Genomic DNA, 222,176 nt, shown 5'->3' on the forward strand with positions numbered 1-222,176 from the left:
ACCGCCACCCCGGGCTACACCCCGCACGATGCCGAGGATCTCTATCGCGCTATGCAGGCGGTGCGCGCCCAGCATCCCAAGCTGCCGGTCACCGACTACTACCTGACCGGCTACAGCCTGGGCGGCCTGGACGCCGCCTTCGTCTCCTACCTGGACGAGAGCCAGCGCAGCTTCAACTTCAAGAAGGTGCTGATGGTCAATCCGCCGGTCAATCTGCTGACCTCGGTACGCAACCTGGATCGCCTGGTGCAGACCGAGGTGAAGGGCGTCACCAACAACCGCACATTCTACGAGCTGATCCTGTCGAAGCTGACCCGCTACTTCCAGGAGAAGGGCTACGTCGACTTCAACGACGCCGTGGTGCGCGACTTCCAGCGCTCGCCGGAGCGACTGAGCAACGAAGAACTGGCCATGCTGATCGGCTCGTCCTTCCGCTTCTCGGCAGCCGACATCGCCTTCACCTCCGACCTGATCAACCGCCGCGGCCTGATCACCCCGCCGACCTACCCGATCAGCGAGGGCACCAGCCTGACGCGCTTCTTCGCCCGTTCGCTGCAGTGCGACTTCGACTGCTACATGACCGAGCAGGTGATGCCCTTCTGGCAAAAGAACTTCAAGGGGCAGAACCTCGACGACCTGGCGCGCAAGTCCAGCCTCATCGCGCTGGAAGACTACCTGAAGAGCAGCCCGAAGATCGGCGTCATGCACAATGCCGACGACATCATCCTCGGCCCGGGCGACCTCGGTTTCCTGCGCAAGACCTTTGGCGATCGCTTGACCGTCTATCCCCACGGCGGCCATTGCGGCAATCTCAACTACCGCGTCAACGCGAACGCCATGCTGGAGTTCTTCGCCCGTGGTTAAGTCCCTGCTCGCTCTCCTCCTGATGGCCAGTGCCTCGGTCTTCGCCGCCGAATCGAGCCCGCCGCCCTCCTCCACCCTGACCATCGGCTCGGACACCATGCCGGCCGCGCCGGTGGGCGCCGACGGCTTCAGCAATCCGCTGTCGACCCTGAAGTACAACCCGGGCCTGGACCAGCGCGAATTCGAACGGGCGTCCCTGGTGGCGCTGGACGTCTACGACCCCTTCGAATCCTGGAATCGCCACGTCTACCACTTCAACTATCGGCTGGACGAATGGGTCCTGCTGCCGGTGGTCAACGGCTATCGCTGGATCACCCCGCGCTTCGTGCGTTCGGGCGTGAGCAACTTCTTCAGCAACCTGGGCGACGTCAACAACCTGCTCAACAGCCTGCTGCAGTTCAAGGGCCGGCGCGCCCTGGACACCACCGGCCGGCTGGTGCTCAACACCACCGTCGGGGTGTTCGGCCTCTGGGACCCGGCGACCCGCGTCGGGCTGATCAAGCAGCCGGAAGACTTCGGCCAGACCCTGGGCTTCTATGGCGTGGGTGACGGTCCCTTCCTGATGCTGCCGATCCTCGGTCCGTCCAACCTGCGCGACACCGGTGGCCTGGCAGTGGACTTCGCCGCCGAGGCGCAGATCAACTTCCTCAACGTCAGCGACGAAAGCGGTCGTCATCCGGAGATCATGGTGCTGCGTGGCATCAACCTCAGGTACGTGACCGACATGAGATACGGCCAGCTCAACTCGCCCTTCGAGTACGAGAAGATCCGCTATTTCTACACCAAGGCGCGGGAACTGCAGATCGCCGAATAAGGCCTAGGCGCTGGCGAGAAAGGCCCGCAGCTCGGGCAGGCGGGCCTGGGCGTCGGCCCGCCCCAGCGCCATGAGTTCCTGGCAGTAGGCGGCCTCGAACAGCAGATAGCTGAGCAGCGCACTGCCCGAAGGCCGGTTCACCCCTACACCCCGCAGCAATTGCCGCAACGCTGGCGGCAGGCGCTTGCGGTGACGGGTGGCGATGTCCGCCAGCGGCTGGCTGGGCGAGATCACCAGCATCTCCACGGGACGGCAGAAGCGTCCGCTGACCGGATCCCCCGCCGGCAGCGCACTGCTCAGCAGATTGAGACGGCGCAGGGTTTCGGTATCGCTGTCCAGGGCATCGACGAAGGTGCTGTTGAGCAGGTGGCCGCCGATCTGCGCGACCGTCGGCGGCCGGCCCTGCAGGCCGTGCGCGTGTCCCCCTGGCGCGCCGAGTCCGATCACCAGGATGCGATCCGCCCCCAGATGCAGCGCTGGACTGATGGGCGCCGTCTGCCGCACCGAGCCATCGCCCAGGAACTCGCGCCCGACCTTCACCGGCGGAAAGAACAGCGGAATGGCCGTGCTGGCCAGCAGGTGGTCGACCGCCAGCCGAGCCGGCACCCCGACGCGCCGGTGACGAAACCAGGGATCGAGCGCCCCATGACTCTGGTAGAAGGTCATCGCCTGACCCGAGGCATAGCCGAAGGCCGTGACCGCCACGGCCCGCAGGGCGCGCTGGCGCAAGGCCGCGGTGATCCCGGAGAAATCCAGCTCGCGGCTGAGCAGCGCTCGCAGGGGAGCGTTGTCGAGCAAGGCCAGGGGTTCCTGGCGCCAGGCGCCGAACAGCGTCTGCAGGCCGAAACGCGCGGCCTGGCGGGTCGCCCCGGTCCAGTCGCTGCGATAGATCATCGCCGTGTCCAGGTTCGCCCAGACCGCCGCCAGGCGATCCACCGCTCGGCCGAAATCCAGGGCACCGCAGCCCAGCACGGCGGCGTTGAGCGCCCCCGCCGAGGTACCGACGAGGATCGGGAAGGGATTCTCGGAACGCACCGCCAGGGTATCGGCCACCACCTGCAGCACCCCGACCTGATAGGCGGCCCGCGCGCCTCCGCCGGCCAGAATCAGCCCGGCGCGCCGCTCGCCGCCCAGGCTCATCTAGCGCTTCTTCTTCGGATAGAGCTTGGGCTCGCCGGGCGGGCGCGTCTTGAATCGGCGATGGGCCCAGAGGTACTGCTCGGGCAACTCGCTGACGCAGCGCTCGACCCAGAGATTGATGCGCAGGCAGTCGGCTTCCTCGCTCGCGCCGGGGAAGTCGGCCAGCGGCGGATGAACGACCAGGCGATAGCCCGAACCGTCCGCCAGGCGCTCCTGGGTGAAGGGCAGCACCCGCGCCCGTCCCAGGCGGGCGAACTTGGTGGTGGCCGTCACGGTGGCCGCCTGGATGCCGAACAGCGGCACGAACAGACTCTGCTTGGCGCCGTAGTCCTGATCGGGCGCGTACCAGATGGCCCGCCCGGCCCGCAGCACCTTGAGCATGGCGCGCACGTCCTCGCGCTCGATGGCGGTAGCGTCCTGGTTGTGGCGCTCGCGACCGCGACGCTGGATGAAGTCGAACACCGGATTCTTGTGCTGGCGGTACATGCCATCGATGGTGTGCCGCTGCCCGAGCAGCGCCGCGCCGATTTCCAGAGTGGTGAAATGCAGCGCCATGAGGATCACGCCCTGACCTTCGCGTTGAGCGGCCTGCAGATGCTCGAGGCCTTCGATATGGGCCAGCCGGGCCAGGCGCTGCCGCGGCCACCACCAGCTCATGGCCATCTCCAGCAGGGCCATGGCGCTGCTGGCGAAATTGCGTCTGAGCAGGCGATCGCGCGCCCGCTCGTCGAGCTGGGGAAAGCAGAGTTCCAGGTTGCGGCGGGCGATGGCGCGGCGCTGACCGGCGACGTGATAGAAGATCCAGCCGAGTCCCTGGGCGAGCCGCAGCAGCACGGCATAGGGCAGTTGCACCAGCAGCCAGAGCAGACCCAGCCCCAGCCAGAGCGGCCAATAACGTGGATTGAGAAAGGCGAGGCGGAAAGACGGCCGCTCCATCGGAACTCCTGCATGAAAAGGTCGCGCCATTCTACAGGGCTCGCGCAGATTTCCCGTAGCCTTCACAGTCACGGCCCCCCAGACCCGGTGAGGGTTGCGACACGCGGGGCATCCCGTTATAAGTCCCGCCATCCAAGCACAAGTACCCACCATGACCGCAGCCGATCCTTCCGAAAGCGACTCCGTCTTCCAGCTCAAGGGCAACATGCTCGCCGTGACCGTGCTGGAGCTTCTCCGCAATGACCTGGGGCGCCTGGACCGGCAACTGGCCCAGAAGGTCGCCCAGGCCCCCAACTTCTTCCAGGAAACGCCGCTGGTGCTCGGCCTCGACAAGCTCGCCGAGGATGCCGGTCCGCTCGACCTGGGCGCCCTCCTCGACCTCTGCCGCCGGCACGGCCTGCGCACCCTGGCCCTGCGCGCCAGTCGCAGCATGGACCTGGCCGCCGCCAACGACTACGACCTGCCGATCCTGCCGCCCAGCTCCGGCGGTCGCGAGCGCCAGGTCGAACCGCGCGATCGCGAACCGGTGAAGCCGGCGGAACCGGCCAAACCGGCTGCACCGCCCGCCCCGCCGATCAATCCGACCAAGATCATCACCGCCCCGGTGCGCGGCGGCGTGCAGCTCTATGCCCCGGCCGGTGACCTGGTGGTGCTGGCGCCGGTCAGCCCGGGCGCCGAATTGCTCGCCGACGGCAACATCCATGTCTATGGCCCCATGCGCGGTCGGGCACTGGCCGGCGTAAAAGGTGATACTAAAGCGCGGATTTTCTGCCAGCAGCTGACCGCGGAACTGCTCTCCATCGCCGGCCAGTACAAGGTCGCCGAGGACCTGCGACGCCATCCACAATGGGGCAATCCGGTACAGGTCAGCCTGGTGGGAGATGTGTTGAACATCACCCGTCTTTAACGGATACTTCCGCGAATTTTTCGCACTTGGCGCCTAAGCCGCCAACGGCAACACGAAGCGCGACACTGCCTGCAATCTCGTCACCGAGGGCACCGAGTCGCTTCAGTTATTACTTTCGATCAAGGTGAATCAGTTTGGCCAAAGTACTCGTAGTCACCTCCGGCAAGGGCGGCGTGGGCAAGACCACCAGCAGCGCCGCCATCGGTACCGGTCTCGCCCTGCGCGGCCACAAGACCGTCATCGTCGACTTCGACGTCGGCCTGCGTAACCTCGACCTGATCATGGGCTGCGAGCGCCGCGTGGTGTACGACTTCGTCAACGTGATCAACAACGAAGCCACCCTGAGCCAAGCCCTGATCAAGGACAAGCGTCTCGAGAACCTGTTCGTGCTGGCCGCCAGCCAGACCCGTGACAAGGACGCCCTGACCCAGGACGGCGTCGAGCGTGTGATCAACGAACTCAAGCAGACCTTCGACTTCATCGTCTGCGACTCCCCGGCCGGGATCGAGAAGGGTGCCCACCTGGCGATGTACTTCGCCGACGAGGCCATCGTGGTGACCAACCCCGAAGTCTCCTCGGTCCGTGACTCCGACCGCATGCTCGGCCTGCTGGCCAGCAAGTCGCGCCGCGCGGAAAAGGGCGAGGAAGCCATCAAGGAACACCTGCTGCTGACCCGCTACAACCCCGAGCGCGTCACCAAGGGCGAAATGCTCGGCGTCGAGGACGTGGAAGAGATCCTGTCCATCCGCCTGCTCGGCGTGATCCCCGAATCCCAGGCGGTGCTCAAGGCATCGAACCAGGGTATCCCGGTAATTCTCGACGAACAGAGCGACGCCGGTCAGGCCTACAGTGATACCGTGGAACGACTGCTCGGCAAGGAAGTGGCCTATCGCTTCCTCGACGTGAAGAAGAAAGGCTTCCTGCAACGTCTGTTCGGGGGTGGTAGCGAATGAACATCTTCGACTTCTTTCGCGATCGGAAGAAGCAGAACAGCGCTTCGATAGCCAAGGAGCGGCTGCAGATCATCGTGGCCCACGAACGCGGTCGCCACGAGCAGCCGGACTATCTGCCGCAATTGCAGAAGGACCTGCTGGAAGTGATCCGCAAGTACGTGCCCATCGAGCAGGACCAGATCCAGGTCGAACTGGAAAACCAGGGCAGCTGCTCGATCCTCGAACTCAATATCACCCTGCCCGACCGCTAAGGCGAGCCCAGCAGGACAGCGGCGGCCCCAGGGCCGCCGCTGGCGTTTAAGCCAGTCGAATCCTCCGCACCCGCCCAGCGAGGTGCCGCGATTCGCGACCAGGCCTCTAGGAAGCCCATGCCCCTTTCCAATATCCGCATCATTCACCAGGACGCCGCCCTGCTGGTGGTCGACAAGCCCACCCTGCTGCTGTCGGTCCCCGGTCGCGCCGAAGACAACCGCGACTGCCTGGTGACCCGCCTGCAGGAAAACGGCTATCCCGAGGCGCGCATCGTCCATCGCCTGGACTGGGAGACCTCGGGCGTCATCGTGCTGGCGCGGGACGCCGACAGCCATCGCGAGCTGTCCCGGCAATTCCACGATCGCGAGACGGAAAAGGCCTACACCGCCCTCTGCTGGGGCGAGCCGGAGGCCAACAGCGGCCGCATCGAATTGCCGCTGCGCTACGACCCGCCGACCAAGCCACGCCATGTGGTGGATCACGAACTGGGACGCCATGCGCTGACCTTCTGGCAGGTGCTGGAGCGCCATGGCCACTACAGCCGGGTGGAGCTTACCCCCATCACCGGTCGCTCCCATCAGCTGCGCGTCCATATGCTGAGCATCGGGCATCCGCTGCTGGGCGACCAGCTCTATGCCGAGGGCGAGGCGCTGGCGGCCCAGCCGCGCCTCTGCCTGCATGCCAGCCTGCTGACGCTGACCCATCCCGTCACGGGCGAGCGGATGAGCTTTACCAGTCCCGCTCCGTTCTGAGCCTCGGCGCTGGCATACTGAGGCGCTCGACCGGAGGAGTGCCGCTTGTCGCACTGGACGTCCTACTACACCGCCACCGCCGCGGGCGGTCCGCGCGAGACCTTGCTGCAGGCCCTCTCACTCCGCGCGAATCCGCCGGGATTGGCGCTGGATCTGGGCTGTGGCATCGGCCGCGACACCCTCGTCCTGCTGGAACGGGGCTGGCAGGTGCTGGCGGTGGATGCCGAGGCCGAGGCGCTGAGCACCCTGCGCGAACGCACGCCGGTCCTGTTGCGGACACGTCTGGAAACCCGCCAGGCGCGCTTTGAAATGGTCGAAATCCCCCCCTGCGAGCTGGTCAATTCCAGCTTCGCCATGCCCTTTTGCGCGCCTGAGCGCTTCCCGCTGCTCTGGACCGCGATCACCGCGGCGGTGCGCCCGGGTGGCCTGTTCTGCGGCCAGCTGTTCGGCGAGCGGGACAGCTGGGCCAGCAAGGGCGTGACGGTCGTCGACGCCGCGGCCCTGCAGCAGCTGCTCCGGGACTGGGACGTCCTCCTGCATCGGGAAGAGCAGGAAGACGGCCATACCGCGGTCGGGCGGCCCAAGCACTGGCACATCCATCACCTGGTGCTGCGGCGCCGCTGAGTCCTGAGGGGCCGCCAGGCCTGGGCGCTACGCTCGACTCCCCTCGGTCCAGAACCTAGACTGGACGCCTTGTCGTCCGGAGTCGTCCATGCGTACCGATCAGATCCAAGGCCTCATCGATTTCCTCTCCCGTTCGCCCACGCCCTTCCACGCCACCGCGACCCTCGCCCACCGTCTTGAAGCCGCCGGCTACCAGCGCCTGGACGAGCGCGAGAGCTGGTCCGTGCAGCCGGGTGGACGCTACTACGTCACCCGCAACGAGTCCTCGCTGATTGCCGTGCGCCTGGGTGCCCAACCGCTGGAGCGCGGTCTGCGCCTGGTCGGCGCCCATACCGACAGCCCCTGCCTCAAGGTCAAGCCGCAGCCGGAGCTGCAGCGGCAGGGCTTCTGGCAACTGGGCGTCGAGGTCTACGGCGGCCTGCTGATGGCGCCCTGGTTCGACCGCGACCTGTCCCTGGCGGGCCGGGTGACCTATCGCGCCGAGGGCCGGGTGCAGAGTCGGCTGATCGACTTCCGCAAGCCGCTGGCGATCATTCCCAACCTGGCCATCCACCTCAATCGCGAAGCCAACCAGGGCTGGGCCATCAACGCCCAGAACGAGCTGCCGCCGATCCTCGCCCAGGTGCCGGCTGGCGAGCGGCGCGACTTCCGCGCCCTGCTGGCCGCGCGCCTGCAACGGGAACACGGCATCGGCGACGCCGAGGTGCTGGATTTCGAACTGAGCTTCTATGATGTCCAGCCCGCCGCCCTGATCGGGCTGGATGACGACTTCATCGCCGCCGCCCGCCTGGACAACCTGCTGTCCTGCTATGCCGGTCTGGAAGCCCTGCTGGCAGACGAGGGCGACGAGAACGCCGTGCTGGTCTGCACCGATCACGAGGAAGTGGGCTCCACCTCCTGCTGCGGCGCCGACGGTCCCTTCCTCGAACAGGTGCTGCAACGCCTGCTGCCCGCCGGGGATGCCTTCACCCGCACCCTGCAGCGCTCGCTGCTGATCTCGGCCGACAACGCCCATGGCGTGCACCCCAACTATGCCGACAAGCACGACGGCAACCACGGCCCGAAACTGAACGGCGGTCCGGTGATCAAGGTGAACGCCAACCAGCGCTACGCCACCAGCAGCGAAACCGCGGCCTTCTTCCGCGACCTCTGCCAGCGCGAAGGCGTGCCGGTACAGAGCTTCGTGGTGCGCAGCGACATGGGTTGCGGTTCCACCATCGGCCCCATCACCGCCGGGCAACTGGGGGTGCGCACCGTGGACATCGGCCTGCCCACCTTCGCCATGCACTCCATCCGCGAACTGGCCGGCAGCCACGACCTGGGCCATCTGATCAAGGTGCTGACGGCCTTCTATTCGAGCAGCGAACTGCCGCTCTGAAGCCGGACTAGTCCGGCACCTCGACCCTGACCTGGATGGCGTCGTGCCGCCAGAACTCCAGGTCGCAATCGATCAGTCGCCCCTGCTGGTCGTGGTTGATGCGGGTGATGTGCAGCGCCGGACTGCCCTGGGCCACCCGCAGCGCCTGGGCCGCTTCCGGCAGCAGCGCCGTGGGCAAGATCTCGAAGCGCACCTCGCCGTAGCGAATGCCGTAGCGGTCGCGATACAACTCGGTGAGGGAGCGCTGCAGGTCGTGCTCCAGCAAGCCCGGGAAATAGGCGGCATTGAGGTAGTGCTCGACATAGAGCACCAGCCGGCCGTCCACCCGGCGGACCCGGCGGATCTGGTAGACGCTGGACAGCGCCGGCAACTCCAGCAGACGACAGATCTCCGCGGATGCCAGCATCTGCCGCGCCGCCACCACCTCGGTCGCCGGCACCCGTCCCTGGGCCTCCACCATGGCGTGGAAATGGGTCCGCGCCAGAGGGTTGTAGGCCAGCCGCGGCGGCGCGACGAACCAGCCACGCCGCTCTTCGCGATAGATCAGCCCCAGCGCCTCCAGCTGCAGCAGGGCTTCGCGCAGGGTGATCCGGGTGGTGGCGAACAGCTCGCTGAGCTGGCGCTCGGAAGGCAGGCGCTCCATCGCCGGCAGCAGGCCATGGGCGATCTGCTCTTGCAGCGCCTGGCGGATGGCACCGGCACCCGGTGCACTTCTTTGGACTAGACCAGTTTCGGATTGGTGCACCCGTAACGCCTCGACTAGGGTTTGTTGGGAGACTAAGACGGCCAGATGACCGCTTGGTGACGATTGCAGCGCCCGTGCCAGCGGTGAAACAGGGCGCATTGCCATCAAATCGTCATACCCCGGTCCTAGATTGGCCTGTGTCTTGCTGACCTAGACCAAGCCCTAACACCTGGAGCACCCGTATGACCCGTCTGCTTGCTTCCTTGTTGGCCACTGCCGTTGCGCTACAGGCCGGTACCGCCTTCGCCGATACCGCCGATCTCAAATCCCTCGAAGCCGCCGCCCGCAAGGAAGGCGAGGTGAACAGCGTCGGCATGCCCGATACCTGGGCGAACTGGAAAGGCACCTGGCAGGACCTTGAGCAGAAATACGGACTCAAGCACCAGGATACCGACATGAGCTCCGCCCAGGAGATCGCCAAGTTCGCCGCCGAAGGCGAGAACGCCTCCGCCGACATCGGTGACGTCGGTGCTTCCTTCGGCCCCATCGCCGTACAGAAGGGCGTTACCCAGCCCTACAAGCCGAGCACCTGGGACCAGGTACCGAGCTGGGCCAAGGACAGCGACGGTCACTGGGCGCTGGCCTATACCGGCACCATCGCCTTCATCGTCAACAAGCAGACCGTCAAGGACGTCCCCCACTCCTGGGCCGATCTGCTCAAGGGCAACTACAAGGTCACCATCGGCGACGTCAGCGCCGCCTCCCAGGCGGTGAGCGGCGTACTGGCAGCGGCCTATGCCAACGGCGGCGACGAGAAGAACATCAAGCCGGCGCTGGACTTCTTCGCCAAGCTGGCCAAGCAGGGGCGCCTGGCCTTCACCAACCCGGTGGTGGCCAACCTCGAGAAGGGTGAAGTGGAAGTCGGGGTGGTGTGGGACTTCAACGCCCTGAGCTATCGCGACCAGATCGATCGCTCGCGCTTCGAGGTACTGATCCCCTCCGATGGCTCGGTGACCTCCGGCTACACCACCATCATCAACAAGTACGCCAAGCACCCCAACGCCGCCAAGCTGGCCCGCGAGTACATCTTCTCCGACGCCGGCCAGATCAACCTGGCCCAGGGTTATGCCCGGCCGATCCGCGCCGAGCACCTGACCCTGCCGGCCGATGTCCAGGCCAAGCTGCTGCCCCAGGCGCAATACGCCAAGGCACGGCCCATCGCCGACGCCAAGGCCTGGGAGGAAACCTCCAAGCGCCTGCCGCGACTCTGGCAGGAACACGTTCTGATCAACATGCAGCAGTGACGTCATGAAGGTCATCCTGGTCGTGCTGGACGGACTCGCGCTGAGGGTCGCCGAACACGGACTCGGCTTTCTCCAGGCGCTCTGCCTGGCTGGCCGGGGTCGCCTCTACCGGTTGGAGTGCGAGTTGCCCTCGCTCTCCCGCCCGCTCTACGAATGCCTGCTCACCGGGGTGCCCCCGGTGAGCAGCGGCATCGTCCACAATGGCGTGGATCGGCTGTCCAACCAGACCAGCCTCTTCCATCTGGCCCAGGCCGCCGGCCTTACCACGGCCGCGGCGGCCTATCACTGGGTCAGCGAACTCTACAACCGCAGTCCCTTCGATCGGGCGCGGGACCGGCACGTCAGCAACCCCGCCCTGCCGATCCAGCACGGCCACTTCTATTACGCCGACCACTACCCGGATTCCCATCTGTTCGACGACGCCGAGCACCTGCGCCTGACCCAGGCGCCGGACATCCTGCTGGTGCATCCGATGAACATCGACGATGCCGGTCACCGGCACGGCCTCTCCAGCCCCGAATACCGCAATGCCGCGCGCCGCGCCGACGGCCTGCTGTCCCACTACCTGCCCGCCTGGCTGGACGCCGGCTACCAGGTGCTGGTGACCGCCGACCACGGCATGAACGACGACCGCAGCCACGGCGGGACGCTTCCAGAAGAACGCGAGGTGCCCCTGTTCGTCTTCGGCGCGGGCTTCTCCCTGGGCGAGGCCACACCGCGCCAGGTGGAGCTCTGCGGCACCGTCTGCACGCTGCTGGGCCTCGCCCACGACAAGCCCCTGTGCCGGGAGTTGCTGGCATGAAGCGGCCCTGGCTCGCCCTGCTGCTGATCCTGCCTTTCCTGCTGGTGTTCGGCGCCTTCCAGCTGGCGCCCCTGGCCTGGATCGCCTTCAACAGCTTCAATTCCAGCGAGAGCGGCTGGGGCCTCGGCAACTACGCCGAGATCCTCGGCTCGCCCTTCTACCTGCAGGCCATCCGCTTCTCCCTGGAGATCTCGCTCTGGTCCAGCGTCTGCGGGCTGCTCATCGCCCTTCTCGGCGCCTATTCGCTGACCCGCGTCGATTCGCGGCTGCGCAGCTTCGTGGTGGCCTTCACCAACATGACCAGCAACTTCGCCGGGGTACCGCTGGCCTTCGCCTTCATCATCCTGCTGGGCATCAACGGCTGCCTGACCCTGGCGCTCAAGCAATTCGGACTGATCGAAGGCTTCAACCTCTACACCAAGGGCGGCCTGATCCTCATCTACACCTACTTCCAGATTCCCCTGGGCGTGTTGCTGCTGTTCCCCGCCTTCGAAGCCCTCAAGCAGGACTGGCGCGACGCGGCGGCGCTGCTCGGCGCCGGCACCTGGCAATACTGGCGGCACATCGGCCTGCCGGTGCTCAGCCCGGCGCTGGTCGGTACCTTCATCATCCTGCTGGCCAACGCCCTGGGCGCCTACGCCACCGTGTATGCCCTGACCGTCGGCAATTTCAACGTGGTGCCGGTGCGCATCGCCGCCCTGGTGTCCGGCGACATCTATCTGGAGCCCAACCTGGCCGCGGCGCTGGCCATGCTGCTGGTGGCCTTCATGACCCTGATCACCCTCGTCCATCAGTGGCTGCTACGGCGGAGTCGGCATGTCCAGAACTGAGCGCCTGTATCACCGGACAGTGGTCTGGATCCTGTTCCTGATCCTGCTCACGCCCCTGGCCGCGACCCTCGTCTATTCCCTGGCCACCCAATGGTCGGCGACCCTGCTGCCGGCGGGCTTCACCTTCAAGTGGTACCTGCAGCTGTGGAGCGAGCCGCGCTTTCTCGCCGCCTTCGGTCGCTCCCTGGCGATCTGCTTTGGCGCCCTGGCGCTGTCCTGCGTGCTGATCCTGCCGGCCATGTTCGCCGTCGCCTATCACTTTCCGCGACTGGATGCGCTGATGAACGTGCTGATCCTGCTGCCCTTCGCCGTACCGCCGGTGGTCTCGGCGGTCGGTCTGTTGCAGCTCTACGCGAGCGGTCCGCTGCCGCTGACCGGCACGCCCTGGATCCTGGTGTTCTGCTACTTCACCATCGCCCTGCCCTTCATGTACCGCGCCATCAGCAACAACCTCCAGGCGCTGAATCTGCGCGACCTGATGGACGCCGCCCACCTGCTCGGCGCCAGCTCCTGGCGCGCCGCCCTGCTGGTGGTGCTGCCCAATCTGCGCACTGGGCTGATGGTGGCGCTGTTCCTGTCCTTCTCCTTTCTCATCGGCGAATTCGTCTTCGCCAACCTGCTGGTGGGAACGCGCTACGAGACGCTGCAGATCTACCTCTACAACCTGCGCAACGGCAGCGGCCACCTGACCAGCGCCCTGGTGATCTCCTACTTCCTCGCGGTCCTGCTGCTGACCTGGATCGCCAATCGCCTGAATCGGGAGCGGACATGAGCTATCTCGCGGTCAAGGGACTGCACAAGCGCTACGGCGCCAACACCCTGTTCACCGACATCGACTTTCATGCCGAACAGGGCGAACTGGTGACCCTGCTCGGCCCCTCGGGCTGCGGCAAGTCCACCCTGCTGCGCTGCCTGGCCGGACTCACCGAGGTCGACCGCGGCAGCATCGTGCTGGCCGGCCAGGACATCACCCGGCTGCCGCCGCAACGCCGCGGCATCGCCATGGTGTTCCAGAGCTACGCGCTGTTTCCCAACATGACGGTGGAGCAGAACGTCGCCTTCGGCCTGCGCATGCAGCGCCTGGCACGGGACGAGGTGCAGCAGCGCGTGCAGGAGGTCCTGACCCTGGTGGAACTGCAAGGCTTCGCCACGCGCTATCCACACCAGCTCTCCGGTGGCCAGTGCCAGCGGGTGGCCCTGGCCCGCTCGCTGATCGTGCGGCCGCGGCTGCTGCTGCTGGACGAACCCCTCTCGGCGCTGGATGCCCGCATCCGTCGCCACCTGCGCGAGCAGATTCGCGCCATCCAGCAGGAGCTGGGCCTGACCACGGTGTTCGTCACCCACGACCAGGAAGAAGCCCTCACCCTGTCCGATCGCATCGTGCTGATGCGCGAGGGGCGCATCGTCCAGAGCGGCGATGCCGAGACCCTCTACACCGCGCCGGTGGATGCCTTCGCCGCCGGTTTCATCGGCAACTACAACCTGCTCAGCGCCGACCAGGCCAGCCGGCTGTTCGGCCAGACCTTCCAGGGACAGGTGGCGATTCGACCCGAGGCCATAAGGCTTGGCGTCGCCGGTGGTTTCAGTGGCCGTATCGTCGGCCACAGCCTGCTGGGCAACGTGATCCGCTACCGGATCGCCACCGAAGCCTGCGAACTCAATGTCGACGTTCTCAACCATGGCCCTTCGGCCTTGCAGGCGAACGGCACAGCCGTCACCCTGGCCGTCGATTCCGACAGCCTGAGAGAAGTGGCATGACCCTGGCGATTTTCGATCTCGACGAAACCCTTATCGACGGTGACTGTTCCAGCCTCTGGAGCCAGCAGATGGGCGTGCTCGGCTGGGTCGACCGCGAGTCCTTCGTGCGGCGCGACAGCGAGCTGATGGCGGCCTACGCCCAGGGCGAACTGGCCATGGAAGACTACATGGCCTTCCACCTCGAACCCCTGGTGGGCCGCACGCCCGAAGAGGTGGATTTCGAGGTCGGTCCTTGGGTCGAGGACGTCATCGAGCCGCTGATCTTCAGCGACGCCATGAAATGCATCACCGCCCACCGCGCCGCCGGTGACCGGGTGATCATCGTCTCGGCCTCCGGGGTGCATCTGGTGGAGCCCATCGCCGAACGCCTGGGCGTGGAAGAGGTGCTGGCCATCGACCTGCAGGTCAGCCACGGCGTCTACAGCGGCCAGGTCGAGGGTGTCATGACCTTTCGCGAAGGCAAGCTGACCCGACTGCTGGAACTGCTCGGCGGCGACCGCAGCCTGCTGGACAGCGCAAGCTTCTACTCGGACTCGCGCAACGACCTGCCACTGCTCGAAGCGGTGGGCAAGCCGCACGTGGTCAACCCGGACCCGGTGCTACGAGAACGCGCCACTCAGGCCGGCTGGCCGATCCTCAACTGGCGCTAACTCGCAGCGCGGCCCTCTATTCGTGTTGCCGATGTTCCTAGGTTGGATTGAGACGGCTCCATCGTCGAAGCCCAACATCATCGGCCCCGAGCAAGCCCTGTTGGGCTTCGCTGCGCTCAACCCAACCTACGGCCGTTCCCACCGGTTGCCGATGTTTTCGTAGGTTGGGTTGAGACGGCTCCATCGTCGAAGCCCAACATCGCCGACTCCGAGCAGTCCCTGCTGGGCTTCGCTGCGCTCAACCCAACCTACGTCCAACCTACGGCGGCGGTTATAGCGGCGATCAGCAGGCGCTTGCTGGCACTACTTCAGCCCCTCATCCAGCACCAGCACCACCTTGCCATTCACCTCATTGCTTTCCAGAGCGGCAAAGGCGGCTTCGGCGTTCTGGGCGGTAAAGCGGCGTTCCAGATTGACGTTCAGCTTGCCTTCGGCGAACAGCGGCCAGACCCTGGCTTCCAGGGATCTCATGGTCTTGGTCTTGAATTCCACGGATCGGTTGCGCAGGGTCGAGCCGATGATACGGATGCGCTTGCCCAGCACCTTGCCCAGATCCATCTCGGCCTGACGACCGCCCATGAGGCCGATCAGCACCCAGCGTCCATCCTGGCCCAGCAGGTCCAGGTTGAGCGACGCATAGTTCGCCCCCACCGGATCGAGGATGACGTGGAAGGGGGCGAAGTCACGCAGGCCTTCCAGATCGGTCTTGCGCAGCACCCCGCCCTCGGCGCCGAGGCGCTCGCAATGCGCCAGGCGATCCTGGGAACCGACGCTGACCCAGCAGGGATTGCCGAAGGCCTTGCACAGCTGGATGGCGGCCGAACCGACACCGCTGGCACCAGCATGCAGCAGCACCTTTTCGCCCGGCTGCAGCGCGGCCAGATCGAACAGGTTGCTCCAGGCGGTCGCCCAGACTTCGGGCAGCGCCGCGGCCTCGATCAGCGACAGGCCTTCAGGCACGGAAGCGGCCTGGCGCCCATCCACCACCACCTCGCTGGCCATGCCGCCGCCGGCCAGCAGCGCGCAGACGCGATCACCCACTTGCCAGCGCGAATCCGCGGTGGTCTCGCTGACCACCCCGGCGCATTCGAGGCCCAGGGTCGCCGGCGCGCCGGGTGGCGGCGGATAGTTGCCGGCCAGTTGCAGCAGGTCGGCACGGTTGAGACCGGCGGCCGCCACCTTGATGCGAATTTCCCCGGGCGCCAGAGCGCGAGCGCTCAGTGACTGCCATTCCAGTTGCCCTTCGATACCTTGCAATGCGTTCACGGTGCCTCCATAGTGGCTCAGGCTTTGACGAAAAGCGCCTGCGCCGGCGGGTTCTGCGGGAGTCGAGCGGACCGGAAGACGCGGGGCTGTCACAGCCTTCCCCTCCGATCGCCGCTACCCCTCAGACCGCCGTCAGACGACTTTCGTCAGCGCCCGTCATACTTCCCCTGGCCGCGGAACCGCCCGGGCCGGGAAGGGCCTATAGCCTATTCCTTTCCGTGCATTAGTCGAATACACATGAAGCAGCTCTTGTCCCGTACCGCCCTCGTTGTCCTGCTTGGCGTCAGCGCAACGCCCCTCTTCGCCAAGCCCAACGCGCCGGTAGGCGCCGAGAAACTGCAACCCGACCGCGACCAGGTCATCGCCAGTCTCAACATCGTCGAGCTGCTCAAGCGGCACCACTACAGCAAGCCGCCGCTCAACGATGCCCAGTCGATCAAGATCTACGACAGCTATCTGAAGATGCTTGATCCCGGCCGGCTGTATTTCAATGCCGCCGACATCCGTGAATTCGACGCCTCGCGCACCCGCTTCGACGACTACCTCAAGCAGGGCAATCTCGAACCGGGCTTCGCCATCTACCGCCGTTATGCCCAGCGCATGACCGAGCGCCTGAACTACGGCCTGGGCCTGCTCAACGCCGGCATCGGCAAGCTCGACTTCAGCGTCGACGAGTCCTTCAACACCAATCGCGAGAAGGCGGCCTGGCCAGCGGACACCGCCGCGCTGGACGACCTCTGGCACCGCAAGCTCAAGGACGAGGTCCTGCGCCTGCGGCTGTCCGGCAAGACCGATCAGCAGATCCAGCAGCAGCTGACCAAGAGGTACAAGAATCAGCTGGCGCGCCTCAACCAGACCCGTGGCGAAGACGTCTTCCAGACCTACATCAACGCCTTCGCCGAGTCCTACGACCCGCACACCCAGTATCTCTCGCCGGAAAGCGCGGAGAACTTCGACATCAACATGAGCCTGTCGCTGGAAGGCATCGGCGCGGTGCTGCAGAACGACAACGACTACGTGCAGATCCTGCGCCTGGTCCCGGCCGGTCCTGCCGACAAGTCCAAGCAGATCGCCCCGGCGGACAAGATCGTCGGCGTCGCCCAGGGCGATGGCGAGATGGTCGACGTCATCGGCTGGCGGCTGGACGAGGTGGTCAAGCTGATCCGTGGACCCAAGGGCTCCAAGGTACGCCTGGAGGTCATTCCGGCGAGCAATGCGCCGAACGATCAGAAAACCAAGATCGTCACCATCACCCGCGAGGCGGTCAAGCTCGAAGAGCAGGCAGCGCAGAAGCACGTGATCGACGTGCCCCACGAGGGCAAGCACTACAAGCTTGGCGTGATCGACGTGCCGGCCTTCTATCTGGACTTCAAGGCCTATCGCGCCGGCGATCCGAACTACAAGAGCACCACGCGTGACGTGAAGAAGCTCATCGGCGAGCTGCAGAAGGAAAAGGTCGACGGCATCGTCCTGGACCTGCGCAACAACGGCGGTGGCTCGCTGCAGGAAGCCACCGAACTGACCGGGCTGTTCATCGACCAGGGTCCCACCGTGCTGGTGCGCAATGGCGACGGCAAGGTCGAGGTGCTGGCCGACGACGAAGGCGGCGCCTTCTACAAGGGCCCTCTGACCGTGCTGGTCAATCGCCTGTCCGCCTCGGCCTCGGAGATCTTCGCCGGCGCCATGCAGGACTATCACCGGGCGCTGATCGTCGGCGGCCAGACCTTCGGCAAGGGCACCGTCCAGACCATCCAGCCGCTCAACCATGGCGAGCTGAAGCTGACCATCGCCAAGTTCTATCGCGTCTCCGGCCAGAGCACCCAGCATCAGGGCGTACTGCCGGACATCGATTACCCGGCGGTGGTGGACACCAAGCAGATCGGCGAGAGCGCCCTGCCCGACTCCATGCCCTGGGACACCATCGCCCCGGCGGTGAACGGCCTGAGCAATCCCTTCGCCAACTACCTGCCGGAACTGGTCAAGCGCCATGATGTGCGGGTGCAGAAGGATCCCGACTTCATCTTCGCTCGCGAGCGCCTGAAGCTGGCCCAGGAACTGGCGGCCGACACTACCGTCAGCCTCAACGAGCAGAAGCGCCGGGCCGAGCAGACCGCCCTGGACAATCGCCAGCTGGCCATGGAAAACCAGCGGCGCCAGGGCAAGGGCGAGGCCCCGCTCAAGGAGCTGAAGAAGATCGACGAGGACAACCCGGCGATCGACGACGACAAGACCAAGCCGCAGGACGACGCCTACCTGATGGAGTCGGGTCATGTGCTGCTGGACTATCTCGACCTGAGCCAGACGCCACCCAAGCGCTGACATCAAAGCGTCATATCTCTGTCGTGAAATGCCCGGGGGTCGCCAAGTGCGACCCCCGGGCATTTTCGTTTCTGGGTTCCTGCAGGCTTACCATGACGCTTAACGACCAGGCTGGGGTGTTGGATCGCATTCTCGCCAACCGCGAGTTGCATTCGCTCTTTCAGCCCATCGTTTCGCTGAGCGAGCGACGCATCCTGGGCTACGAGGCCCTCATTCGCGGCGCCTCCAATACTCCGCTGCAATCCCCACTGCCCCTCTATGCCACCGCGCGCCAGGCCGGTCGCCTGTCCGAGCTGGAAATCGCCGCCCGCCAGCAGTCCTGCCAGACCTTTCGCGAACTGGCCCTGGATGGCCTGCTGTTTCTCAACGTCTGTCCGGAAACCCTGCTGGAGCCGGCGCACCAGTCGGGGCAGACCCTCAAGCTGCTGCAGCGCCTGGGGCTCTCACCGGCCCAGGTGGTGATCGAGCTGACCGAACAGGCGCCCATCGATGACTTCGCGCTGCTGGCCACCGCCCTGCACCACTACCGCGCCATGGGCTTTTCCATCGCCCTCGACGACCTGGGCGCGGGCTATTCCAGCCTCCGGCGCTGGTCGGAGTTGCGCCCGGATTTCGTCAAGATCGATCGGCACTTCATCGAATCCATCCACCGCGATGCGGTGAAACGCGAATTCGTCGGCTCCATCCTGAAGATGGCCGAAGCCTCCCGGGCCCAGGTGATCGCCGAAGGCATCGAGACCCACGAAGAGCTGTCGACCCTGGCGAGCATGGGCATCGACCTGGTGCAGGGTTATCTGCTGGGCCGCCCGACGGCGGCCCCACCGCGCGAGATCCAGACCCTGCTGCCGGTGATAACCACCCGCGGCTCCGACTTCGCCGAGGAAGCAACCACCGTCGCCAGCCTCAGGGTCGAGCAGGTCGCGGTCGGCCAGGACATGCTCATCCCCGAGGTACTGGAGCGCTTCCGCCTGCAACCCAGCCTCAATACCCTGGCGGTGGTGGACGAAGACGATCGCCCAGTGGGCATCGTCCATCATCACGAGCTGAGTTCGGCGCTGCTCAAGCCCTTCGCCCACGAGGTGTTCGCGCGCAAGCCGATCGCCCGGCTGATGAGCCAGGACTTCCTGGCGACCGAAACCAATCAGTCGCTGCAGCAGGTCAGCCGCCTGCTCACCGCGCGGGCGCGCCAGCGCATCGAAGAGGATTTCATCATCACCGAGGGTGGCCGCTATGTCGGGGTCGGTCGGGTGATGGATGTCCTGCGGCTGATCACCGAGCAGCGCATCCAGCAGGCCAAGCACGCCAACCCCCTCACCCAGCTGCCCGGCAACGTGCCCATCCAGCAGTGCCTCACGCGGTTGCTGGATCAGCAGCGCGAAGCCGTGGTGTGCTACGTCGACATCGATGGCTTCAAGCCCTTCAACGACCTCTATGGCTATGCCAAGGGCGACGAGGTGCTGCTCTCGTTGGCGCAGACGCTTTCCGAACGCCTGGATCCGCAGCAGGACTTCGTCGGCCACATCGGTGGCGACGACTTCCTGGTGGTGCTGGGTTCAACGGATTGGCGGCAGCGACTCAACGGCCTGATGGCGGGCTTCCAGGAGCGCTGCCGGCATTTCTATCGCAGCGAGCACCTGGAAGCGGGCTGCTTTCTGGCCTACGACCGAGACGGTCGCCGTCGCGAGTATCCGCTGCTGTCACTGTCCCTGGGGGTGGTGGAGCTGGACCGGGAAGCCGGCAAGCGGGTGGATGCCAGCGGACTGGCCGGCCTCGCCTCGGAAGCCAAGCGCAATGCCAAGCTGGTACCCGGCTACAGCCTGCACCTGATGCGGGCCTGAACCCTACTCCAGACGATGGTCGGGATAGCGATGGTCGAACACCCGGGTCACCTCGGCCGCGTGCCAGCTGACCGCATCGCTCACCGGCGGCGAGCCGTCCAGGGCACCCAGGCGCAGGGCGCAGTCGAAGAAGCCTTCACGGGGTATGCGCGTACCGCTCTGGCTGACCACCAGGGCGCTGCGCAGCGGCCGGCCCTCGCGACGATCGAGGGCGGCCAGGTACTCCAGCGCCGTGGTCAGGGTCACCATCGCCGGCTGGGGCAGCCCGAGCCGTTCGATCACCGAGCGATAGGTCAGCAAGCTGCGGCTGCGCCGCGCACTTTCCAGTTCGTCCAGCAAGGCCAGCCAGTGCTGGCGACTGATGCGTACGCTCAAGCCGTTCAGTCCCGCAGCTGATCGAGGGCGACACCCGCCGCCGGCCGCTCGTGCCGGTCGGGCAGCGCTGCCAGGGCTGCCTGCTGACTCGCGGTACGGTTGGCGCGCCAGGCCCGGAAGCCGTCCAGTTCGTCGCTGCAGGCCTTACCGACCCAGGCCAGGACCGCGAGGTCGTCGAGCAGGCCGAACATGGGCACCCAGTCGGGAATGAGGTCGATGGGCAGGAGGAAATAGACCAGGCCGCCGGCCACGGTCAGCAGCGTCTTGCGGCTGACCCCGCGGTACTCGCCACGCCACCAGGCCAGCAGCAATTGATGGAACAGTCCCAGGGTCTCACGGGCCTCGCCCAGCTTGAGTCCACGCTTGCTGGTCTTGCGCGCGACGCCGAGCAGCAGCGCCGGCAGGCGGCCGCGGATCAGCAGGCGCTGGGCGATACCCAGATAGCGATCAAAATTCTTCGGCGGCTTCATGGACACCTCGAGCAGTAGGGAACGGTGAGCAGGGACACCTTTGGCACAGGGCTTTGCACCCCAGCTTTGATCGCACCGCTGCGCCAGGGTTTCCCGCGGCCCAACGTAAAACGCCCTGCAAGGCAGGGCGTCTGGCACAGCAGGAAGCAGCTTACTTCTTGGCCGGGGCCTTTTCGGCAGCGGCCGGCGCATCGGCAGCCGGAGCGACCGGGGCGTCTTCGGCGTCGGCAGCGGCGGCGTCCTTGATGCCGAGCAGTTCCAGGTCGAACACCAGCACCGAGTTGGCCGGGATCGCCGGGCTCGGACTCTGGGCGCCGTAGGCCAGCTCGGAGGGGATGTACAGCTTGATCTTCTCGCCGACGTGCATCAGTTGCAGCGCCTCGACCCAACCCGGAATCACGCCGTTGACCGGCAGATCGATCGGGGTGCCACGCTTGATGGAGCTGTCGAACACGGTGCCGTCGACCAGCTTGCCCTCGTAGTGCACGGTGACCACGTCGGTGGGCTTGGGCTGCGGGCCGTCGGCCTTCTTGACCACTTCGTACTGCAGGCCGGAGGCGGTGGTGATCACGCCAGGCTTCTTGCCGTTCTCTTCGAGAAACTTCTTGCCGGCCTTGGCGTTGTCTTCGCTGACCTTGGTCATCTTCTCTTCGGCGCGCTTCTGCAGGGCGGCGAAGGCTTCGGTCAGCTGCTGATCGGTCAGCTTCTGGTCCTTCTTGCCAACGGCGTCCTCGATACCCAGGGCGACGGCCTTGGGATCCAGGTCATCGATACCTTCCTGGGCCAGGCTCTTGCCCATGTTCAGGCCGATGCCATAGGACGCCTTCTGGGCCGGGCTTTCCAGCTCGACCTTGGGCTTGGAGTCGCAGCCGCTCAGAACCAGACCCACCAGGGCCACCGCTGCTGCCAACCGATACTGTTTCATGTTGATTCCTTATCCGTGCGCATTGTGCGCGTTCAAATAACTGATCGAGCTTACAAGGAGACCTGCCCGCTTGCCATCGTCAGGCCTCTAAATGGCTGCAAAGGATAAGATTTCAAGCTTATGTCTGCCTGAACATCGTGTGAACGAGCGGCGGGCAGCCCCTGCGACGTCTTGTCCGGGGTGCCCGAGCAATGGCGACCGACGCGAGTCCAGGCGCTAGACTAGCGCCTTCTTCAGTGCTTGCCAGAGACCTCCATGTTCGAGCCCAACGATCTGAATCGCCCGCCCCTCGACCTCGCCCGCGAATCGCGCAAGGCCGGTGGCTACGGCCTGCTGTACTCGGTGCTGCTGGCGATCGGCATCCTGCTCTACCACCATTGGGTGCCCAGCGCCTTCCCCGGCAGCCTGCTGGAGATGTCCCTGGCGCTGCCCATCATCCTGTTCGCCGGCAGCGCCGTGTACTACCTGACCATGGTGCGCAAGTGCGAGCGCCTGCAGCGCGAGGAAGACGAAAAAGCCGGCAAGGGCAAGGCCAAGCGCCGCTGACCGCGCTGAACGTCGCCGCCCGCGCCCGGTCGATTGCAGACCACGACCGGCGCTGGAGGCGCGATGCTGACCATCACCGATCTGCACAAGAGTTATCCGACGCCCCAGGGCCCGCTGCCGGTCCTGCGCGGGGTGGACCTCAGCCTGGCACGGGGCGCGAGTCTGGCGCTCATGGGCGAATCCGGCAGTGGCAAGAGCACCCTGCTGCACCTGGTCGCCGGTCTCGACCGGCCTGACCGGGGCCACGTCCAGGCCGCCGGCCAGGCACTCGACAGTCTCAACGAACGGGCCCTGGCCGCCTGGCGCCGCGAGGGCATCGGGCTGATCTTCCAGCAATTCAATCTGATCGCCAGCCTCACGGTGGCCGACAATCTCGCCTTCCAGGCGCGGCTGGCCGGGCGCCATGATCCGCACTGGCAAGCCGAGCTGGCCGAACGTCTGGGCCTGACCGCCCTGCTGGAACGCTATCCGGAACAGCTCTCCGGCGGCCAGCAGCAGCGCGTGGCCCTGGGGCGGGCGCTCGCCTCCCGGCCGCCCCTGCTGCTCGCCGATGAACCCACCGGCAATCTCGACGAAGCCAGCGGCGACCAGGCCCTCGCCCTGCTGCTGGAGCTGGTGGCCGAGACCGGCAGCAGTCTGCTGATGGTGACCCACAGCGCGCGCATCGCCCGTCATCTCGATCGTACCCTGCAGCTGGAGCGCGGACGGCTCGGCGGCGACGCCCTGGGCCAGCCATGAGGCTGCTCTACTGGAGCCTGCACAGCCTGGCCAGTCACTGGCGGCGGCATCCCCTGCAACTCGCCGGCCTGGTCGCCGGCCTGTGGCTGGCGACCGCGCTGCTGACCGGGGTGCTGGCGCTCAATGCCCAGGCCCGCCAGAGCTATGCCCAGGCCAGCGCCGTCTTCGGCGCCGACCAGTCGAGTCTGGAAGCCCGTGACGGCCAACGCTTTCCCCAGGCGCTGTTCGTCGAGCTGCGCCGCCAGGGCTGGCCGGTGTCGCCCGTCCTGCAGGGCCGCCTGACCTTGGCCGAGCGCAAGGGCGCCCTGCCGCTGCTGGGTATCGAGCCGGTCAGCCTGCCCAGTGACCGGGGTGTGGCGGCCAGTGCACCGCCCGAGGCGCTGTTCGACTTTCTCGGTCCGACCGGGACTACCTGGATCGCGCCGGAAACGCTGCGTGAATGGCGGCTCCAGGCCGGCGAGGTGCTGCATCGCGCCGATGGCCTGGCGCTGCCTCCGCTGCAGTCGCGCCCCGGCCTGGCGCCCGGCACCCTGGTGATGGACATCGGCCAGGCCCAGCGCCTGCTGGACGCGCCAGACCAGCTTTCCCGGCTGATCCTGCCAAAGGCCTTCCAGCGTGCTCTGCCAAACCTGGATGGGGTCAGCCTGCAACGGGTGGAGAACGACCAGGGCGCCGAGCTGGACCGCCTGACCGACAGCTTCCACCTCAACCTGCTGGCGCTCGGCCTGCTGGCCTTCGCGGTCGGCCTGTTCATCGTCCATGCCGCGACCGGGCTGGCGCTGGAACAGCGCCGTGCCCTGCTGCGTACCCTGCGCGCCTGTGGCCTGTCGGCGGCGACCCTGGTGCTGGCACTGACCCTGGAATTGGCGCTGATCGCCCTGGTGGCGGGTGCCCTGGGGGTTGCCAGTGGCTATCTGCTGGCGGCACTGCTGTTGCCCGACGTGGCGGCCAGTCTGCGCGGCCTCTATGGCGCCGAGATCGCCGGCAGCCTGACCCTGAGTCCGGCCTGGTGGCTGGCCGGCCTCGGCCTCAGCCTGGGTGGAGCCCTGCTGGCCGGCGCCGATGGGCTGTGGCGCGCGGCGCGGCTACCGCTGCTGGCCTTGGCCCAGGGCGAGGCCTGGCGCGCCGCCCATGGCCGTTGGCTGCGGCGCCAGGCTCTGGGTGCCTTGCTGGTGGGGCTGGCGGGGCTGGGTCTGTGGCTGGGCGGCAACAGCCTGGCCAGCGGTCTGGCCCTGCTCGGTTGCCTCCTGCTGGCCGCCGCCCTGGCGTTGCCACCGCTGCTGAGCGCGCTGCTGGATCTCTTGCTGAAGCGAGCAAGGCGGCCTCTTTCGCGCTGGTTCCTGGCCGACGCCCGGCAGCAGCTGCCCGGACTGTCCCAGGCGCTGATGGCGTTGCTGCTGGCCCTGGCGGCCAATGTCGGCGCCGGCAGCATGACCGAGGGTTTTCGCCGCACCTTCGATGGCTGGCTCGACCAGCGCCTGGCGGCCGAACTCTATCTGCGCCCGCGGGACGCCACCCAGGCCGCGGCCCTGCTCGACTGGCTGCCCCGCCAACCCAGCGTGCGCGCGGTACTGCCGGTGTACGAACTGGAGACGGGGATTCAGGGCCAGCCGTCCACCCTGAGCGGTATCCTGGACGCTGATCTCTATCGGCGGCACTGGCCATTGCTCGATGCCGGCGACGAGGCCTGGACGCCGTTCTTCGCCGGTGAGGGCCTGATGCTCAGCGAGCAACTGGCCCGCCGCCTGGGAGTGGTCAAGGGGCAACGGGTGGAGCTGCAGGGCAGCCGGGGTCGCTGGTACGCCCCGGTGCTCGCCACCTATGCCGACTATGGCAATCCGCGCGGCCACCTGCTGCTGTCCCAGGCGCGGCTGCGAGCGCTGTGGCCGGATGCCGCCCTGGTGCGCATCGTCATCCGCATGGCGCCGGCGCGGGTAGAGGCCCTGCGCAGCGAGCTGCAGCAGCGCTTCGGGCTGGACGCCAGTCATTCCATCGACCAGGGTCAGCTGCGGCGTTATGCCGACCAGGTCTTCGAGCGCACCTTCAGCGCCACCGCAGCGCTCAATGCCCTGACCCTGGCGGTGGCCGGTCTCGCGCTGTTCATCGCCCTGCTCGGCCAGGCACAGCGGCGTCTCGGTCAGCTCGCGCCGCTCTGGGCGCTGGGCATCGAACGTCCGCGGCTGATCCTGCTCAGCCTGGGCCAGTTGCTGGGGCTCGCCCTCCTCACCCTGGCGCTGGCCATGCCGCTGGGCATCCTGCTCGCCTGGTGCCTGGTGGCGGTGGTGAACGTCCAGGCCTTTGGCTGGCGATTGCCGCTGCAGGTCTTTCCGGGCCAGCTGCTGGCGCTCTCCGCCATTGCCCTGCTGGCGACCCTGCTGGCCGCCGCCTGGCCCCTGATTCGGCTGCAGCGCAGTCAACCGCTGGATCTGCTGCGAGAACTCGGCAATGAACGCTAGGGCCCTGCTGGTCGCACTCCTGCTGCTCGCCGGTTGCGACGAGCAGCCATCGTCCGAAGGCTTCGCCGGTCTCGGCCAGGGCAGCGAGAACTTCGCCCCGGTGGTACCGGGCAAGGCCTTCAGCTTTCCGGCCGATCATGGCGCCCACCCGGATTTCCGCATCGAATGGTGGTACGTCACCGCCAATCTCAGCGATGCCGAGGGCCACCACTACGGCGTGCAATGGACGCTGTTCCGCAACGCCCTGCGACCCGGCGCCGACCACCCCGGCTGGAGCAACGGCAACCTCTGGCTGGGCCATGCCGGTCTCACCAGTGAGACCCGCCAGTTCTCCGCCCAGACCCAGGGCCGCGGCGGCATCGGCCAGGCCGGGGTGACCGCCGCACCCTTCGCTGCCTGGATCGACGACTGGCGCCTCGCGGGTGACCTGACCGGTCGGGCACAGGTCCAGGCGCAAGGCCCGGGCTTCGCCTATCGGCTGGAGCTCGCCGCCACCGGCCCGCTGGTGCTCCAGGGCGAAGGCGGGGTCAGCCGCAAGTCCGCCAGCGGCCAGGCGTCCTACTACTACAGCCAGCCCTTCTTCCAGGCCCAGGGCGAATTGGAGATCGAAGGGCGGCGCGTGCCGGTTAAGGGCCTGGCCTGGCTGGATCGCGAATGGAGCAGTCAGCACCTGGCCGCGGACCAGCTCGGCTGGGACTGGTTTTCCCTGCACCTGGATGACGGTCGCCAGCTGATGCTCTATCGCCTGCGCCAGGCCGACGGCCAGCACTATCTGTTCGGCAACCTGATCAATGCCGATGGCCATAACCAGCCCCTGCATCCAGGCGATATCCGCCTGGCGCCCGAGGCGACCCATACGGTCGCCGGACGCCAGGTGCCGGTGCGCTGGTCCATCACCCTGCCGGGGCAGCAGCTCGACCTGCGTATCGCCGCGGTCAATCCCGATGCCTGGATGGCCCTGGGCACGCCCTACTGGGAAGGTCCGGTCAGGGTGGAGGGCAGCGCCAAGGGGGTGGGCTATCTGGAAATGACGGGCTACTGACAAAAGCCGCGAAACGCGCGCTGGCCGCATCTCGCACCGGAACTCCCAGCCCCGCTACCGCCTCGAATCCTTACCTACCCCTGCCACTGCGCAGGGCTCGTTAGCGTGATAACCGAGGTGTGTCGATGAATGTCAAAGAGCTGAATCAGCAGGTCAAGGCCGGCGCGGTCAAGGAAGTCAATCTGGTGTCCATGGAAGGCGGCTCCTACGTCATCCATGCGCTGGTGGAAGGCACCTCGGTACCGGTCGCCGACGACAAGGGCGCGACCCTGCACGTGGCCTCGGTGGAAGAAGCCCGGCGTATCCTCGACGACGTCAAGGACGTGCGCCTGTTCATCGCCCAGCCAGCGGTCTATGAAGAGATGGTCGGCCAGCCGGTAAGCCAGACCGACTCCCGCGAAGAGATCCCGCTGCGCTCGAAGATCGAGAACCGCTGAGTCACCCGTCCCTGCCGTCGCCGGTTGCCGACGGCGACGCCTCCCCGTCATGACCCGGACCTCCCCGGCCGGTGTCATCCGTTAGCGATCCGGGCATAGCACATCCCTGTTCAGGACAGATTGTTATATTATAACAATTTCATGTTCGCCTGAGGTCGATGCCATGTCCGCTGCCGGTCCTGCTCACGCGTCTGCGTTTTCCAATGAAGAGATCGCCTGCCTCGCCGGGGCCAAGGCCGCCCTGCACACCTGGGCGGCGACCGTCGCCACCCGCGACGTGGAAGCCATTCTCGCGCTCTATGCGCCCGACGCCATCCTGGTGCCGACGCTGTCCAACGAGGTGCGGGACTGCGAGGACAGCCGGCGCGAATATTTCCGCAATTTCCTCGCCAACGAGGGGCTGGTGTGCGACGTGCAGATCTTCAAGAAGAGGGTCAGCAGCCAGCTCGGTACCGTGGTGGTCGGCGGTCTCTATGTCTTCCACTATCGCGACGGCGAGCAGGTCATCAGCGTGCCCGCGCGCTTTCTCTTCACCTTCGAACACCTCGAGGGTCGCTGGCTGATCACCGGCCACCATTCCTCCCGAGAAGCCTGAGCCAGAGCGGTTGCATTTTGTAAAACTGCAATCCTTGCCGAATGTGCGCGAGTTCGAAATGCTGTCCTGGTGACCCGGGCCCCTCTGACGGTATGTGCCGCCATGTCGAGTCATAGTCTTGAAACTTGACTAAGGAGGGGCTCATGAACGCCCTGCATGCATTCTTCTTCGCCGACTTCCTCGGCACCGCCACCTGGATGTGGCTGACCTTCTTCGCCGTCGTCATCGCCCTGCTGGCCTTCGACCTGGGTGTCCTCCACAAGGAGAACAAGCCCATCGAGGTCAAGGAGAGCCTGCTGCTGTCCGCGGGCTACATCACCGCGGGCCTGCTGTTCGCCCTCTTCGTCTGGCAACTCAAGGGCGCCGACGCCAGCCTCGACTACGTCACAGGCTTCCTGATCGAGAAGTCGCTGTCCATGGACAACGTCTTCCTCATGGCGGTGATCTTCGGCTTCTTCGCCATCCCGCGGGAATACCAGCACCGGGTGCTGTTCTGGGGCATCCTCGGGGTGATCGTGCTGCGCGCCATCATGATTGGCCTGGGCGCCGCCCTGATCCACCAGTTCGACTGGATCCTCTATGTCTTTGGCGCCTTCCTGGTGATCACCGGGGTCAAGATGCTGTTCGCCAAGGTGGACGAAGAGCCCAAGCTCGACGACAACGTCTTCATCAAATTCCTGCGCAAGAAGCTGCGGGTGACCGACGAGTTGCATGGCCAGCACTTCTTCGTGCGCCAGCCCGATGCCAGCGGCAAGACGGTGCTCTGGGTGACGCCGATGTTCCTGGCGCTGATCGTGATCGAGTGCGCCGACCTGGTGTTCGCGGTGGACAGCGTGCCGGCGATCTTCGCCATCACCCAGGACCCCTTTATCGTCTACACCTCCAACGTCTTCGCCATCCTCGGCCTGCGCGCCCTGTACTTCGCCCTGGCGGCGATGATCCATCGCTTCGCCTATCTCAAGTACGCCCTGGCGCTGGTGCTGGTGTTCATCGGCTGCAAGATCTTCCTGGTGGGCATCATCGGCAAGATCCCGCCGGCGATCTCCCTGAGCGTGACCCTGGGCCTGCTGGCCGGTGGCGTGCTGGTGTCGCTGTACAAGACCCGCAGCGAAGCCAAGCACACCGCTGCCGGTCATGAGTCGCGCGACTCCCTGAACAGGCCTTCGTGAAGGAGCGGACGATCATGAGTACCAAAGCCATCCTCGGACTCGCCGGCATCCTCCTGCTGCTCGGCCTCGGCGGCTGCGACAGCGCCGAGAAGGCGGCGGACAGCTTCGCCACCAAGGTGGAAGAAGCCGCCCGCGAGCAGGCGCGGGAAACCCTCGGCGGGACCCTCGACGAGTTGAATAGGAAGGTCGACGAGGCCCAGCACCAGGGCCGCGCCTGGCTGGATCAGCATCGACCGAAGCAGGAGAAGGAAGAGGCCGCACCGCCCAGGGCCAACCGGCCGGTGGAGGGCGTCGAAGCCTGAGCCTCTGGCAGCGGGGATGGTGGTAGGTTGGGTTGAGACGGTTCCATCGTCGAAGCCCAACAGGGTCCGTGCCAAGGTGAAAGGCGTTGGGCTTCGCTAACGCTCAACCCAACCTACGGGGTTCATCCGGCATCAATGATCGTAGGTTGGGTTGAGACGGCTTCATCGTCGAAGCCCAACAGGGTCCGTGCCAAGGTGAAAGGCGTTGGGCTTCGCTAGCGCTCAACCCAACCTACGGGGTTCATCCGGCGGGGATGGTCGTAGGTTGGGTTGAGACGGCTTCATCGTCGAAGCCCAACGGGGTCCGCAACGAGGCGAAAGGCGTTGGGCTTCGCTAACGCTCAACCCAACCTACGGGGTTCATCCGGCGGGGATGATCGTAGGTTGGGTTGAGACGGCCCTATCGTCGAAGCCCAACAGGGCCGTACCGGGGCGAAAGCTGTTGGGCTTCGCTGACGCTCAGCCCAACCTACGGTGATCCTTGGGGGCAGCCTGAGGCTCAGAACACCGCCAGGATCTCCTGCCGGTGTACCTTGCCTTCCACCGTCACCGCCACCTCATCGCCCTCTTCCCGCCCGAGCAATGCCTGACCCAGGGGTGCGCGGGGCGAGATCACCAATACATCGTGGCCATTCAGCCTGACCTTGAGTCCCGCCGCATCCGGGCCGAGGAACAGCCAGCGACTGGCCGTCGCGGTGGTCAACTCGACCAGGGCGCCGACTCGAATGCCGTCGCTCATGGCCACGGGTGTCAATGCCCGGTAGGCCGCCAGGGCCAGCTCGATCTCGTGCAGGCGACGGCGTTGGCCGTCGGCCAGGTAGGCCGCTTCCAGACCGCGGGTGTCGTACTTGTTCTCGGCCTTGCTTTCGCTGTGTGTGGCCGCCTCGTGGCTGGCCGCCAGTTGCTGGCTGATGACCTCGCGGTCGGCTTCCAGCGCCTGGAGAATGAGGGTGAGCAGTCGAGCTTTGTCCATGAAACCGTCGCCGGGGCAAAGGGTGCGAGCCGAGGCTCGGTACGAAAAATCGCCGAGCGAAGGTCAGGCGAGGCGAAAAAGGCTAAGGAAGCGGAGTTTACGAGTGGTAAATGAGCATTCCGAAGCCTTTTTCAACGAAGCATCACCGAGCGCAGGCATTTTTCGTAACGAGCCTAAGGCCTAACGCCGCATCCCGCCAGCTCCCTCGGTGCGCCTGTCTGCCCACCAGAACCCGCACGCGGGCCGCCGGTCAGTACAAGGCAGGATGTAACAGGACATAACAGATGCGCACCCGTACCGGACTCACGCTCCTCGCCCGCGGTGGCTATGCCGCCCGCGGTCTCGTCTATCTCATCATCGGCGTCCTGTCGCTGCTCGCCGCACGCGGCTCCGGCCAGCCGGCGGACAGCCACGACAGCCTGGAAGCCCTGCTCGCTCAACCCTTCGGCCACTTCCTGGTCGGTCTGGTGGTGATCGGCCTGGTGGCCTTCGCGGCCTGGCGCATCCTCCAGGCCGTCCGCGATGTCGACGACCATGGCAGCAAGCCCAAGGGGCTGGTGATCCGCGCCGGCCTGCTGGTGGGCGGCATCACCTATGGCGCCCTCGCCTTCTTCGCCCTGGGCCTGCTGGTCAGCGGCCTGCGCCAGAGTGGTGGTTCGGGCGGTGACACCAACGACCTGCTGCAGACGATCCTTGGCTGGCGCTATTCCAATCTGCTGGTGTACGTCGCCGCATTGATTCCGCTGGGCGTGGGTCTCGCCCATTTCGTGAAGGGCTGGAAGGCCAGCTTCGAGCGTTATCTGGAAGCCAGTCCGGAACAGCTGCGACTGATCCGGCCCATCGGTCGCTTCGGCCTGATCGCTCGGGGCGTGGCTTTCGTCGAGATCGCCGTCCTGCTGGTGGTCAGCGGCTCGCGCTACCAGGCGCTGCATCCGCCAGGCATGAAGGACGCCCTGAATGGCCTGCAGAATCTGCCCTTCGGCGGACTGGTCCTGTCGGTGGTAGGACTGGGGTTGATCGCCTTCGCCCTCTACAGCTTCGCGGAAGGCTACTGGCGCCGCATCGACATGGACCTGCCGGACGTGAGCGGATCGCTGCGCCAGGTGCTGCCGCGCTAGATCAGCGCCAGACGCTCACGCATCGCGCGCCAGTGGCTACCTTCCCAGAACAGCTTGTCGCAGTGCGCACAGTGCAGAAAATGCCGGTGGCGTTCCCGCACGCGCGGGGGCAGCCGGTCGGCGACCTCCGCCAGGGTGACCGCCTGCAGACTCGAATTGCAGGCCAGGCAGCGGGAAAAGGGCAACGCCCAGGGACGCAGATCCAGGCGCTGGTAGAGCTCCTCCAGCTGCGCCTCCGGGCGCACGGCATGGATATAGCAGCCGTGGAGCACCTGCCGCCGCTTGAGCAATTCGCGATCCCGGGTGAGCAGGACACGCGCCTCGCGCCGGGCGAGATCGGCCAGGGCCGGATCGGCATAGGCGTTGTCGTACAGCGTATCGAAACCCGCCATGCGCAGGCGCCGCGCCAGCGCGCCGAGGTGCGCATCGGCGACAAAGCGCGGACGCTCTGCTCCCGGATGGCCGGGAGCGGATTCACCTGAGGTCTCGGCCTGGGCCGGATGGACGACGACCTGGTCACCGTCTGCCAGACGCTGCGTCAGCGCAGCGGACTGCCCATTGATCAGCAGTCGACCCACCTCGGTATGGGGCACGCCGAGGGCTTCGATCTGGTGTTTGACGCTCGCCACCGCGGCGCACTCGACCCGGATCACCCCACCTCTATGGATCGGGGCCAGGAAGCGTTCGAGGGCGCCGTGGAAGCGAAAACTGGCCTGGGTCATGGCCGCACTATGCCAGCGGCCGACCCGGGCCTGGGGAGGGATCCGATGGATGACCGCTAGGCCTCCACCAGACTCCACTGCTTGTTCATACGCTTGTCCGACACCGGCATCCGCGTACCCAGCTGCTGGGCCCAGAGCGATACCCGATACTCTTCCAGCATCCAGCGATAGAGCTCCAGGTTGGCGTCGCGCTTGCCCTCCTGGCTGTGCTTGGCGGCGCGGGCGCGATACTGCTCCCAGAGTCCGGCCAGTTCGCCGCTCCAGACCCGATCACGCTGCACCTGGCTGCCCAGCTTGTCGAAGCGCTGCTCGATAGCCTTCAGATAGCGGGGATACTCCTTGAGCCATTCCAGCGGCGTATCCCGGACGAAACCGGGATAGACCAGGCTGGCCAGTTGCGCCTTGATGTCGTTCAGGGCCACGGCCTGGGCCAGGTCGATGCGGCCCTTGAATTTCTTCTGCAGGCCATGCCAGAGCTTGAGGATCTCCAGGGCCAGGCGCGCGATGCGTTCGGCCTGCTCGGTCCAGCCGGCCTTGCGCCGCTCGGCCAGTGAAGCCAGGCCGGCGCCATCGCGGGGCAGCTCGGCTTCGTCGGCAAGGATGGCCGCGTCCAGGCTGGCCAGCAGGATGTCTTCCACCAGCGCCTCCGGACGACCCAATTCGCGGTGCAGCAGGCCCAACTCGGTGAGCCCGGGCAACTTGCCGCGCAGGAACTTGGCCTGTTCCGCCAGTTGCTGCAGCAGCAGTCGCTGCAGGGCGCGGCGGTGCTGGTAACGGGCTTCGGCCTGGGTGGCGAAGCGGCCTTCGCGCACCGTGCCCTGCTCATCCACCAGCGCCGGATAGACCGTCATCGATAGGCCGGCCACCTGCTGCTGGGTCTTGGCCGCCACCTCGGCGAAGGCCTTGGCCTCCACCGGGCGCTGCTCCTGACGCTTCTGCGTCGGCAGCGCCAGGGCCGCCTGGCTTTCCTGGGCGAAGCGCGCCGTCACCTCGGCGAGGTCGCGGCCTTCCCCCAGCGGCTTGCCCTGGGCATCGACCACCTCGAGATTCATGCGCAGGTGTGGATCCAGGCCGGCTTCGGCCTCCGGCCAGGCCTCGTCGGGAATACGGGCGCCGGTCATGCGCTGCAATTCGCGCCCCAGGGCCTCGTGCAGCGAGCCCTCGCCAAAGGGGATCTTGTCCAGCGCCGCGCGAACGAAATCCGGTACCGGCACGAAGTTCTTGCGCAGGGCCTTGGGCAGGTTGCGCACCAGGGCCACGCAGCGATCATAGAGCAATCCCGGCACCAGCCAGTCGAGGCGCTGGGGCGGCAGCTGCGGCAACAGCGGCGCCGGCACCCGCAGGGTAACGCCGTCCCGCGGATGGGTCGGGTCGAATTCGTAGGACAGCGGCAGGATCAGCTCGCCCAGGCGCAGGGTGTCCGGATACTGGGCAGCGGTCACCTCGCTGGCTTCGCGGGCGAGGACGTCTTCCTCGCGCATGATCAGCAGGTCGGGCTGCTTGGCGCTTTCGCGGCGGTACCAGCTGTCGAAGGTGGCGGTCTGGTAGACATCCGCCGGCAGGCGCGCGGCATAGTAGTCGAACAGCGTTTCCTCGTCGGCGAGGATGTCGCGGCGCCGCGCCTTGGCTTCCAGTTCGTCCAGCCGCTCCAACAGCGCCCGATTGGCGGCCAGGCACTTGGCGCGGCTGTTGATCTCGCCGCGCACCAGGCCTTCGCGGACGAACAACTCACGGGCGGCGGGCGGATCTATGGGGCCGAAATGCACCGGGCGGCGACCGACCACGATCAGGCCATAGAGGGTGACCTGCTCATAGGCCACCACCTGGCCGCGCTTCTTCTCCCAGTGGGGTTCCAGATGGGTCTTCTTGACCAGGTGACCCGCCACCGGCTCGATCCAGTCCGGTTCGATCTTGGCCACCATGCGGGCGAACAGCTTGGTGGTCTCCACCAGCTCCGCGGCCATGATCCAGGTGGGTTTCTTGCGGCCGATGACGCTGCTGGGATGGATCCAGAAGCGCCGCTGGCGCGCGCCCAGGTAGTCGCCGTCCTCGCTCTTCTGGCCGATCTGGCTGAGCAGGCCGGCGAGAATGGCCTTGTGCAGCGCCGCGTAACCGCGAGCGCGTACCGCCGCCTCGCTGGCCTCAGCCTGTTGCTGGGCCTTGGCGTTGACGTGCTTGTCGGTGGTCGGCGCGGGTTTGTGGGTGCCCTCCGCGGCTGCCGGGGCGGGGCTTTCGGCCTTGCGCACCTGCAGTCCCAGTTCGCGGCACAGCAGGGTCAGCTGGCGATGGGCATCGCGCCATTCGCGCAGCCGCAGGTAGTTGAGGAAGTGCTTGCGGCACCAGCTGCGCAGGGCGTTGGAACCCAGCGCCTGGCGCTGTTCCTCGAAGCCGTGCCAGAGATTGACCAGAGCGGCGAAGTCCGAATCCGGATCCTTCCACTGGGCATGGGCCTGATCAGCCTGGGTCTGGCGGTCGGCCGGGCGCTCGCGCGGGTCCTGCACCGACAGGGCGCTGGTGACGATCAGCACCTCGGCGAGACTGCCCTGCTCCGTCGCCTCCAGCAGCATGCGCCCCAGACGCGGATCGACGGGCAGGCGTGCCAGTTGCCGCCCCAGGGGCAGCAGGCGCCCCTCGACATCGACCGCCGAGAGTTCCTGCAACAGGGTGAAGCCGTCCTTGATCGCCTTGCCATCCGGCGGCTCGATGAAGGGGAAGTCCTCGATGCGACCCAGGCGCAGATGCAGCATCTGCAGGATCACCGCGGCCAGGTTGGTGCGCAGGATCTCCGGATCGGTAAAGGTCGGTCGACCGAGGAAATCCTCTTCGCTGAAGAGGCGGATGCAGATGCCCGGCTCGACCCGGCCGCAACGACCCTTGCGCTGGTTGGCGCTGGCCTGGGAAATGGCTTCGATGGGCAGTCGCTGGACCTTGGCTCTATAGCTGTAGCGACTGATGCGCGCGGTGCCGCTGTCGATCACGTAGCGGATGCCGGGCACGGTCAGCGAGGTCTCGGCGACGTTGGTGGCCAGCACGATCTTGCGCCCGGGACGCGGCTGGAAGATCTTCTGCTGCTCGGCCGGCGTCAGCCGCGCATAGAGCGGCAGCACCTCGGTGAATTTCAGCTGGGCCTTGCGCAGGACCTCGGCGCAGTCGCGGATCTCGCGCTCGCCGGGGAGGAACACCAGCACATCGCCCGGGCGCTGACCGACGCTGCGCTCGTGCGCCTCGATCTCGTCCAGCGCCTGGAGGATGCCCTGGTCTACCGAAAGGTCGTCCACCAGCCGTTCGCCGTCTTCGTCCACCTCGGCGCTGAGCGGGCGGTACCACGTCTCCACCGGATAGGTCCGCCCGGACACCTCGACGATGGGCGCGCCGTCGAAGTGCCGGGAGAAGCGCTCCAGGTCGATGGTGGCCGAGGTGATGATCAGCTTGAGATCGGGGCGACGCGGCAGCAGGGTCTTGAGAAAGCCCAGCAGGAAGTCGATGTTGAGACTGCGCTCGTGGGCCTCGTCGACGATGATCGTATCGTAGCGTTCGAGAAAGCGGTCGTGCTGGGTCTCGGCCAGCAGGATGCCGTCGGTCATCAGCTTGATCAGGGTGGCATCGGTGCTTTGGTCCTCGAACCGCACCTGATAGCCGACCAGCTCGCCCAGTGGCGAACCCAGTTCCTCCGCCACCCGGGCGCCCACGCTGCGCGCCGCCAGGCGGCGCGGCTGGGTGTGGCCGATCAGCCCCTGTACACCCCTGCCCAGCTCCAGACAGATCTTGGGCAGCTGGGTGGTCTTGCCCGAGCCGGTCTCACCGGCGATCACCACCACCTGATGGCCGGCGATGGCGAGCTTGATCTCCTCGCGCTTGGCGGCGATCGGCAGGGCGTCGTCATAACGGATGCGCGGCACGCTGGCACGCCGCGCCTCGACCTTGGCGCAGGACGCCTGGAAACGCTCCAGCCACTGGGCTTCGCGAGCCGGATCGGGTTGTTTCTGCAGGGCCTGGAGCTGGCGCCTCAGGCGATGGCGATCGGCGTTGAAGGCTTGATCCAGGTTGGCGGCGAGACGGGCAACGGAGGGGGTATCGGTCATGAAACTCTTTCGACGGCGGTCGCTTGGACCGGTAAGTGTAAAAGAGTTGGGGGGTACGGCGGGGCTTTACAAGAACGGCGAGCGGAAAACCGCCGGGTTGCCTGCCCCTGCGCGACGCCTGGTCGCGCAGGGGCGGGAGCGCATTAGCGCTTGGCCTGGACGCTGGCCACGTTCAGCTTGGCCGGCGGCGTGCGCAGGGCCATGTCCAGGGACTGCAGGGCCTTCCAGGCGTCCTGTTGCAGATCGGCGGGTTCGGCGTGATCGAATTTGATCTTTTCGCCGGCGGCCGGCAGCGGCGGACGGGTGCCGTAGATCAGCGCATAGAAGACCGAGGCGGTCAGGTAGGTGCCGGTAAAGGACGGGTGGCTGCCGTCGGGCAGGAACAGCCCGGGCTGCGGCTGATCGGCCAGGGCCTTCTGCCAGGCCTGGCCGACCGGGGCCAGCAGCGCGCCGGTCTCCTTGGCCAGGGGGGTGTAGACGCTGTCCAGCTGCGCCTGCATGGTCGGGTTGTTCTGCCGGGCCCAGGTCAGGTAGAGGATTGGCTGGGCGCCGTCCTTGCGCGCCAGGTCGGCGATCAGGCGTACGTACTGACGGGTGAGGTCCGGATTCTTCACCGGCATCATGCTGTGGTCCTGGATCACCACGTAGTCGTAGTTGGCCTTGGCCAGCTCGTCCTGCACGTCGTGGCGCTTCCAGTGTTCCTCGAGGCTGGCGCCGCTGAAGGTCACATGCTTGACGTCCAGCGGGCGCGCCTGACCGGCGTCGACGGACATTTGACGGACCATCGCCGGCAGATCGTTGACGAAGGTGTAGCTGTTGCCCACGAACAGAACGCGGATGGGTTCACCGGCCTGGACCTGACCGAGCACGCTGGAGCCCAGCAGGAAGAGGCCCAGCAAGGCCTGGCGTACGCTAATTCGCATGGTGTGTCCTCAAGGAAAGAGGTCGGAGAGATGACGGCAAAATGCCGCCTGCGGTTTATACCCGAACCTCTTGCGAAAACCATGCTTGGAAACCAGCGGCGCCGCTACCAGTCGACGACTGGTAGCGGCGCAGGGGACGTAGTGGAGTCCTGTTACGCCTTCTTGAGTTCGGCGTCACGCAGTTCGCGACGCAGGATCTTGCCGACGTTGGTGGTCGGCAGGCTGTCGCGGAATTCCACCAGCTTGGGCCGCTTGTAGCCGGTGACGTTGTCGTGCATGTGCTTGAGCACCTGCTCGGTGGTGAGGGATGCACCGGGCTTGGGCACCACGAACACCTTGATCTTCTCCCCCGCCACCTCGTCGGGGATGCCGATGGCCGCGCACTGCATCACCCCGGGCAGCTGGGAGAGCACCTCTTCCAGCTCGTTGGGATAGACGTTGAAGCCGGACACCAGAATCATGTCCTTCTTGCGATCGACGATCCGCAGGTAGCCGTCCGGCTCGATCACGGCGATGTCGCCGGTACGCAGCCAGCCCTCGGCGTCCAGCACCTCGGCGGTGGCCTCGGGTCTCAGCCAGTAGCCCTTCATGACCTGGGGTCCCTTGACGCACAGTTCGCCAGGGGTATCGAAGCCCTGGGCCACGCCATCGGCATCCACCACCTTGCAGTCGGTGCCCGGCACCGGCACGCCGATGGTGCCCAGCCGGCGTCGCTCCAGCGGATTGAAGCTCACCACCGGACTGGTCTCGGTCATGCCATAGCCTTCGCAGATGCCGCAGCCGGTCACCTCTTCCCAGCGCAGGGCCACGGATTGCTGCAGCGCCATGCCACCGGAAAAGGTCACCTTGAGCTGGGAGAAATCCAGCTGGCGGAAATCCTCGTTGTTGCACAGGGCGGCGAACAGGGTGTTGAGGCCGACGAAGCCGTTGAAGCGCCACTGCCTGAGTTCCTTGACCAGCGCCGGCAGATCGCGCGGATTGGTGATCAGGACGTTGTGGTTGCCCTGGATCAGCATGGCCATGCAGTGAATGGTGAAGGCATAGATGTGGTAGAGCGGCAGCGGCGCGATCATGACCTGGGCGCCGCCGCCCAGGTACTTGGTCATCAGCACCTGGCACTGCAGCATGTTCGCCACCAGATTGCGGTGGGTCAGCATGGCGCCCTTGGCGATGCCGGTGGTGCCGCCGGTGTACTGCAGCACGGCGACGTCTTCCGCCGCCGGATCGGCGTCGACGAAATCGACGTGCTCGCCCTTGGTCATGGCGTCGACGAAGCGGATGGAATGGGGAATGCGATAGGCCGGCACCATCTTCTTGACGTGGCGGACCACGGCGTTGACCAGCAGGCGCTTGAAGGTCGGCAGCAGGTCGCCGACCTCGGTGACGATGACGTGGCGGATATCGGTCTGCGGCAGCACCTGTTCGGCCAGGTGCGCCATGTTGGCCAGGCAGACCAGCGCCCGGGCGCCGGAGTCCTTGAACTGGTGCTGCATCTCGCGGGCGGTGTAGAGGGGGTTGGTGTTGACCACCACCAGGCCGGCGCGCATGGCGCCAAAGACCACCACCGGATACTGCAGCACGTTGGGCATCTGCACGGCGATGCGATCGCCGGGTTGCAGGTCGGTGTGCTTTTGCAGATAGGCGGCGAACTGGCCGGACAGTTCATAGAGTTCGCGGTAGCTCAGCGTGCGGCCCAGGTTGCTGAACGCCGGGCGCTCGGCGAAGGTCTGGCAGGCCTCGCGGAACACCGCCAGGACGTTGCGATAACGGTCCAGGTCTATGTCTGTCTGGATGCCCTCGGGATATTTGTCACTCCAGAAATTCGGCATCATGCAGCCCGCTCCCGCTCTATGGTTATTGTTCGTTGGAGTGCCGTGATCAGCGCTGAACCGGCCCTGCGAGCCTAGCAGCTTTGCCTAGCCCGCAACAGCATCAAAATCCGCCCTGAACGTCACCTAATGACCAGATAGTCACTTGCGGTCATCCTCTCTGCCGGCTTTTCCGGGAGTCGATTAGCCTCCGGCGGCGAGGCTGGGTAGAATGCCCGGCTTCGCGGCGTCCGCCGCCTTGTCACAGCTGCCGGAGCGCTTCATGAGCCTGACCGAAAACATCCCTTATGAAGCCCTCGAAATCGGCCAGAAGGTGACCGTGACCCGCACCATCGAGCAGCGCGACGTGCTGCTGTTCGCGGCCCTCTCCGGCGACTGCAACCCGCTGCACCTGGACGCCGAATTCGCCGCCAAGACGCTGTTTCGCGAGCCCATCGCCCACGGCATGCTCAGTGGCGCCCTGATCAGCGCCGCGGTGGCCTGCAACCTGCCGGGGCCGGGCACCCTCTATGTCGACCAGACCATGACCTTCGAAAAGCCGGTCAAGCTGGGCGATACCCTGACGGTGGAAATCGAGGTGCTGGAAAAGCTGCCGAAATTTCGCGTGAACCTGGCTACCCGGGTGTTCAACCAGCACGGTGACAAGGTCGTCGACGGCGTCGCCAAGGTGGTCGCGCCGCGCAAGCCGGTGCAGGTGCAGCAGGTCGAATTGCCCCCCGTCACCGTCGGCTGAGCCACCCTCCCCGCTTCAACTCAGATCGGCCAGGCCTCGCTGCAGCGGGGCCTGCAGACTGAAGTCGCTGAACGCCACTTCCATGCCGCCGCGCTCCGGGGTGCCGCACACCGGGCCGACCCGGTATTCCACGGCGGCCGGCAGGCTGGCCAGGCGCAGCAACGGCCAGCGCTGACCGTCGAACGAGGCCTGGACCCGCAGGGTGCCCTGGGTCAGGGTGACCCTCAGCCACACCTCCTCTCGCTCACCCAGCGGCGCGCCCACGGCCAGATCCGAGCGTCCCAGGGTCAGGACGCTGAGCAGCTGGGGGGTATCGTCGAAGTAGCCGATGCCGACGCGCAGCCACTGCTGCTCATCGATCCGCACCATCAGCCCGGCGTGGTCGCCCTGGTTCTTGCAGCGCGCCGCCACCCGCAGCTGGGCGGTGAAACCACTGGTGACCCGGGCGCCGAAGAAGTGACCGCTGTGGCGCTCGGCGCCGTCGTGGGTCTGACGCCAGAAGTCACTGTGGCGATCGGTGATGACCCGCAGCCGCTCGGGCTCGGCCAGCCAGGTCTCGGGTTCGTTGATCCATTGGCAGATGTCGAACATGGGGCTCTCCTCGCGTGCTCGCGCTTGGAGTCCCGCCTGCCCCGCAAGTTCGTCTAGACCCCGCCCTTGAGAATGGCGGCGGCGATCTGGCCGAGGCCGATTTCCTGCTCCACCGCGCCGAGCTTCATGGCTTCCTTGGGCATGCCGTAGACCACGCAGCTGTCTTCGTCCTGGCCGAGGGTACGGCCGCCGACGTCACGCAACTCCTTGAGGCCACGGGCGCCGTCGTCGCCCATGCCGGTCATGATGATCCCCAGGGCATTGCTGCCGGCGGCCCGCGCCACCGAGCGGAACAGCACGTCCACCGAGGGTCGATGGCGACTGACCGGCGGACCGTCGACCACGTCCACCTGGTACTGGGCACCGCTGCGCTTGAGCAGCATGTGGCGACCACCCGGGGCGATCAGCACCCGCCCCGGCAGGACCCGATCGCCATGCCGGGCTTCGCGCACCTCCAGTTCGCAGAGGCGATCCAGGCGCTCGGCGAAGGCGGCGGTGAAGCGCTCGGGCATGTGCTGCACCACCACGATGCCGGGGCAGACCCGCGGCAGCGAGGTCAGCACCGCTTCCAGGGCCTGGGTCCCACCGGTGGAGGTACCCAGGGCGACGATGCGTTCGGTGGTGCGCGCCATGGCCGGGCTGCCACCGGCCGGCAGGATGGCGTCGGCGCTGAGCTTGGGTGTCGGCACCACCGGCACGCCACGCGGCGCCAGGCGCTTGAGATTGGCCCGGGCGGCGGCCTTGACCGCACTGGTGAGGTCGTCGGAGGCGTCCTTGAGGAATTGCTTGAGGTTGGCCTGGGGCTTGGTGACGATGCTGACCGCCCCGGCGGCCATGGCCTGCAGGGTGGTGGCGGCGCCCTTCTCGGTCAGGGTCGAGCAGATCACCACCGGGGTCGGGCGCTCCGCCATGATCTTCTTGAGAAAGGTGATGCCGTCCATGCGCGGCATCTCCACGTCCAGCACGATGACGTCGGGCCACTGCTTGCGCATCTTGTCCTGGGCGAACACCGGGTCGGCGGCGACCCCCAGCACCTCGATGGCCGGATCCTCCGCGAGACTCTGGGCGAGCACCTGCCGCACCACGGCGGAGTCGTCGACGATAAGGACCTTGATCTTGTTCATGGAGTAAGTCTCGTAAGCGGCGGAACATAGGGTAGCTCCACCTGTTGCATGAGCACCCGGCCGTCGACGAGGTCCAGGGACAGTTTGCGATGGCCGGCGCCACGGACATGGGTCCGCGCCGAGTGGAGACCGGCCTTGGCCAGCTGCGCCAGCGCCGCTTCGACGTTGACGTCGCCGATGTTGCGGACGCGATCGCGCAGGAGCTGGGGAAACATGTTGCCGCCGCCGTAGAGGTGCACCTGGTAGCCGGGCAGATCACCACCGTGGCGGGCGATCGCCCCCAGTATCAACTGCAGGGACTCGTCGACATAGTGACCGTCGGCGGGCGCGCCGGGCGCGGCGCGCTGGCGCGTGGGCAACAGCGCATGGGTCATGCCGCCGAGGCGCCGCCGCGGATTCCAGAAGACGAAGGACACGCAGGAACCCAGGATGGTCCGGATCCGCAACTCGCCCTGGCCGAAATACCATTCGCCTGGACGCAGAAACAGCTCCGGCGCGGCTGCCATGGCTAGAGCGGACGTTGATAGATGGAGGGACTGACCATTTTCAGGGCGTCGGTCACCCCGTTGAGGCTCTCGGAATGACTGACGAAGAAGTAGCCGCCGGGCCGCAGGTGGCGGACCAGGCGGGCCACCACCTGGCGCTTGGTGGGCACGTCGAAATAGATCATCACGTTGCGCAGGAAGATGATGTCGAAGGTGCCCAGCTCCGGCAGGGAGTTGTTCAGGTTGATCTGGCGAAAGGCGATCCGCGCGGTCAGGCGCGGATCCACCAGAAAGGTGCCGTCGTTGTCGCCCACGCCCTTGAAGCAGTAGCGCCGCAACAGCGCCGGCGGGATGTTCTCGGCTTCGGCGAGCGGATACTGGGCGTTGCGCGCCTTGGCCAGCACCCGGGTGCTGAGGTCGGAGGCGACGATTTCCCAGGGCCGCTCGCCCAGCCCTTCGGCCAGGGTCATGGCCAGGGTATAGGGCTCCTCACCCGAGGAGCAGGCACCGCTCCACAGCCGCAACGGCTGGCGCCTTTCCCAGTTCGGCAGCACCTGCTCGCGCAGGAAGTCGAAGTGCTTGGGCTCGCGAAAGAAGTAGGTTTCGTTGGTGGTCAGCAGATCGACCGCCATCTGGCATTCCGCCTGGTCGCGCTGGATCAGCTGGAAATAGGCGTCATAGCTGGGCGTGCCGCGCTGGCGCACGCGCTTGGCCAGGCGACCGCTCACCAGCGGGCGCTTGGCATCGGACATGCTGATGCCGGCGACCCGGAAGATGAAGCTGCGAAACTGGCGGAATTCGCTGTCGGTCAGCGCGGGGAGTTCCATGTTTCGCGACTCAGGCAGCGGTCATGGCGGCGAGCTGGGCGAGATCGTCCGCGCCCAGGACCCGATCCATGTCGAGCAGGATGACGAAACCCGCCCCCTGCTTGGCCATGCCGAGGATGAAGTCGGTGCGGATCGAGGCGCCGAAGCGCGGCGCCGGCTCGATGCCGTCGGCGCCGATCTCCAGCACCTCGCAGACCGCGTCCACCACGATGCCGAACACCTGGGGGCCACCGTCGACCTGGATCTCCAGCACCACGATGCAGCTGCGGCGGGAGGTCTCGGTCACCTCGTTGCGAAAGCGCACGCCGAGGTCCATGACCGGCACGGCCGCGCCGCGCAGGTTGATGACGCCACGGATGGCCGGCGGCAGCATGGGCACCGTGGTGACCGCGCCGTACTCGATGATTTCCCGCACGCAACCGGTGTTCACGCCGTAGAGGTCACCGGCGAGCTGAAAGGTCAGAAACTGGCGCAATAGCATCAGGCTTGCTCCTCGAAACGGGCGAAACCGGCCGGCACGCTGCCCCGGGGCGCGCGACGGGGCGAGTCGATCAGCGCCGAGGTGCGCTCGGCCAGGCTCGGACCCGAGCGCTTGGCGCCGGGACGGGCGACCTGTTGCGCCACCGGCGAACCGCTCAGGGTGAAGAATTCCATCATCTGCTGGAGCTGCTCGGCCTGGCCGCTCATCTCTTCCGCGGTGGCGGCCAGTTCTTCGGACGCCGAGGCGTTCTGCTGGGTGATCTGGCTCAGTTGCAGCATGGCGCCATTGATCTGCTCGACCCCGGCGCTCTGCTCTTCGGAGGCCGCGGTGATTTCCTGCACCAGATCGGAGGTCTTGTTGATGGAGGGCACCATCTCGCTCAGCAGGGATCCGGCGCGCTCGGCCAGGGCCACGCTGCTCTTGGCCACGGTGCCGATTTCCTGGGCGGCGATCTGGCTGCGTTCGGCCAGCTTGCGCACCTCGGCGGCCACCACGGCGAAGCCCTTGCCGTGCTCGCCGGCGCGGGCGGCTTCGATGGCGGCGTTGAGGGCCAGCAGATTGGTCTGGTAGGCGATGTCGTCGACGATGCCGATCTTGTCGGCGATGGTCTTCATGGCCACCAGGGTCTCGCGCACGGCCTGGCCACCCTCGTCCGCTTCCCGCGCGGCCTTGCCGGCCATGCCGTCGGTGACCTTGGCGTTCTCGGTGTTCTGGGCGATGGAAGCCGACATTTCCTCGATGCTGGCGCTGGTTTCCTCGACGGAGGCCGCCTGCTCGGTACTGGCCTGGCTCATGCTCTGGGCGGTGGCCGAGACCTCTTCCGAGGCGCTGGCCAGGCCGTCGGCCGAGCTGCGCACGTCGCTGATGATCTGCGCCAGGGTGGTGGTCATGGTGCGCACCGAGGCCAGCATGCTGGTGGTGTCGCCCTCGCGGGTCGTCACCTCGACGCTCAGGTCGCCGCGGGCGACGCGCTGCACCACCTCGGCGGCATAGGCCGGTTCGCCACCCAGCTGCCGGATCAGGCTGCGGGTGATCAGGTAGCCGAGCAGGATGGCGATCAGGGCCGCCACCGCACCGATGGCCAGCATCAGGTTGCGGGCATCCACATAGGCATCGGTCGCCGCTTCACCGGCTTCCTGCATGCGCTGGGCCTGCAGATCGTTCAGGGCGCCGAGGGCGGCGACCAGCTCGTTGTTGTTGGGGGCGAAGACGTTCAGCAGATAGTCCCGGGCCTGACCGCGATCGGTGTCCAGCAGGCGAAAGAATTCGCCGTACTTGTCCTGCAGGCGCTGACGCGCTTCCACGGCCGCGGCCAGCTTCTGCTTGCCTTCGTCGGTGGTGATCTTCTTTTGCAGGTCGGCGAGGATCTCTGCGTTGCCTGAACGGACCTTGGCGATGTCTTCCTTGGTCTTGGCCAGGGCGCGCTCATCGTCCAGCAGCAGCAGGTTGCGCATCAGGCGGCCGCTGTCCAGGGTGTTGCGCACCAGGGTGTTGGCCTGGACGGTCATGGGGAAACGGAATTTCGACATGTTGTCGGCCGAGTCCTTCATGGTGCCCATGTTCAGCAGGGCGACGCCCATGACCAGCAGCAGCATCAGGATGGCAGTCCCGAAACCGATCGCCAGCTTGGTCGAGACGCGAAGTGTGTTCAGCATGGTGGAAGCGCCTCCGGCGCCGGTTACGACTGTTTCGTTTTAGAGGCGCCGGTTACCGTCGCCCGTGCAATGCGGGGGTCTTTCAGCTGGCGGCCTGGGCCAGGCTCGCCAGTTCCTGTACGTCCAGTACCTGGGCAACGTCGAGCAGGGTCAGGAAGCCGCTTTCGGACTTGACCATGCCGGCGATGAAGTGCGGCGCCAGGCGACTGCCAAAGGCCGGCGCCGGACGGATATCCGCCGCGGCGATTTCCAGCACCTCGCTCACCGCATCCACCACCACGCCCAGCACCTGGGTGTCTTCGTCGGCGCACACTTCCAGGATCACGATGCAGGTCCGCGGGCCGACCCGGGTCGGCCGGCCGCCGAAGCGGGCTTCCAGATCGACCACCGGGACCACGGCGCCGCGCAGATTGATCACCCCGCGAATGCAGGCCGGCATCAGCGGGACCTGGGTCAGCTGGCCGAACTCGATGATCTCGCGCACCGCGAGGGTATCCACCGCATAGGTCTCACCGTCGACCACGAAGGTCAGGTGCTGGTGGCCGAGGTGTTCGTGGGCGATGTCGCCAAGGGTCAGGGCAGTCATGAAGCCATTACTCCGGGAAGCGGACGTAACCGTCCGGCAGGCCGCCCGCGGCCATCTGGGGACGACGCGGGGTCGGCTGGGCCATGCGGCTGGCAGCCGGGCGCGTCTGCTCGATGGCGCGCTCCAGGTCCTGGACCGCACGACCGTCGCCGGTGTGGAAGAAGCCCATCAGGCGCTGCAGCTGCTCTGCCTGACCGCTCATCTCTTCGGCGGTCGCGGCCAGCTCTTCCGAGGCCGAAGCGTTCTGTTGGGTGATCTGGTTGAGTTGCAGCATGGCGCTATTGATCTGAGTGACTCCGCTACTCTGTTCTTCGGACGCAGCGGCGATTTCCTGTACCAGATCGGAGGTCTTGCTGATGGACGGTACCATTTCGTCGAGCAGTGACCCGGCGCGCTCGGCCAGGGCCACGCTGCTCTTGGCCACGGTGCCGATTTCCTGGGCCGCGACCTGGCTGCGTTCGGCCAGCTTGCGCACCTCGGCGGCCACCACGGCGAAGCCCTTGCCGTGCTCGCCAGCGCGGGCCGCTTCGATGGCCGCGTTGAGCGCCAGCAGGTTGGTCTGGTAGGCGATGTCGTCGACGATGCCGATCTTTTCGGCGATGGTCTTCATGGCCACCAGGGTCTCACCCACCGCTTCGCCGCCTTCGTTGGCCTCGCGCGCGGCCTTGCCGGCCATGCCGTCGGTGACCTTGGCGTTTTCGGTGTTCTGGGCGATCGACGCCGACATCTGCTCGACGCTGGCGCTGGTCTCCTCGACCGAGGCGGCCTGTTCGGTGCTGGCCTGGCTCATGCTCTGGGCGGTGGCGGAGATCTCTTCCGAGGCACTGGCCAGGGCATCGGCGGACAGGCGCACGTCGCCGATGATCTGGTTCAGCTTGCCGACGGTGCCGTTGATCGACTCCTTGAGCTCCAGCAACTGACCCTGGTAGTCACCGCGCACGGTGCGGCTGAGGTCGCCCTGGGAAAGGCCGGCCATCACGCCCATGGCTTCGTTGACCGGGGCGACGATGGCGTCGAGGGTGCCGTTGATGCCGGCGACGATACGACGGAAATCACCCTGGTGGGCACTGGCATCGGCACGGGTGTCGAGACGCCCGGCCATGGCCGCCTGGCTCAGCAGATTGGCGTCTTCGACCAGGCGCTGGATGTTGCCGCGGACCTGTTCGAGGTTGTCGTTGATCACCGCCTTCTGGCCGGGGAAGCGCTCCAGCGCCACCGACAGATCGCCTTCGCCGAAGCTCTTGACGCAGGCCATGGCCTTGGCGGAATCGCTCAGGTGGCCGGCGACCATGCCGTTGACCCCTTCGGCCATGTTGCGATAGGCGCCCTGGAAGCGTTCGGCCGGAATGCGCACCACGGTTTCGCCGCGGTCGTGAGCCGCCGACATGCTGCTCATTTCGCTGATCAGGCCGCGCAGGGTGGTGACCATGTTCTGCATGGCCGCCATCAGGCTGGTCTTGTCGTCGCCGCGCAGCTTGATGTCGTCGGGCAGATCGCCGGCGGCCACGCGGCCGGCCAGGGTCGCCACGGCGGCAGGCTCACCACCCAGCTGACGCAGCAGATTGCGGGTGATGAAGAAGCCCAGCAGGGCCACCGCCAGCAGGGTCGCCAGGGCGATGGACAGGGCCAGCCAGGTGGCCTCGACCTTGGTCTTCTGGGCGACCTGCACGCCTTGCAGCGCGAGGGTCTGGTTGTAGCTGACGTGCTCGTCGAGGGCCTTGTTGATGGCCAGCATCACGTCGGTGCGGCTGCGCATCAGGGCCTGGGCGTCTTCGTTGCGATTCTGCCGCGACAGGGCGATGACCTGGTCGCCGAGGCTGAACAGCGCCGTGAAGGCGGCGCGATCGGCGGCCAGCAGCCCACGATCGCGGTCGTCCGAGACCAGCGTCTCGTACTTGCCGAGACTCTGCCCGATACGCTCCTTGGCCGCGGCCAGGTCCTGCTCGACGGTGGTCATGGTTTCGGCGCTGGTCGACAGCACGTGGCGATAGATGCCCACCACGTAGTCGGAGCGGCTGTCATTGACCTCGCCGAGCGCCTTCAGACTGGGAACGGTATTGTCGTTGCCGTAGTTGGCCGCCTGGAACACCTGGTCGATCTCGTATTGCCCGGCGCCGGCCAGCACCAGGATGCCCAGTAACGCGGACAGCACCAGCAGCAGCATTTTCTTGATGACGGTCATGTCGATGGTCTCAAAAAGGCCACCCGCAGGTGGCCGTAGGATAGGGGTCAGGATTCGAAGGGGACGTAGCCGTCAGGCGCGCCCGAGGTACCCGTACGCAGTGCTTTGCCCGGGACTCGCGTGGCTCGGGGCCGCGAGGCCTCCAGCGCGCGCTCCAGGTCCTGTACCACCCGGCCTTCGCCGGTATTGAAGAAGCCCATCAGCCGCTGCAGCTGCTCCGCCTGGGTACTCATTTCCTCGGCGGTTGCAGCCAGTTCCTCGGACGCCGAGGCGTTCTGCTGGGTGATCTGGCTCAGTTGCAGCATGGCGCCGTTGATCTGGCTCACCCCGCTGCTCTGCTCTTCACTGGCGGCGGCGATTTCCTGCACCAGGTCCGAGGTCTTGCTGATGGACGGCACCATCTGGTCCAGCAGGGTGCCGGCGCGTTCGGCCAGGGCCACGCTGCTCTTGGCCACGGTACCGATTTCCTGGGCCGCGACCTGGCTGCGTTCGGCCAGCTTGCGGACCTCGGCGGCCACCACGGCGAAGCCCTTGCCGTGTTCGCCGGCGCGGGCCGCTTCGATAGCGGCGTTGAGCGCCAGCAGGTTGGTCTGGTAGGCGATGTCGTCGACGATGCCGATCTTGTCGGCGATGGTCTTCATGGCGACCAGCGTCTCGCCGACCGCCTGACCGCCCTCGCCGGCTTCCCGCGCGGCCTTGCCGGCCATGCCGTCGGTTATCTTGGCGTTCTCGGTGTTCTGGGCGATGGAGGACGACATCTGCTCGACGCTGGCGCTGGTCTCCTCGACCGAAGCAGCCTGTTCGGTGCTGGCCTGGCTCATGCTCTGGGCGGTGGCGGAGATTTCTTCCGAGGCGCTGGCCAGGGAGTCGGCCGACAAGCGCACATCGCCGATGATCTGGTTCAGCTTGCCGACGGTGCCGTTGATCGACTCCTTGAGCTCCAGCAACTGACCCTGGTAGTCACCGCGCACGGTGCGGCTCAGGTCACCCTGGGAGAGACCGGCCATCACGCCCAGGGCCTCGTTGACCGGGGCGACGATGGCGTCGAGGGTGCCGTTGATGCCGGCGACGATACGACGGAAATCGCCCTGGTGGGCACTGGCATCGGCACGGGTATCCAGGCGACCGGCCATGGCCGCCTGACTCAGCAGATTGGCGTCTTCGACCAGGCGCTGAATGTTGCCGCGGACCTGTTCGAGGTTGTCGTTGATCACCGCCTTCTGCCCGGGGAAGCGTTCCAGCTGCACCGACAGATCGCCTTCGCCAAAGCGCTTGACGCAGTCCATGGCCTTGGCGGAGTCGCTCAGGTGGCCGGCGACCATGGCGTTGACGCCTTCGGCCATGCCACGGAAGGTGCCCTGGAAGCGCTCGACGGGGATGCGGGCAGCGGTGTCGCCGCGATCATGGGCCTCGGACAGCTGCACCATCTCCGCCACCAGCAGCTGGATGTTGTCGCGAACCTGTTCGAGGTTGTCGTTGATCACCGCCTTCTTGCCGGGGAAACGTTCCAGCGGCGCGGCCAGGTCGCCTTCGCCGAAGCGCTTGACGCAGGCCATGGCCTTGGCGGAATCGCTGAGGTGACCGGCGACCATGGCGTTGACGCCTTCGGCGACGTTGCGGAAGGTGCCCTGGAAGCGCTCCAGCGGAATGCGGGCCTCGGTCTCGCCGCGATCGTGCTCGCTGGCCATGGTGCTCATTTCCTGCACCAGGCCGCGCAGGGTCACTACCATGCGCTGCATGGCGGCCATCAGGCTGGAATCATCGCCGGCACGCAGCTGCAGATCGTCGGGCAGGTCGCCCGCGGCGGTGCGGTTGGCGACCTTGGCCACCTCGGCCGGCTCGCCACCCAACTGGCGCAGCAGGTTGCGGGTAATGAAGAAGCCGAGCAGGCCGACCACCAGCAGGGTCGCCAGGGCGATGCCGATGGAGAGGACGGTGGCCTGGCTCATGGTATGGCCGGCGATCTGCGCCTGCTCGCCTCCCAGTTTCTGGTTGTAGGCGCGGTGCGCATCGAGGGTATCGCCGACATGGTCGATGACCTTGCGCTTCTCGCCGAGGATGCGTTTGACGTCCTCGTCCTGACTGGCGCGTGACAGCGGCAGCACGATGGCTACGAGATCATTCAGCTGGGCGATCGCCTGGCGATCGTCTTGCAGCATACGCCGATCGGTGTCGTCGGAAATGAGCGGCTCATAGTCCTTGAGCGCCTTCTCGGTCAGCTGTTGGGCCTCGGTCAGCTCCTTCTCGGCCTCACGGGTGGCTGCTTCGCCATCCGCAGCCAGATGGCGGTAGATGCCGGTGATGATGTCCGCGGAATGGGCGTCGATGGCATCGATACCCAGAATCGAAGGGACGGTGTTGTCATTGCCGTAATTGGCACGCTCATACACCTGGCTGAGTTGCTGGTAGGCGATACCCGCGAGGAGAATGATCCCCAGCAGCGCGGAGAGGACCAGCAGGGACATGCGTTTGGTAACGGTCATGGACTCTAAATCCTTGTCGGTCAGGTCAGCACGGGAGCGTGGACTGGAGCAGCGGTGCCGGTGGACGCGGCCTCGCCAACCAGGCCGGGCACGTTGAGGATCAGCGCCACGGCGCCGGTACCCAGGATGGTGAAACCGCCAAGGCTGCGGTTGTGGCCGAACAGCGGACCGAGCGGCTTGATCACGGTCTGGAATTCGCCGAGCAGCTGATCGACCACCAGACCGGCGCGCTGGCCGGCATAGCGCACCACCACCACGTTCTGCCGCCGCGGCGGCGCTTCCTCGATGGCGAACAGCTGGCGCAGGCGCAGCACCGGCAGCACCTCGCCGCGCAGGTCGAGGTAGTCGTTGCCGCTGGCCTGGACACTGGCCGTCTCGGTCAACTCGATGCACTCCTCCACCGCCTCCAGGGGCACCACATAGGTGGCCTTGCCGACGCCGATGAGGAAGCCGTCGATGATCGCCAGGGTCAGCGGCAGGCGGATGGTCACGGTGGTGCCACGGCCTTCCTCGCTGGTGAGGTCGACGCTGCCGCGCAGGGCGGTGATGTTCTTTTTCACCACGTCCATGCCGACGCCGCGACCGGACAGGTTGCTGATCTGCTCGGCGGTGGAGAAGCCCGGTTCGAAGATCAGGTTGAACACGTCCTTGTCGGCGAGCACCTGGCCTTCGGCGATCAGGCCGCGCTCGGTCGCCTTGCGCAGGATGCGCTCGCGCGACAGACCGCCGCCGTCGTCGGTGACCTGGATGACGATGCTGCTCGCCTCGTGATAGGCGTTCAGGCCCACGGTGCCCTGGGCCGGCTTGCCCCGCGCCAGGCGCAGTTCGGCGGACTCGATGCCGTGGTCCATGGCGTTGCGGATCAGGTGGGTCAGCGGATCGCCGATCTTTTCCACTACCGTCTTGTCCAGCTCGGTCTCGCCACCGCTGATGCGCAGGGCGATGTCCTTGCCGATCTCCTTGGAGACGTCGCGGACCACGCGCTGGAAACGGTTGAAGGTGGTACCGATCTGCACCATGCGCAGGGTCAGGGCGGTGTCCCGCACCTCTTCCACCAGGCGCGACAGCACCCCGGTGGATTCCACCAGGGCCGCCAGACCGCTTTGCTGGGCGATCAGCTGGGTCCCGGCACCGGCGATGATCAGCTCGCCGATGAGGTCGATCAGTTGGTCGAGCTTGGTCGCGTCGATACGGATCAGCTGGCCTTCACCCGCTGGCGCGCGCTGCTCCTTGATCTTGCGCTGCTTGTTCAGGGCCGCGTCCACCACCGGCGGATTGACCAGCTGGGCCTCCACCAGGGCTTCGCCGATGGGCTGGCGCGGGGTGGCCGGATCGGCCTGGCGACGCAGCACCTCGTCCAGCTCGGTGGCGGTCAGGGTGCCGCAGCGCACCAGGATCTCGCCCAGGCGCAGGTCTTCCTCGGCCAGGTCGTCGATCAGCTGGCAGTAGTCGCTGCTGCGGCTGTGCGGCGGCAGGATGCGGATCTGGCTGTCTTCGCGGACGAATTCGAAGGCCGCCTCGATGGTCGCCTTGTCGGCGTCACTATCGAAGGCGACCTCGAAGCCCAGGTAGCAGGTCTCCGGATCCATGTCCGCCGCGGCCGGGATGGCGTCGGTCAGGGTGACGATGTTGACGATGCGGCCAAAGCTGTTGAGGTAGCGCACGAAGGCCAGCGGATCCATGCCGTTGCGCAGCATGTCCGGACCGAAGCGCAGCGACAGGTGCCAGTGGCCGGCGGCCACGCCATCGACCGGTGCCGCCACGGTACGGGCGGTGGCGACCGGCTGCGCCGCCTTGGCGCTAGGCTGCAGATAGTGCTCCAGGCGCTGCACCAGCACGGCGCCGGCGGCCTGGAAGTCGGGCTCCGGCTCGCTGCCGGAGGACACCCGGGCGATCAGGCCGTTGAGGTGGTCGCAGACCTCCAGGAACAGCGCCGACAGGGTCTCGTCGAAGGCCAGCTCATTGCTGCGGATGCGGTCGAGCACGCTTTCGGCGACATGGGTGAAGGCCACCACATGGTCCAGACCGAACAGCCCGGCCGAACCCTTGATGGTGTGGGCGGCGCGGAAGATGGCATTGATCAGCTCGACGTCATCCGGCGCCTGCTCGATCTGCAGCAGCGCGGCTTCCATCTGCTGCAGCAATTCCTCGCTCTCGGCGATGAATGTCTTGAGGATCTCGTCCATGTTCATGCGGCAACACCTTCCGCGGCGGCCGCGGTAAAGAAGTCGGCAAGACCTGCCAGCTCCAGCAGTTCGGTGACGGCGGGGCTGGGGTCGACCAGTTCCAGGCTGCCGCCCAGACGCTGCGCCTCCCGGTGGGCCAGCAGCAGCAACTGCAGACCGGCGGAGTCGAATTCATCGACCTCGGCCAGCTCCAGCGCCACGGTGACCCCGGCGGTCAGGGGCTCCATCAGCAGCGGCTTGCTGTCGGCCGCGGTGTAGATGGTCAGCGGCCCGGTGAGGGGCAAGCGGGTACGAACGACATCGTTCATGGGGGCAGCCTCCAGGGCCATCAGGGCATGATCAGCTTGGAAACCGCCGCCAGCATCTGCGCGGGCTGGAACGGCTTGACCATCCAGGCCTTGGCACCGGCGGCCTGGCCGGCGGCCTTCTTGGCGGCATCGGATTCGGTGGTGAGCATGATCACCGGGGTGAACTTGTAGGCCGGCAGCTTCTTGGCCGCGGTGACGAAGGTGATGCCGTCCATGTTGGGCATGTTCACGTCGCTGATGATCAGGTGCACCTTGCGGCCGTCCAGCTTGGTCAGGGCGTCGCGCCCGTCGCAGCCTTCGATGACGTCGTAGCCCGCGCTTTTCAGCGTCATGGACACCACCTGGCGGATGGAGATGGAGTCGTCGACGATCAGAATGGTCTTGTTGCTCATGACAGCTTTCCTTAAAAGAACGTGATATCGGATTCGGCAGCGGCGGCGGCCGGTCGCTTGCCGTGGTGCACGGCGACCTGCTCGGCCATGGTGTAGGTGCGGGCCAGCTCGGCGAGCCAGCCGCGGGTGTCGAGGGCCGGCAGCGGCTGACCGCTGGCGGCCAGGGCGCGACGGTCGATCACCAGGCGTTCGAGGCGCGCCTGGTCGTCGCGGATGTGGCCGAGCATCTGGCTGACGCGATCCTGGAATTGCAGGGCGACCAGCACCTCGGCAATGGCGCCGCCCACGGCCGCGGCATTGTTCGCCAGGGCATCGCTGCGCTCGACCACGTCACGGGTGGTGCCGCCAAAGGTGCCGATGACCTGTTCGATGGTCTCGCCGGACTGGTTCAGGGTGCCGGTGTCACGTTCGGCGTGGAGCTGCGACAGTTCCAGGGTACGGGCGATGGCGCCGTTCACCGTTTCCACGGTTTCGCCGATCTTCTGCCCGGTATCGCCGGACAGGGTGGAGAGCTTGCGCACCTCGTCGGCGACCACCGCGAAACCGCGCCCGGCTTCGCCGGCACGGGCGGCTTCGATGGCGGCGTTGAGGGCCAGCAGGTTGGTCTGGCGCGCCACGTCGCCGACGTCCTTGGCCATGCTCTTGAGCTGTTCGGTCAGACCGGCCAGGCCATTGACCTCGTCCAGCAGCGCGCCCTTGCTCGACAGCGCCTCGCGCAGCGATTGCAGGATGCCGTCGAGCTGGTTCTGGCTGCTGGCCATGAGATTGACCAGGCGATCGCCACTGCCGTGATCGGCGCCGGCGACGCTGTGGATGCGGTCGGCCAGTTCGGCGAAGCGACTGGTCAGGCTGACGATTTCCTGCTCGGTGTGGGCGCGCGCCGCTTCGATCTGCTCGGACCACACCGGCAGCACCGCCACACAGAGGGCTTCGAGGGCTTCGTCCCGACCACTGGCCGGATTCCGGCTCACGGCCTGGTCGGCGGCGCGCTCGGCCTGGCGTGCCTGGGCGCGACGCAGCTCCCAGAAGCCCAGCCCGGCGGCCAGCACCACCTGGGTGGCACTCAGCGCCAGGGTGGTCGGCGTCACGCCGCCGGCGAACAGGATCGCCCCGGTGCCACAGGCACCGAGCAAGGCAGGGGTGAGGGTAAAGTCGACGAGCGAGGGCGAAGAAGAGGCGTGTTCCACAGGAGGGTACCGGTCTAGACGCCAGCAAAGGCGGGAAGGTGTGACCGGGTTATCAGCTCTGGAACGCTAAACTTTAGCCGCGGATGCTCAACTTATGGTACTAGCATAATGACATCATTATGTTCCCGCCAGATTTTTCTAGCGCTCATCGCGCCGTTTGGCCCGTGCTAGACGGCCTGCCATGGCGCCGGCTTCCTCCAGAACCTCCCGCACATAGCCCAGATGACGGCTCGCGGCTTCGCGTGCCGTTTCCGCGTCACCCGCGACAATCGCCTGGTAGAGCGACCGGTGTTGTTCCAGCAGACGCTCGCGGGTTTCGCCCCGTTGCGCCTGCATGCCGCCGATGTTGGTCACCATGTGATGGCGCAGCAATTCGAACAGGCTGCGGATGCTGTGCAGGTAGACGGCGTTGTGACTGGCTTCGGCGATGGCCAGGTGAAAGGCCGCATCGGCCTCGCCCTCCTCTTCCCGGGTCAGGCTCTCGCGCCGGCGGTAGCAGTCTTCCAGGCGCTCCCAGGCCAGGGTCAGCCGCGCCAGGTCCGGCTCGGTGGCGCGCTGGGCGGCGTAATAGGCGCAGGCGCTTTCCAGCGTGTGGCGAAACTCCAGCAGATCGCGGCGGGTTTCCTCGCGGCTTTCCAGCAACGGCAGCAGGGGATCGGTGAAGGCACTGTTGAGCGCCTCGGTGACATAGGTGCCACCGCCCTGCCGGCTGAGTAGCAGGCCGCGCGCGATCAGCTTCTGGATGGCCTCGCGCAGGGAGGGTCGCGATACGCCGAAGCGCTCGGCCAGCACCCGCTCCGCCGGGAGGCGCTCGCCAGGTCGCAGGGAGCCCTCGGCGATCAGCGCCTCCAGGTGCTTGACGATGTCGTCCGACAGACGACGTTGCTTGACCGGTTCGAACCCCATGAAAAACCTCAAAAAAAGCCGCGGACAGTGGCGGACGTCCCGCCAGCCGGGCGGTGCTGGCCGACGAAAGTCGCAGATCAAGGGGTTTGACAGGCGCAAAGACCCCGCTTAACGTGCGTGAAGTCGCCCTTGTAAATTGGTCTTACCAATTTTTGCCACAGGTCGCGATCTTGTGCAACCCCGTCCCGCCGCCTCCCTACAAAAACAATCAAGGAGCACCCGATGGAAACCTGGCAACAGATCTATCTCCCCCTGGGCAGCCTCGGCCTTTCAGCCTTCGTCGCCGCCTTGCCCATTCTGTTCTTCTTCGTCGCGCTCGCCGGTCTGAGACTCAAGGGCCATGTGGCGGGCGCCATCACCCTGGCAATCGCCCTGCTCATCGCCCTGTTCGTCTATCGCATGCCGGTGGACAAGGCGCTGGCTTCCGCCGGCTACGGTTTCCTCTATGGCCTCTGGCCCATCGCCTGGATCATCGTCACGGCGGTGTTCCTCTACAAGCTGACGGTCAAGTGCGGCCAGTTCGACATCATCCGCAGCTCGGTGCTGTCGATCACCGACGATCAACGCCTGCAGGTGCTGCTGATCGGCTTCTGCTTTGGCGCCTTCCTGGAGGGTGCGGCCGGTTTCGGCGCCCCGGTGGCCATCACCGCCGCGCTGCTGGTGGGCCTGGGCCACAATCCGCTGAAGGCGGCCGGGCTCTGCCTGATCGCCAACACCGCGCCGGTGGCCTTTGGTGCCCTGGGCATCCCGACCATCGTCGCCGGCCAGGTGACCGGCATCGACGCCTTCAAGATCGGCGCCATGACCGGTCGCCAGCTGCCGCTGCTGTCGCTGCTGGTGCCGCTGTGGCTGATGTTCATGATGGACGGCATGCGCGGCCTGCGGGAAACCTGGAAGCCGGCGCTGATCTGCGGTGGCACCTTTGCCGTGTTCCAGTACCTGACCTCCAACTTCATCGGTCCGGAACTGCCCGACATCACCTCGTCGCTGGCCGCCATGATCGCCCTCACCAGCTATCTCAAGCTGCGCCAGCCGCAACAGGCCACTGCGGGCGCCACTGCCGTAGTCAGTGGCGGTGGCGGCGCCGCCATGCTGGGTGGCGGGGCCGGCTTCGGCAGCGGCGGCCGGCTGCCGCCGGAGCATTCCCTGGGCACCGTGATCAAGGCCTGGTCGCCCTTCCTGATCCTGACCGTGGTCGTCACGATCTGGACCACCAAGGCCTTCAAGGCGCTGTTCGCCACTGGCGGTGCCCTCTATGCGCTGGTGATCAACGTGCCGGTGCCCTATCTGGACAAGCTGGTGCTCAAGACGCTGCCGATCGTGGCCACGCCGACGCCGATGCCAGCGGTCTACAAGCTCGACCTGCTGTCGGCGTCGGGCACTGCCATCCTGATCTCGGCGCTGATCTCCATGGCCATCTTCCGCATCAAGCCCTCGACCGCCCTAGGCGTGTTCAAGGAAACCCTGGTGGAGTTGCGCAAGCCGATCCTGTCCATCGGCCTGGTGCTGGCCTTCGCCTTCGTCGTCAACTACTCGGGCATGTCCACCACCCTGGCCCTGCTGCTGGCCGGTACTGGCGCGCTGTTCCCCTTCTTCTCGCCGCTGCTGGGCTGGCTGGGGGTGTTCCTGACCGGTTCGGATACCTCGTCCAATGCCCTGTTCGGCTCGCTGCAGGCGACCACCGCGCACCAGATCGGCGTTTCCGACACCCTGCTGGTGGCGGCCAACAGCTCCGGCGGCGTGACCGGCAAGATGATCTCGCCGCAATCCATCGCCGTGGCCTGCGCCGCCACCGGCATGGTGGGCAAGGAGTCCGACCTGTTCCGCTTCACCGTGCGCCACAGCATCGGCTTCGCCGTGCTGGTCGGGTTGATCACCCTGGCGCAGGCCTATCTGTTCACCGGCATGCTGGTGCACTGATCGCGCGGTTCCCGGCGGCGATCCCGGTCGCCGCCGGTCTTCTTTTAACCGGGCCAACCCGGAGTAGCCTGATGAACGACCTCTTCCACAACGCCGCCCCCAACGCCACCCGCACCGCGTCGCCCCTGGCGCCGCCGCGAGCCTATCCGCAGCAGAAGCCGACCCAGGTCTATCTGTTCGGCACCTGCGTGGTGGACCTCTTCTATCCCGAAGCCGGCATGGACAGCATCCGCCTGCTGGAGCGCGAAGGCATCCGCGTGCATTTCCCCCAGGCGCAGAGTTGCTGCGGCCAGCCCGCCTACACCTCGGGCTACACCGAGGAGGCCCGCGCCGTGGCCCGCGCCCAGCTGGCACTGTTCGCCGAGCCCTGGCCGGTGGTGGTGCCCTCCGGCTCCTGCGCCGGGATGCTGCGCCATCACTATGCGGAGCTGTTCGCCGACGAACCCGAGACCCTGCGTCTGGTATGGGACCTGGCCGAGCGCACCTACGAACTGGCGGAATTCCTGCTGCATGTCTGCCAGGTGGACTACCAGGATCGCGGCGCCCCGACCAGGGTGGCGCTGCACACCTCCTGCAGCGCCCGCCGCGAGATGCAGACCCACCTGCACGGCCGCGCCCTGCTCGGCCAGCTGCAGGCGGTGGAGCGCGTCGACCATGACCACGAGAGCGAATGCTGCGGATTTGGCGGCACCTTCTCGGTGCGGATGCCGGACATCTCCGGCGCCATGGTGGCGGACAAGACCCGCGCCCTGCAGGACAGCGGCGCGGCCCAGGTACTCACCGCCGACTGCGGTTGCCTGATGAACATCAACGGCGCCCTGGAAAAGCAGCGCGCCGCCCTGCGTGGCGAACACCTGGCGAGCTTTCTCTGGCGCCGTATCGGAGGTGCCGCATGAACGAGATGCTGAAGATCCCCCTCTTCGACGTCAGCGAGGCGCCCCCCTTCAAGGCGCGTGCACGCCAGGCCCTGGGCGACGACCAGCTCCGGCGCAACTTCCGCACGGCCATGGATTCGCTGATGACCAAGCGCCTGGCCAGCATGAGCGATGCCGACGAGCGCGAGCGCCTGCGCGAACTGGGCAATCGCACCCGTGCCCGGGCGCTGTCCAAGCTGCCGGAGCTGCTGGAACGCCTGGAAGCCAACCTCACGCGCAACGGCGTCCAGGTGCACTGGGCCGAGACCACGGCCGAGGCCAACGCCATCGTCCAGCAGATCGCCGAGCGCCATGCGGCCAAACTGCTGATCAAGGGCAAGTCCATGGTCAGCGAAGAGATGGACATGAACCACGTCCTCGGCGCCCAGGGCATCGACTGCCTGGAGTCGGACATGGGCGAGTACATCATCCAGCTCGCCGGCGAGAAGCCGTCGCACATCATCATGCCGGCCATCCACCTCAACCGGCAGCAGGTGGGCACCCTCTTCCACGAGCACCTGGCCGAACCCTACACCACCGACGTCGACGAACTCATCCAGACCGGTCGGCGGGTGCTGCGGCAGAAATTCTTCGAGGCCGACATCGGCATCTCCGGGGTCAATTTCGCCGTCGCCGAGACCGGCACCCTGCTGCTGGTGGAAAACGAGGGCAACGGGCGGATGTCCACCACGGTACCGCCGGTGCACATCGCCGTGACCGGCATCGAGAAGGTAGTGGAAAATCTGCGCGACGTGGTGCCGCTGCTGTCGCTGCTGACCCGCTCGGCGCTGGGCCAGCCGATCACCACCTACGTCAACATGATCTCCGGTCCGCGCAAGGCCGAGGAACTGGACGGCCCGCGCGAGGTGCACCTGGTGCTGCTCGACAATGGCCGCAGCCAGGCCTTCGCCGACAGCGAACTGCGCCAGACCCTCAACTGCATCCGCTGCGGCGCCTGCATGAACCACTGCCCGGTCTACACCCGCATCGGCGGCCACGCCTATGGCGAGGTCTATCCCGGCCCCATCGGCGCCATCATCACCCCGCACCTGGTCGGCCTGGAGCGCGCGCCCGATCATCCCAGCGCGTCCTCGCTGTGCGGCGCCTGCGGCGAAGTCTGCCCGGTCAAGATCCCGATTCCGGCGCTCTTGCGGCGACTGCGCGAAGAGAACGTCAAGGCACCCGCGGCCGAGCCGCACCTGCTGCGCGGCCAGGGCAGCAAGTTCTCCGCCCGTGAGCGCTGGACCTGGCATGCCTGGCAGAATCTCTACACCTCGCCGCTGCTCTATCGCGGCTTCAGCTACCTGGCCACCCGCTTCGGTCGCTTCACCCCGGGCCAGCTCGGCCCCTGGACCGAGCACCACAGCGCGCCCAGGCCGGCAGCCCGCTCGCTGCACGAACTGGCCCGCGAACACCTGGAGCAACGCCCATGAGCGCCCGCGACAACATCCTCGCCAAGCTGCGCGGCAGTCTGCAGGGCACCCAGCCGCTGGCGGATACCTTCGACGAAGCCCTGGTGACCGAACCCTGGCGCTATCCACCGGCGGAGCGCGTCGCCCGCCTGCGCACCCTGATGGAGACGGTGCACACCGAAACCCACCTGACCACCGCGGCGGACTGGCCGGCGCTGGTCGAGCGCGTCCTCGCCGACCGGGGCCTGGACCAACTGCTGATCGCCCCCGGCACGCCCCACGGCGCGCGGCTGGTGGAGCGCTGGCAAGGCGACGGCCAGCCGCGCTGGAAAGCCTATGACCGCCCCATTGAGGAGTGGAAGGCCGAGCTGTTCAACGACACCCCGGCCAGCCTCACCGGCACCCTTGGCGCCCTCGCCTCCACCGGCAGCCTGGTGCTCTGGCCGGATCGCCAGGAACCGCGCCTGATGAGCCTGGTACCCCCGCTGCATATCGCCCTGCTCAGGGCCAGCACCGTGGTGGACAACTTCTACGAGTTGCAGCGACAGCACCGCTGGCAGGACGGCATGCCGACCAATGCCCTGCTGATCTCCGGGCCATCCAAGACCGCCGACATCGAGCAGGTACTAGCCTATGGCGCCCACGGGCCCAAGGATCTGGTGGTACTGATCGTCGAGGACGAGTGAGGGTTGTGGTTCCCCTCACCCCAACCCTCTCCCTCAGGGAGAGGGGGCAACTTGATGACGCGTGGGAATCCGGCGTCAACCCCCCGCGTGGAAAACGCTACGCGGTTTTCCACCCTACGGCGGAGACGTGCGTAGGGTGGACAACGGCGCAGCCTTGTCCACGCATGCGCAGCTCAACCAACGACAGCGAAACCTGGCGGGCCAACCTTTCCCCTCGCCCTCAGGGAGAGCGAGGAATTGCATGAGCCGGGCGAACTTGGCGTCACCCCCGCGTGGAAAACGCTACGCGGTTTTCCACCCTACGGCCCTACGGCGCAGGCGTGCGCAGGGTGGACAACGGCGCAGCCTTGTCCACGCATTCGCCGATCTTCCGCGCGCAGCCGAGCCCAACCATCCGGCCTCACTCCACCTGCCCGATCCGCTGCGGATCCGGCCAGAACAACGCCGCCTGACCCAGCCGCGTACCTTCGACCAGATTCCACACCACCCCCGCGTGGATTCGGAAGGCCTCTCCGGCCCTGTCGACCCGCCAGCCTTCGTAGCCTGAGGCATAGCCCTGGCGCCCCACCGCTTCCATCAGCCGCTGTCGCTCGTCCCGGTCCTTGGGTGAGGCACTGAACCTTGAGGGCATGCCGATGAATTCGGCGTACGGATAGCCGAAGCAGCTCAGCGCCTGGCGGTTGGCGTAGCAGAACAGTGGGTCGTCTTCGGTACCGTGCGCCAGCAGGGCATAGGGTGCCCGCTCGTGCAGCCAGGCAGGCAGGTCGGCCTCAAGCAATCCGCTGGGACGTGGCAGCGGCTGGCCGAGCCAGTGACGGTAGGAGGCTTCCAGCAGTGGAAGCAGGCTGAGATCGGTGGCGGACAAGGCGGCGGCTCCGTGGTGGGGGAACCCCGCATTCAAGAGCAAGCCGGCGGGCTTGGGAAGCCCGGGGCCACCGCAGCAGGACGCTGCGGCAGCCGAGGCGACGCGGTCTACTTCACCGCGGAGAGGTCGATGCGCACCACGCTTTCCGGCGCGGTGTTCATGTATTCCTTGTCGAAGGGCGTCTTCACCGTCGCATACAGCGTCTGACCATCCGGGCTGACCAGCAGGCTGTTGGGATTGGGCTTGAGGTCGTAGGCCTTCTTCTCGGCGTAGGTGGTGGCGTCGAGGATCAGCAGTCGACCGGTCTCGCGCTGGGTGATGTACAGCTCGTTGCGTGTGGTATTGAGCTTGATGGCCAGGGCATCACCCACCGGCAGGCGCTTGATCACCTTGCCGCTGCGGATATCGAAGACCAGCACGGTCTTGGCTTCGGAGTTGTCGGTGACGAACAGCTGGTGGTTCGCGCGATCCTCGGCCAGGTTCAGCAGCAGGTACTTGCCACCATCGCCCGGGGTCCAGCGGTGCTCGATCTTGCGGGTGCGCGGATTGATCACCAGCACTTCGCCGCTGCCGTTGGCCGCGTAGAGGCGCCCGGTGTCCTCGGAATAAAGCAAGCCGGTCACCCACTTGCCGGCATTGGGAATGCGCGCCTTGAGGGTCAGGGTCTTGGCGTCCACCACCCAGATCACGCCCGGATCGCCGACACCACCGACGTACAGCAGGCCGTCATGCAGGATGACCTGGCGCGGATTGACCGGATGGCCGTCACGACCCATCTCGTTGAATTTCAGCCGCTTCTCCACCTTGCCGGTGCGCAGGTCGATACGGCTGAGGCCGCCGTCCAGGGAGTTGGTGACGAACAGCGTCTCGCCACTGGCATCGGTGGTCAGGGCGAAGTTCTTCAGATCGGTGTGGATCTGGCCGGTGATGGCCAGGGTGGCCGGATCCAGCTGGTAGATCACCCCGCCGGTGACGCCCTTGGTCAGCTGGGCGGTCGCCGCATAGACCGACTGCTTGGCCGGGCTGTAGGCCAACTCGTAGACGCCGTAACCCAGTTCGATGCGCTTGAGTTCGGCCGGCGCCTGGGGCGCGGCGGGCTGCGCGGCGACGGGAGCTGGCGCGGGTGGCGGTGGCATCGGTGCCTCCGGGCGAGTGGAACAGGCTGCCACTGCCAGGGACAGTAGCGCCATGGCGCCCAGCGTCGAGACCTTGTTGAAAGACACCGCCATTTGCTTCTCCTAGGGACGAGGTGCGAAGGATCGAAAGGATCCTGAAATGATAAACGTTCGCACTATGCCCAAGGAGAACAGGTCAGACAAGACCGAACCGTTTCAACCTCTTTCCTCCTGCCGGTCGCCATCCCCTGCCCCGCCGCTCTGGTCCAGGGCTTTCAGCCGGCCCTGACGATCCAGGCGAAAGCGCGAGAAATCCTCGGCCAGCTGCAGATGGCCGCCATAGCAGGCCGCGGCCTCCCGGCGCAGGTCGTCGATGGACGGCGAACGCCCCGCCTCGGTCTGATAGCGCGGACTGAAATGGGTGAGCAGCAGGGCCGGCAGTCCCTGGGCCTCGGCGAAACGCGCGATGCCAGCCGCGCTGCTGTGGCCCCAGCTCTGCCCGGTCTTGTCGATCTGCGCCTGGGCGTAGGTGGCTTCATGGACCAGCAGCTGAGCGCCCCGGCAGGCCTCCGTCAGCAAGGCGGGAGTGTCGTTGTCCCCTGCCACCACCAGCCGCCGCTCCCCATGGGCCGCCCGCAGGAAGTCGACACTGCGCAGCAGGCGGCCTTCGTGCAGCACATCCTCGCCGCCATGCAAGCGCCCCCACAGCGGTCCGCGCGGCACCCCGGCCGCCGCCAGCACCGCGGGATCCAATCGCTGCGGCCGGCGGGTCTCGCGGAAGCGAAAGGCGTGGCTGGGCACCCGATGGGACAGCGCGAAGGCATCGATGTCCCAGGCGCCCACGGAGACGCCGGTAAACCCTTCCAGGGCATGGAAGCGCAGCTCGAAAGGCAGGTGCAGGGCGGTCAGCGCCTGGGTGGCGGCGAGCCAGTCCGCTACCGCCTGGGGCGCGATCAGCACCAGCGGCTGGCTGCGTCCGGTCATGGCGGCGCTGGCCAGCAGTCCCGGCAGGCCATAGCAGTGGTCGCCATGCACATGGGTGATGCAGATGGCGCGCAGATCCGCCGCCGACAGCGGGGTACGCAGCAGCTGGTGCTGGGTGGCCTCGCCGCAATCGACGAGAAACCAGCCCTTGCCCTGGTCCTCGATCAGGGCAAGGGCCGAGACGTTACGCCGCCGGGTCGGCACCCCGGCCGAGGTGCCAAGAAACAAGAGGTCCATGGGGACTCCGGGCAAAGAGGCCAGTCTAGCGCGGTCGATCCGCTGTCGCCGGGGCAACAGTGGGCAAGCACTCCTGCTGCCGGCCAGGCAGCCCAGGCCCGACAAACCCCGAGAACGCGGCCTTTCAGACCCTGGCAGCGCTCTTGCAAAGGCCCTGGCGTCGACCTTCCAACCGCCGAGGATCACCATGAATCTGCCCGCTCGCCACCTGCCGGCCACCCCTTCGCACAGCCCCGACTACGAACAACTGGCCGCTCGCTTTCGGCCGCTCTTCGCCCGCATCGCCGAAGGCGCCCTGGAACGCGAACGCAATCGCGACCTGCCCTATGCGCCCATCGCCTGGCTCAAGGACGCCGGCTTCGGCGCCGTACGGGTGCCCGTGGAATTCGGCGGCAGCGGCGCCAGCCTGCCGCAACTGGTACGGCTGCTGATCGAGCTGGCAGCCGCCGACAGCAACCTGCCCCAGGCGCTGCGCGGCCACTTCGCCTTTGTCGAGGATCGCCTCAACGCCCATGCCAGCGCCTCCCAGCAGCTCTGGTTCGAGCGCTTCGTCGCCGGCGACCTGGTGGGCAACGCCTGGACCGAGATCGGCACCGTCAGGCTCGGCGAGGTCATCACCCGGGTCAGCCAGAGGGACGGCGAGTGGCGTCTCAACGGCACCAAGTACTACAGCACCGGCAGCCTGTTCGCCGACTGGATCGATGTCTACGCCCAGCGCGATGACACCGGCGGCGACGTCATCGCCGCCATCCGCACCGACCAGCCCGGCGTGCGCCAGTCCGACGACTGGGACGGCTTCGGCCAGCGCACCACCGCCAGCGGCACCTCGGTGTTCGAAGACGTGCGCGTGGCGCCCGAGAATCTCATCGACTTCGCCACCCGCTTCAAATACCAGACCGCCTTCTACCAGCTGGTGCTGCTGGCCGTGATCACCGGCAGCGGTCAGGCGGCCGTGCGCGAATTCGCCGCAGAGGTGCGCGGGCGCACCCGGGTCTACAGCCATGGCAACGCCAGTGCGGCCAGTGCCGATCCCCAGGTGCAGCAGGTGGTGGGCAGGGCCTCGGCCTTCGTCTATGCCGCCGAAGCCGCGACCCTGGCCGCCGCCGCCACGGCCCAGGCCGCCTTCGAGGCCCGCTATGCCGGGGATGCCGGCGCCGAGCACGCCGCCAACGTGGCGGCGGAACTGCAGTCGGCCCAGGCGCAAGCGGCGGTCGCCGAGCTGGTGCTGCGGGCCACCAGTGACCTCTTCAATGCGCTGGGGGCTTCGGCGACCCGTGCCAGCAAGGGCCTGGATCGCCACTGGCGCAATGCCCGCACCGCGGCCTCGCACAATCCGCTGATCTACAAGGAACGCATCGTCGGCGCCTGGGAAATCGACGGCAGCGAGCCGCCCTTCGTCTGGCAGATCGGTGGCGGCAGCAAGCAGGGCTGACGGCGGTTATCCCTGAATGCACAACGGCAACCCTTGGGTTGCCGTTGTGCATTCAGGGCGCTGGATCAGTTCGACAGCTGGCGGGCGAAACGCCCCACGGCGCCGACCACCCGCTGGGCGCCGTCCTGGATCTCCACGATCACCTGCCCGGCCTGCCCGGCCAGTTCCAGGCCCTGCTCAGCCTGACGCCGGCCATTCTCGATCACCGTCACCGCTTCGCCGGCCAGTTGCTGGTTCTGCTGCACCACCCCGACGATCTCCTCGGTCGCCTTGCTGGTGCGCGAGGCCAGTTGCCTGACCTCGTCGGCCACCACGGCGAAGCCGCGGCCCTGCTCGCCGGCCCGAGCCGCCTCGATGGCGGCGTTGAGCGCCAGCAGGTTGGTCTGTTCGGCGATGCCACTGATGGTCTTGATGATGGTGCCGATCACCTGGGACTGGTTGTCCAGCGCCTCGATGCCCTTCACCGCCTCCTGCATCTGGGTGGCCAGGGCGCACATCACCTCCACCGTCTGCTGCGCCACCGCCGCGCCCTTGCGGGCCGTGTCGTCGGTATGCCGGGACGTCTCGAAGGCCACGCTGGCAGCCTCGGACACCGCCTGTTCCTGCTGGACCTGATCGGTGATCACGGTGGCGAACTTGACCACCTTGTACAGGCGGTCATGGGCGTCGATCACCGGGTTGTAGGAGGCTTCCAGCCAGACATCGCGGCCCTGGGCATCCAGGCGCTTGAAGCGATCCACGACGAATTCGCCGCGACGCAGGCGCGCCCAGAATTGCTGGTAGGCCTCGGAGTTGGCTTCGGCCGGCTCGCAGAACAGCCGGTGGTGCTTGCCCTTGATCTGCGCCAGGGAATAGCCCATGGCCTGCAGGAATCTGTCGTTGGCGTCGAGCACCTCGCCGTCGAGGTTGAACTCGATGACCGCCGTCGAACGGCGCAGCGCCTTGAGCAGGCTTTCGTGCTCGCGCGAGGTTTCGATGGTTCTCGTCAGGTTATTGCAGAACAGTCGGAAGCGCGTCACCTGGCCCTGGCTGTCGTGGAACGGGTGCAGGATGCCTCTCAGCCAGGCTTCCCGGCCGTCGCCACGCAGGAGATGCAGGGCGCCGCTATAGGGCTCGCCGCGGCTCAGACTCTGCTGCAGACGACGGTTGTACTCCTGGTTCCGGACATGCGCCGGCACCAGATCCGCGAGCGGACGACCCAGCAGATCCGCGGCACGCAGGCCCATTTCCTGTTCGAAATTGGCGTTCACCGCGGTTACGCGGCCCTGGCCGTCCAGCTCCAGGCCAATCATCTCGACGTCGAGCTCGGCCTTCAGGCGTTTGAAGGAATCGACCTGCTCGCGAAGGCGCTGCAATTCTTGTTTTAGTCCTTTGTTGAACATGACATGCCCCTGGGCGGGAGATTGAGTTAAACCTATATCGACCGGTACTAGTCAGGTCTTTAATCCCTGATTAGACACGGCGAGCTGCTTTTTCCAACTGCCGGAAAAAAGCGCCGTGCCATTAACTAATAACAAAAAAATATTTCAAATCAGGGTTAGGCTCGCATTACGTTCTAACGCCTGCGAGCCCCCTCCAACGCACGAGTTCCCCATGTCCGATGCCCTGCTGGATCCCCTCACTCCCCTGCTGGAACGCTTCGCCACCACCGCGGCGGAGCGCGATCGTCAGGGCGGCACGCCCAAGACCGAGCGTGACGCCCTGCGCCAGAGCGGTCTCCTGGCCCTGAGCATTCCCCAGGAACTGGGCGGGCTCGGCGCCCCCTGGGATCGGACACTGGAGGCAGTGCGGCGACTGGCCCGGGTCGACAGCTCCCTGGCCCACGTCTTCGGCTTCCATCATCTGCTGCTGGCCACTGCCCAGCTGTTCGGCCAGCCCGCGCAATGGCGACCCTGGCTGGCGAGCACCGCGCGCGATGCCCTGTTCTGGGGGAACGCGCTCAACCCCCTGGATCGCCGTACCCTCGCCCGCCGCCACGGCGATGCCTGGCAGGTGGATGGCCAGAAGAGCTTTTGCAGCGGTGCCCTGGATTCCGATCTGTTGCTGCTCTCGGCGTTGGAAAACGATGACAGAGGACGCCTGCTGATCGCCGTGGTGCCCACCGGGCGCGCCGGCATCCAGTTGTTCGACGACTGGGACAACAACGGCCAGCGCCAGACCGACAGTGGCAGCGCGCGCTTCGACGGCGTACGGGTCGAACAGCAGGAATGGCTGCTCGACCCCGGCCCGCTGAGCACGCCCTTCGCCTGCCTGCGGCCGCTGCTGGCCCAGCTGATCTTCGCCAACATCTTTCTCGGCCTGGCCGAAGGCGCCTTCGCCGAGGCGCGCCGCTACACCACCACCCAGGCGCGTCCCTGGTTCAAGTCGCCGGCCGCCAGCGCCAGCGAAGACCCCTACACCCTGCGCCACTACGGAGAGTTCTGGGTGGCCCTGGAGAGCAGCCGGCTGCTGGTGGAGCGCGCCAACGGCGCCTTCGCCCAGGCCTGGCAGCAGGGCCCGGCGCTGACCGCCGCGGCCCGGGGCGAACTGGCCATCGCCATCGCCACGGCCAAGGTCGCCGCCAGTCGCCACGGCCTCGATCTCGCCAGCCGCCTGTTCGAGGTCGGTGGCGCCCGGGCCACCGCGGGTGCGCTGCGCCTGGATCGCTACTGGCGCAACCTGCGCACCCAGACCCTGCACGATCCGGTCGACTACAAGCTGCATGAGCTGGGCGATTGGGCCCTCAACGACACCCTGCCCACCCCCAGCTTCTACTCCTGAGGAATTCCCGATGACCCTGCTGACCCTGACGCGCACGCCCGAGGTGCCCCGCTACCGCGCGACCGCCCAGGTGTTCGCCGATCCCAAATCGCGCGACCTGCTCGCCCACCTGGAAAAGATCGCGCCGAGCGACGCCAGTGTGCTGGTGATCGGCGAGACCGGTACCGGCAAGGAACTGATCGCCCGGCATATCCACGCGCTGAGTCACCGCCATGCCGGCCCCTTCGTCGCCGTCAATTGCGGCGCCTTCGCCGAGAGCCTGGTCGAGGCCGAGTTGTTCGGCCATGAGAAAGGCGCCTTCACTGGCGCCCTGGCCGCGCGCGCCGGCTGGTTCGAGGAGGCCAACGGCGGCACCCTGTTTCTCGACGAGATCGGCGACCTGCCGCTGTCAGTGCAGGTGAAGCTGCTGCGCGTCCTGCAGGAGCGCGAGGTGGTGCGGCTGGGCTCTCGCCGCAGCGTGGCGCTGAACGTGCGGATCATCGCCGCCACCAACGTCCCGCTGGAGCGGGCGGTGGCCGAAGGCTCCTTTCGCGAAGACCTCTGGTACCGCCTCAATGTGGTCAGCCTGCCGCTGTTGCCGCTGCGCCAGCGCCAGGGCGATATCCTGCCGCTGACCCGGCACTTTCTCCACGCCTTCGCCCAGGCCCCGGTTTCCCTGAGTCCCGCGGCCGAACGGCGCCTGCTGGAGCACCCCTGGCCAGGCAATATCCGCGAACTGGAAAACACCTTGCAGCATGCCCTGCTGCTCAAGCCCCAGGGCCTGCTGGAAGCCACCGACCTGTCCTTTGTCCAGCGGCCCAGCCTCGTCCCGGCGGCGCCCCGGCCGACCGAGACGGCGCCGGTGGACAGCCTGCTGACCGAAGCCTTCGCCCAGCTGTTCGAAGAGCAGCCGGAGGCGCTGCACGAACGCGTCGAGGACGCCCTGGTGCGCGCGGCCTACCGCTTCTGCCATCGCAACCAGGTGCATACCGCGCGCCTGCTGGGGCTGAGCCGCAATGTCACCCGTGCCCACCTGATCCGGATCGGCGAACTGGTGGTCAATCACCGTCGCCCGCTCGCGGCCCGGCCGGAACGCGAGGTGCGCTTCTCCATCTGAATGGCGCCCTTCACGCCTGGGGTACCCGCCTGCCGAGGTGCCCCTTACACTGGGGTTTTGCCCCGCGAGGCCCCGCATGACCGCCCGTACCCTGCTGCACCGCCATCCCGCCCGGCGTGACGACATCGGTGACCTCCAGACCCGCCGCCCGCTGCCGGGCCCCGGCCTGCCGCATCTGGATCCCTTCCTGTTCCTCAATCACCACGGTCCCCAGGTCTATCCGCCGCACAATGCCGGCCTGCCCTTTGGTCCTCATCCCCATCGCGGCTTCGAGACGGTGACCTTCATCCTCTCCGGTTCGCTGGCCCACCGCGACAGCGGCGGCCATGAAAGCGTCATCGAAGCCGGGGGCATCCAGTGGATGACCGCGGGCAGCGGCCTGGTGCATGCCGAGCTGTCGCCCGCCGCCTTCAAACGCGACGGCGGCGAGCTGGAGATCCTCCAGCTGTGGGTCAATCTTCCCGCCCGCCTCAAGTTCACGCCGCCGGCCTACCACGGCGTTTCCGCCGCGGACATGCCCCTGATCGAGGCCGACGACGGCCGGGTACGCATCCAGCTGGCATCGGGTGCTCACGAGGGTGTCCAGGGCGCCGTGGCCACGCCGACGCCCATCACCCTGATGACCGTCGAGATCGCCCCCGGTGGCCGCGCCACCCTGCCCGCCCCCGCGGGTGCCACGGTGTTCTGCTACGGCGTGCGCGGCACCCTGCAGATCGCCGGGCAGGACGAAGCCCCCTGGCAGCTGTTCGAGTTCGCCGATGACGGCGACCACGTCGAAATCGCCAGCCGCGACGGCGCTGTGCTGCTCCATGGCCATGCGGCGCCCTTCGCCGAACCCATCGTCGCCCACGGCCCCTTCGTCATGAACAGCGCCGAAGAGATCCGCCAGGCAATCCGCGACTACCAGGCCGGTCTGTTCGGCGACGTGCCGGAGTGAGCCGGCCAGCCAGGCGGCCGCCGCCAGGCTAGAATCCGGCTTTTGCCTGGAGCACGGCGATGAGTGACGAGTTGCGGATCGAGGATCGGGTCGTGGGCGACGGCAAGGCGGTGGTCAAGGGCGCCCTGATCACCACCCATTACGAAGGCTGGCTGGACGACGGCACCCTGTTCGACTCCTCCCGGGCCAAGGGACGACCCTTCCAGTGCGTCATTGGCACCGGCCGGGTGATCAGGGGCTGGGATCAGGGACTGATGGGCATGCGCGTGGGGGGCAAGCGGCGCCTGGAGGTGCCGGCCGCCCTCGCCTATGGTGAACGCCAGGTTGGTGCGCTGATCAAGCCACATGCCAACCTGACCTTTGAAATCGAATTGCTGGAAGTCCTGACGCGAGACGACTGAGGGCTGGCCGACGTCAGCTCGGCGTCTTGGTATTGCGGCGCACCAACTCGAGCTGGGCTTCGAGCACGCTCAGCCGGGCGAACTGGCGGGTGTAGATGACGAATTGCTCCTGAAAGCTCTGCCGGCTCCGGGCCAGGTCCTGTCGATGACTGCGGATCTGCTCTTCGAGGGTCTGCAGCCGCTGCTGGGTGGTTTGCGTCATGGCACCTACTCCTTGTGCTTGGGATGTCGAATGGACTCTAACCGTGCCCCGACAAATCGAGCTATAGCCGTTCGTCGTCCCTTAAACCACCGCCACAGAGCCGTTTCGTCTCGCGAATGCGTCCTTCTCGGGTGTGAAAGAGGCGTCTTTGTTCACCAAGCGGTCAAGAAAAAAGGCGACGAACCCGATAAGGTTCGTCGCCTCAGGACACACGCAGTAAAAGCTAGCGCGGTCCTACTGCCGTGCAGCTGTTGCTGGCATCGACGTATTTCTTCAGGGTCGGCCACTGCGGCCGCTCCACGCCATTGACCGGCTCCACCGCCAGCGCGGCAGCACCCCAGCCCGGACCTGCCGCCCAGTAGGTCAGCGGCATGCAGTTCTGCTGCAGATAGGCCAGCATGTTGTCGGTGGCGGTCAGCCAGCGGCTGTCGCCTGCCGGCACGCCGAACTCGGCGATCATGCCCCGCTTGCCGTTGCGCTTGAGCCATTCGACGAAGGGCTTGACCCGATTGACCCCCACCTGCGGATCGAAGTTGGTCATGTTCTGCGCGGTGTAGGTGCCGCTGCCGTCTTCGTCGAGGTAGACGTTGGCCGCGTAGATGATGTTGTTGGCCGGATCCTTCAGATTGAGCAAGGCGTTGCTCGCGCCCGGCCAGTTGGCCGCGCTACCCCAGGCATTGCCCTGGACGATCACCGGGTGGGTGCGGTCCATGGTGCGCACCCCGTCGATGCCGGACTGTGCCGTGACCGGCCAGCTGCTGTCGGCGCCATTGGGCTTGCCCATGATGTCATAGCCATAGAGCGCGGCATGGTTGCCCCACTGGTAGGCCAGGCGGTACATCAGATCCCAGTAGTTGAAGTTGGTGACGGTACCGGTGCCGATCAGGGTGCCCTTGTAGCGGCCGCCGTTGTCCAGCGCCAGGATCACCTTCATGTTGTACTTCTTGGCCAGCTCCAGCACCTGGGTGACCTGCTGGGTGTACGCCCCTTCCAGGCTACCGAAGAAGCGGGTCTGCAGGCGCTCCCAGATCACCGGGAAGCGGATCAGCCGCACGCCCTTGGCGTTCCACTGCTGGAAGTTGGCCTCGCCCGGCATGATGTAGTTGACGTTGAGGACCCCGGGCAGCGTCTGAGGTGCAAAGGCGGCACCCGAGAAATTCAGCCCCACCAGATTGAGCTTGGAACTGTTGGTGGGCGTGCCGGTCGATCCGGTCGGCGTGGTCGTGGAACCGGTTGCCGGCGTGGTGGCGCCCGTCGAGCCCGAGCTGCCGGTACCGGTGGCAGGCTTCACCTCGGCCACCGGCGTCGTCACGGCCGGCGTCGCACTGCCCGAACCGCTGCCCGAACTGGCGCTGCCGGTACTGCCGGTACTGCCGGTGCTACCCGTCGAGCCCGTCGTGGTACCCGGCACCGTCGCCGACGTGCCGGAGGTGGTGGTACCGGTCTTCAGGGTCTTGGGATAGCCATAGGCATTGCCGTCGAGCTGCGGGCTCTCGATGAAGACGCTCATGTTGCTGCCGACGACCTGGGCATAGGTCACCTTGTAGCTCTTGCCATCGGCTGGCGTGAGCTGCGCGCCCACCTTGAAGGCACCCACGTTGGCGGCCGACGCCGGAATGGAGAAGCCGGCCGACTTGCGATAGACGCCGTGCAGCCAGTCTTCGTTGGTGAAATCATTGATCGAGGTGGTCACCCCGGTCGTGGTCGAGCCGCCGGTGTTGCCGGTGCCCGCAGGGGTTCCGGTGCCCGAGCTGCCACCGCTGCTCGAACCGCCATTGCCGCTGGTGGAGCCACCGCTGCTGCCCGTGGAGCCGCTGGAGCCGCCAGTGGCACCGGTGCCGCTGGCCGGCGCGCTGCCGGCGCCGCTGGCAATCGGGCCGATGGCGGTGCAGCTGCTGTCATCGATGTACTTCTTCAGGGTCGGCCATTGCGGCCGGTCGGCACCGTTGACCGGCTCCACCGACAGGAAGTAGTTGCCCCAACCCGGACCTGCCGCCCAGTAGGTCGAAGGAATACAGTTCTGCTTGAGATAGGCCAGCATCCGGTCCATCAGCGGCAGCCAGCGGGGATCGTTATCCGGCACGCCGAATTCGCCGATCATGCCCTTCTTGTTGTTCTTCTTCAGCCACTCGACGAAGGGACGGACTCGCTCCACGCCATAGTCCTGGCTCAGCTTGCCGACGTCGATGCCGGTGTAGTTGCCGCCGGCGCTCTCGTCGAAATAGGAATGCGCCTGGAAGATCAGGTTGTCGGACGGATCCTTGAGCGCCAGCAGGGAGTCGTTCCACAGCGGCCAGCGGGTCGCCTCCGACCAGCCATTGCCCTCGATCATGATGGGCTTGGTCTTGTCGACCGCGCGGACCCCGTTGATGCCGTACTGGGCGGCGATCGGCCACTGGGCCATGGAGTCGTGGGGCTCGTTCATGATGTCGTAGGCGTACAGCGACGGCTGACTGCTCCAGCGCTGGGCGATCCGGGTCATGATCTCCTGGTAGCGGTCATAGGGAACCGCCGCGCTGCCGATCACCGATCCGCGATAGAAGGTGTAGTTGTGCAGGTCGAGGATGATGCGCATGCCGTACTTCTGCGCATTGGCGAAGGTCTGGTCTACCAGCGCCGCATAGGTCGGGTCCAGCGGACCGCCCAGCACCGGTTGCAGACGCTCCCAGATGATCGGGAAGCGGATCAGCTTGATGCCCTTGCCACTCCACTGCTTGAAGTAGGCCTCGACGGGAAAGATGTAGTGGGTGCCGTTGACGCCCGGCAGTACCTGGCCAGCGAAACCGGCCCCGGACAGATTGAGGCCGACCAGATTGACCTGCTCGGCCTTGGCACCGGCAGCCAGGGTCAGGGCGGCAACGAAGGGCAGCACCTGGGCAGCCCTGCGGGAAAACTTCAGGAAGGATGGATTCATCATCACCAACTGCGCTAAATCGACAGCGCGCTCCCTGAACACTGGCCGATATGAAGTGAGAGAAGAGTCGCGCAGTCATGCCTGACGCGACGTTGCCTCCAGGCACCTTGACCTATACAAGCCACATGCCAACTTCATAGCCAATGACTATGGCCACTATTTAGACATCATTTCACGTAACCACAAGCCAATGATGCATAAGGATTTTTCAAATCAACCGTTCATCGTCGCCGACAGATGAATCCTTTCACCTGAAGTTGTGAGCGCTCCAACTCCAGTCCGCCGTCAAATTTATTTCTCCAACTATCAGATAACCGCCCAAAAGTTCCCGAAGGTGCCAAAAAAAGTAAGTCGCACATTAACGTGAAACAGATCACACAATTATGGCTGAGGAACTGCCCATATCTCGCCCGGGTCATGGCTATAACCCTTTCCGGAGCACGCCATGACCTCCCTTACCCTCGCGACCTATAACGTCAACGGCATTCGCGCCCGGCTGCCCATCCTTCTGCAGTGGCTGGAGCGGGAGCAGCCCGATATCGTCTGCCTGCAGGAACTGAAGGCGAAGTCTGCCGACTTCCCGCAGGCGGAACTGGAAGCTGCGGGCTACGGTGCGCTGTGGGACGGTCAGCCTTCCTGGAACGGGGTCGCCATCCTGGCGCGTGACGACCAGCCACTGGAGATTCGCCGGGGCCTGCCGGGAATGGCCGATGATCCGCAACGCCGCTATCTGGAGGCGGCGGTAAAAGGCGTGGTGGTGGCCAGCCTCTATCTACCCAACGGCAATCCCTGGCCGGGTCCCAAGTTCGACTACAAGCTGACCTGGTTCGAGCGCTTCATCGACCATGCCCAGGGGCTGAGCGAAAGTGGCCATCCCGTGGTGCTGGCGGGTGACTACAACGTGGTGCCTACCGACAGGGACATCTACGATCCCAAGTCCTGGCACAAGGACGCCCTGCTGCAACCCGAGAGTCGTGCCTGTTTCGAACGTCTGCTGGGCCAGGGCTGGCTGGACGCCCTGCGTGCCTGCCATCCGGACGAGGCGATCTACACCTACTGGGACTACTTCCGCCAACGCTGGCAGCGCAATTCGGGTCTGCGCATCGACCATCTGCTGCTGAGTCCGAAGCTGCAGGACGCCTTGCAGGACGCCGGGGTGCATCGCTGGGTACGCGACCTGGAAAAGACCAGCGACCACGCCCCCACCTGGATCCGCTTCAAGCCGCCTCGCTGAGCATTCAGGCGTCTCGCAGCAGGTCGTTGGCATTGAGCAGCGCGAAGAGCACCTCCGGGTGCTGGTTGAGGCCACGGCGCACGGCCGCCGGTATCGACTGATGGAGCTTGCGACACAGCCCCGGTCGTGGCTGCAGCTCGATGAGCAGGCCACGTGCGCTGCGCACCTCTCCCGGTCCCGGCTCGATGTCCAGGCGGATGCCGAGCTGCTCCTGCAGGCGCTGCTGCAGGCGTTGCAGATCGGCCACGCTGGCGACGTTTTCCAGGCGCTCCAGCAGCCGCTGCTCTTCCTGGCGATTGAGCAGGAGCGCCCGCGCATCGGCGGCGGAATCCGCCAGCACGGCTTCACGCTCGCAGGTGCAGACGCCAGCGGGACAGGGCGCACGCAGGGAAGGCATCCGAATTCAATTCCTCTTCTTCAGGGCGCCAGAGAGGGCCCGGCCGCTCCACCCTGGCGATAGTGGCAGCTGTACCCGGTCTTTTGGCAGACCCTCGGACCAGTGCCCGGATTCCTCGACTTACCGCCATCAGGCAAATCTATCACCCTGAAATAACCAAAAGCGATAATTGCATAGCGAAAGCTTATTTTTTGGCATAACCGCTCAGGGGATAGGATGCTGCTTTGACTGCCTATGACTTCGCCATGCCCACGCTCTCGCCCGACCTCCTTATCGTTCCCGCAGATCAGCAAAGCGCCCTGACCATCCGCGCCAAGGCGCTGGCCTTCGCCGATCCGCGCTCCCGACAGCTGCTCGAACAACTGGATGAGCGGGCGCCTCAGCCCCACCCCGTGGTGCTGGTGGGCGAATGGGGAACCGGACGTGAGCTGCTGGCACGCCGGCTACACGAACGCAGCGGCAGGACGGGGCTGTTCAGCAGTCTGAATTGTGCCTCGCTCAGTCGCCGCCATGGTGCTGCCGAACTGTTCGGCTATGTTCCCCGAGCCTATGCCGGTACCTCTGGCAGCCGCGTGGGCTGGTTCGGCACCGCCCATGGAGGCAGCCTCTATCTCGACGAGATCGCCGACCTGCCTGGCGCATTGCAGGAGGCGCTGGTGGAGGTGCTGCTGGATGGCAGCATCCTGCGCCTGGGCAGTAGCGTGCGCACGCCCGTGGATGTCCGCCTGATCGCCGGTTCCAGTGTGGACCTGGCACGGGCGGTCGAGGCTGGCAACTTCTCCACGAGCCTCTGGGCGCTCCTCGCGCCGGGTCTGGTGCCCGTGCCGCCGCTGCGCGAGCGCCCGGCCGACCTGCTGCCCCTGGCCCGGCACTTCCTTCAGCAGCATGCGGATCGCCTCGACCGCACCGCGCCCGAGCTGACCGCCCAGGACGAAACGGCGCTGCTCGCCTATCCCTGGCCAGGAAACGTCCGCGAACTTGAACAGGTTCTCCATACCGCCCTGCTAACTGCCTCGACGTCGGGGCTCCAGCTTGGCAAGCTGCTGCCTTCGTCCGCCGCTACGCGCTGAACTCCGCCGACAGACGGCAGTCCTAGCCGCGTACGCCATTTTGCTCGAGTCCTACCATGACCGCCCTGTCCAATCAGTCGATGCCCACTCCGCCATAGCCAGCGGCTGCCACCTTTCTCCGGAAAGGTGACCGGAAACCTCGATTTGTCGCCTCGTGCGGCAGGTTTTGGTTCGTGCAGGAAAAGCCCGCGGCTTTTCAGCGATCGACTACTTTGGATTACGCCTTCAATTGAAGGCGTTCAGGCATGGTTTCATGAATATTGTGATCACTGGTCGTTCCGGCCAGGTTTCACGCGCCTTGCAGCGCGAGTTCGGTAGCACCCATCAATTGACCGTGCTCGGTCAAGCGGATCTGGACCTCGCCCAGACCGGACAACTGCGGGCGGCGTTCGAGCGTCTGGAACCCGACCTCATCCTCAACGCCGCGGCCTATACCGCCGTGGATCAGGCCGAAGAGGACGTCGAGCGCGCCGAGGCCATCAACGCCCGCGCGCCACAGATCCTGGCCGAGCTGGCGCGCGAACGGGATATCCCCTTCGTGCACTACTCATCCGATTACGTCTTCGACGGCAGCCGCCGCCAACCCTACACCGAGGCCTGCAGCCCGGCGCCCCTGAGCGTCTATGGCCGCTCCAAGCTGGCGGGTGAAGAGGCGGTGCTGGCAGCCGGAGGTCGCGCGCTGGTGCTGCGCACCTCCTGGGTCTATTCCCATGACGGCCAGTGCTTCTTCAATACCATGCGCCAGCTGCTGGCCGAGCGTGACGAACTCCATGTGGTGGAGGATCAGCTCGGCGCTCCCACCTGGGCACCCACCATCGCCACCGCCACGCGCCAGCTGGTCGAACGCCTGCTGGAGCAGGGCGATGTCGGCGGCCTCTATCACCTGACCAATGCCGGCCAGACTTCCTGGTACGGCTTCGCAGCCGCCATCGCCGAGCGCCTGGCGCAACGCGGCGAGCTACGCGCCCGCCTCTATCCCACCACGACCGAACACTACCCTACCCCGGCGGCGCGACCGCTCTATTCCTGCCTGGACTGCCGCAAGGTCGAGGCGGTCCTGCCGACCGCCTTGCCGGACTGGCAGGCCGACTTCGACCGCTGCTGGGCGTTGTTCGAGCGCAACAGAACGCTGAATTGAGCGTGCAGGACCCTGGCGGCTGCCGTCCGCCGGGTCGCCCCAGCTCGAAGGTCAGGTAGGGGCGCGTCCTCTCACTGGCGCTCCCGTTCACCGCCCTGATAGGTGGGCTCGGCCACGTCTTCGTTGGGCGCAGGGTGGCCAGGCAGATTCGGTAGCGCCTTGGCTCTTTCCAGATCGATGCCGGCGCCCTGGGCTACCCGGGTGCCGTAGTCCGGATCGCAATGCCAGAAGTGCCAGACCATCCGCAGCTGGATGTCCTCGGGACAGGCCTGCATATCCGCGACCAAATTGGCGATGAGATCGTCCCGCTCCCAGTCTTCGAAGCTGCGATAGCGCGCACCGGTCTGCTGGTAGTCGGCGGCCGTCTTGCGGGATTGATAGCGCCCCAGATGCCCCTCGATCCACTGGCGATACTCGTGCTGCGGCCGGGGCGCTTCGCGCAGGCCACCCTGGGAGCTGGGTTCGTAGTTCACATGGGGATTGCTCCCGCTGCGATCCACCTGCAGCGCCATCTGGCCATCGCGCTGATTAGTCGCATAGGGGCATTTGGGGGCATTGATCGGCAACTGCAGATAGTTGGCGCCGACCCGATAGCGCTGGGTATCGGAATAGGACAGGGTCCGCCCCTGCAGCATCTTGTCGTCGGAAAAGTCGATGCCCTCCACCAGCACCCCGGTGCCGAAGGCGGCCTGTTCGGTTTCGGCGAAGACGTTGGACGGATTGCGATCCAGTACCAGCCGGCCTACCGGCAGCAGGGGAAACTGGTCCTCCGGCCAGCGCTTGGTGTCATCCAAGGGATCGAAGGGCAATTTGTCGTGCGCCTCGTCCGCCATGATCTGCACGCACATCTCCCACTCGGGATGATCGCCGCGCTCGATGGCATCGTAGAGATCGCGACTGGCATGACCCACGTCGTATTTCTGGATTTCCGCCGCCTGCTCGCTGGTGAGGTTCCGGATGCCCTGTTTGGGCTCGAAGGAGAACTTGCACAGCACCGCCACGCTCTGTTCGTTGACCAGCTTGTAGGTATTCACACTCGAACCCTGCATGTGCCGATAGTCCGCCGGGATGCCCCAGGGGCTCTTCACCCAGGTCACCATGTGCAGGGCTTCCGGGTGATGCTGGACGAAGTCGTAGAAGCGCCAGGGCTCCTGGCGATTGGTGATGGGGTCGGGCTTGAAGGCATGGATCATGTCGGGAAACTTGATGGCGTCGCGAATGAAGAACACCTTCAGGTTGTTGCCCACCAGATCCCAGTTGCCGTCCTCGGTGTAGAACTTGATCGCGAAACCGCGCGGATCGCGCGCGGTCTCGGGCGACTCCTTGGCGCCGATGACGGTGGAAAATCTCAGGAAGACCGGCGTCTTCACCCCGGTTTTGGTCAGCACCTTGGCACAGGTGTAGCGGCTGGCGGGCTCGTCGCCGATGGTGCCATAGGCTTCGAACCAGCCATGGGCGGCAGTGCCCCGGGCATGCACTACCCGCTCGGGCACCCGTTCCCGATCGAAATGGGTGATCTTCTCGATGAACTGGTAGTTTTCCAGCGTGGCGGGCCCCCGTTCGCCCACACTGCGCAGGCTCTGATTGTCCCGTACCGGATGACCCTGGCGGGTCGTGAGAGTGATCTTGGCGTCGCTCATGTTGGTCTCCAGGCTAGTCACGTCGAACACAGAGGTGACCGGACCTGGCCGCCGCAGTTGTCGGCCGTCAGACGAGCTGTCCTGAGACGAAACGGCGCCACCGCCGCTTCCGCCTACCACCCAGGGCTCTAGCCGACACCTCTTGTCCGTTCAGCGGAAAAAATCGCTGATCGCGCTATCGATCCCATCCAGACTGTTCATCAGCAGTCGATAAGATTCCTGGCGATACTCTCCAACAAGAACAGCAGCAGGAGCCTCCCATGCCAGAAGAATACGAAAGCGACGCCCGTCCCTATTCGAGATCGGCGCGGAAATCCGATTTCAATGAAATGGCCGCCGCCGTGGCCGCCGCCATCTCCGTCTGGGCCCTGGCCACCCTGATCGCCATCATCGCGGGCTATCACGGCAGTGGGGCGACCAATACCATCAACCTGTTGGTGATGGTCTCGGGAGGCCTGGGGTTCGTGGGGCGCCGTTGGCAACTGGGGCGTCGGTAGCGGCCCGGGACCTGCGCCAGGAACCTGGCGTAGCGCTAACAATCTGCCTACTGATTCTCACACGGAGCGGAACTGGTTATCATCGGCGCCCTGAAATCATGGCAGGGATGCTCATGTCCTATCTGGTCTTGACCCGTCGTACCGACGAAATCATCAATCTATCCCTCAAACCGGGAGCCGATGAAGAACGGCTGCTGGATCTGCTGTTCAATGGCGGCATCAATATCCGCATTCTCAAGGTGCAGGGCGATCGCGTGCAGGTAGGCGTCCAGGCGCCTACCGACATCAGCATCATGCGTCAGGAGTTGCTGCCCTTCTAGGTCGGCCGGTGACCGCCAGGCACTATCTGGACCAGGGCGAATTGCGATTGCGCACGTACTCGAAGCGCCCTTCCAGTCCGCGCCATTCCACACCCTGCCAGAGTTCGGGAGCCAGCGTTCCTTCGGCTTGTAGATCCGCACGATAGTGGGCGAAGAACGGCTGCCCGTTGCGCAGCACGATGACGTTGTGGCGCTCCTCGATCTGGGCGATGAGGTCCAGAACGGCTTCGGCCGAGCGGCCGCCGCTCAGGCAATAGCAGCTGCCATATTGGTGCAGCATGCTTTCGAAGCGGTAACGATAGAGGGTGCAGCGATCGGTTTCGAGGTGAACGCTCTGCCCCTTGGCGTCCTGCAGGGCGTGGTGGACGCAGTGGTCGCAATCCTCGAATTCCTGACGCGACTCCACCCACTCACCGAGAAACTGCTTCTTCCACCGCCACACCAGCAGCCCACGATCTTCAGGCCGGGAATACACGCTGACCTTGTAGAACATCGCTCGACTCCTCTTATTGTTATGCGCCGAAGCCATCGTCCAACGACCGCCGCCTGCTGCTCGGCCATCGGAGATCGCACGCTCTGAGGCGTACGTTTCCAGCATCGCTCCATTTGCCCGAGGCGTCCAGCCATTCCCGGACGCCGATCACTACCGCTCGACGGCATGCAGCTGCCGCGCAAATCGCTGCCTTGGCTGCCGAATCAGCCGCGGCTTCGTCCAACTTCGATACAAGATGCCGGCGATCCTGCTCGGCGAATAATCCGCGTCTGACCGGGGCAAACCACCGCGCCAGAGCCGAATACAAGACGGGTACAGCTTTTGCTACCGCCTATCAGGCGACTCGATATCGCCTGCTTCCAGCCGCTGCAGCGGACTAGTATTCAGCCAACATCAGCGTCTTGATCACCTGAAAAGGCTTTCCTGACAAGGACTTGCAAGGCCCGCTCGGCGTCTGCCGGCGCTGTCCATGAGCAGCCTGCGCAGACGAGCTGAAGAGGCCTTGCCGCCAAGACCGTGGTCGAGACACAGCTGTTTGAAGAAGCCCTTAGCGACTCAAGGATCCCTTATGTCCGGCCTGGATAGCGACTTCAATGAAGCGCTCCGCTATGCCATCAGCAACTGCCCTGCCCGCACGACCGGGCAACTGGCGGCCATCCACTATGCCGAGAGGGTCATCCGCCAGGGGCTGGACGTGCTCTCTCCACTGGAGCGCAAGACCCTGGCCTTGGAACTGGGCTTGTGGCTGGACCGTTACCAGCGCCTGCAGGAATTCTCCGGTCAGCGCCTGGCGGATACCGACGCGGGCCCCGTGGCGGCCTCGGACAGGAACGAGGCGGGCTAGCCGAAATCCGGCCAATAAAAAACCCCGAGGTGCCTGGCACGCTCGGGGTTTTCGCATTTGGCGGAGAGATAGGGATTTGAACCCTAGGAGCCATTGCTGACTCAACGGATTTCGAATCCGTCCCGTTCGACCACTCCGGCATCTCTCCAACGCGGCGCATGATACCAGCCATGCGCGCAAAAGCGAACAAGCAATTGCAAAAAAAGCTCTGGTATCAGCGGCTTGCGTTTAGAGCTGGACGCCCAGGCGCTGGGCGACCTCTTCGTAGGCCTCGATCACGCCGCCCAGACCCTGGCGGAAGCGATCCTTGTCCATCTTCTTGCGGGTTTCCTTGTCCCACAGGCGGCTGCCGTCCGGGCTGAATTCATCGCCCAGCACCACCTTGCCGTGGAACAGGCCGAACTCCAGCTTGAAGTCCACCAGCAGCAGGCCGGCGTCGTCGAACAGCTGCTTGAGGATGTCGTTGATGCGGAAGGTCAGCGCCTTCATCTCGGCCAGCTGGTCGAGGGTGGCCCAGCCAAAGGCCTGGACATGGCTTTCGTTGACCATCGGATCGTGCAGCGCATCGTTCTTCAGGAAGAGTTCGAAGGTCGGCGGCGTCAGCTCCAGGCCCTCTTCCACGCCCAGGCGGCGCACCAGGCTGCCGGCGGCGAAGTTGCGCACCACGCACTCCACCGGAATCATCTCGAGCTTCTTGACCAGGCATTCGTTGTCGCCCAGCAGCTGCTCGAACTGGGTGGGGATACCGGCGGCTTCCAGCTTCTGCATGACGAAGGCATTGAACTTGTTGTTCACCATGCCCTTGCGCTCGAGCTGCTCGATGCGCTCGCCATCGAAGGCAGAGGTGTCGTTGCGGAACAACAGGACCAGGCGATCGGGATCGTCGGTGGTGAATACCGACTTGGCCTTGCCACGGTAGAGTTCTGCGCGTTTTTCCATCTTGGACTCCGGTTCGAATGGCTTGCAGGCTGTGGACGAACGCAGGTGAGACGACCGGTTCGGAACGAGTACAGCCGGGAAGCGCAGTTTACATAGGATCGTGGATCTTTTGGCCGTACAGCAACGCCCGGCCGCTAAAGAAAACCTGGTCAGCGCCTCAGGCGATGGCCTGCCACTCCAGCCCCTGCTGTTGATCGGCGATCTGCAGCCAGTCCGCGTCGCAGCCCAGTACGTTGGTGAAACAGGCGCGGGCGAGCCAGGGGTTGTTGTTCTTCTCGCTCAGGTGGGCGAGCACAAGATGCTGCAGGCCCGGACAGGCCAGCTCCATCACCAGCTCGGCCGATTGCCGGTTGTTGAGATGCCCGCGCACCCCGCCGACCCGCGCCTTGAGGTGATAGGGATAGGGCCCCGCGGCGAGCATGTTGCTGTCGTGGTTGGCTTCGATCACCAGGGCATCCAGGCCACGGTAATGCGCCAGCACTCCAGGGGTCGCCTCGCCGAGATCGGTGAGCACGCCCAGGCGCTTGCGGCCGTCGTCGAAGACGAACTGGGTCGGCTCCAGGGCGTCGTGGGACACCTGCACCACCGTCACTTCCAGGGCATCCAGCACCAGCCGTTCGCCGTCCACCAGCAGGCCCTGGGCCGCCACCGGCTTGCGCAGACCGCGCCCGGTACCGGCGCTGTAATAGATGGGCACGCCGTGCTTGCGCGCCAGGAGCTCGACGCCCTGCACGTGATCGGAGTGTTCGTGGGTGACCAGGACGGCGTCCAGCTGGGCAGGTACTACGCCCAGCCGGGCCAGACGACGTTCGGCTTCCCGCAGGGAGAAGCCGCAGTCGATCAGCACATAGCTGTTATGGCTGTGCACCAGGGTCGAGTTGCCCCGACTGCCGCTGCCCAGGATTGCGAAGCGCATACTGCATGCTCGTCTGAAGCTTTTTCAGCACGCCTTCGGCGATGTCCTGGGGTGCTGCGGTGTTGATGGTCTTGTCCAGGGTGACCTGGACGGTGTTGCCCACCGAGGTGAGACGTACCTGGAAGCGCCGTGCGCGGGCGTCTTCCTCTTCCTTGGTCTCGCCCTTGCCGAACAGGCGGCCGAAGAAGCCCGGCTTGCGCTCTTCGGGCTTCTGCGCGCCTTCGGCGATGTTCACGTAGTAGACGCCCAGGCTGCGATCCATGTCGTCGACGCGGATGTCGGCGCCTTCGATGGCGCGACCCACGCTGGACCAGGCGCGATTCAGATCGCTTTCCAGCACCAGCATGGGCACGCCGCTGCCGTCGACCTCGTAGGTCACGCGCTCCGGGGTGTCGTAGCCACCGGCGGCCAGCAGCGAGACCGAGCCACTGCCCTGCTCGCTGCGGTCCAGGCCGGCCAGCACCTGATTCAGCAAGGCGTCATCGAGCGCCGAGCTGTTCTGGCTGCTGGACCAGGACGGCTCGCTGGAGCTGCCCTGGCTGCGGGTCTGGGTCTGGATGAAGATTTCGCTGCTGCCCGACTGCACGCCCGGCTCGATGCGCAGGCGGGTGCGCAGCTCGTTGCCCGGTTGCAGGCGACCGTTGGTGCTCAGGCTGCGCGCCAGCGGCGTCGACAGCTCGGTGGGCGCCTGCCAGGCGGTGATGATCTCACCGGTCTGCGGACGCTCTTCGGCAATGCGGAAGCCGTTGTCGGTCAGGTACTGACGGGCCACCGGCCAGACGTTGGCCGGGACCTTCTGGGCGGCCAGCCAGCGGGCGTTGCCGCTGCGCTGCACGCTGAACTGCTCGTTGCCACTGCCCTGGACGGCCAGCGCCTGGGGTTTCGGCACTTCGAAGCCATAGAAGCGATTCTGGGTATCGGCCACATTGGCCGGGATCGGCAGCAGCGGATCCATCGGCTTGGCCTGGACATCCGTCGGCACCTGCATGGGGCCGGTCTCGCGGGCTTCGAGATAGTCATTGCCGCGATCGCGGAAATAGCCATGCTCGCCCCACACCCAGCTGCAGCCACTGGCCACGGCCACGGCCAGAGCCAGCGTCGTCAAACCCAGAACACGTTTCATCGACTGCTTCCTAATCACGCCAGCACTCCCGCCTGACGCAGGGCCTGACGTACCACTTCGTGGCAGCGCGAGCTGAGCCAGGTCAGCGGTAGACGGATACCGGCGTCGATCATGCCCATTTCATGCAGGGCCCACTTCACCGGGATCGGATTCGATTCGATGAACAGATTCTTGTGCAGCGGCATCAGCTGTTCGTTGAGCGCGCGTGCGGTGTCGGCATCGCCCCGCATGGCGGCGGCGCAGAGTTCGCTCATGGCGCGCGGCGCGACGTTGGCGGTCACCGAGATGTTGCCCTTGCCGCCCAGCAGCATGAGTTCGGCGGCGGTGGCGTCATCGCCCGAGTAGACCAGGAAGTCCTTGCCGACGCGGGAGAGGATGTCGCGGGCGCGCGCCAGGTCGCCGGTGGCTTCCTTGATGCCGATGATGTTCGGCACCTTGGCCAGGCGCTCGACGGTCTCGGCCAGCATGTCGCAGGCGGTGCGGCCCGGCACGTTGTAGAGGATCTGCGGGATGGCGACGGTTTCGGCGATCATGCGGAAGTGCTGATAGAGCCCTTCCTGGGTCGGCTTGTTGTAGTAGGGCACGACCAGCAGACAGGCGTCGGCGCCCGCGTCCTTGGCGGCGCGGGTCAGGTCGATGGCCTCACGGGTGGAATTGCCACCGGTGCCGGCGATCACCGGGATGCGGCCCTTGACCTGCTCGACCACATGACGGATCACGGCCACGTGCTCGTCGACGTCGACCGTGGCGGATTCACCCGAGGTGCCCACCGCGACGATGGCGTCGGTGCCTTCGGCGAGATGGAAGTCCACCAGCTTGGTCAGGTTGTCCCAGTCGATACGCCCCTGGGCGTCCATAGGGGTGACCAGCGCCACCATGCTCCCCGCAATCATGCAACCGCTCCTGCCGGAAAAAGAGAGCGGTAATGGTACTGACGCCTCTGCGCCAGCACAAGCAACGTGCCCCCAACGGGCATTCCCCCCGCGAGCGCTTTTCGCTACCCTTTCGCCTTTGCCAGTCTGTATTTCCCCCCTGCCAGGAACCCTAATGTCCGCTACCCCCCCGATTCGCGAACAATTTCTCGTCATCAGTGCGCTGGGCGCCAACCCCATGGAGCTGACCAACGTGCTCTACCGCAGCTGCATGGACAACCGCTGCGCGGTAGTCAGCAGCCGGCTGAGCCGACACGGGGAATACAGCGCGCTGATCCTGCAGGTCTCCGGCAACTGGGACGGCCTGGCGCGCCTCGAAGGCGGCCTCGCCGGCCTCGGCAAGCGCCACGGCTTCACCGTCGGCGTCACCCGCAGCGCCGCCCTGGAGAATCGTCCCCAGGCCCTGCCGTACGTCGTCTATGTCAGCGCCGCCTATCGCCCGGACATCCTCAACGAACTCTGCCAGTTCTTCGCCGACCACAAGATCGAAGTGGAGAACCTGGTCTGCGACTCCTATCAGGCGCCCCAGACCGGCGGCACCATGCTCAACGCCACCATCACCGTGACCCTGCCCGCCGGCACCCAGATCAGCTGGCTGCGCGATCAGTTCCTGGATTTCGCCGACGCCCTCAACCTCGACGCCCTGATCGAGCCCTGGCGGCCGCAGAGCAACTGACCGAACCCGCAAGGAGCTGCCCATGAGCGTGACCCTCGACCAACCGCTTCCGGATTTCCAGGCCCAGGCCACCAGCGGCCTCGAGGTCTCGCCCGCCAGCCTGCGCGGTCGCCAGGCGGTGCTGTACTTCTATCCCAAGGACAACACCCCCGGCTGCACCACCCAGGGCCAGGGCTTTCGCGATCTGCACGAGCAGTTCCAGGCGGCCGACACCCTGATCCTGGGCGTCAGCCGTGACAGCCTGCGCACCCATGAGAATTTCCGCACCAAGCAGGGCTTTCCCTTCGAGCTGATCAGCGACAAGGACGAGACCCTCTGCCAGCTGTTCGACGTGATGCGGCAGAAGAAGCTCTATGGCAAGGACTACATCGGCGTGGATCGCAGCACCTTCCTCATCGACCGGGAAGGCGTGGTGCGCCAGATCTGGCGCGGCGTGAAGGTCCCCGGGCACGTCGCCGAGGTGCTGGCCGCCGCCCAGGCGCTGAACAAGGCCTGATCAGGCCTTGCGCAGCCAGTAGCGGAAGGTTTCCCCCGCCACCTCTTCGCCCACCAGGGCATGTCCCGACAGCTTGGCGAAGGTGCGGAAGTCGCGTTGCGAGCCGGCATCGGTCGCCACCACGGCCAGCACCTCGCCGGAAGACAGGCGATTGAGTTCCAGCTTGGCCTTGAGCAGCGGCATGGGGCAGCTCAGGCCGCTGGCGTCCAGCTGGGCGGTCACGGCGCCGGTGTAGGGTTGGCTCAGATCGGCCATGGGATTCTCCATTGGGGGCTGCGTCAGTGCCCGGGTTTGCTAGGCACCCAGACGGCGGGCCGCTAAAGTAGCCCTTTTGCGGCCACGAGTCTTGCCATGAACGTCCTGCGCCCCGCCCTGCTGTCCCTGGCGCTGCTCGCCGCGCCCCATCTGGCGCAGGGGGCGAACGATCTGCCGTCACTGGGCGATGCCAGCTCTTCGATCGTCTCGCCCGAGCAGGAGTTTCAGATGGGCCGCGCCTGGCTGAGCATGTTGCGCGGCCAGGTCCCGGCCATCAACGATCCGCAGCTCAAGCAATTCGTCGAACAGACCGTCTACAAGCTGGCCGAGACCAGCGACCTGCAGGACCACCGCCTGGTCTTCATCCTGATCAAGGATCCGGAGATCAACGCCTTCGCCGCGCCCGGCGGGGTGATCGGGGTCAATGGCGGGCTGTTCCTGAAGTCGGAGACCGAAGCCGAGTACGCGGCGGTCATGGCCCATGAGCTGGGTCACCTGATCCAGCGCCACTTCGCCCGCGGGGTGGAAAACCAGCAGCGCATGCAGTTGCCGCTGATGGCCGCGCTGCTCGCCGGCATCGTGGCTGCGGCCGCGGGCGGCGGCGATGCGGGAATCGCCGCCATTGCCTCCACCCAGGCGGCGGCCATCCAGAGCCAGTTGCGCTTTTCCCGGCTCAACGAGCAGGAAGCGGACCGGGTCGGCATCGTCAATCTGGAGCGCGCCGGCTACGATCCGCGCGCGATGCCGGAGATGTTCGGTCGGCTCGCCCGCCAGTATCGCTATGACCGTACCCCGCCGGAATTCCTGCTGACCCACCCCGTCACCGACAGCCGCATCGCCGATACCCAGGCGCGGGCCGAGCGTTTTCCCAAGGGCGGCGTCGAGGACAGCAAGCGCTTCCAGCTGATGAAGGTGCGTGCCCAGATGTATTTCGAGGAAACCGCCGGCCTGCTGGTGAAGCGCTATAGAGCCCAGCTGCAGGAAAACCCGGACAACGACGCCGTCCGCTATGGCCTGGCCATGGGCCTGACCAAGCAGGGCCAGCTCAACGAGGCGCGTGACACCCTGGCGCCGCTGCTGCGCAAGGCGCCGGACGAGATCAGCTACAACCTTGCCCAGGTCGACCTGGACATCACCGCCAATCGCCTGCCCGACGCCCAGAAACGCGTGCAGCGACTGCTGGAGCTCTATCCGGACGATCTGGCCGTGAGCCTGGCCCAGGTGGACATGCTCGGTCGCACCAAGCAGGCCAGGGCCGCCAGCCAGTTGCTCGACAAACTGCTCAAGCAGCGCCCGATCGATCCGGATCTGTGGAATCAGGCGGCGGACGTACGCGGCCAGGCCGGGGACCTGGTTGGCGTGCACCAGGCACGGGCCGAGTACTTCGCCCTCACCGGTGACTACAACCAGGCCATCCAGCAACTGGGCTTCGCCAAGCAGCGCGCCGCCAGCAACTATCAGCTGGCCGCGCGGATCGACGCCCGCCAGCAGGAAATGATCGCCCAGCGCAAGCTGAGCGAAGAGATCCTGCGCTAGCGCGCTGGGCCGCGCCCTCAGGCGTTGCCCTTGACCTGCAGCTGCAGCGCCTGGGTGAAGTCGAGCATGCGCTTGAGCGGCTTGACCGCCCGGGGGATGAGCGCCGGATCGACCAGCACCTCGCCGGAGCCGTCGAGCAGGCAGTTGAGGGTGCGCTCCAGGGTGTTCATCGCCATCCACGGGCAGTGGGCGCAGCTGCGACAGGCGGCGCCGTTGCCGGCGGTGGGCGCCTCGATGAAGGTCTTGTCCGGGCAGGCCTGCTGCATCTTGTAGAAGATGCCGCGATCGGTGGCGACGATGAACTGGCGATTGGGCAGCGTCTGGGCCGCCTTGATCATCTGGCTGGTGGAGCCGACATGGTCGGCCAGTTCGATCACCGCCTCGGGCGACTCCGGATGCACCAGGATGGCCGCCTCCGGATAGAGCCGCTTGAGGTCCTCCAGCTGGCTCGCCTTGAATTCCTCGTGGACGATGCAGGAACCTTCCCACAGCAGCATGTCGGCGCCGGTCTCGCGCTGGATATAGCGACCCAGGTGGCGATCGGGGGCCCAGAGGATGGTCTCGTCGTTGTCCATCAGGTGCTCGACGATGTCCAGCGCGCAGCCGGAGGTGACCACCCAGTCCGCGCGAGCCTTCACCGCGGCCGAGGTGTTGGCGTAGACCACCACGGTACGCTCGGGATGCTGGTCGCAGAAGGCGGAGAATTCCTCCACCGGGCAACCCAGGTCCAGGGAGCAGGTGGCCTCCAGGGTCGGCATCAGCACGCGCTTTTCCGGATTGAGAATCTTGGCCGTCTCGCCCATGAACTTGACCCCGGCCACCACCACGGTGGACGCCGGATGGCGATTGCCGAAGCGGGCCATCTCCAGGGAGTCGGCGACGCAACCGCCGGTCTCCTCGGCCAGGGCCTGGATCAGCGGATCGGTGTAGTAGTGGGCGAGCAGCACCGCGTTCTGCGCCTTGAGCTCGCGGGCGATGGCGGTCTTGTAGGCGGCGATCTCGTCCGGCCCGAGCGCCTTGGGCTGCTTGGCGGCCAGATGGGCCTGGACCAGGAGACGTTCGGAAATCTGCACCATGGCGGGTACCTGAAAACGGGGGTCGTCAAGGCCGCGCATCATAGCAGCATCCTCGCCGACTCCCTATGGGCGCCGGCGGCAGCCTCCGCGATGAGTGGCCATCTGCCGCTAATGTCTGGCAACACTTGGCTTTTCACTTCTGCGGCGGCCATGGGTCCGAGACAGGAACGCCCGGTGAGCGTCTCGCCTGGGCCCCGTGCTGGAGACCTATCGTGCCGCCCCGTTCGACCTCGCGTTCCCGGACCCCCGATCACGACCTCGCTACCCTGCTGGACAAGCTGCGCGCCCTGCAGGGCGCCCTGGAGCAGGCCGCTGCGGAGCCGCGGCTGGATCGGCAGGCGCTCAATCCCGCCTACCGGGCCAGTGCCCAGAACCTGCTCGCCTATCTGGCGTTGCGCGACGGCGATCTGCATGACCTGCAGCTGCAACTCTCCGCCCTGGGGCTGTCGTCCCTGGGGCGCTCCGAAGCCGCCGTGCTGCCGACCGTGGCGACCCTCATCAACACCCTGGAACGCCTGCTCGGTGGCCGCCCGGCGGCGCGGCCGACAGCCAGGACGGCCAATCCCCTGGCCGACCATGCGCGGGCACTGTTCGGCACGCCCGCCTCCGCGCGGGAGGTCCGCATCATGGTCACCTTGCCAAGCGAGGCCGCCGAGGATTACTCGCTGGTACGCGACCTGCTGGCGGGGCATATGGATTGCGCGCGCATCAACTGCGCCCACGACGAACCGGCCAGCTGGACGCGCATGATCGAACACGTGCGACGGGCCAGCGCGGAGCTGGACCAGCCCTGCAAGGTATTCATGGACCTGCCGGGCCCCAAGCTGCGCACCGGGCCCATCGCCACCGGCGTGGCGGTAAGGAAGGTGAAGCCCGAGCGCGACGCCCAGGGTCGCGTCCGCCAGCCGGCGCGGATATGGCTGACTGGCCGCCGCCGGCCGCGACCGGCGCCCTCCCCGGCGGCTGCCAGTCTCCAGGTGGGCGAACGCTGGCTGGCGGGCCTGCAGGCGGGCGAGCGGATCCAGTTGCGGGACGCGCGCCAGGCGCAGCGCCGCTGGACGGTCGTCGAGGTCGGGGACCGCGGCTGCTGGGCGGAGGCGACCAAGACCTCCTACCTCGCGCCCGGGCTGCGCCTGAGCGTCGCGCGCGATGGACGCAAGCGGCACAGCCGCATCGGCGACTTCGCCCCGCAGCCGGGCGCCCTGCGGCTGGCCGAGGACGATCTGCTGATCCTGACCGCCGACCAGACGCCCGGTCGGCCCGCCAGCCAGGACAGCGGCGGTCGCCTGCTGACACCCGCCACCCTGGGCTGCACCCTGCCCCAGGTGTTCGCCGACGTCCGTAGCGGCGAGCCGGTCTGGTTCGATGATGGCAAGATCGGCGGGCTGATCGAGCGCGCCGACCAGGATGCGCTGCAGATCCGCATCACCCACGCGCCGGGCGGCGCCAAGCTCAAGGGCGACAAGGGCATCAACTTTCCCCAGAGCACCCTGCGACTGGCCGCGCTGGGCGAACAGGACCTCGCGGCCCTGGCCTTTGCCGCCGAGCATGCGGACGGCATCGAGATGTCCTTCGTCAACAGCGCGGACGACGTCCGTGCCCTGCTCGCGGAACTGGAGCGCCTGCAGGCCGAGCACCTGGGCGTGGTACTGAAGATCGAGACCCGCCGCGGTTTTGACAACCTTCCCGCACTGCTGCTGGCGGGCATGCAGCGCGGCGGCTTCGGCGTGATGATCGCCCGCGGCGATCTGGCGGTGGAAGGCGGCTTCGAGCGCCTGGCGGCGCTGCAGGAAGACATCCTCTGTCTGTGCGAGGCGGCCCACGTGCCGGTGATCTGGGCGACCCAGGTGCTGGAGAATCTGGCCAAGAAGGGTTCGCCTTCGCGCGCCGAAATCACCGATGCCGCGACCGGGGTGCGCGCCGAGTGCGTGATGCTCAACAAGGGCCCGCACATTCTCAAGGCGGTCGCCACTCTGGATGAATTGCTGGTGCGGATGCAGGGCTACAACAGCAAGAAGCGCCAGCTGCTGCGCAAGCTGGAACTGGCCTCTCCCTGGGCGGACTGATCCGCCCGGGACTGGTCGGGCCTAGAGCACCTGCAGGCGACCTGCTTCCAGGCGCACCCGGGCGCCATAGGGCCAGGCCTGGTTGTCCGGGCCATGGCCGCTGGGCAGGCCGCGATAGAGGGCGATGCCACGCGGCGCCAGCCATTCGGCGAAGATCTCTTCCAGCGACTGCTCGACGTTACGCTGCGGGCAGTCGGTGAAGGTGCCCAGGCAGACCGCGCCGATGCGGTGCTCGGTGAGGTTGCCGAGCAACTGGCAGAGGCTGCGTTCCAGTCGATAGTAGGGTTCGCCGACGTCTTCCAGCATGAGGATGGCGCCGTCATGGGGGCGCAGGGCGGCGGCGGTCCCGACCACGCTGGCCAGGGTGGTCAGGTTGCCGCCGATCAGTTCGCCGGCAGGTACCTGGGCCGGACCGGCCAGGCGCTCCAGCTGCCACGCCGGACGACTGCCCGCGCACAGCTCCAGGACCGATTCAAGCGAGCGGGTACGCGCTGCCTGGGTGGCCGGATCCTCGTCGCGGCGCCCCCAGTCCAGGGCGCCCGGGCCGTGGATGGCGGTGAGACCGCGGCGGTGGAAGGCCTCCAGCAGCACCGTCAGGTCGGAATAGCCGATCAGCGGCCGGCCTTTGCTGCTGGACAGGCGCGACCAGTCCAGCCACGGCAGCAGTTGCGCGGAACCGTAGCCGCCGCGCAGGCACCAGACCGCATCCACGTCCGCCTGGCTGAACGCCCAGTGCAGATCCGCGGCCCGCTCCTCGGCAGTGCCGGCGAGATAGCGATGACGCTTGAGCGCCTGCTCGCCCAGGACCGCTTCGATGCCGGCCGCCTGCAGCTGTTCGATCGCCGCCGTGGCCAGCTCCTGCTTGACCGCACCCGCCGGACTGACCAGCGCCACTCGCCGCACGGGGTTCATTCCAGCACCTCCACCGGCATGCCGGCTTCGATGGTGCCGCGCCCCAGGGGGATGACATTCATGCCGAACAGCATGCGATTGTCCTGGAAGCGGTATTCGCGCAGGGCGGTCAGCGGCTGCCGATCCGGATCCTTTTCGCCGGTCACGGGATCCTGGGTGATGACGATGCAGCGCGAGCAAGGACAGGCGACGGCGAAGTCCACCGTGCCGATGCGCAGGCGCTTCCAGCCGTCTTCGGCATAGGCGGCGGTGCCCTCCACTACCAGATTCGGCCGGAAGCGCAGCATTTCCAGTGGCTTGCCTACCCGCGCCACCAGATCGGCCAGGGAGGCCTCGCTGGTCAGCAGCAAGGGAAAGCCGTCGGCGAAGTGGACCTTCTGTCCCGGCTCGGCGAAATCGGTGTTGATCTGGCGCGCATGGCTTTCGGCGATGTGCACCAGGCGACAGCGGCGCCCGAGGAAATCGCTCAGCCAGGCATCGGCCGCGGCGGCGACCGGCGCCTGCAGGGTGTCACGCCAGATGGTTACGCCCAGCTGTTCACCGGTGGCATCCGGTACCGCCACCTCGAGCGGCGTCCGCCCCGGCGCGCTCAGGCGCAGCCGATCGGCGGCCAGCCAGCGCGCCTCGATGTGATTCATCTGCGCCAGCTGGCGCAGCGTCAGGAAGCGGCCGGTGTCGGCATCCACCACCATCCAGCGGCGGTCACCCACCAGGCCCAGGGCATCCACCTCCGCCTGGACGAGGGATTCCACGGCCGTCGACTTGACCGGATAACGATAGAGGGCACTGAGGTGCGACATGGGCGCGGCTTCCTGGCGGCGGACAAAGGCCGCCAGTGTAAGGGAGGCGCCGGAGCGGCGAAACCGCGGGGATCAGCCCTCGGCCAGCGCCAGGCGCCGGCGCACTTCCTCGACCAGCTGATCGGGCTGGAACTTGGAGAGGAAGGCGTTGCAGCCGACCTTCTTCACCATGGCTTCGTTGAAGCTGCCCGACAGCGAGGTGTGCAGCACGACATAGAGGTCGGCGAGGCGCGGATCCTGGCGGATCTCGGTGGTCAGGCGATAGCCGTCCATTTCCGGCATCTCGGCATCGGTCAGCACCATCAGCAGCTTCTCGGTCAGCACCACGCCTTCGTCGGCCCAGGCCTTGAGCTTGCGCAGGGCCTGCAGGCCGTCGGTGGCGACGTGGAATTTCAGATCCAGCTGCACCAGGGTGTCGCGCAGCTGGCCGATGGCGGTGCTGGAGTCGTCCACCAGCAGCACCTCGCGACCGCGGGCCTTGGCCAGCAGCGGATCGGCCAGGCGCTCCTGGGAGACCTTGACGTTGTAGGGGGCGATCTCGGCCAGCACCTTTTCCACGTCGATCACCTCCACCAGGCGGTCTTCGATGCGGGTGATGGCAGTCAGGTAGTGCTGGCGTCCGGCGCCGCCGGGCGGGGCCTGGATGCTGTCCCAGTTGAGGTTGATGATGCGATCGACGCTGCCGACCAGGAAGGCCTGCACCGAGCGGTTGTACTCGGTGACGATGATGGTGCTGTTCTCGTCGGGCGTGATGGGGCGCATGCCGACGGCGGCGGCCAGGTCGATCACCGGCAGGGTCTGGCCACGCAGGTGGACCACGCCGCAGATCATCGGATGGCGCTTGGGCATCTGGGTCAGGCGCGGCAGCTTGAGGACTTCCTGCACCTTGAACACGTTGATGGCGAACATCTGTCGGCTGGACAGCTGGAACATGAGAATTTCCAGACGATTCTCGCCAACCAGCTGGGTGCGTTGATCGACGGTGTCGAGAATGCCGGCCATGGAAAGTCCACTCCAAAGATAAGTCAGGTCACAGGCTATCGGCGGCGGCGGTCGATTCTTGAGGCCCGGAAACAGCGAAGCCGCCCAACAGGCGGCTTCGCTCGATCCCTGGCGGATCAGGCGCGTGGCAGGGTCACGCCACGCTGGCCCTGGTACTTGCCACCGCGATCCTTATAGGAGATCTCGCAGGCCTCGTCGGATTGCAGGAACAGCATCTGGGCCACGCCCTCGTTGGCGTAGATCTTGGCCGGCAGGGTCGTGGTGTTGGAGAACTCCAGGGTCACGTGGCCTTCCCATTCGGGTTCCAGCGGGGTGACGTTGACGATGATGCCGCAGCGGGCGTAGGTGCTCTTGCCCAGGCAGATGGTCAGGACGTCGCGCGGGATGCGGAAGTATTCCACGGTGCGCGCCAGGGCGAAGGAGTTCGGCGGGATGATGCAGACATCGCTGACCACGTCGACAAAGCTCTTGTCGTCGAAGTTCTTCGGGTCCACCACCGCCGAATGGATGTTGGTGAACACCTTGAATTCGTTGGCGCAGCGCACGTCGTAGCCGTAGCTGGACACCCCGTAGGAGATCACCCGGCTGTCGTCCGCGCCGCGCATCTGGCGCTCGACGAAGGGCTCGATCATGCCGTGCTCCTGGGCCATGCGGCGAATCCACTTGTCCGATTTGATGCTCATGGCAGGTCTGGCTCCGGGGCGAAAAAATTGACCGCGCATTGTAGTGCGGTGTTTCAGAAGTTAACTACACAATTTTGGCAGCGCTTTTTCGACTTGAGCGTCGTTGCCACTCCTCGCCATAGCCTTGCTATGACTCGTCGCGGCGCCTAGCCCAAGCCAAAAAATCACTCGCCAATTCTTGTGCGAACTCCTGAAACACCACACTCGTGGATCGCAGCGCGGTCTCAAAGGCGAACGGACGAAATCAGTCGTCGCTCACGGTGATGGTCGGCATGCCGCCGCCAGCCTGGCCGCCCTGGGCGATGCGGGCACCGACCTTGCGCGCCAGTTCCTGGTAGATCAGTGCGATCTGGCTATCCGGATCGGCGATGGCGGTGGGCCGTCCGGCGTCGGCCTGCTCGCGGATGGCCATGGCCAGCGGCAGCGAGGCCAAGAGGTCCACGCCGTACTGCTCGGCCAGCCGGCCGCCGCCGCCTTCGCCGAACAGGTGCTCGGCATGGCCGCAGTTGGAGCAGATGTGCACCGCCATGTTTTCCACCACCCCGAGCACCGGGATGTTGACCTTCTGGAACATCTCCACGCCCTTCTTGGCATCCAGCAGGGCCAGGTCCTGGGGCGTGGTGACGATCACCGCACCGGCCACCGGCACCTTCTGCGCCAGGGTCAGCTGGATGTCGCCGGTGCCCGGCGGCATGTCGATCACCAGGTAGTCCAGGTCATTCCAGGCGGTTTGCGTGATCAGCTGGATCAGGGCGCCGGAGACCATGGGGCCGCGCCAGGCCACCGGGGTCTTGTCGTTGGTCAGGAAGGCCATGGACATGACCTCGACGCCATGGGCCTGCAGCGGGATGAACCACTTCTCGTCACGCACCTCGGGACGGGTGCCCTCGGCGAAGCCGAACATGATGCCCTGGCTGGGGCCATAGATGTCGGCGTCCAGCACGCCGACCCGGGCGCCTTCGCGGGCCAGCGCCAGCGCCAGGTTGGCGGCGGTGGTGGACTTGCCCACTCCGCCCTTGCCCGAGGCCACGGCGATGATGTTCTTGACGTTGCCCATGGCCTCCAGCTGCGGCTGCGCCGCGTGGGGCGCGATGGTGCAGTCGATCTGGATCTCGGCGGTCTCGACCCCGGGCACGTTCTCCAGCGCGGTCTTGAGCACCTGGGCCAGGCCACCCTTGAACAGTCCGGCGGCATAGCCCAGCTCGAAGCGGGCGCGTACCCGACCACCGTCCAGCGCGAGGTCGCGCAGGGCGCCGGCGCTGAGCAGGTCCTGTTCGAGATAGGGATCGTGATACTGGCGCAGCGCGGCCTCGATGGCCTCGCGAGTCGGAGCGGTCATGCAGACTCCCGGAAACAGCGGATAGGAAAGAGAAGCTGCGGCCTATGCTACCCACTGTCCTTGCTAAAGCCTATCCACGCGGCGCTACACTCCGGGCTTTCCCCTTGCCCGTGGAGCCCTGCGTGAACGCCTCTTCCCTGCACATCAGTTCCACCTTCGACAGCGGCGCCGTCGAGGTGCTGTCCCTGGCCGACCCCACCGACATCCGCCTGCGCATCCGCCCGGACACCGCCTCGCCCTTCACCCAGTGGTTCCATTTCCGTCTCGAAGGCGCCCGCGGCCTGCCCTGCCAGCTGAGCTTCGCCAATGCCGGCGAGTGCGCCTACCCCGAAGGTTGGCGCGACTATGGCGTGGTCGCCAGCTATTGCGGCCAGCAGTGGTTCCGCATCCCCAGCCGCTATGACGGCAAGACCCTGAGCTGGACCGTCACCCCGGAACACGACAGCCTGTTCTTTGCCTACTTCGAGCCCTATCCGGAGAGTCGCCACCTGGCCTTCATGGGCGAAGCCCAGCGGCATTCCGCCGTCCGTCTGGAAACCGTCGGCCGCTCGCTGCTCGGTCGCTCGCTGGACCTGCTGCGCATCGGCACGCCGGGCGCCGGCAAGAAGAACATCTGGATCATCGCCCGCCAGCACCCCGGCGAGCCCATGGCCGAGTGGTTCGTCGAAGGCCTGCTGCGCCGGCTGCTGGGCCTGGGCGAACACCAGGGCGACCCGGTGGGCGGCAAGCTGCTGGAGCAGGCGGTGCTGCACGTGGTGCCGAACATGAATCCCGACGGCTCGGCCCTGGGCAACCTGCGCACCAACGCCGCCGGCGCCAACCTCAACCGCGAATGGCTGGAGCCGGACAAGGAGCGCAGTCCCGAGGTGCTGGCGGTACGCCGTGCCATGGCGGCGAGCGGCTGCGACCTGTTCCTCGACATCCACGGCGACGAAGCCCTGCCCTATGTCTTCGTCGACGGCTGCAATGGCCTGCCCACCTTCGGCGAGCGTGAAGAAGCCGAGCAAATGGCCTTCCTGCAGCGCTTCCAGCGTGCCAGTCCGGACTTCCAGACCCAGTACGGCTATCCCCGCGGTCATTTCGGCAGCGAGACCCTGAAGCTCGCCACCAAGTACGTCGGTCATACCCATGGCTGCCTGGCCCTGACCCTGGAGCTGCCGTTCAAGGACAACGCCAACGATCCCCGTCCGGACGTCGGCTGGAACGGTGCCCGCAGCGCCGCCCTGGGCGCGGCCATGGTCAGTGCCCTGCACTGGCAGCTGGCGGATATCTGAATGCTCGAAGTCTGCTGCGCGTCGGCCAGACGGCGTTGGGAACTGCCTCAGAATGCTCATTTACCTCTCGTAAACTGCGCTTCTTCGGCAGTTTCCGCCTTGCCTGGCGCTAGCTCGCAGAACTTCGCGCTTTTTAACGCCCATCCCCACGGATGAAACCGACCGGCCATTTCGCTATGATGGTCGGTCACCTTATCAGCGTCGCGATCCAGCCAAGACCATGACCGAGCCCCGCAAGATTCTCGTCACCAGCGCCCTGCCCTATGCCAACGGCTCCATCCACCTCGGCCACATGGTCGAGTACATCCAGACCGACATCTGGGCCCGCTTCCAGCGGCTGCGCGGCAACCAGTGCATCTATGTCTGCGCCGACGACGCCCATGGCTCGGCCATCATGCTGCGCGCCGAGCGCGAAGGCATCACCCCCGAGCAACTGATCGACAACGTCAAGCGCGAGCACAGCACCGATTTCGCCGACTTCGGCGTGGCCTTCGACAACTTCCACTCCACCCATGCCGAAGAGAATCGCGAGCTGTCGCGCGCCATCTACCTGAAGCTGCGCGAAAACGGCCACATCGCCACCCGCCCGGTCACCCAGTACTTCGACCCGGACAAGCAGATGTTCCTGGCCGACCGCTTCATCAAGGGCACCTGTCCCAAGTGCGGCAGCGCCGACCAGTACGGCGACAACTGCGAGAAGTGTGGCGCCACCTATGCGCCCACCGAGCTGAAGGATCCCAAGTCGGCCATCTCCGGCGCGACCCCGGTGCTGCGCGAATCCGAGCACTTCTTCTTCAAGCTTCCCGACTTCGCCGAGATGCTCAAGGGCTGGACCCGCAGCGGCGCCCTGCAGGAATCGGTGGCCAACAAGATCGCCGAGTGGCTGGATGCCGGCCTCCAGGAATGGGACATCTCCCGGGATGCGCCCTACTTCGGCTTCGAGATCCCCGATGCGCCGGGCAAGTACTTCTATGTCTGGCTGGACGCGCCCATCGGCTACATGGCCAGCTTCAAGAATCTCTGCGATCGCCGCGATGATCTGGACTTCGACGCCTACTGGAACAAGGACAGCAGCGCCGAGCTGTACCACTTCATCGGCAAGGACATCGTCAACTTCCATGCGCTGTTCTGGCCGGCCATGCTCGAAGGCGCCGGCTATCGCAAGCCGACCGCGCTGAACGTCCACGGCTTCCTCACCGTCGATGGCCAGAAGATGTCCAAGTCGCGTGGCACCTTCATCAAGGCGCGCACCTACCTGGATCACCTGAATCCCGAATACCTGCGCTACTACTTCGCCGCCAAGCTCTCGCGCCATGTCGAAGACATCGACCTGAACCTCGAGGACTTCGTGCAGAAGGTCAATTCCGACCTGGTGGGCAAGGTGGTCAACATCGCCAGCCGCTGCGCCGGTTTCATCCACAAGGGCAATGCCGGCCTGCTGGTGGACGCCCAGGCCGCGCCCGAGCTGGAAGCCGCCTTCCGCGCCGCCGCGCCGAGCATCGCCGAGGCCTACGAGACCCGCGACTTCGGCCGCGCCATGCGCGAGATCATGGCCCTGGCCGACCGCGCCAACGCCTGGATCGCCGATAAGGCGCCCTGGAGTCTGGCCAAGCAGGACGGCAAGGGCGACGAGGTGCAGGCCATCTGCGCCCAGGGCATCGAGCTGTTCCGCCAGCTGGCGATCCTGCTCAAGCCGGTACTGCCGAACCTGGTCGCCGCCGCCGAGAGCTTCCTCAACGTCGCGCCCCTGCGATGGGCCGACCTCGACACGCGCCTGGCCAACCACCAGCTCAATGCCTTCCAGCCCCTGCTCACCCGCATCGAACCCGCCAAGGTGCAGACCATGATCGACGCTTCCAAGGAAGACCTGGCCGCCCAGGCCGCCCCCCAGCCCGCCGGCAATGGCGAACTGAGCAAGGCGCCGCTGGCCGAGACCATCGACTTCGATACCTTTTCCAAGGTCGATCTGCGCATCGCCCTGATCGAAAAGGCCGAATTCGTCGAGGGCGCCGACAAGCTGCTGCGCCTGACGCTGGACATCGGCGATGCCAAGCGCAACGTCTTCTCCGGGATCAAGAGCGCCTACCCCGAGCCGAGCCAGCTCGAAGGCCGCCTGACCCTGTACGTCGCCAACCTGGCGCCGCGCAAGATGAAGTTCGGCGTCTCCGAAGGCATGGTCCTGGCCGCCGGCCCCGGCGGTACCGAGATCCACCTGCTCAGCCCCGACAGCGGCGCCAAGCCCGGCCAGCGGGTAATGTGATAGCGACGGCGCCTCAGGGCGCCGTCCTTTCAAGTGCAAGCCATGAACGCCCAAGCCCAGCTCATCACCGCCATCGACGCCCTGCTGCCGCAGACCCAGTGCGGCAAGTGCGGCCATCCCGGTTGCCAGCCCTATGCGGCGGGCATCGCCGCGGGCGAAGCGCACAACAAGTGCCCGCCCGGGGGCGCGACCACCATCCTCGAACTCTCGACCCTGCTCCAGCGCCCGGCGCTGCCCCTGGACTCGCCCTATCCGGTGACGCCCAACCAGCGCGCGGTGATCCGCGAGGCCGAGTGCATCGGCTGCACCAAGTGCATCCAGGTCTGCCCCACCGACGCCATCCTCGGCGCGGCCAAGCTGATGCACACGGTGATCGAGAGCGAATGCAGCGGCTGTGAACTCTGCCTGGCGCCCTGCCCGGTGGACTGCATCGACCTGGTGGCGGTACCGGCACCGGTCGACCGCGCGGCGGAGCGTCAGCGGGCGCAGTACTATCGCCGCCGCTTCGATGCCCGCCAGGCGCGCCTGCAGCGCGACCGCGAGCGGCTGGAGGCCGAGCGCCAACGCCGTCAGCCGCCCCCGGCAGCCATCACGGCGGCCGCACCGCCGGCCACCGCGGACGCTGCGCTCAAACCCCTGAAGATCGCCGCCGCCATGGCCCGGGTCGCCGTGCAGAAGGCCGAACGGCAACTGGCCCAGTACGGCACGCCCACCCTGGAGGCCCAGGTGCGGCAATTGCGCGAGGCCGCCACGCAGGCGCAGGCGGCCCTGGAGAAGGCGCAGCAGGGACCCGCCAGCGCCGGTGCGCCGGCTCGGGCGCAGCCGGCCGCCGACCCCGCTGCCCTCAAGCAGGCGCGGATCGCCGCCACCCTGGCCCGTGCCCAGCTGACCAAGGCCGAGCGGGCCTTTGGTAGCGAGCCCACCCCCGCGCAGAGCGACCAGCTGGAAACCCTGCGCAGTACCGTCCAGCAGGCGGCTCACCGCCTCGCGGCCCTGGAAGAGCGAACCGACCGATGAACGCCGCCAAACGCCTGGAAATCTTTCGCCGTCTGCACGAAGACAATCCCGAGCCCAAGACGGAACTGGCCTACGCCTCGCCGTTCGAGCTGCTGATCGCGGTGATCCTCTCGGCCCAGGCCACCGACGTCAGCGTCAACAAGGCCACCGCCCGCCTCTATCCGGTGGCCAATACGCCCCAGGCCATCCTGGACCTGGGCGTGGCGGGATTGTCGGAGTACATCAAGACCATCGGGCTCTACAACAGCAAGGCCAAGAACGTCATCGAGACCTGCCGGCTGCTGCTGGAGCGCCATGGCGGCGCGGTGCCCGAGACCCGCGAGGAGCTGGAGGCCCTGCCCGGCGTAGGGCGCAAGACCGCCAACGTGGTGCTCAACACCGCCTTCCGCCAGCTCGCCATGGCGGTGGATACCCATATCTTCCGGGTCAGCAACAGAACCAACCTGGCACCGGGCAAGAACGTGGTGGAAGTCGAGCTCAAGCTGCTCAAGGTGGTACCGAAGGATTTCCTGCTGGATGCCCACCACTGGCTGATCCTGCATGGCCGCTATGTCTGCCAGGCGCGCAAGCCCCGCTGCGGCAGCTGCCGCATCGAGGATCTCTGCGAATACAAGGCAAAAACCTCTGACGATTGAAAAAGGGCGCACCAAAGCCCTTTGGCGATTGAAAAAATCTTTTTTACCGGCCCCTGCTTTGTCGCTATAAGGTGCGCGAAAAGGTCCGCAGCCCCGTCGATGACTGGCGTGTGACCCTGTCCAGCCTTGCAGGAGTTACCCATGGCCGAAGACAAAAGCGACATCGATGTAGACGAAGATTTCGAGACCGATGGCGAGACGCCCGAAACCGTCGAGCCCATCGTCATCAGCAAGACCAATCTGACCAAGCGCCGGCTGATCGACGACATGCTCGAAGAGCGCCGCCTGAAGCGGCAGATCTCCGAGTACGACTTCGACCTGTAGCCCATGAAAAACCCCAGCCGAGGCTGGGGTTTTGCGTTGCCTGGCGACCCTTACAGCAGGGTGCGACCCTTGCCCGCGGCGATGCGCATGCGCAGGGCGTTGAGCTTGATGAAGCCCGCCGCGTCGGCCTGGTTGTAGGCGCCGCCGTCTTCTTCGAAGGTGGCGATGTTGGCATCGAACAGCGATTCGTCGGACTTGCGGCCGACGACGATGACGTTGCCCTTGTACAGTTTCAGGCGTACCACGCCGTTCACGCTGGCCTGGGAGGCGTCGATCATCTTCTGCAGCATCAGCCGCTCGGGGCTCCACCAGTAGCCGGTGTAGATCAGGCTGGCGTACTTGGGCATCAGCTCGTCCTTGAGGTGAGCCACCTCGCGGTCGAGGGTGATGGACTCGATGGCGCGGTGGGCCTTGAGCATGATGGTGCCGCCGGGCGTCTCGTAGCAGCCGCGGGACTTCATGCCGACGTAGCGGTTCTCGACGATGTCCAGGCGACCGATGCCGTTCTCGCCGCCGATGCGGTTCAGTTCGGCCAGCACGGTGGCCGGGCTCAGCTCCTGGCCGTCGATGGCGACGATGTCACCATTGCGGTAGGTCAGCTCGAGGTAGGTCGGGGTGTCCGGCGCGGCTTCCGGGGACTTGGTCCAGCGCCACATGTCTTCTTCGTGCTCGGTCCAGGTGTCTTCCAGCACGCCGCCCTCGTAGGAGATGTGCAGCAGGTTGGCGTCCATGGAGTACGGCGACTTCTTCTTGCCGTGGCGCTCGATCGGGATCTGGTGCTTTTCGGCGTAGTCCATCAGCTTCTCGCGGGACAGCAGGTCCCACTCGCGCCAGGGCGCGATCACCTTGACGCCCGGCTTGAGCGCATAGGCGCCCAGCTCGAAACGCACCTGGTCGTTGCCCTTGCCGGTGGCGCCGTGGGAGATGGCGTCGGCGCCGGTCTCGTTGGCGATCTCGATCAGGCGCTTGGCGATCAGCGGACGGGCGATGGAGGTACCCAGCAGGTACTCGCCTTCGTAGACGGTGTTGGCACGGAACATCGGGTAGACGAAGTCGCGGACGAATTCTTCGCGCAGGTCGTCGATGTAGATTTCCTTGACGCCCATGGCCTTGGCCTTGGCGCGCGCCGGCTCAACTTCCTCGCCCTGGCCGAGGTCAGCGGTGAAGGTCACCACTTCGCAGTTATAGGTATCCTGCAGCCACTTGAGGATCACCGAGGTGTCCAGGCCGCCGGAATACGCCAGGACTACCTTCTTCACATCCGCCATGCCGTTCGCTCCCGTGTGTTGCGTTGAGTCGGAAAGCGACAATTCTACTGGTCGCCTCGCTGCTTTTACAGGGGCGCGACGCACTCTGATGTCTGGGCGACATGCGGTCGGGGCGGATCAGCCCTTGGGCTTGGCCGGCGGTGCCGGGGTGGGCGCCGGTGGTTCGGCCGGGTTGGCCGCGGTGCTGGAGGTCGGCGCAGCCGGGGGCTCGGCGCTCGGCGACACCCGCGAGAACACCAGGGTCACCCGGCGATTGAGCGCACGATTGGCCTTGCTGCTGTTGGGCGCCACGGGATACTGCTCGCCAAAGAAGCGCAATTCGATCTGCTCCGCGGCGAAGCCCTTGCTCTTGAGGTACTCCATCACGGCGATGGCGCGCAGCCGGGACTCCTGGCGGTTGTCCAGGCGCGTCCCCTGGTTGTCGCTGTAGCCCGAGACGATGACGTGATTGACCGTCGGATCGGCGTTCAGGTACTCGTCGATGAGATCGAGCTTGGCCTTGGCCAGATCGTCCAGGGTATCGCCGCCGCCCGGAAAATTGACCTGGGAATGGCGGATCTGCTCGAAATTGACCGCCAGCAGCTTCTGGGTACAGGCCTGGAATTGCTGGTAGGCCGGCTCGAAGCGCACCGGCAGCAGCCGGACCTCGACCCGGTCGTCCAGGGCCCCCGAGCGACTGACCTGGGGCATGCGCCCTTCCATCAATCCCGCCAGCAGCCGCTGCGCCTGCTGCGCGCTGGTGGCCAGCGCCTGCTCGCCCTCGACGACCTTGACCGAGCCGAGGCTGATATCGCCCAGCCCCGGCTTCCAGGGCACCGCCGCCGCTTTCAGGCTGGCACTGCCCGCGGGCAACCACTGGCCATTGGGCCGCAACTCGAACACCGTGGACTCGCCCGCGCGGCGCAGGAAGCCGCCACTGCCGAAGCGTGGAATGGGCTGCAGCAGGCGACAGGCGAAGATGTCGCCCTCGACCTTCCATTCCACGCTTTCGAGCCGGCTCTGGAAGGTCATCCCCCAGGCCGGCACGGCAAGCAGCAGAGAGGAAAGTAAGAGGTAACGCGGGCGCACGTCGGACTCCGGAAAGAAAAAGTACCTGGGCTTCTTATCGGTCGAAGGCGCGGAAAACTTGAGCACGGTCCCGCCGCACGGGTGCCGGCTACCCCCTTTTCCGGTAGCATTTCCCCACTTTCCCGCAGCCTGGAATCCCGCATGACCGACCGGATCACCCTTGCCCGTCCCGATGACTGGCACATTCACCTGCGCGACGGCGCCGCCCTGCAGCAGACCGTCGCCGACGCTGCCCGGGAATTCGGTCGCGCCATCGTCATGCCCAACCTGGTGCCACCGGTGCGCAATGCCGAGCAAGCCGCCGCCTACCGCGAGCGGATCCTGGCCGCGCGCCCGGCCGGCAGCCGCTTCGAACCGCTGATGGTGCTCTATCTCACCGATCGCACCAGCCCGGAAGAGGTACGCAGCGCCAAGGCCAGTGGCTTCGTGCACGCCGCCAAGCTCTATCCGGCCGGCGCCACCACCAACTCCGATTCCGGCGTGACCTCGCTGGACAACCTCTTCCCCACCCTGGAAGCCATGGCCGAGATCGGCCTGCCGCTGCTGGTGCACGGCGAGGTTACCCATGCCGAGGTGGACGTCTTCGACCGCGAGAAGAAGTTCATCGACGAGCACCTGGTGCGTATCGTCCAGCGCTTCCCGACGCTGAAGGTGGTCTTCGAGCACATCACCACCGGCGACGCGGCGGCCTTCGTGCGCGAGGCCCCGGCCAACGTCGGCGCCACCATCACCGTCCATCACCTGCTGTACAACCGCAACCACATGCTGGTGGGCGGGATCCGGCCGCACTTCTATTGCCTGCCGATCCTCAAGCGCAACACCCACCAGAGCGCCCTGCTGGACGCCGCCACCAGCGGCAATCCCAAGTTCTTCCTCGGCACCGATTCGGCGCCCCATGCCCGCCACGCCAAGGAAGCGGCCTGCGGTTGCGCCGGCTGCTACACCGCCTATGGCGCCCTGGAGCTCTATGCCGAGGCCTTCGAGAGCCGCAATGCCCTCGACCGCCTGGAAGGCTTCGCCAGCCATTTCGGCGCCGATTTCTACGGCCTGCCGCGCAATACCGAGACCGTCACCCTGGTCCGTGAGGACTGGCAGGCTCCCGCCTCCCTGCCCTTCGGTGACCACGAGGTGATTCCGCTGCGCGCCGGCGAGACCTTGCGCTGGCGTCTGGAGGTGGGCGCATGAGCATGGACGAGACCTTCAGCGACGAACTGGACGCCAGCCAGCCGATGTCCGACTCGCGCATCCCCATGGCGCGGCGCTTCCGCGGCTACCTGCCGGTGGTGGTGGATGTCGAGACCGGTGGCTTCAACGCCGCCACCGATGCCCTGCTGGAAATCGCCGCCACCACCGTAGCCATGGACGAGGATGGGGTGCTCTATCCGGACCACACCTACTTCTTCCGCGTCGAACCCTTCGCCGGCGCCAATATCGAGCCGGCGGCGCTGGAATTCACCGGCATCAAGCTCGACCATCCGCTGCGCATGGCGGTGGGCGAAGAGCAGGCGCTCAGCGAGATCTTCAAAGGCGTGCGCAAGTCGCTTAAGGCCAACGGCTGCAAGAGAGCCATCCTGGTCGGCCACAACAGCAGCTTCGACCTGGGCTTCCTCAATGCCGCGGTGCTGCGCTGCGGCCTGAAGCGCAATCCCTTCCACCCCTTCTCCAGCTTCGATACCGCCACCCTCGCCGGCCTGGCCTATGGGCAGACGGTGCTGGCCAAGGCCTGCCAGGCCGCCGGTATCGAATTCGATAACCGCGAAGCCCATTCGGCCCGCTACGACACCGAGAAGACTGCCGAGCTGTTCTGCGGCATCGTCAATCGCTGGCGGGAGATGGGCGGCTGGGTCGATCTCGACTGACCGTCCGTCGCCCACCCTGCCGTTAATGAGATTTTGCCGCCTACAACTTTGACAATCATTCTCATTGTCATTAGCTTTGGCGGCACTTCCACTCATACAGCAGGCGATCCATGTACGTGTGTCTTTGCCGTGGCGTGACCGACAAGCAGATTCGTGAAGCCATCTACGACGGCTGCTGCAGTTATCGGGAAGTTCGGGAAAGCACCGGTTGCGCCACCCAGTGCGGCAAGTGCGCCTGCCTCGCCAAGCAGGTGGTCAAGGAGACCCTTGGCGAACTGCACGGCGCCCAGCAGCTCGCCTATGCACTGGATGTACCGCGCGCCTGAGCGACAGCATGACGAAAAAAGCCGGACTTAGAGTCCGGCTTTTTTATTGTCTAATCAAACGCTTACGGAATGGATGGAAAAGCTTTCGATTACCGTTCGATTTTCGTCGATTTTTCAACAACTTAAGCTTTTGACAAAGGGCTTTTCCACGCTCAGACTGCCGGCAATCCCACCCCATTCGCAGGTCCGGCCATGAAAGGCGATATCACCGTCATCCAGCATTTGAACAAGATCCTCGGCAATGAACTGGTGGCCATCAACCAGTACTTCCTGCATTCGCGGATGTACAACGACTGGGGTATCCGCAAGCTCGGCCATCACGAGTACAAGGAATCCATCGACGAGATGAAGCACGCCGATCGCCTGATCGAGCGCATCCTGTTCCTGGAAGGCCTGCCCAATCTGCAGGACCTGGGCAAGCTGATGATCGGCGAGAACACCCAGGAAATGATCCAGTGCGACCTGCGCCTGGAAATCAGCGCCGTTGCCGACCTGCGTGAAGCCATCACCTACTGCGAAAGCGTGCGGGACTACGTGAGCCGCGACATGCTCAAGAGCATTCTCGAATCCGAGGAAGAGCATATCGACTGGCTGGAAACCCAGCTGAGCCTGATCGCCAGCGTCGGGATCGAGAACTACATCCAGTCGCAGATGCACGACGACGATTGATCCGGCAGACACCCATAAAAAAAGCCCGCAGCGTGCGGGCTTTTTTTATGGGCCAGGGACTCAGGCGTCCTTGGTTTCCACGGCTTGCTTGATCAGGGTCTGCAATTCGCCCTTTTCATACAGCTCGGCCAGGATGTCGCTGCCGCCGACCAGCTCACCGCCGACCCACAGCTGGGGGAAGGTCGGCCAGTTGGCGTACTTGGGCAGGTTGGCGCGAATTTCCGGATTCTGCAGGATGTCGACATAGGCGAATTTTTCGCCACAGGCCATCAGCACCTGAGCGGCGCGGGAAGAGAAGCCGCACTGAGGCGCGTTCGGCGAACCCTTCATGTAGAGCAGCACGGGATTGTTGGCAATCTGGTCTTTGATGGTATCGATGATTTCCACGATGCACCTCGCTAATACGGTGGGACGATTGTAACGGAAAGGCCGGTGGAACGCCGGGATTTCCGCGACGTCCAGCCCATGACAGGCGCGGCTCGACCTGCAAATCGACCACGCTCCGACACCACCGTTCGCCACCCAGACGACGATCTGGAGCGACGCCGAGCAAACTTTGCGGGCGCAGCGGTGGTCAGGTTAAGGGTAGGCGCCGCTCGGTGCGCCTGATCCAAAACCCCAGGAGAACTCCATGAGCCTGTTCAGCACCATCCTATCCAAGCTCGGCATCGGTGAAGCCCACGCGGACACCCCTGCCGCCGCGCCTACCACCGGGGCCACCGAGACCACCACGCCCGCCGGTAGCACCGCTCCCGCCGGTGCTAGCAACCACATCAGCCAGGTGGACGTCGCCGCCAAGCTGGACGGCCTGGCCGCTCAGAAAGGCGAGCAGCTGAACTGGAAGACCTCCATCGTCGACCTGCTCAAGCTCCTCGACCTGGACAGCAGCCTGACCGCACGCCAGGAACTGGCCAAGGAACTGAACTGCCCGGCCGACAAGCTGGGTGACTCCGCCCAGATGAACATGTGGCTGCACAAGGCCGTCCTGCAGAAGCTGGCCGACAACGGCGGCAACGTTCCCGCCGACCTGCTGTAAGGCTAGCGTCCGCTGATCCGTCTCAGGCCAGCCGCTCTGAATGAAGGGCCTGGCCTGCGATGGTGGTAAAATGCGACATGAACTTATACCATTTCGCCTTTGGTCTTTCCGCCGTTTGAAACGGCATGCTCTCAGGTTCGCCGCGCCCTCCATGGACGGCCGTTACCGGGACGGGACGCTAGGGTAACGAAATGACGGTTCGCCACTTTCTCTCTTTCATGGACTGTTCCCCCGAGGAACTCCGGCAACTCATCGCACGCGGCATCGAACTCAAGGCTCTGCGCAACCGGGACGTCCTGCATGAGCCCCTGCGCAATCGCGTCCTGGGCATGATCTTCGAAAAGGCCTCGACTCGTACTCGCCTCTCCTTCGAGGCCGGCATGATCCAGCTCGGCGGCCAGGCGATCTTCCTCTCTTCCCGGGATACCCAGCTCGGTCGCGGTGAACCCGTACCGGACAGCGCTCGGGTCATGTCGAGCATGCTCGACGGCGTGATGATCCGCACCTATGCCCACGAGATGCTCACCACCTTCGCCGCCCATTCCCGGGTGCCGGTGATCAATGGCCTGTCAGATGATCTGCATCCCTGCCAGCTGCTCGCCGACATGCAGACCTTCTTCGAACACCGGGGCGATATCCGTGGGAAGACCGTGGCCTGGATCGGCGACGGCAACAACATGTGCAACAGCTACATCGAGGCGGCCGAACAGCTCGACTTCAGCCTGCGCATCGCCTGCCCGGAAGGCTATGAGCCCAATCCGCGCTTTCTCGAACGCGCGGGCGACCGTGTGCAGCTGACCCGGGATCCACGCGAGGCGGTGGCCCAGGCGCACCTGGTCAGCACCGACGTCTGGACCTCCATGGGCCAGGAAGAGGAAACTCGTCTGCGCCTGGCGGCCTTCAAGCCCTACCAGGTCACCGCCGAACTGCTCGATGGCGCCGCGCCCGACGTGCTGTTCATGCACTGCCTGCCGGCCCACCGGGGAGAAGAGATCAGCCACACCCTGCTGGACGATCCCCGCGCCGTGGTCTGGGACGAAGCCGAAAATCGTCTGCATGCGCAGAAGGCGCTGCTGGAATTCCTCATCAAGCCGCCGCTGCACGCCTGAACCCGGCAGAGGCCTCGGCTGCACCTGGCAGCCGAGGCCTTTCCGTTACAGCAACAGCTGTCCACGCAGCACCGTTACCGCCCTTCCGGCGATGCTGACCCGGTCGCCCTCCAGGCGACACCTGAGCTGCCCGCCCCGGGCCGAAAGCTGCTGCGCGGTGAGCATCCGCTTGGCCAGTCGTCGCGACCAGTAGGGAATCAGGCTGCAATGCGCCGAACCGGTGACGGGGTCTTCATCCACGCCCACCGCCGGAGCGAAGAAGCGCGAAACGAAGTCCACCTCCTGGCCCCGCGCGGTCACGATGACGCCCTGCCAGGGCAGCCGGGCGATGGCCGCCAGATCCGGCTTGCAATCACGCACCGCCTGCTCCGACTCCAGCAATACCAGCAGCTTGTCCGCCGCCAGGGCATCCACAGGCGAGACCCGCAGGGCTCGCTCCAGCTCGGGCGTCACCCCCTGCTCCGTGGGTACCAGCGCGGGAAAATCCAGCGCCAGCAGGCCATCGGCTTCACGGAACACGCGCAGGACGCCCGCCTGACTGATGAACTCCAGGCGGTCGCCCACTTCGCCATAGACCTCGAACAGGATGTGCGCTGCAGCCAGGGTGGCATGGCCACACAGGGGCACCTCGGTCCGCGGGGTAAACCAGCGGATGCGCCAGGTATCCCCTTCCCACACCACGAAGGCGGTTTCCGAAAGATTGTGCTCGGTGGCGATCCGCTGCAGCAGCTCGTCGGCCGGCCAGCTGTCCAGGCGGTAGACCGCGGCGGGATTGCCGCGGAAGGGCTGATCGGTGAAGGCATCGACCTGATGAAATTCTAAGGGCATGCGCGCTACCTGAGCAGAAGAAGAGAAACAGCAAGCATCGACGTCGCGCGGGCACCCGGCCTCTGATGATCCCTGGCAGCGACGGCTACACCTTGAGACCTGCCAACGGGCTGGTTGTCGCCAGAAGTCCTATGACCAAAATAGCAGGCGGCGTCGCATCGGCAATGAATTGTCGAACGTCGTCACTGTTTTTGCGCTCAGGAGCTTTGACAGTTTTCATATTTGAAATTAGATTTTCGGTTGCGAACAAATGGCTCTCCGGCCACCTATAAATACAACAACCACGAGGCTCCTCCATGAGTACTCTTCTCGCTCCAACGCTACGCGGTCAATGCATCGCCGAATTCCTCGGCACAGCCCTGCTCATCTTTTTCGGTACCGGTTGCGTGGCGGCCGCGAAGGTCGGCGGTGCCACTCTCGGCTTGTGGGAAATCAGTATCATCTGGGGCGTTGGCGTGAGCATGGCGGTGTACCTGTCCGCCGGTGTCTCCGGTGCGCATCTCAGCCCGGCCGTCACCATCGCCTTGTGGCTGTTCGGTGGCTTCGAAAGACGCAAGGTCCCGGCCTACATCCTGGCCCAGGTGGCCGGCGCCTTCTGCGGCGCGGCGCTGGTCTACGGCCTCTACAGCAGCCTGTTTTTCGATTATGAACAGGCCCACAACATGGTCCGCGGCAGTCAGGCGAGCCTGGAGCTGGCCGGTGTCTTCTCCACCTACCCCCATCCGTCCCTGTCGATTGGCCAGGCCTTCCTGGTCGAAGCCGTCATCACCGCCATCCTGCTGGCCATGATCATGGCCCTCACCGACGACGGCAACGGCCTGCCCCGTGGTCCGCTCGCGCCCCTGCTGATCGGTCTGCTGATCGCCGTGATCGGTGGCTCCATGGGCCCGCTGACCGGCTTCGCCATGAACCCGGCCCGGGATTTCGGACCCAAGCTGATGACCTTCTTTGCCGGCTGGGGCGAGATCGCCTTCACCGGTGGCCGTGACATTCCCTACTTCCTGGTGCCCATCTTCGGCCCCATCGTCGGTGCCTGCCTGGGCGCCGCCGGTTACAAGGCGCTGATCTGCCGCCATCTGCCCGGACTGGCTTCGGGTGCCTGCGACGTCCCGGCCAAGGCCGAGGACAGTGCCCGCACCGAAGTGACCTCCGCCTCCAAAGCGTCCTGATCGCCGCGAATCACAATAAGGAACAAGACCATGACCGACCAGAACAAGCAGTACATCGTCGCGCTCGACCAGGGCACCACCAGCTCGCGCGCCATCGTGCTGGACCGCAATGCCAACGTGGTGACCATCGCCCAGCGCGAATTCGCGCAGATCTACCCGCAGGCCGGCTGGGTCGAGCACGACCCCATGGAGATCTGGGCCACCCAGAGCGCGGTGTTCGTCGAGGCGCTGGCCCAGGCCAGCATCAGCAACGAGCAGATCGCCGCCATCGGCATCACCAACCAGCGCGAAACCGCCATCGTCTGGGACAAGACCACCGGTCGTCCCATCTACAACGCCATCGTCTGGCAGAGCCGCCAGAGCACCGCGATCTGCGACCAGCTCAAGCGCGATGGCATGGAAGACCATATCCGCAAGACCACCGGCCTGGTGATCGACCCCTACTTCTCGGGCACCAAGATCAAGTGGATCCTTGACCATGTCCAGGGCAGCCGTGAACGCGCCCGCCGCGGCGAGCTGCTGTTCGGCACCGTCGACACCTGGCTGATCTGGAAGATGACCCAGGGTCAGGCCCATGTGACCGACTACACCAATGCCTCGCGCACCCTGCTGTTCGATATCCACAAGCGCGAGTGGGACGCCACCATGCTCGAGGTGCTGGACATCCCGCGCGAGATGCTGCCGGAAGTGAAGTCCTCCTCCGAGGTCTATGGCCAGGCGCACCTGGGCAGCGGCCAGACCACCGGCATCCCCATCGCCGGTATCGCCGGCGACCAGCAGGCGGCGCTGTTCGGCCAGATGTGCGTGGAGCCCGGCCAGGCCAAGAACACCTATGGCACCGGGTGCTTCCTGCTGATGAACACTGGCGAGAAGGCGGTGCAATCCCAGCACGGCCTGCTGACCACCATCGCCTGCGGTCCCCGCGGCGAGGTCAACTACGCCCTGGAAGGCGCCATCTTCAACGGTGGCTCCACCGTCCAGTGGCTGCGCGACGAACTCAAGGTGATCAACGATTCCCTGGACTCCGAGTACTTCGCCACCAAGGTGACCGACAGCAACGGCGTCTACCTGGTGCCGGCCTTCACCGGCCTGGGCGCGCCCTACTGGGATCCCTATGCCCGCGGCGCGCTGTTCGGCCTGACCCGTGGCGTCAAGGTGGATCACATCATCCGCGCCACCCTGGAATCCATCGCCTTCCAGACCCGCGACGTGCTGGATGCCATGCAGCAGGATGCCGGCGAAGCCCTGAAGTCCCTGCGGGTGGACGGCGGCGCCACCGCCAACAACTTCCTCATGCAGTTCCAGTCGGACGTGCTCGGCACGCGTGTCGAACGCCCGGAAATGAAGGAAACCACCGCCCTCGGCGCAGCCTACCTGGCCGGTCTCGCCACCGGGTTCTGGAGCAGCCTGGACGAGTTGCGCAGCAAGAGCACCATCGAACGGGTCTTCGAACCGGCCTGTGACCCGACCAAGAGAGACACCCTGTACAAGGGCTGGAAAAAGGCCGTCGAGCGTACCCGCGGCTGGGCCCTGGACTGAGTGACTCCGCTCCGGAGGCTGTCGGCGGTTGCCCGGCAGCCTTCCGGACGGCTCCCCTTGAGGCCGGCGTCTTCCGACGCCGGTCTTGCTTTGCGCGACAAGCGCTTTCCACCCGGAAAGACCTACGGCATCCTCTGTGAATTTACTCGATCACCTCAAGGAAGCCGCAATGAGCCTGGCGCCTCGCCAACAGCAGATTCTCGAACTGGTCCGTGAGCGCGGCTACGTCAGCATCGAAGAGCTGGCCCAGCATTTCTCCGTCACCCCGCAGACGATCCGGCGCGACATCAACCAGCTCGCCGAGGCCGGCCTGCTGCGGCGCTACCATGGGGGCGCTGCCCACGACTCCAGCGTGGAAAACACCGAATACAGCATGAGAGCCGGGCAGATGCGCGAGGAAAAGCGCCTGATCGCCGAAGCCGTGGCCGCCGCCGTACCCGACCACGCCTCGCTGTTCATCAACATCGGCACCACCACCGAGGCCATCGCCCATGCCCTGCTCGGGCATCGCAGCCTCAAGGTCATCACCAACAACCTGCACGTGGCCAACATCCTCAGCGCCAAGGACGACTTCGACGTCCTGATCGCCAGCGGCAAGGTGCGCAGCGACGGCGGCGTGGTGGGCCAGGCGACCGCCGACTTCATCAAGCAGTTCAAGGTCGACTACGCCCTGGTCGGCATCAGCGGCATCGACGAAGACGGCACCCTGCTCGACTTCGACTACCAGGAAGTCTGCGTCTCCCAGGCCATTATCCATAACGCCCGCCAGGTGTTTCTCGCCGCCGATTCCAGCAAGTTCGGCCGCAACGCCATGATCCGCCTGGGCAGCCTGGAACAGATCGACCAGCTCTTCACCGAGCGCGAACCTTCGCCCGCCTTCGCCCGCTGCCTGCAGGAATGGCAGGTCAAGGTGGAAGTGGCGCGCCCGCGCTGATCTTCCAGGCGACGACCATTCGTCGCCTGGCTTCTCTCTATATTCGTTTTTTTTCGTTTTGGCGGTCTGAAGACACGGACCTGGCTAGAACCTGAGTTTTTGCTGGGCTATTATGTTCGAAACCGAATAATTATGTTCGTTTCACAGGAGGCACCATGGCTCAGGCACCCACTGCAACTCCCCGGACTTACGATCTCGCCGTCATCGGCGGTGGCATCAACGGCGTAGGCATCGCGGCCGATGCAGCCGGTCGGGGTCTGTCGGTGTTTCTCTGTGAACGCGACGACCTGGCAAGCCATACCTCGTCCGCCAGCAGCAAGTTGATCCATGGCGGCCTGCGCTACCTGGAACACCACGAATTCCGCCTGGTACGCGAAGCCCTCGCCGAGCGCGAGGTCTTGCTGGCCAAGGCACCCCATATCGTCAAGCCGATGCGTTTCGTCCTGCCCCACCGTCCGCACCTGCGCCCGGCCTGGATGATCCGTGCCGGTCTCTTCCTTTATGACCATCTTGGCAAGCGCGAAAAGCTGCCGGGTTCCCGCGGCCTGAAGTTCGATGCCCAGGGGCCGCTCAAGGCCGAGATCAAGCGCGGCTTCGAATATTCCGATTGCTGGGTGGACGATGCCCGCCTGGTGGTGCTCAACGCCATGCAGGCGCGCGACAAGGGCGCCGACATCGTGACCCGCACTCGCTGCGTCAGCGCCCGTCGCGTCGAAGGCCACTGGGAGGTCGAGGTCGAGGGTCCCCAGGGTCGTCGGCAGATTCGCGCCAAGGGCCTGGTCAATGCCGCCGGCCCCTGGGTCGCCAGCTTCATTCGCCAAGACCTGCAGCAGAAATCGCCCTACGGCATCCGCCTGATCCAGGGCAGTCACGTCATCGTGCCCAAGCTGTATGAAGGCGAGCAGGCCTACATCATGCAGAACGAAGACCGCCGCATCGTCTTCGCCATTCCCTATCTCGGCCAGTACACCATGGTCGGCACCACGGATCGCGAGTACCAGGGCGATCCGGCCAAGGTGACCATCACCGACCAGGAAATCGACTACGTCCTGGGCGTGGCCAATGCCCACTTCCGCAAGCAGCTCAGCCGCGACGATGTCCTGCACACCTTCTCCGGCGTGCGCCCGCTGTGCGACGACGAATCGGACAACCCCTCCGCCATCACCCGCGACTACACCCTGTCGCTGGCCGAGGAACAGGGTGCCCCGTTGCTGTCGGTCTTTGGTGGCAAGCTGACCACCTACCGCAAGCTCGCCGAATCGGCAATGGCTCAGCTGCAGCCCTTCTTTCCCCAGCTGGGCAATAGCTGGACCGCCTCGGCGCCGCTGCCCGGTGGCGAGAACATGACCACGCCCCAGGCGCTGACCCGCGAGTTGCTGGACAAGGTCAGCGGCCTGACGCCGGCCCTGGCACAGCGCTGGGCGACCACCTACGGCAGCCGGGTCTGGACCCTGCTGGGTGACGGGCGCTCAGTGGAAACGCTGGGCGAGGTGATAGGTGCCGACCTGTACGCGCGTGAAGTCGAGTACCTGCAGCAATACGAGTGGGTCACTAGCGTGGATGACGTACTCTGGCGGCGGACCAAGCTGGGTCTGGTATTCACCGACGCCGAGCGGGCTGCCTTGGAAGACTTCCTGGCGCATTCGGAACCGGCCCAGGCCAGCAAGGACAGCAACGCGGCCTGAGGGAGAGGCTGACCTGTCCCCGAGCGGGCGAACCGCTCGGGGACGATCGACTCATCAATCGCACTGGATTCTGCAACGGCTGGCGCGACGAAGATGGTCAGCACCATGAAAAGTCTTCATGATGCGGCTTTATCTCCAGCGCCAGCGCCATGTTCGAACTCCGTCACCTGAAAACCCTGCATGCACTCCGCGAATCCTCCAGCCTGGTGGAAGCCGCGGAGCGGCTGCACCTGACGCAATCCGCCCTCTCCCATCAGTTCAAGGAACTGGAAGAGCGCCTGGGTACCCCGCTGTTCATCCGCAAGACCAAGCCCATTCGCTTCACCAGCGCCGGCCTGCGGCTGCTGCAGACCGCGGACGCGGTGTTGCCGCATCTGCGCAGTGCCGAACGCGATCTGGCGCGGCTGGTCGGAGGGACCGCGGGCCGCCTGCACATGGCCATCGAATGCCACAGCTGCTTCCAGTGGCTGATGCCGACCATCGACCAGTTTCGTGACTCCTGGCCGGAAGTGGAGCTGGACCTGGCCTCCGGGTTTTCCTTCGCGCCCCTGCCAGCCCTGGCCCGGGGCGATCTGGACCTAGTGGTGACAGCCGATCCGGTGGACCTCTCGGGGGTGACCTACGTGCCGCTGTTCACCTACGAGGCCCTCTTGGCGGTAGCCAATCAGCATCCGCTGGCGCAGCGCCCCCATATCGTTCCCGAGGATCTCGCCCAGGAAACCCAGATCACCTATCCGGTGGAGCGTGATCGACTGGATATCTTCACCCGCTTCCTCGATCCGGCCGATGTCGAGCCGCTGTCGGTGCGCACGGCGGAGATGACGGTGATGATGCTGCAGCTGGTGGCCTCGGGGCGTGGCGTCTGCTGCCTGCCCAACTGGGCGATCCACGAGTACAGCTCTCGCGGCTACGTTACCGCGCGCCGGCTGGGCGAGAAAGGCCTCTATGCGACGCTCTATGCGGCGATCCGCGAAGACATGCTGGAGGCGCCCTTCATGCAGGATTTCCTGCTGACCGCCAAGGACACCTCCTTCGCCACCCTGGAAGGGGTCAGCAGCGCGCGCTGAGCGGGCGCGCTGCTCACGAGGGGTTTACTTGCTGTTGCCGCCCGGGAAGCCAGCGAACTTCTTGTTGAAGCTCGAGACGCGACCCTCGACCTTCATCTGGCGCTGCTCGCCGGTGTAGATGGGGTGCGAGGCGCTGGATACGTCCAGACTGATGTAGGGATAGGTCTCACCTTCGTATTCCTGGGTCCGGTCGCTCTCGGCGGTAGAGCGGATCAGGAAGTAGGTGTCCGAGGTGGTGTCGTGGAACAGCACCGGGCGGTAGTTGGGATGGATACCGGGTTTCATGAGGCGTCTCCTGGTCTGGGGCGTCGACAACGACAGGTCATCGCTGGGCCCGATAAAGATACATTATAACATATACAAGCTAGTTTGACAGCCGTACCTGTGACGGTGGCGGCAGCCACGGGCTTTTCGATGGAACCATCCGCCGCGCCTGGGGCTCGTAACCTGAGGCCCTGACCGGCGGTACCCCACCCTCTATGAGACCCGCTGTCGGTCGGTGCGTGCGTTCAGATCCGCGGCGCCAGACAGACGAGCTGTCCGCCCCCTGCCCTGTTCGCCCGCATGGCGCCCCTGCATTGGCTTCTCAAGGATGGCGAGAAGTCCACACGCATTGGATGCGCACGCCGGGTTCGGGATTGAACTCACCGCGCCGCATCCCAAGGATTCAAGAGGCACAGCACCATGTGCGGCATCGCCGGAGAGCTTCGTTTCGATCGTCAACCTGCATCCATCAGCGCGGTGGAACGCATCACCCACCGCCTCGAACAGCGCGGCCCCGACGCCTGGGGTTTCCATAGCCAGGGGCCGGTCGCCCTGGGCCATCGGCGGCTGAAGATCATGGATCTGGCGGAAGCCTCGGGCCAGCCCATGATCGAGCCGGAGCTGGGGCTGTCGATGGTGTTCAACGGCGCCATCTACAACTACCCGGAACTGCGCAGCGAGCTGGAAGCCAAGGGTTACAGCTTCCACTCCGGCGGCGATACCGAGATCCTGCTCAAGGCCTATCACGCCTGGGGCAAGGCCATGCTGCCCAAGCTCAATGGCATGTTCGCCTTCGCCATCTGGGAGCGCGACAGCGGTCGGCTGTTCATCGCCCGGGATCGCCTGGGCATCAAGCCGCTGTATCTGTCCTTTACCGACAAGCGCCTGAGATTCGCTTCCAGCCTGCCCGCCCTGCTGGAAGCAGGTGACATCGACACCCGCATCGATCCCGTCGCCCTCAACCACTACTTGAATTTCCATGCCGTGGTGCCGGCGCCGCGTACCATCCTGCAGGGCGTGCAGAAGCTGCCGCCGGCGACCTGGATGACCGTGGATGCGTCCGGCCAGCAACACCAGGAGACCTGGTGGAATCTGGACTACGGCCCTCGCGAAGACGAGCGTCGCTACACCCTGGACGACTGGGCCGAACGGGTCCTGCACGGCCTCAAGGACGCCGTGGCGATCCGCCAGCGCGCGGCACGCGAGGTCGGGGTGCTGCTCTCCGGCGGGGTGGATTCCAGCCTGCTGGTGGGCCTGCTGCACGATTCGGGGGTCAAGGACCTGCTGACCTTCTCCATCGGCTTCGAGGATGCCGGAGGCGAGCGCGGCGACGAATTCCAGTATTCCGACCTGATCGCCAATCACTACGGCACCCGCCACCACCAGTTGCGCATCGCCGAGGACGAGATCATCCAGCAGTTGCCACGTGCCTTCTCGGCCATGAGCGAGCCGATGGTCAGTCACGACTGCATCGCCTTCTATCTGCTGTCGCGCGAGGTCTCCAAGCACTGCAAGGTGGTGCAGAGCGGCCAGGGCGCGGACGAACTCTTTGCCGGCTATCACTGGTATCCCCAGGTGCATGGCGCCGCCGATCCCTTCGCCGCCTACCGCGCCGCCTTCTTCGACCGCGACTATGCCCAGTACGCCGCCACCGTGCAGGCCGGCGTGCGCCTGGAGGAAGACGCCGCCGAGACCTTCGTCCGCCAGCACTTCGCCAAGCCCGGCGCCAGCGCCGGTGTCGACAAGGCCCTGCGCCTGGACAGCACCGTGATGCTGGTGGACGACCCGGTCAAGCGGGTCGACAACATGACCATGGCCTGGGGCCTGGAAGCCCGGGTGCCCTTCCTCGACTATCGCCTGGCCGAACTCTCGGCGCGCATTCCCGCGGAATTCAAGCTGGGCGATGGCGGCAAGCAGGTGCTCAAGGCCGCGGCGCGCAAGGTCATTCCCCAGGAGGTCATCGACCGACCCAAGGGCTATTTCCCGGTACCGGGCCTCAAGCACCTGGAAGGCAACACCCTGACCTGGGTACGGGAGCTGCTGCTGGATCCCAGCCAGGATCGCGGCCTGTTCGAGACCGCCGAGATCGATCGCCTGCTGACCAATCCGGCCGATCGCATCACGCCCCTGCGTGGTTCCAAGCTCTGGCAACTCGCGGCGCTCAATCTCTGGCTGAGCGAGCACGGACTGTAAGGGCGGAATACCCATGAAAGCGACCAGCTACAACCAGCGCCTCCAGCGCGCCCAGACGCCCTCCTACGAACGGCTGCAGGCGCGCCTGGCGGAAGGTGACCAGCCCACCTGCCAGCCGCTCTCCCTGCAGTGCGGCTGGGGTCGGCTGCTCATCGGCCATACCTATCCCGATCCCGCCAGCCTGGCCAAGGAACTGCTCACCGAAACGCCCGGCGAGCGCGACATCGCCCTCTATGTGGCCGCCCCCCACCAGGTGCTGGCCCAGGCGCCGCAACAGCTGTTTCTCGACCCCAGCGACACGCTGCGGATCTGGTTCAGCGACTATCGTCCGGCCCGGCGGATCTATCGCGGCTTTCGCATCCGCCGCGCCTGCTCCGCCGAGGACTGGAGCGAGATCAATCGCCTCTACCAGCAGCGGCACATGCTGCCCGTCGACACCGAGCGGCTGACCCCGAGACACAAGGGCGGCCCGGTGTACTGGCTGGCGGAAGACGACGACAGCGGCGCCGTGATCGGCTCGGTGATGGGCCTCAACCACGTCAAGGCCTTCCAGGATCCGGATGGCGGCTCGTCGCTCTGGTGCCTGGCGGTCTCCCCGGACTGCAGCAGACCCGGCGTCGGCGAGGCGCTGGTGCGCCACCTGATCGAACACTACGCCAGTCGCGGCCTCGCCTTCCTCGACCTGTCGGTCCTGCACGACAACCTGCAGGCCAAGCGGCTCTACGACAAGCTGGGGTTCCGCCCGCTGCAGACCTTTGCCATCAAGTGCAAGAACGGCATCAACCAGACGCTGTTCCTGGGTCCCGGTCCAGCGGCCGAACTCAATCCCTATGCGCGCATCATCGTCGACGAAGCCCTGAGGCGCGGCATCGAGGTGCAGGTGGATGACGCCGAAGGCGGCCTCTTCACGCTGATCCAGGGCAACCGGCGCATCCGCTGCCGCGAGTCCCTGACCGACCTCACCTCCGCGGTGACCATGACCCTCTGCGCCGACAAGGTGCTGACCAGCCGTACCCTGGCCCGCGCCGGGCTGCGGGTGCCGGAGCAGCAGCTGGCGGGCAGCGACGAAGACAACGCCGCCTTCCTGGAAAAACATGGCGCCCTGGTGGTCAAGCCGGTCAATGGCGAACAGGGCAAGGGCGTGGCGGTGGACATCCGTGACGCCGAGCACCTCGCCGCGGCCATCCAGGCCGCGCGCCGATATGACGATCGGGTCCTGCTGGAAAGCTTTCACCAGGGCCTCGACCTGCGCGTGGTGGTCATTGGCCACGAGGTGGTGGCCGCGGCCATTCGCCGCCCGGCGGAGATCGTCGGCGACGGCCAGCATAGCGTCAGGGACCTGATCGAAGCCCAGAGTCGTCGGCGCCAGGCCGCCACCGGCGGCGAGTCGCGCATCCCGGTGGACGAGGAAACCGAGCGCGCCATCCGCAGTGCCGGCTACGCGTGGGACAGCGTCCTGCCGACCGGCACCCACCTGGCGGTGCGCAAGACCGCCAACCTGCACACCGGCGGCATCCTGGAGGACGTCACCGACAGCCTCCATCCGGTGCTGGCCGACGCCGCCGTCCAGGCGGCCCGGGCGCTGGACATCCCGGTCACCGGCATGGACCTGCTGGTGCCCGCCGCCGATTCGCCCGACTACGTCATCATCGAAGCCAACGAGCGACCGGGCCTGGCCAACCACGAGCCGCGCCCCACCGCCGAACGCTTCATCGACCTGCTGTTCCCGCTGTCCCGGGAGGTTCCGCTATGAATCGCTTGCCCGAGCCCGATCTGGATTACCTGCGCAAGGTCCTGCTGGACATGCTGGCGATCCCCAGCCCCACGGGCTTCACCGACACCATCGTCATGTACGTCGCCGAACGGCTCAACGAACTGGACATCCCCTTCGAACTGACCCGCCGCGGCACCATCCGCGCCACCATCAAGGGCCACAAGGAGAGTCCGGATCGCGCCGTCTCCGCGCACCTGGACACCATTGGCGCCATCGTCCGCGAGATCAAGGACAACGGCCGCCTGGGCCTGGCGGCCGTGGGCCACTGGTCGAGTCGCTTCGCCGAAGGCAGTCGCGTCAGCCTGTTCACCGACGACGGCACCCTCAGGGGCAGCGTGCTGCCCCTGCTGGCCTCCGGTCACGCCTTCAACACCGAGATCGACAAGATGCCGGTGACCTGGGACCACATCGAGCTGCGCCTGGACGCCGTGACCAAGAGTCGCCACGAGACCGAACAGCTGGGCGTGCAGGTCGGCGACTTCGTCGCCTTCGATCCGCTGCCGGAGTTCACCGACAGCGGCTACATCAGCTCGCGGCATCTGGACGACAAGGCCGGCGTCGCCGCCCTGCTCACCGCCCTGAAGATGCTCAAGGAAACCGGCCAGACCCCGCCGATCGACTGCCACCCGCTGTTCACCATCACCGAGGAGGTGGGCTCGGGCGCGGCCGGTGCCCTGCCCTGGGACGTCAGCGAATTCGTCGGCATCGACATCGCTCCCGTGGCACCCGGACAGCGATCCGACGAGCACCGCGTCAGCGTGGCCATGCAGGATTCCGCCGGCCCCTACGACTATCACCTGTCGCGGCACCTGCTGCGCCTGGCACAACGCAACGACATCCCGGTACGCCGCGACCTGTTCCGCTACTACTACAGCGACGCCCACTCGGCGATCAGTTCCGGCCAGGACGTGCGGGTCGCCCTGCTGGCCTTTGGCTGCGACGCCACCCACGGCTACGAGCGCACCCATATCGTCAGCCTGGCGGCGCTCAGCCAGCTGCTGACCGGCTACATGCTCAGCCCGCCGGTGTTCGACAGCGATGCCCAGCCGGCCGACAGCTCGCTGGACCGCTTTGGTCACCAGTTGCTGCCGGAAGACACACAGATGGACAACCAGACGCACCTGCCGCCGCTGGAGGAGGTCGTCGGCGACGGCAGCAAATAGCGTTCGCTCAACGCGCCTGGGGTATCCTGGGCGCCTTTTTCCAGGCACCTCTCGATGATCATCCCCCACGACCAGCTCGCTGCCGCCACCCTCGACAACCTGCTGGAAGACTTCGTCACCCGCGACGGCACCGACAACGGTGACGAGACGCCGCTGGCGACCCGTACCCAGCGCGCGCGCCGTGCCCTGGAAACCGGAGAAGCCGTCATCCTCTTCGACCCCGACAGTGCGCTGTGCCAACTGGTGCTGCGCCGCGACGTGCCGCCCGAACTGCTGGACGACTAGCGCCTCTCGCGCCTGTCAGGCACTGCCCCGCGGCGCCAGCAATATCACCAGGGCCCCGGCCACGCAAAGCAGACCGCCCGCCAGATCCGTCCAGGTGGGTCGGGTGCGCTCGACCAGCGCCAGCCAGCCCAGCGAGGCCATCACGTAGATGCCGCCATAGGCCGCATAGGCGCGCCCGGCATAGGCCGCCTCGATACGGGTCAGCAACAGCGCGAAGAGCACCAGGCTGGCGAGCCCGGGCGCTATCCACCAGGGACTGCGATCCAGCCGCAGCCAGAGCCAGAAGGCATAGCAGCCGGCGATCTCGAACAGCGCCGCCAGCAGGAACCAGAGATAGTTCAGCATGGGCCCGCGCCGTCGTCCTGGCGATAGGGCAAGGCCTCTGCAGCCCGCCGCGCATAGGCCTGGACGCCGTCGCGCTCCTGCTCGAGAAACTCCGCCACCGCTGCCCTCAGCCCCGGATGCACCAGGTAGTGCCAGGAGCGGGTCAGGGTCGGCTCGAAGCCACGAATCAGCTTGTGCTCGCCCTGGGCGCCGGCATCGAAGCGCTGCAGCCCTTCGGCGATGGCGTATTCGATCCCCTGGTAGAAGCAGGTCTCGAAGTGCAGCTGGTCGAATTCCTGCAGGCAGCCCCAGTAACGGCCATAGAGGGTGTCACCGTCCTTGAGATAGAAGGCCATGGCCACCGGCCGACTGCCCTGGCGGACCAGTACCACCCGGATCGCCGCGGGCAGCCGCTCGGCCAGCAGACTGAAGAAGGCGCGGGTCAGATAGGGATCCTGGCCGCGCACCTCGTAGGTGTTGGCGTAGCAGGCATAGACGAAGTCCCACTCGGCTTCGCTCAGCTCGCCGCCCTGGCGCCATTCGAAGCTCACTCCCAGGCCCGCGACCTGGTCGCGCTCCTTGCGCAGCTGCTTGCGCTTGCGCGAGGTCAGGGCGGCGAGAAAGTCGCCATAGTCGCGATAGCCGCGGTTATGCCAGTGGAACTGGCAGCCAAGCCGCGCCAGCCAGCCTTCGCGATCCTGGAGCAGGGCATCGGCCCTGGGATCGGTGAAGTTGACGTGCAGGCTGGAGAGCTCCAGCTCGGCCAGGCTGCCCGTGGTGGCATCGAGCAGCGTCGCGCAAGCGGCCGGATCGCCCAGCAGGCGCGCGCCCTGCACCGGCGAAAAGGGCACGGCGGCCAGCAGCTTGGGGTAGTAGTCGATCCCGGCACGGCGGCAGGCATCGGCCCAGGCCCAGTCGAAGACGTATTCACCATAGGAATGCATCTTCAGATAGGCCGGCATCGCGGCCCGCAGCTGCCCCTGGTCGTCCTTGAGGATCTGGTGCGCCGGCTGCCAGCCGGTCCCCTGCCCCAGGCTGCCACTGTCTTCCAGGGTGGCGAGAAATTCATGCCGCAGAAAGGGCTGGTCGTCCGTCAGCAGCGCGTTCCACTGGACGGCAGGCACCTGGGCCAGGCTGTAGAGATACTCGACGATCATCCCACTCCCCTTGCTTGGACTCGGGCTACAGGTCTAACACAGATGCGTACCCGGACGGGCACCTGTGAAAGACTCTGGCAGCTGGCTTTCGTGCGGACGAAAAAAAACCGCCGTGAGGCGGTTTCTTTCGAGTGTGGCGTCCCCTAGGGGACTCGAACCCCTGTTACCGCCGTGAAAGGGCGGTGTCCTAGGCCACTAGACGAAGGGGACGTTACCCTGGTGCGACCCTTGCGGATCACGAATTTGGTGGAGCTAGACGGGATCGAACCGTCGACCTCTTGCATGCCATGCAAGCGCTCTCCCAGCTGAGCTATAGCCCCAAGTACAGCATCTTGCCACGCCTGGGATGCGTGACCGATATGGCGTCCCCTAGGGGACTCGAACCCCTGTTACCGCCGTGAAAGGGCGGTGTCCTAGGCCACTAGACGAAGGGGACGAAACCTTCTACCGATTCCCCCCGAAGGCGAAACCGAAATTTGGTGGAGCTAGACGGGATCGAACCGTCGACCTCTTGCATGCCATGCAAGCGCTCTCCCAGCTGAGCTATAGCCCCGTCGGTCAGGACGGGGCGCATGTTAAGAGGCCCGGCCTCCCCTGTCAACACCAATAAGAAAAAAACCTGCTAGTAACAGACACTTAAGCCGGAAAATGGCTAGATCGCCCGCGACAGGGCGGCACGCTGGGCACGGGCCGCCAGCAGGTAGGTGAACTTGCCGTCGCTGGCGGAGAGCTTGCGCAGCACCTTCTTGTCCAGGGCACGATAGCCACCCATCTCCAGTGCCGTGCGCCCCGAGCTGCCGATCACCATGCCGGGATTGGCCACCATCAGCTTGGCGGCCTGCTCCACGGCCTTGGCGTAGCTCTTGCGATCGTCGAGGTCGTAGCCCTGCAGGGGCAGCAGCATGCGCAGCCACTCGGCCCAGTAGAACTCGAGGAATTCCGACGGCAGCACCCGGCCGTCCGGCGTACGCGGCTTGTCGTAGCCGATCTGGCGGGTGAAATACACCAGGGCGCGGTAGGGGTCGTCGGCCATGGCGGTGAGCCCCAGGCTTTCCGGGAGCTGTTCGGGCAGGATCGGGCGACCCTGGGGGTCCTTGAGCCAGGCCTTGCGTTCGTCGAGCAGGCGAATCCAGAACTCGGCCATGCTCGCAGCGCCACTGAAGTCGTCGGTGACCCTGACCCATACCGGGGTTTCCGGGCCCCCGCCGGGATGTTCCCAGAAGGCGGAAAAGGTGTGGTGGCCATCGGTGAGATAGAGCTGCCGTCCCGGCCCTATGACGACGGTCTTCATTTCGTCCAAACAGGTACCCGGCGGCCGCACGCCGAGGGCGTCACCGGCCGAGCGCAGGCTGGTGCTCGGCTGGAAGCCGCCACTCAGGTGCTGACCGTTGGCTTCGCAGTAGTCGTCGAACAGCTTGCGCCGGTCGCAGGCGTACTTGCCAAGCTTGTACAGCACCTGGTCGTGGCCGATCGCGGGCTGGGTGGGGCGCAGCTGACGCAGCTGGACCTGGAGCAGGCTTCCTGGCGGCACGGAGTCTCCCTATTTCAAGATGTCTTCCCAGGTCCGACAACGGTCATCCCGGGAAGACTCCTGCCGTCGATCAGACCTTGCGCAACACCACGCTGCCGATGGAATAGCCGGCGCCAAAGGAGCTGAGCACGCCCAGGCTGCCGCTGGCCAGATCCTCGTGGTGCAGGTGCATGGCGATGACCGAACCGGCCGAGCTGGTGTTGCCGTAGGTGTCGAGGATGACCGGCGCCTCGCCAGACTCGGGCTCGCGGCCCAGCAGGCGTTTGATGATGAGCTGGTTCATCGCCAGGTTGGCCTGGTGCAGCCAGAAGCGCGAGACCCGCTCGACGGGGATATCCAGTTCGGCGAGGTGACTGGCGATCAATTCGGCCACCAGCGGGCAGACCTCCTTGAACACCTTGCGCCCTTCCTGGACGAACAGCTTGTCCGGGTGGGTCATGCCCTCCTCCGCCGCGCGGTTGAGGAAGCCGAAGTTGTTGCGGATGTTGTTGGAGAACTGGGTGAACAGGCGGGTCCCGAGGATCTCGAAGCGGTGCGCCGAGGTCGCCTGGTCGGCGCGCTCCACCACCAGCGCGGTGGCCGCATCGCCAAAGATGAAATGGCTGTCGCGGTCGCGGAAGTTCAGGTGGCCGGTGCAGATCTCCGGATCTATCACCAGCACCGCCCGCGCCTGGCCCAGTTGCACGGCGTTGGCGGCGGTCTGCAGGCCGAAGGTCGCCGAGGAGCAGGCGACGTTCATGTCGAAGCCGTAGCCCTGGATTCCCAGCGCGGCCTGGACCTCGATGGCCACCGCCGGATAGGGGCGCTGCAGGTTGGAACAGGCGACGATGACGCCGTCGATGTCGGCAGCCGTCCGCCCGGCGCGTTCCAGCGCCTCGCGCGCCGCGGCGACGCCCATCTCGCAGAGGATCGAGGGCTCGTCGTTGGAGCGCTCGGGGATATGCGGCACCATGCGCGCCGGATCGAGGATGCCGGCCTTGTCGACCACATGGCGACTGCGGATGCCGGAGGCCTTCTCGATGAAGGCGGCACTGGATTCCGGCTGGGGCGCCAGGCTGCCCTGGGCGATGGCGTCGGCATGCTCGGCATTCCACTGGCCAGCCCACTGGTTGAAGGACGCAACCAGCTCGTCGTTGGAAATGCTTTCGGGCGGCGTATAGAGCCCACTACCGCTGATGACCGCGTGCTGCACGGCTATTCCTCTTGTTGTCGGGATGACGCCGTGCCAGTTTGCCGCAAATCCGGGGTGGACGCCCGTGCAATCTCAGCGCCGATTGGCGGCCTCGGCGGCGCGCAGGACGTCGCTGCCCACTTCGCTTTCATACCGCTTGATCAGGGGCGCCACCGCCGCGCGCCAGGCGTCGCGCTCGGCAGCCGTCGGCACCAGGATCCTGCTGGTGTTGGCCGCCGCCACCCGCTCGCGCGCCTTGGCATTGATGGCTTCGGCATCGCGATTCACCGACTGGGATACCTCTTCGAGGATGGCCTCCAGCTCGCTGCGGATCTCGAAGGGCAGCCCGTTCCAGAAGGTGGTGTTGGTGATGAGCATGTAGGTGAGGAAGCTGTGGTTGTCCTCGACGATATAGGGCTGCACGGTATTGATCTTCTGCCCCAGCAGATTCGACCAGGGATTCTCCGCGCCCTGGACCTTGCCGGTGCGCAGGGCGTCGTAGACTTGGGCGAATGGCAGCTTGACCGCCTGGGCGCCCAGTTGCTGGTAGTAGGCCGCCAGCACATCGGAGGACTCGACACGGAAGGTCAGGCCCTTGAGGTCGGCGGGGACGTGGACTTCCCGCGTGGCCGAAAGCTGCCGGCCACCGTTGTTCCAGTAGGCCAGCCCGGTGATGCCGTGGGGGACCAGGCTGCCCAGCAGTTCGCGGCTCTTGTCGCGGCGCTGGAAGCGCTTGACCGCCTCGATGTTGTCGAACAGAAAGGGCAGATCGTAGACCCTGAGCGGCTTGGCCAGGGCGTTGAGCTTGGAAACCGAGGGCGCCAGCAGCTGGACCCGATTGCTGCGCAGGGCCTCCAGTTCATCGGCATCGCCCACCAGGCTGGAGTTGGGATAGACCTCGATCCTGACCTTGCCGGCCAGCCGCTCCTGCACCAGCTTCTGCACCTGCAGGGCGCCGCGGCCCTTGGGCGTATCGTCCGTCACCACATGGGCGAACTTGATGACGATGGGGTCGGCCACGGCAAAGGGCATGGCCAGGGCAAAGAGTGAGCCGGCCAAGGTGGCGAAGAAGGTCTTGATCATGGGATTCCCTGCGTTGAACGATCCATCGGATCGCCCGTGCGACCCCGGTCGCGATGCGTGCGCGACGCAACTACCTTAGCAGTCGCGGCGGGAAAGGCTGGTCAACGGAGGAAAACAGCACGACGAGTGCGCAAGAAAGGCGGATCAGGGGTAGGGATGGCGCCGCCGAGACGGCGCCAAGAAACCATCAGGGCGAAATGGGATCGCTCGCGGGAAAGGTTTCCTCGACGGATTCGTCGAGCTGCTCCTCGCTCACCTCGTCTTCATCGTCGGCGACGGGCGGATCGTTGGGCTGCTGCTGGGCATGGACGGCGTTCATGGCAAGTCTCCGGACATGGAAGGGTCTACGGGGCTGAAAGCATCCAGCCCCGTAGCTTTAGTCATGACTATGCAGACGGACGTTCAGCTCGTCGACGATCGGCGCCCAGTCGGCGTCGCCCATGATCTCGTCCTTGAGAAACGCCTTCTGCGCCGGCGACCAGAAGTCGGCTTCGGATACCTTCACCGCGTCGGGCAGCGGAGAGTGGCTGGCGATGAAGTCGTCGATGGCGGCCGGATCGGAGTCCAGGCCCAGTTGCTCGAAGAGGGTCGTCAGATCGTGAACGGGAAGTTCCATGGGGGTCTCCAGGCGGTTATCGGTCGTTACGCTCAGGTATCTAGAAAGACGCCGGCCTTGAGGGGTTCCCCAGCCTTAATAAATCCTTCAGCGTCGCGCCTTAAGGTACGCCCACGTTCCGCCAACCAGGGCCTCTGCCATGTCGCTTCCCGTCTCCTCCATCCAATTCACCGCCGCACCGCGCCGCATTCTCGTTACCGGTGCCACCGGCTTTCTCGGCGGCGCCGTCACCCTGCGTCTGCTGGAGCTGGGCCATGTCGAAGGGCTGAGATTCCTGGTCCGTGCCGCCACCCCGGCGGAAGGCCTGGAGCGCCTGCTGCAGAATCTGCGCGTCCATGACATCGACGAGCGCCTGGCCGCCCTGCTCAAGCCGGAACAGATCCTCTGTGGCGACCTGCTCGACACCCACTGGATCGAAGCCGCCAAGCCGCTGCTGCAGACGCTGGACGAGGTCATCAACTGTGCGGCGGTGGCCTCCTTCTCGCGCAATCCGAAGATCTGGCCGGTCAACGTCGAGGGCACCTTCGCCCTGGCCGAGGCGTGCGCCCAGTCGCGGCGCCTGAAGCGCTTCCTGCACGTCAGCACCGCCATGGCCTGCGGTCCGCAGCGCCAGTCGCCGGTCGCCGAGACCTGGGATTTTCCCGAACCGGACCAGCAGCTGGTGGACTACACCGCCTCCAAGGCCGCCATCGAGCTCAAGCTGCGCAACGAGTTGCCGCTGCTGCCCCTGGTGGTGGCGCGCCCCTCGATCGTGGTGGGCCACCGTCGTTCGGGCTGCAAGGCGTCAGGCAGCATCTTCTGGGTGTTCCGCATGGGCTTCGCCCTGGAACGCTTCACCTGCGGCCTCGATGAACAGATCGATGTCATTCCGGTGGACTACTGCGCCGAAGCCCTGGTGGAACTGGCGCTCAAGCCCAAGCTGAACTACAGCCTGTACCACATCTCCGCGGGCAATGCCGGCGCCTGCACCTTCGGCGAGATCGACGAGGCCTATGCCGGTGCCATGGGCGACGCCCCGGTCGGCGAGCGCTATCGCCAGGTGGACAGCGCCGACCTCAAGGAACTGGCCGCCGACTTCAACGAACGCATCGGCCCGGCCAATCCGCGCCTGGTGCTGCGGGCGCTCAAGCTGTACGGCGGATTCGCCGATCTGAACTACCTGTTCGACAACCAGCGTCTGCTCGACGAAGGCATCGCCGCCCCGCCGCGCTTCACCGACTACCTGGATGTCTGCGTGCATTCCTCGCGGGACATCAGCATCCCGGCGCAGATGCAGTGGGATTTCAAATAGGGTGCATGCCCGGTGCCGGCGACCGCCGGACACCGGGCCCGGCTCAGACGACATCCTTCTCCGGCGAATTCAGCCGCGAATCCCGCACGATGTCGCTGACCGAGGCATAACCCCCGCGGGCATCGCGCAGCATGGTGCGCAGGTTGCCCTCGATGGTGTTGCAGATGGTGCCCATGGTGATCTGGTGCCGACTGCGCTGGAAGGGATTCTGCAGGTCGGTACCGACCTTTTCCATGGCCAGGAAGATGAAGCCCACCACCGTGGAGGCCAGCGGTGTGTACCACTGCAGGCTCTCCACCAGGCCGATGGGCATGAGCACGCAGAACAGGAAGATGAACAGCCGCGGGAAGTTGACGTAGGGATAGGGCAAGGGCGTGTTGGCGATGCGCTCCATGCCACCCTGCCAGTTGGACATGTCGACGAAGGTGGCTTCCAGGCGCTCCAGGCGGATGCTGTCCAGGCGACCGGCGCGGTATTCCAGGGCGATCAGGCTGGAGGAGCCACTGAGGATGGCGTTGGCGAAGTTGTTGGTCTCCTTGCGCATCGCCCACTCTTCCTTGCCCAGGTAGGTACGGACCTCCTTGGGCAGGGGATCGCCACTGAGCTGGCAGGCCAGGCAGCGGACATAGGCGAGATGGCGCTCGATGAGTACCGTCTTGATGGCATTGAAATGCTCGTCGCCGTCATCGATGAGCGTCAGCGCCTGGCGGGCGAAGCTGCGCGAGCTGTTGACCATGCCACCCCACAGGGTGCGCGCTTCCCACCAGCGCTGATAGGCACTGGTGTTGCGGAAGCTGGTCAGCACGATCAGCGCCGAGCCGATCAGGGTCAGCGGAATGTTGGGCAACTGCGCCCGTTGCTCGACCAGCAGCATGTAGTCGGCGGTGACGGCGATATCCCACAGCAACAGCCAGAAGACCGACCAGCCGACGTAGGTAAAGGTTTGCCGAAGGAATGTCAGGATGCGGTGGAAATAGCCCACGGTGATAGCCCTTAGCGCGTGAAAGAAGGGGTGCTGCCATAGGAACCTGGGGTCGGAAACAGGTTCAAGGCAAGCGTCTGGAGCGCGGATCGCCGCCCAATTCACGTAATTGACCAGTCGCAATTCCGTTTCCGGATATGAAGAAGCATCCGGCCGCAGGACCTGACCGGAGGCCCGATTGCCCAGGGATATCGGCAGCTCTACCGAACATCCGCGCCCGGGTGCGGTCCGACGGACACCATGCCCTTCCGGAGCACTGCCATGACCGCCACCCCGCGCGTTCGTCTGGATGTCTGGAGCGATTACGTCTGCCCCTTCTGCTACCTCGAGCTGCCCCAGCTGGCGCGTCTGCAGGAGGAATTCGGCGACCAGCTGGCCATCGAGTGGCATGCCTTCGAGTTGCGTCCCGAACCCACGCCCACCCTCGATCCCGCCGGCGACTACCTGCGCCGGACCTGGGATCGCGCCGTCTATCCCATGGCGGCGGAATACGGCATGGTGCTGCGCCTACCGCCCGTGCAACCGCGCAGTCGCCTGGCGCTCGAGGCGGCGGAATTCGCCCGCGAGCACGATCGCTTCGATGCCTTCCACCTGGCGGTCTTCCAGGCCTTCTTCGAAGAGGGTCGCGATATCGGTGAACTGGACGTACTGCTCGAACTGGCGCGGCGCACGGGTCTGGACAGCGAGGCCCTGAGGGCCAGCCTCGCCCGAGGCGATCACACCGATGTGGTGCTGCATGCCGAGGATCGCGCCGAAGCCCTAGCTATCACCGCCGTGCCGACGCTGCTGCTGCGCTCCGCCGGGGCGCCCGTCGAGGAGGCTCGGGCGCTGGACGGTGCGGTGCCCTTCGCCCAGTTGGCGGCGGCCGTCAGGGCCCAGCTGGAGACTGCCGGCGCCTAGCGCTGCGCGTCCGGCGCCAGCTCGGGGAACAGCACCTCGGTAAAGCCGAAACGGTCGAAGTCCTGGATCCGCGAGGGATAGAGGCGCCCGATCAGATGATCGTATTCGTGCAGCACCACCCGTGCATGAAAGCCCTCGGCCTCCTGGTCGACGACGCGGCCGTCGCCATCCACGCCGCGATAGCGGATCCGCCGTGGCCGCGGTACCTCGCCACGCAGTCCGGGGATCGACAGGCAACCTTCCCAGCCCAGTTCCTCGCGGGCGTCCAGCACCTCGATCCGCGGATTGATCAGCACCTGCAGTGGCACCGGCGCCGCCTCGGGATAGCGGGCATTGCGCTCGAAGCCAAAGACCATCAGCTGCAGATCCTCGCCGATCTGCGGCGCCGCGAGGCCCACGCCACCGGCGGCGGCCATGGTGTCGAACATGTCCTGGATCAGGTCGTGCAGCTCGGCCGAGCCGAAGCGCTCAGCCGCCACCGGCGGTGCCACCCGCAACAGACGCGGATCGCCCATCTTCAAAATGTCGCGAATCATGCGAGGATTCCTCCCTTTGGCCGGTCCAGCCGCCGGCGTTTCACCAGGAGCTTAAACCAGATGTCTTCCCTACTGCTCGCCAGCGCACTCGGCCTCGGCCTGAGTACCCCCCTCGCCCAGGCTGAGGACGCCGCCCTCGCCGCCCGCCTGGATCCGATCCTGGAACGCGCCATCGCCCAGCAGCGGATCGTCGGGACCGTGGTCATGGTCGCCCGTCAGGGCCGGGTGGTGTACCAGCGCGCGGCCGGTTTCGCCGATCGCGAAGCGCAACGGCCGATGCGCGAAGACCAGCTGTTTCGCTTCGCCTCCCTGACCAAGCCGCTGGTGGCCGTGACGGCCTTGCGCCTGGCGGACCAGGGGCGCCTGGATCTGCAGGCCCCGGTCAGTCGCTACCTGCCCTACTTCACCCCGCAGCTGGCCGACGGCACCCCGGCCGTACCCACCCTGGCGCAGCTCCTCAGTCATACCGCCGGCCTGCATTACGGCTTCGGCGAAGACGCCAACGGTCCCTATCATCGCGCCGGGGTATCCGACGGCCTGGATGGCGCGCCCCTGACCCTCGAAGAGAATCTGCGGCGCCTGGCGGGTGTGCCGCTGGACTTCAAACCGGGCACCCAGTGGCGCTACTCCCTCGGGCTGGACGTGATGGGCGGCGTGCTGGCGGCCGCCACCGGGCAGCCCCTGCCCGAGGTCGTCCGGCAGGAGGTGGCCGCACCACTGGGCCTGCACGATCTGAGCTTCCACGTCAGCGACGCCGAGCGCCTGGCCACCGCCTATCGCGACGGCTATCCGCGCCCCGAACCCATGAGCGAGCCGTATCTGCTGCCCATGCCCAAGGGCGGCATTCTCTATTCGCCGGCGCGCGCCCTTTCGGCGCAGGCCTTTGCCTCGGGCGGCGGTGGCATGCAGGGCAGCGCGGGCGACTATCTCGCCTTTCTGGAAGCGCTCCGCCAGGGCAGGCTGCTCAAGCCGGCCAGCCAGCGCCTGATCATGGAAGACCAGATCCCGGGGCTGCAACGCGACGATGCGCCGGGCTGGGGCTTCAGCCTGGGCGCGGCGGTACTGCGCGATGCACGGGTGGCCAGGACCCCTCAGACGCCGGGCACCCTGCAGTGGGGCGGCGTCTACGGCAACGCCTGGTTCATCGATCCGGCGCGGGAGCTGAGCGTGGTGATCCTGACCAACACCGCGATCGCCGGCATGAGCGGGCCCTTCCCCGAGGCCATCCTCGCCGCCCTCTACCGCGACTGAGCGGCCTCCAGGCGCGCCTGGAGCGCCTGCAACTGCTCCTGCAGCGCGGCATGCTCGTGCTGCAGGGCCTGGTAGCTGTCGGTAACGGCATCGGTATCGATGAACACCTGCTCGATGAATTCCTTTTCCACCAGGGTCCGCGACAGCTTCGCCCGTTCTTCTTCGAGGCTCTCGCGCAGGGTCTCCAGCTCCTCCTGCAGTTGCCCATCCACCTCGGACGAGGCCGCGGCGGCCGGGGCAGTGGGCTGCTGTCGCAAACGCAGCAGGTCTTCGCCGAGTCGCTGTACCGTCGCCTTGAGCTGATCGCGCTCGCGACGCATTTCCAGCAGGGTGCCCTGGACCCGGTCATGCTCGAGACTCAGTCGCTGCAGCTTCGCCTCGGCGCCGCGCATCTCGCGATTCTGCACGTGCAGATTGGTGACCAGCTTGTGCGCCCGGTCCAGCTTGGACTTGAGATCGTCCAGCTTGAATTCGAGATTCTCGCGGTGGGCCAGCAGATCGTCGATATAGGGCTGGTTGGTCTTCTTCCAGTCCGGATAGTCGTCTCCCTCGACCCCGTCGAGGCGGCCCACCAGATCCAGGCTGTCGCTCATGGCCTGGCCCAGGGGCTCGACATCCGCCTGCCGCGCCGCGTCGATCAGATTGGCCGCGGTCTCGGCCTGACTGGTGAGTGGCAGCGGCTCACCGGGCTCGGGAGCCTCGCGCTCCTCGACAAGCGCTTCAGGACGCGGAAAGAGCCGTTGCCAGAGCAGCGTCAGGACCAGGGCGATGAGCAGCACGTTGGACAGGGTGACCAGCAGGAAACCCCATTCGACGAAGCGCGCGTCGTTCATTCCCTAGCTCAACAGGAAGGCGATGAAGCCGTCGCCGAGTCCGGGAAAGGACAGGCTGAAATCGGCGCGTCCATTGTTCTGCCGCCAGAGACTGTAGAGCTTCTCGAAGGGCTTCTGCACCAGGTGACTGGTGCTCAGCACCAGCGGCGCCCCGCCCTTGCCGGCGGAGATCATGCCGCTGAGATCGGCAAGGAAGGCGGTGGCGTTCTCGTAGATCTCGCGGCTCAGGGTCGCGCTGGCGATGGCCGCATGGATGGCCACGGGCGAGAGCCCGGCCAGAGAGCCACCGAGGATGCAGGCCGCATTGAGGTCCAGCAGGCAGACGGCTTCCAGCGCCTTGCTCTGCGGATGGCCATAGATGCCGATCACATAGGGCAAGGCCAGCCGATCGACCGGGATCGGCGCCATGGGCTCGATCTGGCAGACGATGGAGGACAGACCGAGCAACTGGCGAATACGCTGTGGATCGGGACTGAAGCGGGTCGGGATCGGCAGGCTCTCGCGACCGGAGGATTCGATGGCCTGTTCGGCACTGGCGCCGTCCTGCAGCACGGTGAGCACCGCCTGCTGCAGGGTTTCCTGGGCGAAGGGCTTGGTCACGACAAAGGCCGCGCCGTTGCGGTAGGCCGCCTCGATGTTGCGCGCCGAGGACTCGGTGGTGACAAAGCCCACATGGATATCGGCGCCCACCCGCTGGCGGATCGCCTGGAGCAATTCCAGACCGGTCATCCCGGGCATGTGCCAGTCGGTGAGCACCAGGTTGGGGGTCCAGCTCTCCAGCAGCGCCACGGCTTCCTCGCCGGTGGACGCCACGCGCAATTCGATATCCCTGTAGCCGGTGTTCGCCAGAATCCGCTTGATGATGGTCTGGACCGCTCGACTGTCGTCTACCACGAGGAACTTCATGTTCCATCCCTGAATTATGAACGCCGCGTTATCCCTTGGGTGATTGCTCACCTCGGGCGCCAGTATGGATCACACCTCAGATATCACATGGCCAGTATCAGCCGAACGGCGACCTTTTTGCGACAGCTTGTCATCGGCAACTGAAAGGTATTCGTCCAGCGCAGGATACGGCAATTCGAGGACCGTACAATATAACCTTAACAGCTCTAGCTCAGCGGTTTGGACCCGCTCGTCCGCCTTGATCAGGCACAGCAGGCCCTCCAACACCAGGGTGCGCGCCGCGACGCTGAGCAGCCCAAGTCGCGCCAGGGCGTAATCCAGCGCCGGACGCCAGGGACGCGGGGGCTCGTAGGCACAATGCAGGCCGGGAAAGGTGTTGGCGACGGCCAGCAGAAAGGCTCGCCGAGCGGCCTGGACGTCCCTGTGGTTCTGTTCGGCGGCCACCGCATAGAGGGTAAGCACTGCGGTCCGGGCCTGGGCAAGCGTTCCCCGACCCGACAGTCGCTGACGCCCCGGCGCCAGGCTGCCGATCAGCTGCCGCTGGATAATGCACGCCAGGCAGTAGCGCGAGAGATCCAGTTCAGGCGCAGCGGCGAAGCCTGTCTTGAGGTCGACGAGCAACTGGCGCAGGGCCAGCCGCGGCAGTTGGCGGATGGCCGGAAAGGTCAGCTGCGCCACCGGCAGCCGCAGAGAGGAATGCAGACTGTTCACCCAGCGTGCCCCTTCCCCGCCGCCCGCCCCTGGCGGCTGGCCGGCCAGCGCCAGCAACAGCTCCGCTGCCTGCAGCGGCTGGCGCAGCAGCTCATGCAGGGCCGGCGGAAGGGTCCGCAGGGGCGCATCGGCCAGTGCCGGTGCCACGGGAAGCGCTTCGGCGGCCAGTGGCGCCGAGATGGGCGACGTACCCCCCGCCACATAGGCAACGCCCATGGGCAGCAAGGCCTCGGCCCGGAGGCGCTCCAGCTGCCACTCGTCGAAATCCGGTTCCAGCTGCTGGATGCGCTCCAGCACCGGGGGATGGGTGGCGAACCAGGAGGCGCCCGAATCGCCCAGCACCATGTGGGCGACACTGCGCGCCCGGCGGTGATAGAGCCGCCCCTGCAGCGGATGGGCCGCGATCTTCTTCAGGGCATTGGCCAGTCCCTGGGGCTGGCGGGTGAACTGCACGGCGGAGGCATCCGCCAGGCGCTCGCGCGAGCGCGCCGCGGCGGCCTGGATCAGATTGGCAAAGAACAGACCGCAGCCGCCGATGATCAGCAGCATGGTGCCCAGCAACCGGCCCAGCAGGTGGTTGCCATGGACCTGGCCGGTGGTCGAGGTACGATCGGAGAACAGCTCCTGCCCGAGGTCGGCGATCAGGCTGATGCCGTGCAGCCAGCCCAGCAGACGTAGATTCAGGCGCATGTCGCCATTGAGCAGATGACTGAATTCATGGGCGACCACCCCCTGCAATTCGTCGCGGGTCAGCTGGAGAAGGGCGCCGTGGGTCAGGCACAGGCTGGCATCGGCCGGTCCGTAGCCACTGATGAAGGCATTGATGGCCGGTTCGTCCGGCAGCAGGTAGAGGCGTGGCACCGGGATGCCGGCGGCGAGGGCCATCTCCGCCACCACGTTGTGCAGCTGGCGCGTCCTGGGGTCGGCCTGGTCGTCCAGCGGCAGCGCGCCCAGCCGCCTGACCACTGCCTCTCCGCCCAGCCGGGCGAGTTGCCGGACCTTCCAGCAGGAGGCCGCGGCGATGATGCCGGTGAACACCAGTCCGGTCTTGACCAGCGTCGCCTCGCGCCCGCCCAGATAGTCGATCACCTCCCGCGGCAGGAACACCAGGGCTAGGCCGGCGCTGGCCAGTGCCATGAGCAGCACCACCAGGGCCAGCAAGGCGAGACAGAGCCGGGTGCGCCGGCGCGCCGCGGCCTGGTCCTCGAGAAAACGCACGCGCTCAGCTCAGGCTGATCCGTGGTGCCTGGCGGGCGCCTCCATCCGGCAGGGCCAAAGGTTGCGCCAGGCGGAAGCCGAAGCGAGTGGCGACCAGCGAGCCGGGAAAGGTCTCGCAGCGATTGTTGTAGTCCATCACCGCATCGTTATGGGCCTGGCGCGCATAGGCCAGGCGATTTTCCGTGGAGCTCAGCTCCTCCATCAGTTGCATGACGGTCTCGTTGGCCTTGAGCTCCGGATAGGCTTCGCTGACGGCGAACAACCGCCCGAGGGCGATGCCGAGGCTCTGCTCGCCCTGCTCCAGCGCGGCCAGCGCGCCGGGATCTTCCGGTCGGGTCTTGGCCTGGTGCAGACCAGATTGCGCCTGCTGCCGCGCCGCCATCACCGCCTGCAACGTCTCGCGCTCGTGCTGCAGATAGCCCTTAACCGCCTCGACCAGATTGGGGATGAGGTCGTGCCGGCGGGTGAGCTGGACATCGATCTGGGCGAAGGCGTTGCGGTAGGCGTTACGCGCCGTGACCAGGGCGTTGTAGAGGCTGATCGCGAACAGGCCGAGGGCGATCAGGGCAGCCAGCAGAAGCAGCAGTTTCATCGAATCGTCCTTGAAGATGCTGAGAATCCCCAGTCTAGGGGCAAGCCACGCCGAGGGTTGCACAGCGCGACGGATGTGACGGTTGAGGGGATGGCTGGTGGATCAGGAGCTCTACACCACCGCTCAGGAAGAAGAAGGCGCGCCCGGGTCGGTCGGATGGCGTGGCGCCGAGTCCGCCTTGCGGCCGGGTTGTAGCTCCACCAGCAGGGCGTCACGCTCCTGGCGCATCTGGGCCAGACTGGTCTGGGTCCGGGTCAGCTCTTCCTGCAGGCGCTGGGCATGGGCCTCCGAGGCGCGCAGCTCGCGATTCTGCGCGCGCAGGCCGGTCACCACCTTGTGCGCCCGGGTCAGCCGCATGACCATGTTGTCCACCTTGAGCTCCAGGGCTTCGCGGTGCGACAGCAATTCCTCGACATAGGGGTCGTCGCTCTTCTTCCACTCCGGATAGTTGGCGTCGTACACCTCCTCCGGACCCTCGTCGAAGAGATCGACGTTACGGTTCACCACCGGGCCGCCGCTGGCGGGGAGCGCGGGTGGCTGGGTATCAGCAGGCAGGCTGTCGACCGCTTCGGGAGCAGGCGGTACCTGCTCCTCGCTGGCGCCCTCGGCCTTGGATGCCGCGTCGCTGGCGACATAGCGCTGCCAAAGAAGAAACACCACCAGGGCGATCAGCAGGATGTTGCACAGGGTTATCAGGACGAATCCCCAATCCATCAGCTGTGCATGACTCATCTGCCGCTCCGCGCTCTTCCGGTGATTTGGGCCTGGGTGTCGTTCGAAACACCCTGCCAGCCTGTCGGCGGCGGCGCCTCGTTCTGCAGCCGATTTGAATACAGCTGGCAGCCGAAAGCATTTCTATCAGCCAAGCGGCGCCAGAGCGGAGACGAGTTGCCTGGCACGGGGCATACGCGCGGTTTTTCCAGCAGGCAGCAGAGGCACTACAGGCTAGGGCCGCGCGGGAAAATCCGGGCGAAAAAAAGCCCGACGCTGGGCGTCAGGCTTGGCGGCGGGCGATGTTGGGCTTCGCTGCGCTCAACCCAACCTACGGGACGAGGTAGGTTGGGTTGAGAAGGCTCTATTGTCGAAGCCCGACAAGCAGCCCAGTCGGATCTCCTACGCCAGGCTCTTGCTCACCACCTCGTAGACATCGCTGGACAGCTCGCCGCTGGCCAGGATGCGCTCCAGCTCGGCGCGCATCAGTGCCTGGCGCGCGGGACCGTACTTCTTCCAGCGGGTCAGGGGCGTCAGCAGGCGCGAGGCGATCTGCGGATTGAGGCGATTGAGGGTGATGATCTGGTCGGCCAGGAAGCGATAGCCGCTGCCGTCCTCGGCGTGGAAATTGACCAGGTTGGCGTTGGCGAAGGCACCGATCAGCGCCCGCACCTTGTTGGGGTTCTTCAGGGTGAAGACCGGGTTTTCCATCAGCGCCTGGACGCGCGCCAGGCCGCCCGGCAAGGGGCTGGAGGCCTGGACGCTGAGCCAGGTGTCCATCACCAGCGGATCGGCCTTGAACTCCTCGAAGAAGTGCGCCAGCACCTCGGCCTTTTCCCGCTCGAAACCGGAGTTGACCAGGGCGCTCAGTGCGGCGAGGCGCTCGGTCATGTTGTCGGCGTGCTCGAACTGCTCCAGGGCGGCGTCCCGCGCCTCCGGCTCTTCCAACAGCATCAGGTAGCCGAGCGCGGCATTCTGCAGGCTGCGGCGGGCGATATGGTCGGCGCTGGCCTGGTAGGGCGTGGCGCGCGATACCTCGCGGGCGCTGCGGTAGCGTTGCCAGAGCACGTCGCGTAGGGACTCGGCGATGGCCCGGCGCGCCTGGCGACGAGCACCATGGATGGCACCCGGATCGGCCTGCTCGGACAGTTCCACCAGATAGGCCTCGGACGGCAGCGACAGCATCTCGGCGACCATGGCCGGATCGAGGGACTCGTCCGCGGCCACGGTGCGCAGCGCCTCCACCAGCCGGGTGTCCAGCGGCTCGCCAGCGATCATGCCCTGCAGCACCTGCACGGCCAGCTGCTGGCCGGCGTCCCAGCGATTGAAGCCGTCGCTGTCGTGCTGCATGAGGAAGGTCAGCTGCTCGCGACTGTAGGGGAAGCTGAGCTTGACCGGGGCGGAGAAGCCCCGCAGCAGCGAGGGCAGCGGTTGCTCGGGCACGTCGACGAAGGTGAAGGTCTGCTCGGCCTGGGTGACCGACAGCACCCGGTCGCTGCCCTGGGCCGCGCTCTCGCCTTCCAGGCGCAGCGGCAGGTCGCGGCCCTGGCCGTCCAGCAGACCGAGCTGGACCGGGATGACGAAGGGCTCCTTGGTTGGCTGACCCGGGGTGGGCGGGCAACTCTGGCGGAAGGTCAGGCGATAGGTCCCGGCTGCCGCATCGTACTGCTCGCTGACCGCCAGGCGTGGCGTGCCGGACTGGCTGTACCAGCGCTTGAACTGGCTGAAGTCGGCGCCGTTGGCGTCTTCCAGGGCCTTGATGAAGTCGTCGCAGGTCACCGCCTGACCGTCATGGCGCTCGAAGTAGAGATCGGTGCCCTTGCGGAAGCCCTCCGGCCCCAGCAGGGTATGCAGCATCCGCACCACCTCGGCGCCCTTCTCGTACACCGTCAGGGTGTAGAAGTTGGAGATCTCGATGAAGTGATCCGGGCGCACCGGGTGAGCCATGGGGCCGGCGTCCTCGGCGAACTGGTTGGTGCGCAGGAAGGCCACGTCCTCGATGCGCTTGACCGTGGGCGAATTCATGTCGGAGCTGAAGCCGGCGTCGCGGAACACGGTGAAGCCTTCCTTGAGCGACAGCTGGAACCAGTCGCGGCAGGTCACGCGGTTGCCCGACCAGTTGTGGAAGTACTCGTGGGCGACGATGGCCTCGACGCGCTGGTGGGCGGCGTCGGTGGCGGTGCGCGGGCTGGCCAGCACGGCGCTGGAGTTGAAGATGTTGAGGCCCTTGTTTTCCATGGCGCCCATGTTGAAGTCGTTCACCGCGACGATCATGAAGATGTCCAGATCGTATTCGCGGCCGTAGACCTCCTCGTCCCAGCGCATGGACTTCTTCAGGCTGTCCATGGCGTGCTGCAGCTTGCCGATGTTTTCCGGCTCGACGTAGATGCGCAGGGCCACGTCGCGACCGCTACCCGTGCGATAGCTGTCTTCCACGGACCAGAGGTCACCGGCCACCAGGGCGAACAGATAGGCCGGCTTGGGGAAGGGATCTTCCCAGGTCGCCCAGTGACGGCCGCCCTCGGCGTCGCCGCTGGCCACGGGATTGCCGTTGGAGAGCAGGATCGGGTACCTGGCCTTGTCGGCCTCCACCGTGGTGGTGAAGACGCTCATCACGTCCGGCCGGTCCAGGTAGTAGGTGATCTTGCGGAAGCCCTCGGCCTCGCACTGGGTGCAGAACATGGTGCCGGAGACGTACAGCCCTTCCAGGGCGGTATTGCTTTCCGGATGGATGCGCACCGAGGTCTTGAGCACGAAGGCCTCGCCCTGCGGCTGCAGGGTCAGGCTGCCCGCCTCGACCTGGTAGTCGCCCGCCGCCAGGGTCTGGTCGTCCAGCGCCACCGCCAGCAGTTCCAGCTCCTCGCCATGCAGCACCAGCGGCGGCAGGCCCGCGCCACGCGTCGGGTTGCGCTGCAGTCGCAGCTCGGCATGCACCAGGGTCTGGTCGTCATGCAGCTCGAAGCGGAGGCGGGTTTCCTCGATGAGGTACTCGGGCGCCTGGTAGTCCTTCAGGTAGATGGTCTGGGGCTGGTCGGTGCGCATGGCTTACGTCCTTACATCTCTGCTGCGGAGGCGGACACGGCCAGCTGATAGGCCGTGTACTTGCGAATGTTGATCACGCCGGTGTCGAACATCAGGTATTGACCCTTGATGCCCAGCAGCGTGCCTTCCACCACGGGGGTCTTTTCCAGGTCGTGGCTGACCACCTTGGTGGGATAGACCGTCACCGGATAATGGATCTCGATCGGCGCCATGTCGACCACCGGCTGGATCGCCTGCAGGCCGAAGCGACCCTGGAGATCGTCCAGGCCCTGAGCGCAGGCATCGAAGATCCGCTCGCGCACCGCCACCAGGTCTTCCGGCGCGGCGACGCCCTTGAGCATGGCCCGCCAGTTGGTGCGATCGCCCACCTGGCTGCGCAGCACGTCTTCCACCAGGCCGGATTGCTGGCGGGTGGCGACCCTCAGGATCGGCAGCGCCTGGTAGGCGCCCTGGTCGATCCAGCGGGTGGGCAGCTGGGTAGCGCGGGTGATGCCCACCTTGAGGCCCGAGGAATTGGCCAGGTAGACGATGTGGGGCACCATGCAATGGGCCTCGCCCCACTCCGGCTGGCGGCAGGTGCCGTGCTCGTAGTGGCACCTCTCGGGACTGACGATGCAGCTGTCGCACTGGGCCAGGGCGGTGAAGCAGGGATAGCAGTAGCCCTGGCTGAAGCTCTTGCGGGTCTTGCGTCCGCAATGGGTGCAATGGATGGCGCCCAGGTATTCGAGCCGCACGCGGCGGCCGATCAGCGGATTGACCGGCACCTCGCGCTCATCGAGGCGAAAGGCATAGTTGACGGGGTCGGCCAGGGTCACGGCCATCTTGCGCAGGGCGCCACGGCCCAGTTCGGTCATCACGGTGGTGTTTCTCGGTTTCTAAGAGCCCGCTCAACGTCTCGCGAGCTAGCGACAAACAAGGCGAAAAGGCCTGAGGAAGCGGAGTTTACGAATGGTAAATGAGCATTCCGAAGGCCTTTTCAACGCCGTTTGGCCGACGCGCAGCAGACGTTGGGCAGGCTCTGATAAAGACGCGAGGTGCCTCTTCTCGCGAAGGGCACCTCGTCGGGTAATGCGCGGACTGTCAGTGAATGGCGTCGGACTTGAACAGGATGTTCTCGATGGGTACCGACTTGGAGGCGCACTCCTGGGGACCCATGTAGCCGGTCCGCTGGTCCTCGGGCAGGTGCTTGGCCTCGTAGGCGATCACTGCCTGCAGACAGAGCTCGACCTGGTCGCGACTGAGTTTGCGGCCGTCCGGCCACTTGCCGATCTCCACGGCCAGTTTCAGGCCCTCGTAGATATCGGGGGTGATGTTTTCCAGCATCTGGGCGAAGGATGTCGACATGGGTCGCTCCGGACTCTAGTGAACTGCCAGTTTACCGGGCTGCCGGCGCCGGTGCACCTGGCCTGGCTCAATGGTGGTCATAGGTTGTGTTTGGCTCGAAGCCCAGAGTTGGCGATGCCGGATTGGGCTGTTGGGCTTCGCTGCCCTCAACCCAACCTACGCGGGTGCGTATCCCGTAGCGTGGAAAACGGCCTGGCCTTTTCCACTGAAGCATTCGGATCAGGGTCGCCCTCACCCGAGCCTTCTCACCCAGGGAGCGGGCGCTAGCCAAGCAGGCCCACCCTGCAACAGGGCTGAACCCTGGCACCTGGCCGCCATCAGAGCAGGAAGCGCTTTCTGGAGACCCCATGCCTGCCTATCACTCCCTCATGCTCGCCGGTGTCGAACTCTGGCTGCTCGCGGAAAAGGCCATCTACTGGCCGGCACGCCGGGCGTTGCTGGTGGCGGACATCCATTTCGGCAAGGCGGCGGCCTTCCGGGCCCTGGGCCAACCGGTGCCCCATGGCACCACCGCGGGCAACATCGCCCGGCTGGACAGCCTGCTGGCTCGTTACGACTGCCAGGAGATCATCTTTCTCGGTGACTTCCTGCACGCCCCGGAATCCCGCGCGCCCCTGACCCTGGACACCCTGGAGCGCTGGCGGGAACACCAGGCCCATCTGCGGCTGCTGTTGATCCGCGGCAATCACGACCGCCGTGCGGGAGATCCGCCCGCCGCCCTGGGCATCGACGTGGTGGGCGAACCGCTGGAACTGGATGGCCTGTCGCTGCAGCACGAACCCGATCCGCACCCGCGTCTGCCGGTGCTAGCGGGTCATATCCATCCGGCCTTTCGCCTGCAGGGACGCGGGCGTCAGGCGCTGCGCCTGCCCTGCTTCTGCCTGGAAAACGACGAGGTGCTGATCCTGCCGGCCTTCGGTGATTTCACCGGTGGGCACCTGCTGGCACCCGATCCGGCGCGGCGGATCTTCGTGGTGGGGGATGGCGGTATCTGGCCCCTGCGCTAGGGCCAGATACCGAGGAGATCAGCCTTCTTCGGTGATCCCGGTGATGGTGATGCCGTGGCGCTCCAGCAAGGCTACCGTGGGTTCGTCGTAATCCCGTGGCACTTCACTGTCGTCGTACTCTTCCAGGGCATCGTCACGGACGATTTGGGCGACCCGCTCCATGTCCGGCTTCTGGTCGGCGTCGGTGGTGACCACCGAGGTATTGCCATCAACGTTGCTGTAAGCAATTTTCCACTTCGACATCTCAGGACTCCTCACTCGGAAACAAGGCTATCGAGAGATTAGAGGGCCGGATGCCCAGTAATTCGCCCTAACGCGGACGAAAGACAATATCCAGCAGGCCGGCCAGGGCGCCCTCGGCGCAATCGGCCTGGGCCAGAGCCTCGCGGGCCTGCCTGAGGTGACTTTGCAACTGGCGTTGAGCGTGGTCACGGCCGAGCAGGCTGACCAGCGTGGACTTGTCGCCATCCTTGCCCGCGTCCTTGCCCAGCCCCTTGCCGTCGTCGAGATCGTCGAGCAGCTGGAAGGCCAGGCCGAGCTGGCAGGCGAAGACCTGGAAGGCCTCGCGCTGCTCCGCGGTGGTGACCAGGGTGGCACCGGCCATGCCCATCGCCGCGGAAAACAGCGCCCCGGTCTTGAGCTGGTTGGTCAGGGCGATGGCATCGGCCGGACGCGTCTGGCGACCGCCATGCAGGTCATGGTACTGGCCGCAGACCAGCCCGGCGGTGCCGACCGCGTCGGCCAGCTGGCAGACCATCTGGGTACGGATTTCCGCCGGGACCCCGGCCAGGCCCGCGACCAGGCGCAGGGCATGACTGAGCAGGGCCACCGCGGCCAGCATGGCGACGTCTTCGCCGAACTCGACGTGCAGGGTCGGCCGACCGCGACGCAGACGGGCATCGTCCATGCAGGGCATGTCATCGAGGAACAGCGACGCGGCGTGCACCATTTCCACGGCACAGCCCAGATCGAGGACGGCTTCGTCGGACTGACCCAGGTCCTCGGCGGCCAGCACCATCAGCAACGGACGCAACCGCTTGCCCGGGGCCATGACCCCACTGCGAATCGCTTCGGCAACCGGATCGCCACCGGCCGGTAACAGTACTGCCAGACGCTCGTCGATACGGGTACGCTGCCACTGCAGCGCAGCGGCAAAATTGTCTGTCGCGTTCGGCACTAATACGGTCGCCATGAGTCGAGATACTCCATATGTGGAACCGACGAACGGTCGCACCTCGGTGGATTAGGTCTTCGCAAAGCGAACCCGTCGTCCCCTACCAGACCACAACGACCGACGAAAGGTCATTCAGGGCGGACTCTAGAAGACATGGTGGATTGGGAACTGGCAAGCCGCAAGAACGATCATCTGGACATCGTGCTGGATCCCCACAAGGCCTGTAGCGCCGTCACCACGGGCTTCGACGCCTACCGCTTCACCCACTGCGCCCTGCCCGAGCTGGATCTCGACGAGATCGACCTGGGCACCCGCCTGTTCGAGCGTCCCCTGGCCGCGCCGCTGCTGATCAGCTCCATGACCGGCGGGCCAGAGCGGGCCGCGCTGATCAATCGCCATCTCGCCGAGGCGGCCCAGACCCTGGGCATCGCCCTGGCGGTCGGCTCCCAGCGCATCGCCCTGCAGCAGGGTGGCGATCAAGGCCTGACTGGTGAATTGCGTCGCCTGGCGCCGGACGTGCCACTGCTGGCCAATTTCGGCGCCGCGCAGCTGGTGGCCGGCTACGGCATTAAGGAAGCGCGCCGCGCGGTGGAGATGATCGAGGCAGACGCCCTGATCGTGCATCTTAATCCCCTGCAGGAAGCCGTACAGGCCGGGGGCGATCGCCGCTGGCGCGGCATTCTCATAGCCCTGGAAAATCTGGTTACACAACTGCCCGTGCCAGTCGTCGTCAAGGAAGTCGGCGCCGGTCTGTCGGGCCGGGTCGCCAAGCAACTGCTGGAGGCAGGTGTGGCGGTGCTGGATGTCGCCGGGACCGGCGGCACCAGTTGGGCCGCGGTGGAAGCCGAACGCGCCCGTGACCAGCAGCAGCGCGCCATTGCCCGCGCCTTCACCGACTGGGGCATCCCCACCGCCGAGAGCCTGCGCCAGGTACGCGCCGCCTGCCCGCGGGCGACGGTGATCGCCTCGGGCGGCATCCGCGACGGCATCGACGTGGCCAAGGCCATCCGCCTCGGCGCGGACCTGGCCGGCCAGGCCGCCGCGGCCCTGCCCGGCGCCACCGAATCCACCGAGGCGGTGATCGCGCATTTCCAGGTCGTGATCGAACAGCTGCGCATCGCCTGCTTCTGCACCGGCTCGGCGGACCTGGCCGGCTTGCGCCAGGCCGAGTTGCTGGACGCCGCGCCGTTGCGGTGCCCATAGTGGCCGACACCCGACCGGACGCCGCCATGCATGTCGCCCTGATCTCGCCGCCGCTGCCGAGCCACCTATCCACCCATCTGGTGCTGGGCGAGGCGCTGGTCGCGCTCGGCCACCGGGTCACCCTGTTGCATCAGGTGGAGGTGGGCGATCGTGCGCTGCCGGCAGGTATCCAGTTCCAGGCCCTGGGCGCGACCAGCCATCCGCGTGGCAGCCTGGCGCCTTTGCTCGCCCGCACCGCCAGCAGCAAGCCCTGGTCGGTGTTCGGGGTGATCGCCGACATGGCACGCACTACCGAACTGTTCTGCCGTGAAGGCCCGACCGCCTTGCGTGACCTGGGTGTCGACTGCCTGATCGCCGACCAGATGGAACCGGCCGGTGGACTGCTCGGCGACCACCTGGGCCTGCCCTATGCGTCCCTGGCCTGCGCCGTGCCGATGAATCGCGAGCCCCATCTGCCGCTGCCCACCCTGCCCTTCGCCTATCCCGCCACCGAGCGGGAGCGGCAGATCGTCCAGGGCGCCACCCAGGTGTTCGACCTGATGATGCGCGGCCAGGGCAAGGTCATCCAGCGCCAGGCCCAGGCTTTTAGCCTGGGCGACCGGCGCACCCTCGACGACTGCTTCTCGCCCTATCTGCAGCTGAGCCAGTGCCTGCCGGGCTTCGACTTTCCACGCCGTGCCCCGCCGCCGCATTTCCACGAGGTCGGACCGCTGCGTTCGCCGGCGGTGCGTGAGCAACGGCTGGACCTGGAGATCGATCCGCGCCGGCCCTTCGTCTTCGCCTCCTTCGGCACCCTGCAGGGTGGCCGGCTAGCGCTGTTCCGTCGCGTCGCCCAGGCCTGTCGCCAACTCAACGTCCAGGTGCTGATCGCCCACTGCGGCCGTCTGGATGCCGGTGCCGAACGCCGGCTGCTCGACGACGGCGCCACCTGGGTCACCGACTTCGCACCGCAGGAAGCGGCCATCGCCCGCGCCGACGCGGTCATTACCCACGGCGGCTTCAATACCGTGCTGGACGCCCTGGCGGCCGGCAAACCCATGCTCGCCCTGCCCATGGTGTTCGACCAGCCGGGTATCGCCCGGCGCCTGGAACGGGTCGGCGCCGGCATCTGCCTGGCACCGCGCCTGGCCAGCAAGGCCCGCCTGACCCAGGCCCTGGGCGCCGTGCTGGCCGACCCGGCCTATCGCCGGGCGGCCGAACGCTTCGTGCCCATTACCCAGGCGGCCGGCGGTGTCGCGGCTGCCGCCCGCCTGGTGGACGGCCTGGCCCGACGAGGACTCGAGCGTGCGTCCTGATCTGCTGATCGTCGGCGGCGGCCTGGCCGGCGGCCTGCTCGCCCTGCGCCTGGCGGAAACCCGACCGGAGCTGGACTGGCGCCTGGTGGAAGCCGGTCCGCGACTGGGCGGCAACCATACCTGGTCCTTCCACGAGCCGGACCTCACCGCGCCGCAGCATGCCTGGATCGAACCCCTGGTCGCCCACCGCTGGCCGGGCTACGAGGTGCGCTTCCCCCAGCGCCGGCGGCAACTCGGCAGCGGCTACGCCAGCATCAGCGCCGAACGCTTCCATGAGGTGCTGAGCGCCCGCCTGCCGGCCGAGCGCCTGCTGCTGGGGCGCGAGGTGCTGCGCCTGCAGGACGACGGCGTCGTGTTCGCCGATGGCTACACCCTGGCCGCCGGCGCGGTGATCGATGCCCGCGGACCCAGACCCGATCCGGCGCTCTGGCTCGGCTATCAGAAATTCCTCGGCCAGGAGGTACGCCTCGCGCGCCCCCATGGCCTGGCCGAACCCATCGTGATGGACGCCACCGTCGATCAGCTGGACGGCTATCGCTTCGTCTACAGCCTGCCGCTGGCCCCTGATCGGCTGCTGATCGAAGACACCTACTATGCCGACGGCGAGAGCCTGCCGGTCGAGCGCCTGCGCCAGCACCTGGCCGACTATGCCCGGCAGCAGGGCTGGGAGATCGTCGAGGTGCTGCGCGAGGAACAGGGCGTGCTGCCCATCACCCTGGGTGGCGATCTCCAGCGCTACTGGGACAACGTCACGGCCGGCGCGCCCATCGGTCTGGCCGCTGGGCTGTTCCACCCCACCACCGGCTATTCGCTGCCCGAGGCCGTCCGCCTGGCGGAGCACCTGGCCGCCCAGCCGTTCACCTCCAGCGCCCTGCTGCGCGACAGCCTGCGCCAGTACGCCCAGGGCCGCTGGCAGGGCCAGGGCTTCTTCCGCCTGCTCAATCGCATGCTCTTTCTCGCTGGCCGCCCCGAGCACCGGGTGCGCGTCATGCAAAGGTTCTACGGCCTCGGAGAACCGCTGATCCAGCGCTTCTATGCCGGCCGCCTCACCGCCTTCGATCGGCTGCGCATCCTTTCCGGCAAACCGCCGGTGCCGCTGAAACCGGCCCTGGATGCCGCACTGGCTCGTCCTCCTCAGTTCAAGGAAGCACCATGACCCAAGGTAACGTGCCCAAGCGGGCCATCGTCATCGGCGCCGGCTTCGGCGGTATCGCCCTGGCGATCCGTCTGCAGTCGGCCGGCATCGCCACCACCCTCATCGAGGGCCGCGACAAGCCCGGCGGTCGTGCCTATGTCTACGAGGACGCGGGCTTCACCTTCGACGCCGGTCCCACCGTCATCACCGATCCCTCGGCGCTGGAAGAGCTGTTCGCCCTCAGTGGTCGGCAGATGAGCGACTATGTGGAGCTGCTGCCGGTCAGCCCCTTCTACCAGCTGTGCTGGGAAGACGGCACCCGCTTCGACTACGTCAACGACCAGGCCCGGCTGGACGAGCAGATCCGCGCCCTGGAACCGGACGACGTGGCCGGCTACCAGCGCTTCCTGGCCTATTCCCAGGCAGTGTTCGAAGAAGGCTACATCCGCCTTGGCGCCAAGCCCTTCCTCAAGGTCGGCGACATGCTCGCCGCCGGTCCCAAGCTGGCCCAGCTCACCGCCTGGCGCAGTGTCTACAGCCAGGTGTCGCGCTTCGTGAAGAGCGAGAAGCTGCGCCAGACGCTGTCCTTCCACACCCTGCTGGTGGGCGGCAATCCCTTCGCCACCTCGTCGATCTATGCGCTGATCCATGCGCTGGAACGCAAGTGGGGCGTCTGGTTCGCCAAGGGCGGTACCCACCAGCTGGTCCTGGGCCTGCTGAAGCTCTTTACCGATCTCGGCGGCGAAGTGCGCCTGAATGCGCCGGTGGAGCGCATCCTCACCGAAGGCAATCGCGCCACCGGCGTCTGCCTGGCCGACGGCAGCCAGCTCGCGGCCGATCTGGTGGCTTCCAACGCCGACGTGGTGCACACCTATCGCAAGCTGCTCGGCCACCACACCCACGGCGTGGTCGAGGCCAATCGCCTCAAGCGCAAGAGACACAGCATGTCGCTGTTCGTCATCCATTTCGGCCTGAGCCAGCCGCCGGTGGGTCTCCAGCACCACATGGTCTGCTTCGGCCAGCGCTATCGCGGCCTGATCGACGAACTGTTCAAGGGCCCTGGCGTACCGGACGACTTCTCGCTCTACCTGCACTCGCCCTGCGTCACCGATCCGTCGCTGGCACCGCCCGGGCACAGCTCCCACTACGTGCTGGCGCCGGTGCCGCACCTGGGCAATGCCGACGTCGACTGGAGCGTGGAAGGCCCGCGCCTGCGAGACAAGATCTTCGCCTACCTGGAAGAGCGCTACATGCCGGGCCTGCGCGAGCACCTGGTCACCTCGCGCATCTTCACCCCGGCCGATTTCCGCCAGGAGCTCAATGCCCACGTCGGCTCGGCCTTCTCCCTGGAGCCCATCCTGACCCAGAGCGCCTGGTTCCGGCCGCACAATCGCGATAGTGTCATCCCCAACCTCTACCTGGTCGGCGCGGGCACCCATCCCGGGGCCGGCGTTCCGGGCGTGGTCGGCTCGGCCAAGGCCACCGCCAGCGTCATCCTCGAGGAGCACGGTTAGCCATGCCAGCCACCCATGACGTCGTCGACCACGCCGAGCAGAGCATCGCCGTCGGTTCCAAGAGCTTTGCCGCGGCCGCCAAGCTGTTCGCGCCCGAGACCCGCGAGAGCGCCGTGCTGCTCTATGCCTGGTGCCGCCATTGCGACGACGTCATCGATGGCCAGGAACTGGGCCATGGCCAGGTCGAGGGCGATCGCCGCGCCGGGCGGGAACGCCTGGCCGAACTGGAACGCCTGACCCGCGCCGCCTACGACGAACAGCCGCTGCAGGATCCGGCCTTCGCCGCCTTCCAGCGGGTGGTCAGGCGCCACGGCATTCCCCTGGCGCTGCCGCTGGACCACCTCGCCGGCTTTCGCATGGATGTCGAGGAACGCATCTATGTGGAACTGGAAGACACCCTGGAATACTGCTACCACGTCGCCGGGGTGGTCGGGGTGATGATGGCGCGCATCATGGGCGCCGAAGACGAGGAAACCCTGGATCGCGCCTGCGACCTGGGCATGGCCTTCCAGCTCACCAACATCGCCCGCGACATCGTCGAGGACGCCCGGATCGGCCGCATCTACCTGCCGCGGCTGTGGCTCGACGAACTCCGGGTACCGGCGAGCGAACTGGCCGAGCCGCGCCACCGCGAGGCCGTCGCCCAGCTGGCCGAGCGCCTGGTGCGCCTGGCGGAGCCCTACTACGACTCGGCGCGCCAGGGCATCGCCGCCCTGCCCCTGCGTTCGGCCTGGGCGATCGCCACCGCCCGTGGCGTCTATCGCGAGATCGGCGTTCAGGTGCTGGAGCTGGGCAGCCATGCCTGGGATCAGCGCGTCAGCACCAGCACCGCCGACAAGCTGCGCCTGGTCTGCCGCGGCGCCGCGCGCGCCATGCTCTCGCGCCACCAGCGCGACGAGCCGCGCCCAACCGAGCTCTGGACCCGGCCGCGGCGCTGACGCCAGCTCTTTCGCTTCGGTCACATTTGCGTGCATCTCGGGGATGCCCAACAGCAAACTTTTATGCGATAAACGGGTCGGATTAAAGCGACCCCTCGCGGGCCGCGGATGGATGGATGCCTGAGCCAGAGCGCTGCATCCGGTAGTCAGCCTACGAGTATGGGATTTGCACATGCACAAGACGGAAACGGCTGTTTCACACGATCGCTTCGCTGCCTCCTCGTCACTACTTGCCCTTGGCCTTTCCGCTAACGCGCAGTCCGGCTACAAGCCCGAATTCTTCAACGCCACCCAGTGGCGCACCCTGGTCGCCCTCTGCGCTCATCTGCAGGCCGATAGCGAACAGGCCGATACCCGCCTGCCCGAATTCATCGATCGTCACATGCTGACCCCCTACGCCCATGGCGACCGTTCCAACATCGTCGATCCCTTCGACGAGCAGGCCCAGGTCCAGCAGGGCGCCAACCTGCGCGATCTGCTGCGTGACGGCCTGGCCGTGGTAGACAGCTACTGCACCGAGCGTCTGGGGGCCGGTTTCGCCGAACTGGCGGCCGGTGAGCAGGCCCAGGTGGTTACCGCCGCCGAAGCGGGCACCCTGAATCCGCCAGCCAAGGAATTCATCGATCTGCTGCGCAACGAGAGCGAACGCAGCCAGTACGCCCATTCGCTGTTTGCCGCCTACGACACCCCCGCCGTCGCCTGATCCCGGTTAGCGCCTCCCCGGAGGCGCTCCCCTCTCCCGCCTAGTCCACGCCTTCCTGCACCTGGTCCCGTGCCTTTCGTTCGCGCGAGGAATCCAGGGCGCCGCCGTGTATCTCGCGCAGCTGCTGCTTGAGTTGCTGGGTGGTCGGTGCCAACAGGAAACCGAAGGACACGCAGCCGTCCTTGCCGTCCACCGCATGGTGCATGCGATGCGCCTGATAGAGCCGCTTCAGATAGCCGGTGCGCGGGATGTAGCGAAAGGGCCAGCGCTGATGCACCAGGCCGTCGTGGGCGATGAAGTACAGCAGGCCATAGAGGGTCATGCCGGCGCCGATCCACTGCAGGCGCCAGTAGCCGGCATTGCCCAGGGCGATCAGCAGGATGGCCAGGCCGGCGAAGACGACCGCATAGAGATCGTTCTTCTCGAACCAGCCCGTCCGTGCGCGGTGGTGGGACTCATGCCAGCCCCACCCCCAGCCATGCATGATGTACTTGTGCGACCACCAGGCGAAGGCTTCCATGCCGGCCACGGTGGCCAGCACGATTCCCGCATTGATCAGTATTTCCAACGTAACCTCCGCAGCCACCTGATCAGAAGCTGCTCACGATCTGCTGCGCGTCGGCCAAACTACGTTGAAAATGCCTTCGGAATGCTCATTTACAATTCGTAAACTCCGCTTCCTCAGGCACTTTCGCCTTGCTTGGCTCTAGCTCGCGAGATCGTGAACACCTTCTTAGGACGTCGCCGCCGGTTCGGCCAGGGTACCGGCGGTCGCGCCCAGCAGGGGCGAATCCACCGGTAGACAGACCTGCAGGATACCCGGACGCACCTCGAATCTCACCCGTTCCCGCTTGACCGGTTCACCGTCGAGGTTCATGTCCAGGCCTTCGGCCGCTTCCAGCTCCACCCAGGGCAGGCGCGCGCGAATGAACATCTCCTCGGTGCTGAAGCCCTTGCTGAGGAATTCGCCAAGGGTGCCCAGCACATCTTGGGACGCCGGCAGGATGCCGATATCGAGCAGGCCGTCGTTGACCACGGCGGTGGGACAGAGCACATGGCCACCCCCCGCCTGGCGACCGTTGCCGATACCCAGGGCGAGGAATTCGCCTTCCCACTCGAAGCCGGGACCGCGGAAGCGGCCGTGAGCCGAATGCACCTCGGCGAAGCGCGTCAGGCCGGTGAGGAAGTAGGCCGCCCCGCCCAGCAGGCGCTTGAGTTCGCCAGGCGTATTGGCGGTGACCTGGGAACCGAAGCCGCCGGTGGCCATGTTGAGGAACAGCTGACCCTCCGCCTCGACCAGATCGATGGCGCTGGTCGGACCATCCAGCAGCGCCAGGGCCGCCGCCGGCTCCACCGGCACACCGGCCGCGCGGGCGAAGTCGTTGGCGGTGCCCAGCGGCAGCAGGCCCAGGCGGGCCTGGCTGTGATTCTGCGCCATGGCTTCGGCCACGGCGCGCAGGGTGCCGTCGCCACCGGCGGCCACCAGGGTGCCATAGCCTTCGCGGGTGGCCTGCTCGACGAAGCGCGCGGCGTCCTCTTCTTCCCAGGTCACCCGCACATCGATGCGATGACCGGCGGCGCGCCGTTCGAGAATGGCCTCCCGAACGTCCTCGTTACCGGTTTCCTTGCCATTGAGAATGACCAGGGCTGCGTCAGCCAGGGTGCCTGTCGTCGTCATGTCTGTCGTCCAAGGTTGGCTCTGCGCGGCGAGATGCCGCGTCAGGCGCCGGGCAGAGCCCGGCAAGCGAATCTGGAGACTAGGACTGTGGCCCAACGTCCACGTTCAGTCCTGACCGCCGGTTGGCTAGGCCTTGAGCAATTCGGCCAGCGGGATGAAGCGCACCGGATCACCGACGGCGAAGGTACGGTCCTCGCGGATCTCCACCAGGCCATGGGCCCAGGCGGCCGTCTGCAGTACATTGGAGCCCTGGTTGCGATGGGGTACCACCCGGCCATTCTCCAGGCGCGCACGCTGGTATTCGCGGCGTGCACCGGCACGCGGCCAGTCGAACCCCGCCGGCACCTCTACGCTCAGCGGAGCCACGTCGATCTTGCCGGTACGCCGCAGCAGGTAGGGCCGTGCCAGTAGGCCGAACGTCACCAGGGTGGACGCCGGATTGCCCGGCAGGCCGATCAGCGGGATACCGCGGAAGCGCCCGCAGGTGAGCGGCTTGCCCGGCTTGAGTGCCAGCTTCCACAGGGTCAGCTCGCCCTCTTCGCGCAGGGCCTGGCCCAGGTAGTCGGCCTCGCCCACGGAGACACCGCCCGTGGAGAGGATCAGATCGGCCTGCAGTGACCCCAGCCGCTTGCGGGTCTCGGCGAGATCGTCCGGCAGGATGCCCTGGTCCGACACCTCGCAACCCAGCCGCCGCAGCCAGCTGATGAGCAGGGCGCGATTGCTGTTGTAGATCTGCCCCGGGCCGAGCGGCTGTCCGGGGGCCACGAGTTCATCGCCGGTGGACAGCACCGCGACCTTGAGACGGCGAAAGACGTTGAGCTGAGCGCGGCCGAGGGACGCGGCGACCCCGAGCTCCGCCGGCCCCAGGGCAGTGCCGGCCGACAGCACCTCGTCACCCACCCGGACCTCGTTGCCGCGGCGACGGATGTTGCGGCCCGGTCGCAGTTGCTCGACGAAACGCACCCGACCGTCGTCCAGCACCTCGGTGTTTTCCTGCATCTCCACGCAGTCGGCACCCGCCGGGACGGGCGCGCCGGTGAAGATACGGGCGCAGGTGCCTGGCTCCAGGGGCGCCGGGGCCTGGCCGGCGAAGATGCGCTGGGAGACCTGCAGCGGCTCGCCCTGCCAGTCGTCCAGGCGCAGGGCATAGCCGTCCATGGCGCTGTTGTCCCACGGCGGGAGGTCCAGGTCGGCCACCAGCGGCGCGGCCAGGATGCGACCGTCGGCGTGCTCCAGGGCCACCTGCTCATGGGGCAAGGGACCGTCTTCGGCGGCCATGGCGAGCAATCGGGCCAGGGCTTCTTCCAGCGACAGCAGGCTCATCCGCGCGGCCCGCAGGGCTCGGCCTGCTTGAGATGCGGCACGAAGTTGCAGGGGCGGTGACGATTGTCCAGCTGTTCGGCGAGGATGCCGTCCCAGGCGGTACGGCAGGCGTTGGTCGAACCCGGCAGGCAGCAGACCAGGGTGCCGTTGGCGAGGCCGGCCAGGGCGCGGGACTGCACGGTGGAGGTGCCGATGTCGGCCACGGAGATCTGGCGGAACAGTTCGCCGAAACCATCCACCTGCTTGTCCAGCAGGCAGGCGACGGCTTCCGGGGTGCTGTCGCGCCCGGTGAAGCCGGTGCCGCCGGTGATCAGCACCACCTGCACCTGGTCTTCGGCGATCCAGTGGGCGACCTGGGCGCGGATCCTGTAGAGGTCATCCTTGAGCAGCACCCGGTCGGCGAGAAAGTGGCCGGCGGCCTCCAGGCGGTCGACGAACAGCTGACCCGAGGTATCGGTCTCGAAGGTGCGGGTGTCGCTGACCGTCAGGACAGCAATGTTCAGCGGTACGAAAACCGCCTCGGCTTTGTGGCTCATCTGGTTGGATTTCCGAAGTGTGCGGAGGAAAGGGTGCAGCGGAAGACCGCCGGACGGCCAGCGGGTTTCCCGGAAGGGGTGAGCGTCGGACTGGCAGCGGCCGGGAAATGGCGGCTCCGACAATGAGGGTCGCGGTTGACCCCGGTCGACGTGAAGGTCCGAAAAGGCTGCATCGTCACAGCCTAGAGGAAAAGCCGACGCCCCTTCAACCGAGAGGGCGCCGCTGTCCCGATCTAGCGCTGGCGCTGTTCGCCTTCGGCATGAGTCTCCCACTTGATGGGCCGCGGATCGGTGATGTCGTTGGCATCCTGGCTGAAGCGGCCGTATTGCGGGGCGATGTTCGGGTCCTCCTCCCAGGTCGCCTGCTGGGTGAAGGTGCCGGCCTTGCGATCGAATTTGAGGAAATGCCGGGCCGTCTTGCCGCCCCAGTCCGCGGAGGGCAGGGAGATGAAATCCACCTGGTACTGATCGTCGGTCAGCTTGCCGTGCACCACGTAGACACCGTAGTGCTCTTCGCCGGGCGAGATGATCTTGTAGACGCCGTTGCTGTAGTAATAGAGGGTAGCGTCGGGATAGGGCTTCTTCTCGTAGAGCTTCTCGTAGAACAGCTTTTGCCGGATCGTCGGCTGGCCAAAGGTGACCTTGACCGAAGGAGGTTCACCACCACCCGCGCCAAAGGTGGGCAAGGCGGCCAGGGCCAACGCAGGGAGCAGCATCGTTTTCATCGTTTCCAAACTCCTTCTGGGCAGGGACTCGCCTCCAACAGGCGGAGGGGATCAAAGGTGTCTAGCACGCCCCTTTGCACGGGACGCGCCCGAGTCTAGCCCAGCCGTCCCGCCCGGATAAACCCCGCCCTACGCAGCGACCAGCGACGAAACCGGTCTAGGATGAGCGCCCGATCCCGCGCTCGACAGTCCGAGGCCTCCCGCATGCCACTGCTCCCCTCTTCCATCCTCATCCTGGCCGGCGGTCGCGGCCAGCGCATGGGCGGACGCGACAAGGGCCTGGTGGAATGGCAGGGCCAGCCACTGGTGGCCCAGGTGCAGGCCGCGGTACGGTCGCTGACCGATGACCTGGTGATCTCCTGCAACCGCAATGCGCCGCGCTATGCCCAGTGGGCCGACCAACTGGTGGCCGATGATCAACCGGATTTTCCCGGTCCCCTGGCCGGCATCCTCGCCGGGCTCGCCGTGGCGCGGCATGACTGGGTGCTGCTGCTGCCCTGCGATGCGCCGCGCATCGATGCCGCCCTCGCCCTGCAGCTGCTTACGGCCGCCCAGGCGAGCGCGGGCCCGGTGATGGCGCGTCAGGATGGCTACTGGCAACCGCTGTTCAGCGCCCTGCCCCGGCGCCTGTTGCCGGCCTTGCGCCTGGCCTGGGCGGACGGCGAGCGCAGTCCGCGTGGCGCCCTGCTGCCGCTCGGCCTGACCGCCGTGGAGTTCGCCGAAGACGACGTTCGTCTGGCCAACTTCAACGATCCCGCGGCCCTGGAAAGCGCGACCTGAACCCGGCGATCCACCCGGCCAGAGGGCGTGACCGCCCGGTTCCGGGACGAACTCGGCCCCGCACCCGCGGTCCTAAGCCCGCTTGGTTGCCAAGAAAGGAGACCGTCACATGAACAAGCACCTGCTCCCCGCCGCCCTGCTGGTCGTCGCCAGCGCCCTGCTCGCCGGCTGCTCCACCCCCAGCGTCATCACCCTCAACGATGGCCGCGAGATCCAGGCCACCGACATGCCGAAGTACGATGACGACTCGGGTTTCTATACGTTCAAGCAGCTCGACGGCAAGCCAACCCGCATCAACAAGGACCAAGTTCGCACCATCAAGGAGCTCTGATTCCTGCCCGGCGCGATTTTTTTACCTAACCCCTTGTGCTTGCATGAGTTTTAGGTAGAATGCGCGCCATCCATTACGGAGCGTAGCGCAGCTTGGTAGCGCGTCTCGTTCGGGACGAGAAGGTCGCTGGTTCGAATCCAGTCGCTCCGACCAATCCGATCCGCAAGGATCACCCCAAAGCCCGCCCAGTGCGGGCTTTGTTGTTTCTGGGGTTTGGCTTTGGCGCTCCCAAAGGAGCTCCGCCCTCCCCCCTCTATCGCCGACTCAGCGCCAGCTTCGCGGCGAACAGCAGGAAGACCACGCCCGTCACCCGATCCAGCCAGCGGATCACCGCGGCCTTGCGCAGGGTCTCGCCCAGGGTGCGAGTGGTGCCGATCAGGGTCAGGGACCAGAGCAGGCCCAGCGCCACATGGATGGCGACCAGGCCAAAGGTCCAGGCGATCGGGGTTGGCCCTGGGGAATGAACTGGGGCAGGAAGGACACATAGAAGATGCCGACCTTGGGATTGAGCACATTCCCCAGCATCCCCTTGAGAAACCAGTTGGAGCCTGAGCCGCCCTCGCCTGCCGTGGGTGCGATGGCATCACGGGGACGCAGCAGCAGGTTGAGCCCGAGCCAGCAGAGGTAGGCGGCGCCACAGTATTTGAGCAGCGTATAGGCCATTTCCGAGACCGCCAGCAATGCGCCCAGGCCAAAGGCCACGGCGGCGCCCCAGAGCAGGCAACCGGCATTGATCCCCAGGGCCGCGCGCCAGGCCTGGGCACGGCCTTCTACCGCAGCCGTGCGCAGGATCAGCGCAGTATCTAGACCCGGGGTGAGGGTGAGCAGGGACGCGGCCAGGGTGAAGGCCAGCAGGTTGTCGGCGAGGGACATGACGGGACTCGTTTCGGCTGGAGAGACTCGAAACGGTAGCACGGGGTCAGGGCGACGATCAGCCTGCGCTTGAACTGGCCTGGCCGCCCGCAGGCGGCCAGGCCAAGGCTCAACCGGCGGCGCGGAAGGCGGGTTCCTGGTCGGCGATGTAGCGCGCGGCGGCGCGTCGGGCTTCCAGTTCGAAGGCCTGGGGATTGCGATCGACGATGCGCTCCAGAGTGCCGCGAGGGATGCCGTCGGCTTCGAAGTCGGTGCGGCACTGCAGGGCGCCGGCGTGGCAGACGTTGCGCTCGACCGCCTCGATCAGACCACCGGCGCGCAGGGTCTTGACGATGTTGTGGGGCAGGCGACGGCTGCGGCGCAGGGCGGCCGTGGCCATGGCCAGGACGTCGAGGATCTCGTTTTCCACCGGGGTGAAGGGGCCGTTGCCGAGCTTGCCCTTCTGCATCAGGTAGCGGCGCGAGAGCAGATTGCCCTGGCGTTCGAGGGCTTCTCGCGCGGCCAGGTCGAGGCGACCGCGGCTTTCCAGGCTGCGCTCCAGCGCAATGAGAAATTCCCAATCGGTGATCTGAGAAATCTGGGTGATGACTGCGTCCATGAAGCGCTCCTTGCCAGTCGGGAATAGATGGCACATTGATAGCGTTCAGCGCATTTGGTTCCCTGCAAAACAGGCATGCCGACGGACGTCATATCATTTAGCCAGTCGCGACCCATCGGGGCCGACGAGCGTGTCTATTCGGGGGACGAAAGGAGTGACGACAAGACCCGGGGAGGCAGCCCGTACACGCCGCCCTGCCCCATCAAGCAGGACGCTAGCGACGCGGCAGCAGGCTCTCGACCAGTTGGCTGAGGTCGGCCACGCTCCAGGGTTTGGGCAGGAAGGCGGCGCGTCGCGGCAGGATGGCGAGATCCTGGTCGATATAGCCGGAAATGATGATGAAGGGCACCGTAGGCCAGCTGACGGCGGCCAACTGGGCGAAGGCCAGGCCGTCCAGCATGCCCGGCACGTTCACGTCGGCGATGACCATCTTGGTATCGCTGCCGCGGGTGTCCATATGAGCCATCGCTTCATCGCTGGAAGCGACCGCCACGACATTCAGCCCCTGTTCGGTAAGGATTTCGGTCAGCAGCTCGCGCTGCCCCGGATCGTCTTCCAGAACAAGAATTTGTCTTTGTATTTCAAGGCTTCTTGGCTTCATGGCAGGTCAGACAGCAGAGGTTGAAGAGGTTCTCCCGAAACTTACCTAACGGTCACCTGAGGCAGGTGAGCGGTACGCTGGCAAATTGCCGCCAAAGCCGCGCCAGCCCTGGCTTTCAGCCCCGAAAACGGCGGTGCCAGAGGGTCTCGTGAGGGGTATAAATGAAGTTTTTTCGCCGCTTGGCTGTCTGAGGGGCAAGACGACCAATTTTGCCTGCGCAAGGATTCCGCCCCCGTGAGCCAGAAGCACCCACCCCGCAAGGCGCGGGTCGACAATTCCGCGACGAGCGATGTTTCGCACGAGGGCAAGAACATCTTCTTCGCCGCCGTGGAAACCACGCGGATGCCGATGCTGATTACCGACCCCAATCAGCCGGACAACCCGATCCTGTTCGCCAACAATGCCTTTACCGAGATGACCGGCTACCAGGTGGACGAACTGCTCGGGCGCAACTGCCGTTTCCTGCAAGGGCCGGAAACGGATCGCTCGGTGGTCGCCCAGGTTCGTGAGGCAGTGGAGCAGAAGCGCGAGATCTCGGTCGAGATCATCAACTACCGCAAGGACGGGTCGACCTTCTGGAACGCGTTGTTCGTCTCGCCGGTGTACAACGATGCGGGCGAGCTGACCTATTACTTCGCGTCCCAGCTGGATGTCAGCCGGCGGCGCGACGCCGAGGATGCCCTGCGCCAGGCACAGAAGATGGAGGCGCTCGGCCAGCTCACCGGCGGTATCGCCCACGACTTCAACAACCTGCTGCAGGTGATGATGGGCTACATCGACATCATCCAGCGCACCGCGGAAAAGCCCAGCTTCGACCAGGAGCGCATCGTCCGCAGCGCCACCCACGCCAAGTCGGCGGCGGAACGTGCCAGCACCCTCACCCAGCAGCTGCTGGCCTTTTCGCGCAAGCAGAAGCTCGAAGGTCGGGTGCTCAATCTGAACAACCTGATCCGCACCTCACATGAACTGGCGGAGCGGACCCTGGGCGACGTGGAAATCCGTACCCAGCTGGACCCCGAGCTGTGGAATTGCCGCATCGATCCGACCCAGGCCGAGGTGGCGCTGCTCAACATCCTGATCAATGCCCGCGACGCCCTCGCCGATTGCCCGCAGCCCAGCGTGGGCATCGAGACGCGCAACGTCGAGGTGCGCGAACTGGCGAACATGTCCTATGACGGCCTGATGCCCGGTCGCTATGTCAGCCTGGCGATCACCGACAACGGTCATGGCATGCCCGCCAGCATCCGCGACCGGGTGATGGACCCCTTCTTCACCACCAAGGAAGAAGGCAAGGGCTCGGGCCTGGGGCTGTCGATGGTCTATGGCTTCGCCAAGCAATCCGGCGGCACGGTGCGCATCTATTCGGAAGAGGACGTCGGCACCACGCTGCGCCTGTATTTCCCAGTGGACGACAGCCTCATCACCCATCAGCAGGCGGAGCAGCGTTCGGAGCGCCGCAGCGGTACGGAGCGCATCCTGGTGGTGGAAGACCGCCCGGATGTCGCCGAACTGGCCAAGCTGGTGCTGGAAGACTATGGCTACACCGCGCAGATCACTTTCAATGCCAGCGAGGCGCTAAAGGTGCTGCGCGAAAGCGAGCAGCCGTTCGACCTGCTGTTCACCGACCTGATCATGCCGGGCGGCATGAACGGCGTGATGCTGGCGCGGGAGGTCAAACGCCTGCACCCGGGGATCAAGATCCTGCTCACCACCGGCTATGCCGAGAACTCGTTGGAGCGCACCGATATCGGCGGCTCGGAGTTCGAGGTGATCTCCAAGCCCTATATCCCCAACGATCTGGCGCGCAAGATTCGCCGGGTGTTGGATGGGCCGAACGGAATCGCCTGATCCCGGCGTCCGGGCTTGCCAGTGCCTGGCGGCCTGGCGAGGCTGTGCCCTGTGGGAGTGGCCGGCGTCGGGCCAGGGTATTAGACTTACTATAGTTCAGTGCGGATCTCGTCTCCGCCCTTTCTCGCCGTCGACGCGCGGCATGACATTATCACTGCCTGCACCTTGCCGCCAGATGCCCGGGTTTGCCCCGGAGCTCAGGCTGGGCCGCGCTCATGCTGTCCCTTTCGCTTCCGCCACCTTGAGGTCCGGTTACCCATGAATTCCCCCAGCCCGTCAATTATCGCGACAGGCAATACCGGTCTGGACCAGGTGTTGCGCGGTGGTTTGCCCCGCGATCGACTCTATCTGCTCGAGGGCACCCCGGGTTCGGGCAAGACCACCCTGGGCCTGCAGTTTCTCTTCGAAGGGGTACGTCAGGGCGAGTCGGTGCTCTACATCACCCTGTCGGAAACCGGCGAGGAATTGCAGAGCGTGGCCGAATCCCACGGCTGGAGCCTGGACGGCGTAGCGCTGTTCGAACTGTCTGCGGCCGATGCCGTGCTGGGCGGCGCCCAGGAGCAGACCATCCTGCATCCCTGGGAATCCGAACTGGGCGATACCATCGAGCTGATCCAGGCGCGGGTGGACGAACTCAAGCCGACTCGCCTGGTATTCGACAGCCTGTCGGAGATGCGCCTGCTGGCCCAGGATCCCCTGCGCTACCGCCGGCAGGTACTGGCGCTCAAGCAGTTCTTCGCCGGACGTGGCATCACCGTGCTGCTGGTGGACGACCTGACCACCAGTCCGGGCGGCCGCGACAATCACCTGCACAGTCTCTGTCACGGGGTGCTGACCCTGGAGCGCCTGACCCTGGACTTCGGCGCCGCCCGGCGCCGTCTGCAGGTCCAGAAGCTACGCGGTCGGGACTTCATTGCCGGCTACCACGACTTCACCATCCGCCGTGGTGGGTTGGAAGTCTATCCGCGCATGATGGCCGCAGGGCGCTATGAGGAATTCCTCGGCGCGGCCGTCCCCAGCAACATCCAAGACCTGGACGCGCTGCTGCACGGCGGGCCCTTGCGCGGCACCAGCACCCTGATCACCGGTCCGGCTGGTGCCGGCAAGACGACCTTGGCACTGCAATATGTAATGGCCGCCTGCGCGCGCGGGGAAAGGTGCGCGATCTATGAATTCGACGAGCGCATCGGCACCCTGCTCAAGCGCGCGGAAAGCATGGGGATGCCGCTGCTGCGCTATATCGAGGAAGGCCTTCTAGTGGTCCACCAGATTCATCCCGCTGAGTTGTCTCCGGGCGAATTCGCCTGGCGCGTGCGGCAGGACGTGGAGGAAAACAACTGCCGGATGCTGGTGCTGGATAGCCTCAATGGCTACCTTGCCGCCATGCCCCAGGAGCAGCAGCTGATCCTGCAGTTGCACGAATTGCTCTCCTACCTGAGCCAGTCCGGGGTGGTGACCTTTCTCATCAATCCCCAGCATGGCCTGGTCGGCTCGATGACATCCAATCTGGATATCTCCTACATCGCCGATACAGTGGTGCTGGTCCGCTTCTTCGAAGCGCACGGCCGCCTGCGCAAGGCCATTTCCATCCTCAAGCATCGCGGCGGCGGGCATGAGGATGCGATACGGGAATTGCGCATCGACACCCAGGGCATCCGAGTGGGTCAGCCACTGGTGGACTTCCGCGGCGTGCTGACCGGCACTCCGGAGTACTTCGGTGCCAGGCAGCCCCTGATGGAAGAGCGCGATTGAGCGAGTTCAAGACGCCTGCCTGCGAGCTGATCATCTGTGCCCCGCTCCGCGGTGACGCGGCAAGCCTGCAGCGGCTTTTCACCCCGGGCTATCTCACCCGCCACGTTTCCAGCCTCGACGAGGTCGCGGCGGCCTTGGGCGACGACACCGGCATCATCGTCTTCACCGAGGAAGCCCTGCGCCAGGACCTGAACGCCCTGGCGGAGGCACTGGAGCAGCAGCCGGCCTGGTCGGATATCCCGCTGGTATTGCTGGCTTCCGACGCCAAGCGTTCGGGGCGTGGCAACGATCTCCTGCGCCAGCAGCTGCCGGCGGCGACCACCAACCTGGTCATCCTCGAACGGCCGCTGAGTGGCGCCTCGCTGCTGAGCAGCATCGCGGCGGCCTGGCGTTCGCGCCTGCGGCAGTTCGAGATGCGCGACCGCCTCGCCGAACTCGCCCAGGAACGCGAGCGGCTGCAGACGCTGCTGGAGAATCTGCCGGTCGGGGTGTGCTTCATGGATGCCGAGGGGCGGACCCTGGTCAGCAATCCCTACTATGAGCAGTATGTGCCGGGGCAGCGCATTCCTTCCCGGCAGCCCGAGGAAATGTCGCGCTGGACCGCGCTCGACGACAGTGGCCGACTGCTGCCACCCGAGCGTTTTCCAGGTGCTCGGGCGCTGGCCGGCGAGCGGGTCAAGGGCCAGGATTTCTATCACACCAGCGCAACCGGCGAGGAATCCTGGCTGCGGGTGAGCGCGGTGCCGCTGCACGACGCCGGCCAGCAGATCATCGGGGCGACCACGGTGATCGCCGATGTCAGCGACGAGAAGCGCGCCGAACTGGCGTTGCGGCGCTTCAACGAAGAACTGGAACTCCAGGTCGAGGAGCGCACCCGCACCCTGGCGCTTACCCTCAGCGAATTGCAGCGGGAAACCGCCGAGCGCAGTCGTGCCGAAGAGCAGTTGCGCCAGTCGCTGAAGATGGAAGCGGTCGGCCAGCTTACCGGCGGCATCGCCCATGACTTCAACAACATGCTCACCGGGGTGCTGGGCGCCCTGGATCTGATGAAGATCAAGAACAAGGGCCAGCTCGCCGGCCTTGAGCGCTACATGGAGGCCGCCCAGCACTCGGCGCACCGGGCGGCGGCGCTCACCCAGCGACTGCTGGCCTTTTCCCGCAGACAGTCGCTGGAATCCCGGCCAATGTCCGCCAACGAACTGATCCTGGCGCTGCAGGAATTGTTGCAGCGCACCGTGAGCGAACAGATCTCGGTAGAGCTGACGCTGGGCGAGGACCTGCCCTGGATCCTGGCCGACGCCAACTAGCTGGAGAATGCCCTGCTCAACCTGGTGATCAACGCCCGGGATGCCATGCCGGATGGCGGCGTCGTCACCCTGGCGACCTCGCTGCTAACGGTCACCGAGCCGGGGACCGACGACGATGCCCTGGCCCCGGGCGACTATGTCTGCATCGAGGTGCGGGACAGCGGGACCGGTATTCCGGAGCGACTGCTGGACAAGGTGCTCGAACCCTTCTTCACCACCAAGCCCCAGGGCCAGGGTACCGGCCTGGGGCTGTCGATGGTCTATGGCTTCGCCCGGCAGAGCAATGGCCGCCTGACCCTCGCCAGTGACGCTAGCGGAACCAGGGTGTGCGTTTATCTGCCCACGGCGGAACAGCGCCGCGAGCCGCAACGGTCCGACCCGGTTGAGTTCGTCCAGGGTGCTGGCCAGACCATCCTCCTGGTGGAAGATGACGATGCGGTACGGCTGGTCAATCAGGAAGCCCTGGAGGCCCTGGGCTATCGGGTATGGAGCGCGGCCGAAGGCAAGGCCGCGTTGCGCGCGCTGGATCAGATTCCCCACCTGGATCTGCTGGTGACCGATGTCGGCCTGCCGGGCCTCAATGGCCGCCAGCTGGCGGAAGTGATCCAGCAGCTCAGGCCGCGGCTGCCAGTGCTGTTCCTGACCGGCTACGCCGAGGGCGCGCTCAGTAGGAGCTCCTTCCTGGGTGGTAACATGGAGCTGATGACCAAGCCCTTCACCCTGGACCAGCTGGCCGCGCAGGTCGCCGCCATGCTGGCCGGATCCGCCAATCGGGCCGTGGTGCCCTCCTGAGGGCGCCGCCACCCCGCGACCAGACCAAGGCACCCATGACCACCCAGATCCGCCCCGCCCGCCGCGAAGACGCCACCCGCATCCACGAACTGATCGTCGAGCTGGCCGACTATGAGAAGGCCGTCCACGAGGTGCTGGCCAGCCCGGCCCAGATCGAGGCGACGCTGTTCGCCGCCGACACCCCGACCCGGGCGCTGGTGGCCGAGCACGACGGCGCGGTGGTGGGCTATGCCGTGTATTTCTACAGCTATTCCACCTGGCTGGGCCGCAACGGCATCTACCTGGAAGACCTCTATGTGAGCCCCAGCGCCCGTGGCACCGGCCTCGGCAAGGGGCTGCTGCGCGAACTGGCCCGGGAAGCGGTGGCCAATGACTGCGGCCGCCTGGAATGGAGCGTGCTGGACTGGAACACCCCGGCCATCGACTTCTACGAAAGCCTGGGCGCCCAGGCCCAGAGCGAGTGGGTGCGCTATCGCCTGGATGGCGCAGCGCTACGGGATTTCGCGGAGAGTGGGCGGTAGGATTCACAGGTTGGGTTGAGCGCCAGCGAAGCCCAACGCAACGGGACGCGACATTGGTAGTGTTGGTTGCGGTTATGACGATCCGCTGCTGCCAGGAGACGCCAATCGCGGCCATGGGCCGCTCCTACCGGTTCCGATTCCCCTGTAGGAGCGGCCCATGGCCGCGATCAGCGCCGTAGCGTGGAAAACGGCGCAGCCTTTTCCACCGGGGACTGCGGCATGGGGCGTACCCTCACCCCAGCCCTCTCCCAAAGGGAGAGGGGGTTGTCCGAGTGAGGATCAGCGTCGTAGCGTGGAAAACGGCGCAGCCTTTTCCACAGGAACTGCGGCATGGGGCTTACCCTTACCCCAGCCCTCTCCCAGAGGGAGAGGGGGTTGTCCGAGTAAGGATCAGATCTTTGTCAGTCCTGAAAATCGCAGGCGACCGGCACAAGCCTGTCCGCATCGCCAGACCACCGGACCGCCCTGACCAACACCCGTTACCGATCCGCCAGTTCCACCTGCGCCGGGCGGCGCTGCATCAGCACCTTGCCGTTGCGGATGGAATACAGCGGCAGGCCCTGGCTGCGGACCATCTCGTAGTCGCTGTCGGCGGAGAGCACCAGCAGGTTTGCCGGCCGCCCCTCCTCCAGGCCGTAGCGATCGCCCAGGCACAGGGCCTTGGCGCTATTGACCGTGACCAGGTCCAGCGCCGATTGCAGGTTGCGATAGCCGAGCATGTGGCAGATGTGCAGCCCCGCTTCCAGCACGCGCAGGATGTTGCCGTTGCCCAGCGGATACCAGGGATCGACGATGGAATCCTGGGCGAAGCAGACGTTGAGGCCGGCCTCCAGCAACTCGTTGACCCGGGTCACGCCGCGGCGCTTGGGAAAGCTGTCGAAGCGCCCCTGCAGGTGGATGCTCTCGGTCGGGCAGGAGACGAAGTTGATGCCGGCATGGGTCAGCAGGCGAAACAGCTTGGCGCAGTAGGCGTTGTCGTAGGAGCCCATGGCGGTGGTGTGGCTGGCGGTGACCCGCGAACCCATGCCGCGGCTGCGCGCCTCTTCGGCCAGCACCTCGAGAAAGCGCGAGTGGGGATCGTCGGTCTCGTCGCAGTGGACGTCCACCAGGCAACCGGTGCGCTCGGCCAGGTCCATGAGGAATTTCACCGAGCTCACGCCCTGGTCGCGGGTGTATTCGAAGTGCGGGATGCCACCGACCACATCCGCGCCCAGGCGAATGGATTCCTCCATCAGCTCGCGGCCATTCTTGAAGGACTCGATGCCCTCCTGGGGAAAGGCGACGATCTGCAGGTCGATCAGGTGGGCGGTTTCCTCGCGCACCTCCAGCATGGCCTTGAGTGCGGCCAGGGACGGATCGGTGACGTCGACGTGGGTGCGCACGTGCTGGATGCCGTGGGCGGCCAGGGCGCGGATGGTGCGCGTGGCGCGGGTCTTGGTGTCTTCCTGGGTGATGGTGGCCTTGCGCTCGCCCCAGCACTCGATGCCTTCGAACAGGGTGCCGCTCATGTTCCAGCGCGGCTCGCCGGCGGTCAGGGTGGCGTCGAGGTGGATGTGCGGCTCGACGAAGGGCGGCACCACCAGGTTGCCGGCGGCGTCGATGTCGTCCGGCCCCACCGCGGGGGGCATGAGCTGCTCAGCGATGGCGGCGATGCGCCCGCCTTCGAGGCGGATGTCATGGAGGCCTTCACGGTCACGCAGGCGGGCGTTGAGGATGCGCATGGTCGATCTCCTAGAGCGAAGCGGGGGCGGCGGCACGACGACCGCGACTCATGCCATTGAACACGCCATAGCCGAGCGCCGCCACCCCGATGCCCACCAGGGGCGCCACCCAGGGCGAACCGAAGGCGGCCAGGGTGCCAAGGCCATAGGCCGCCAGCCCCGGCCAGTTGTAGTGCGGCAGGCGGGCCTCGGCGAGCAGCGGATAGCGCCCGCGATGACGCAGCCAGAAGTCGGCGACGATCACCCCGCCGATCGGCGGGATCACCGTGCCGAGCAGCACCAGGTAGGGCACCAGCAGGTCGTACATGCCCAGCACGGCCAGGGCGGTGCCGATCAAGGCGCCGGCCAGGGTCATCGTCTTGCGGCGGCTGGTGCGCACCAGGTTGCAGCCGGCCACGGCGAAGTTGTAGATGGTGTTGTCCTGGGTGCTCCAGATATTGAGCAGCAGCATGGCCAGGGCGGCGGTGGCGAAGCCCTGCAACATCAGCACCTCCACTACGTCGGGTTGCTGGTAGACGATGGCGCCATAGGCGCCGATCAGCACCATCAGGCCGTTGCCGATAAAGAAGCCGATCAGGCTGGCCAGCACCGCCACCCGGGTGGAGCGGGCGAAGCGGGTCCAGTTGGTGGCCTGGGTTGCGCCGCTGACAAAGGTGCCGAACACCAGGGTGATGGCGGTGGAGAGGTCCAGGCTGGCGCTGGGCTGGATCGCCAGCAGGCCGGCCAGGCCGCCGGCCTTGGCGGTGGTCACGCTCATGGACAGGATCAGCAGCAGCGCCATGGCCGGCACGGCGATCCAGGAGAGGATCTCCAGGCCGCGGTAGCCGATGTAGGCGGTGGCGCAGAAGCCCAGGCCGAACACCGCCATCAGTGCCGGCACCGCGCCCTGCTCCAGGCCGAAGTACTTGCCCAGCACCACGGCAGCGGTGGCCGTACCCCAGGCGTACCAGCCGATCTGGGTGAAGCCGAGGATGAGGTCGCACAGCTTGCTGCCGCGCTCGCCAAAGGCGAAGCGCCCCATCAGCACCGAGTTGAGGCCGCTGCGACAGGCAATATGGCCGAGGGCCGCGGCATAGAGACCCAGCAGCAGATTGCCGAGGGCGATCACCAGCAGCAGGTCGGCGAAACCGAAGGCCACCCCCAGCTTGCCGCCGGCGAACATGGTGGCGGTAAAGAAGGTGAAGCCCAGCAGCACCATTGCCAGGGAGGCCAGCCCCTTGCGGGCGTGGGGCGGGACTTCGCTCAGGGGATAGTCGTTGCCGGCGTTGCTCATATGGGACTCCTCGGGATGGGCGTACCGGTCCTGTAGCAGTGGCCATGCCAGACCCGGCCAAGGGGCGTGGCAGAGCCCAGGGTCGCATGACGAAGCCTTTACCGGGGCCCGCCTTTGGTGCAAGGCGGCATCCCGTGCCTTGGCCGGGGGCGGTCAAGTGTGAGACGGTTGCCGCGGCCGTCCTACAAGGAAAAGATCATGACCACGCCACGCCTCGCCGTCCTGGGTTCCGGTCTCATGGGCATCGGCATCGCCGTGCACCTGGCGCGCCACGGCCATGCCGTGCGGCTGCAGGACGTCGACCCCGCCCGCCTCGCCGAGGTGGCCGCCACCGCGCGCACCCTGCTCGCCGAGCTGGAAGAAGCCGACATCGCGGTGGACACCGAGGCGGTCATCGGCCGCCTGACCACCACGACCGACCTGGCCGAGCTCGCCGACTGCGACCTGTTGTTCGAAGCCGTGCCCGAGCGCCTGGAGCTCAAGCACCGTCTCTATGCCCAGCTCGAAGCCGTGCTGCGTCCCGATGCCCTGATCGCCAGCAACACCAGCGGCCTGCCACCGGACGAGCTGGCCGCGCACCTGCGTCATCCCGAGCGCCTGCTGATCGCCCACTTCTGGAATCCGCCGCACTTCATTCCCCTGGTCGAGCTGGTGCCCGGCATGGCCACCCTGCCCGCGCACCTGGAGGCCGTGCGCCAACTGCTGGAAGCCGCCGACCTGGAGGCCGTGGTCTTGCAGCGCGCCATTCCCGGCTTCGTCGGCAATCGGCTGCAATTCGCCCTGCTGCGCGAGGCCCTGCACATCGTGCAGAGCGGCGCGGCGGATGCCGAGACGGTGGACCGGGTGATGCGCGCCTCCCTGGGGCGGCGCTATGCCATGGTCGGGCCGCTGGAAGCGGCGGACATGGGTGGCCTGGATACCTTTCGCGACATCGCCCGGCATCTCTGGCCGACCCTGGCGCGGGACGAGGCGCCGCTGCAGCTGCTGGACGACCAGGTGGCGGCCGGCCGCACCGGCCTGCGGAGCGGCCACGGCTTCTATGACTGGGACGCCGCGCGGCGCGAGCGCATCGTCCAGCGACGCCTGCACCAGCTGCGCCATGCGCTGAAGCCATGAGCCGCACCCCGCCGGGCCTGCCCGGGCTGGAAGACTACGCCGACATCCGCCAGCGGGCGATCCGCTCGCTGTTCGAGATCATCGAGCAGACCAGCAACGGCACGGTGATCGTCGACCGCGAGGCGCGCATCGTCTGGATCAACCAGAGATACGCCCAGCACTTCGGCCTGCCGGATGCCGCCGCTGCCATCGGCCAGCCGGTGGAACAGATCATTCCCCACAGCCTGCTGCGCGAGGTGGCGCGCAATGGCCAGCCGATCCTGCTGGACATGCTGGAGACCCGCAACGGACCGCTGGTGGTGATGCGCCTGCCGATCCATACCGACGAGGGCGAGTTGATCGGCGCCATCGGCTTCGCCCTGTTCGACCAGTTGCAGCAACTGGCGCCGCTGGTGACCCGCTACCTGCGCATCCAGGAAGAGCTGGCCACCACCCGGCGTTCGCTGCAGCATGCGCGCACCGCCAAGTACGGCTTCGGCCACTTCGTCGGCAGCGGCCCGGCCAGCCTGGAGGTCAAGCGCCGCGCCCGGCGCGCCGCCGCCAGCGAGGCCGCGGTGCTGCTGCTGGGCGAGACCGGCACCGGCAAGGAGTTGCTGGCCCACGCCATCCACGGCGCCTCGCCACGCGCCGGACGGCCCTTCGTCAGCATCAATGCCGCGGCCATCCCGGAAAGCCTGCTGGAAGCGGAATTCTTCGGCACCGCGCCCGGCGCCTTCACCGGCGCCGAACGACGGGCCCGCCCAGGCAAGCTGCAGATCGCCCAGGGCGGCACCCTGTTTCTCGACGAGATCGGCGACATGCCCCTGGCCTTGCAGGCCAAGCTGCTGCGGGTGCTGCAGGAAAAGGAGTACGAACCGCTGGGCTCCAACGAGGTGCTGGCCTGCGACGTGCGCATGATCGCCGCCACCTCCCGTGACCTGGACGTCGCCGTGGCCGAGGGGCGCTTCCGCGCCGACCTCTATTACCGGCTCAACGTACTGCCGATTCGCATCCCGCCGCTGCGTGAACGCCTCGAGGACCTGAAGGTGCTGGCCGAGGCCATCCTCGACAGCCTGCCCCCGGTCAGCGGCCAGCCCATGCCCGCACTCACCGCCGACGGCCTGGCCCTGCTGCAGCGCCAGCTCTGGCCCGGCAACGTGCGCGAGTTGCGCAACGTGCTGGAACGCGCCGTGCTCCTGGGTGACGACAGCCAGCTGGACGCCGTGGCGCTGGCGGCGGCCCTGGGCATCGCCCCTGCCACCTCGACGACGTCCGAGTCGGTCAGTTACCGGACCGGCGAAAGCTACGCAGAAGCCCGCCAGCGCTTTGATCGCGAGCTGCTGCAAAGCGCGCTGGCCGACTGTGGTGGCAAGGTGGACGAAGCCGCCCGCCGCCTGGGTCTGGGGCGGTCCACGCTATATAAGAAGCTGGTGGCGCTAGGGCTGACGTCTCATATTTAAGACAAATCTCTAAAAAGAGACTTTCTGCAGGAGCGGCCCATGGCCACGATAGATTGCTAATCGCGGCCATGGGCCGCTCCTACAGAGTGATGCGTAGGTTGGGTTGAGACGGCCTTATCGTCGAAGCCCAACATGAAAGGCCGTGGGCTGATGTTGGGCTTCGCTTTGCTCAACCCAACCTACAGGGTCCAGCTTTTGAGACAATCTGTCGGCAGCTGACAACGATCGAAATAAAAGCTCATACAAAACAATAGCTTATAAAGCTGGCACGGTTCTGGCTCCTGCATTCCGGCGATCCTGCATCGCCCCTATAACAACAAGAACCGCTTCGCCCCAGGCGAAGCTCTAGGAGAAGCCATGAGTGTCCTGATTGCACTCGCCGCCCTGGCGCTGCTGATGTTCGCCGCCTACCGGGGTTTCAGTGTCATCCTCTTCGCCCCCCTGGCCGCCCTCGGCGCCGTGCTGCTCACCGATCCGTCCGCCGTGGCGCCCGCCTTCACCGGAGTGTTCATGGACAAGATGGTGGGCTTTCTCAAACTCTACTTCCCGGTGTTCATGCTGGGCGCGCTGTTCGGCAAGCTGATCGAGCTGTCGGGCTTTTCCCGCGCCATCGTCGCCGCGGCCATCCGCCTGCTCGGTCGCGAGCGCGCCATCCCGGTGATCGTCGCGGTCTGCGCCTTGCTCACCTATGGTGGCGTCTCGCTGTTCGTGGTGGTCTTCGCCGTCTATCCCTTCGCCGCGGAGATGTTTCGCCAAAGCGACATCCCCAAGCGGCTGATCCCGGCGACCATCGCCCTGGGCGCCTTCTCCTTCACCATGGACGCCCTGCCCGGCACGTCGCAGATCCAGAACATCATTCCCACCAGCTTCTTCCAGACCACCGCCTGGGCCGCGCCGTGGCTGGGCCTGGCCGGTTCGCTGTTCGTCATCGCCGTGGGCCTGACCTACCTCGGCAGCGCTCGCCGCAAGGCCCGCAACAGCGGCGAAGGCTATGCCAGCGTGCCGCTGCGCAACGAACCCGAGACCGCCGCCGACCTGCCGCTGCCCAATCCCTGGCTGGCCCTGGCGCCGCTGGTGCTGGTGGGCGTGCTCAACCTGCTGCTGACCCGCTGGATTCCTGACTGGTACGGCGCCACCCATAACCTGGCCTTGCCCGGCATGGCCAAGCCGGTAACCCAGGAGGTCGCCAAGCTGACCGGTATCTGGGCGGTGGAAGGCGCGTTGCTGGCAGGCATCCTGCTGGTGCTGGCGACCGGCTTCGGCGCCATCCGCGGGCGACTGGCCGAAGGCAGCAAGACCGCCGTTTCCGGCGCCCTGCTGGCGGGCATGAACACGGCCTCGGAATACGGCTTCGGCGCGGTGATCGCCGCCCTGCCCGGCTTCGTGCTGTTCGCCCAGGGCCTCAAGGCCATTCCCGATCCGCTGATCAACGAAGCGGTCAGCGTGACCCTGCTGGCCGGTATCACCGGCTCGGCGTCCGGTGGCATGAGCATCGCCCTGGCCGCCATGAGCGACACCTTCATCGCCGCCGCCAACGCGGCCGGCATCCCCCTGGAGGTGCTGCACCGGGTGGCGGCCATGGCCAGCGGCGGCATGGACACCCTGCCGCACAACGGCGCGGTCATCACCCTGCTGGCGGTGACCGGCCTGACCCATCGCGAAGCCTATGGCGGCGTGTTCAAGATCACCCTGATCAAGACCGTGGCGGTGTTCTTCGTCATCGCCCTCTACTACCTGACCGGCCTCGTCTAAGGAGACCACCATGGACCTCACCGGCAAGACCGCCCTGGTCACCGGCTCCACCAGCGGCATCGGCCTGGGCATCGCCCAGCGCCTGGCCGCCGCTGGCGCCACCCTCATCCTCAACGGCTTCGGCGATCCCGCTGCGGCCCAGGCCAGCCTGCCCGGCCGCAGTGGTTTCCACGGCGCCGACCTGTCCAGGCCGGAAGAGATCGAAGACCTCTTCGCCTACGCCCAGCGCAACTTCGGCGGCGTCGACATCCTGGTCAACAACGCCGGCATCCAGCACGTGGCGCCGGTGGAAGACTTTCCGGTGGAGCGCTGGGACGCGGTGATCGCCCTCAATCTCTCGGCCGTTTTCCACACCACCCGCCTGGCGCTGCCGGGCATGCGCGAGCGCGAATGGGGCCGTATCGTCAACATTTCCTCGGTGCACGGCCTGGTGGCCTCCACCGGCAAGGCCGCTTATGTCGCCGCCAAGCACGGCGTGGTGGGCCTGACCAAGGTCACCGCGCTGGAGACCGCCCGCACCGGCATCACCTGCAACGCGCTCTGCCCGGGTTTCGTGCTCACCCCGCTGATCCAGCAGCAGCTGGACAGCCGTGGCAGCGATCCGGACCAGGCACGGCGCGACCTGCTCAGCGACAAGCAGCCGTCGCAGGAATTCGTCACCACCGACCAGCTGGGCGAGCTGGCGCTGTTCCTGTGCAGCGACGCCGCGGCCCAGGTGCGCGGCGCCGCCTGGACCATGGACGGCGGCTGGACCGCCCAATAACGACCCGAGGATCTCCATCATGAACAAGCTCTATCCCAACGCCGCGGCTGCCCTCGACGGGCTGGTCAGCGACGGCATCACCCTGGCCGTGGGCGGCTTCGGCCTCTGCGGCATTCCCGAGGCGCTGATCGCCGCCCTGCGCGACACCGGCGCCCGCGAACTGACCGCCATCAGCAACAACGCCGGGGTGGACGGCTTCGGCCTCGGCCAGCTGCTGGAGACCCGGCAGATCCGCAAGATGATTTCCTCCTACGTGGGCGAGAACAAGGAATTCGAGCGCCAGTACCTGGCCGGCGAACTGGAACTGGAATTCACCCCTCAGGGCACCCTGGCCGAGAAATTGCGCGCCGGTGGCGCGGGCATCCCGGCGTTCTACACCCGCACCGGCTACGGCACCCTGGTGGCCGAGGGCAAGGAGGTCCGCGACTTCAACGGCCAGCCACATGTCATGGAGCTGGCGCTGACCGCCGACGTGGCCCTGGTCAAGGCGCAGCGCGCCGACAAGGCCGGCAATCTGGTCTTCAACAAGACCGCGCGCAACTTCAATCCGCTGTGCGCCATGGCCGGTCGCGTCTGCGTGGCCGAGGTGGAAGAGCTGGTGGAGGTCGGCGAGCTGGATCCCGACCAGATCCACCTGCCCGGCATCTTCGTGCAGCGCCTGGTGGTCAACGCAAGCCCCGAGAAACGCATCGAGAAACGCACCCTAAGCGAGGAGAAGTAAGATGGCATGGACCCGCGAACAGATGGCGCAACGCGCCGCCCGGGAGCTGCAGGACGGCTTCTACGTCAACCTCGGCATCGGCTTGCCGACCCTCGTCGCCAACTACATCCCCGCTGGCATGGACGTCTGGCTGCAATCGGAAAACGGCCTGCTGGGCATCGGCCCCTTCCCCACCGCCGAGACGGTCGATCCGGACCTGATCAACGCCGGCAAGCAGACCGTCACCGCCCTGCCCGGCAGCAGCTATTTCGACAGCGCCGCGAGCTTCGGCATGATCCGCGGCGGCCACGTCAACCTGGCCATCCTCGGCGCCATGCAGGTGTCGGAGAAGGGTGATCTGGCCAACTGGATGATCCCCGGCAAGATGGTCAAGGGCATGGGTGGCGCCATGGACCTGGTGGCCGGCGTGCAGCGCGTGGTGGTGCTCATGGAGCACACCGCCAAGGGCGCCCACAAGATCCTGCCGACCTGCGACCTGCCGCTGACCGGGGTCGGCGTGGTCGACCTGATCATCACCGACCTGGCCGTGCTGGAGGTGACCGAAGGCGGCCTCAGGCTGGTGGAACTGGCCGAAGGCGTCAGCCTCGATGAACTGTGCGCCGCCACCGGCGCCCCCATCCAGGCCTGAGGAGACCCCTACCATGCAAGACGTCGTCATCGTCGCCGCCACCCGCACCGCGGTCGGCAGTTTCCAGGGCTCCCTGGCCAATGTGCCCGCGGTGGAGCTCGGCGCCACCGTCATCCGCGCCCTGCTGAAGCAGACCGGCGTGGCACCCGCCGAGGTGGATGAAGTCATCCTCGGCCAGGTACTCACCGCCGGTGCCGGCCAGAATCCGGCGCGGCAGGCGGCGGTCAAGGCCGGCCTGCCCCACGAAGTGCCGGCACTGACCCTGAACAAGGTCTGCGGCTCCGGCCTCAAGGCGGTGCAGCTGGCCGTCCAGGCGATCCGTTGCGGCGACGCCGAGATCGTCGTCGCCGGCGGCATGGAGAACATGAGCCTGGCGCCCTATGTGCTGCCCAAGGTGCGCACCGGCTTGCGCCTGGGCCATGCCGAGCTGGTCGATTCCATGATCAGCGACGGGCTGTGGGATGCCTTCAACGACTACCACATGGGCCAGACGGCGGAGAATCTGGTGGAGCGGTACCAGCTCAGCCGCGAGGCCCAGGACAATTTTGCCGCGCGCTCCCAGCAGCGCGCCGCGGCGGCGGTGGAATCCGGCCGCTTCCGCGAGGAGATCGCCCCGGTGCTCATCCCCCAGCGCAAGGGCGAACCGCTGGCGTTCGACACCGACGAAGGCATCCGCGCCGATACCACCGCCGAGGGCCTGGCACGGTTGCGCCCGGCCTTCAACAAGGATGGCAGCGTCACGGCCGGCAATGCTTCCAGTCTCAACGACGGCGCCGCCGCGGTGCTGGTGATGAGCGCGGCCAAGGCCACCGCCCTGGGCCTGACACCGCTGGCGCATATCGCCGCCTATGCCAGCGCTGGGGTGGACCCGGCGATCATGGGCATCGGCCCGGTCTCGGCGACTCGCAAGACCCTGGAAAAGGCCGGCTGGCAACTGGCCGACCTGGATCTGATCGAGGCCAACGAAGCCTTCGCCGCCCAGGCCCTGGCCGTGGGTCAGGAGCTGGGTTGGGATGACGAGAAGGTCAACGTCAACGGCGGCGCCATCGCCCTGGGCCATCCCATCGGCGCCTCGGGTTGCCGCGTGCTGGTGACCCTGCTCCACGAATTGCGCCGCCGTGAGGGTCGTCGGGGTCTCGCGACCCTGTGCATCGGCGGTGGCCAGGGCGTGGCCCTGGCGGTGGAGCGACGCTAGCCACCCGTAGGTTGGGCTGAGCGCAGCGAAGCCCAACGATCCTGACCCAGCCCCTCAGGTTGGGCCTCGACGATAGAGCTTTCTCAACCCAACCGATGTCTCGATGCGCAAAGCCCTAGGGTGGGTAACGGTGCAGCCTTACCGGTCCCAACGCGTGGAAAAGGCTGCGCCGTTTTCCACCCTACTGCTGATGTTCTCCTGAAAAAAACAACAAAAGGATCTCCCATGACCACCACCCCTTCCCGCGATTCGCGCAGCGCGCGCTTCGCCCTGGCTTGCTCCAACTGGGCCGAGCGCTGGTTTCCCGATTCCTGGGTGTTCGCGGTGCTCGCCGTGGCCGTGGTGGCCCTGGCCGCCCTCGGCATGGGCGCGCCGGCAGCCAAGACCGCCAAGGCCTTTGGCGACGGTTTCTGGAGCCTGATTCCCTTCACCATGCAGATGGCCTTCGTGGTCATCGGCGGCTATGTGGTGGCCAGTTCCGGTCCGGCCGGGCGCCTGATCGAGCGCCTGGCGCGGGTGCCCCGCACCGGCCGTGGCGCGGTGTGCTGGGTGGCCCTGGTGGCCATGCTCGCCTCCCTGCTCAACTGGGGCCTGAGCCTGGTGTTCGGCGGCCTGCTGGTGCGCGCCCTAGCCCGCCGCGAAGAACTCAAGATGGACTATCGCGCCGCCGGCGCTGCGGCCTACCTGGGCCTGGGCGCGGTCTGGGCGCTGGGGCTGTCGTCGTCGGCAGCGCAGCTGCAGGCCAATCCCGCCAGCCTGCCACCGTCGATCCTCGCCATCACCGGGGTGATTCCCTTCAGCCAGACGCTGTTCCTCTGGCAATCCGGCGCCCTGCTGCTGGTGCTGCTGGTGGTCTCGGCGGTGATCGCCTATGTCACCGCGCCGGGACCGGACAGCGCACGCGATGCCCGCGCCTGTGGCGTCGACGTCACCCCGGCGCCCAAGCCGGCAGCCAGGCCGACCCGTCCGGGCGAGTGGCTGGAATACAGTCCGATCCTGATCGTGCTGCTGGTGCTCCTGGCCGCCGGCTGGCTGGTACAGGAATTCGCCAGCAAGCCGGCCATCGAGGCCATCTCCGGGCTAAACACCTACAACCTGCTGTTCATCTCCCTGGGCGCCCTGCTGCACTGGCGGCCGCGGCATTTCCTCGACGCCGTGGCCCGCGCCGTGCCGGCCACCACCGGGGTGCTGATCCAGTTTCCGCTGTACGGCTCCATCGCCGCGATCCTGACCAAGGTCAATGGCGCCGATGGCCAGACCCTGGCGCACCATATCGCGGCATTTTTCACCCAGATCGCCACCCACGACACCTTCGCCCTGCTGATGGGCGTCTACTCGGCGCTGCTGGGGTTCTTCATCCCCTCGGGTGGGGGCAAGTGGATCATAGAGGCGCCCTATGTGATGCAGGTGGCCAACGACCTGCAGTATCACCTGGGCTGGGCCGTGCAGATCTACAACGCCGCCGAGGCATTGCCGAATCTGATCAATCCCTTCTACATGCTGCCGCTGCTGGGCGTGCTGGGGCTGAAGGCGCGCGACCTGGTCGGCTTTTCCTTCGTGCAGCTGCTGGTCCATGCACCCCTGGTGCTGGTGCTGCTGTGGCTGTTGGGGGGAACGTTGGCCTATCTGCCGCCGGTACACCCGTAGCTCGGGTGAGGCGCAGAAGGTAAGGCGGGAGGGGTAAAGCGGAAGCCGGCTGAATCTCAGCCGGCGATGGCCAGGCGGGTGCTGTCGATGATGGCCTGCAGGCGGCTCGGGTTGCTGTATTCGTCGCGATAGATCCGGCGGGTGTGCTTGGCCACACCATGTTCGTTGACGACGATGAAGGAAAAACCACGCTTGCTGGGCGCGTCGATGACGCAGCTCATCGGCGCGAAAGCGGCGCTGAGGGCATGCATGGCGTTCTGGGCTTGGGCTTGTATGTTCATGACTTCAGTTGTAAACCTCACGTGTGACGCTGCTATGACAAAGGTCTTGACCGATAGTGCCTAGACTTGCCAGTTATTGTTAGCAATAGGCGTGCCGGAATGTAACAAAGCCTTTTCCGGCACGCCCTGCCCTCACTTGCCGGCAGCCTGCTGGCGACGCTTGGCCCGCCGCGACAGCATGTTCAGCCCCTCGATCAGCGCCGAGAAGGCCATGGCCGCGTAGATGTAGCCCTTGGGCACATGGGCGCCGAAGCCTTCGGCGATCAGGGTCATGCCGATCATGATCAGGAACCCCAGCGCCAGCATCACGACGGTCGGGTTGCGGTCGATGAACTTGGCCAGGGGGTCGGCCGCCAGCAACATGACGGTCACCGCCACCACTACCGCGATCACCATCACCGGCAGGTGCTCGGTCATGCCGACGGCGGTGATGATGCTGTCCACCGAGAACACCAGGTCCAGCAGGAGGATCTGCACGATGGCCGAGCCGAAGGCAAGGGTCGCCGTCTCGCCGCCCTTGGTCAGGGCGCTGTCGGGCTCGGGATCGACGTTGTGGTGGATCTCCTTGGTCGCCTTCCACAGCAGGAACAGGCCACCGGCGATGAGGATCAGGTCCTTCCAGGAAAAGCTCTTGCCGAATACCTCGATGATGGGTTCGGTGAGCTGGACGATCCAGGCCACGGTACCGAGCAGACCCAGGCGCAGGATCAGCGCCAGGCTGATGCCGATGCGACGGCCCTTCTGCTGTTGGTGAGCGGGCAGCTTGTTGGTCAGGATGGAGATGAAGATGAGGTTGTCGATGCCCAGCACCACCTCCATCACGATCAAGGTGGCCAGGGCAGCCCAGACGGTCGGGTCGGCGGCGAGTTGTAGCAGATAGTCCATTGCGGCGCGGTTCCAGTGGGAAGAGAAAGGCCTGACAGGGTCAGGCCGCAGGTCTCACCATCAGAGCCTCGCGCCTGTGAAATGCTCGTGAAGGCCTCTGCCGCAATTGTTTCAAACTGTCGCAGCGGTACGCCGCTGGACGAAGCGCGCCACATAGTCGTCGGCCGGCTGGCCGAGGATGTCTGCAGGGGTGCCCACCTGCACCAGCCGACCGTCGCGCAGGATGGCGATGCGATTGCCCAGGCGCAGCGCCTCGTCCAGGTCATGGGTGATGAAGACGATGGTCTTGTGCAGGCGCTGTTGCAGTTCCAGCAGTTGCTCCTGCATCTCGGCGCGGATCAGCGGATCGAGGGCGGAAAAGGCCTCGTCCATCAGGATGATCTCGGTATCGGCCGCCAGGGCACGGGCCAGGCCGACCCGCTGGCGCATGCCGCCGGAGAGCTGGTGTGGCCACTTGCGCTCGTAGCCGGCCAGCCCGACCACCTCCAGCCAGTGCAGCGCCCGTTCGCGGCAGACCGCCTTGGGCTCGCCCCGCACCTTGAGGCCATAGGCGACGTTGTCCAGCACCCGCCGATGCGGCAGCAGGCCAAAGCTCTGGAACACCATGCTGATGCGCTGGCGGCGCAATTCGCGCAGCGCCGGCAGTGGCAGCTGGAGGATGTCCTGGCCATCGATGAGGATGCGCCCGCTGCTGGGATCGATCAGCCGGTTGAAGTGGCGCACCAGGGTCGACTTGCCGGAACCGGAGAGGCCCATGATGACGAAGATCTCGCCCTCGGCGATTTCCAGGGACAGATCGTCCACCCCCACCACGCAACCCGTGCGGGCGAGGATATCGGCCTTGTCGTGCCCTTCGCGAAGCAGGGCCAGGGCTGCCTGCTCGCGTTTGCCGAAGATCTTGGAGACCCGCTCGACGACGATCTTCATCGCTCCACCTCGTGGCGCTGGCGGCCATAGGCCTGGGTGATGCGGTCGATGACCACGGCGAGGATGACGATGGCCAGGCCCGCCTGCAGGCCCTTGCCCACGTCCAGGGTCTGGATGCCCACCAGCACCTCTTCACCGAGACCACGGGCGCCGATCATGGAGGCGATCACCACCATGGACAGCGCCATCATGGTGGTCTGGTTGATGCCGGCCATGATGCTTGGTAGCGCCAGCGGCAGCTGCACGCCGAACAGCTGCTGCCAGCGACTGGCGCCAAAGGCGTTGACCGCTTCCATGACCTCGCGATCGACCTGGCGGATGCCCAGGTCGGTGAGGCGGATCAGCGGTGGCGCGGCATAGATCACCGTGGCGAAGATCGCCGGCACCTTGCCCAGGCCGAACAGCATCAGCACCGGGATCAGGTACACGAAGCTGGGCATGGTCTGCATGATGTCCAGCAGCGGCATCAGCACCAAACGCAAGCGGGCGCTGCGGGCACAGAGGATGCCCAGGGGCACGCCGATGATGACCGCGATGGCGGTGGCCACCAGCACCAGGGCCAGGGTCTGCATCAGCTTGTCCCACAACCCCAGGGCCCCGACCAGGAACAGCAGGCCGGTGATCAGCAGGGTCGGCAGCACCCGGCGGGTGGCATGGGCGGCCAGGGCCGCGACGATCAGCAGCAGCGCCCACCAGGGAGTGCCGCGCAGCAGGCCCTCGAGCCAGACGATGGCCTGCAGCAGGGTGTCGGAGATGGTCCGGAAGACGTCGCCGTAGCGGGTCACCAGCCAGTCCACCCCGCGATTGACGGCGTCGGCGAAGGAAAAGGTCAGGCCTTCGGGAAACATTCTAGAGCGCCGCCTGGATCTTGCTGCGCGCCGCCGCGTCGGTCACCCAGGCCTGCCAGAGTTCGGGATGGGCCTTGAGCAGCGCCTTGGCGGCGGCGGGGGCGTCCTGCTTGGCGTCGGCCTGCTCGGCCAGGGTGCGATTGAGCAGCTCGATGGGCACATTGACCCGACTCAGCACGGCCACCAGTTCGGGGGCGCCGTCGTGGAAGGACTTGGAGAGGCCGGCCTGCACCTGGATGCGCTTGACTTCGCCATCACGCGGCTTGAGCTGCACCATGTCGACCCGGCCCAGCAAGGGCGTCGGCGACCAGTAGTAGGTGAGGATCGGCTGCTTGCGCTTGGTGGCCGAGACGATGGCCGCATCCAGCGCCGGCCCGGTGCCGGGGCGGAAGTTGGTGTATTTGTCGCTCAGGCCGTAGCTCTGCAGCATTTGGGTGTTTTCCAGTTCGCAGGTCCAGCCGGCGGGGCAATTGTAGAAGCGGCCCTTGCCCGGTTCTTCCGGATCGCGGAACAGCTCGGCGTACTGACCCAGGTCGGCGATGCTCTTCAGCTTGGGCGCCTTGGCGCCCTCGCCTTCCACCAGATAGCGTGGCACGTACCAGCCTTCGGTGGCGCCTTCGATGGGCGCGCCCACGCCGACCACCTTGCCGGCCGCGGCGGCCTTGTTCCAGGCCTCGCTGCGGCCGATCCACTCCTCGGCGAACACCTGGATGTCGTTGTTGCCCAGCGCCTGCTCCAGGGTGATGGAGTTGCCGGGGATGCTATCCACCTTGCAGTCGTAGCCGTGCTGCAGGACGAAGCCCATCAGTTCGGTGAGCAGCATGCCGCTCTCCCAGTTCACCCCGGCGAACTTGACCGGCTTGCTGGCGCACCAGCTGTCGGCCTGGGCGGTGCCGGCGGCGAGCAGGCCAAGGGAAAGGCCGGCGGTCAGGAGGGAACGGCGGGGAAAGGCTATGGGCATGAGTGGCTCCGTCTGCACTGGGAGGACCAGGGCGGCAAAGCCGGTCCGCTGGCGATCCTACCTTGGTCAGCGCCGACGGCTCAGGGTTCAGCCAGAGGCCCTGGCACTGCCCTTACCTGCCTCGGCGGCGCTGCATCCGGGAGCGTGCTCCGGTTGATCGATCGTCGCCCCCTCGGGTCCGTCGATCTCTCTTAACCGGCTGCGACACCCGCGCGAATGGCCGCTGCGCTCGAACTTTGCCCACGCGCATCTCTTCTACCGGAGGCCACCCTCGCGGAGCCGATCATGCGTATCCATCACCTCAACTGCGGCTGCATGTGCCCCCTGGGCGGGGCGCTGTACGACGGTTTCAGCCGCGGACTCGCCGCCCACCTCGCCTGTCATTGCCTGCTGGTGGAAACCGACCGGGACGGCCTGGTGCTGGTGGATACCGGTTTTGGCGAAGCCGATCTCAGGGAGCGCGGCCGGCGGCTGAGTCCGTTCTTCCGGCTGATGAATCGCATCCAGTACGATCCCGAACTCAGCGCCCTGGCGCAGCTCCGCCGCCTGGGCTTTCGTCCCGGCGATGTCCGCCATATCGTGCTGACCCACCTGGATTTCGACCACGCCGGCGGTCTGGACGACTTTCCCCAGGCCCAGGTCCATGTGCTGCAGCGGGAATGGGATGCGCAGCGCCAGCGCCATGGCTTCATCGGTCGCCGCCGCTACAGCCCGGCGCAGTGGCAAGGCATCCGCCACTGGCATTTCCACGAACCCCGGGGCGAGGCCTGGCACGGGTTCGCCAGCGTGCGCGACCTGCCCGGCCTGCCGCCGGAAATCCTGATGATCCCCCTGCCCGGCCATACCCCGGGTCATGCCGGGATCGCCATCCAGCACGACGGGGGTTGGTTGCTGCACGCGGGCGACGCCTACTTCTATCGCGACGAGATGCGCCAGCCCGACCGTCACTGCACACCGGGCCTGAGGTTCTACCAGCGCTTGATGGAAGCCGACCGCGCCAGTCGCCTGGACAACCAGGCGCGCCTGCGCGAACTCTCCCTGCGCCAGGACCTGGGGCTGACGCTGTTCTGCAGCCATGACCTGGTGGAGTTGCGGCGGTTGCAGGAAGGCGCACAGGTCTAGATGCCGTAGGTGGGGCCGAGCGTAGCGAAGCCCAACGCCACCAGGCTGAATCCCTCGTGTCGGGCTTCGACGGTAAAGCCGTCTCAACCCAACCTACGTATGGCCCACTGACGCGATTCACCGTAGGTTGGGTTGAGCGCAGCGAAGCCCAACAGGGCCCTGGCCGAACCGCCTCGTGTTGGGCTTCGACGGTAGAGCCATCTCAACCCAACCTACGCGTGGCCCGCTGACGCGATACACCGTAGGTTGGGTTGAGCGCAGCGAAGCCCAACAGGGCCCTGGTTGAACCTCTCGCGTTGGGCTTCGACGCTGGAGCCGTCTCAACCCAACCTACGCAATCACCGGATAGCCCTGCTCCACCGCCTCCCGGCGCCAGTCCAGCAGGGGCAGATAGGTCGTCTCGTCCACTGCCGTCACCCCGTCCAGGGCAAGGATGTCGGCCAGCGCAGGATCGGCGGCCAATGTGTCGCTCAAGGCAGTGCGCAAGGCCTCCACTTCCGCGTCCGAACGACTGGCGGCGGTGATGAAGGGCAGTGCCGGACTGGTGCGAGTGCGTTGCAGCAGGCGCAGACCGGCGACACGCTCGGGTTGGGCGCGTTGCAGATAGCCATAGGTCACGGCATCCACCGAGGCCACATCGGCATGCCCCTGCTGCAGCAGCGCCAGGCTGTTGGCGTGGCTCTCGCTGACGATCATCTCGCCGAAGAAGCGAGCGCGCTCGGCGAGGGGCGCCACCGCATGGCGCAGCAGATTCATGCCGGTATTGGAATCCAGTCCGTTGAGGGCGACACGCTTGCCGCGCAGATCGGCCAGGCTGGTCGCCTCCAGCGTCTCGGGCACCAGGATGAAGGCGCAGTGCTCGGCTGCCTGGCAACCCTCGAAGCGATAACGCGGCGCGGCGACCAGCCGTACCTGGCCGCGCAGGCGGGTCGCCCAGGGATAGCCGCAGGTCTGGGCCAGCAGGAGCTCGGGATGCGTCCAGAGCGCCGACAGCTCCTCGGGCGCGAGGTCGAGCGTCTCGCCCAAGCGCAGCGCCACGGCCTCGGCCAGTTGGCGATAGGCATCGCGCACCTCGGCAGGCTCGACGTACATGGTAAGGGCGGCAACGGTCATGGGCGGCTCCAACACGGAAAACCGCTATTATCCCCTATCACTGCGCCTAGAGCGCCGCCTTTACCCGCTCGGCGTTTTCCGCCGGCAGCCAGGTCGTCCAGATCTCCGGATGCTCCTTGAGGAAACGCTTGGCCACGACCTGGGCGTCTTCGCGTTTCTCGGCCATGCCGGCGAGGATGCCGTTGAACTGGTCGAGGGGGAATTCGACCTTCTCGAACAGCGCCACCAAGGCCGGCGCCTTGTCGTGCAGGTCGCGGGACACGCCGATGGTGATCTTGGCCGGCAGCGAGCGCGACGGCAGCGGATTGGGGTTCTTCGGATCCGACAGGGTATCCCAGGCCTTCTCGCTGAACGGCGGCTCTTCCAACTGGACCAGTTTGTAGCGGCCCATCAGCGGAGTCGGCGACCAATAGTAGAAGAGCACCGGCTCGCCACGGCGCATGGCGGTGGCGATGGCCGCGTCCAGCGCGGGGCCGGTGCCGGTGCGGAAGTTGGTGTAGCTGTCGGTCAGCTGGTAGGCCTTGAGCTTCTGGCTGTTGACGATCTCGCAGGTCCAGCCGGTCGGGCAGTTGAGGAAACGGCCCTTGCCGGGCTCTTCCGGATCGCGGAACAGCTCCTTGTAGCGCGGCAGGTCGGCGACGCTCTTCAGGTCCGGTGCCTTGGCCTGGATGCCGCGCGCGGGGTCGCCCTTGACCAGGTATTCCGGAACCCACCAGCCCTCGGTGGCGCCCTTGACCGTCTCGCCGACGGCAAAGACCTTGCCGGCCTTTTCCGCCGCGCGCCAGGCCGGACTGCGGCCGGCCCACTGCTCGCCGGTGACCTGGATGTCGTTTTGCGCCAGGGCGTTTTCTAGGGTCACGGTGTTGCCCGGTACGCTGTCGGTCTGGCAGCCATAGCCCTTCTCCACCAGCAGGCGCAGCACCTCGGTGGTGAACATGCCGCTCTCCCAGTTGGGGCCGGCGAATTTCACCGTCTGCGGATAGGGACAGCCGCCGTCGGCGGCGAAGGCCAGCGGGGTGATGGCAAGGCTGGCAAGGGTCAGGGCGAGACGCAGGCGCATGGGCTAACTCTCCGACGAGGACGTGGGCCTTTCGACCCCCGACACTGCCATTCGTCCCCGCAGGCCAGGGCTATTTCACAGCGGACCGCCCTCCGCGGTCTTGCGCAGGCCGGCGATCACCGTCTCGCCGGTTTCCCGGGCCAGCTCGGCGTACCAGGACTGGGTAGCCAGGGGTTCGTGGCCGTGGGTGATCTCGCAGCGCTTGCGCGCTCGCTCGACGATGCCGGCGACCCGCTCGAGTCGCGCCTTCTCATAGGCTTGCAGGGCCGCGAGCGGATCGGCCTCGGCGTCCAGGCAGCGCGCCAGCACCCAGGCATCCTCCATGGCCTGGCAACCGCCCTGCCCCAGGTCCGGGGCCATGGCATGGGCGGAATCGCCCAGGAGCGCCACCCGGCCCTGCACCAGGGTCGGCAACGGCCGGGTATCGTGGATCTCCACGCGAGCCACACCCTGGGGATCCAGCCGTTCGATGAGGCGCTGCACCGGCGGTGCCCAGCCGGCGAAGTGCTCGGCCAGTTCCGCGCGGTAATGGCTGCGGTCGTTGAGCGTGCCCTTGGGCAGGGGCACGTCGAAGAAGAAATAGAATTCATCGCCGCCCATGGGCATCAGGGAAACACGCTGGTGCGCCCCGACGAATTGCGCCCAGTCGTGGGCCTCGGCCAGATCCGGCGCGATCTTCACCCGCCCGTTCCAGTTCACGTAGCCGCAGTACTCACGGGTGACGGCCTGGCCCACCACCCGCTCCCGCAGGCGCGAGTGGGTGCCATCGGCGGCGATCAGCAGGTCGGCTCGTTCGCGACGACCGTCGCCGAGGAGCACGGTCACCCCGGCCGCATCCTGCTCGAAGCCCTCGCAACCGACACCCAGGGTCACCCGCTCGGCGCCCACGGCTTCGAGCAGCAGTCGCTGCAGGTGGGCCCGGGCGATGGGGCGCGCTGACCGGCCCACGGCGGCATAAAGAGGCAGCAGGCTGAACTGGGTGAGCAACCGTCCCTCCTGGTCCTGGTAGCTCATGGTCTGCATGTCACCGCTGACTGCGGCGATGGCGGACCCGAGGCCCAGGTATTCGAGTACCTTGACGCCGTTGGGCCAGATGGAGATGGCCGCGCCGATCGGGGCCAGATCCTGGGCCCGCTCGAACAGACGGACTCGGTGCCCGGCCTGCTGCAACGCCAGGGCGGCAGTGAGACCGCCCATGCCGGCGCCGGCGATGATGATGTCGAGAGATGGCATGACGGACCTCGTTGACCGGTAACAGATGCCTTGGGCAAGCAATTTCCTGTCCAGGTGGTCAGGTATTGCCTTCCGGGCGATGGCTGGACAGCAGAGACTCAGAAACGCACCAGCCTGGTGCTCTGTGACCATTGGTCGCTTCGTTTGCAGGCAGGCTGCCCTTCGTCGGCTCGCATGACGCATTCCAGAGCTCTTCTATACTCCTAAGGTAGTCGCCAGTCGCGTTGTACCCAGCGTTCGCCATCCATAGAGGCCCGCTTGCGGCGACCACAGCGGGTGAGGAGCAGGATCATGATCAATCATGTCTGGGGCCTGCTGGCCCATCCCGATCGCGAGTGGCAACAGATCCGTCGCGAAGGGGAAACGGTCGGGCATTTCTTTGCCCATCATGTCGCCTTCCTGGCGGCCATTCCCGTCGTCGCTTCCCTGGTGGGCACCACCACCTTCGGCTGGCGCTTCGGCGGCGGTGAAGCCCATGTGCTGGACCTGCCCACGGCGGTGGTCCTGGCGGTCATCAGCTATGCGCTGATCATGGCGGCGGTGGTGGCCATGGGTCATGTGATCCATTGGCTGGCACGGCGCTATCCGGATCGCCCCAGTGCCAATCGCTGCATCCTGTTCGCCGGCTACGTGGCCACGCCCATGCTGCTGAGCGGCCTGGTGGGCTTCTATCCGCTGGTGTGGCTGTGCGCCATCGCCGGAATCGTTGGCCTGGCCTATTCGGCCTACCTGCTCTATACCGGCATCCCCTCCTTCCTCAATATCGACCAGCGGGAAGGCTTCATCATGTCCGGTTCCACCCTGGCCATCGGGGTGCTGGTGCTGGAGGTGCTGATGGCCACCACGGTGCTGATGTGGGGCTATGGTCCCAGGCTGTTTGGCTGATCGAAGGTCGTTCTGCCGCCAACAAAAAGCCCGGATCCGTTACCGATCCGGGCTTTTTTGTTGGCGAGCGGCTAGTGGCGGGAAAAGCTGTAGAGATCCATGGCCAGGATGCGATGGGCGATGCCGTCATGATGGACGCTGAAGGTGCCCGCGGGATCGGCCGCGCCCAGGGCGACGAACAATGGCAACAGGTGCTCGTCGGTGGGATGGGCCTGACGGGCCTGAGGCGCCTGACGCCGGTAATCGAGCAAGGCGTCAAGGTCCCGCTCGCGCAGGCGGGTCTGAATCCAGTGTTGGAAGTCCCGCACATAGCCTGGGGATTCGGCGCCACCACGGCGGAAGTCACCGAGGTTGTGGGTCAGGCTGCCCGAACCGATCAGCAGGGTGTCCGCCGGTAGCACCCTGGCCAGCGCCTGGCCCAGGGCATAGTGATAGTCCGGTCCGCGGGCAGCGCTCATCGACAGCGGCACCACGGGAATCCGAGCGTCGGGATAGAGATAACGCAGCGGCACCCAGGCGCCATGATCCAGCCCCTGCTCGCCGGTTTCGGCCTCCCAGCCCTGCTCACGCAGCCCCTGCGCCAGCTGCTCGGCCAGGGCCGGAGCGCCAGGCGCGGGATAGTCCAGCCGGTAGAGGGCCTCGGGAAAGCCATAAAAGTCATGGACGGTAGCCGGCCGCTTGGCGCTGCCGAACAGCGGCACCCGGGTATCGAAGTGCGCCGAGACCACGACGATGGCGGCCGGGGTCGGCAGCGACCGTCCCAGGGCGCGCCAGGCCGTTCCCGCCGCGCCGGCGTCGAGCGCCTCCATGGGCGAACCGTGAGAAACGAACAGGGTGGGAAGCGACATGCTGGCGACCTCTCGAGCGGGGTTCAGGAACGCTTGCGGGCATCCCAGGAGAGCTGGCCCGCGCCCAGCAGCGCCAGGGCGGCCGCGGTCACGGCAAGAAAGACCGGATATTCCCAGCCGCCATGGGGATTGGAGAAGGACCAGCCGTTGCCGAAATGGACCGTCGCGGCCGCGAACAGTTGAACGGCGGCGACTGCCGCGACCGGACGCACCCAGGCGCCCAGGATCAGGAGCACACCCGCGCCCAGTTCGAAGAAGGTGACCGGATAGGCCAACCAGCCGGGAAAGCCCACCGAGGCGAAGAAACCCGCCGTACCCGGCAGGGTGAACACCAGCAGCTTGGTCAGGCCGTGGGCCAGGAACATGGCGCCCAGGGCCAGGCGCAGCAACAGCGGGGCGTAGGATGAAGTACGGTCGGTCATGCTGATTCTCGAACAGAAGAACGATGACGCTATTGTCCTGTTTCCAGCACGCGAATAAAGGCGCACCCTGGGAATGAACTGTGCACGCTATGGAAACAATCCTTGGATACCCTGAGAGCCCTGCAGGCCTTTATCAAGATCGTCGAACTGGGCAGCCTGACCGCCGCGGCGGAGCGGCTGGAGCTGTCACGCTCAGCGCTCACCAAGCACCTGGCGGCCCTGGAGCGCCACTACGGCACCCGCCTGCTGCAACGCACCACCCGCACCCTGAGCCTGACCGAGGCCGGGCGTACGCTGCATGAAGGGCTGGTCCCGCTGCTGGGTGATCTGGAAGCCCTCGAACAGCGCCTGCAGGAAGGCCACGAGCGGCCCCGGGGGCGGCTCAGGGTCAGTGCGCCCCTCACCTTTGGCGTACGTCACCTGGCACCGCTGGTGAGCAGCTTCCTGCATGAGTACCCCGAGGTCGCCATCGACCTGGAGCTGAGCGATCGCCAGGTGCGCCTGGTCGAGGAAGGCTTCGACCTGGCCGTGCGCATCGGTGACCTCAGCGACTCGAGCCTGGTGGCGCAACCCCTGGGAGCGGTCGAGCTGTTCATCTGCGCTGCACCCGCCTATCTGCAGCGCCAGGGTCGACCCGAGCACCCCGCCGCATTGCGTGAGCACCGCTGCCTGCTCTACAGCTACGCCAGCGATGGCGATCACTGGGAATTCCAGCGTGAGGGGGAGCGCCTGCAGGTCAAGGTCAGCGGCCCCCTGCGCGCCAACAATGGCAGCGTCCTGCACCAGGCAGCGTTGGACGGCCACGGCATCATTCGCCAGCCGGATTTCCTGGTGGGCGATGACCTGGCGGCGGGTCGCCTGGAACGACTGTTTGCCCCCTGGCATACCCAGGCCATCGCCATTCACGCTCTCTATCCCCATCGGCGCCTGGTGCCGGCCAAGGTGCGGCTGTTCATCGCCTGGCTGCAGCGACATCTGGTCACACCCGAGCACCTGAAAAGACTGCCGTAGGTCGCCGCCGAACGGTCGTTGGCGGGGGCTTCGCAGCCTCACGGGGCTTGCCTAGAATCCGTGGCTGTCCCGCCGGCCCTGCCGGTTCCTGCGATGGCTTTCGTCCATGTCGACCGAGAATCCTTGCCTCAGCTGTGGCGCCTGCTGCGCCCATTTCCGTGTGTCTTTCTATTGGGGCGAATGCCAGTCGGCAGGCGGCCTGGTGCCCGACCAACTCACCCTCGCGGTCAGCCCGCATCTGGTGGCCATGCAGGGCACCGAGCAGAAGCCGGTACGCTGCGCGGCATTGCTCGGCGAGGTGGGCTGCGGCACGCGCTGCACCATCTACGAGAACCGCTCCAGCACCTGCCGCGAGTTCACCGCCGCCTGGGAGAACGGCGAAGCCAATCCGCACTGCGATTCCGCCCGTGCGGCCTATGGCCTGCCGCCCCTGACGCCACCGTTGCAGCCGCATATTTCACCCGACCGCGTAGCTTAGGCACTGTACGAAAACTGCCTGCGCTCGGTGATGCTTCGTTGAAAAACCTTTCGGAATGCTCATTTACCATTTGTAAACTCCGCTTCCTCAAGGTTTTTCGCCTCGCTTCACCATCGCTCGGCGACTTTTCGTTCAGCGCCTGGAGGAAACCAAACGGCCATCGCCGCTGCCCAAAAAGGCGACGGTTGGGCTGTGAAGCGTGGAAAATGCAGTGCGGATCAGGTTTTCACGTCCCTGCCAGATCGAATACCCTATCGTTTTTTCGCCCGCTATGCGTATCCTGTAGCGCCGAACAACAAGGCTGCTTCAACCGGCCACGTAGAGGCTCACAAAGGCTCTACGCAAGGCAAAGCTGCCGCTATACTGCCTGGCCAATACTCACACATGGAGTTTTTACATGAATAAAGCTGAGCTGATCGACGCCATTGCCGCGTCTGCCGACCTGCCCAAGGCCACCGCTGCCAAAGCCCTGGACGCCTTCACCACTGCGGTGACCGACGCCCTGAAGCAAGGCGACAGCGTTAGCCTGGTCGGTTTCGGAACTTTCGCAGTAAAAGAGCGCGCTGCTCGCGAAGGCCGCAACCCGCAGACCGGTGCCACCATCAAGATCGCCGCTGCCAAGCTGCCCGGCTTCAAGCCCGGCAAAGGCCTCAAAGACGCCGTCAGCTAAGACTGCGTTGGTCGATTCTTGTCTTCCGGGCGCTTCAGAGCGCTTCGGAAGACAGTCCCCCGCTCCACCCGTTCTTCCCCGCCTTACCTCCCCTTGCGCCCTAGTGGAAATCCCGACTCGACACCATGAGCTCGTCGAGCAGCGGACTCAGGTCGGTCAAGCGACCGGCGATCAGGTGCTGCACCCCCGCTTCCCGTTCCAGATGTCCTTCGACCTGTAGCAGCCGTGCCTGCAACAGCGGTCGTCGCTGCTGTTCGCCCACCGCGCGCCAGACCACCACATTGAGCATGCCGTGCTCGTCTTCCAGGGTCACGAAGATTACCCCGCTGGCCGTGCCCGGGCGCTGTCGTCCGCGCACCAGTCCGGCTACCCGCACCAGGGCACCGGGCCTGATCTCGTCCAGCTGACGGAAATCCCGGCAGCGCCGTGCCTGGAGTTGGCCGCGCAACAGACTCAGCGGATGGGGTCCCAGGGTGGTGCCCAGCATGCGGTAGTCGGCGTGGACGTCCTCCGCGACGCTGGGCGCGGGCAAGGCCGGGGGCTCCTCCAGGCCGCTGTCCGCCGATTCGAACAGCGGCAGCTGGCGCTCCACCCCGGCCATGGCCCAGCGTGCCTGATGGCGATCCCCGGCCAGCTCCGCCAGGGCGCCGGCCTCGGCCAGCTGTCCACGCGCCCGGGCATCCAGCTCGGCCCGGCGACAGAGGTCCTCGACGTCGCGAAAGGGCTGCGTGCCCCGCGCCGCGACCAGACGCTGGCCAGCCGCTTCCGCCAGCCCCTGCACCAGGCGCAGGCCCAGGCGGATCGCCGGCTGATGACCGGCACCCGCCTCCAGCCGGCAATCCCAGTCACTGGCCTGCACGGTCACCGCGCGCACCTCGATGCCGTGGCGCCGGGCGTCCTGCAATACCTGATCCGGACTGTAGAAACCCATCGGCCAGCTGTTGACCAGGGCACAGGCGAAGGCGGCCGGCTCGTGGCACTTGAGCCAGGAGCTGGCATAGGTCAGCAGGGCGAAGCTGGCGGCATGGGATTCGGGGAAGCCGTAGCTGCCGAAGCCTTTGATCTGCTCGAAGAGGCGCGCGGCGAATTCCGGGCGATAGCCGCGCTCGACCATGCGGCTGTGCAGCCGTTGGCGATGGGGTTCGAGACCGCCGTGGCGCTTCCAGGCCGCCATGGAGCGACGCAGCTGATCGGCCTCGCCGGGCGTGTACTGGGCGGCGACCATGGCGATCTGCATCACCTGTTCCTGGAACAGCGGCACCCCTAAGGTACGTTCCAGGGCTGGACGCAATTCGTCATGGGGATAGTCCGCCTCCTCTTCCCCGTTCCGGCGGCGCAGATAGGGATGCACCATGTCGCCCTGGATGGGACCAGGACGGACGATGGCCACCTCGATCACCAGGTCGTAGAGGGTTTGCGGCCTGAGACGCGGCAGCATGGCCATCTGGGCGCGGGATTCGATCTGGAACACCCCCACCGTGTCGGCGCGCGAGATCATGGCGTAGGTGGGCTTGTCTTCCTGGGGCAGGCTGGCCAGGGTCCAGCGCTGGCCGCGCCAGCCGGCGACCAGGTCGAAGCAGCGGCGCAGGGCGCTGAGCATGCCCAGGGCGAGGATGTCGACCTTGAGCAGGCCCACGGCATCGAGGTCGTCCTTGTCCCACTGGATCAGGGTACGTTCGGGCATGGCGGCGTTTTCCACCGGCACCAGCGTCGCCAGGGGCGCTGCGGAAATGACGAAGCCACCGGGATGCTGGGAGAGATGCCGGGGAAAGCCGATCAGTTGGCCGGCGAGGATGAGCACCCGCTGCAGCAGGGGGCTGTCGGGATCGAAACCGGCTTCGCGCAGGCGCTGCGGACCGGGGATCTCGTCGGTCCAGCGCCCGGCGCACCCGGACAGGGCATCGAGCTGGTCACCCGGCAGGCCCAGGGCCTTGCCGACATCGCGCAGGGCGCCGGCGGCATGATAGGCGCTGACCACCGCGGTGAGCGCGGCCCGCTCGCGTCCATAGCGGCGAAAGACGTATTGGATGACCTCTTCGCGCCGCTCGTGCTCGAAGTCGACGTCAATGTCGGGCGGCTCGTCGCGCTCGCGGGAGATGAAGCGCTCGAACAGCAGATTGCCGGTGAGCGGATTAAGCTCGGTGATGCCCAGCGCATAGCAGACCACCGAGTTGGCCGCCGAGCCGCGGCCCTGGCAGAGGATGTGCTGGCGGCGGGCGTAATCGACGATGTCGTGCACGGTGAGAAAGTAGTTCTCGTAGCCCTTTTCGGCGATCAGCGCCAGCTCCCGGGCCACCTGGTCGGTGACCCTTTCCGGCGCGCCCGCCGGCCAGCGCCAGGCCAGGCCGCGGCGGGTCAGCTCGGCCAGCCAGGAGCCGGCCGTCTCCCCGGCGGGTATCACCTCCTGGGGATAGCGATAGCGCAATTCGCCCAGATCGAAGCGACAGCGGGCGGCGATCCTCAGGGTCTCGGCGCGCAGCGCCGCGGGATAGAGGCCTTCGAGCACCGTCAGCGGGCGCAGATGGCGCTCGCCGTTGGGATGCAGGCGATAGCCGGCCTCGGCCACCGGCAGGTGATGGCGGATGCCGGTGAGCACATCCTGCAGGGCCCGGCGCCCACGGGTGTGCATGTGCACGTCGCCACAGGCCACTGCCGGCACGCCCAGCTGGGTGCCCAGTGCCTGTACCTGCAGGAGTCGGGCGGTGTCGTCGGCGCCGCGCAGCAATTCGACGCCGACCCAGAGGCGCTCGGCGAAGACCTGCTTGAGCCAGGCGCCCTCCTCGGCCACGGGTTCTTCTGCCGGCAACCAGATCGCCAGTAACCCGGGCAGTGGCGACTGCAGATCCGCGCGACCCAGCTGGTAGCGGCCCTTGGGCGCACGACGGCGCGCCCGGGTGATCAGGGCGCAGAGGGTCTCGTAACCCGGCAGATCCTCCACCAGCAGCACCAGGCGCAGGCCGTCGTCGAGGGTCAGCTCGCTGCCGACGATGAGGGGCAGCCCGACCTGGCGCGCCGCCTGCCAGGCGCGGACGATGCCGCTCAGGGTGCCTTCGTCGGTAATGGCCAATGCCGTGTAACCCAGCGCCTTGGCCCGCTCGAACAACTCCAGGGCGCTGGAGGCACCGCGCTGGAAACTGAAATTCGACAGGCAGTGCAACTCGGCATAGCCGCTCATGCGAACCAGCCCTGGATCCACCAGGGCGTCTCCTCACCATAGCGGCGAAAGGCCCAGGCCTGGCGTCCGTCGGCCACCTCGATGCGGTAGTAGTCGCGGCGCTGGTCACCCCCGTCCCACCAGCCACTTTCGATGCGTTCAGGGCCGGCGAGGACCCGTCTCGGCTGACCATCGAGCGGGCGCGGTTCGCTGAGCAGCCAGCCCGGACGCAGACCGGGCAACGCGGTCTCCGGGTGTCGTTCCTGGCGCCAGACCAGGGCGCGCTCGGGACGGTGATCCGCCTGGATGCCAAGGCCGAGTACCGCTGCTTCGCCCAACCGCGCACGCAGGCGCTCGCGCAGCACCTCCCAGCCCACGGCCTGGGCAGGGCGTTCGTCGAACAGGCCATGGCGCTCCGGCACGAAGAGCGGCAACTCCTCGCTTTCCAGGCGCAGCGCCAGTACCGGCGCCACCACCTGCAGCTGTTCGAGACGACCACGGGTGAACTCGAACAGCAGGGCAGCATCGCGCTCGGGCGCCAGCAGGCCGATGGTGAGGGCGGTGGCCGGACCCTGGCGATGCTCCAGCCAGAGCAGGAAGCGCTGCACGCCACGGTCGCGACTGGCCAGCCAGGCGGCCAGGTCGGCGGTGAGGCGACGCAACGGGAACAGCAGGGCCTGGTGGGATTCCACCTCGAAATTGAGCTCCACCCGCGTCACGAAACGATCGGGGGGTCGATAGAATTCCAGCGCCAGGCTGCGGCTGCCCCCCAGCAGATCCAGCTGCTGCAGGAGCTCCGGGGCGAAGCGCCGGGCCAGGGCGGCCCTGGGCAGGGCCTTGAGCTGTTCCAGGCGGCGGATACCCATGCGTGCCAGCGCCTGGGCCTGCTGGGGGGCGAAACCGGCCCGCTCCACGGGGAGTCGATCGAGCAGGCGCGGCAGCTCATCGGCGGAGGCGGCCAGGCCATCGGCGACATTGGTCAGCACCCGCGCCGCCACCGGATTGGGTGCCAGGGCCAGCCGATGGCGAAAACCCAGGTCCTGGAGTTCCTCGCGCAGGCGCCGTTCCAGCCGCGGCCAGGGTCCCAGCAGCGGCAGGCTGGACTGCACCTCCAGCAGCAGCGCCCGGGGGTAGTGGCGACTGACCTGGGAGCTGAAGCCATAGCCCCAGGCCGCCAGCAGTGTCTCGGCCGTCTCGATGAGCGCCGGATCGTGCTCCTGCTGCTCGAAGTCGCGGGTCAGGGCCTGGGCGGCGGCGAGGGTCAGGCCCGGGCGCAGCCCCAGCGCCCGGGCGGCCGGATTGACCGCCTGCAGCAGACGACGGTGCGCTGGTCCGGAGAGCAGCACCAGCGGCTGCTCCGGCTGCGGATGACGGCGCAGCACGGCATCCAGCGCCAGCTGCGGAAAGAGGATGCAGGCCCAGCGCATGGCAAGCTCAAGCGCCGCCGGCCAGATCGAGCACGCCGGGTTGGCCGCCTCGGCATTTGCGGATGTGCAACCGTTCCAGGGGGGCCCGGAGTTCCAGGCGCAAGGCCGCTGGCGAGGGATTGTCCAGGGCAGCGGCCGGACGCAGGGCGAAGGCCAGGGTGCGACCGCTCTCGGCGGCGACCTGCAGCCGGCGCAACTGGCGGTCGTCGGCGCGCTCGGGCCAGCAGAGCACCGCGCCAAAGCACCCCGAACGCAGGCATTGCTCGGCGGCCCAGAGCACCTCGGCGCCCTGGGCGCGGATCACCACCAGGGAATCCAGCGCCACGCCGGCCGCCTGCCAGGCCAGGGGATAGGGCAACAACGGCGGCGCGATCAGGGCGATGCGCTCGGCAGCCTGGCTCAGGCGCGCCAGGGTCGGCCAGAGCAGCCGCAACTCGCCATGACCGGGGCCGGCGAGCAGCAATTCGGTGAGGGCCGCCTCGGGCCAGCCGGCGCCAGGCAGATGGGCATCCAGGGCAGCGACCCCGGTGGGCTGGGCACTGCGCCGGGCCTCGGGACTGGTCTGCCCCTTCCACAGGCGCCGCTCCTCGAACAGCCGGGCCAGGCTGGCGCCGCCGCTCATGCCGCCAGACCTGCAGGGGTGTTGTCCATGGCCATCGCCTCTATCTGTATATGCATACAGTATTAGAGGCGATTCGCATCGGGGTCAAGTCGAACCGCTGTCCACGTCGATGAAACGGCTGGTCAGATCCAGATCACCACGCCGACCAGCGCGGCCAGCAACAGCCACTGTTCGAGGTAGTAGCGGAAGCGGTTGCGCTTCTTCAGCGCCTTGCCGCGCTGGCGGATGCGATAGAGGTGCCGGAAGGCGCGATTGAGGCCGCCAGTCTTGTCGCTGGCGTCATTGGGCGAGGCCGCCGAGGCCAGCAGGGTGCCGCTGACCCAGCGGTTGAAGACGCTCGCCCAGCGATAGCGCAGCGGCCTTTCCACGTCGCAGAACAGGATGATGCGATCCTGGTCGGTGGTGTTCTCGGCGTAGTGGATGAAGGTTTCGTCGAACACCACCGCCTGGCCATCGCGCCAGTGATAGCGCTGGCCGTCCACCTCGATGAAGCAGCGCGGATCGTTGGGCGTGGCCAGGCCCAGGTGATAGCGCAGGGAGCCGCCATAGGGATCGCGATGGCGCACCAGTCGCGACCCGGGCGGCAACTCGGCGAACATGGCTGCCTTGACCGTGCCGATACCGCGCAGCAATTCGGTGGTCCTGGGGCACAGCTGCATGGCGGAGGGATGGCTGTCGCCGTACCACTTCAGATAGAAGCGCTTCCAGCCGCTCTTGAAGAAGGAGTTGAAGCCCGCATCGTTGTGCTCGGCGGATTTCTTGATCTGGCCAGCGCGCAGCAGGTCGAGGGCCTCGTCGCGGATCAGCTGCCAGTTGTCCTGCAGCACCTGAAGTTCGGGAAAGCGCTCCACGGCATGGTAGGGCGCGTTGGGCACCCGCGAGGTCAGGAACATGAAGGTGTTCAACGGCGCCAGAAAGGTTGAATGGTCACTGAGCTGACGCAAAAAACGATGGCGCACCCGGCCGCGCAGGTGCACGTACAAAACACAGAGAAAAAAACTGCCGATCACGAACCACTTCACGTGTCGCTGCCCTGGAAAGAATGTTTCAGGATGTTATACGCCTCACCGGGATCAGGCCTAGCTCTTGAGGTCTGACCATTAGCCGCAGGCTTGATCGGGAAAGCCTGCCTCCCCTGGGAGCCCTGGCGGGCATCTTGTATCCTGCAGGTGACAATTCGAGTGCCCGGAGGGCCTCATCATGCGTTCGCTGTTCTATGGCCTGCTGCTCGCCAGTGGCGTCGTGGCCGCTCAGGATGTCTACAAGTGCGTGGACGACCAGGGCCGGACGACCTATACCCAGGGCGCCTGCCCGACGAATAGTCAGATCACCACCATTCCGCTGCAGAGCCTGCCCGAGAGCAACGGCTTCACGCCGCCGCCCCGGCCCGCCGCGCCCCCGCCAGTCAGCGCGCCGCGCGAGGTCACCGTGGTACCCGCCCCCGCTGCCAGCCGCCAACGTCCGGTCGACGACGTCACCGTGGTCGGCGGCTCTTCGTCCTCTTCCAGTTCGCGGCAGGAAACCGAGGTGCGCGGCTCTGGCATCATCTATCAGCCGGTGCCGGTCTACATCGACCGCCGGCCGCGCAACGAGTCCTGGCACATGGTGCCCCATCCCCAGGCCCAGCAGCCCCAGCCGCCGGCGCCTCCTCCGCCGCCGAACCGGGGCATCCCCATCGATCGCTAGGGCTAGCGCTAACGCTAGAGCTTGTGCAGGAAGTTGACGACGAACTTGCGCCCCTCGGTGCGGTTCTCGGCGTCCTGCTCGAAGTAGCTGTTGACGGTGACCAGGTTCTCCCGGGAAAAGGCGTAGGTGAAACCCGGGCCCCAGGCCCAGACCCTTTCCCGCCGGCCGCTGACGTCGTGACCATCGACCTGGGTATCGGTGATCTGCCGGAGCCAGTAGCCGCTCAGGCCGACGCTGAGGCGATCGTTCAGCGCGTACTGGGTGGCGAAGTTGGCGTGCAGCGCCTGGCCGGCCTGGGTGTCGGAGACCGCGCCGAAGCTGCGTAGCGGCTGGTCGTTCCGGCCGTTCCACAGGTACCAGAAGCGCCCGGTGACCGACCACTGGGGCGTCAGCCAGTAGGTGGTGGCGTAGTAGGGATTGAAGGACCAGAAGTTGCTGCCCGGGTTGATCGCCCGGTCGCGGTCGTAGCGACCGGTGGGGGCGACGATCTCGGCCTCGATGCGTTGCGCCCAGCGCGGTCCGCCGTCGGGGCGGGTGGTGGTGGGCAACTGCAGGAAGGCGCCCAGGGTCAGGTCCCCTACCCCTTCGCGAGCGCTCAGCGCCTGGCCGCCGAGACCGTCATCGACATCGGCATGGGCCAGCCAGGGCAGGATGGCAGTGAAGCCGGGCATGGCGCCATTGGCCAGGGGCTGGCCGAGGTAGATCAGCTGGGTGACCGGGGCGAAGGTGGTCAGCTCCTGCTTGGGCAAGGGCAGCTTGCGGCCGTCCTGGTCGTTGAAGCGGCTGGTCTTGCCATAGATCAGGTACTCCGACAGGTACCAGCCGGGGCCATCCGGCGCCGGGGCGCCGTCGTAGAAGCTGGTGGAGCCGAGATTGAGACCGGGCAGGTCGTAGGCCTGGGCCACTGTGGAGGCGAGACTGGCCGCGGCCAGCAGACCGAATCCGAAACGTATGCGCATGACGTCGTCCTGGAGTTGTTCTTGTTGTGGGAAAACGCGATCACCGCACCCGGGCAGGCGCGGCGATCCGGGTCAGACGTAACTGGCGGCGAGACCGCCATCCACCGGCAGGTTGGCGCCATTGATCCAGCGCGAGGCATCGCTGCAGAGGAAGGCAATGGCCTCGGCCACCTCGTCGGCCAGCGCCGGGCGCAGCATGCGCTGGCTGTCGCGGGCGACGCGCTCTTCGCCGAGCATGCTGACGAAGTCGCCGAGGATGGGGGTGAATACCGGCCCCGGCGCCACGCAGTTCAGCCGCACGCCGAATTCGCGGAGCCAGGTCTGGGACTGCACGAAGCTCCAGACGATGAGCGCCTCCTTGAAGTACTGGTAGCAGGTGGCCTGGTCCACCGGATGGGCTTCCAGCCAAGCCTGGGCCTGGGCGAAGTCGGCGATCTGCGCCAGCGCGCGATGCTGTTCCAGGCGCTGCGGCCATTCAGCGCCGAGGATGGAAGCGACGTTGACGATGGCGCCGCCCGGCCCCAGTCGTGCGACCAGCTGCTGGCTCAGCAGCCGCAGGCCGAGATAGTTGACGCGCGCCACTGCCTCGCGGGGCGCCGTGCCCGGCACCCCGGCGATGTTGCACAGGCCGTGCAGGCGCTCCGGCAGGCGGCTGATCAGGGCAGTGATGCTGTCAGGATCGCCCAGGTCGGCCTGGTGGAAGTCGTCCAGGCTGAGCTGGGGCTGGTTGCGGTCGACGCCGATCACATAGGCGCCCTGAAAGCGCGCTAGCCGCGCCAGTTCGGCGCCGATGCCGGAGGCCACGCCGGTGACGACCAGGGTCTTGCCATACAGGGTCATGGGATTTTCCTCTTGTTGTTATTGGGGATGGAGCAGGGGCTAGAAGGGATAGCGTGGCGGCTCGTTATGCTCGGTCACCCATTGCCACTGGCTGTATTCGTCCCAGTTGCACAGGCCGCCGACGCTGCCGCCATTGCCAGACTGACCACGCCCGCCGAAGGGATTGACCACCTCGTCGTTCACCGTCTGGTCGTTGAGGTGCAGCATTCCGCACTCCAGCCGCTCGCCCAGGGTGCGGGCGCGGGCCAGGGAGCCGGAGAGCACACCGGCCGCCAGGCCGTAGGGGGTGCGATTGGCCAGGTCGATGGCCTCGGCCTCGCTGGCGAAGGTCACCACGCTGGCCACCGGCCCGAAGATCTCTTCGTCGAAGGCGCGCATGCCGGGACGGACACCGCTCAGTACGGTCGGGGCATAGAACAGCCCTTCGTGCCGGCCGCCCTGCTCCAGCCGGGCACCGGCGGCGAGGCTGTCGCTGACGATGCCCTGCACCCGTTGCAGCTGCCGGGCGTTGATCAGCGGGCCCAGCTGGGTAGTGGGTTCCAGCGGATCACCCAGGCGCAGGGCGGCGGCGCGGGCGACCAGGCGTTCGGTGAAGGCGGCGGCGAGGCGCTGGTGCACCAGGATCAGCCCGGTGGCCATGCAGATCTGGCCCTGGTGCAGGAAACTGCCCCAGGCGGCGCAACCGACGGCGCGGTCAAGATCGGCGTCGTCGAGCACGATCAGCGGATTCTTGCCGCCCAGTTCCAGGGCCACCTTCTTCAGGTGGCGCCCGGCGCTTTCCGCCACCTGGCGCCCGGCCTGGGTCGAGCCGGTGAAGGCGATCATCCGCACCCGGGGATGGGCGCAGAGCGCCGCCCCTGCCTCGGCGCGACCGGGCAGCACCTGCAGCACGCCCTTGGGCAGCCCGATGGCCTCGAACAGCCGGGCGATGAGGATGCCGCCGCTCACCGGCGTCTGGTGATCCGGCTTGAGCACCACGGCGTTGCCGCAGGCCAGCGCCGGCGCCACAGCGCGCAGGGACAGGATCAGGGGAAAGTTGAAGGGCGAGATCACCCCCACCACGCCATGGGGCAGGCGGCGGGCATAGGACAGCGCCCCGCGCTCACTGGGCAGGACCACGCCATGGGGCTGCAGCAACTGACCGGCGACCTGCTGCAGGATGACCCCGGCTTCGCGCAGTTCCAGCTCGGCCTTGGGCAGGATGCCGCCGGTCTCCCGGGCGATCAGGGGGGCCAGTTCGGCGCGATGCCTTTCCAAGTGCGCGGCGGCAGCCAGGAACAGCCCGGCCTTTTGCCGGGCGGTCCAGCCGGACCAGGCCGGTTGCGCCTGGGCGGCCTTGGCGCAGGCCTGGTCGATGTCGGCGACGCTGGCCAGACCGGTGCGATGCAGGGGCTGGCCGGTGGCAGGTTCGATGACCTCCAGGGTGCCACCCTGGGCGGCGATCCAGTCGCCATCGAAAATCCGTTCCTGCCAGGGGGCGCCGTCCAGGAACGGCGTGGATGGTCTGCTCATAGCCTTCTCCTTGTTGTTATCGGGCCGCGGTGGGCACAGGCAAGGGAGCAAAGGCTGTGCCCAGCCTGGACTGGCAACAAAAAGAGCAACGCAATCAGAGACTTGGTGGCTTGGGCAGGCAAAGGCGGCAGGCGCATGCGGCAAACGTCTTGCTCAAAAGATAAAGTTATGAGGTATAACCATTCCCTCGATTGCGCATTTGCGTAGTTCTTCCGGGAGTCCTGCCATGGCCCTGTCCGAACGCCTGTCCCTCAACGCCTTGCAACAGGTCGCGCCCGGCCTGCACCGGGGCGACAGTGCCGCCTGGGATGGCAGTGCCAGCCCGAGCCAGGCAGAACTGGCCGAGTGCCTGTTCTTCTCGCCCGGTGACGGCCGCATCTGGCTCAATGACCAGCGCATGCTGCTGGTACACGCCTCGTCCTTTGGCGCGCTGCGGCGCGAGTTGATCGGCGCCCTGGGTCAGGAGCGCGCCCGCGGTCTGCTGACCCGGGTGGGCTATCTTTCCGGGGTAAGGGACGCCGAACTGGTGCGCAAGCGCTGGCCCAAGGCCGACGCCGCGGCGATCTTTGCCGCCGGCACCCGCCTGCACGGCCTGGAGGGTCTGGTGCGGGTCGAGCCGCTGCATTTCGAATTCGATGTCGACCAGGGGCGCTACGGCGGCGAATTCCTCTGGCATCACTCGGCCGAATGCGACGAACACCAGATCGCCCACGGCCAGGGCAGCGATCCGGCCTGCTGGATGGAGATCGGCTATGCCATCGGCTACGTCAGCAGCCTGTTCGGCCGCCTGGTGATCTTTCGCGAGGTGGAATGCCGGGCCATGGGTCATGCCGTCTGCCGGGTCGAAGGCCGCAATGCCGAACGCTGGCCCGACGTGGCGGAAGACCTGCGCTATCTCAATGCCGCTGGCGACGGTGTCCCCGAGACGGCCGCCACCGAACGCCTGCCCGCGCCCCTGCCCCACGCCGCCGACGGCCAGCAACCGCTGGTGGGCGCCTCGGCGGCCTTCAACAGCGCCTTCCAGGCCCTGCAGCGGGTCGCTCCGACCCCGGCCACGGTGCTGCTCACCGGCGAATCCGGGGTGGGCAAGGAGTTGTTCGCCAGCCACCTGCACCGCCTCAGTCGCCGCGCCGACGGTCCCTTCGTCGCCCTCAACTGCGCGGCCATTCCCGAGAATCTCATCGAAGCCGAATTGTTCGGCGTGGAGCGCGGCGCCTTCACCGGTGCCAACCAGTCCCGCGCCGGGCGCTTCGAGCGCGCCCAGGGCGGCACCCTGTTCCTCGACGAGATCGCCTGCCTGAGTCTGCCCGGCCAGGGCAAGCTGCTGCGCGCGCTCCAGGAGCGCGAGATCGAGCGGGTCGGCGGCAGCCGCACCCTCAGGGTGGACGTCAGGGTGATCGCCGCCACCAATCTGGACCTGCGCGAGGCGGTACGCCGTGGCGACTTCCGCGAAGACCTCTTCTATCGCCTCAACGTCTATCCCATCGGCATTCCGCCCCTGCGTGACCGGCGCGACGACGTGCCCCTGCTGGTGGATCTGTTCCTGCGGCGCTTCTGCACCGCCTACGAACGGCCGCCGGTGGGCCTGACCATGCGCGCCCTCAAGGCGCTGCTGCGCTACGACTTTCCCGGCAACGTGCGGGAATTGCAGAATCTGGTGGAGCGCGGGGTGATCGCCAGCGATCCGGGCGAACTCATCGACCTGCCCCATCTGTTTCGCGGCGAGCCGCTGCCGGCCGAGCTCGTCGACGAGACCTCGGTCACCACCGGCTGGCTGGAGCGCCTGGGCGTGGACGGCGAACGCCCGCTGCCGCTGGCGCAGCTGGAAGCCGAGCTGCTCGACGAAGCCCTGGCGCGCAGCCAGGGCAACATGGCCGCCGCGGCGCGCCTGCTCGGCCTGAGCCGTGCCCAGTTCGCCTATCGCCATCGCCGCGCCCGCCCGGATCTGGACTAGAATGCCCCCTCGATACCCTCCCCTCGCCATCTCCGACGGAAGCCCTTCCCGCCGATGAGTTCCCCCGACGACGCCACGCCCCTGGACCCTGCCGCCACCCCCTGGCTGGACACCGCCGTAGGCTATGCCCTGCGCCGCGCCCAGATGAAGATGTTCCAGCACCTGGTGGACAGCCTGGCCGCCTATGATCTGCGCCCCGCCCAGTTCACCGCCCTGGTGATCCTCGAACAGGAACCCGGCCTGATGCAGGCCGACCTGGCCCGGCGCCTGGCCATCGAGCCACCGCAACTGGTCCTGCTGCTGAACAAGCTGGAACGCCAGGGCCTGGCCGAGCGGGTGCGCGGCACCCAGGATCGTCGTGCCTACGCCCTGCACCTCACCGAGCAGGGCCGCGCCCTGGTCGGTGAACTCAAGGACCGCGCCGCCGCCAGCGACCGCGCCGCCAGCGCCCCGCTGGAGGATGCCGAGCGGGCCGAGCTGTTGCGCCTGCTGCGCAAGCTCAATGGGGAGCTGGGCTGAAGGGCCGTGGGTCGATAGCGGTGTTTTCCTGTTGGGCTTCGCTGCGCTCAGTGCCAACCTGCGATGTGACCACTACCCACAGTCCTGCCTTAGCGCCTCCTCTCCCTCGGGGAGAGGGCCGCCATCAGCCGCTGAGATACGGCTCTCAGAAGCCGTACAGACTGACCGGGTTATCGCGCAGGATGGCGTTGCGTATCTGCTCATCCGGCGCCCAGTCGGCCAGCAGGTCGAAGATGTGGCCGTCGTCCGGCTTGTTGCCGGTCGCCACCGTGGGATGCGGCCAGTCGCTGCCCCACAGCAGGCGTTCGGGATGGCGCCGCACCAGCTCCCGCGCCACGGCGCCGACGTCGGCATAGTCCGGCGGGCCGCTGCGCGAGCGAATGTAGGGACCCGACAGCTTCACCCAGGTACGCTCGCCGTCCAGTAGGCGGGTCACGACGGCGAAGGTTGCCGAATTGACCCCCTCCGGTTGAGGCACATGGCCCATGTGGTCGATTACCAACCGCGCCGGCAGCCGTTGCAGCCGACTCTCCAGCTCCGTCAGCTGATTGCCCGTGGCGACCACCTGGACATTCCAGCCCAGTTCGGCGACCCGTGCGGCCAGGGGTTCGAGGTCGGCCAGGTCGGCGCCGCCGTAGCTCAGGTTGAAACGGATCCCGCGCACCCCGGCCTTGTGCAGCTCCTGCAACTCGGCATCGGTGATGCTCTGGTCGAGGACGGCTACACCGCGGGCCTGGCCCTGGCTGCGCGCCAGGCCGTCGAGCATGCAGCGATTGTCGGTGCCGTAGGTGGACGGCGTGACGATGACCATCCGGTGCAGCCCCAGCAAGGCCTGCAGCTGGTGATAGTCGTCCAGGGAGGCATTGGGCGGGAGCAGCTTGGCGCCTGGCGCTGCCGGATAACGATCATCGTAGAGATGCATGTGGCAGTCGACGCTGCCGGCCGGCGCCTTGAGCCGGGGCGCGGTCTGGATACCGGAGAAGGGGGTGGCAGCCTGGACGCCGAGGGCGTCGAACAGGCACAGGGCGGCACTCGCTTGGGCGCTCGCTTTCAGGAAGCGCCGACGATTGAAAGTCATGGAGAATTCCTCGATAGGCTGCCAGCCGCTGGGGCCGGCAGTGAGCAACGCGTGGCCGAATCGTGCAGCCGCCGACCCCTGGTCGGCGGCTCTTCCCGCTCAGCCCTAACCGGCGTTGGTCGCTGCGGCCTGGGCTTCCACCTTGGCGCGCGCGGCCTTGCGGCCCATGACCAGCACCAGCAGGCCACTGATGGCGCACAGGGTGGCCAGCGGCAGTACCGCCAGGGCGTGGCTGTGGGTGGCGCCATGGATGGCGCCATAGACGTTGACCATCACCCCGCCGCCGATGAGGTTGGCCAGGGCGCCGATGGCGGCCAGGCCCGCCGCCGCGGTGGAGGACGACAGCCAGCCCGAGGCCAGCGCCCAGAACGGCCCCTTCATCGAATAGGCACCGATCAGCACCAGGCTCAGCAGGATCACCGTAGCCGCCAGGGACGAGGTGAACATGCCCGCCAGCAGCCCGACGGCGATCAGCAGCAGAGTGACCGAGGTGTGCCAGCGACGCTCGCCGCTCCGATCCGAGCTACGACCCCAGAGGATCATCGCCACGGAGGCCAGGCCATAGGGAATGGCGTTGGTCAGGCCGATTTCCAGGTTGGACAGGCCGAAGGTCTTGAGCAGTTGCGGTGCCCAGACGCTCATGGTGGTACCGGCAGCGGAGGCGCCGGAATAGATCAGCGCCATGACCCAGATATCCTTGTGCTTGAGCAGTTGCCACAGGGAAATATGGCCGATGCTGGTCTTGCGCCCGCGCTCCTCGGCCAGCTTGAGGGTCAGCCAGTTGCGCTGCTCGTCGCTCAGCCACTGGGCCTGCTCCGGGCGGTCGGTGAGCACGAACAGGCAGGCGATACCCAGCAGCACTGCCGGGATGCCTTCCAAGATGAACAGCCAGTGCCAGCCACGCATGCCCATCCAGCCATCCAGGCTCAACAGCAGGCCCGAGAGCGGCGAGCCGAGGAAGTTGGCGCCCGGTATCGCCACCATGAAGATGGCGACCATGCGCGCCCGGTAGTTGGACGGCAGCCAGTAGGTGAGGTACAGCAGCACCCCGGGGAAGAAGCCGGCTTCCGCGGCGCCCAGCAGGAAGCGCATCACGTACAGCGAATTGGCACCCTGGACGAAGGCGGTACCGGCCGAGATCAGGCCCCAAGTGATCATGATGCGGGCGATCCAGATGCGCGCGCCGAAGCGCTGCAGCGCCAGATTGCTCGGCACCTCCACCAAGAAATAGGAAAAGAAGAACAGGCTGCTGGCGAAGCCGAAGATCGCGGGCGTCAGACCCAGATCCTGGTTCATCTGCAGCGAGGCCATGCCGATATTGCCACGATCGATGATGGCGATGAGGTAGCAGACGATCAGGAACGGCAGGATGCGCCAGGCGACGCGGCGCATCGTCGCGCGTTCCAGTTCGCTGATCTCGGGCGTGGAGGTAGTCATGCAGGCTCTCCGTCTTATTGTTGTGGAGATAGATGCAGCGGGCGGCTATGGATCGGCGTCGCCCGCGTTGGAGCGCGATCAGGCCGCGATCAGGTGACGATTGACCACGGCGCGGGTTTCCACCGCCTTGCCGTTCCAATGATCCAGTACCTGCTGCACCGCCACCAGCCCGACCCGGTCGCGGGCCTCGGTGGTGTTGGCACCCACGTGCGGCGTGGCGACCAGGTTGGTCAGGCCCCAGAGGTCGCTGTCGGCGGGCGGCGGCTCGGGGTGGAAGGTATCCAGGCCGGCACCGCCGATCTGGCCGTCGCGCAGGGCTGCAACCAGCGCCTGGGTGTCGATCAACTCGCCGCGGGCGGTATTGATCAGCAGGCTGCCGGGGCGCATCCGGGCGAACTGGGCGGTACCGAACAGATGGCGGTTGGCCTCGGTCAGCGGGCAATGCAGGCTGATGACATCGCACTCGGCCAGCAAATTGTCGAAGCTCTCCTCGCGCTGCACATGGTCACGCACCGGCAGGCTCTGGAGATAGGGGTCATAGACCCGCACCTGCATCCGCAGCGGCGCCACCAGATCCATCAGCACACTGCCGATGGAACCCAGGCCTACCAGACCGAGGGTCTTGCCAAACAGTTCGGTGCCATTGGCCTGGGCCTTGTCCCAATGCCCGGCGTGCATCCGTGCATTCAGCCAGGGAGTCTGCCGGGCCACGCTGAACATCAGGGCGAAGGCATGCTCGGCCACCGACTGGGCATTGGCGCCCAGGGCGATGGTGACCGGAATGTTGCGGTCGGCCGCCGCCTGCAGGTCGATGGTGTCGTAGCCCACGCCGTGCTTGGCGATGATCTCGAGTTTGGCCGAGGCCTCGATCATCTCGCGGGTCAGCTTGCCCTGGCGGACGATGATGGCGTCGGGCTGCTCCTGGCGGATCAGCGCGACCAGCTCGTCATGGGGCATGTAGGGCTGGGTCGGTACGACGCGGATGCCGTGGGCGGCGGCCAGGGCCATGGCGTCGGGAGCGAGTGCGGGGCCGGTGAGGAGCAGGGTGCGGGTCATGTGGGTAATCCCTTGTTGTTATGACGAGGTCCGCCAGGCGGACAGCCAAAAGGCAGGCTTTGACCTTAGCATAATAGAATAGCGTTGCAATACTAGGCATAGCGGTGAATCTGACATCGCCAATCAACCCGTTGAATCTAGAAAAAAGAAATGCCATTCTAAAAACTCGTTACCCGCTCCAGCGGCATCCAACAAAGCCCACAAGAGAAATGCCCATGACCATCGGATTCAGAGTTCTCAACGCCCAACGCAAGGTCGCAGCCGACTGGGTCGCGCGCTACCGTGAAGTCCCGGTCGCCAACGTCAGCGACTCCATGAACCGGATGACCGCTGGCGGCTCGCGCCTGCGCCCCATGCATCGCCAGGGCGTGCTGGCCGGTCCGGCGCTGACCGTGAAGGCGCGCCCGGGTGACAACCTCATGCTGCACTACGCCCTGGACATCGCCGAGCCGGGCGACGTCATCGTGGTGGATGCCGGCGGTGACCTGACCAATGCCCTGATCGGCGAGATGATGGTGGCCTATGCCATCAAGCGCGGCGTGGCCGGCATCGTCATCAATGGCGCCATCCGGGATGCCGCCAACATCGGCTCGGGCGACTTCCCCCTGTTCGCTGCCGGCATCTCCCATCGCGGCCCCTACAAGGACGGCCCGGGCGAGATCAACGTACCCATTGCCATCGACGGCATGGTCATCGAACCGGGCGACCTGGTCATCGGTGATGACGATGGCCTGCTCTGCGTACCCTACGACCAGGTCGCCGAGGTTTACGACCGCGCCAGCGCCAAGCACGCCGCCGAAGAGAAGCAGATGCGCCAGATCGCCGAAGGCACCAATGACCGCAGCTGGGTCCTGGAGTCGCTCAAGAAGAAGGGCTGCGCCCTGCCCTAGTCTTTCTCCAGTCCAGCCCGTATAGCTCGGGCTGGACCGCTGGCCCCCGAAACGCCCGCTGCCCGCAGCGGGCGTTTTGCATCCAGGACCCGGTAACGCCACGCGGGGCGTTACCTATAAGCAAGTGCCTAGATAGCCTGGCTGGACCAGAGTGTTCGGGCGGTCGCGCTAGTCGCCTTCAGCGAGCGACAGCGGCCCATATCCTTCGTGAGTAATGACTACAGCAGACGCCCATCGCCTTGGTTGCGCCTGCCGCCGACAACGCCACCCGGGACCGGTGTCTGGCCCACAAAAGAAGAAGGCGGCTCCTGGCCGCCTTCTTCGTCACTCAGGCAGAGACTCAGGTGCGCAGCGGCGCTTCGCCACCGGTCTTGAGCGGCGCCCGACGACTCGGGTCGCCCAGCCAGAGCATCATGACGACGCCCAGTGCCAGGACCGAGGCCACCACATAGAAGGGTCCGGAATAACTCTGGGTCGCATCCTTGACCAGGCCGATGGCGAAGGGTCCGACGAAGCCGCCGAGGTTACCGATGGAGACGATCAGCGCCAAGCCACCCGCTGCCGCCCGACCGGTCAGGAAGCTGGAGGGAATGGCCCAGAAGGTCGCCTGGAAGGACAGGATGCTCGCCACCGTCACGCTCAGGCAGGACATGCGCAGCAGCGGATCGGCCGAGAGCGCGGCGCCTATCAGACCCACCGCGGCAAGCCCCAGGGCGCCCGCCACATAGGGCAGCCGATGGGCACTCAGGTTGGCCTGCCGCGCCCAGAGCGTCATGGCGACGGCGCCGAGGATATAGGGGATGGTCGCCACCAGCCCCACGGTGGTGTTCTGCATGCCCAGGCTCTTGATGATCTGCGGCATCCAGATCCCGATCCCCACGGAACCGACGATGCCGCAGAAGTTGATGGCGGCCAGCATGAACACCTTGGGATTGGTCAGGGCATCACGCAGGGTGGAGCCATGGGCCGCGCCGATCTCGCGCTGCTCGCGGGCCAGTCGCTCGGTCAGCCAGGTACGCTCGCGGGTCGATAGCCAGCGTGCCTTGGCCGGCGAATCCACCAGTACGAAGAGGCAGAGGATGCCCAGCAGCACCGCCGGCAGCGCTTCCACCACCAGCAGGAATTGCCAGTTCTTCAGCCCCATGAAGTCGTGGATGTCCAGCAGGAAGCCCGACAGCGGCGAGCCGATGATATTGGCGGTCGGGATGCCGAGCAGGAAGGCCGCGGTCGCCTTGGCGCGCCACTTGCCGGGGAACCAGTAGGTGAAATAGAGATAGACCCCGGGAGTGAAACCGGCCTCGGCCACCCCCAGCAGGAAGCGCAGGATGCTGAAGCTGACCGGGCCGGTGGCGAAGGCGGTGGCCATGGAGATCAGACCCCAGCTGATCATGATCCGGGCGATCCAGATCCGCGCGCCAAAGCGCTGCATCAGCAGGTTGCTGGGAATCTCGAAGATGAAGTAGCCGAAGAAGAACAAGCCGGCCGCCCAGCCGAACATCGTCGCCGTCAGGCCCAGGTCCTTGTTCATGCTGATGGCGGCGAAACCGACGTTGGTGCGATCCAGATAGCTGATCACATAGCAGGCGAAGATGAACGGCAGGATGCGCCACAGGGCACGCCCGAGCAGTTGCTCACCCTCGGCATCGGTCAAAGGCGGCTGCATACCCGTCTGGGTCTGGTTCATGGGTAACCTCTGTTGTAGTTGTTGTGGTGCTGACAGGAACGCCCGAGCGCGACCTAGAGATGGGAGAACAGCGGTAGCCCCCGTACTGCGGTCTCAACCCGCAGGATGCTGCCGGTTTCGGATTCGGTGATGAACAGGCTGCGACCCTCCGGGCCGCCAAAGGCCAGGTTGGTGTTGCTGATGCCCGCGCAGGATTTCAAGCGGGCCAGCGGCTCGGCTACCGGCGAAAGCTGCCAGACCGAGCCGAAGCCGGTGTGGGCGATGTAGAGATTGCTCTCTTCATCCAGCGCCAGGCCGTCGGGGCCGCCCAGGCCGCCATGCAGCTGGGCGAAGACGCCGACCTTGCCGATCAGCGGGCCGTTGCCCAGGGGAATGCGCCAGACCTGCTGGGCACGGGTCACCGCCACCAGCAGATGATTGAGCCGGGGATCGAAGACGATGCCGTTGGGGCTGGGCACGGTCGCCAGCAGGCAGCTGAGCTGGCCATCGGCGCCCAGGCGATAGACCCGGCCGCTGGCGTCCTGCAGACCGGTCTGGCCCTGGTCGGTGAAGTAGAGATCGCCGGCCGGCGAGAACACCAGGTCGTTGACGCCCTTGAAGCCCTCCGAGCCGGCGCTGCCCAGCACCGTCTCCACCTCGCCGCGCAGCGGGTCGAGTTGCAGGATGCCGCGCTTGTAGTCGGCGATGAAGATGCGCCCATCGCGGTGGATCTTCAGGCCGTTGGGCCAGCCGTCGTATTCGCAGACCAGCTCCCACTCGCCCCTCGGGTCGATGCGAAAGATGCGTCCATTGGGGATGTCGGTGACATAGAGGTTGCCCTGGCGATCGAAGGAAGGGCCTTCCAGGAAGGAATCGATGGCGCGGCCCTGGCGATTGGCATCGGCCCAGGCGGTACGCCGTGGCTGGCGATAGCGCTCGGGCAGGCGGGTGAAGATGGACGTTTGGACCGTTGGCGGCGCAGCGAAAAAGCTCATGACCAGGCACCTGAGAGAGGCTGAAGCCCCCGCAGACAGGGACCTCGCGATTTTATTTTTTAACGAAATGCCGTTGCAAAAATAAAACACTCAAGGCCAATTGCAAGCAAAAGTTTTCAGCAATCGAAGGCCGAATATCCCAGGCTGCTTGACAGCTACGGCTTTTCTAAATACTCATTAAAAGAAATGGCATTTCAAAAATAACAAGGAGAACGCCATGCTGCAGCCGTCCGGCCGCTCGTCCCGCCCCGCCCTGCGCCAGCTCGCCCGCTTCCTGGGCCTGGCCGCCAGCCTTACCCTGGCTACCGTCCTCCCCGCTCAGGCCCAGACCGAACAGCCCCAGGTCACCCTGGCCATCCAGTACGGCTATGCCTATCTGCCGGTGACCCTGGCCGACAAGCTGGGCTTCTTTCGCGAGCAGGCCAAGGCGGCCGGCCAGCCCGACACCCAGTTCGAGATCAAGCGCATCAGTGGCTCGCCCGCCATCAACGACGCCCTGATCAGCGGCAATATCGACATTGGCGGCTACGGCCTGCCCGGTACCCTGGTGGCCTGGCAGAAGACCCAGAAGTCCCTGGACATCCGCGCCCTCTGCGCCCTGGTGGCCGGCGACAATGCCCTGTTCGTCAACGATCCCGCGATCAAGTCGCTCAAGGACTTCAAGCCCGACCAGAAGATCGCCGTCAGCTCTCCCACCGGCCAGCAGGCCCTGCTGCTGCAGATGGCCGCCGAGCGCACCTTCGGCCCGGGCCAGGCGCACCGGCTGGACAACCTGATGGTGGCCCTGCCCCATCCCGACGCCACCGCCAGCCTGCTCAACAAGGCCGGGATCACCGGCTACATCGGCCCCAACCCCTACAGCTATCTGCTGGCCAAGGACGCCAAGGTCACCAAGCTGTTCGACTTCGCCAAGGAACTCGACCTGCGCATGACCAGCGGGGTGCTGACCACCACCGGCAAGTTCGTCAAGCGCAACCCAAAACTCAGCGCCGCAGTGGTCGCCGCCATCGGCCAGGCCCAGGACTTCATCAAGGCCGAACCACGCAAGGCCGCCGAACTCTTCCTGCAGTCCGAGCCCTCCAGCCTGAGCCTCGACCAGGTGGAGGACATGCTGCGCGGCGTCAGCAGCGAATGGTCGGTGCAGCCCATCGGCGTCATGGCGCTGGCCAACTTCATGGTCAGCAGCGGCGCATTGAAGGAAGCACCGCAGCGCTGGCAGCAGCTGTTCTTCGAACCCGTGGCCAGCGGCGAGGGCAATTGAGATGAATACCGCCCCTAACCACTCGCCAGCCGCCACGCCCGCCAGCGCCGCCTGCCTGTTGCAGGTGGATGAGGTCACCCTGCAATACAAGACCCGCGAACAGCTGATTACCGCCACCCACCAGGTGTCCTTCGCGGTCCGCGAATACGATCGGTTCATACTGCTCGGCCCCTCGGGCTGCGGCAAATCCAGCCTGCTCAAGAGCGTCGCCGGCTTTCTCGAACCGGCGGCGGGCCACATCCGTCTCCATGGCCAGGACGTGCGCGAACCCGGCCCGGATCGCATGATGGTGTTCCAAGAATTCGACCAGTTGATGCCCTGGAAAACCGTGCTGGGCAACATCCTCTTCCCGCTCCAGGAAACCCGCCGCTTTCCCGCCGCCGAATTGCGCGACCGGGCCCGGGCCGCGGCGGTCAAGGTGGGTCTGGAGAAGTTCGTCGACGCCTATCCGCACCAGCTCTCCGGCGGCATGAAGCAACGCGTGGCCATCGCCCGCGCCCTGGCCATGGAGCCGGCCATCCTGCTGATGGACGAACCCTTCGCCGCCCTCGACGCCCTGACCCGGCGCCGCATGCAGGAGGAGTTGCTCGGCCTCTGGGAACAGTCGCCCTTCACCCTGATGTTCGTCACCCACTCCATCGAGGAGGCCATCCTGCTCGGCTCGCGCATCCTGGTGCTCAGCCCCCATCCGGGCCAGGTACGCGCCGAACTCGACGCCAGCCAGTACGGCTTCCGCCAACAGGGCGCCGCCGGCTTCACCGCCTTCCACAACCGCATCAGCCAGATGCTGTTCGGCCCCAATGCCAGCGAGACCGCCCATGACTAAGCCCGCCGTCATCCTGCAACCGCGCCCGGACCTCGAATACACCCCGGTCGCCCCCGGCCAGGTCGGCGACATCGCCCGGCGCCTCGGGCTGGCCGAGCGCCTGTTCGCCCAGGCCGGCGTGCGCCGCACCCTGGTGCTGATCGCGCTGGCCATCCTCTGGGAGCTCTATGCCCGCTACCTGGACAACCCCCTGATGTTCCCGACCTTCAGCGAGACCGTCGTGGCGCTGTGGACCGATCTGGTCAATGGCGCCCTGCCCCTCGCCGTGCTCAGTTCGCTCAAGGTGTTGATGGTGAGCTACGGCCTGGCCATCGCCCTGGCCATGCTGTTGACCACCCTGGCGGTATCCACCCGGGTCGGCACCGATATCCTCGCCACCCTCACCGCCATGTTCAACCCGCTGCCGGCCATCGCCATCCTGCCGCTGGCCATGCTCTGGTTCGGGCTCGGCGTGCAGAGCCTGATGCTGGTCATCGTCCACTCGGTGCTCTGGGCGGTGGCGCTCAACACCTACTCGGGCTTCCTCTCGGTCAGCCAGACCCAACGCATGGCCGGGCGCAACTACGGGCTGCGTGGCATCCGCCTGGTGGCCAAGGTGCTGATCCCGGCGGCGGTGCCCTCGATCCTCGCCGGTCTAAAGATCGGCTGGGCCTTCGCCTGGCGCACCCTGATCGCCGCCGAGCTGGTGTTCGGCGTTTCCGGCAACTCCGGCGGCCTGGGCTGGTACGTCTTCCAGCACCGCAACGCCCTGGAGACCTCCAACGTCTTCGCCGGCCTGCTGATGGTGATCATCATCGGCCTGGTGGTGGAAGGCCTGGTGTTCCGCAGCATCGAGGTGCTCACGGTGCGCCGCTGGGGCATGCAGAATTGAGCCCCCGCGCCGCGCCCAAGGGAAGCTCCCGGAGTCATCGCCATGGCTGACGCCCCGGCCTCGCCCCATGCCCCGGTGCGCGAAGACTGGTTGGCCCAGGTCCAGGAACCGATCCTGGAACCCGAGCTGCCCATCATCGACGCCCATCACCACCTCTGGGACCGACCCGGCCAGCGCTACCTGCTGCCCGAGTACCTGGCCGATACCCAGGGCGGCCATCGCCTCCTGGCCTCGGTCTATGTGCAGTGCCGGTCGATGTACAGCGCGGACAGGGCCGCGCCCTTCGATGCCGTGGGCGAAGTGGAATTCGCCGCCGGCATCGCGGCCCAGAGCGCCAGCGGTCTCTATGGCGAGAGCCAGCTGTGCGCCGCAATCGTCGCCGGCGCCGATCTCCGCCAGGGCACGAAGATCCTCCCGGTCCTGGAAGAGATGCAGGCGCGCAGCGGCGGGCGCCTGCGCGGCATCCGCAACGCCACCGCCTGGCATCCGGATCCACGCCTGGTATCCAATCCGCGGCCGCCGCCGGCGGGAATCCTCATGGACGAGCGCTTTCATGCAGGCGTGGCCTGCCTCGCCCGCCATGAGCTCTCGCTGGATATCTGGGCGTACCACACCCAGCTCGACGAGGTCCTGGCCCTGGCGCGAAAATTCCCCGACCAGTTGATCGTCCTCGATCATTGCGGCGGCCCGCTCGGCGCGGGTCCCTATGCACACCAGCGCCAGGCGGTGTTTCAGAGCTGGTCCCTGGCCATCCGGGAGCTGGCCAGCTGCAGCAACCTGCGCCTGAAGCTGGGTGGCCTGGGCATGAAGGTCGGCGGCTTCGCCTTCGATGAGCGCGCGACGCCGCCCACCTCGGCCGAGCTGGCGGACCTGTGGCGGCCCTATGTGCTGACCTGCGTGGAGGCCTTTGGCGCCGAGCGCTGCCTGTTCGAAAGCAACTTTCCCGTGGACAAGGGCATGTTCTCCTACGGGGTGCTGTGGAACGCCTTCAAGCGCCTGACCCAGGGCTGGCGTCGGACCGACCGTGACGCCCTGTTCAGTGGCACGGCGATGGACACCTACCGCCTTTCATTGACGAGCTGACCAGCCGTGGTTAGCGCACGATCCTGAGGCTGTCGCGACGGACCTCGCCGGGACTCTGGATGCCCAGCAGCGCCAGGTTGCGCGCCACCTCCGTCGCCAGGATGCCGATCGCGTGCTTGATGCCGGGCTGGCCGCCCACGGCTCCGGCATAGTTCATCGGCCGGCCGACGAAGACGAAGGTCGCGCCCAGGGCGAGCGCCATGAGGATGTCGCTGCCGCGGCGAAAGCCACTGTCGATCATCACCGGATAGTCCGGCCCCACCGCCTTGACCACCTGCGGCAGGATGGCGAGGGGCGCGATGCTGCCATCCAGCTGGCGCCCGCCATGGTTGGAGACGATGACGCCCTCCGCCCCGCAGTCCCTGGCCGTCACGGCGTCTTCCGGCGCTAGGATGCCCTTGACCACCAGGGTGCCCGGCCAGTGGCGGCGGATCAGCGCCAGGTGCCGCCAGCTCAGGTGATCGCGGGCGCCGAAATCGCGCATGACGTTCGCCGACAGGATAGGCGCGCCGCGGCCGACGCCCGCGTTCTCGAAGTGCGGCATGCCGTGGCGCAGCAGCGTTTTCAGCGCGGTACCCAGCAACCAATGCGGATGGCTGAGGCCTTGCCAGGCCAGGTGCAGGTCCGGCTTGAGCGGGGTGGAAAAGCGCGCCCGGATCAGATTCTCGCGATTGGCCGATACCGGTACGTCGGCGGTGACGACCAGTGTCTTGAAGCCGGCCCGCTGCACGCGCTCGATGAGGGCGAGGATCTTGGCATCCTCGCCCGGCACATAGGCCTGGAACCAGGCGTCCGGATTGGCCTGCACCACGGTCTCCATGGGCAGCAGCGATGAGCCGCTCATGATCGCCGGGATATTGGCCTCCCGGGCCGCCCGGGTCTGGATGAGATCGCCTTCGAAGGCGGTGAGTCCGCTGATGCCCATCGGTGCGATGCCGAAGGGCGCGCTGTAGCGTTGCCCCAACAGACTAGTGTCGAGACTGCGCGCCGAGGTGTCGGTGAAGGCACGAGTGACCCAGGCATAACGATCGAAGCCCGCGTGGTTGCCGCGCAGCGACTTTCCCTGTTCCGCGCCGCCGCTGACATAGGCGAACAGCGGCTTGGGCAGGAGGCGGCGCGCGGCCACCTCGAAGTCGTCCAGCGACAGGATGGGGCGCAGCCGCCGGGGTATCCGGTAGCCGTCACTGCCCTTGGGCAGGGTGTGGGAAGCCAAGGGGTAGTCTTGCAATCTCAGTGTCTGTGGCATGCCGAGGGCCCTGTTGTTTTTGGCCAGCATAGGCAGCCTGTCGGCTAAGAAAAGTTATTCTCTGTCGATCCAAAGACGAGAAATCCTCATGAAACTCGAAGCCTTCGCCACCCTGCAGGCAGCGGTCGCCCGTGGCTCCTTCGCGGCGGCCGCGGAGGCGGTGAATCTCACCCCTAGCGCAGTCAGCCTGCAGATCAAGCAGCTCGAAGCCTACTTCGGCCAGGCCCTGTTCGATCGCTCGGGGCGCGCGGTACAGCCCACGCCCTTCGCGCTACAGCTGCTCGACAGGGTGGCGCGCCCCTTGGCGGACATCGAAGGCCTGCGCAATCAGCGCGCCCAGCCCCTGACCGGTCGCGTGCGCCTGGGAGTGACGGGTTCGATCCTGACCACCCTGCTGCCGAAGGCGGTCGCCGAGCTCCAGCGGCGCGCACCGGGTATCACCCTGCAATTGGAAAGAGCCAACACGCCCGAGTTGATCGCGGCGTTGAAGGCGGATCGCCTGGATGCGGCCATCCTGGTCAGGCCTCCCGGTGGCGGTTCGGCCCGCCTGCACTGGCAGGATCTGCTTCGCGAGCCGCTGGTGCTGGTCGTCCCGGCGCAACTGGAGCACCAGGAGCCGGAGCACTACCTGCGACGTTATCCCTGGCTGCGGCTGGATCGCAAGCTGGTCGTCGGCCGGCTGGCGGCCCGCTTCGTCGACGCCCTGGTACCCCAGCGTGAGGCGCTGTTGGACGTGCCCAGCGCCGATGCCATCATCGCCATGGTGGGCCTGGGCCTGGGCGTTTCGGTGCTACCCCGGCTGCGCCCGGAACAGCTGGGCAGCTACGCGGTGCGCGAAGTGTCCCTCGGCGCCTCGGCCCCTACTCGTCAACTCGCCATGGCGCGGCGCAAGCAGGACTCCGAGAGTGCCCTGCTCGACACCCTCGAGCAGGCCTTCGCCGTCGCCTGTCGCTAGCGTGAAAGGTTCTGGGGGCGCCGGCCTAGGTCCGGCGCCCTCCCCCTCAGGCCTCTTCCTCCTGGAACGCCTCTTCCCGCTTCCGGCGAAACGCCGGCAACACCATCATCACCAGCAGGATGGCCGAGGCGGCGAACAGGGTGGCGCTGATCGGCCGCTGGATGAGCACGACCGGATCACCCTGGGAGATCAGCAGCGCGCGCCGCAGATTGGTTTCCAGCAAGGGCCCGAGGACGAAGCCCAGCAGCAGAGGGCCCGGCTCGCACTTGGCCTTGCGGAACAGATAGCCCAGCAAGCCGAAGATGATCACCAGGGCGACGTCGAAGCCACGGTTGTTGACGCTGTACACCCCGACGCAACAGAACAGCAGGATCGCGGGGAACAGCAGTCGATAGGGCACCTGCAGCAGCCGCACCCAGACGCCGATGAGCGGCAGGTTGATGACCAGCAGCATCAGGTTGCCGATCCACATGCTGGCGATCAGGCCCCAGAACAGCGCGGGCTGGTGGGTGATCACCGAAGGACCGGGGGTGATGCCGTGGATCATCATGGCGCCGAGCATCATGGCCATGATCGAGTTGGACGGAATGCCCAGGGTCAGCAGCGGGATGAAGGACGACTGGGCCCCGGCATTGTTGGCCGACTCGGGCGCGGCGACGCCTTCCACCATCCCGGTGCCGAATCGCTCCGGCGTCTTCGACACCTTCTTTTCCAGCGAATAGGCGCTGAAGGCGCTCAGGGTCGCACCGCCGCCCGGCAGGACGCCCAGGAAGGTGCCCAGCGCCGTGCCCCTCAGGGTGGCCGGCCAGGCCTTGCGGAAGTCCTCGCGGGTGGGCCACAGCCGGGTGATCTTGCCAGCCAGGGTGCCGCGTGCCTCGCGGGATTCGAGGTTGACGGCGATCTCGGCGATGCCGAACAGGCCCACGGCGATCACTACGAAGTCGATGCCGTCATAGAGATCGGTGGAGCCGAAGGTCAGGCGCGTGGTGCCACTGCTGACGTCCATGCCCACCATGCCGAGCAGCAGTCCCAGGCAGACCATGCCGACCGCCTTGATTACCGAGCCGCTGGCCAGGATGGTCGCCGCCAGCAGACCGAACACGGTCAGCGCCACGTATTCCGCCGGTCCGAAGGACAGCGCGAAGCGCGACAGCACGGGGCCGGCCACCGCCAGGGCCACGGTGGCGACGGTCCCGGCAAAGAAGGACGCCAGGGCGGCGGTGGCGAGCGCTGCACCCGCCCGCCCGCGCTTGGCCATGGCATGGCCGTCCAGCGCGGTGACCACCGCCGAGGCTTCGCCTGGCAGATTGACCAGGATCGCCGTGGTCGAGCCACCGTATTGGGCGCCATAGAAGATGCCCGCCAGCATGATCAGGGCGGCCAGCGGCGGCAGGAAATAGGTGATCGGCAGCAGGATCGCCACCGTGGCCGTTGGCCCGATGCCCGGCAGCACGCCGATCAGGGTCCCGAGCAGGGCCCCGATCAGGCAGAACGCCAGGTTGGTCGGACTCATGGCTTCGGAGAAGCCGAGGTAGAGCGCGTCGAAGATCTCCATCAGAAAGGCCCCACACGCATCTGGACATCCAGTCCATAGATGAAGACCAGCACGCCGAACAGGGTCAGCACCACGCTGGAGATCAGCACCTCGCGCAGCCGCCATTCGCGGTCGGTCAGGCTGCCGAAGATCACCAGCCCGGCCGCCGCGACGATGAAGCCGGCGTACTCGGCCGCCAGGGCGAAGCCGCCCACGGACGCCAGCAGGATCAACAGGGGCCTGAGCTGCACGGCCGCGATCGGCTCTGCCCGCTGCCACAGCCCCAGCAGGCCGATGGCGACGCCGAGGATGATCACCAGCGCGCCGACCAGCATCGGCAGATAACCCGGTCCCATCATGGCCGCACTGCCGAACGGCAGATCCTTCGACGACCAGAGCACCAGCGCCCCCAGGCCGATGAAGATGGCGCTGGCGAGCAAGTCTGGTCGGCTACCACGCGTCGCGCGCGTCACTGCACCCATGGCGAGACGCTCCACAGCTTCTGGTAACCGGCGAGCTGCGCCGGCATCTGGGCGGCCCAGTCCTCACCGGACAGATAGGCCAGCGGCAGTGACAGATCGCCGGCCTGCTTGACGAACGCCGGATCCTCGATGACCTCCTTCACCGCCTGCGCCACCCGCTGCTCGATGGCCTCGGGCACTCCCGACGGCGCGGCGATACCCCGCTCGGAGGTCATGACCAGGTCGACACCCTGCTCCTTGGCGGTAGGCAGGTTGGGCTGCTGCGGCATGCGCTCGGCGGAGAATTGCGCCAGCACGCGGAAGTCGTCGTCCGCGTTCATCTCGCTGATGTTCTGCCCGGCCGCGCTGATATGGCCGCCCATCAGGGCGGTGCGGGATTCGGAAGCACCGCTGAAAGGCACGTGGGTGAGCTTGATGTCGGTCAGCTGTTGCAGCTCCACCATCATCAGGTGGTCATCCGTGCCGACGCCGGAGGTACCGACCGAGAACTTGCCGGGCGCCGCCTTGGCGGCCGCGGTGAAGTCGGCCAGGGTCTGGTAGGAGGAATCCTTGGGCACCGCCAGCACGGTGGGATCGTCGACGATGCGCGCCACGGGGCGGATCTTCGCCGGGTCGTAGCCGACCTTGCGCTGCACGCGGGTGCTCAGGAAGCCAGGGGTATTGATGAAAGCGAAGGTGTAGCCATCGGGCTTCGCCTTGCTCAGCATGGTGTAGGCGATCTCACCGGCGGCACCGGGCCTGTTGACGATGACGATCTTCGCGCCCAGGCGTTTCTCCAGATAGGGCTGCATGGCGCGCGCCATGACGTCGGTGCTGCCACCGGGGGCATAGGCGACCAGGAATTCGATCGGCCGGTCTTCCGGCCAGGCGGCCTGCGCGGTGGCGGAGCCGAGGGACAGCGCCAGGAAAGAGGCCAGTACAGCGCTCGCGGTCTTGGTCATGGATAGCTCTCTGTTGTTCTTGTTGGTATGGACGGGCCACCCCATCAGGCGCCCCAAGGCGCCGAGTACCCTGGCCGGCTGGCTCCCCCTGCATGGGAACGCCAGCGAGAGCCCTCACCGCAAAACCAAGATAATGCAATGCCATTTCATAAACGAGCAGGCAAGATTCAGGATCCTTGGGGAATTCGTAACCAGAAAAGACAGAGGGGCCTGAATTTGAGCTTTCGCAGGATTCGATAGCTGGCGCCGAAACAGATCATCTCTCGTTTTTAGAATGGTATTTCTTATTGAAAGTGGTCGATGCTCGAGATCGCCATGGAGACGAAGGAGGAAATCTTTGCCGGACCCGTCTTGGTCATTGTCCGAGCCGGATGGAAACACCCGGACCCAATTGAGCCACGCCTTGCCAGCCCACCCGCGCGACTGACACGAGCGACTCTCTAGGCGATGCACGGACGCTAGCGGATAATGGCGTGATAGCTACCCATTCAGGAACTTGAGTTGAACACAACCCGTCCTCGCCCAGGCGTTTCCGGGGTCGCTTCCGCGGACCGCGTCTTGACTGTTCTCACTGCCTTTCGCGTTGGAGACGCTGCCTTGAGTCTTGCCGAACTGGCCAGCCGTACCGGCCTGATCAAGAGCACAATCATGCGTCTGGTGGTATCGCTGGAGAAGTATGGCCTGGTCACCCGTCTCGCCGACGGCAACTACATCCTGGCCAGCGAGGTGGTACGCCTCAATGCCGTCTACCAGGACTCCCACGATGTGGGCCGCCACATCATGCCGCGGCTGGAGCACCTCACAAACGAAAGTGGGGAAACCGCCTCCTACTACGTCAGACACGGTGCCTACCGCCTCTGCCAATACCGGGTGAACTCCCCGCATCGTCTGCGCCTGCACCTGCAGCCCGGTGACATGCGGCCGATGGACAAAGCGGCCGGTGCCCTGGCTCTGCAGACCCCCTACGAGGTGGCCGAGGCCGGTATCGATCCCTATTACTCCTGCGGCGCCACCGATCCTCATGCCGCCTCAGTGGCACTACCCATCTACGATGCTCAGGAAGAACTACTGGGCGCCGTAGTGATCTCGGGGCCCGCAAATCGGCTCAATCTGGAGCGCGCCGAGAGCCTCTACCCGATCTTGCGCGAAGCCGCCGACGAACTGACCCGTAGCCTGGGAGGTAAGCCGTTGTATGGCACGGGGCAGCCGGAAACCAAACGTCGCAAGGGTTGAGAAACGCTGGCGCCTGGGAGACCTGGGCTTCGCTCAGCCGCAACCCGGGGTGCTAGCAGCGCCCTATCTCCGACCGAGCATCGGGACAAGCCCCCGCGCTGCGCCTCACGCCCTGATCAACAGCGGCGCCGTCCCCCGGTAGCAGGCATCCAGCCGCTCGGCGCGGTGGGTCAGGACGCTGCGCTGGTTGAGCGAGCCCTTGTCGGTGATCTCGCCGCGGTCGGCGGATGGCGGCGCTTCCTGCAGGGCGATCCATTCCAGGCGGCTGGCGTTGCCCGAGGCCTCGCGATTGAGGCGCTCGAGCCAGGCGGCGAACCAGTCCTGCACCGGGGCGCTGGCCAGCACCGTGGCGGCATCGACGCCGTCGTCCAGCCCGGCCAGCTGCCGGCAATCCGCCAGGCGCGGAAAGACCAGCAGTCCCAGGCACTCGCGATCCGGCGCCGCCACCACCACGTCCTGCACCAGCGGCGTGCCTTCCAGCACCGCGCGATTGCGCAGGGGACCGACGCTGACGAAGACTCCGGACGACAGCTTGAAGTCCTCGGCGATGCGGCCGTCGAACATCAGGCCCAGTTGCGGATTGGCCGGATCGACCAGCTTGAGCGCATCGCCCGAGCAGTAGAAGCCTTCCTCGTCGAAGCAGGCGGCGGTCTGGGCGCTATCGCGCCAGTAGCCGGGCATGATGTGCGGACCGCGAAAGCGCCCTTCCAGCTTGCCGTCCACCGGCACCAGCTTGAGTTCACAGCCCGGCGCCGGCACCCCGACATAGCCGGCCACCGACAGCGGTCCGGTGGTGAAGGTGCAACTGGGCGAGGCTTCGGTCATGCCCAGGCCGGCCATCATGCGGATGCGTTCGCCGCAGTGGGCCTCGGCGATGCGATCCAGGCGATCCCAGACGCTTTGCGACAGCCCCGCCGCGGCAAAGAAGAACAGTCGCATGCGCGCGAAGAAGCGCTCGCGCAACTCCACGTCGCGCTCCAGGGCGTTGGCCAGCTCTTCCCAGCCGCGCGGGACCGTGAGGTAGGCGGTGGGCGACACCTCGCGCAGGTTGCGCAGGGTCTCACCGAAGCCCTGGGGCGTCGGCTTGCCCTCGTCCAAGTAGAAGGTGCCGCCGTTGTAGAGCACGATCCCCAGGTTGTGGCTGCCGCCGAAGGTGTGGTTCCAGGGCAGCCAGTCCACTAGCACCGGCGGCTCTTCGCCAAACACCGGAAAGGTCTGCAAGAGCATCTGCTGGTTGGCGCAGAGCATGCGCTGGGTGGTGGTCACCGCCTTGGGCAGCTTGGTGGAACCGGAGGTGAAGAGAAACTTGGCGATGCTGTCCGGCCCGGTCGCGGCGAAGGCGCGCTCGGCGGCGGCCAGTTCACCGCGGGCAAGCAGCGCCGCGAAGGCCAGGGTGCGGCGGCCCTGCACCTGGCCACGGGTCGCGATCACCGGCACGTCGGCGGGCAGCACGGCGTCCAGCGCCTTCTGGAAGGCCGGGCCATCGCTGACGAACACCAGTCCCGGCTGCAGCAGGCCGCAGACATGGCGCAGCTTGGCGTGGTCCTGGGACAGCAGCGCATAGCCGGGCGACACCGGGCAGAAGGGAATGCCGGCATAGAGCGCCGCCATGGCCAGTTGCAGGTGCTCCGGGTCGTTGCCGGAGAGAATCGCCAGCGGACGCTCGGCGCAGAGACCGAATTCCAGCAGCGCGGCGGCCAGCTGGCGCACCCGCTGCAGCATCTCGCCATAGGAGAATTCGCGCCAGGCGCCACCGGCGTCCCGCGCGGCGAAGAAGGTGCGGTGCGGTGCCACTTCGGCCCAGTGCAGCAGGCGATCCAGCAGCCGCGGCGGTGGCGGGGTCAGGGCTTCCTGGGAGGCCATGTAGAGCAGTCCCCCGCGCTCTTCCACCGTGACCCCGGGGTGGCCCAGGGTCACCGGGCGATAGCGCAGCGGCTGATCGGCGGGCGCGCGGGTTTGCGTGACGTGACTCACCTTGAATTCTCCTCTGGGCTGGCGCCCGGAGGCGCCTCTTATTGTTGTTGCAACAGGAGCTAGGGACGGCGGACGCTAGATCGGGTAGTGGCGCGGCCCCGTCTGCAGCGTCACCCAGCGCAACTGGGTGAAATGGTCGATGGAGGCGCGCGAGCCGAAGCTGCCGTAGCCGCTCGACTTGACGCCGCCGAAGGGCATCTGCGCCTCGTCGTGCACCGTGGGGCCGTTGATGTGGCAGATGCCGCTCTCCACCCGCTGGGCCAGCGCCAGGGCGCGGGCGGTGTCGCGGCTGAAGATGGCGGACGAGAGGCCGAATTCGGAATCGTTGGCCAGGCGCAACAGGGCTTCGTCGCCCTCGGCACGGATCACCACCGCGACCGGTCCGAAGGACTCCTCGGCATAGAGCTGCATCCCGGCGGTGACGCCATCCAGCAGGGTCGGCTGGAGGATGCTGCCGTCGAGTCCGCCGCCACAGACCAGCCGGGCGCCCTTGCCCACGGCGTCGTCGATCATGGCCTTGATACGGGTGCCGGCGCTGGCGTCGATCAGCGAGCCCAGCACCGAATCGGCTGCACTGGGATCACCCGCCTTGAGGGTGCGCACCTTGGCCGCCAGGCGCTCGACGAAAGCGTCGGCGATGCGGCTGTCCACCAGCAGGCGCTCGGTGGACATGCAGATCTGCCCCTGGTTGAAGTAGGCGCCAAAGGCGGCCGCGGCGACCGCGGCATCCAGGTCGGCATCTTCCAGCACCAGCAGCGGTGCCTTGCCGCCCAGTTCCAGTACTGCCGGCTTGAGGTGGCGCGCGGACAGCTCGCCGACGATGCGACCCACCCGGGTGGAGCCGGTGAAGTTGACCCGCCGCACCGCCGGGTTGGCGATCAGCCGTTCGACGATGGCCGGGGCATCCTCCGGGGCGTTGGTGACGACGTTGACCACGCCGTCGCCCAGCCCGGCGTCCTGCAGCACCTGGCCGATCAGCCGGTGCACGCCCGGACTCTGCTCCGACGCCTTGAGCACCACGGTGTTGCCGCAGGCCAGCGGCATCGCCAGGGCGCGGGTTCCCAGGATCACCGGTGCGTTCCAGGGCGCGATGCCCAGCACCACGCCACAGGGCTGGCGCAGGGCCATGGCGAAGCTGCCGGGGACGTCGGACGGTATGACCTCGCCCTGGATCTGGGTGGTCATGGCCGCCGCCTCGCGCAGCATGTTGGCGGCCAGGTGGACGTTGAAGCCGTACCAGT

General features: G+C 66.4%; 211 protein-coding genes, 6 tRNA genes and 6 pseudogenes (2 of these 223 cut by a window edge). 107 read left to right on the plus strand and 116 right to left on the minus strand.

Going from position 1 to position 222,176, the window contains the following annotated elements:
• Together FHR73_RS07990 and FHR73_RS07995 are read left to right on the plus strand one after the other, a co-directional pair.
• Window positions 1–864, plus strand: partial view of a serine/threonine protein kinase gene (locus FHR73_RS07990; protein WP_183630395.1) — the 3' portion only. It extends 447 nt beyond the left edge of the window; the window shows 864 of its 1,311 coding nt (coding positions 448–1,311); its start codon lies beyond the left edge, outside the window; it ends in the stop codon at window positions 862–864.
• 97 nt (window positions 865–961) lie between these two features.
• Window positions 962–1,678 carry a VacJ family lipoprotein gene (locus FHR73_RS07995; protein ID WP_260175684.1) on the plus strand — a complete coding sequence of 239 codons (717 nt, stop codon included), beginning with the start codon at window positions 962–964 and terminating at the stop codon, window positions 1,676–1,678.
• Window positions 1,679–1,681: 3 nt separating this feature from the next.
• On the opposite strand, the gene FHR73_RS08000 is transcribed toward FHR73_RS07995, so the two are convergent.
• Window positions 1,682–2,818: a patatin-like phospholipase family protein gene (locus FHR73_RS08000; protein ID WP_183630397.1), complete on the minus strand. Its 1,137-nt coding sequence runs from the start codon at window positions 2,816–2,818 to the stop codon at window positions 1,682–1,684.
• Window positions 2,819–3,754: a lipid A biosynthesis lauroyl acyltransferase gene (locus tag FHR73_RS08005; protein WP_183630398.1), complete on the minus strand. Its 936-nt coding sequence runs from the start codon at window positions 3,752–3,754 to the stop codon at window positions 2,819–2,821. It abuts the gene before it with no gap.
• A gap of 151 nt (window positions 3,755–3,905) precedes the next feature.
• Between FHR73_RS08005 and minC the strand changes: the two genes are divergently transcribed.
• From minC to FHR73_RS08035, 6 genes are all read left to right on the plus strand, one after another.
• The gene (gene minC / locus FHR73_RS08010; RefSeq protein WP_183630399.1) at window positions 3,906–4,661 is read left to right on the plus strand and encodes a septum site-determining protein MinC; all 756 of its coding nucleotides are present in this window, start codon (window positions 3,906–3,908) and stop codon (window positions 4,659–4,661) included.
• 134 nt (window positions 4,662–4,795) lie between these two features.
• A complete protein-coding gene (minD, locus tag FHR73_RS08015) occupies window positions 4,796–5,614 on the plus strand; it encodes a septum site-determining protein MinD (RefSeq protein WP_133859342.1) in 819 nt (272 codons plus the stop codon).
• Window positions 5,611–5,865: a cell division topological specificity factor MinE gene (gene minE / locus FHR73_RS08020; protein ID WP_017642793.1), complete on the plus strand. Its 255-nt coding sequence runs from the start codon at window positions 5,611–5,613 to the stop codon at window positions 5,863–5,865. The genes minD and minE overlap by 4 nt, the downstream gene beginning before the upstream one ends.
• Window positions 5,866–5,982: 117 nt before the next feature.
• On the plus strand, window positions 5,983–6,618 hold the full coding sequence (locus tag FHR73_RS08025; RefSeq protein WP_183630400.1) for an RluA family pseudouridine synthase: 636 nt from the start codon (window positions 5,983–5,985) through the stop codon (window positions 6,616–6,618).
• 45 nt (window positions 6,619–6,663) lie between these two features.
• Window positions 6,664–7,242 carry a trans-aconitate 2-methyltransferase gene (locus FHR73_RS08030; protein ID WP_183630401.1) on the plus strand — a complete coding sequence of 193 codons (579 nt, stop codon included), beginning with the start codon at window positions 6,664–6,666 and terminating at the stop codon, window positions 7,240–7,242.
• A gap of 88 nt (window positions 7,243–7,330) precedes the next feature.
• Window positions 7,331–8,620: a M18 family aminopeptidase gene (locus FHR73_RS08035; protein ID WP_183630402.1), complete on the plus strand. Its 1,290-nt coding sequence runs from the start codon at window positions 7,331–7,333 to the stop codon at window positions 8,618–8,620.
• A 7-nt stretch (window positions 8,621–8,627) separates the two neighbouring features.
• On the opposite strand, the gene FHR73_RS08040 is transcribed toward FHR73_RS08035, so the two are convergent.
• Window positions 8,628–9,365, minus strand: a complete 738-nt coding sequence (locus FHR73_RS08040) for a UTRA domain-containing protein (RefSeq protein ID WP_183630403.1) — start codon at window positions 9,363–9,365, stop codon at window positions 8,628–8,630.
• 182 nt (window positions 9,366–9,547) lie between these two features.
• Here FHR73_RS08040 and FHR73_RS08045 point away from each other — a divergent pair, with 182 nt between their 5' ends.
• The 6 genes from FHR73_RS08045 to FHR73_RS08070 are packed head-to-tail and all read left to right on the plus strand — an operon-like array spanning window position 9,548 to window position 14,649.
• Window positions 9,548–10,609 carry an ABC transporter substrate-binding protein gene (locus FHR73_RS08045; protein WP_183630404.1) on the plus strand — a complete coding sequence of 354 codons (1,062 nt, stop codon included), beginning with the start codon at window positions 9,548–9,550 and terminating at the stop codon, window positions 10,607–10,609.
• A 4-nt stretch (window positions 10,610–10,613) separates the two neighbouring features.
• Window positions 10,614–11,411, plus strand: coding sequence for an alkaline phosphatase family protein (locus FHR73_RS08050; RefSeq protein ID WP_183630405.1), 798 nt, complete (start codon window positions 10,614–10,616; stop codon window positions 11,409–11,411).
• On the plus strand, window positions 11,408–12,241 hold the full coding sequence (locus FHR73_RS08055) for an ABC transporter permease subunit (protein ID WP_183630406.1): 834 nt from the start codon (window positions 11,408–11,410) through the stop codon (window positions 12,239–12,241). The genes FHR73_RS08050 and FHR73_RS08055 overlap by 4 nt, the downstream gene beginning before the upstream one ends.
• The gene (locus FHR73_RS08060; RefSeq protein ID WP_183630407.1) at window positions 12,228–13,013 is read left to right on the plus strand and encodes an ABC transporter permease; all 786 of its coding nucleotides are present in this window, start codon (window positions 12,228–12,230) and stop codon (window positions 13,011–13,013) included. The genes FHR73_RS08055 and FHR73_RS08060 overlap by 14 nt, the downstream gene beginning before the upstream one ends.
• Entirely contained in the window at window positions 13,010–13,999 is a 990-nt protein-coding gene (locus FHR73_RS08065; protein ID WP_183630408.1) for an ABC transporter ATP-binding protein, read from the plus strand. The genes FHR73_RS08060 and FHR73_RS08065 overlap by 4 nt, the downstream gene beginning before the upstream one ends.
• The gene (locus FHR73_RS08070; protein WP_183630409.1) at window positions 13,996–14,649 is read left to right on the plus strand and encodes an HAD family phosphatase; all 654 of its coding nucleotides are present in this window, start codon (window positions 13,996–13,998) and stop codon (window positions 14,647–14,649) included. Before FHR73_RS08065 ends, FHR73_RS08070 begins: the two co-directional genes overlap by 4 nt.
• Before the next feature lie 303 nt (window positions 14,650–14,952).
• On the opposite strand, the gene FHR73_RS08075 is transcribed toward FHR73_RS08070, so the two are convergent.
• On the minus strand, window positions 14,953–15,915 hold the full coding sequence (locus FHR73_RS08075) for an NAD(P)H-quinone oxidoreductase (protein ID WP_183630410.1): 963 nt from the start codon (window positions 15,913–15,915) through the stop codon (window positions 14,953–14,955).
• Window positions 15,916–16,152: 237 nt separating this feature from the next.
• On the opposite strand from FHR73_RS08075, the gene FHR73_RS08080 reads away from it, so the two are divergent.
• Both FHR73_RS08080 and FHR73_RS08085 read left to right on the plus strand, forming a co-directional pair.
• Window positions 16,153–18,234 (plus strand): carboxy terminal-processing peptidase, encoded by a 2,082-nt coding sequence (locus FHR73_RS08080; RefSeq protein ID WP_183630411.1) that lies wholly within the window; start codon window positions 16,153–16,155, stop codon window positions 18,232–18,234.
• 92 nt (window positions 18,235–18,326) lie between these two features.
• Complete coding sequence (locus tag FHR73_RS08085) at window positions 18,327–20,072, plus strand: bifunctional diguanylate cyclase/phosphodiesterase (RefSeq protein WP_183630412.1); 1,746 nt, start codon at window positions 18,327–18,329, stop codon at window positions 20,070–20,072.
• A gap of 3 nt (window positions 20,073–20,075) precedes the next feature.
• On the opposite strand, the gene FHR73_RS08090 is transcribed toward FHR73_RS08085, so the two are convergent.
• The 3 genes from FHR73_RS08090 to FHR73_RS08100 all read right to left on the minus strand — a co-directional run bounded on the left by FHR73_RS08090 (window position 20,076) and on the right by FHR73_RS08100 (window position 21,842).
• The gene (locus tag FHR73_RS08090; protein ID WP_133859354.1) at window positions 20,076–20,447 is read right to left on the minus strand and encodes a hypothetical protein; all 372 of its coding nucleotides are present in this window, start codon (window positions 20,445–20,447) and stop codon (window positions 20,076–20,078) included.
• Between the two features lie 5 nt (window positions 20,448–20,452).
• Window positions 20,453–20,917 carry a YkvA family protein gene (locus tag FHR73_RS08095; protein WP_133859355.1) on the minus strand — a complete coding sequence of 155 codons (465 nt, stop codon included), beginning with the start codon at window positions 20,915–20,917 and terminating at the stop codon, window positions 20,453–20,455.
• A 151-nt stretch (window positions 20,918–21,068) separates the two neighbouring features.
• Window positions 21,069–21,842 (minus strand): FKBP-type peptidyl-prolyl cis-trans isomerase, encoded by a 774-nt coding sequence (locus FHR73_RS08100; protein WP_133859356.1) that lies wholly within the window; start codon window positions 21,840–21,842, stop codon window positions 21,069–21,071.
• Window positions 21,843–22,097: 255 nt separating this feature from the next.
• Between FHR73_RS08100 and FHR73_RS08105 the strand changes: the two genes are divergently transcribed.
• The 8 genes from FHR73_RS08105 to FHR73_RS08140 all read left to right on the plus strand — a co-directional run bounded on the left by FHR73_RS08105 (window position 22,098) and on the right by FHR73_RS08140 (window position 29,127).
• Complete coding sequence (locus FHR73_RS08105) at window positions 22,098–22,388, plus strand: hypothetical protein (protein WP_183630413.1); 291 nt, start codon at window positions 22,098–22,100, stop codon at window positions 22,386–22,388.
• Between the two features lie 63 nt (window positions 22,389–22,451).
• The gene (locus FHR73_RS08110; RefSeq protein ID WP_183630414.1) at window positions 22,452–23,126 is read left to right on the plus strand and encodes an ABC transporter ATP-binding protein; all 675 of its coding nucleotides are present in this window, start codon (window positions 22,452–22,454) and stop codon (window positions 23,124–23,126) included.
• On the plus strand, window positions 23,123–25,582 hold the full coding sequence (locus tag FHR73_RS08115; RefSeq protein ID WP_183630415.1) for an FtsX-like permease family protein: 2,460 nt from the start codon (window positions 23,123–23,125) through the stop codon (window positions 25,580–25,582). The genes FHR73_RS08110 and FHR73_RS08115 overlap by 4 nt, the downstream gene beginning before the upstream one ends.
• Entirely contained in the window at window positions 25,572–26,624 is a 1,053-nt protein-coding gene (locus FHR73_RS08120) for a lipocalin-like domain-containing protein (RefSeq protein WP_183630416.1), read from the plus strand. Before FHR73_RS08115 ends, FHR73_RS08120 begins: the two co-directional genes overlap by 11 nt.
• 125 nt (window positions 26,625–26,749) lie before the next feature.
• On the plus strand, window positions 26,750–27,061 hold the full coding sequence (locus FHR73_RS08125; protein WP_183630417.1) for a DUF6482 family protein: 312 nt from the start codon (window positions 26,750–26,752) through the stop codon (window positions 27,059–27,061).
• A gap of 163 nt (window positions 27,062–27,224) precedes the next feature.
• A complete protein-coding gene (locus tag FHR73_RS08130) occupies window positions 27,225–27,656 on the plus strand; it encodes a DUF4440 domain-containing protein (RefSeq protein WP_183630418.1) in 432 nt (143 codons plus the stop codon).
• Window positions 27,657–27,799: 143 nt separating this feature from the next.
• Window positions 27,800–28,825, plus strand: coding sequence for a TerC family protein (locus FHR73_RS08135; protein WP_183630419.1), 1,026 nt, complete (start codon window positions 27,800–27,802; stop codon window positions 28,823–28,825).
• Window positions 28,826–28,839: 14 nt separating this feature from the next.
• Window positions 28,840–29,127 (plus strand): hypothetical protein, encoded by a 288-nt coding sequence (locus FHR73_RS08140; RefSeq protein ID WP_183630420.1) that lies wholly within the window; start codon window positions 28,840–28,842, stop codon window positions 29,125–29,127.
• 499 nt (window positions 29,128–29,626) lie between these two features.
• Here the strand turns inward: FHR73_RS08140 and FHR73_RS08145 are convergent, their stop codons facing one another.
• Complete coding sequence (locus FHR73_RS08145; RefSeq protein ID WP_183630421.1) at window positions 29,627–30,100, minus strand: GreA/GreB family elongation factor; 474 nt, start codon at window positions 30,098–30,100, stop codon at window positions 29,627–29,629.
• Window positions 30,101–30,384: 284 nt separating this feature from the next.
• On the opposite strand from FHR73_RS08145, the gene FHR73_RS08150 reads away from it, so the two are divergent.
• Entirely contained in the window at window positions 30,385–31,218 is an 834-nt protein-coding gene (locus FHR73_RS08150; protein ID WP_183630422.1) for a DUF1206 domain-containing protein, read from the plus strand.
• Here the strand turns inward: FHR73_RS08150 and FHR73_RS08155 are convergent.
• From FHR73_RS08155 to FHR73_RS08170, 4 genes are all read right to left on the minus strand, one after another.
• Entirely contained in the window at window positions 31,215–31,940 is a 726-nt protein-coding gene (locus FHR73_RS08155) for a Mut7-C RNAse domain-containing protein (RefSeq protein ID WP_183630423.1), read from the minus strand. The two genes, FHR73_RS08150 and FHR73_RS08155, sit on opposite strands and share 4 nt — an antisense overlap.
• Before the next feature lie 56 nt (window positions 31,941–31,996).
• Window positions 31,997–36,022: an ATP-dependent RNA helicase HrpA gene (gene hrpA, locus FHR73_RS08160; protein WP_183630424.1), complete on the minus strand. Its 4,026-nt coding sequence runs from the start codon at window positions 36,020–36,022 to the stop codon at window positions 31,997–31,999.
• Between the two features lie 143 nt (window positions 36,023–36,165).
• The gene (locus tag FHR73_RS08165; RefSeq protein ID WP_183630425.1) at window positions 36,166–36,945 is read right to left on the minus strand and encodes an SGNH/GDSL hydrolase family protein; all 780 of its coding nucleotides are present in this window, start codon (window positions 36,943–36,945) and stop codon (window positions 36,166–36,168) included.
• 152 nt (window positions 36,946–37,097) lie between these two features.
• The gene (locus tag FHR73_RS08170) at window positions 37,098–38,777 is read right to left on the minus strand and encodes a long-chain fatty acid--CoA ligase (protein WP_183630426.1); all 1,680 of its coding nucleotides are present in this window, start codon (window positions 38,775–38,777) and stop codon (window positions 37,098–37,100) included.
• A 259-nt stretch (window positions 38,778–39,036) separates the two neighbouring features.
• On the opposite strand from FHR73_RS08170, the gene FHR73_RS08175 reads away from it, so the two are divergent.
• On the plus strand, window positions 39,037–39,507 hold the full coding sequence (locus FHR73_RS08175; protein ID WP_007162137.1) for a MaoC family dehydratase: 471 nt from the start codon (window positions 39,037–39,039) through the stop codon (window positions 39,505–39,507).
• Between the two features lie 15 nt (window positions 39,508–39,522).
• On the opposite strand, the gene FHR73_RS08180 is transcribed toward FHR73_RS08175, so the two are convergent.
• From FHR73_RS08180 to FHR73_RS08245, 16 genes and pseudogenes are all read right to left on the minus strand, one after another.
• A complete protein-coding gene (locus FHR73_RS08180; protein ID WP_183630427.1) occupies window positions 39,523–40,098 on the minus strand; it encodes a DUF1349 domain-containing protein in 576 nt (191 codons plus the stop codon).
• A gap of 53 nt (window positions 40,099–40,151) precedes the next feature.
• Window positions 40,152–41,222, minus strand: coding sequence for a chemotaxis response regulator protein-glutamate methylesterase (locus FHR73_RS08185; protein WP_133859372.1), 1,071 nt, complete (start codon window positions 41,220–41,222; stop codon window positions 40,152–40,154).
• Window positions 41,219–41,728 carry a chemotaxis protein CheD gene (locus FHR73_RS08190; protein WP_183630428.1) on the minus strand — a complete coding sequence of 170 codons (510 nt, stop codon included), beginning with the start codon at window positions 41,726–41,728 and terminating at the stop codon, window positions 41,219–41,221. Before FHR73_RS08190 ends, FHR73_RS08185 begins: the two co-directional genes overlap by 4 nt.
• A 2-nt stretch (window positions 41,729–41,730) precedes the next feature.
• Entirely contained in the window at window positions 41,731–42,534 is an 804-nt protein-coding gene (locus tag FHR73_RS08195; RefSeq protein WP_133859374.1) for a protein-glutamate O-methyltransferase CheR, read from the minus strand.
• Between the two features lie 10 nt (window positions 42,535–42,544).
• A complete protein-coding gene (locus FHR73_RS08200; protein ID WP_183630429.1) occupies window positions 42,545–43,015 on the minus strand; it encodes a chemotaxis protein CheW in 471 nt (156 codons plus the stop codon).
• Window positions 43,015–44,670 carry a methyl-accepting chemotaxis protein gene (locus FHR73_RS08205; protein ID WP_183630430.1) on the minus strand — a complete coding sequence of 552 codons (1,656 nt, stop codon included), beginning with the start codon at window positions 44,668–44,670 and terminating at the stop codon, window positions 43,015–43,017. Before FHR73_RS08205 ends, FHR73_RS08200 begins: the two co-directional genes overlap by 1 nt.
• Before the next feature lie 82 nt (window positions 44,671–44,752).
• Window positions 44,753–45,256, minus strand: a complete 504-nt coding sequence (locus tag FHR73_RS08210; protein ID WP_183630431.1) for a chemotaxis protein CheW — start codon at window positions 45,254–45,256, stop codon at window positions 44,753–44,755.
• Between the two features lie 7 nt (window positions 45,257–45,263).
• Window positions 45,264–46,130: pseudogene (locus tag FHR73_RS22770) on the minus strand (methyl-accepting chemotaxis protein); the annotation flags it as partial.
• Window positions 46,131–46,187: 57 nt separating this feature from the next.
• Window positions 46,188–47,438 (minus strand): annotated as a pseudogene (locus FHR73_RS22775) (MCP four helix bundle domain-containing protein); the annotation flags it as partial.
• A 47-nt stretch (window positions 47,439–47,485) separates the two neighbouring features.
• Window positions 47,486–48,343: pseudogene (locus FHR73_RS22780) on the minus strand (methyl-accepting chemotaxis protein); the annotation flags it as partial.
• Window positions 48,344–48,400: 57 nt separating this feature from the next.
• Window positions 48,401–49,921, minus strand: a pseudogene (locus tag FHR73_RS22785) (MCP four helix bundle domain-containing protein); the annotation flags it as partial.
• 20 nt (window positions 49,922–49,941) lie between these two features.
• A complete protein-coding gene (locus FHR73_RS08225) occupies window positions 49,942–52,113 on the minus strand; it encodes a chemotaxis protein CheA (RefSeq protein WP_183630434.1) in 2,172 nt (723 codons plus the stop codon).
• Complete coding sequence (locus FHR73_RS08230; protein WP_058792877.1) at window positions 52,110–52,415, minus strand: lipid asymmetry maintenance protein MlaB; 306 nt, start codon at window positions 52,413–52,415, stop codon at window positions 52,110–52,112. The genes FHR73_RS08225 and FHR73_RS08230 overlap by 4 nt, the downstream gene beginning before the upstream one ends.
• A 20-nt stretch (window positions 52,416–52,435) precedes the next feature.
• Window positions 52,436–52,807 carry a response regulator gene (locus tag FHR73_RS08235; protein ID WP_007162125.1) on the minus strand — a complete coding sequence of 124 codons (372 nt, stop codon included), beginning with the start codon at window positions 52,805–52,807 and terminating at the stop codon, window positions 52,436–52,438.
• A gap of 11 nt (window positions 52,808–52,818) precedes the next feature.
• Window positions 52,819–53,568 carry a methyl-accepting chemotaxis protein gene (locus tag FHR73_RS22790; protein WP_260175685.1) on the minus strand — a complete coding sequence of 250 codons (750 nt, stop codon included), beginning with the start codon at window positions 53,566–53,568 and terminating at the stop codon, window positions 52,819–52,821.
• 564 nt (window positions 53,569–54,132) lie between these two features.
• Window positions 54,133–54,900 carry an FCD domain-containing protein gene (locus FHR73_RS08245; protein ID WP_183630435.1) on the minus strand — a complete coding sequence of 256 codons (768 nt, stop codon included), beginning with the start codon at window positions 54,898–54,900 and terminating at the stop codon, window positions 54,133–54,135.
• Between the two features lie 222 nt (window positions 54,901–55,122).
• Between FHR73_RS08245 and FHR73_RS08250 the strand changes: the two genes are divergently transcribed.
• The 4 genes from FHR73_RS08250 to FHR73_RS08265 all read left to right on the plus strand — a co-directional run bounded on the left by FHR73_RS08250 (window position 55,123) and on the right by FHR73_RS08265 (window position 59,832).
• Window positions 55,123–56,820 carry a lactate permease LctP family transporter gene (locus tag FHR73_RS08250; RefSeq protein ID WP_183630436.1) on the plus strand — a complete coding sequence of 566 codons (1,698 nt, stop codon included), beginning with the start codon at window positions 55,123–55,125 and terminating at the stop codon, window positions 56,818–56,820.
• A gap of 71 nt (window positions 56,821–56,891) precedes the next feature.
• Window positions 56,892–57,716 (plus strand): (Fe-S)-binding protein, encoded by an 825-nt coding sequence (locus FHR73_RS08255; RefSeq protein ID WP_183630437.1) that lies wholly within the window; start codon window positions 56,892–56,894, stop codon window positions 57,714–57,716.
• Window positions 57,713–59,167, plus strand: a complete 1,455-nt coding sequence (locus FHR73_RS08260) for a LutB/LldF family L-lactate oxidation iron-sulfur protein (RefSeq protein ID WP_183630438.1) — start codon at window positions 57,713–57,715, stop codon at window positions 59,165–59,167. Before FHR73_RS08255 ends, FHR73_RS08260 begins: the two co-directional genes overlap by 4 nt.
• The gene (locus FHR73_RS08265) at window positions 59,164–59,832 is read left to right on the plus strand and encodes a lactate utilization protein C (RefSeq protein WP_183630439.1); all 669 of its coding nucleotides are present in this window, start codon (window positions 59,164–59,166) and stop codon (window positions 59,830–59,832) included. The genes FHR73_RS08260 and FHR73_RS08265 overlap by 4 nt, the downstream gene beginning before the upstream one ends.
• A 400-nt stretch (window positions 59,833–60,232) precedes the next feature.
• Here the strand turns inward: FHR73_RS08265 and FHR73_RS08270 are convergent, their stop codons facing one another.
• The 3 genes from FHR73_RS08270 to FHR73_RS08280 all read right to left on the minus strand — a co-directional run bounded on the left by FHR73_RS08270 (window position 60,233) and on the right by FHR73_RS08280 (window position 63,033).
• Window positions 60,233–60,697, minus strand: a complete 465-nt coding sequence (locus FHR73_RS08270) for an MEKHLA domain-containing protein (RefSeq protein ID WP_183630440.1) — start codon at window positions 60,695–60,697, stop codon at window positions 60,233–60,235.
• 107 nt (window positions 60,698–60,804) lie between these two features.
• Entirely contained in the window at window positions 60,805–61,926 is a 1,122-nt protein-coding gene (locus tag FHR73_RS08275; RefSeq protein WP_183630441.1) for a YncE family protein, read from the minus strand.
• Window positions 61,927–62,028: 102 nt separating this feature from the next.
• Window positions 62,029–63,033 (minus strand): ribonuclease Z, encoded by a 1,005-nt coding sequence (locus FHR73_RS08280; protein ID WP_183630442.1) that lies wholly within the window; start codon window positions 63,031–63,033, stop codon window positions 62,029–62,031.
• A 187-nt stretch (window positions 63,034–63,220) separates the two neighbouring features.
• Here FHR73_RS08280 and FHR73_RS08285 point away from each other — a divergent pair, with 187 nt between their 5' ends.
• Window positions 63,221–64,465, plus strand: a complete 1,245-nt coding sequence (locus FHR73_RS08285) for an acyl-CoA dehydrogenase family protein (protein WP_183630443.1) — start codon at window positions 63,221–63,223, stop codon at window positions 64,463–64,465.
• A gap of 65 nt (window positions 64,466–64,530) precedes the next feature.
• Here the strand turns inward: FHR73_RS08285 and FHR73_RS22795 are convergent, their stop codons facing one another.
• Window positions 64,531–64,962 carry a methyl-accepting chemotaxis protein gene (locus FHR73_RS22795; protein ID WP_409258679.1) on the minus strand — a complete coding sequence of 144 codons (432 nt, stop codon included), beginning with the start codon at window positions 64,960–64,962 and terminating at the stop codon, window positions 64,531–64,533.
• Between the two features lie 108 nt (window positions 64,963–65,070).
• Window positions 65,071–65,847, minus strand: a pseudogene (locus tag FHR73_RS22800) (PAS domain-containing protein); the annotation flags it as partial.
• 211 nt (window positions 65,848–66,058) lie between these two features.
• Between FHR73_RS22800 and FHR73_RS08295 the strand changes: the two are divergent.
• The 4 genes from FHR73_RS08295 (at window position 66,059) to FHR73_RS08310 (ending at window position 69,659) form a co-directional block, all read left to right on the plus strand.
• The gene (locus FHR73_RS08295; RefSeq protein ID WP_183630445.1) at window positions 66,059–67,225 is read left to right on the plus strand and encodes an acyl-CoA dehydrogenase family protein; all 1,167 of its coding nucleotides are present in this window, start codon (window positions 66,059–66,061) and stop codon (window positions 67,223–67,225) included.
• A gap of 10 nt (window positions 67,226–67,235) precedes the next feature.
• On the plus strand, window positions 67,236–68,321 hold the full coding sequence (locus FHR73_RS08300; RefSeq protein WP_183630446.1) for a sigma-54-dependent Fis family transcriptional regulator: 1,086 nt from the start codon (window positions 67,236–67,238) through the stop codon (window positions 68,319–68,321).
• Window positions 68,322–68,397: 76 nt separating this feature from the next.
• A complete protein-coding gene (locus tag FHR73_RS08305) occupies window positions 68,398–69,258 on the plus strand; it encodes a pirin family protein (protein WP_183630447.1) in 861 nt (286 codons plus the stop codon).
• 59 nt (window positions 69,259–69,317) lie between these two features.
• The gene (locus FHR73_RS08310) at window positions 69,318–69,659 is read left to right on the plus strand and encodes an FKBP-type peptidyl-prolyl cis-trans isomerase (RefSeq protein ID WP_183630448.1); all 342 of its coding nucleotides are present in this window, start codon (window positions 69,318–69,320) and stop codon (window positions 69,657–69,659) included.
• Between the two features lie 13 nt (window positions 69,660–69,672).
• Here FHR73_RS08310 and FHR73_RS08315 read toward each other — a convergent pair whose 3' ends face one another.
• Both FHR73_RS08315 and FHR73_RS08320 read right to left on the minus strand, forming a co-directional pair.
• Complete coding sequence (locus FHR73_RS08315; RefSeq protein ID WP_027597626.1) at window positions 69,673–69,861, minus strand: hypothetical protein; 189 nt, start codon at window positions 69,859–69,861, stop codon at window positions 69,673–69,675.
• A gap of 223 nt (window positions 69,862–70,084) precedes the next feature.
• On the minus strand, window positions 70,085–72,778 hold the full coding sequence (locus tag FHR73_RS08320) for a glycoside hydrolase family 5 protein (protein WP_183630449.1): 2,694 nt from the start codon (window positions 72,776–72,778) through the stop codon (window positions 70,085–70,087).
• A gap of 442 nt (window positions 72,779–73,220) precedes the next feature.
• On the opposite strand from FHR73_RS08320, the gene xth reads away from it, so the two are divergent.
• Window positions 73,221–74,009 carry an exodeoxyribonuclease III gene (xth, locus tag FHR73_RS08325; RefSeq protein ID WP_183630450.1) on the plus strand — a complete coding sequence of 263 codons (789 nt, stop codon included), beginning with the start codon at window positions 73,221–73,223 and terminating at the stop codon, window positions 74,007–74,009.
• A 4-nt stretch (window positions 74,010–74,013) separates the two neighbouring features.
• Here xth and FHR73_RS08330 read toward each other — a convergent pair whose 3' ends face one another.
• Window positions 74,014–74,406 (minus strand): hypothetical protein, encoded by a 393-nt coding sequence (locus FHR73_RS08330; protein ID WP_183630451.1) that lies wholly within the window; start codon window positions 74,404–74,406, stop codon window positions 74,014–74,016.
• Window positions 74,407–74,630: 224 nt separating this feature from the next.
• Between FHR73_RS08330 and FHR73_RS08335 the strand changes: the two genes are divergently transcribed.
• Together FHR73_RS08335 and rfbD are read left to right on the plus strand one after the other, a co-directional pair.
• Window positions 74,631–75,476 (plus strand): sigma-54 dependent transcriptional regulator, encoded by an 846-nt coding sequence (locus FHR73_RS08335; protein WP_183630452.1) that lies wholly within the window; start codon window positions 74,631–74,633, stop codon window positions 75,474–75,476.
• 253 nt (window positions 75,477–75,729) lie between these two features.
• Window positions 75,730–76,614: a dTDP-4-dehydrorhamnose reductase gene (gene rfbD / locus FHR73_RS08340; RefSeq protein WP_183630453.1), complete on the plus strand. Its 885-nt coding sequence runs from the start codon at window positions 75,730–75,732 to the stop codon at window positions 76,612–76,614.
• 71 nt (window positions 76,615–76,685) lie between these two features.
• Here rfbD and FHR73_RS08345 read toward each other — a convergent pair whose 3' ends face one another.
• Complete coding sequence (locus FHR73_RS08345; RefSeq protein ID WP_183630454.1) at window positions 76,686–78,254, minus strand: catalase; 1,569 nt, start codon at window positions 78,252–78,254, stop codon at window positions 76,686–76,688.
• 260 nt (window positions 78,255–78,514) lie between these two features.
• Between FHR73_RS08345 and FHR73_RS08350 the strand changes: the two genes are divergently transcribed.
• Together FHR73_RS08350 and FHR73_RS08355 are read left to right on the plus strand one after the other, a co-directional pair.
• Complete coding sequence (locus FHR73_RS08350; RefSeq protein WP_183630455.1) at window positions 78,515–78,751, plus strand: hypothetical protein; 237 nt, start codon at window positions 78,515–78,517, stop codon at window positions 78,749–78,751.
• A 113-nt stretch (window positions 78,752–78,864) separates the two neighbouring features.
• The gene (locus FHR73_RS08355; protein WP_183630456.1) at window positions 78,865–79,071 is read left to right on the plus strand and encodes a carbon storage regulator; all 207 of its coding nucleotides are present in this window, start codon (window positions 78,865–78,867) and stop codon (window positions 79,069–79,071) included.
• A gap of 22 nt (window positions 79,072–79,093) precedes the next feature.
• Here the strand turns inward: FHR73_RS08355 and FHR73_RS08360 are convergent, their stop codons facing one another.
• On the minus strand, window positions 79,094–79,564 hold the full coding sequence (locus FHR73_RS08360) for a hypothetical protein (protein ID WP_183630457.1): 471 nt from the start codon (window positions 79,562–79,564) through the stop codon (window positions 79,094–79,096).
• 568 nt (window positions 79,565–80,132) lie between these two features.
• On the opposite strand from FHR73_RS08360, the gene FHR73_RS08365 reads away from it, so the two are divergent.
• Window positions 80,133–80,408 (plus strand): hypothetical protein, encoded by a 276-nt coding sequence (locus FHR73_RS08365; protein ID WP_183630458.1) that lies wholly within the window; start codon window positions 80,133–80,135, stop codon window positions 80,406–80,408.
• 58 nt (window positions 80,409–80,466) lie between these two features.
• On the opposite strand, the gene FHR73_RS08370 is transcribed toward FHR73_RS08365, so the two are convergent.
• The 5 genes from FHR73_RS08370 to dapA form a co-directional block, all read right to left on the minus strand.
• Window positions 80,467–80,556: transfer RNA gene (locus FHR73_RS08370), tRNA-Ser, on the minus strand.
• Between the two features lie 80 nt (window positions 80,557–80,636).
• Entirely contained in the window at window positions 80,637–81,347 is a 711-nt protein-coding gene (gene purC / locus FHR73_RS08375; RefSeq protein WP_183630459.1) for a phosphoribosylaminoimidazolesuccinocarboxamide synthase, read from the minus strand.
• Window positions 81,348–81,504: 157 nt separating this feature from the next.
• Window positions 81,505–82,263: an MBL fold metallo-hydrolase gene (locus tag FHR73_RS08380; protein WP_183630460.1), complete on the minus strand. Its 759-nt coding sequence runs from the start codon at window positions 82,261–82,263 to the stop codon at window positions 81,505–81,507.
• Window positions 82,202–83,386, minus strand: a complete 1,185-nt coding sequence (gene bamC, locus FHR73_RS08385; protein WP_183630461.1) for an outer membrane protein assembly factor BamC — start codon at window positions 83,384–83,386, stop codon at window positions 82,202–82,204. Before bamC ends, FHR73_RS08380 begins: the two co-directional genes overlap by 62 nt.
• 14 nt (window positions 83,387–83,400) lie before the next feature.
• Window positions 83,401–84,279, minus strand: a complete 879-nt coding sequence (gene dapA, locus FHR73_RS08390; RefSeq protein ID WP_007162771.1) for a 4-hydroxy-tetrahydrodipicolinate synthase — start codon at window positions 84,277–84,279, stop codon at window positions 83,401–83,403.
• A 154-nt stretch (window positions 84,280–84,433) separates the two neighbouring features.
• Between dapA and FHR73_RS08395 the strand changes: the two genes are divergently transcribed.
• Both FHR73_RS08395 and FHR73_RS08400 read left to right on the plus strand, forming a co-directional pair.
• Window positions 84,434–84,994, plus strand: coding sequence for a glycine cleavage system protein R (locus FHR73_RS08395; protein ID WP_007162770.1), 561 nt, complete (start codon window positions 84,434–84,436; stop codon window positions 84,992–84,994).
• A gap of 22 nt (window positions 84,995–85,016) precedes the next feature.
• Window positions 85,017–85,490 carry a peroxiredoxin gene (locus FHR73_RS08400; protein WP_183630462.1) on the plus strand — a complete coding sequence of 158 codons (474 nt, stop codon included), beginning with the start codon at window positions 85,017–85,019 and terminating at the stop codon, window positions 85,488–85,490.
• On the opposite strand, the gene FHR73_RS08405 is transcribed toward FHR73_RS08400, so the two are convergent.
• A complete protein-coding gene (locus tag FHR73_RS08405; protein WP_007162768.1) occupies window positions 85,491–85,745 on the minus strand; it encodes a sulfurtransferase TusA family protein in 255 nt (84 codons plus the stop codon).
• A 96-nt stretch (window positions 85,746–85,841) separates the two neighbouring features.
• Between FHR73_RS08405 and FHR73_RS08410 the strand changes: the two genes are divergently transcribed.
• Window positions 85,842–87,281 (plus strand): M48 family metalloprotease, encoded by a 1,440-nt coding sequence (locus FHR73_RS08410; RefSeq protein ID WP_183630463.1) that lies wholly within the window; start codon window positions 85,842–85,844, stop codon window positions 87,279–87,281.
• Window positions 87,282–87,298: 17 nt separating this feature from the next.
• Here the strand turns inward: FHR73_RS08410 and nadA are convergent, their stop codons facing one another.
• Window positions 87,299–88,357, minus strand: a complete 1,059-nt coding sequence (gene nadA, locus FHR73_RS08415; protein ID WP_183630464.1) for a quinolinate synthase NadA — start codon at window positions 88,355–88,357, stop codon at window positions 87,299–87,301.
• Window positions 88,358–88,569: 212 nt separating this feature from the next.
• Here nadA and FHR73_RS08420 point away from each other — a divergent pair, with 212 nt between their 5' ends.
• Window positions 88,570–90,423, plus strand: coding sequence for a pyruvate kinase (locus tag FHR73_RS08420; protein WP_183630465.1), 1,854 nt, complete (start codon window positions 88,570–88,572; stop codon window positions 90,421–90,423).
• Window positions 90,424–90,444: 21 nt separating this feature from the next.
• Here FHR73_RS08420 and FHR73_RS08425 read toward each other — a convergent pair whose 3' ends face one another.
• The 5 genes from FHR73_RS08425 to apbC form a co-directional block, all read right to left on the minus strand.
• Window positions 90,445–91,335, minus strand: coding sequence for an LD-carboxypeptidase (locus FHR73_RS08425; RefSeq protein ID WP_183630466.1), 891 nt, complete (start codon window positions 91,333–91,335; stop codon window positions 90,445–90,447).
• The gene (locus FHR73_RS08430) at window positions 91,332–92,135 is read right to left on the minus strand and encodes an MOSC domain-containing protein (protein WP_064307206.1); all 804 of its coding nucleotides are present in this window, start codon (window positions 92,133–92,135) and stop codon (window positions 91,332–91,334) included. Before FHR73_RS08430 ends, FHR73_RS08425 begins: the two co-directional genes overlap by 4 nt.
• A 72-nt stretch (window positions 92,136–92,207) precedes the next feature.
• Window positions 92,208–93,137: a chemotaxis protein CheV gene (locus FHR73_RS08435; protein ID WP_183630467.1), complete on the minus strand. Its 930-nt coding sequence runs from the start codon at window positions 93,135–93,137 to the stop codon at window positions 92,208–92,210.
• Window positions 93,138–93,253: 116 nt separating this feature from the next.
• Entirely contained in the window at window positions 93,254–93,820 is a 567-nt protein-coding gene (gene dcd, locus FHR73_RS08440) for a dCTP deaminase (RefSeq protein WP_183630468.1), read from the minus strand.
• Between the two features lie 244 nt (window positions 93,821–94,064).
• Window positions 94,065–95,159 (minus strand): iron-sulfur cluster carrier protein ApbC, encoded by a 1,095-nt coding sequence (gene apbC, locus FHR73_RS08445; protein WP_017640320.1) that lies wholly within the window; start codon window positions 95,157–95,159, stop codon window positions 94,065–94,067.
• 122 nt (window positions 95,160–95,281) lie between these two features.
• Here apbC and FHR73_RS08450 point away from each other — a divergent pair, with 122 nt between their 5' ends.
• The 5 genes from FHR73_RS08450 (at window position 95,282) to FHR73_RS08470 (ending at window position 100,669) form a co-directional block, all read left to right on the plus strand.
• Entirely contained in the window at window positions 95,282–96,433 is a 1,152-nt protein-coding gene (locus FHR73_RS08450; protein ID WP_183630469.1) for a carboxypeptidase family protein, read from the plus strand.
• Between the two features lie 220 nt (window positions 96,434–96,653).
• Entirely contained in the window at window positions 96,654–98,693 is a 2,040-nt protein-coding gene (metG, locus tag FHR73_RS08455) for a methionine--tRNA ligase (RefSeq protein WP_183630470.1), read from the plus strand.
• Between the two features lie 42 nt (window positions 98,694–98,735).
• Window positions 98,736–99,710 carry an RnfABCDGE type electron transport complex subunit B gene (locus FHR73_RS08460; RefSeq protein WP_183630471.1) on the plus strand — a complete coding sequence of 325 codons (975 nt, stop codon included), beginning with the start codon at window positions 98,736–98,738 and terminating at the stop codon, window positions 99,708–99,710.
• A complete protein-coding gene (nth, locus tag FHR73_RS08465; RefSeq protein ID WP_183630472.1) occupies window positions 99,707–100,345 on the plus strand; it encodes an endonuclease III in 639 nt (212 codons plus the stop codon). The genes FHR73_RS08460 and nth overlap by 4 nt, the downstream gene beginning before the upstream one ends.
• Before the next feature lie 141 nt (window positions 100,346–100,486).
• Window positions 100,487–100,669: a PA3496 family putative envelope integrity protein gene (locus FHR73_RS08470; protein WP_064307213.1), complete on the plus strand. Its 183-nt coding sequence runs from the start codon at window positions 100,487–100,489 to the stop codon at window positions 100,667–100,669.
• A 50-nt stretch (window positions 100,670–100,719) separates the two neighbouring features.
• On the opposite strand, the gene FHR73_RS08475 is transcribed toward FHR73_RS08470, so the two are convergent.
• Together FHR73_RS08475 and FHR73_RS08480 are read right to left on the minus strand one after the other, a co-directional pair.
• Window positions 100,720–101,937, minus strand: coding sequence for an argininosuccinate synthase (locus FHR73_RS08475; protein ID WP_133859418.1), 1,218 nt, complete (start codon window positions 101,935–101,937; stop codon window positions 100,720–100,722).
• Window positions 101,938–102,054: 117 nt separating this feature from the next.
• Window positions 102,055–103,005: an OmpA family protein gene (locus FHR73_RS08480; RefSeq protein WP_183630473.1), complete on the minus strand. Its 951-nt coding sequence runs from the start codon at window positions 103,003–103,005 to the stop codon at window positions 102,055–102,057.
• Window positions 103,006–103,146: 141 nt separating this feature from the next.
• Here FHR73_RS08480 and pyrC point away from each other — a divergent pair, with 141 nt between their 5' ends.
• The 4 genes from pyrC to bfr all read left to right on the plus strand — a co-directional run bounded on the left by pyrC (window position 103,147) and on the right by bfr (window position 105,859).
• The gene (pyrC, locus tag FHR73_RS08485; protein ID WP_183630474.1) at window positions 103,147–104,190 is read left to right on the plus strand and encodes a dihydroorotase; all 1,044 of its coding nucleotides are present in this window, start codon (window positions 103,147–103,149) and stop codon (window positions 104,188–104,190) included.
• A 2-nt stretch (window positions 104,191–104,192) separates the two neighbouring features.
• Complete coding sequence (rnt, locus tag FHR73_RS08490; protein ID WP_405046278.1) at window positions 104,193–104,864, plus strand: ribonuclease T; 672 nt, start codon at window positions 104,193–104,195, stop codon at window positions 104,862–104,864.
• Window positions 104,865–104,974: 110 nt separating this feature from the next.
• A complete protein-coding gene (locus FHR73_RS08495) occupies window positions 104,975–105,190 on the plus strand; it encodes a bacterioferritin-associated ferredoxin (protein WP_183630476.1) in 216 nt (71 codons plus the stop codon).
• Window positions 105,191–105,382: 192 nt separating this feature from the next.
• Window positions 105,383–105,859, plus strand: a complete 477-nt coding sequence (gene bfr / locus FHR73_RS08500) for a bacterioferritin (RefSeq protein ID WP_017640309.1) — start codon at window positions 105,383–105,385, stop codon at window positions 105,857–105,859.
• Between the two features lie 60 nt (window positions 105,860–105,919).
• Here bfr and grxD read toward each other — a convergent pair whose 3' ends face one another.
• Window positions 105,920–106,246: a Grx4 family monothiol glutaredoxin gene (gene grxD, locus FHR73_RS08505; RefSeq protein ID WP_017640308.1), complete on the minus strand. Its 327-nt coding sequence runs from the start codon at window positions 106,244–106,246 to the stop codon at window positions 105,920–105,922.
• A gap of 244 nt (window positions 106,247–106,490) precedes the next feature.
• Between grxD and FHR73_RS08510 the strand changes: the two genes are divergently transcribed.
• Window positions 106,491–106,895, plus strand: coding sequence for a DUF3597 domain-containing protein (locus tag FHR73_RS08510; RefSeq protein WP_183630477.1), 405 nt, complete (start codon window positions 106,491–106,493; stop codon window positions 106,893–106,895).
• Window positions 106,896–107,086: 191 nt separating this feature from the next.
• Window positions 107,087–108,004: an ornithine carbamoyltransferase gene (argF, locus tag FHR73_RS08515; RefSeq protein ID WP_183630478.1), complete on the plus strand. Its 918-nt coding sequence runs from the start codon at window positions 107,087–107,089 to the stop codon at window positions 108,002–108,004.
• A gap of 45 nt (window positions 108,005–108,049) precedes the next feature.
• On the opposite strand, the gene FHR73_RS08520 is transcribed toward argF, so the two are convergent.
• Window positions 108,050–108,832, minus strand: coding sequence for a PhzF family phenazine biosynthesis protein (locus tag FHR73_RS08520; RefSeq protein WP_183630479.1), 783 nt, complete (start codon window positions 108,830–108,832; stop codon window positions 108,050–108,052).
• Between the two features lie 296 nt (window positions 108,833–109,128).
• Here FHR73_RS08520 and FHR73_RS08525 point away from each other — a divergent pair, with 296 nt between their 5' ends.
• The 5 genes from FHR73_RS08525 (at window position 109,129) to metR (ending at window position 115,226) form a co-directional block, all read left to right on the plus strand.
• Window positions 109,129–110,001 (plus strand): MIP/aquaporin family protein, encoded by an 873-nt coding sequence (locus FHR73_RS08525; protein WP_027601308.1) that lies wholly within the window; start codon window positions 109,129–109,131, stop codon window positions 109,999–110,001.
• A 30-nt stretch (window positions 110,002–110,031) separates the two neighbouring features.
• Window positions 110,032–111,540, plus strand: a complete 1,509-nt coding sequence (gene glpK / locus FHR73_RS08530; RefSeq protein ID WP_183630480.1) for a glycerol kinase GlpK — start codon at window positions 110,032–110,034, stop codon at window positions 111,538–111,540.
• A 169-nt stretch (window positions 111,541–111,709) separates the two neighbouring features.
• On the plus strand, window positions 111,710–112,474 hold the full coding sequence (locus FHR73_RS08535; protein ID WP_133859428.1) for a DeoR/GlpR family DNA-binding transcription regulator: 765 nt from the start codon (window positions 111,710–111,712) through the stop codon (window positions 112,472–112,474).
• A gap of 155 nt (window positions 112,475–112,629) precedes the next feature.
• Window positions 112,630–114,159, plus strand: coding sequence for a glycerol-3-phosphate dehydrogenase (glpD, locus tag FHR73_RS08540; protein WP_183630481.1), 1,530 nt, complete (start codon window positions 112,630–112,632; stop codon window positions 114,157–114,159).
• 149 nt (window positions 114,160–114,308) lie between these two features.
• Complete coding sequence (gene metR / locus FHR73_RS08545) at window positions 114,309–115,226, plus strand: transcriptional regulator MetR (protein ID WP_183630482.1); 918 nt, start codon at window positions 114,309–114,311, stop codon at window positions 115,224–115,226.
• A 24-nt stretch (window positions 115,227–115,250) separates the two neighbouring features.
• On the opposite strand, the gene FHR73_RS08550 is transcribed toward metR, so the two are convergent.
• A complete protein-coding gene (locus FHR73_RS08550; protein ID WP_007162739.1) occupies window positions 115,251–115,511 on the minus strand; it encodes a type B 50S ribosomal protein L31 in 261 nt (86 codons plus the stop codon).
• Window positions 115,512–115,910: 399 nt separating this feature from the next.
• Between FHR73_RS08550 and FHR73_RS08555 the strand changes: the two genes are divergently transcribed.
• The 4 genes from FHR73_RS08555 to FHR73_RS08570 are packed head-to-tail and all read left to right on the plus strand — an operon-like array spanning window position 115,911 to window position 120,905.
• The gene (locus FHR73_RS08555; protein WP_183630483.1) at window positions 115,911–117,683 is read left to right on the plus strand and encodes an N-acetylglutaminylglutamine amidotransferase; all 1,773 of its coding nucleotides are present in this window, start codon (window positions 115,911–115,913) and stop codon (window positions 117,681–117,683) included.
• Between the two features lie 13 nt (window positions 117,684–117,696).
• Window positions 117,697–119,436 (plus strand): N-acetylglutaminylglutamine synthetase, encoded by a 1,740-nt coding sequence (gene ngg / locus FHR73_RS08560; RefSeq protein WP_183630484.1) that lies wholly within the window; start codon window positions 117,697–117,699, stop codon window positions 119,434–119,436.
• On the plus strand, window positions 119,433–120,620 hold the full coding sequence (locus FHR73_RS08565) for an osmoprotectant NAGGN system M42 family peptidase (protein ID WP_017640298.1): 1,188 nt from the start codon (window positions 119,433–119,435) through the stop codon (window positions 120,618–120,620). The genes ngg and FHR73_RS08565 overlap by 4 nt, the downstream gene beginning before the upstream one ends.
• Before the next feature lie 54 nt (window positions 120,621–120,674).
• Window positions 120,675–120,905 (plus strand): YheU family protein, encoded by a 231-nt coding sequence (locus FHR73_RS08570; RefSeq protein WP_007162735.1) that lies wholly within the window; start codon window positions 120,675–120,677, stop codon window positions 120,903–120,905.
• Between the two features lie 15 nt (window positions 120,906–120,920).
• Here FHR73_RS08570 and FHR73_RS08575 read toward each other — a convergent pair whose 3' ends face one another.
• The 11 genes from FHR73_RS08575 to FHR73_RS08620 form a co-directional block, all read right to left on the minus strand.
• Window positions 120,921–121,250, minus strand: a complete 330-nt coding sequence (locus tag FHR73_RS08575; RefSeq protein ID WP_183630485.1) for a YnfA family protein — start codon at window positions 121,248–121,250, stop codon at window positions 120,921–120,923.
• Window positions 121,244–122,386, minus strand: a complete 1,143-nt coding sequence (locus FHR73_RS08580; protein WP_183630486.1) for a GNAT family N-acetyltransferase — start codon at window positions 122,384–122,386, stop codon at window positions 121,244–121,246. Before FHR73_RS08580 ends, FHR73_RS08575 begins: the two co-directional genes overlap by 7 nt.
• Before the next feature lie 134 nt (window positions 122,387–122,520).
• A tRNA-Glu gene (locus FHR73_RS08585) sits at window positions 122,521–122,596 on the minus strand.
• A 34-nt stretch (window positions 122,597–122,630) separates the two neighbouring features.
• A tRNA-Ala gene (locus FHR73_RS08590) sits at window positions 122,631–122,706 on the minus strand.
• A gap of 40 nt (window positions 122,707–122,746) precedes the next feature.
• A tRNA-Glu gene (locus FHR73_RS08595) sits at window positions 122,747–122,822 on the minus strand.
• A gap of 41 nt (window positions 122,823–122,863) precedes the next feature.
• Window positions 122,864–122,939: transfer RNA gene (locus FHR73_RS08600), tRNA-Ala, on the minus strand.
• 99 nt (window positions 122,940–123,038) lie between these two features.
• Window positions 123,039–123,917, minus strand: coding sequence for a ParB/Srx family N-terminal domain-containing protein (locus tag FHR73_RS08605; RefSeq protein ID WP_183630487.1), 879 nt, complete (start codon window positions 123,915–123,917; stop codon window positions 123,039–123,041).
• A 70-nt stretch (window positions 123,918–123,987) separates the two neighbouring features.
• Window positions 123,988–125,109, minus strand: coding sequence for a beta-ketoacyl-ACP synthase III (locus FHR73_RS08610; RefSeq protein ID WP_183630488.1), 1,122 nt, complete (start codon window positions 125,107–125,109; stop codon window positions 123,988–123,990).
• 72 nt (window positions 125,110–125,181) lie between these two features.
• A complete protein-coding gene (locus tag FHR73_RS08615) occupies window positions 125,182–126,171 on the minus strand; it encodes a DctP family TRAP transporter solute-binding subunit (RefSeq protein WP_183630489.1) in 990 nt (329 codons plus the stop codon).
• Between the two features lie 187 nt (window positions 126,172–126,358).
• Window positions 126,359–126,490 (minus strand): hypothetical protein, encoded by a 132-nt coding sequence (locus FHR73_RS22535; RefSeq protein ID WP_007162893.1) that lies wholly within the window; start codon window positions 126,488–126,490, stop codon window positions 126,359–126,361.
• A gap of 57 nt (window positions 126,491–126,547) precedes the next feature.
• Window positions 126,548–126,787, minus strand: coding sequence for a DUF2789 domain-containing protein (locus FHR73_RS08620; RefSeq protein WP_133859439.1), 240 nt, complete (start codon window positions 126,785–126,787; stop codon window positions 126,548–126,550).
• A gap of 139 nt (window positions 126,788–126,926) precedes the next feature.
• On the opposite strand from FHR73_RS08620, the gene cprA reads away from it, so the two are divergent.
• Complete coding sequence (gene cprA / locus FHR73_RS08625; RefSeq protein ID WP_183630490.1) at window positions 126,927–128,078, plus strand: cationic peptide resistance protein CprA; 1,152 nt, start codon at window positions 126,927–126,929, stop codon at window positions 128,076–128,078.
• A 43-nt stretch (window positions 128,079–128,121) separates the two neighbouring features.
• Here the strand turns inward: cprA and FHR73_RS08630 are convergent, their stop codons facing one another.
• Entirely contained in the window at window positions 128,122–129,060 is a 939-nt protein-coding gene (locus FHR73_RS08630) for a bestrophin family ion channel (protein WP_183630491.1), read from the minus strand.
• A gap of 261 nt (window positions 129,061–129,321) precedes the next feature.
• On the opposite strand from FHR73_RS08630, the gene FHR73_RS08635 reads away from it, so the two are divergent.
• Entirely contained in the window at window positions 129,322–129,960 is a 639-nt protein-coding gene (locus FHR73_RS08635; protein WP_183630492.1) for a DsbA family protein, read from the plus strand.
• Here FHR73_RS08635 and def read toward each other — a convergent pair.
• Window positions 129,957–130,496 (minus strand): peptide deformylase, encoded by a 540-nt coding sequence (gene def, locus FHR73_RS08640; protein ID WP_183630493.1) that lies wholly within the window; start codon window positions 130,494–130,496, stop codon window positions 129,957–129,959. The genes FHR73_RS08635 and def overlap by 4 nt on opposite strands.
• A 60-nt stretch (window positions 130,497–130,556) precedes the next feature.
• Between def and FHR73_RS08645 the strand changes: the two genes are divergently transcribed.
• A complete protein-coding gene (locus tag FHR73_RS08645; protein ID WP_183630494.1) occupies window positions 130,557–131,747 on the plus strand; it encodes a serine hydrolase in 1,191 nt (396 codons plus the stop codon).
• Here FHR73_RS08645 and FHR73_RS08650 read toward each other — a convergent pair.
• From FHR73_RS08650 to FHR73_RS08685, 8 genes are all read right to left on the minus strand, one after another.
• A complete protein-coding gene (locus tag FHR73_RS08650; RefSeq protein WP_183630495.1) occupies window positions 131,735–132,580 on the minus strand; it encodes a hypothetical protein in 846 nt (281 codons plus the stop codon). The genes FHR73_RS08645 and FHR73_RS08650 overlap by 13 nt on opposite strands.
• 3 nt (window positions 132,581–132,583) lie before the next feature.
• Window positions 132,584–133,486, minus strand: coding sequence for a response regulator (locus FHR73_RS08655; protein WP_183630496.1), 903 nt, complete (start codon window positions 133,484–133,486; stop codon window positions 132,584–132,586).
• A 69-nt stretch (window positions 133,487–133,555) separates the two neighbouring features.
• A complete protein-coding gene (locus tag FHR73_RS08660) occupies window positions 133,556–135,415 on the minus strand; it encodes a M48 family metalloprotease (RefSeq protein WP_183630497.1) in 1,860 nt (619 codons plus the stop codon).
• Window positions 135,416–135,419: 4 nt separating this feature from the next.
• Complete coding sequence (locus FHR73_RS08665) at window positions 135,420–136,007, minus strand: LemA family protein (protein WP_183630498.1); 588 nt, start codon at window positions 136,005–136,007, stop codon at window positions 135,420–135,422.
• Window positions 136,008–136,130: 123 nt separating this feature from the next.
• Window positions 136,131–136,739, minus strand: coding sequence for a hypothetical protein (locus tag FHR73_RS08670; RefSeq protein ID WP_183630499.1), 609 nt, complete (start codon window positions 136,737–136,739; stop codon window positions 136,131–136,133).
• A 381-nt stretch (window positions 136,740–137,120) separates the two neighbouring features.
• On the minus strand, window positions 137,121–139,760 hold the full coding sequence (pepN, locus tag FHR73_RS08675; protein ID WP_183630500.1) for an aminopeptidase N: 2,640 nt from the start codon (window positions 139,758–139,760) through the stop codon (window positions 137,121–137,123).
• An 11-nt stretch (window positions 139,761–139,771) separates the two neighbouring features.
• Complete coding sequence (locus tag FHR73_RS08680) at window positions 139,772–140,614, minus strand: DUF2797 domain-containing protein (RefSeq protein ID WP_183631530.1); 843 nt, start codon at window positions 140,612–140,614, stop codon at window positions 139,772–139,774.
• A 226-nt stretch (window positions 140,615–140,840) separates the two neighbouring features.
• Window positions 140,841–141,104 carry a YeaC family protein gene (locus FHR73_RS08685; protein ID WP_007162881.1) on the minus strand — a complete coding sequence of 88 codons (264 nt, stop codon included), beginning with the start codon at window positions 141,102–141,104 and terminating at the stop codon, window positions 140,841–140,843.
• A 347-nt stretch (window positions 141,105–141,451) separates the two neighbouring features.
• Between FHR73_RS08685 and pdeM the strand changes: the two genes are divergently transcribed.
• Window positions 141,452–142,111: a ligase-associated DNA damage response endonuclease PdeM gene (pdeM, locus tag FHR73_RS08690; RefSeq protein ID WP_183630501.1), complete on the plus strand. Its 660-nt coding sequence runs from the start codon at window positions 141,452–141,454 to the stop codon at window positions 142,109–142,111.
• 18 nt (window positions 142,112–142,129) lie between these two features.
• Here the strand turns inward: pdeM and FHR73_RS08695 are convergent, their stop codons facing one another.
• The gene (locus FHR73_RS08695; RefSeq protein WP_027602825.1) at window positions 142,130–142,354 is read right to left on the minus strand and encodes a hypothetical protein; all 225 of its coding nucleotides are present in this window, start codon (window positions 142,352–142,354) and stop codon (window positions 142,130–142,132) included.
• A 67-nt stretch (window positions 142,355–142,421) separates the two neighbouring features.
• Complete coding sequence (locus tag FHR73_RS08700) at window positions 142,422–143,303, minus strand: polyprenyl synthetase family protein (RefSeq protein WP_183630502.1); 882 nt, start codon at window positions 143,301–143,303, stop codon at window positions 142,422–142,424.
• A 135-nt stretch (window positions 143,304–143,438) separates the two neighbouring features.
• Between FHR73_RS08700 and fni the strand changes: the two genes are divergently transcribed.
• From fni to FHR73_RS08730, 6 genes are all read left to right on the plus strand, one after another.
• Window positions 143,439–144,488, plus strand: coding sequence for a type 2 isopentenyl-diphosphate Delta-isomerase (gene fni, locus FHR73_RS08705; RefSeq protein ID WP_183630503.1), 1,050 nt, complete (start codon window positions 143,439–143,441; stop codon window positions 144,486–144,488).
• Window positions 144,488–145,783: a glycosyltransferase gene (locus tag FHR73_RS08710; protein WP_183630504.1), complete on the plus strand. Its 1,296-nt coding sequence runs from the start codon at window positions 144,488–144,490 to the stop codon at window positions 145,781–145,783. Before fni ends, FHR73_RS08710 begins: the two co-directional genes overlap by 1 nt.
• A complete protein-coding gene (gene crtY / locus FHR73_RS08715; RefSeq protein ID WP_183630505.1) occupies window positions 145,773–146,939 on the plus strand; it encodes a lycopene beta-cyclase CrtY in 1,167 nt (388 codons plus the stop codon). The genes FHR73_RS08710 and crtY overlap by 11 nt, the downstream gene beginning before the upstream one ends.
• Entirely contained in the window at window positions 146,936–148,432 is a 1,497-nt protein-coding gene (locus tag FHR73_RS08720) for a phytoene desaturase (RefSeq protein WP_183630506.1), read from the plus strand. The genes crtY and FHR73_RS08720 overlap by 4 nt, the downstream gene beginning before the upstream one ends.
• A gap of 2 nt (window positions 148,433–148,434) precedes the next feature.
• Window positions 148,435–149,370, plus strand: coding sequence for a phytoene/squalene synthase family protein (locus tag FHR73_RS08725; RefSeq protein WP_183630507.1), 936 nt, complete (start codon window positions 148,435–148,437; stop codon window positions 149,368–149,370).
• A 172-nt stretch (window positions 149,371–149,542) separates the two neighbouring features.
• A complete protein-coding gene (locus FHR73_RS08730; protein ID WP_183630508.1) occupies window positions 149,543–150,073 on the plus strand; it encodes a gluconate 2-dehydrogenase subunit 3 family protein in 531 nt (176 codons plus the stop codon).
• A gap of 40 nt (window positions 150,074–150,113) precedes the next feature.
• Here the strand turns inward: FHR73_RS08730 and FHR73_RS08735 are convergent, their stop codons facing one another.
• From FHR73_RS08735 to FHR73_RS08755, 5 genes are all read right to left on the minus strand, one after another.
• Window positions 150,114–150,641, minus strand: a complete 528-nt coding sequence (locus tag FHR73_RS08735) for a sterol desaturase family protein (RefSeq protein ID WP_183630509.1) — start codon at window positions 150,639–150,641, stop codon at window positions 150,114–150,116.
• A gap of 165 nt (window positions 150,642–150,806) precedes the next feature.
• Window positions 150,807–151,751, minus strand: coding sequence for a lipid kinase YegS (gene yegS / locus FHR73_RS08740; RefSeq protein WP_183630510.1), 945 nt, complete (start codon window positions 151,749–151,751; stop codon window positions 150,807–150,809).
• A gap of 126 nt (window positions 151,752–151,877) precedes the next feature.
• A complete protein-coding gene (glp, locus tag FHR73_RS08745; protein ID WP_183630511.1) occupies window positions 151,878–153,074 on the minus strand; it encodes a gephyrin-like molybdotransferase Glp in 1,197 nt (398 codons plus the stop codon).
• A complete protein-coding gene (gene moaB / locus FHR73_RS08750) occupies window positions 153,071–153,610 on the minus strand; it encodes a molybdenum cofactor biosynthesis protein B (protein ID WP_007162868.1) in 540 nt (179 codons plus the stop codon). Before moaB ends, glp begins: the two co-directional genes overlap by 4 nt.
• Window positions 153,611–153,843: 233 nt before the next feature.
• A complete protein-coding gene (locus FHR73_RS08755) occupies window positions 153,844–154,335 on the minus strand; it encodes a hypothetical protein (RefSeq protein WP_183630512.1) in 492 nt (163 codons plus the stop codon).
• Window positions 154,336–154,539: 204 nt separating this feature from the next.
• On the opposite strand from FHR73_RS08755, the gene mobA reads away from it, so the two are divergent.
• From mobA to FHR73_RS08770, 3 genes are all read left to right on the plus strand, one after another.
• Window positions 154,540–155,115, plus strand: a complete 576-nt coding sequence (gene mobA / locus FHR73_RS08760; protein WP_183630513.1) for a molybdenum cofactor guanylyltransferase MobA — start codon at window positions 154,540–154,542, stop codon at window positions 155,113–155,115.
• 109 nt (window positions 155,116–155,224) lie between these two features.
• Window positions 155,225–155,446 carry a YgdI/YgdR family lipoprotein gene (locus tag FHR73_RS08765; RefSeq protein ID WP_183630514.1) on the plus strand — a complete coding sequence of 74 codons (222 nt, stop codon included), beginning with the start codon at window positions 155,225–155,227 and terminating at the stop codon, window positions 155,444–155,446.
• 76 nt (window positions 155,447–155,522) lie between these two features.
• Window positions 155,523–155,599: transfer RNA gene (locus FHR73_RS08770), tRNA-Pro, on the plus strand.
• Between the two features lie 100 nt (window positions 155,600–155,699).
• On the opposite strand, the pseudogene FHR73_RS08775 reads toward FHR73_RS08770, so the two are convergent.
• The 3 genes and pseudogenes from FHR73_RS08775 to FHR73_RS08785 form a co-directional block, all read right to left on the minus strand.
• Window positions 155,700–156,319 (minus strand): annotated as a pseudogene (locus FHR73_RS08775) (LysE family translocator).
• 109 nt (window positions 156,320–156,428) lie between these two features.
• Window positions 156,429–156,917 carry a hypothetical protein gene (locus FHR73_RS08780; RefSeq protein WP_027597570.1) on the minus strand — a complete coding sequence of 163 codons (489 nt, stop codon included), beginning with the start codon at window positions 156,915–156,917 and terminating at the stop codon, window positions 156,429–156,431.
• 214 nt (window positions 156,918–157,131) lie between these two features.
• Window positions 157,132–157,449 (minus strand): response regulator, encoded by a 318-nt coding sequence (locus FHR73_RS08785; RefSeq protein WP_260175687.1) that lies wholly within the window; start codon window positions 157,447–157,449, stop codon window positions 157,132–157,134.
• Between FHR73_RS08785 and FHR73_RS22540 the strand changes: the two genes are divergently transcribed.
• From FHR73_RS22540 to FHR73_RS08805, 6 genes are all read left to right on the plus strand, one after another.
• Complete coding sequence (locus FHR73_RS22540) at window positions 157,375–157,542, plus strand: hypothetical protein (RefSeq protein WP_260175697.1); 168 nt, start codon at window positions 157,375–157,377, stop codon at window positions 157,540–157,542. The genes FHR73_RS08785 and FHR73_RS22540 overlap by 75 nt on opposite strands.
• Window positions 157,543–157,752: 210 nt before the next feature.
• Window positions 157,753–159,366 (plus strand): hybrid sensor histidine kinase/response regulator, encoded by a 1,614-nt coding sequence (locus FHR73_RS08790; RefSeq protein WP_183630516.1) that lies wholly within the window; start codon window positions 157,753–157,755, stop codon window positions 159,364–159,366.
• A gap of 258 nt (window positions 159,367–159,624) precedes the next feature.
• The gene (locus FHR73_RS08795; RefSeq protein ID WP_183630517.1) at window positions 159,625–161,118 is read left to right on the plus strand and encodes an ATPase domain-containing protein; all 1,494 of its coding nucleotides are present in this window, start codon (window positions 159,625–159,627) and stop codon (window positions 161,116–161,118) included.
• The gene (locus tag FHR73_RS22545; protein ID WP_260175667.1) at window positions 161,115–162,425 is read left to right on the plus strand and encodes a PAS domain-containing protein; all 1,311 of its coding nucleotides are present in this window, start codon (window positions 161,115–161,117) and stop codon (window positions 162,423–162,425) included. The genes FHR73_RS08795 and FHR73_RS22545 overlap by 4 nt, the downstream gene beginning before the upstream one ends.
• Before the next feature lie 12 nt (window positions 162,426–162,437).
• Window positions 162,438–163,217, plus strand: a complete 780-nt coding sequence (locus FHR73_RS22550; RefSeq protein ID WP_311629813.1) for a response regulator — start codon at window positions 162,438–162,440, stop codon at window positions 163,215–163,217.
• 35 nt (window positions 163,218–163,252) lie between these two features.
• Window positions 163,253–163,738: a GNAT family N-acetyltransferase gene (locus FHR73_RS08805; protein WP_183630518.1), complete on the plus strand. Its 486-nt coding sequence runs from the start codon at window positions 163,253–163,255 to the stop codon at window positions 163,736–163,738.
• Between the two features lie 479 nt (window positions 163,739–164,217).
• On the opposite strand, the gene codA is transcribed toward FHR73_RS08805, so the two are convergent.
• Complete coding sequence (gene codA / locus FHR73_RS08810) at window positions 164,218–165,459, minus strand: cytosine deaminase (RefSeq protein WP_183630519.1); 1,242 nt, start codon at window positions 165,457–165,459, stop codon at window positions 164,218–164,220.
• A 10-nt stretch (window positions 165,460–165,469) separates the two neighbouring features.
• On the minus strand, window positions 165,470–166,732 hold the full coding sequence (gene codB / locus FHR73_RS08815; protein WP_183630520.1) for a cytosine permease: 1,263 nt from the start codon (window positions 166,730–166,732) through the stop codon (window positions 165,470–165,472).
• 198 nt (window positions 166,733–166,930) lie between these two features.
• On the opposite strand from codB, the gene FHR73_RS08820 reads away from it, so the two are divergent.
• The 8 genes from FHR73_RS08820 (at window position 166,931) to FHR73_RS08855 (ending at window position 175,993) form a co-directional block, all read left to right on the plus strand.
• A complete protein-coding gene (locus tag FHR73_RS08820; RefSeq protein ID WP_183630521.1) occupies window positions 166,931–167,848 on the plus strand; it encodes a 3-hydroxyacyl-CoA dehydrogenase family protein in 918 nt (305 codons plus the stop codon).
• Window positions 167,845–169,287, plus strand: a complete 1,443-nt coding sequence (locus FHR73_RS08825) for a sigma-54-dependent Fis family transcriptional regulator (protein ID WP_183630522.1) — start codon at window positions 167,845–167,847, stop codon at window positions 169,285–169,287. The genes FHR73_RS08820 and FHR73_RS08825 overlap by 4 nt, the downstream gene beginning before the upstream one ends.
• A 357-nt stretch (window positions 169,288–169,644) precedes the next feature.
• Window positions 169,645–171,039 (plus strand): GntP family permease, encoded by a 1,395-nt coding sequence (locus FHR73_RS08830; RefSeq protein WP_183630523.1) that lies wholly within the window; start codon window positions 169,645–169,647, stop codon window positions 171,037–171,039.
• A gap of 10 nt (window positions 171,040–171,049) precedes the next feature.
• Window positions 171,050–171,802 carry a 3-hydroxybutyrate dehydrogenase gene (locus FHR73_RS08835; RefSeq protein WP_183630524.1) on the plus strand — a complete coding sequence of 251 codons (753 nt, stop codon included), beginning with the start codon at window positions 171,050–171,052 and terminating at the stop codon, window positions 171,800–171,802.
• 19 nt (window positions 171,803–171,821) lie between these two features.
• Window positions 171,822–172,523 carry a CoA transferase subunit A gene (locus FHR73_RS08840; protein WP_007162850.1) on the plus strand — a complete coding sequence of 234 codons (702 nt, stop codon included), beginning with the start codon at window positions 171,822–171,824 and terminating at the stop codon, window positions 172,521–172,523.
• Between the two features lies 1 nt (window position 172,524).
• On the plus strand, window positions 172,525–173,151 hold the full coding sequence (locus tag FHR73_RS08845) for a CoA transferase subunit B (RefSeq protein ID WP_183630525.1): 627 nt from the start codon (window positions 172,525–172,527) through the stop codon (window positions 173,149–173,151).
• 13 nt (window positions 173,152–173,164) lie between these two features.
• Window positions 173,165–174,346 carry an acetyl-CoA C-acetyltransferase gene (locus FHR73_RS08850; RefSeq protein ID WP_183630526.1) on the plus strand — a complete coding sequence of 394 codons (1,182 nt, stop codon included), beginning with the start codon at window positions 173,165–173,167 and terminating at the stop codon, window positions 174,344–174,346.
• A gap of 225 nt (window positions 174,347–174,571) precedes the next feature.
• A complete protein-coding gene (locus FHR73_RS08855; protein WP_183630527.1) occupies window positions 174,572–175,993 on the plus strand; it encodes a short-chain fatty acid transporter in 1,422 nt (473 codons plus the stop codon).
• Window positions 175,994–176,049: 56 nt separating this feature from the next.
• Here the strand turns inward: FHR73_RS08855 and FHR73_RS08860 are convergent, their stop codons facing one another.
• The 5 genes from FHR73_RS08860 to FHR73_RS08880 form a co-directional block, all read right to left on the minus strand.
• Complete coding sequence (locus FHR73_RS08860; RefSeq protein ID WP_007159037.1) at window positions 176,050–176,274, minus strand: hypothetical protein; 225 nt, start codon at window positions 176,272–176,274, stop codon at window positions 176,050–176,052.
• A gap of 132 nt (window positions 176,275–176,406) precedes the next feature.
• The gene (locus FHR73_RS08865; protein WP_158896822.1) at window positions 176,407–177,159 is read right to left on the minus strand and encodes a TerC family protein; all 753 of its coding nucleotides are present in this window, start codon (window positions 177,157–177,159) and stop codon (window positions 176,407–176,409) included.
• 111 nt (window positions 177,160–177,270) lie between these two features.
• Window positions 177,271–178,086, minus strand: a complete 816-nt coding sequence (locus tag FHR73_RS08870) for a glycine betaine/L-proline ABC transporter ATP-binding protein (RefSeq protein WP_133859485.1) — start codon at window positions 178,084–178,086, stop codon at window positions 177,271–177,273.
• Entirely contained in the window at window positions 178,083–178,934 is an 852-nt protein-coding gene (locus FHR73_RS08875) for a proline/glycine betaine ABC transporter permease (protein ID WP_027597557.1), read from the minus strand. The genes FHR73_RS08870 and FHR73_RS08875 overlap by 4 nt, the downstream gene beginning before the upstream one ends.
• Window position 178,935: 1 nt before the next feature.
• Window positions 178,936–179,895, minus strand: coding sequence for an ABC transporter substrate-binding protein (locus tag FHR73_RS08880; protein WP_183630528.1), 960 nt, complete (start codon window positions 179,893–179,895; stop codon window positions 178,936–178,938).
• A 285-nt stretch (window positions 179,896–180,180) separates the two neighbouring features.
• Between FHR73_RS08880 and FHR73_RS08885 the strand changes: the two genes are divergently transcribed.
• Window positions 180,181–181,017 carry an MBL fold metallo-hydrolase gene (locus FHR73_RS08885; protein ID WP_183630529.1) on the plus strand — a complete coding sequence of 279 codons (837 nt, stop codon included), beginning with the start codon at window positions 180,181–180,183 and terminating at the stop codon, window positions 181,015–181,017.
• A 330-nt stretch (window positions 181,018–181,347) separates the two neighbouring features.
• Here FHR73_RS08885 and FHR73_RS08890 read toward each other — a convergent pair whose 3' ends face one another.
• The 3 genes from FHR73_RS08890 to hpxO all read right to left on the minus strand — a co-directional run bounded on the left by FHR73_RS08890 (window position 181,348) and on the right by hpxO (window position 184,423).
• Entirely contained in the window at window positions 181,348–182,130 is a 783-nt protein-coding gene (locus tag FHR73_RS08890) for a phosphate/phosphite/phosphonate ABC transporter substrate-binding protein (protein WP_183630530.1), read from the minus strand.
• 46 nt (window positions 182,131–182,176) lie between these two features.
• Window positions 182,177–183,190 (minus strand): ABC transporter substrate-binding protein, encoded by a 1,014-nt coding sequence (locus FHR73_RS08895; protein ID WP_017641847.1) that lies wholly within the window; start codon window positions 183,188–183,190, stop codon window positions 182,177–182,179.
• 75 nt (window positions 183,191–183,265) lie between these two features.
• Window positions 183,266–184,423 carry an FAD-dependent urate hydroxylase HpxO gene (gene hpxO / locus FHR73_RS08900; RefSeq protein ID WP_183630531.1) on the minus strand — a complete coding sequence of 386 codons (1,158 nt, stop codon included), beginning with the start codon at window positions 184,421–184,423 and terminating at the stop codon, window positions 183,266–183,268.
• Between the two features lie 291 nt (window positions 184,424–184,714).
• Here hpxO and FHR73_RS08905 point away from each other — a divergent pair, with 291 nt between their 5' ends.
• Window positions 184,715–185,308, plus strand: coding sequence for a Yip1 family protein (locus FHR73_RS08905; RefSeq protein WP_183630532.1), 594 nt, complete (start codon window positions 184,715–184,717; stop codon window positions 185,306–185,308).
• A gap of 71 nt (window positions 185,309–185,379) precedes the next feature.
• Here the strand turns inward: FHR73_RS08905 and FHR73_RS08910 are convergent, their stop codons facing one another.
• Together FHR73_RS08910 and FHR73_RS08915 are read right to left on the minus strand one after the other, a co-directional pair.
• A complete protein-coding gene (locus FHR73_RS08910; protein WP_183630533.1) occupies window positions 185,380–186,156 on the minus strand; it encodes a class III extradiol ring-cleavage dioxygenase in 777 nt (258 codons plus the stop codon).
• Window positions 186,157–186,179: 23 nt separating this feature from the next.
• A complete protein-coding gene (locus tag FHR73_RS08915; protein ID WP_007159049.1) occupies window positions 186,180–186,578 on the minus strand; it encodes a DoxX family protein in 399 nt (132 codons plus the stop codon).
• 102 nt (window positions 186,579–186,680) lie between these two features.
• Between FHR73_RS08915 and FHR73_RS08920 the strand changes: the two genes are divergently transcribed.
• The 3 genes from FHR73_RS08920 to FHR73_RS08930 all read left to right on the plus strand — a co-directional run bounded on the left by FHR73_RS08920 (window position 186,681) and on the right by FHR73_RS08930 (window position 188,737).
• Entirely contained in the window at window positions 186,681–187,589 is a 909-nt protein-coding gene (locus FHR73_RS08920; RefSeq protein ID WP_183630534.1) for a LysR family transcriptional regulator, read from the plus strand.
• Window positions 187,590–187,695: 106 nt separating this feature from the next.
• Window positions 187,696–188,067, plus strand: coding sequence for a YkgJ family cysteine cluster protein (locus FHR73_RS08925; RefSeq protein WP_183630535.1), 372 nt, complete (start codon window positions 187,696–187,698; stop codon window positions 188,065–188,067).
• Window positions 188,068–188,464: 397 nt separating this feature from the next.
• Window positions 188,465–188,737 (plus strand): HU family DNA-binding protein, encoded by a 273-nt coding sequence (locus tag FHR73_RS08930; RefSeq protein WP_007159052.1) that lies wholly within the window; start codon window positions 188,465–188,467, stop codon window positions 188,735–188,737.
• A gap of 100 nt (window positions 188,738–188,837) precedes the next feature.
• On the opposite strand, the gene FHR73_RS08935 is transcribed toward FHR73_RS08930, so the two are convergent.
• From FHR73_RS08935 to lpxO, 4 genes are all read right to left on the minus strand, one after another.
• On the minus strand, window positions 188,838–191,912 hold the full coding sequence (locus FHR73_RS08935) for an error-prone DNA polymerase (protein ID WP_183631532.1): 3,075 nt from the start codon (window positions 191,910–191,912) through the stop codon (window positions 188,838–188,840).
• Entirely contained in the window at window positions 191,909–193,318 is a 1,410-nt protein-coding gene (locus FHR73_RS08940; protein WP_183630536.1) for a DNA polymerase Y family protein, read from the minus strand. The genes FHR73_RS08935 and FHR73_RS08940 overlap by 4 nt, the downstream gene beginning before the upstream one ends.
• Window positions 193,319–193,325: 7 nt before the next feature.
• The gene (gene imuA / locus FHR73_RS08945) at window positions 193,326–193,940 is read right to left on the minus strand and encodes a translesion DNA synthesis-associated protein ImuA (RefSeq protein WP_183630537.1); all 615 of its coding nucleotides are present in this window, start codon (window positions 193,938–193,940) and stop codon (window positions 193,326–193,328) included.
• 122 nt (window positions 193,941–194,062) lie between these two features.
• A complete protein-coding gene (gene lpxO / locus FHR73_RS08950; protein WP_183630538.1) occupies window positions 194,063–194,962 on the minus strand; it encodes a lipid A hydroxylase LpxO in 900 nt (299 codons plus the stop codon).
• 178 nt (window positions 194,963–195,140) lie between these two features.
• Here lpxO and FHR73_RS08955 point away from each other — a divergent pair, with 178 nt between their 5' ends.
• Window positions 195,141–195,626, plus strand: coding sequence for a DUF4124 domain-containing protein (locus FHR73_RS08955; protein ID WP_183630539.1), 486 nt, complete (start codon window positions 195,141–195,143; stop codon window positions 195,624–195,626).
• A gap of 14 nt (window positions 195,627–195,640) precedes the next feature.
• On the opposite strand, the gene FHR73_RS08960 is transcribed toward FHR73_RS08955, so the two are convergent.
• The 3 genes from FHR73_RS08960 to FHR73_RS08970 all read right to left on the minus strand — a co-directional run bounded on the left by FHR73_RS08960 (window position 195,641) and on the right by FHR73_RS08970 (window position 198,937).
• Window positions 195,641–196,585 (minus strand): transporter, encoded by a 945-nt coding sequence (locus FHR73_RS08960; RefSeq protein WP_183630540.1) that lies wholly within the window; start codon window positions 196,583–196,585, stop codon window positions 195,641–195,643.
• 72 nt (window positions 196,586–196,657) lie between these two features.
• A complete protein-coding gene (locus tag FHR73_RS08965) occupies window positions 196,658–197,425 on the minus strand; it encodes a coniferyl-alcohol dehydrogenase (RefSeq protein ID WP_183630541.1) in 768 nt (255 codons plus the stop codon).
• A gap of 39 nt (window positions 197,426–197,464) precedes the next feature.
• On the minus strand, window positions 197,465–198,937 hold the full coding sequence (locus FHR73_RS08970) for a benzaldehyde dehydrogenase (RefSeq protein WP_183630542.1): 1,473 nt from the start codon (window positions 198,935–198,937) through the stop codon (window positions 197,465–197,467).
• Between the two features lie 226 nt (window positions 198,938–199,163).
• Between FHR73_RS08970 and FHR73_RS08975 the strand changes: the two genes are divergently transcribed.
• Window positions 199,164–200,891, plus strand: a complete 1,728-nt coding sequence (locus FHR73_RS08975; RefSeq protein ID WP_183630543.1) for a sigma-54-dependent Fis family transcriptional regulator — start codon at window positions 199,164–199,166, stop codon at window positions 200,889–200,891.
• Between the two features lie 54 nt (window positions 200,892–200,945).
• On the plus strand, window positions 200,946–201,410 hold the full coding sequence (locus FHR73_RS08980) for a MarR family winged helix-turn-helix transcriptional regulator (protein ID WP_183630544.1): 465 nt from the start codon (window positions 200,946–200,948) through the stop codon (window positions 201,408–201,410).
• 145 nt (window positions 201,411–201,555) lie between these two features.
• On the opposite strand, the gene FHR73_RS08985 is transcribed toward FHR73_RS08980, so the two are convergent.
• The 3 genes from FHR73_RS08985 to FHR73_RS08995 form a co-directional block, all read right to left on the minus strand.
• A complete protein-coding gene (locus FHR73_RS08985) occupies window positions 201,556–202,488 on the minus strand; it encodes an amidohydrolase family protein (RefSeq protein ID WP_183630545.1) in 933 nt (310 codons plus the stop codon).
• A 105-nt stretch (window positions 202,489–202,593) separates the two neighbouring features.
• Entirely contained in the window at window positions 202,594–203,925 is a 1,332-nt protein-coding gene (locus tag FHR73_RS08990) for an MFS transporter (protein ID WP_183630546.1), read from the minus strand.
• Window positions 203,926–204,003: 78 nt separating this feature from the next.
• Window positions 204,004–204,981 (minus strand): hydroxyacid dehydrogenase, encoded by a 978-nt coding sequence (locus tag FHR73_RS08995; protein ID WP_183630547.1) that lies wholly within the window; start codon window positions 204,979–204,981, stop codon window positions 204,004–204,006.
• Window positions 204,982–205,196: 215 nt separating this feature from the next.
• On the opposite strand from FHR73_RS08995, the gene FHR73_RS09000 reads away from it, so the two are divergent.
• Entirely contained in the window at window positions 205,197–205,871 is a 675-nt protein-coding gene (locus FHR73_RS09000; protein WP_183630548.1) for an RraA family protein, read from the plus strand.
• A gap of 340 nt (window positions 205,872–206,211) precedes the next feature.
• On the opposite strand, the gene FHR73_RS09005 is transcribed toward FHR73_RS09000, so the two are convergent.
• Both FHR73_RS09005 and FHR73_RS09010 read right to left on the minus strand, forming a co-directional pair.
• Window positions 206,212–207,555 carry an MFS transporter gene (locus FHR73_RS09005; protein ID WP_183630550.1) on the minus strand — a complete coding sequence of 448 codons (1,344 nt, stop codon included), beginning with the start codon at window positions 207,553–207,555 and terminating at the stop codon, window positions 206,212–206,214.
• A gap of 53 nt (window positions 207,556–207,608) precedes the next feature.
• A complete protein-coding gene (locus FHR73_RS09010; RefSeq protein ID WP_183630552.1) occupies window positions 207,609–208,529 on the minus strand; it encodes an SMP-30/gluconolactonase/LRE family protein in 921 nt (306 codons plus the stop codon).
• 217 nt (window positions 208,530–208,746) lie between these two features.
• Between FHR73_RS09010 and FHR73_RS09015 the strand changes: the two genes are divergently transcribed.
• From FHR73_RS09015 to FHR73_RS09030, 4 genes are read left to right on the plus strand one after another with little or no spacing between them, the layout of a single operon-like run.
• On the plus strand, window positions 208,747–209,790 hold the full coding sequence (locus FHR73_RS09015; RefSeq protein ID WP_183630554.1) for an ABC transporter substrate-binding protein: 1,044 nt from the start codon (window positions 208,747–208,749) through the stop codon (window positions 209,788–209,790).
• Window position 209,791: 1 nt separating this feature from the next.
• Entirely contained in the window at window positions 209,792–210,616 is an 825-nt protein-coding gene (locus FHR73_RS09020) for an ABC transporter ATP-binding protein (protein WP_183630556.1), read from the plus strand.
• Window positions 210,609–211,487, plus strand: coding sequence for an ABC transporter permease (locus FHR73_RS09025; RefSeq protein ID WP_183630558.1), 879 nt, complete (start codon window positions 210,609–210,611; stop codon window positions 211,485–211,487). Before FHR73_RS09020 ends, FHR73_RS09025 begins: the two co-directional genes overlap by 8 nt.
• A gap of 42 nt (window positions 211,488–211,529) precedes the next feature.
• Entirely contained in the window at window positions 211,530–212,570 is a 1,041-nt protein-coding gene (locus FHR73_RS09030) for an amidohydrolase (protein WP_183630560.1), read from the plus strand.
• 10 nt (window positions 212,571–212,580) lie between these two features.
• Here FHR73_RS09030 and FHR73_RS09035 read toward each other — a convergent pair whose 3' ends face one another.
• Window positions 212,581–213,783: an alpha-hydroxy acid oxidase gene (locus tag FHR73_RS09035; RefSeq protein ID WP_260175668.1), complete on the minus strand. Its 1,203-nt coding sequence runs from the start codon at window positions 213,781–213,783 to the stop codon at window positions 212,581–212,583.
• Window positions 213,784–213,904: 121 nt separating this feature from the next.
• Here FHR73_RS09035 and FHR73_RS09040 point away from each other — a divergent pair, with 121 nt between their 5' ends.
• Window positions 213,905–214,771 (plus strand): LysR family transcriptional regulator, encoded by an 867-nt coding sequence (locus tag FHR73_RS09040; protein WP_183630564.1) that lies wholly within the window; start codon window positions 213,905–213,907, stop codon window positions 214,769–214,771.
• Between the two features lie 46 nt (window positions 214,772–214,817).
• Here the strand turns inward: FHR73_RS09040 and FHR73_RS09045 are convergent, their stop codons facing one another.
• From FHR73_RS09045 to FHR73_RS09055, 3 genes are read right to left on the minus strand one after another with little or no spacing between them, the layout of a single operon-like run.
• Window positions 214,818–216,326 carry a tripartite tricarboxylate transporter permease gene (locus FHR73_RS09045; RefSeq protein ID WP_183630566.1) on the minus strand — a complete coding sequence of 503 codons (1,509 nt, stop codon included), beginning with the start codon at window positions 216,324–216,326 and terminating at the stop codon, window positions 214,818–214,820.
• Window positions 216,326–216,787: a tripartite tricarboxylate transporter TctB family protein gene (locus tag FHR73_RS09050; RefSeq protein WP_183630568.1), complete on the minus strand. Its 462-nt coding sequence runs from the start codon at window positions 216,785–216,787 to the stop codon at window positions 216,326–216,328. The genes FHR73_RS09045 and FHR73_RS09050 overlap by 1 nt, the downstream gene beginning before the upstream one ends.
• Window positions 216,775–217,728 (minus strand): tripartite tricarboxylate transporter substrate binding protein, encoded by a 954-nt coding sequence (locus FHR73_RS09055; protein WP_183630570.1) that lies wholly within the window; start codon window positions 217,726–217,728, stop codon window positions 216,775–216,777. Before FHR73_RS09055 ends, FHR73_RS09050 begins: the two co-directional genes overlap by 13 nt.
• A gap of 501 nt (window positions 217,729–218,229) precedes the next feature.
• Between FHR73_RS09055 and FHR73_RS09060 the strand changes: the two genes are divergently transcribed.
• The gene (locus FHR73_RS09060; RefSeq protein WP_183630572.1) at window positions 218,230–218,961 is read left to right on the plus strand and encodes an IclR family transcriptional regulator; all 732 of its coding nucleotides are present in this window, start codon (window positions 218,230–218,232) and stop codon (window positions 218,959–218,961) included.
• A 105-nt stretch (window positions 218,962–219,066) separates the two neighbouring features.
• Here FHR73_RS09060 and FHR73_RS09065 read toward each other — a convergent pair whose 3' ends face one another.
• Both FHR73_RS09065 and FHR73_RS09070 read right to left on the minus strand, forming a co-directional pair.
• Window positions 219,067–220,935: a feruloyl-CoA synthase gene (locus FHR73_RS09065; RefSeq protein ID WP_183630574.1), complete on the minus strand. Its 1,869-nt coding sequence runs from the start codon at window positions 220,933–220,935 to the stop codon at window positions 219,067–219,069.
• 75 nt (window positions 220,936–221,010) lie between these two features.
• Window positions 221,011–222,176, minus strand: the 3' portion of a protein-coding gene (locus FHR73_RS09070) for an aldehyde dehydrogenase (protein ID WP_183630577.1). It continues 283 nt past the right edge of the window; 1,166 of the gene's 1,449 nt are visible here — the last part of the coding sequence; the start codon falls outside the window, past its right edge; its stop codon occupies window positions 221,011–221,013.

The organism is Pseudomonas sp. AS2.8 (assembly GCF_014190935.1).
GTDB lineage: Bacteria > Pseudomonadota > Gammaproteobacteria > Pseudomonadales > Pseudomonadaceae > Chryseomonas.

What these genes read in the sequence shown, in the direction of transcription:
- FHR73_RS07995 (WP_260175684.1), top strand. Translation starts at nt 962, where the DNA reads ATGCCGGCCGCGCCGGTGGGCGCCGACGGCTTCAGCAATCCGCTGTCG.
- FHR73_RS08000 (WP_183630397.1), bottom strand. Translation starts at nt 2,818, where the DNA reads ATGAGCCTGGGCGGCGAGCGGCGCGCCGGGCTGATTCTGGCCGGCGGA.
- FHR73_RS08005 (WP_183630398.1), bottom strand. Translation starts at nt 3,754, where the DNA reads ATGGAGCGGCCGTCTTTCCGCCTCGCCTTTCTCAATCCACGTTATTGG.
- minC (WP_183630399.1), top strand. Translation starts at nt 3,906, where the DNA reads ATGACCGCAGCCGATCCTTCCGAAAGCGACTCCGTCTTCCAGCTCAAG.
- minE (WP_017642793.1), top strand. Translation starts at nt 5,611, where the DNA reads ATGAACATCTTCGACTTCTTTCGCGATCGGAAGAAGCAGAACAGCGCT.
- FHR73_RS08025 (WP_183630400.1), top strand. Translation starts at nt 5,983, where the DNA reads ATGCCCCTTTCCAATATCCGCATCATTCACCAGGACGCCGCCCTGCTG.
- FHR73_RS08035 (WP_183630402.1), top strand. Translation starts at nt 7,331, where the DNA reads ATGCGTACCGATCAGATCCAAGGCCTCATCGATTTCCTCTCCCGTTCG.
- FHR73_RS08045 (WP_183630404.1), top strand. Translation starts at nt 9,548, where the DNA reads ATGACCCGTCTGCTTGCTTCCTTGTTGGCCACTGCCGTTGCGCTACAG.
- FHR73_RS08050 (WP_183630405.1), top strand. Translation starts at nt 10,614, where the DNA reads ATGAAGGTCATCCTGGTCGTGCTGGACGGACTCGCGCTGAGGGTCGCC.
- FHR73_RS08055 (WP_183630406.1), top strand. Translation starts at nt 11,408, where the DNA reads ATGAAGCGGCCCTGGCTCGCCCTGCTGCTGATCCTGCCTTTCCTGCTG.
- FHR73_RS08060 (WP_183630407.1), top strand. Translation starts at nt 12,228, where the DNA reads ATGTCCAGAACTGAGCGCCTGTATCACCGGACAGTGGTCTGGATCCTG.
- FHR73_RS08065 (WP_183630408.1), top strand. Translation starts at nt 13,010, where the DNA reads ATGAGCTATCTCGCGGTCAAGGGACTGCACAAGCGCTACGGCGCCAAC.
- FHR73_RS08070 (WP_183630409.1), top strand. Translation starts at nt 13,996, where the DNA reads ATGACCCTGGCGATTTTCGATCTCGACGAAACCCTTATCGACGGTGAC.
- FHR73_RS08080 (WP_183630411.1), top strand. Translation starts at nt 16,153, where the DNA reads ATGAAGCAGCTCTTGTCCCGTACCGCCCTCGTTGTCCTGCTTGGCGTC.
- FHR73_RS08085 (WP_183630412.1), top strand. Translation starts at nt 18,327, where the DNA reads ATGACGCTTAACGACCAGGCTGGGGTGTTGGATCGCATTCTCGCCAAC.
- FHR73_RS08095 (WP_133859355.1), bottom strand. Translation starts at nt 20,917, where the DNA reads ATGAAGCCGCCGAAGAATTTTGATCGCTATCTGGGTATCGCCCAGCGC.
- FHR73_RS08100 (WP_133859356.1), bottom strand. Translation starts at nt 21,842, where the DNA reads ATGAAACAGTATCGGTTGGCAGCAGCGGTGGCCCTGGTGGGTCTGGTT.
- FHR73_RS08105 (WP_183630413.1), top strand. Translation starts at nt 22,098, where the DNA reads ATGTTCGAGCCCAACGATCTGAATCGCCCGCCCCTCGACCTCGCCCGC.
- FHR73_RS08110 (WP_183630414.1), top strand. Translation starts at nt 22,452, where the DNA reads ATGCTGACCATCACCGATCTGCACAAGAGTTATCCGACGCCCCAGGGC.
- FHR73_RS08115 (WP_183630415.1), top strand. Translation starts at nt 23,123, where the DNA reads ATGAGGCTGCTCTACTGGAGCCTGCACAGCCTGGCCAGTCACTGGCGG.
- FHR73_RS08120 (WP_183630416.1), top strand. Translation starts at nt 25,572, where the DNA reads ATGAACGCTAGGGCCCTGCTGGTCGCACTCCTGCTGCTCGCCGGTTGC.
- FHR73_RS08125 (WP_183630417.1), top strand. Translation starts at nt 26,750, where the DNA reads ATGAATGTCAAAGAGCTGAATCAGCAGGTCAAGGCCGGCGCGGTCAAG.
- FHR73_RS08130 (WP_183630418.1), top strand. Translation starts at nt 27,225, where the DNA reads ATGTCCGCTGCCGGTCCTGCTCACGCGTCTGCGTTTTCCAATGAAGAG.
- FHR73_RS08135 (WP_183630419.1), top strand. Translation starts at nt 27,800, where the DNA reads ATGAACGCCCTGCATGCATTCTTCTTCGCCGACTTCCTCGGCACCGCC.
- FHR73_RS08140 (WP_183630420.1), top strand. Translation starts at nt 28,840, where the DNA reads ATGAGTACCAAAGCCATCCTCGGACTCGCCGGCATCCTCCTGCTGCTC.
- FHR73_RS08145 (WP_183630421.1), bottom strand. Translation starts at nt 30,100, where the DNA reads ATGGACAAAGCTCGACTGCTCACCCTCATTCTCCAGGCGCTGGAAGCC.
- FHR73_RS08150 (WP_183630422.1), top strand. Translation starts at nt 30,385, where the DNA reads ATGCGCACCCGTACCGGACTCACGCTCCTCGCCCGCGGTGGCTATGCC.
- FHR73_RS08155 (WP_183630423.1), bottom strand. Translation starts at nt 31,940, where the DNA reads ATGACCCAGGCCAGTTTTCGCTTCCACGGCGCCCTCGAACGCTTCCTG.
- hrpA (WP_183630424.1), bottom strand. Translation starts at nt 36,022, where the DNA reads ATGACCGATACCCCCTCCGTTGCCCGTCTCGCCGCCAACCTGGATCAA.
- FHR73_RS08165 (WP_183630425.1), bottom strand. Translation starts at nt 36,945, where the DNA reads ATGCGAATTAGCGTACGCCAGGCCTTGCTGGGCCTCTTCCTGCTGGGC.
- FHR73_RS08170 (WP_183630426.1), bottom strand. Translation starts at nt 38,777, where the DNA reads ATGATGCCGAATTTCTGGAGTGACAAATATCCCGAGGGCATCCAGACA.
- FHR73_RS08175 (WP_007162137.1), top strand. Translation starts at nt 39,037, where the DNA reads ATGAGCCTGACCGAAAACATCCCTTATGAAGCCCTCGAAATCGGCCAG.
- FHR73_RS08180 (WP_183630427.1), bottom strand. Translation starts at nt 40,098, where the DNA reads ATGTTCGACATCTGCCAATGGATCAACGAACCCGAGACCTGGCTGGCC.
- FHR73_RS08185 (WP_133859372.1), bottom strand. Translation starts at nt 41,222, where the DNA reads ATGAACAAGATCAAGGTCCTTATCGTCGACGACTCCGCCGTGGTGCGG.
- FHR73_RS08190 (WP_183630428.1), bottom strand. Translation starts at nt 41,728, where the DNA reads ATGGCAGCCGCGCCGGAGCTGTTTCTGCGTCCAGGCGAATGGTATTTC.
- FHR73_RS08195 (WP_133859374.1), bottom strand. Translation starts at nt 42,534, where the DNA reads ATGGAACTCCCCGCGCTGACCGACAGCGAATTCCGCCAGTTTCGCAGC.
- FHR73_RS08200 (WP_183630429.1), bottom strand. Translation starts at nt 43,015, where the DNA reads ATGCTATTGCGCCAGTTTCTGACCTTTCAGCTCGCCGGTGACCTCTAC.
- FHR73_RS08205 (WP_183630430.1), bottom strand. Translation starts at nt 44,670, where the DNA reads ATGCTGAACACACTTCGCGTCTCGACCAAGCTGGCGATCGGTTTCGGG.
- FHR73_RS08210 (WP_183630431.1), bottom strand. Translation starts at nt 45,256, where the DNA reads ATGACTGCCCTGACCCTTGGCGACATCGCCCACGAACACCTCGGCCAC.
- FHR73_RS08225 (WP_183630434.1), bottom strand. Translation starts at nt 52,113, where the DNA reads ATGAACATGGACGAGATCCTCAAGACATTCATCGCCGAGAGCGAGGAA.
- FHR73_RS08230 (WP_058792877.1), bottom strand. Translation starts at nt 52,415, where the DNA reads ATGAACGATGTCGTTCGTACCCGCTTGCCCCTCACCGGGCCGCTGACC.
- FHR73_RS08235 (WP_007162125.1), bottom strand. Translation starts at nt 52,807, where the DNA reads ATGAGCAACAAGACCATTCTGATCGTCGACGACTCCATCTCCATCCGC.
- FHR73_RS22790 (WP_260175685.1), bottom strand. Translation starts at nt 53,568, where the DNA reads ATGGCCAGCAGCCAGAACCAGCTCGACGGCATCCTGCAATCGCTGCGC.
- FHR73_RS08245 (WP_183630435.1), bottom strand. Translation starts at nt 54,900, where the DNA reads ATGGGGTTCGAACCGGTCAAGCAACGTCGTCTGTCGGACGACATCGTC.
- FHR73_RS08250 (WP_183630436.1), top strand. Translation starts at nt 55,123, where the DNA reads ATGGAAACCTGGCAACAGATCTATCTCCCCCTGGGCAGCCTCGGCCTT.
- FHR73_RS08255 (WP_183630437.1), top strand. Translation starts at nt 56,892, where the DNA reads ATGAACGACCTCTTCCACAACGCCGCCCCCAACGCCACCCGCACCGCG.
- FHR73_RS08260 (WP_183630438.1), top strand. Translation starts at nt 57,713, where the DNA reads ATGAACGAGATGCTGAAGATCCCCCTCTTCGACGTCAGCGAGGCGCCC.
- FHR73_RS08265 (WP_183630439.1), top strand. Translation starts at nt 59,164, where the DNA reads ATGAGCGCCCGCGACAACATCCTCGCCAAGCTGCGCGGCAGTCTGCAG.
- FHR73_RS08275 (WP_183630441.1), bottom strand. Translation starts at nt 61,926, where the DNA reads ATGGCGGTGTCTTTCAACAAGGTCTCGACGCTGGGCGCCATGGCGCTA.
- FHR73_RS08280 (WP_183630442.1), bottom strand. Translation starts at nt 63,033, where the DNA reads ATGGACCTCTTGTTTCTTGGCACCTCGGCCGGGGTGCCGACCCGGCGG.
- FHR73_RS08285 (WP_183630443.1), top strand. Translation starts at nt 63,221, where the DNA reads ATGAATCTGCCCGCTCGCCACCTGCCGGCCACCCCTTCGCACAGCCCC.
- FHR73_RS22795 (WP_409258679.1), bottom strand. Translation starts at nt 64,962, where the DNA reads ATGTGCGCCCTGGCCACCCAGATGCAGGAGGCGGTGAAGGGCATCGAG.
- FHR73_RS08295 (WP_183630445.1), top strand. Translation starts at nt 66,059, where the DNA reads ATGTCCGATGCCCTGCTGGATCCCCTCACTCCCCTGCTGGAACGCTTC.
- FHR73_RS08300 (WP_183630446.1), top strand. Translation starts at nt 67,236, where the DNA reads ATGACCCTGCTGACCCTGACGCGCACGCCCGAGGTGCCCCGCTACCGC.
- FHR73_RS08305 (WP_183630447.1), top strand. Translation starts at nt 68,398, where the DNA reads ATGACCGCCCGTACCCTGCTGCACCGCCATCCCGCCCGGCGTGACGAC.
- FHR73_RS08310 (WP_183630448.1), top strand. Translation starts at nt 69,318, where the DNA reads ATGAGTGACGAGTTGCGGATCGAGGATCGGGTCGTGGGCGACGGCAAG.
- FHR73_RS08315 (WP_027597626.1), bottom strand. Translation starts at nt 69,861, where the DNA reads ATGACGCAAACCACCCAGCAGCGGCTGCAGACCCTCGAAGAGCAGATC.
- FHR73_RS08320 (WP_183630449.1), bottom strand. Translation starts at nt 72,778, where the DNA reads ATGATGAATCCATCCTTCCTGAAGTTTTCCCGCAGGGCTGCCCAGGTG.
- xth (WP_183630450.1), top strand. Translation starts at nt 73,221, where the DNA reads ATGACCTCCCTTACCCTCGCGACCTATAACGTCAACGGCATTCGCGCC.
- FHR73_RS08330 (WP_183630451.1), bottom strand. Translation starts at nt 74,406, where the DNA reads ATGCCTTCCCTGCGTGCGCCCTGTCCCGCTGGCGTCTGCACCTGCGAG.
- rfbD (WP_183630453.1), top strand. Translation starts at nt 75,730, where the DNA reads ATGAATATTGTGATCACTGGTCGTTCCGGCCAGGTTTCACGCGCCTTG.
- FHR73_RS08345 (WP_183630454.1), bottom strand. Translation starts at nt 78,254, where the DNA reads ATGAGCGACGCCAAGATCACTCTCACGACCCGCCAGGGTCATCCGGTA.
- FHR73_RS08350 (WP_183630455.1), top strand. Translation starts at nt 78,515, where the DNA reads ATGCCAGAAGAATACGAAAGCGACGCCCGTCCCTATTCGAGATCGGCG.
- FHR73_RS08355 (WP_183630456.1), top strand. Translation starts at nt 78,865, where the DNA reads ATGTCCTATCTGGTCTTGACCCGTCGTACCGACGAAATCATCAATCTA.
- FHR73_RS08360 (WP_183630457.1), bottom strand. Translation starts at nt 79,564, where the DNA reads ATGTTCTACAAGGTCAGCGTGTATTCCCGGCCTGAAGATCGTGGGCTG.
- FHR73_RS08365 (WP_183630458.1), top strand. Translation starts at nt 80,133, where the DNA reads ATGTCCGGCCTGGATAGCGACTTCAATGAAGCGCTCCGCTATGCCATC.
- purC (WP_183630459.1), bottom strand. Translation starts at nt 81,347, where the DNA reads ATGGAAAAACGCGCAGAACTCTACCGTGGCAAGGCCAAGTCGGTATTC.
- FHR73_RS08380 (WP_183630460.1), bottom strand. Translation starts at nt 82,263, where the DNA reads ATGCGCTTCGCAATCCTGGGCAGCGGCAGTCGGGGCAACTCGACCCTG.
- bamC (WP_183630461.1), bottom strand. Translation starts at nt 83,386, where the DNA reads ATGAAACGTGTTCTGGGTTTGACGACGCTGGCTCTGGCCGTGGCCGTG.
- dapA (WP_007162771.1), bottom strand. Translation starts at nt 84,279, where the DNA reads ATGATTGCGGGGAGCATGGTGGCGCTGGTCACCCCTATGGACGCCCAG.
- FHR73_RS08395 (WP_007162770.1), top strand. Translation starts at nt 84,434, where the DNA reads ATGTCCGCTACCCCCCCGATTCGCGAACAATTTCTCGTCATCAGTGCG.
- FHR73_RS08400 (WP_183630462.1), top strand. Translation starts at nt 85,017, where the DNA reads ATGAGCGTGACCCTCGACCAACCGCTTCCGGATTTCCAGGCCCAGGCC.
- FHR73_RS08405 (WP_007162768.1), bottom strand. Translation starts at nt 85,745, where the DNA reads ATGGCCGATCTGAGCCAACCCTACACCGGCGCCGTGACCGCCCAGCTG.
- FHR73_RS08410 (WP_183630463.1), top strand. Translation starts at nt 85,842, where the DNA reads ATGAACGTCCTGCGCCCCGCCCTGCTGTCCCTGGCGCTGCTCGCCGCG.
- nadA (WP_183630464.1), bottom strand. Translation starts at nt 88,357, where the DNA reads ATGGTGCAGATTTCCGAACGTCTCCTGGTCCAGGCCCATCTGGCCGCC.
- FHR73_RS08425 (WP_183630466.1), bottom strand. Translation starts at nt 91,335, where the DNA reads ATGAACCCCGTGCGGCGAGTGGCGCTGGTCAGTCCGGCGGGTGCGGTC.
- FHR73_RS08430 (WP_064307206.1), bottom strand. Translation starts at nt 92,135, where the DNA reads ATGTCGCACCTCAGTGCCCTCTATCGTTATCCGGTCAAGTCGACGGCC.
- FHR73_RS08435 (WP_183630467.1), bottom strand. Translation starts at nt 93,137, where the DNA reads ATGGCCGGCATTCTCGACACCGTCGATCAACGCACCCAGCTGGTTGGC.
- dcd (WP_183630468.1), bottom strand. Translation starts at nt 93,820, where the DNA reads ATGAGCATCAAATCGGACAAGTGGATTCGCCGCATGGCCCAGGAGCAC.
- apbC (WP_017640320.1), bottom strand. Translation starts at nt 95,159, where the DNA reads ATGACCGCTCCGACTCGCGAGGCCATCGAGGCCGCGCTGCGCCAGTAT.
- metG (WP_183630470.1), top strand. Translation starts at nt 96,654, where the DNA reads ATGACCGAGCCCCGCAAGATTCTCGTCACCAGCGCCCTGCCCTATGCC.
- FHR73_RS08460 (WP_183630471.1), top strand. Translation starts at nt 98,736, where the DNA reads ATGAACGCCCAAGCCCAGCTCATCACCGCCATCGACGCCCTGCTGCCG.
- nth (WP_183630472.1), top strand. Translation starts at nt 99,707, where the DNA reads ATGAACGCCGCCAAACGCCTGGAAATCTTTCGCCGTCTGCACGAAGAC.
- FHR73_RS08470 (WP_064307213.1), top strand. Translation starts at nt 100,487, where the DNA reads ATGGCCGAAGACAAAAGCGACATCGATGTAGACGAAGATTTCGAGACC.
- FHR73_RS08475 (WP_133859418.1), bottom strand. Translation starts at nt 101,937, where the DNA reads ATGGCGGATGTGAAGAAGGTAGTCCTGGCGTATTCCGGCGGCCTGGAC.
- pyrC (WP_183630474.1), top strand. Translation starts at nt 103,147, where the DNA reads ATGACCGACCGGATCACCCTTGCCCGTCCCGATGACTGGCACATTCAC.
- rnt (WP_405046278.1), top strand. Translation starts at nt 104,193, where the DNA reads ATGGACGAGACCTTCAGCGACGAACTGGACGCCAGCCAGCCGATGTCC.
- FHR73_RS08495 (WP_183630476.1), top strand. Translation starts at nt 104,975, where the DNA reads ATGTACGTGTGTCTTTGCCGTGGCGTGACCGACAAGCAGATTCGTGAA.
- bfr (WP_017640309.1), top strand. Translation starts at nt 105,383, where the DNA reads ATGAAAGGCGATATCACCGTCATCCAGCATTTGAACAAGATCCTCGGC.
- FHR73_RS08510 (WP_183630477.1), top strand. Translation starts at nt 106,491, where the DNA reads ATGAGCCTGTTCAGCACCATCCTATCCAAGCTCGGCATCGGTGAAGCC.
- argF (WP_183630478.1), top strand. Translation starts at nt 107,087, where the DNA reads ATGACGGTTCGCCACTTTCTCTCTTTCATGGACTGTTCCCCCGAGGAA.
- FHR73_RS08520 (WP_183630479.1), bottom strand. Translation starts at nt 108,832, where the DNA reads ATGCCCTTAGAATTTCATCAGGTCGATGCCTTCACCGATCAGCCCTTC.
- FHR73_RS08525 (WP_027601308.1), top strand. Translation starts at nt 109,129, where the DNA reads ATGAGTACTCTTCTCGCTCCAACGCTACGCGGTCAATGCATCGCCGAA.
- glpK (WP_183630480.1), top strand. Translation starts at nt 110,032, where the DNA reads ATGACCGACCAGAACAAGCAGTACATCGTCGCGCTCGACCAGGGCACC.
- FHR73_RS08535 (WP_133859428.1), top strand. Translation starts at nt 111,710, where the DNA reads ATGAGCCTGGCGCCTCGCCAACAGCAGATTCTCGAACTGGTCCGTGAG.
- glpD (WP_183630481.1), top strand. Translation starts at nt 112,630, where the DNA reads ATGGCTCAGGCACCCACTGCAACTCCCCGGACTTACGATCTCGCCGTC.
- metR (WP_183630482.1), top strand. Translation starts at nt 114,309, where the DNA reads ATGTTCGAACTCCGTCACCTGAAAACCCTGCATGCACTCCGCGAATCC.
- FHR73_RS08550 (WP_007162739.1), bottom strand. Translation starts at nt 115,511, where the DNA reads ATGAAACCCGGTATCCATCCCAACTACCGCCCGGTGCTGTTCCACGAC.
- FHR73_RS08555 (WP_183630483.1), top strand. Translation starts at nt 115,911, where the DNA reads ATGTGCGGCATCGCCGGAGAGCTTCGTTTCGATCGTCAACCTGCATCC.
- ngg (WP_183630484.1), top strand. Translation starts at nt 117,697, where the DNA reads ATGAAAGCGACCAGCTACAACCAGCGCCTCCAGCGCGCCCAGACGCCC.
- FHR73_RS08565 (WP_017640298.1), top strand. Translation starts at nt 119,433, where the DNA reads ATGAATCGCTTGCCCGAGCCCGATCTGGATTACCTGCGCAAGGTCCTG.
- FHR73_RS08570 (WP_007162735.1), top strand. Translation starts at nt 120,675, where the DNA reads ATGATCATCCCCCACGACCAGCTCGCTGCCGCCACCCTCGACAACCTG.
- FHR73_RS08575 (WP_183630485.1), bottom strand. Translation starts at nt 121,250, where the DNA reads ATGCTGAACTATCTCTGGTTCCTGCTGGCGGCGCTGTTCGAGATCGCC.
- FHR73_RS08580 (WP_183630486.1), bottom strand. Translation starts at nt 122,386, where the DNA reads ATGATCGTCGAGTATCTCTACAGCCTGGCCCAGGTGCCTGCCGTCCAG.
- FHR73_RS08615 (WP_183630489.1), bottom strand. Translation starts at nt 126,171, where the DNA reads ATGATCAAGACCTTCTTCGCCACCTTGGCCGGCTCACTCTTTGCCCTG.
- FHR73_RS22535 (WP_007162893.1), bottom strand. Translation starts at nt 126,490, where the DNA reads ATGAACGCCGTCCATGCCCAGCAGCAGCCCAACGATCCGCCCGTCGCC.
- FHR73_RS08620 (WP_133859439.1), bottom strand. Translation starts at nt 126,787, where the DNA reads ATGGAACTTCCCGTTCACGATCTGACGACCCTCTTCGAGCAACTGGGC.
- cprA (WP_183630490.1), top strand. Translation starts at nt 126,927, where the DNA reads ATGTCGCTTCCCGTCTCCTCCATCCAATTCACCGCCGCACCGCGCCGC.
- FHR73_RS08635 (WP_183630492.1), top strand. Translation starts at nt 129,322, where the DNA reads ATGACCGCCACCCCGCGCGTTCGTCTGGATGTCTGGAGCGATTACGTC.
- def (WP_183630493.1), bottom strand. Translation starts at nt 130,496, where the DNA reads ATGATTCGCGACATTTTGAAGATGGGCGATCCGCGTCTGTTGCGGGTG.
- FHR73_RS08645 (WP_183630494.1), top strand. Translation starts at nt 130,557, where the DNA reads ATGTCTTCCCTACTGCTCGCCAGCGCACTCGGCCTCGGCCTGAGTACC.
- FHR73_RS08650 (WP_183630495.1), bottom strand. Translation starts at nt 132,580, where the DNA reads ATGAACGACGCGCGCTTCGTCGAATGGGGTTTCCTGCTGGTCACCCTG.
- FHR73_RS08655 (WP_183630496.1), bottom strand. Translation starts at nt 133,486, where the DNA reads ATGAAGTTCCTCGTGGTAGACGACAGTCGAGCGGTCCAGACCATCATC.
- FHR73_RS08665 (WP_183630498.1), bottom strand. Translation starts at nt 136,007, where the DNA reads ATGAAACTGCTGCTTCTGCTGGCTGCCCTGATCGCCCTCGGCCTGTTC.
- FHR73_RS08670 (WP_183630499.1), bottom strand. Translation starts at nt 136,739, where the DNA reads ATGAGTCATGCACAGCTGATGGATTGGGGATTCGTCCTGATAACCCTG.
- pepN (WP_183630500.1), bottom strand. Translation starts at nt 139,760, where the DNA reads ATGCGCACCGACCAGCCCCAGACCATCTACCTGAAGGACTACCAGGCG.
- FHR73_RS08680 (WP_183631530.1), bottom strand. Translation starts at nt 140,614, where the DNA reads ATGACCGAACTGGGCCGTGGCGCCCTGCGCAAGATGGCCGTGACCCTG.
- FHR73_RS08685 (WP_007162881.1), bottom strand. Translation starts at nt 141,104, where the DNA reads ATGTCGACATCCTTCGCCCAGATGCTGGAAAACATCACCCCCGATATC.
- pdeM (WP_183630501.1), top strand. Translation starts at nt 141,452, where the DNA reads ATGCCTGCCTATCACTCCCTCATGCTCGCCGGTGTCGAACTCTGGCTG.
- FHR73_RS08695 (WP_027602825.1), bottom strand. Translation starts at nt 142,354, where the DNA reads ATGTCGAAGTGGAAAATTGCTTACAGCAACGTTGATGGCAATACCTCG.
- FHR73_RS08700 (WP_183630502.1), bottom strand. Translation starts at nt 143,303, where the DNA reads ATGGCGACCGTATTAGTGCCGAACGCGACAGACAATTTTGCCGCTGCG.
- fni (WP_183630503.1), top strand. Translation starts at nt 143,439, where the DNA reads ATGGTGGATTGGGAACTGGCAAGCCGCAAGAACGATCATCTGGACATC.
- FHR73_RS08720 (WP_183630506.1), top strand. Translation starts at nt 146,936, where the DNA reads ATGACCCAAGGTAACGTGCCCAAGCGGGCCATCGTCATCGGCGCCGGC.
- FHR73_RS08725 (WP_183630507.1), top strand. Translation starts at nt 148,435, where the DNA reads ATGCCAGCCACCCATGACGTCGTCGACCACGCCGAGCAGAGCATCGCC.
- FHR73_RS08730 (WP_183630508.1), top strand. Translation starts at nt 149,543, where the DNA reads ATGCACAAGACGGAAACGGCTGTTTCACACGATCGCTTCGCTGCCTCC.
- yegS (WP_183630510.1), bottom strand. Translation starts at nt 151,751, where the DNA reads ATGACGACGACAGGCACCCTGGCTGACGCAGCCCTGGTCATTCTCAAT.
- glp (WP_183630511.1), bottom strand. Translation starts at nt 153,074, where the DNA reads ATGAGCCTGCTGTCGCTGGAAGAAGCCCTGGCCCGATTGCTCGCCATG.
- moaB (WP_007162868.1), bottom strand. Translation starts at nt 153,610, where the DNA reads ATGAGCCACAAAGCCGAGGCGGTTTTCGTACCGCTGAACATTGCTGTC.
- FHR73_RS08755 (WP_183630512.1), bottom strand. Translation starts at nt 154,335, where the DNA reads ATGAAAACGATGCTGCTCCCTGCGTTGGCCCTGGCCGCCTTGCCCACC.
- mobA (WP_183630513.1), top strand. Translation starts at nt 154,540, where the DNA reads ATGCCACTGCTCCCCTCTTCCATCCTCATCCTGGCCGGCGGTCGCGGC.
- FHR73_RS08765 (WP_183630514.1), top strand. Translation starts at nt 155,225, where the DNA reads ATGAACAAGCACCTGCTCCCCGCCGCCCTGCTGGTCGTCGCCAGCGCC.
- FHR73_RS08780 (WP_027597570.1), bottom strand. Translation starts at nt 156,917, where the DNA reads ATGGACGCAGTCATCACCCAGATTTCTCAGATCACCGATTGGGAATTT.
- FHR73_RS22540 (WP_260175697.1), top strand. Translation starts at nt 157,375, where the DNA reads ATGAGCCATCGCTTCATCGCTGGAAGCGACCGCCACGACATTCAGCCC.
- FHR73_RS08795 (WP_183630517.1), top strand. Translation starts at nt 159,625, where the DNA reads ATGAATTCCCCCAGCCCGTCAATTATCGCGACAGGCAATACCGGTCTG.
- FHR73_RS08805 (WP_183630518.1), top strand. Translation starts at nt 163,253, where the DNA reads ATGACCACCCAGATCCGCCCCGCCCGCCGCGAAGACGCCACCCGCATC.
- codA (WP_183630519.1), bottom strand. Translation starts at nt 165,459, where the DNA reads ATGCGCATCCTCAACGCCCGCCTGCGTGACCGTGAAGGCCTCCATGAC.
- codB (WP_183630520.1), bottom strand. Translation starts at nt 166,732, where the DNA reads ATGAGCAACGCCGGCAACGACTATCCCCTGAGCGAAGTCCCGCCCCAC.
- FHR73_RS08820 (WP_183630521.1), top strand. Translation starts at nt 166,931, where the DNA reads ATGACCACGCCACGCCTCGCCGTCCTGGGTTCCGGTCTCATGGGCATC.
- FHR73_RS08825 (WP_183630522.1), top strand. Translation starts at nt 167,845, where the DNA reads ATGAGCCGCACCCCGCCGGGCCTGCCCGGGCTGGAAGACTACGCCGAC.
- FHR73_RS08830 (WP_183630523.1), top strand. Translation starts at nt 169,645, where the DNA reads ATGAGTGTCCTGATTGCACTCGCCGCCCTGGCGCTGCTGATGTTCGCC.
- FHR73_RS08835 (WP_183630524.1), top strand. Translation starts at nt 171,050, where the DNA reads ATGGACCTCACCGGCAAGACCGCCCTGGTCACCGGCTCCACCAGCGGC.
- FHR73_RS08840 (WP_007162850.1), top strand. Translation starts at nt 171,822, where the DNA reads ATGAACAAGCTCTATCCCAACGCCGCGGCTGCCCTCGACGGGCTGGTC.
- FHR73_RS08845 (WP_183630525.1), top strand. Translation starts at nt 172,525, where the DNA reads ATGGCATGGACCCGCGAACAGATGGCGCAACGCGCCGCCCGGGAGCTG.
- FHR73_RS08850 (WP_183630526.1), top strand. Translation starts at nt 173,165, where the DNA reads ATGCAAGACGTCGTCATCGTCGCCGCCACCCGCACCGCGGTCGGCAGT.
- FHR73_RS08855 (WP_183630527.1), top strand. Translation starts at nt 174,572, where the DNA reads ATGACCACCACCCCTTCCCGCGATTCGCGCAGCGCGCGCTTCGCCCTG.
- FHR73_RS08860 (WP_007159037.1), bottom strand. Translation starts at nt 176,274, where the DNA reads ATGAACATACAAGCCCAAGCCCAGAACGCCATGCATGCCCTCAGCGCC.
- FHR73_RS08865 (WP_158896822.1), bottom strand. Translation starts at nt 177,159, where the DNA reads ATGGACTATCTGCTACAACTCGCCGCCGACCCGACCGTCTGGGCTGCC.
- FHR73_RS08870 (WP_133859485.1), bottom strand. Translation starts at nt 178,086, where the DNA reads ATGAAGATCGTCGTCGAGCGGGTCTCCAAGATCTTCGGCAAACGCGAG.
- FHR73_RS08875 (WP_027597557.1), bottom strand. Translation starts at nt 178,934, where the DNA reads ATGTTTCCCGAAGGCCTGACCTTTTCCTTCGCCGACGCCGTCAATCGC.
- FHR73_RS08880 (WP_183630528.1), bottom strand. Translation starts at nt 179,895, where the DNA reads ATGCCCATAGCCTTTCCCCGCCGTTCCCTCCTGACCGCCGGCCTTTCC.
- FHR73_RS08885 (WP_183630529.1), top strand. Translation starts at nt 180,181, where the DNA reads ATGCGTATCCATCACCTCAACTGCGGCTGCATGTGCCCCCTGGGCGGG.
- FHR73_RS08890 (WP_183630530.1), bottom strand. Translation starts at nt 182,130, where the DNA reads ATGACCGTTGCCGCCCTTACCATGTACGTCGAGCCTGCCGAGGTGCGC.
- FHR73_RS08895 (WP_017641847.1), bottom strand. Translation starts at nt 183,190, where the DNA reads ATGCGCCTGCGTCTCGCCCTGACCCTTGCCAGCCTTGCCATCACCCCG.
- hpxO (WP_183630531.1), bottom strand. Translation starts at nt 184,423, where the DNA reads ATGCCATCTCTCGACATCATCATCGCCGGCGCCGGCATGGGCGGTCTC.
- FHR73_RS08905 (WP_183630532.1), top strand. Translation starts at nt 184,715, where the DNA reads ATGATCAATCATGTCTGGGGCCTGCTGGCCCATCCCGATCGCGAGTGG.
- FHR73_RS08910 (WP_183630533.1), bottom strand. Translation starts at nt 186,156, where the DNA reads ATGTCGCTTCCCACCCTGTTCGTTTCTCACGGTTCGCCCATGGAGGCG.
- FHR73_RS08915 (WP_007159049.1), bottom strand. Translation starts at nt 186,578, where the DNA reads ATGACCGACCGTACTTCATCCTACGCCCCGCTGTTGCTGCGCCTGGCC.
- FHR73_RS08925 (WP_183630535.1), top strand. Translation starts at nt 187,696, where the DNA reads ATGTCGACCGAGAATCCTTGCCTCAGCTGTGGCGCCTGCTGCGCCCAT.
- FHR73_RS08930 (WP_007159052.1), top strand. Translation starts at nt 188,465, where the DNA reads ATGAATAAAGCTGAGCTGATCGACGCCATTGCCGCGTCTGCCGACCTG.
- FHR73_RS08935 (WP_183631532.1), bottom strand. Translation starts at nt 191,912, where the DNA reads ATGAGCGGCTATGCCGAGTTGCACTGCCTGTCGAATTTCAGTTTCCAG.
- FHR73_RS08940 (WP_183630536.1), bottom strand. Translation starts at nt 193,318, where the DNA reads ATGCGCTGGGCCTGCATCCTCTTTCCGCAGCTGGCGCTGGATGCCGTG.
- imuA (WP_183630537.1), bottom strand. Translation starts at nt 193,940, where the DNA reads ATGAGCGGCGGCGCCAGCCTGGCCCGGCTGTTCGAGGAGCGGCGCCTG.
- FHR73_RS08955 (WP_183630539.1), top strand. Translation starts at nt 195,141, where the DNA reads ATGCGTTCGCTGTTCTATGGCCTGCTGCTCGCCAGTGGCGTCGTGGCC.
- FHR73_RS08960 (WP_183630540.1), bottom strand. Translation starts at nt 196,585, where the DNA reads ATGCGCATACGTTTCGGATTCGGTCTGCTGGCCGCGGCCAGTCTCGCC.
- FHR73_RS08965 (WP_183630541.1), bottom strand. Translation starts at nt 197,425, where the DNA reads ATGACCCTGTATGGCAAGACCCTGGTCGTCACCGGCGTGGCCTCCGGC.
- FHR73_RS08970 (WP_183630542.1), bottom strand. Translation starts at nt 198,937, where the DNA reads ATGAGCAGACCATCCACGCCGTTCCTGGACGGCGCCCCCTGGCAGGAA.
- FHR73_RS08975 (WP_183630543.1), top strand. Translation starts at nt 199,164, where the DNA reads ATGGCCCTGTCCGAACGCCTGTCCCTCAACGCCTTGCAACAGGTCGCG.
- FHR73_RS08980 (WP_183630544.1), top strand. Translation starts at nt 200,946, where the DNA reads ATGAGTTCCCCCGACGACGCCACGCCCCTGGACCCTGCCGCCACCCCC.
- FHR73_RS08985 (WP_183630545.1), bottom strand. Translation starts at nt 202,488, where the DNA reads ATGACTTTCAATCGTCGGCGCTTCCTGAAAGCGAGCGCCCAAGCGAGT.
- FHR73_RS08990 (WP_183630546.1), bottom strand. Translation starts at nt 203,925, where the DNA reads ATGACTACCTCCACGCCCGAGATCAGCGAACTGGAACGCGCGACGATG.
- FHR73_RS08995 (WP_183630547.1), bottom strand. Translation starts at nt 204,981, where the DNA reads ATGACCCGCACCCTGCTCCTCACCGGCCCCGCACTCGCTCCCGACGCC.
- FHR73_RS09000 (WP_183630548.1), top strand. Translation starts at nt 205,197, where the DNA reads ATGACCATCGGATTCAGAGTTCTCAACGCCCAACGCAAGGTCGCAGCC.
- FHR73_RS09005 (WP_183630550.1), bottom strand. Translation starts at nt 207,555, where the DNA reads ATGAACCAGACCCAGACGGGTATGCAGCCGCCTTTGACCGATGCCGAG.
- FHR73_RS09010 (WP_183630552.1), bottom strand. Translation starts at nt 208,529, where the DNA reads ATGAGCTTTTTCGCTGCGCCGCCAACGGTCCAAACGTCCATCTTCACC.
- FHR73_RS09015 (WP_183630554.1), top strand. Translation starts at nt 208,747, where the DNA reads ATGCTGCAGCCGTCCGGCCGCTCGTCCCGCCCCGCCCTGCGCCAGCTC.
- FHR73_RS09020 (WP_183630556.1), top strand. Translation starts at nt 209,792, where the DNA reads ATGAATACCGCCCCTAACCACTCGCCAGCCGCCACGCCCGCCAGCGCC.
- FHR73_RS09025 (WP_183630558.1), top strand. Translation starts at nt 210,609, where the DNA reads ATGACTAAGCCCGCCGTCATCCTGCAACCGCGCCCGGACCTCGAATAC.
- FHR73_RS09030 (WP_183630560.1), top strand. Translation starts at nt 211,530, where the DNA reads ATGGCTGACGCCCCGGCCTCGCCCCATGCCCCGGTGCGCGAAGACTGG.
- FHR73_RS09040 (WP_183630564.1), top strand. Translation starts at nt 213,905, where the DNA reads ATGAAACTCGAAGCCTTCGCCACCCTGCAGGCAGCGGTCGCCCGTGGC.
- FHR73_RS09045 (WP_183630566.1), bottom strand. Translation starts at nt 216,326, where the DNA reads ATGGAGATCTTCGACGCGCTCTACCTCGGCTTCTCCGAAGCCATGAGT.
- FHR73_RS09050 (WP_183630568.1), bottom strand. Translation starts at nt 216,787, where the DNA reads ATGGGTGCAGTGACGCGCGCGACGCGTGGTAGCCGACCAGACTTGCTC.
- FHR73_RS09055 (WP_183630570.1), bottom strand. Translation starts at nt 217,728, where the DNA reads ATGACCAAGACCGCGAGCGCTGTACTGGCCTCTTTCCTGGCGCTGTCC.